This window comes from Pseudomonas sp. UTLPPB19802 (genome assembly GCF_059730225.1).
Genome location: NZ_AP048545.1, coordinates 1,954,312 through 2,184,997, shown reverse-complemented (window position 1 = coordinate 2,184,997; position 230,686 = coordinate 1,954,312). Strand labels below are relative to the sequence as shown.

Here is a 230,686-nt window from a genome sequence, read left to right as displayed (position 1 = left end):
CATCGACCTTCTCGCCATTGATCATCACGTCCAGCTTGACCAGGTTGGCCGACTGGTAACGATCAAAATGATAGTCCAGCGAAGCATAGCCGCGACTGGTGGATTTGAGGCGGTCGAAGAAGTCCAGGACCACTTCGTTCATCGGCAGGTCGTAGGTCACTTGCACCTGCGAACCGAGGAACAACATGTCGTGCTGAACGCCGCGCTTCTCGATACACAGCGTAATGACGTTACCCAGGTGCTCCTGCGGCACAAGGATATTGGCCCGCACGATCGGCTCGCGCATGTCCTCGATGGCGGACAGATCCGGCAACTTGGACGGGTTGTCGACGTAAATGGTTTCACCGTTCTTGAGCTTGAGCTCGAAGATTACGGTCGGCGCAGTGGTGATCAGGTCCAGGTCGTATTCGCGCTCCAGGCGCTCCTGGATGATCTCCATGTGCAGCATGCCGAGGAAGCCGCAACGGAAACCGAAGCCCAGTGCATCCGAGCTTTCCGGGGTGTACTGCAGCGAGGAGTCGTTGAGCGTCAGCTTCTGCAGGGCTTCGCGGAAGTCCTCGAAATCGTCGGAGCTGACCGGGAACAGGCCGGCATAAACCTGTGGCTGGATACGCTTGAAGCCCGGCAGCACGTCGACATCGGGCGTCGAGCTCAAGGTCAGGGTGTCACCGACCGGCGCACCGTGAATGTCCTTGATGCCGGCGATGATGAAGCCTACTTCACCGGCCTTCAGGTCGGCGGTAGCGGTGTGTTTCGGGTTGAAGACACCGACGCTGTCTACCAGGTGGATCTTGCCGGTGGACTTGACCAGGATCTTGTCGCCCTTCTTCACACGGCCGTGGCGCACACGCACCAGGGACACGACGCCCAGGTAGTTGTCGAACCAGGAGTCGATGATCAGCGCCTGCAGCGGATCCTCGATATTGCCGGTTGGCGCCGGGATGGTGGTCACCAGGCGCTCGAGCACCTCGTCGACACCCAGACCGGTCTTGGCACTGCAGGTGACGGCGTCGGTGGCGTCGATACCGATGATCTTCTCGATCTCTTCCTTCACACGCTCCGGCTCGGCCTGCGGCAGGTCGATCTTGTTCAGGACCGGCATGACCTCCAGGCCCTGCTCGATCGCCGTGTAGCAGTTGGCCACGGACTGGGCTTCGACGCCCTGGCCGGCGTCGACCACCAGCAAGGCACCCTCGCAGGCCGCCAGGGAACGGCTGACTTCATAGGTGAAGTCGACGTGGCCGGGGGTGTCGATGAAGTTCAACTGGTAGGTGATGCCGTCTTTGGCCTTGTAGTACAAGGTGACGCTGTGGGCCTTGATGGTGATCCCGCGCTCGCGCTCGAGGTCCATGGAATCCAGCACCTGCGCTTCCATCTCACGTTCGGCCAGGCCGCCGCAGATCTGGATGAAGCGATCGGCCAGAGTCGACTTGCCATGGTCAATGTGGGCGATGATGGAGAAATTGCGGATATGACTCAAATCACTCACGGGTCAACACTCAAAAAGGTTGCAGGCAGACTGCCCGCCGAAAAATAGCCGAGAATTGTACCTGATGCGCAGCCAAGGCGTCACGTCAACCGGCGGGACGACAGGCACAAAAAAGCCCCTGCTGGTCGGCAGAGGCTCTTTTTCGGGTTATCCCGACAGGTGCGAGGCGTCTATCCGGCGCGACGCAGCAACCAGAACCCGGCGACGGCGCAGATTCCCGCCGGCACCAGTACCGCGAACAGCGGCGAGAAGCCGAAGACCAGGCTCGACGGCCCCAGCAGATCCTGGGCAATGCGGAAAGTGAAGCCCACCAGCACCCCGGTGAACACCCGCTGACCGAGAGTCACCGAACGCAGCGGGCCGAAAATGAACGAAATCGCCATCAGCACCAGCGCCGCCGTGACCAGCGGCTGCAGGATCTTGACCCAGAACGCCAGCCAATACCGGCCGTTGGCCAGCCCCTGGTCCGCCAGGTAGTGGATGTAGCCCCACAGGCCACTGATCGACAGCGATTCGGGCACCATCACCACGGTACTCAGCAGGTTCGGCTTCAGGGAAACACCCCAGGTTTCCTGCGGAGCGTTGACGACCTCGGTGTGGTCACCACGGAAATGGGTAGTGGTGACATCCGTCAGGTTCCAGTGATCCTGCTCGAAGCGTGCCTGCTTGGCAAAACTCGAGGACTGCAGGCGGCGCTGGTCGTCGAACTGGTAGCGGGTCACCCCGTAGAGCAGGCCATTGGGCTGCACGGCGTTGATATGGATGAACTCGTCACCCTGGCGGTGCCACAGGCCATGCTTGGAGCTCTGCGCATCGCCCGAGCCCTGGGCCAGGGCCCGGTCGGCCTGGGCCTTGCTCTCGGTAACCGGCGCGACGTATTCGCCCACCAGCACGCCGACGATCATCAGCACCAGCATGGGCTTCATCACCGCCCAGACGATACGCCCGACGGATACCCCCGCCGCACGCATGATGGTCAATTCGCTGTTGCTGGCCAGGCTACCCAGGCCGATCAGGCAACCGATCAGGGCGGCCATCGGCAGCATGTCGTAGACGCGCCGGGGCGCTGTCAGCAACACGAAACTGAGGATATCGCCCCATGTGTAGGTATCGCTGACGTTACCCATCTCGTCGATGAAGGCGAACAGCGAGGCCAGGCCGAGAATGATCCCGAGCACAGCCAGGATCGCCATGAATACAGCACTGCCAATGTAGCGGTCGAGCTTAACCACGAGCCATCTCCTTCATGCCGCGGCGACTCGCCAGCTTCAAACGCAACGGTTCCCAATACAGCAGTCCCAGGCCAATCGCCAGGAACAGCGCATGCACCCACCACAGGCCGAGCGCCGGCGACAGCTTGCCCTTCTCCAGGGCTCCACGGGCCGAGATCAGCATGGTCAGGTAGGCCATGTACAGCAGGATCGCCGGTAGCAGCTTGAGGAAGCGCCCCTGGCGTGGGTTGACGCGAGACAGCGGCACCGCCATCAGGGTGACGATGAACACCAGCAACGGCAAAGACAGGCGCCATTGCAGCTCGGCAATCGATTTGCGCTCATTGCTGCCCCACAGGTCACGGGTGGCCAGCGCATCGCGGTCGGTCACCTCGTTGCTGATTTCCGGTTTTTCCATCTGCACGCCATAGGTGTCGTACTTGATCGCCCGGTAGTCCGCCTGCCCCGGACTGCCGTCATAGCGGTAGCCATTTTCCAGGATCAGGTAGCGGTTGCCATCCGGCTTGACCTCGAGACGACCGTGATCGGCCACCAGCACCGAAATACCGCGGTCCTTCTTGTCCTGCCCCAGGCGCTTCTCCGAAATGAACACGCCACCCAGCTGGGTGCGGTCCTCGGAAAGCTTTTCGGTATAGGTGATCCGCGAGCCGTCGTTCAAGGCCTGGAAGCGCCCCGGCTCCAGGGTATCGAACTCGGTCAGGGCATCCTGCCGGTTCAGCACCAGCTGGAACTGGTAGGCGCCCTGGGGCGCCAGGGCCAGGCTCAGCCAGGCCACCAGCAGCGCCACCAGCAATGCCGGGGCCATGGTCAGGCCGAGCAGGCGCTGCTGGCTCATGCCAGTGGCGGACAACACGGTCATTTCGCTTTCCAGGTACAACCGACCGTAGGCCAGCAGAATCCCGAGGAACAGGCCCAGCGGCAGGATCAGCTGCAGGAACCCGGGCAGGCGAAAGCCCATGATCAGGAACAGGGCACCCGGGTCCAGGGCACCCGAGGCAGCCTGGGCGAGGAATTTGACGAAGCGCCCGCTCATGGTGATCACCAGCAGGACGGCGCTGACGGCACTCAATGTAACCAGGACTTCGCGAGACAGATAACGAAAGACGATCAAACCAGACACTCCAGGGTTGTCAGGCTAAGGCGGCCGAACAAGCAAACAGGGTGGTCCGCACTGCGAGCCACCCGAAAGGATGGCGCATTATCCTGTGATTGATCGCCCCTGTCACTGCGCACGCTCAACCGCGCACGCAAAGCTGCAACGCAGGGTTGTCAGCAGCGGTCGGCGAGGTTCAAACTGCGGCCTTTGTCGCTTGCGCGCCACCGTGTCGCCAAGCCACCCAGCGCAGAGCCTCGCTGCGCGCCAACTGACCTTTATTCAGGGACCCAGACATGGAACTGGTTGTAAAAAGCGTTAGCCCGGAAACGTTGAAAACCGCCACCCTGGTAGTCGCCGTCGGCGAAGGCCGCAAGCTCGGCACCGTCGCGCAGAAGATCGACGAGCTGACTGGCGGCACTATCGCCACCATCCTCAAGCGCGGCGACCTGACCGGCAAGGTCGGCCAGAGCCTGCTACTGCAGAGCCTGCCGAACCTGAAGGCCGAGCGCGTACTGCTGGTGGGCGTGGGCAAGGATGCCGAACTGGGCGACCGGCCGTTCCGCAAGATCGCCGCCAGCATCCTCACCACCCTCAAGGGCCTGGGCGGCACCGATGCCGTGATCGCGCTCGACGAAGAAGTAGTGGTCAAGGGCCGCGACAGCTATGGCAAGACCCGCCTGCTGGCCGAGAGCCTGCTCGATGGCGAATACAACTTCGACACCTACAAGAGCCAGAAGGCTGAACCCCGCGCCCTGAAGAAAATCACCCTGGCCACCATCAAGGCCGCCCAGGCTGAAGTCGAACGCGCCGTGACCCACGCCAAGGCAATCGCCACCGGCATGGCCCTCACCCGCGACCTGGGCAACGCACCACCGAACGTCTGCCACCCGATCTACCTCGCCGAACAGGCCAAGAGCCTGGGCAAGGCCTACAAGGGCCTGAAGGTCGAGATCTTCGACGAGAAGAAGATCAAGGAAATGGGCATGGGCTCGTTCTACGCCGTCGGCCAGGGCAGCGACCAGCCGCCTCGCCTGATCGTCATGCAGTACAACGGCGGCAAGAAATCCGAGAAGCCATTTGCCCTGGTCGGCAAGGGCATCACCTTCGACACCGGCGGCATCAGCCTCAAGCCCGGCGCCGGCATGGATGAGATGAAGTTCGACATGGGCGGCGCCGCGAGCGTCTTCGGCACCCTCAAGGCGGTGCTGGAGCTCAAGCTGCCGATCAACCTGGTGTGCATCCTGGCCTGTGCCGAGAACATGCCGAGCGGTGGCGCGACCCGTCCGGGCGACATCGTCACCACCCTCAGCGGCCAGACCGTGGAAATCCTCAACACCGACGCCGAAGGCCGCCTGGTGCTGTGCGATGCACTGACCTACTCCGAGCGCTTCAAGCCGCAGGCAGTGATCGACATCGCCACCCTGACCGGCGCCTGCATCGTCGCCCTCGGCTCCCACACCTCGGGCCTGCTCGGCAACAACGACGAGCTGATCGAGCAACTGCTGAGCGCTGGCCGCCAGGCCGATGACCGTGCCTGGCAACTGCCGCTGTTCGACGAGTACCAGGAACAGCTGGACAGCCCGTTCGCCGACATCGCCAACATCGGCGGGCCAAAGGCCGGCACCATCACCGCGGCCTGCTTCCTGTCGCGCTTCACCAAGAACCTCAACTGGGCCCACCTGGATATCGCCGGCACCGCCTGGATCAGTGGCGGCAAGGACAAGGGCGCCACCGGCCGTCCGGTGCCCCTGCTGACCCAGTACCTGCTGGATCGCGCCAAGGCCTGACCCCGAGCCTGCCGGGCGGCGCCCGTCAACGCCGCCGCCCGGCCTGCGGAATTCCCCATGACCCAAGTCGACTTCTATATTCTCCCCAGCGCGGACCCTCTGGCCCGCCTGGACTTCGCCTGCAAGCTGACCGAAAAGGCCTGGCGCCTGGGCCACCGCATCTACCTGCACTGCAGCGATGCCGAACAGCGCGAGGAGCTCGATGCCCGCCTGTGGCGTTTCAAGGGCGAAAGCTTCGTGCCCCACGGCCCGGCCGAGAGCGAACCGGAAGGTGCCGTGGTACTGGGATTGGGAGATGATCCCGGAACCCACCAGGACTTGCTGGTCAACCTCGACAAGCGTGTTCCACCGTTTGCCTCGCGCTTTGCCCGCATCGCGGAAGTGGTGGTGGAAGACCCGGCTATCCGCCAGGCGGCACGGGAGAGTTTCCGCTTCTACCGTGAACAGGGCTATCCTCTGCAAGATCACCGTCTACAGCGACTTTGAGCACCCCGATGGACACTCCAAAACAATCACAAAAGGCCGCGCCCCTGCTGGACGAGCTAGAGTCGATCCGCAAGCTGCTGGGCGACGAGACCTTGCAGCCACCGCTGCTGACCGAGACCGTTGCTACCGAAGGGCAGATTCCACTGCTGTTCGACATGGTGGGCAGCAAGGCCAAGCCCGAGGTTCACGTCACGGCCCAGCTCGAAGTCCAGGAAGAAACCAGGGCCGAAGCCCCACCCGCGACCAGCAAGCCGGCAGCTCTCACACCCGAGCCAGCTCCGGTGGCCGCCGCTCCCGCCGCCGAACCTTCGCGCAACAGGAACCAGGACGCCCTGCTGCACCTGGACAGCGAACTGCGCGCCGCCGCCCAACTGATCATGCAGGATGTGATCGACGACTTCGCCCCGCATATCGAAACCGAAATCAAGCGCCGCCTGGACGCCCGGATGGAGCGCCTGCTCAGCCAATACCCGTCCTGACGCGGTAGAACGCCAGCCCCGAGTAAACAAACTCGAAGTCGAGCACCACCTTGTGGCGAGCGGGCTTGCCCGCGTTCGGGCGCGAAGCGGCCGCAAGATCAGGCAACCAGTTTTGCCTGACACTCCGCATAGACCGGCTTCAGGGCCGCTTCGCGCCCCAGCGCGGGCAAGCCCGCTCGCCACAAAAACACTCCGCCCCTACACATCGGCTCACGCCTGGATAGGCGGATTGAGCGCCTATCCAGCCAATATTTTGCAGCACCACCCCTCACCTCGCTCTACGCCCCGCGCCATATCCCCGTTATACTTGTCGGCTTTCCTGAATTAATGCCTAAGGGTCCCGCCGCGCATGGATAAGACCTACCAGCCACACGCCATTGAAACTTCCTGGTACCAGACCTGGGAGTCCGAGAACTACTTCGCCCCACAAGGCGCGGGTGACTCGTACACCATCATGATCCCGCCGCCGAACGTCACCGGCAGCCTGCACATGGGCCACGGTTTCAACAACGCGATCATGGACGCACTGATCCGCTTCCGCCGCATGCAGGGTCGCAACACCCTGTGGCAGCCGGGCACCGACCACGCGGGCATCGCGACCCAGATGCTGGTGGAGCGCCAGCTCGAAGCCCAGGGCCAGAACCGGCACGACCTGGGTCGCGAGAAGTTCCTGGAGAAGGTCTGGGAATGGAAGGACCAATCCGGCGGCAACATCAGCCGGCAGATCCGCCGCCTGGGTTCGTCGGTGGACTGGAGCCGCGAGCGCTTCACCATGGATGACGGCCTGTCCGAAGCGGTCAAGGAAGCCTTCGTGCGCCTGCACGAGGATGGCCTGATCTACCGCGGCAAGCGTTTGGTCAACTGGGACACCAAGTTGCACACGGCGATCTCCGACCTCGAAGTGGAAAACCACGACGAGAAGGGTTTCCTGTGGAACCTGCGCTACCCGCTGGCTGACGGCGCCAAGACCGCCGAAGGCCTGGATCACCTGATCGTCGCCACCACCCGCCCGGAAACCATGCTCGGCGACTCCGCCGTCGCAGTGAACCCGAACGACGAGCGCTACAAGGCGCTGATCGGCCAGTTCGTCGAGCTGCCGCTGGTTGGCCGTCGCATCCCGATCATCGCCGACGACTACTGCGATCCGGAGTTCGGTACTGGCTGCGTGAAGATCACCCCGGCCCACGACTTCAACGACTATGAAGTCGGCAAGCGCCACAACCTGCCGCTGCTGAACATCTTCGACAAGAACGCCAGCGTCCTGCCGGCCTGCCAGGTGTTCAACCTCGACGGCACGCTGAACGACAGCATCGACGGCACGATCCCGGCGCAATATGCCGGTCTCGACCGCTTCGAGGCTCGCAAGCAGATCGTCGCCGACTTCGACGCTGCCGGCCTTCTGGTCAGCGTCGACGATCACGCATTGAAAGTCCCGAAGGGCGACCGTTCCGGCACCGTTATCGAACCATGGCTGACCGACCAATGGTACGTATCGACCAAGCCGCTGGCCGAGCCGGCCATTGCCGCCGTAGAAGACGGCCGCATCGCCTTCGTGCCCAAGCAGTACGAAAACATGTACTTCTCCTGGATGCGCGATATCCAGGACTGGTGCATCAGCCGCCAACTGTGGTGGGGCCACCGGATTCCGGCCTGGTACGACGAGTCGGGCAAGGTCTACGTCGGCCGCGACGAAGCCGAAGTACGTACGAAGCACAACCTCGGCGCGGACATCGCGCTGCAGCAGGACAACGACGTTCTCGACACCTGGTTCAGTTCGGGCCTGTGGACCTTCTCCACCCTCGGCTGGCCGGAGCAGACCGACTTCCTCAAGACCTTCCACCCGACCGACGTACTGGTCACCGGTTTCGACATCATTTTCTTCTGGGTCGCCCGGATGATCATGCTGACCATGCACCTGGTGAAGAACGAGGACGGCACCCCGCAGGTTCCGTTCAAGACCGTCTACGTCCACGGCCTGGTCCGTGACGGCCAGGGCCAGAAGATGTCCAAGTCCAAGGGCAACGTCCTCGACCCGCTGGACATCATCGACGGTATCGAACTGGAAGCGCTGGTGCAGAAACGCACCACCGGCCTGATGCAGCCCAAGCTGCAGAAAGCCATCGAGAAGCAGACCCGCGCCGAATTCGCCGAAGGTATCGCCAGCTACGGCACCGACGCCCTGCGCTTTACCTTCTGCTCGCTGGCGTCCACCGGTCGCGACATCAAGTTCGACATGGGCCGCGTCGAAGGCTATCGCAACTTCTGCAACAAGATCTGGAACGCCGCCCGCTACGTGCTGGACAAGGGCGAGGACTGCGGCCAGAACGGCGAGGCCTACGAGCTGTCGCTGGCTGATCGCTGGATCATCTCGCAACTGCAGCGCACCGAAGCCGAAGTGACCCGCCAGCTCGACCAGTTCCGTTTCGACCTGGCCGCCCAGGCGCTCTACGAGTTCATCTGGAACCAGTACTGCGACTGGTACCTGGAGCTGTCCAAGCCGGTGCTGTGGGACGAGAACGCCCCGGTCGAGCGCCAGCGTGGCACTCGCCGCACCCTGGTCCGCGTACTGGAAGTGGCCCTGCGCCTGGCGCATCCGTTCATGCCGTTCATCACCGAGGAAATCTGGCAGCGCCTGGCGCCGCTGGTCGGTGCCGAAGGCAAGACCATCATGCTGCAACCGTGGCCGGTGGCGAACGAAGCGCGCATCGACCAGGCCGCAGAGGGCGATATCGAATGGCTCAAGGGCCTGATGCTCGGCGTACGTAACATCCGCGCCGAAATGAACATCGGCCCAGGCAAGCCACTGGCCCTTTTCCTGAACAACGCCGGTGCCGAAGACCAGCGTCGCCTGAAGGAAAACGAGACCCTGCTGAAGAAGCTGGCCAAGCTCGAATCGATCACCGTGCTGGCTGCCGGCGACGAAGCGCCACTGTCCGCCACCGCCCTGGTTGGCGAGATGGAAGTGCTGGTGCCCATGGCCGGCCTGATCGACAAGGGCGCCGAACTGGCGCGCCTGGACAAGGAAATCCAGCGCCTGCAGGGCGAAGTGCAGCGTGTCGGCGGCAAGCTGTCGAATGCCGCGTTCGTCGACAAGGCTCCGGCTGAAGTCATCGAGAAAGAGCGCGCCAAGCTCGCCGAGGCCGAACAGGCCCTGGGCAAGCTGGCCGAGCAACACGCCCGAATCTCCAGCCTGTAAGGCTGCGGGGCAATTGAAAAGGGAGGCCTTCGGGCCTCCCTTTTTATATCCGTCTGTCCCATACCACGCGCCAGGGGCTTTCAACAAGGCCGGGGAACCCGGCGAGAAGAATTGCGCCGGTCCAAAATAGTGCGCAATTGTTCTAGACTTTCCGCCGTAGAAGCAAAATAAAATCTCGAAAAAATCATTTTATCGAGTATTCCTCTCAATTTTCCCTACATGCTTGCCATCTTTCACCCCAATGGTTAGGGTTGAAAGCATGAAAACGTCCCATACCCTCATTCAGCGTCGTCAACACCGCAGTCTCTGCCTCGTCAGCGCACGACTGCCGGGCTGAATCGCGGTGCCTCATCCCCAGGCTTTTTCCTGACAACGCTACACCGGCTGGCCGCCTCTTCTCGGCCCTGACAAACAAGGAATTCTCCATGACCATGCTCAAAGACCCGTCGTCGAAATACCGCCCATTCCCGGTCATCGACCTGCCTGACCGCACCTGGCCGTCGAAAACCATCACGGCGGCGCCGATCTGGTGCAGCTCCGACCTGCGCGACGGCAACCAGTCGCTGATCGAGCCGATGGACGCGGTGAAGAAGCTGCGCTTCTGGAAAACCCTGGTCAGCGTCGGCGTCAAGGAAATCGAGGCGTCCTTCCCGGCCGCTTCGCAGACCGACTTCGACTTCGTGCGTACCCTGATCGAAGACGGCCACATTCCGGACGACACCACCATCCAGGTGCTGACCCAAGCCCGTGAAGACCTGATCGCCCGTACCTTCGAATCCCTGCGCGGGGCCAAGAAGGCCATCGTGCACCTGTACAACGCCACTAGCCCATCCTTCCGACGCATCGTCTTCAACCAGGACCAGCAAGGCGTGAAGGACATCGCAGTGAACGCGGCCAAGCTGTTCGTCAAATACGCCGCCCAGCAGCCGGAAACCCAGTGGCAGTTCGAATACTCCCCGGAGACCTTCAGCGCCACCGAGCTGGAGTTCGCCAAGGAAGTCTGCGACGCCGTAGTCGAAGTGTGGAACGCCACCCCTGAGAACAAGGTGATCCTCAACCTGCCCGCTACCGTTGAAGTGGCCACGCCGAACGTCTACGCCGACCAGATCGAGTGGTTCCACCGCAACATCAACCGCCGTGACAGCGTGATCATCAGCCTGCACACCCACAACGACCGTGGCACCGGCGTCGCCGCCACCGAGTTGGGCCTGATGGCCGGCGCCGATCGGGTCGAAGGCTGCCTGTTCGGCAACGGCGAGCGTACCGGTAACGTCGACCTGGTGACCGTGGCCCTGAACATGTACACCCAGGGCCTGAACCCTGAGCTGGATTTCTCCGACATCGACGGCGTACGCAAGGTCGTCGAGGAGTGCAACCAGATTCCGGTTCACCCGCGTCACCCTTATGTCGGCGACCTGGTTCACACGGCGTTCTCCGGCTCGCACCAGGATGCGATCCGCAAGGGCTTTGCCCAGCAACAGGCCGACGCCCTGTGGGAAGTACCGTACCTGCCGATCGACCCGGCCGACATCGGCCGCAGCTACGAGGCGGTGATCCGCGTCAACAGCCAGTCGGGCAAGGGCGGCATCGCCTACCTGCTGGAGCAGGAATACGGCATCAGCCTGCCACGTCGCATGCAGATCGAGTTCAGCCAGGTAGTACAGCGTGAAACCGACCGTCTTGGCCTGGAAATGACTGCCCAGCAGATTCACGCACTGCTCCACAGCGAGTACCTGCAAGCCAACACCCCGTATGCGCTGGTCAGCCATCGCCTGCAGGAAGAGAACGGCAACAGCAACGTCGAAGTCGAAGTGGCGAGCAAGGGCCAGGGCGAAACCAACCTGCACTGGCGCGGCAAGGGCAACGGCGCTCTGGAGGCACTGGTGGCCGGCTTGCCGGTTCCGGTGGAAATCATGGACTACAACGAGCACGCCATTGGTGCCGGCACCAATGCCAAGGCCGCGGCCTACATCGAGCTGCGCGTGAACGGCGAACGTGCGGTGCACGGCGTGGGTATCGATGAAAACATCACCACGGCCAGCTTCAAGGCAGTATTCAGTGCACTGAACCGCTCGCTGAGCCAATCGAATGCGAGCAAGGCCGCATAAGCGTCCGCCGCAATGAAAAGGCCCCGGGGTGAAAATCTCGGGGCCTTTTTTCATGGTGGTTTTTTGTCGAGTTTCAGGGCCCTTTCGCGGGTAAGCCCGGCTCCTACAGCTGGGTGATCTCTGTAGGAGCCGGGCTTACCCGCGAAAGGGCCGCCACTGCCACCCAACAACTCAGGTGAATTCGAAGGTGTCGGCATCCAGATTGGCCGGGAACCGCTCGCGATAGGCCGCCAGTTCCGCCGAACTCAAGGTGACCTGGAACACCCCATCGGCCTCTCCCGCCCCCAGCAATGACTCGCCCTGGAAATCCAGCACCTGGCTGTCGCCGGTGTACGAGAAACCCTTGCCGTCGGTGCCCACGCGATTCACCGCCGCCACGTAACACAGGTTCTCGATCGCCCGGGCCGGCAGCAACCGGTTCCAGTGCAACCGCCGCGCTCCAGGCCAGTTCGCGGTGTAGAGCAACAGGTCGGTGTCATGGGCATCCCGGCTCCACACCGGGAACCGCAGGTCGTAGCAGATCAGCGGGCGCACCCGCCATCCCTTCAGCTCGAACTGCACCTGGCGTTCGCCCGGCGTATAGTGATTGTGCTCACCCGCCATGCGAAACAGATGGCGCTTGTCGTAGTGCCAGACCTCGCCATCCGGCCGCGCCCACAGCAGGCGATTGCGGTGGCTGCCATCGGCGGCATGGACGATCACGCTACCGGTGACCACCGCGTCGAACTCCTTCGCCTGGCTACGCAGCCAATGGGTGGTCGGGCCGTTCTCCGGCTCAGCCAGGGTCTCGGATTCCATGGAGAAACCGGTGGTGAACATTTCCGGCAGGATGATCAGGTCCGCACCGCGGGCCTGCTCCAGCAGCAGCTCGAAATGCTCCAGGTTGGCCTGGCGGTCGTGCCAGGCCAGGGACGTCTGCACCAGGGCCAGCTTAAGGTCGGGCAAGGCACTCAGATCACGCATAGTTTCTCCGCCGCTTCACGCAGCGTCTCCTCGCGCTTGGCAAAACATAGGCGAACCAGGCGCTGGTCTGCCGGTGGGGTCTGGTAGAACACCGATACCGGGATCGCCGCCACGCCGTGCTCGCGGGCCATCCACATCGCCATGTCGACATCGTTCAGGTCCGGACGGATCCGGGAGTAATCGACCAGTTGGAAATAGGTACCCGCCACGCGCTTGAAGCTGAAGCGCGACTGGCTCAGCAAATCGCAGAACAGGTCGCGCTTCTGCTGGTAGAACGCCGGCAGGCGCTGCACATGCCCCGGGTCCGCTTCCATGTAGTCGGCCAGGGCGTACTGCAGCGGCGTCACGCCACAGAAACTCACGTACTGGTGGACCTTGCGCAACTCGGCGCTGAGAATCGGCGGCGCAATCACATAGCCGGTCTTCCAGCCAGTGACGTGGTAGGTCTTGCCGAACGAGCTGACCACGAAGGCCCGCTGGTACAGCGCCTCGTGAGCCAGCACGCTGGCATGCGGCACATCGTCGTAGACCAGGTGTTCATAGACCTCGTCACTGATCAGGTAGATGTCGCGATCGGCGATCAACGCGGCCAACTGATCCAGTTCGGCATGACTGATCAGTGCCCCACTGGGGTTGTGCGGCGTGTTGAGGATGATCATCCGCGTACGCGGGCTCAGGGCGTCCTCGAGTCTCTGCCAATCGATCGCGAAATCATCGAGCCCCAGTTGCACGTGGATACAGCGTCCACCGGCCAGCTCCACCGAAGGCTCGTAGCTGTCGTAACAGGGATCGAAGACGATGACCTCGTCGCCAGGCTGGATCACCGCCTGGATCGCACAGAAGATGCCTTGGGTCGCGCCAGGGGTGATGGTCACTTCCGCATCGGCGTTCACATGAACGCCATAACTGCTGAAGATCTTCGCCGCCACCTGCTGGCGCAGGGCTGGCAGACCGGTCATCGGCGCATACTGGTTGTGGCCACTGGCGATATGCCGGCCGACCGCGTCGCGCAAGGCCTGCGGGCCATCGAAATCCGGGAAACCCTGGGACAGGTTCAATGCACCGGTTTCCGCGGCGAGCTGGGACATCCGGGTGAAGATGGTGGTGCCGACATTCGGCAACTTGCTGGTGATCATGGGGCCGTTTTCCCTGCTGAACATCCGGCGCTACACGGCACGGGAGGATTCGAGGATAACGTATCCGCCAGGCATGAAAAAGGGCGCCAGGGGCGCCCTCTTCCGAGTCCGGGATCAGCGCTTGTCGCGGCGCTTTTTCTCGGCTTTCTTGTGGTGCGACATCAAGCGACGCTTCTTGTTGACCTGGCGGTCGGTCAGCGTGTTCTTGTTGCCCTCGTACGGGTTGTCGCCGCCCTTGAACTCGATGCGGATCGGCGTACCGACCAGCTTCAGCACACGGCGATAGGTGTTTTCCAGATACCGCACATACGATTTCGGAACCTTCTCGACCTGGTTGCCGTGGATCACGATCAGCGGCGGGTTGGCACCACCGAGGTGGGCATAGCGCAGCTTGATCCGACGGTTGTTGACCATCGGCGGCGCGTGCTCGGACACCGCGTCCTCGAGGATCTGGGTCAGGCGGCTGGTCGGCCAACGGGTCACCGCCGACTTGAACGAGTTCTGCACCGACTGGTACAGGTTGCCCACGCCGGTACCGTGCAACGCCGAAATGAAGTGGATGTCGGCGAAGTCGACGAAGAACAGTCGGCGTTCCAGCTCGGTCTTCACGTAGTCACGCTCGCCCGGGGTCATGCCGTCCCACTTGTTCAGCGCGATAACGATCGCCCGACCGGACTCCAGGGCGAAACCGAGCAGGTTCAGGTCGTGGTCGACCACGCCTTCGCGGGCGTCCATGACGAAAATCACCACGTTGGCGTCCTTGATCGCCTGCAGGGTCTTTACCACGGAGAATTTTTCGACTTCCTCGTGGATCTTGCCGCGCTTGCGCACGCCGGCGGTGTCGATCAGCGTGTACTTCTCCTCGTTGCGTTCGAACGGGATGTAGATGCTGTCGCGGGTAGTGCCGGGCTGGTCATAGACGATCACCCGGTCTTCACCGAGCATGCGGTTGACCAAGGTCGACTTGCCGACGTTCGGCCGGCCGATGATAGCGATCTTGATGCCATCCTTCTCGCTCGGACCAGGAATGCGCTTGGCTTCCTCGCCTTCGGCAACCTCTTCCTCTTCGCCCTCTTGCGGCTCTTCCTCGTCGTCTTTCGGGAACTCGCTCAGGGCGACTTCCAGCATCTGGGTGATGCCACGACCGTGGGCACCGGCGATCGGAATCGCATCGCCCAGACCCATCGGGCTGAACTCGGCACGGGCCATGTCCGGATCGATGTTGTCGATCTTGTTGGCAACCACGTAGGAACGCTTGTTGCGCTTGCGCAGGTGTTCGCCAATCATCTGGTCGGCGGCGGTGTAGCCGGCCTTGGCATCCACCAGGAACAGCACGACATCGGCTTCTTCAATGGCCAGCAGCGACTGCTCGGCCATTTTCTCGTCCATGCCATGCTCGTCGCCGGAGATACCGCCGGTGTCGATCACAATATAGGAGCGCCCCTGCCACTTTGCCTCACCGTACTGGCGATCACGGGTCAGACCGGACAGGTCGCCAACGATGGCGTCACGACTGCGGGTCAGGCGGTTGAACAAGGTGGACTTGCCGACGTTCGGTCGGCCCACCAGGGCGATTACGGGAACCATGCGGCTCTCCACTTCGTTATTTCAGAAAATACAAAAGCCGCTGCATGGCAGCGGCTGGTGCTCGGGGGCGACGCCGGAAGGTGTCGCAAACCTCGCAAAGCGAGGCCGCTTGGGGATTCCCCCAAGCATAGTCAAAGCCTTACTTGATGGTCAGGGCTTCCAGTTTGCCGCTGTTGCCATACACGTAGATCATGTCACCCACCACCAGCGGACGAACCCGCAGGCCGTCGCTGTCGATGCGTTCGCGACCGACGAAACGACCGTCCACCTGGCTCAGCAGGTGCAGGTAGCCTTCGAAGTCGCCGACCGCCACGTAGCTGGAGAACACTTCCGGTGCCGACAGCTGGCGACGCGCCAGGGAGTCGTTGCTCCAGATGGCGGTGGTCGAACGCTCGTCGACGCCTTCGACGGTGCCCGAGGCCAGCGCGACATAGACGCTACCGAAGCCCTGGGCGACGCCCGCGTAGCTGGAGGCATCACGCTGCCAGAGTACACGGCCGCTTTCCAGATCCAGGGCGGCCATGCGGCCCTGGTAGCTGGCGACATACAAGGTACCGCCGGACAGCAGCAGGCCACCGTCGATATCGACCACACGCTCCAGCTCGGAGCGACCTTGCGGAATGGCCACGCGGGTTTCCCATGCCGGCACGCCGTTCTGGGTATCCAGGGCGACGACCTTGCCAGTCGACAGGCCAGCCACCGCCAGGTGGTTGGTCACCAACGGTGCACCGGTGCCACGCAAGGTCAAGACTGCCGGCGAGCTGTCGTACAACCAGCGCTGGTTACCGGTGGAAGCGTCGAGGCCGATCACGCGGTCATCCTGGGTCTGGACCACCACCACGTCACCATTGTTCGCCGGTGCGGACAGCACTTCGCTGGTCACGTGGGAGCGCCATTTCTCTTCGCCGCTGCTGGCATCCAGGGCAATGATCTCGCCCTTGAGGGTACCCAGCAACACCAGGCCGTAGCCGACGCCGACACCACCGGATACCGGCAGCTCCAGGTCCTTCTTCCACTTCACGTCGCCATTCATGCGATCCATGGCCACCACCACGCCACTGTCGTCGGCGGCGTAGAGGGTGTCGCCATCAACGGCGGGAACCAGCATGTTGTAGATCTTGCCCTGGCCATCACCGATGGAGCGGCTCCACTGCTTCTGCAGAACCACTTCTTCCTTGAAGGAAGTCAGCTCGGCCGGTGGCAGTTCTTTCTTGCTGTTGCTGCTGCAACCCGCGGCCAGAATGGCCAGGGCCAGCAATGCTGCATGTTTCCAACGGATCACGTCACGCATCCCCTTTGGCCAAGTCGTCGAGCTTGATTTGTAAGCCACCGACCGCCGCTTCATCGGAAAGCGCCGCCTTGGCCTTTTGGTACGCAGCATGGGCTTCATCGTTACGACCCAGTTGAACCAGCAGGTCCCCCTTGAGTTCTTCACGACTGGCCAGGAACGCCTTGTCAGCATCGCCGACGAGCAGTTTCAGTGCATCGTCAGCCTTGTTCTGTGCAGCCAGTACCTGAGCCAGGCGCTGGCGCGCAACTTCACCCAGGGTGCCGTTGACCGGCTTGTCGACCACCGCCTTGAGCTCGGTAGCTGCGTCATCCAACTTGCCGGTATCGACCGCGACTTTCGCGACGAACAGGCTACCGTATTGCGCGTAGGCGGTGCCGCCATACTGGGTATTGAGCTTGCCGGCCAGATCGGCGACGCGCGCCGGATCAGGCTTGCCGTCAGGCGTCAGGGTGCTTTCCAGCAGTTCCTGATAGAGCACCGAGGCACCTTGCGACTGGTTGTTCTGGTACTTGTGCCAGGCCTGCCAGCCGAACACCACCACTAGCGCCAGCAGGCCGCCGGTGACCAGGGGCTTGCCGTTACGCTGCCACCATTCCTTCATCTCGGCTACGTGATCATCTTCGGAACTCGACACCCCAATACTCCTTATTCTCTAAATCGGCTGTTTTACAGCTTCAACCCTGCACGACGCAGGTGGACAAGTGCTCGGAAAGAGCATCCCAGGCAATGCTTTGTTGCTCGCCCTGGCCACGCAGGGGTTTGAAACCTACCACTTGCTGAGCCAATTCGTCGTCTCCGAGGATCAAGGCGTACAGCGCACCACTCTTGTCAGCTTTCTTGAACTGGCTCTTGAAGCTACCGGCACCGGCGTTGATCTGCAAACGCAGGTTCGGCAACTGGTCACGAACCTTCTCGCTCAGGGCCAGCGCCGCCAGTTCTGCAGCCTCGCCGAAGGCGCAGAGGTACACGTCGACCTGCCGGGAAATCTCTTCAGGCACCTGCTCCAGGGTTTCCAGCAGCAGGATCAGGCGCTCGATACCCATGGCGAAACCAACGCCAGGGGTCGGCTTGCCGCCCATCTGCTCGACCAGGCCGTCGTAGCGACCACCGGCACAGACGGTGCCCTGGGCACCCAACTGGTCGGTGACCCACTCGAACACGGTCTTGCTGTAGTAATCCAGGCCACGGACCAGCTTGGGGTTGATCACATAGGGAATGCCGGCTGCATCAAGACGGGCCTTGAGGCCTTCGAAGTGCAGGCGCGACTCTTCATCGAGGTAGTCGGCCAGCTTCGGCGCATCCACCAATACCGCCTGGGTGTCGACGTTCTTGGTGTCGAGCACGCGCAGCGGGTTGGTCTTGAGACGACGCTGGCTGTCTTCGTCCAGTTGCTCGAAGCGCGCGGAAAGATACTCCACCAGCGCCTCGCGATAGCGACCACGGGACTCGCTGGTGCCCAGGCTGTTGAGCTCCAGCTTGACCGCGTTGCGGATGCCCAGCAGGCCCCACAGGCGCCAGGTCAGCACGATCAGCTCGGCGTCGATGTCCGGACCGTCGATATTGAACACTTCGCAGCCAATCTGGTGGAACTGGCGATAACGGCCTTTCTGCGGACGTTCGTGACGGAACATCGGGCCGATGTACCAGAGCTTCTGCTGCTGGCCGCCACCACTGATGCCGTGCTCCAGCACCGCACGCACGCAGGCCGCGGTGCCTTCCGGACGCAGGGTCAGCGAATCGCCGTTGCGGTCCTCGAAGGTGTACATCTCTTTTTCGACGATGTCGGTCACTTCGCCGATGGAGCGCTTGAACAGCTCGGTGAACTCGACGATCGGCATGCGGATCTGCTTGTAACCGTAGTTATCCAGCAGACGCGCAACGGTGCCTTCGAAATAGCGCCAGAGCGGCGTCTGCTCAGGCAGGATGTCGTTCATGCCACGAATGGCTTGCAGGGACTTGCTCACAGATATTCCTTAAATTCTTCGATCAGCCGCGGGCGATGACTGCCGCGTCGGCTTCGACCTTTTCGGCCGCCTTCTGCCGGATCAGCTTTTCCAGCTCATCCACCAGGTTGTCATTCGTCAGTTTCTGCGACGGCTTGCCGTCGATGTAGATCAGGTTCGGCGTACCGCCGGTCAGCCCGACATGGGCTTCCTTGGCTTCACCGGGGCCATTCACCACACAGCCGATCACCGCGACATCCAGCGGCACCAGCAGGTCTTCCAGGCGCCCTTCCAGCTCGTTCATGGTCTTGACCACATCGAAATTCTGCCGCGAGCAGCTCGGGCAGGCGATGAAGTTGATCCCACGGGACCGCAGGTGCAGGGACTTGAGAATGTCGTAGCCGACTTTCACTTCCTCGACCGGGTCAGCCGCCAACGAGATGCGAATAGTATCGCCAATCCCTTCGGCCAGCAGCATACCGAGGCCGACCGCCGATTTCACCGTACCTGAACGCAAACCGCCAGCCTCGGTGATACCCAGGTGCAGCGGCTGGATGATTTCCTTGGCCAGCAGGCGGTAGGCTTCCACCGCCATGAACACGTCGGAGGCCTTCACACTGACCTTGAAGTCTTGGAAATTCAGGCGTTCCAGGTGTTCCACATGGCGCAAGGCGGACTCTACCAGCGCAGCCGGGGTCGGTTCGCCGTATTTTTTCTGCAGGTCCTTTTCCAGGGAGCCGGCATTGACGCCGATCCGGATCGGGATTCCGCGATCGCGGGCCGCGTCGACCACCGCGCGCACCCGATCTTCACGACCGATGTTGCCGGGGTTGATCCGCAGGCAGTCCACACCCAACTCGGCTACCCGCAGGGCGATCTTGTAGTCGAAGTGGATATCGGCAACCAGCGGCACCTTGACCTGCTGCTTGATCCGGCCGAAGGCCTCTGCAGCATCCATGTCCGGCACGGAAACCCGGACGATGTCGACGCCAGCCGCTTCCAGGCGGTTGATCTGGGCCACGGTGGCCGCGACATCATTGGTGTCGCTGTTGGTCATGCTCTGTACCGCGATGGGCGCATCACCGCCCACCGGCACCGAGCCGACCCAGATTTTGCGCGATTCGCGACGCTTGATTGGTGATTCGCCGTGCATGACTTATTGACCTAGCTTCAGGCGAGCAGTCTCGCCGCTGGTGAACGGGGCGACATCGACCGCCTGCCCGTTGTAGGTGACCTGTGCGCCCTTGGCGTAGCCCAGGCGGACTGCGAATGGCGGCTTGCCGCTGACTTCGAGCGAGTCGCCCTTGCGCTTTAGACCACTGAACAGAACCTTGCCACCGCCGTCGGTAACCTGGGTCCAGCAGTCGGCGATGAAGGTCACGTGAACCTGCCCGGCGCCGGCTACCGGTGCACTGACTGCGGCGGCGGGTGCGCTCGGCGCGCCATTGACTGGAGCACTTGGCGATACCGGCGAAACCGGGCTTGGTGCTGGCTGTGCAGGCACCACCAGCGATTGCGCAGCATGCGGTACTGGCACCACGGCCGGGGCCGCCGCTGGAGCGGTGGGCGCCGGGCTGGCTTCAGCAGCCGGTGCGGCCGGTTCGTCGTCCGGGTTGGACTGGTTCTGCGCGACAGCCTGGTCTTCCGGCTCGTCGATCGGATGAATCTGCGTGGTGCCGTCGGCGCTTTCGACTTCGACGTGCTCCATGCTGATCGCTGCCTGATCCTTGGTGCGCTGGCTGGTCTGGTCCTGCCACCAGACAAAACCGCCGCCGATCACGGCAATAAGCAGCAACAAACTGACAATTCGCAAAATGGTATGGGAAACCCGCACCGGCTCTTCGATACGACCGAGGGCGTGGACGTTGCTGCCCTGGGAATCGGTACCGGTGCACTGGTCGAACTGCTGCACCAGCACGGTCTGGTCCATGCCCAACAGTTTAGCGTACGCACGGATGTAACCGCGGGCAAAGGTATGCCCCGGCAGCTTGTCGAAGGCACCGGCCTCCAGATTGCTCAGGGAGCTACTGGTCAGGTTGAGCTTCAGGGCCACCTCGGCCAGCGTCCAACCATTGCTTTCGCGGGCCTGACGCAGGGTCTCACCGGGATTTACGCGAGTGGCTGCTACAACTTCTGGATGCGCCGCTTTCATCATTGCTCCGACAGGTATTGCTGATATTCCGGCGTACCGGGATAGAGTCGTTTTAATTGCAGGCCGTAACTGGCGACCTTGTCACGATCTTCGTAAATCTTCGCCAGGCGAACACCGAGCAGCAGACTACGGGCATTCTGCTCGCTGAGCTGGCTGAACTGCTCGTAATAATCACGCGCGGGCACATAATGCCTGTCTTCGTAAGACAACTCAGCCATTTCCAGCAAGGCACGTGGTTGCTGGCGATTGAGTCGCAGGGACTTGTCCATGTTCTGCCGGGCCAGTTCGCGATCGCCCAGGGCCAGGGCGGTCAGGCCGAGGTTCTCGTAGACCCGCGAACGCTCGGGGTAAAGACTGTCGGCAGCGGCTTGTTCGAAGCGCTCGTAGGCCTGCTTGTACTGCTTGCGCTCGTACAGGAAGCCACCGTAGTTGTTGAGAATCCGCGCATCATTCGGGCGCGAGGACAGCGCCTTGCGAAAATGCTGGTCGGCCAGGTCCCATTCCATTTCGGCCTGGAACACCAGCGCCAGGGCGGCATTGGCGTCGGCGTCGGAGCTGCTCAGCTCGAGGGCTTTCTTGAGCGGCACCTTGGCCTGCTCGGTCTGGCCCTGCTGCAGGTAGCCGAGCCCCAGTTGCACATACGCATTGCGCGCTTCATCACGCCCCTTGCCGGTACTCATCGGATCGACATTGCCTGTCGAAACGCAGCCGGCCAGCAGGCCGACGAACAGTACGAGGAGCGCTACGCGCAGGGTCATGGAGTTCCTCTCTCAGGTTCAGCTCAGGTTCGGCTCGAAGCGCTACGCGGCATATCGGCATCGGCGCTCAGTTCACGCACGGCGATATAACGTTCGCTGCGACGGGTGCGGTCCAGCACCTGCCCGACCAACTGCCCGCAGGCAGCATCGATGTCTTCACCGCGGGTGGTGCGCACGGTGACGTTGTAGCCAGCCTGGTGCAGCAGATCCTGGAAGCGCCGGATCGCGTTGTTGCTAGGACGCTCGTAACCCGAATGCGGGAACGGGTTGAACGGGATCAGGTTGATCTTGCACGGCGTATCCTTGAGCAGCTCGATCATCTCGACCGCATGCTCGACCTGGTCGTTCACATCCTTGAGCAGGGTGTACTCGACGGTCAGGACGCGCTTCTCGCCCAGGGTGTCCATGTAGCGACGGCACGACTCGAGCAGCATCTTGAGCGGGTACTTCTTGTTGATCGGTACCAGCTGGTTGCGCAGTGCATCGTTCGGCGCGTGCAGCGACAGCGCCAGGGACACGTCGATGTGCTGGGCCAGCACGTCGATCATCGGTACCACGCCGGAGGTCGACAGGGTCACGCGGCGCTTGGAGATGCCGTAGCCCAGGTCGTCCATCATCAGGCGCATGGCGGCGATGACGTTGTCGAAGTTCAGCAGCGGTTCGCCCATGCCCATCATCACCACGTTGGTGATGGCACGGTCGATGGAGGCCGGAATGCTGCCAAAGGATTTGTTGGCAATCCACACCTGGCCGATCACTTCGGCGGCGGTGAGGTTGCTATTGAAGCCTTGCTTGCCGGTGGAGCAGAAACTGCAGTCCAGGGCACAGCCTGCCTGGGACGAAACGCATAAGGTACCGCGCTTGCCCTGGGGAATGTAGACGGTCTCGACGCAACTGCCGGACGCCACGCGTACCACCCATTTGCGGGTGCCGTCGCTGGAGATGTCCTCGCTGACGATTTCGGGACCACGAACTTCGGCAACAGCCTTGAGCTTTTCGCGCAAGGCCTTGCTGACGTTCGTCATGGCGTCGAAATCGTCGACGCCAAAGTGGTGAATCCACTTCATTACCTGACCGGCACGGAAACGCTTCTCCCCGATCGAGTCGAAGAATTTCTCCATTTCCGGCTGGGTCAGCCCCAGCAGGTTGGTTTTCACAGCAGATGTAGTCATGGATTCACCTTCACTCGTCAGCCGTGGCTTAGCGAGTGGTTACTTCGGTAGCAGCGAAGAAGTAAGCGATTTCGCGAGCAGCGGCGGCTTCGGAGTCCGAGCCGTGAACGGCGTTGGCGTCGATGGATTCAGCGAAGTCGGCGCGGATAGTGCCTGGAGCAGCTTCCTTAGGGTTGGTGGCGCCCATCAGCTCGCGGTTACGAACGATAGCGTTTTCGCCTTCCAGAACCTGAACGACAACCGGGCCGGAAGTCATGAAGGCAACCAGGTCAGCGAAGAAACCACGAGCGCTGTGCTCAGCGTAGAAGCCTTCGGCTTCGGCTTTCGACAGTTGCTTGAGTTTCGAAGCAACAACGCGCAGGCCGGCTTTTTCGAAACGGGTGGTAATTTCGCCGATGACGTTTTTTGCAACAGCGTCAGGCTTGATGATGGAGAAAGTGCGTTGAACAGCCATGGTGTAACTCCAGAAACGATAATTTGCGAAAAATTAAACCCGCGAATTATACGCGGGTTCTTGGGTATTGCCTAACTCGGGTATTGCTTGATCTTACCGCCGGATCAGTCGCGTTCTTCGATCCAGTGGGCCTGGATGGCCTCCAGTACCTTCTCGCCACAATGTTCCGGTTTATCATCGAACTCCGGCAACTCCATGACCCACTTGCGCAGATCGACGAAATTGACCGCTATCGGGTCGATATCCGGCTTGCTTTCAGCCAGTTGGATGGCAATTTCCAGCACATCAGTCCACTTCAGACTCATGATATGTCCTTGACTCAGTGCGGCGCTTCGGCAGCGTGGTTCAGCGAATACTTGGGAATCTCGACCGTCAGGTCCTCGGTGCCGACAATCGCCTGGCAAGCCAGGCGGGACTGGGCTTCCAGCCCCCATGCACGGTCGAGGAAGTCCTCTTCCAGTTCGTCGGCCTCTTCCAGCGAATCGAAGCCCTCGCGAATGATGCAATGGCAGGTGGTGCATGCACAGACGCCACCACAGGCACTTTCCATCTCGATGTGATGCTCATGGGCCAGATCGAGGATGGAAGTACCGGGCTCGGCCTCGACCACCATGCCATCCGGGCAAAACTTTTCATGGGGCAGAAAAATGACCTGCGGCATCGTTATTCCTCAATCTCGTTCAGGTTGCGTCCGGCCAGCGCGGCTTTCACCGTCGAATCCAGGCGGCGGGCCGCAAAGGCATCGGTCACTTGCGACAGACGCTTGGTCTGCTGCTCGATGGCATGGCCATCGGTTCTCTTTATCAGTTCGCTCAGTTCCTGCACCTGCAGCTCGATGACCATGCGCTCTTCGGCGTCGAGCAGGCGCTCGCCATCAGCCTCCAGGGCGCCCTGCACCGCCTCGACCAGACGCTGGGCATCGACCTGCTGCTCGCGCAGCACGCGGGCAACCTTGTCGTCGCCGGCATACTGGAACGAATCCTTGAGCATCCGGGTGATTTCACCGTCGGTCAGGCCATAGGATGGCTTGACCTGGATGCTCGCCTCGACGCCCGAACCCAATTCGCGAGCGGAGACACTGAGCAGGCCATCGGCATCGACCTGGAAGGTCACGCGGATCTTCGCCGCGCCAGCGACCATCGCCGGGATACCACGTAGTTCGAAGCGCGCCAGCGAGCGGCAGTCACTGATCAATTCACGCTCGCCTTGCAGCACGTGAATCGCCATGGCCGTCTGGCCATCCTTATAGGTAGTGAAATCCTGGCCGCGAGCCACGGGAATGGTGGTGTTGCGCGGAATCACCTTCTCCATCAGGCCGCCCATGGTCTCAAGCCCCAGGGACAGTGGAATGACGTCCAGCAGCAGCAATTCGCCACCTTCGCGCTTGTTGCCGGCCAGGGTATCGGCCTGGATTGCGGCACCAATGGCCACCACCTGATCCGGGTCGATCTCGGTCAGCGGCTGACGACCGAACATCTCGGCCACTGCCTCGCGAACACGCGGGACGCGGGTCGAACCACCGACCATGACCACCGCGTGCACGTCTTCGAGCTCGACGTTCGAGTCCCGCACGGCGCGGCGGCAGGCCTTGAGGCTGCGAGCGACCATCGGTTCGATCAGGACATCGAAAGTTTCGCGGGTCAGTTGCGCACGCCAGTCACCATAGACGACTTCGACGGCTGCGGCATCAGTCAGCGCTTCCTTGGCTGCACAGGCGGCCTGCAACAGGCTACGCTGGGCACCTGGATCCAGGTTCACCGACAACCCGGCCTGCTCGATGATCCAGCCGGCGATCGCATGGTCGAAATCGTCGCCACCCAGGGCACTGTCGCCACCGGTGGCCAGGACTTCGAAAACCCCGCCGGTCAGGCGCAGGATGGAAATATCGAACGTACCGCCGCCCAGGTCATAGATCGCCACCACACCTTCGGCATGCTGGTCCAGGCCATAGGCTACTGCCGCGGCAGTCGGCTCATTGAGCAGGCGCAGGACGTTCAGGCCGGCCAGACGGGCCGCATCCTTGGTCGCCTGGCGCTGGGCGTCGTCGAAATAGGCCGGCACGGTGATCACCGCACCGACCAGCTCGCCACCCAGGGTCGCCTCGGCGCGCTGGCGCAGTACCCGCAGAATATCGGCGGAGACTTCGACCGGGCTCTTCGGACCCTGCACGGTGTCGATGAACGGCATGTGCGACTCGCCACCGACAAAGCGGTAAGGCAGTTGCTCGCCCAATTGCTTGACGTCCGACAGGCCACGCCCCATCAGGCGCTTGACCGACAGCACGGTATTGAGCGGATCACTGGAAGCCGCCAGACGGGCCGACTGGCCTACCTCGACGCGATCGGCGTGGTAGCGTACCGCGGACGGCAGGATCACCTGCCCGTCGGCATCGGCCAGGGGCTCGGAAAGACCACTGCGCAATGCAGCGACCAGCGAATTGGTAGTGCCCAGGTCAATCCCCACCGCCAGACGACGCTGGTGCGGCTGTGGGCTTTGGCCTGGTTCGGCGATCTGCAGTAGGGCCATGGTTATCTGGACTTATCTGAATATCAGGCGTGCGGCAGCACGGGGGTTAATCGTCGAGGCGCTCTTCTAACTGGCGCACTTCGTAGGTGAGCTTGTCGAGGAATTGCATGCGCCGCATCAGGCGTTCGGCCTGTTCGCGTTGCGCGGCATCATTCCAGCAAGCTGCGAAGCTTTCGTTCAACGCATCCTGGGCCGCCTTCAAGCGCCGCTTGAAAGCGGCAATACCCGGCAGGTCGGCATCGTCCTGCAGATCCTCGAGCTCTTCACGCCATTGCATCTGCTGCATGAGGAAATCAGGATCGTGCACGGTGACTTCCACCGGCACCTCGCCGCCATTCATCGCCAGCAGGTAACGCGCGCGCTTGGGCGGGCTCTTGAGGGTCTGGTAGGCCTCATTGAGGCTGGCGGAACGCTCCAGCGCCAGGCGCTGCTCACGCTCGGATGCATCGGCGAAACGGTCCGGATGGACGGCGCGCGCCAACTCACGGTAGCGCGCGGCCAACTGATCGAGGTCCAGCGTGAAGCCAGGTTGCAGCTCGAACAAAGCGAAATGACAAGGAGTACCCACGAATAGCCTCAGACGTTGAAGCTTTCGCCGCAGCCACACTCACCGCGCACGTTGGGGTTGTTGAACTTGAAGCCTTCGTTCAACCCTTCCTTGACGAAATCCAGCTCGGTGCCATCAAGGTAGGCCAGACTCTTCGGGTCGATGATCACTTTTTCACCGTGACTCTCGAACACCTGGTCTTCCGCCACCACCTCGTCGACGAACTCCAGCACGTAGGCAAGGCCGGAACAGCCTGTGGTGCGAACACCCAGGCGAATGCCTTCACCCTTGCCGCGCCCGTCGAGGGAGCGTCGCACGTGTCGAGCAGCCGCTTCTGTCATGCTGATAGCCATCGGGGACTCCTTAGCTTTTCGCTCAAATCTTCAACGCCGGATCGATCAGATCAGGCCTTTCTTCTGCTTGTAGTCGCGAACGGCAGCCTTGATGGCGTCTTCGGCGAGTACGGAGCAGTGGATCTTCACTGGCGGCAGAGCCAGTTCTTCGGCCAGCTGAGTGTTCTTGATGGTCTCTGCTTCATCCAGAGTCTTGCCCTTCATCCACTCGGTAGCCAGGGAGCTGGAGGCGATAGCCGAACCGCAGCCGTAGGTCTTGAACTTGGCATCTTCGATGATGCCCTGCTCGTTGACCTTGATCTGCAGGCGCATAACGTCACCGCACGCCGGGGCGCCGACCATGCCGGTACCGACATCCGGATCCTCGGCATTCATCTTGCCGACGTTGCGCGGGTTTTCGTAGTGGTCGATGACCTTTTCACTGTAAGCCATGGTACTTATTCCTCACTCATCAGGGCCGCTCTCGACCCTGCAGCTACGCCAGACATCATTTGCCGCGTCGCTACAGGACCTGTATGTGGCGGCTTCTTTATTTAGTGTGCCGCCCACTCGATTTTCGAGATATCGACGCCATCCTTGAACATGTCCCACAGCGGCGACAGGGCGCGCAGCTTGGTGACTGCCTCGCAGACCTTCTGCGCGGCGTAATCGATTTCTTCCTCGGTGGTGAAGCGGCCGAAGGTGAAACGGATCGAGCTGTGTGCCAGTTCGTCGTTGCGGCCCAGGGCGCGCAGTACGTACGAAGGTTCCAGCGAAGCCGAGGTACAGGCCGAACCGGAGGAGACCGCCAGGTCCTTGAGCGCCATGATCAGCGACTCGCCTTCGACGTAGTTGAAGCTCAGGTTCAGGTTGTGCGGTACGCGAGCGGTCATGCTGCCGTTGACGTACAGCTCTTCCAGATGCTCGACCTGCTTGAAGAAACGGTCGCTCAGGGCCTTGATGCGCACGTTCTCGGCAGCCATGTCTTCCTTGGCCACGCGGAAGGCTTCACCCATGCCGACGATCTGGTGGGTCGCCAGGGTGCCGGAACGCATGCCGCGCTCGTGACCGCCGCCGTGCATGGTCGCCTCGAGGCGCACACGCGGCTTGCGGCTGACGTACAACGCACCGATGCCTTTCGGACCATAGGTCTTGTGGGCGGAGAAGGACATCAGGTCGACCTTCAGCTTCTGCAGGTCGATCTCGACCTTGCCGGTCGATTGGGCTGCGTCAACGTGGAACAGCACACCGCGCGAGCGGGTCAGCTCGCCAATGGCGGCGATGTCGTTGACGGTGCCGATTTCGTTGTTCACGTGCATGATCGACACCAGGATGGTGTCTTCGCGCAATGCGGCTTCGATCATGGCCGGAGTGATCAGGCCATCTTCACCTGGCTCGATGTAGGTAACTTCGAAACCTTCGCGCTCCAGTTGGCGCGTGGTGTCGAGGACCGCCTTGTGCTCGATCTTGCTGGTGATCAGGTGCTTGCCCTTGGTGTGGTAGAAATGCGCAACACCCTTGATCGCCAGGTTGTCGGACTCGGTGGCACCGGAAGTCCAGACGATTTCACGCGGGTCGGCATTGACCAAGTCAGCGACCTGGCGACGGGCGTTTTCCACGGATTCCTCGGCTTTCCAGCCGAACACATGGGAACGCGAGGCCGGGTTACCGAAGTTTCCGTCGACCAGCAGGCATTCACTCATCTTTTGCGCAACACGCGGATCAACCGGGGTTGTCGCGGAGTAATCAAGGTAAATCGGCAATTTCATGGACTATCTCCTAAATCAGGCTGGCTGGCGCACCGCTGGCTCTTTGGCTGTCATTCGACGGCGGACGCTTCGATCTTATCCAGGCGCGGCGCCTTGCTATTACAGCGGCGCTGGTCCTGACGCTGGGCGACCTCTTGCACTTCACGGCGAGTGACAAGGTCCGCCAGACTGATACCACTGAGAAATTCGTGGATCTGCAGGCTGAGGTCGCACCACAGGTGGTGGGTCAGGCAGGTGTCGCCAGAGTGGCAATCACCCAGCCCCTGGCATTTGGTGGCATCGACCGATTCATTCACGGCATCGATCACCTGGGCGACCTGGATCCCCTGCATGTCCCGCGACAGCTGGTAGCCGCCACCCGGACCACGGACGCTGGAAACCAGGTTGCTGCGGCGCAGCTTGGCGAACAGCTGTTCGAGGTAGGACAGGGAGATGCCTTGGCGCTCGGAGATATCGGCCAGGGACACCGGCCCGTGTTGCGCGTGCAACGCCAGGTCGAGCATGGCGGTCACGGCGTATCGGCCTTTTGTAGTCAGTCGCATGGACAATTACCACGGAGTTACGGAATGGGTACGAGTATGCGATTCCCGAGTATTTAAGTCAACTATAAGACCTAGTACTTTAGTCAGGTTTACCCGTAAAAGAGCGCGCGTATTGTAGCAAAGTCCGCGCGTAATGGCATCGCGCTAGACCGATGGTTTTTTTGCTGGCGCTTATAAAGCTTCGCGGGCAAGCCTCGCTCCTACAGGGCAAGGTCGTACAGACATGTGCACGACCATCTGCAGGAGCTGGGCTTGCCCGCGAATTAGGCCCGAAAGCCCAATACAGATCAGCCGGCCTTGGCCTCGTCTTCGGCCTTCACCTCGGCAAAGCCCTCGCAATGCAACTCAGGGAGATCCTTGGCGCAGTAGTTGCTGCCCAGGTCCTTCAGCGCGCCACACATCCCTTCCAGGCGCCCATCGACCGCCTGCAAATGATCGAGCATCTGCGCGATGGCCCGCGCCACCGGGTCCGGCATGTCACCACTGACACCGTAGGCGTCAAAGCCAAGTTTCTCGGCCATCGCCTTGCGCTTGGCTTCCTGCTCGTCATCGGATTTCATGATGATCCGCCCTGGAATGCCGACCACCGTAGCACCCGCCGGCACCGCCTTGGTCACCACCGCATTGGAACCGACCTTCGCCCCGGCACCGACCGTGAACGGCCCGAGCACCTTGGCCCCAGCACCCACGACCACGCCATCTTCCAACGTCGGATGGCGCTTGCCTTTGTTCCAACTGGTGCCGCCCAGGGTCACGCCCTGATAGATCGTCACATCGTTGCCGATCTCGGCCGTCTCGCCAATCACGATACCCATGCCATGATCGATGAAGAACCGCCGCCCGACCTTGGCCCCCGGATGAATTTCGATACCGGTCAACCAGCGACCGAAGTTCGACACCACGCGCGCCAGCAGCTTCCAGTTGCGCGCCCACAACCAATGACTCAGGCGATGCAGCCAGATGGCGTGCATGCCGGGATAGCAGGTCAACACTTCAAAGGCATTGCGCGCCGCCGGGTCACGATGGAATACGCTTTGGATATCTTCACGCAAACGCTCGAACATCATCATTCCTTCCGCTTAAGGAGCTCGCCACGGGCCGCTTTCTGGGTTTCCGTGAGGATGCCACGCAATATATTCATTTCCACTCGGCTGACCGAGCTGCGTCCGTAAAGCCGGCGCAGGCGCGCCATCAGGTGCCGGGGTTTCTGCGGATCGAGGAACTCGATGGCTACCAGGGTCTGCTCCAGATGCTCATAGAAGCGCTCCAGCTCATCCATGGTGACCAACTCTTCGCCCGCGTCACCCTTCTCGACCTTGTGCGACCGACCTTCCAGCGCCAGCCAGGCCATGCGCACCTCGTAACTCAACACCTGCACCGCCGCCCCGAGGTTCAGCGAACTGAACGTAGGGTCCGATGGGATATGCACGTGATAATGACATCGCTGCAGCTCGTCATTGGTCAGGCCGGAGTCTTCACGACCGAACACCAAGGCGATTTGTGCATCCTTGGCCGCTTCTTCGACCACCTTCACCCCGCATTCGCGCGGCTCCAGCATCGGCCAGGGCAGGCTGCGGTCGCGGGCACTAGTGCCAAGCACCAGGGTGCAACCGGCCAACGCCTCCTCCAGGGTGGCGACGACCTGCGCGTTTTCAAGAATATCGGTGGCACCGGATGCCCGTGCGTCGGCTTCGCTCGACGGGAAGCTGCGTGGTTCGACCAGCACCAGGCGCGACAGCCCCATGTTCTTCATGGCTCGCGCAGCCCCGCCGATATTGCCCGGATGGCTGGTATTGACCAGGACGATACGAATATTTTGCAGCACGGCGAAGCGCTCTCGGACAAGGCAAAGGGGAGCAAATCTTACAGAAGCACTCAGGTTTGCGCCACGAAACCGAATGTCGTCCTTCTCCGGCAAGACTTTTCTGTTAGAATGTTCGGCTTTCTTTAACACTCTAGGTGAAATGTCCATGCAGCCCATGCTGAATATCGCGCTGCGCGCCGCCCGCGCCGCCAGTGAATTGATTTTCCGCTCCATCGAGCGCCTGGATACCATCAAGGTCGACGAAAAAGACGCCAAGGACTACGTGTCCGAGGTTGATCGTGCTGCCGAGCAGAAAATCATCGACGCTCTGCGCAAAGCGTATCCGACCCACGCCATCCGCGGCGAAGAAACCGGCTTCCACGCCGGCAGCGGCGAAGGCGAAGACTACCTGTGGATCATCGACCCACTCGATGGCACCACCAACTTCCTGCGTGGCATTCCACACTTCGCGGTCAGCATCGCCTGCAAATACCGCGGCCGCCTGGAGCACGCCGTGGTCCTCGACCCGGTTCGCCAGGAAGAATTCACCGCCAGCCGTGGCCGTGGCGCCCAATTGAACGGTCGTCGCCTGCGCGTCAGCCCGCGCACCAGCCTCGACGGCGCCCTGCTGGGTACCGGCTTCCCGTTCCGCGACGACCAGATGGACAACCTGGACAACTACCTGGGAATGTTCCGTGCCCTGGTCGGCCAGACCGCCGGCATCCGCCGCGCAGGTTCCGCCTCCCTGGACCTGGCCTACGTCGCCGCCGGTCGCTTCGATGCATTCTGGGAATCGGGCCTGTCCGAGTGGGACATGGCAGCAGGCGCCTTGCTGATCCAGGAAGCTGGTGGCCTGGTGAGCGACTTCACCGGTGGTCACGACTTCCTCGAAAAAGGCCACATCGTTGCCGGTAACACCAAGTGCTTCAAGGCAGTACTGACGGCGATCCAGCCGCATCTGCCGGCTTCGCTGAAGCGCTAAGCGATAGCCAAAAAAAAGCACCCTACGGGGTGCTTTTTTTATGCCTGCAATGACCGACTACCAGCAAACCCTGTAGGAGCCGGGCTTGCCCACGAAGCTTCTGGCGATCCTGAGGATCGCCTTCGCGGCGGTTCGGCGCCCCGACAAACCCAGCTCCTACAAGAGGCAGCGACGCCGCCCAAGATTGATCACTGACCCGGCTGGGCCGGAGCCTGGCTCAGGACCAGGCGACCATCCTTGTCCACCGGAATCTGGTTGCCCGGATCACGATCCATGCGCACCCGACCTTCCTTGCCGTCGAGCTGATAACGCACGTCATAACCCACTACCTTGTCGCTGATATCGTTGACCGTGTTGCAGCGGGTCTGGGTCGTGGTGTAGGTGTCACGCTCCTGCATGCCCTCCTGCACCTTGTTCCCTGCATAACCACCGCCCACGGCACCGACCACTGTCGCCAGGGTCTTGCCCCGACCATTACCAACCAGGCTGCCGAGCAAGCCACCACCCACCGCACCCAACGCGGTACCGGCCAGGCGATGCTCGTCCTGCACCGGCTTCTGTCGAGTCACGGCCACATCCTTACAGACTTCGCGTGGCGTCTTCACCTGGGTCTTGACCGGTTCGACCGCCAACACTTGCGCATACTCAGGGCCGCTCTTCACCATGCTGTAGGTCGCAACAGCACCTCCGGCGGTGACACCGACAGCACCCAATACCGCACCCACCAGCAACGACTTGTTCACGTGAACCTCCTGACCATCACAAGCGGAATCTTTTCCGCATCTCTCCTAGCCTTGGAGCATGAAAAAAGGCGCGAGTTCAATACTCGCGCCTTTTCAGGTGACAGCCGGAGGGAGGACGGACGTCAAGGACGGTCGTCGATTTCCTTCTGGGTGTTGGCTGGAGGAATCAGATCCTCGCTGCTCAGGTTCAGCCAGATCAGCACCACGTTGGCGATGTAGATGGACGAGTAGGTACCCGCCATCACCCCGACGAACAGCGCCACGGAGAAACCGTGCAGGTTGTCACCGCCGAAGAACAACAGCGCGGCGATCGCCAGCAGGGTGGAAACCGAGGTCGCGATGGTGCGCAACAGGGTCTGAGTGGTCGAAATGTTGATGTTCTCGATCAGGCTGGCCTTGCGCAACACGCGGAAGTTCTCGCGAACCCGGTCGAATACCACGATGGTATCGTTGAGCGAGTAGCCAATGATCGCCAGCACCGCCGCCAGCACCGTCAGGTCGAAGGTGATCTGGAAGAACGACAGGATACCCACGGTCACTACCACGTCATGCACCAGCGAAACGATGGCGCCGACCGCGAACTTCCACTGGAAGCGGAAAGCCAGGTAGATCAGGACACCACCCAGCGCCAGGAGCATGCCAAGGCCACCCTGGTCGCGCAGCTCCTCACCCACCTGCGGGCCAACGAACTCGACGCGCTTGACCTGCGCCGGGTTGTCGCCGCCGACTTTCTGCAGCGCTTCCGCCACCTGATGACCCAGTTGCGGGTCTTCACCCGGCATCCGCACCAGCAGATCGGTGGTCGCACCGAAGCTCTGCACGATCGCCTCGTGATAACCCGCCTCACCCAGCTGCGCACGGACCTTGGTCACGTCCGCCGGACGCTCGTAGGTCAGCTCGATCAGCGTACCGCCGGTAAAGTCCAGACCGTAGTTCAAGCCCTTGTGGAACCAGCTGAACAACGCCAGAACGGTGAGGAGCACAGTGACGCCGAACGCAACGTTGCGAACGCCCATGAAGTTGATTGTACGTAACATGGCAGCCCCTTAAATCCACAACTTCTTGTAGTCACGACCGCCGAAGATCAGGTTGACCATCGCGCGGGTCACCATGATGGCCGTGAACATCGAGGTAAAGATCCCGAGGGACATGGTTACCGCAAAGCCCTTGACCGGGCCGGTTCCCATGGCGAACAGGATGCCGCCCACCAGCAGGCTGGTCAGGTTGGCGTCGACGATTGCCGTGTAGGCACGGTTGAAACCTTCGTTGATCGCCCGCTGAACCGACATGCCCGCAGCGATCTCTTCGCGAATCCGCGAGAAGATCAGTACGTTGGCGTCCACCGCCATACCCATGGTCAGCACGATACCGGCGATACCCGGCAGGGTCAGCGTCGCCCCCAGCAGGGACATCAGCGCCAGCAGCACGACCATGTTGAAGGCCAGGGCCACGGTGGCAATGATGCCGAAGAAGCGGTAGATGGCGATGATGAACAGCGAGACGAACAGCATGCCCCACAGCGACGCATCGATACCCTTGGTGATGTTGTCGGCACCCAGGCTCGGGCCAATGGTACGTTCTTCAGCGAAGTACATCGGTGCGGCCAGGCCACCGGCACGCAGCAGCAGCGCCAGCTCGGACGACTCGCCCTGGCCGTTCAGGCCGGTGATGCGGAACTGCGAACCCAGTGGCGACTGGATGGTCGCCAGGCTGATGATCTTCTTGTCTTCCTTGAAGCTCTGTACCGCCACTTCCTTCTCGACGCCGTCGACCACCTGCTTGGTGTAGGTGGTGACCGGACGCTGTTCGATGAAGATCACCGCCATCTGGCGACCGACGTTGGTGCGCGTGGCACGGCTCATCAGCTCGCCACCATGGCTATCCAGGTGGATGTTCACTTCCGGACTGCCATGCTCGCCGAAACCGGCCTTGGCATCGGTCACCTGGTCACCGGTGATGATCAGGCCACGCTCGATCAACGCAGGCGGACGCTTGCCTTCACGGAACTCGAATTCTTCGGAGGTCGCCTTCGACGCACCCGGCTCGGCGGCCAGACGGAACTCCAGGCTGGCGGTCTTGCCGAGGATCCGCTTGGCTTCCGCGGTGTCCTGCACGCCCGGCAGCTCGACCACGATGCGGTTGGCGCCCTGGCGCTGTACCAGCGGCTCGGCCACACCCAGTTCGTTGACGCGGTTACGTACCGTGGTCAAGTTCTGCTTGATCGAATATTCACGGATTTCCGCCAGCTTGGCCGGGGTCATCGCCAGACGCAGTACCGGCTGGCCATTGAGATCGGCCGGAACAATGTCGAAATCGTTGAAACCCTTGCGAATCAGGGCACGGGCCTGCTCACGGGTATCTTCATCGGTAAAGCCCAGCTGAATGGCACCATTGAGCTGCGGCAGGCTGCGATAACGCACACGCTCTTTACGCAGCAGGCTCTTGACGTCGCCCTCATAGACTTTCAGGCGAGCATCGACAGCCTTGTCCATGTCCACTTCCAGCAGGAAGTGCACGCCACCGGACAGGTCCAGACCCAGCTTCATAGGGTGCGCACCGACGTTACGCAGCCATTGCGGAGTGGTCTGTGCCAGGTTGAGGGCTACTACATAATCGTCGCCGAGCGCCTTGCGCACTACATCCTTGGCTGGCAGTTGGTCTTCCTGCTTGCTCAGGCGCAGCAGGCCGTCCTTGCCGTTGGCGGCCAGGGTAGCGGCCTTGACGCTGATACCGGCATCGGTGAGCGCCTTGCTCGCCCGGTCCAGATCGGCCTGGTTGACCTGCAGCGCCGTGCTGGCACCACTGACCTGGATGGCCGGATCGTCAGGGTAGAGATTGGGAGCGGAATAAATAAAACCGATCGTCAGCACCGCCACGATCAGTACGTATTTCCACAGAGGGTATTTGTTCAGCATCACGCCGCCCGCTTATGACGCGGGGCGCCTTGCGCGCCCCGTCGATTGTTGAATGTTGAAACTCAGATCGCTTTCAGTGTGCCTTTAGGCAGGGTGGCCGCGACGGCACCCTTCTGGAACTTCATTTCGACGGTATCGGAAATTTCCAGTACCACGAACTCGTCGGTCACCTTGACGATCTTGCCGGCGATACCGCCAGTGGTCACTACTTCATCACCCTTGGCCAGGCTGCCCAGCAGGTTTTTCTGCTCCTTGGCACGCTTGGCCTGTGGGCGCCAGATCATCAGGTAGAAGATGACCAGGAAGCCGACCAGGAAAATCCACTCGAAGCCGCCCGCAGGACCGGCCGCAGCAGCAGGGGCCGCGCCGTCAGCGAACGCGTTAGAGATGAAAAAGCTCATTTAACACTCCAGTTACGAGAATACGATTCTGAAAAATCAGTCCAAGGGCGGCACGGGAAGCCCGCGCTTGGCATAGAAGGCATCGACAAAGGCGGCCAATGTACCCTGTTGAATAGCCTCGCGCAAACCAGCCATCAGGCGCTGGTAATGCCGCAAGTTGTGGATGGTATTCAACATACTCCCGAGCATTTCGCCGCACTTGTCCAAATGATGCAGATAAGCACGGGAGAAGTTCTGGCAGGTGTAGCAATCGCAGGTCGGATCCAGCGGCGAATCATCATGGCGATGGAACGCGTTACGGATCTTCAGCACGCCGGTATCGATGAACAGATGCCCATTGCGGGCATTACGGGTTGGCATCACGCAATCGAACATGTCCACACCGCGGCGCACACCCTCCACCAGATCTTCCGGCTTGCCAACACCCATAAGGTAACGAGGTTTGTCAGCCGGCATCCGGCCCGGCAGGTAGTCCAGCACCTTGATCATCTCGTGCTTGGGCTCGCCCACCGACAGGCCGCCAATGGCCAGGCCATCGAAGCCGATCTTGTCCAGGCCTTCGAGGGAGCGCATGCGCAGGTTCTCGTGCATGCCGCCCTGGACGATCCCGAACAATGCGGCAGTGTTGTCGCCATGGGCGTTCTTCGAGCGCTGGGCCCAGCGCAGCGACAGCTCCATCGATACGCGCGCGACATCCTCGTCGGCCGGGTACGGCGTGCACTCGTCGAAGATCATCACGATGTCAGAGCCCAGGTCACGCTGCACCTGCATCGATTCTTCCGGCCCCATGAATACCTTGGAGCCGTCGACCGGCGAGGCGAAGGTCACGCCCTCCTCCTTGATCTTGCGCATGGCGCCCAGGCTGAACACCTGGAAACCACCGGAGTCGGTGAGGATCGGGCCTTTCCACTGCATGAAGTCATGCAGGTCGCCGTGCTCCTTGATCACCTCGGTGCCAGGACGCAGCCACAGGTGGAAGGTGTTGCCAAGGATGATCTCGGCGCCAGTGGCGACGATATCGCGCGGCAGCATGCCCTTGACCGTGCCGTAGGTGCCCACCGGCATGAAGGCCGGGGTCTCGACGGTGCCGCGCGGGAACGTCAGGCGACCGCGACGGGCCTTGCCATCGGTGGCCAGCAACTCGAACGACATACGACAGGTGCGACTCATGCTTGCTCCTCGGGTGCCGATTCCTGGGGTCCGGTCGGCGCGGGGTTGCGGGTGATGAACATCGCATCACCGTAACTGAAGAAGCGGTAACCGTTGTCCACGGCGGCCTTGTAGGCGGCCATGGTCTCGGGATAACCGGCGAAGGCCGAAACCAGCATCAGCAGCGTGGATTCGGGCAGGTGGAAGTTGGTGACCAGGGCGTCGACCACATGGAACGGCCGGCCCGGATAAATGAAAATGTCGGTATCGCCGCTGAACGGCTTGAGCACGCCATCGCGGGCCGCACTTTCCAGCGAACGCACGCTGGTGGTGCCCACGGCGACCACTCGGCCACCTCGTGCACGGCAGGCGGCAACGGCGTCCACCACTTCCTGGCTGACCTCCAGCCACTCGTTGTGCATGTGGTGGTCTTCGATCCGCTCCACGCGCACCGGCTGGAAGGTCCCGGCCCCCACGTGCAGGGTGACGAAGGCGGTCTCGACGCCCTTGGCGGCGATCGCCTCCAGCAGCGGCTGGTCGAAATGCAGGCCGGCAGTCGGCGCGGCGACAGCGCCCAGGCGCTCGGCGTAGACCGTCTGGTAGCGCTCGCGGTCGGCGCCCTCGTCAGGACGATCTATATAAGGAGGCAGCGGCATATGGCCAACGCGCTCCAGCAAGGGCAGCACTTCCTCGGCGAAACCCAGCTCGAACAGCGTGTCATGGCGGGCCAGCATCTCGGCCTCGCCACCACCCTCGATCAGGATCTTCGAGCCCGGTTTGGGCGACTTGCTGGAGCGCACATGGGCCAGCACACGGTGACTGTCGAGCACCCGCTCCACCAGGATCTCCAGCTTGCCGCCAGAGGCCTTCTGGCCGAACAGGCGGGCCGGAATGACCCGGGTATTGTTGAACACCATCAGGTCGCCGGGGCGCAAATGCTCCAGCAGATCGATGAATTGACGGTGTGCCAAGGCACCGCTGGGCCCATCGAGGGTCAGCAGGCGGCTATGGCGGCGCTCGGCCAACGGATGGCGAGCGATCAGGGAATCGGGGAGTTCGAAAGTAAAGTCAGCGACGCGCATGATGGGGGTTCGTCCAGCAGGGCCGGAAAGTTTAGCGGAATTCGTCAAAATTGACCATGAAAGGCGATTGACCAACGGTAGTCGCCTCTCTATACTTCGCCGCCATTGAGCCCTGATGGCGGAATTGGTAGACGCGGCGGATTCAAAATCCGTTTTCGAAAGGAGTGGGAGTTCGAGTCTCCCTCGGGGCACCAAAATTAAAAAAGACCTTGATCTTCAAGGTCTTTTTTTTCGCCTGCAGGAAAGTGACCACCACCGGCCGCTACGGTCGGCAGAGGAAATGCCTCATGGAATCGCAACTGGAAACCGTCGCCCTTTTCGCCCTCAAACTGGCCCACGAAAGTGACGGTGGGAGCCCGCTTCTGCGTGATGACGTGGTGATGGGCGAGTACCAGAAGGACGTGTTCGAGCTGCTGGTGCGCAAGGGAGACGTCGAGACGATCCGGGGCAAGCTCAATGCTTGCGTGGCCGTCGCGATGGACGCCGTGGGCGGGACGGACAAGCCCCTGGGGCATGAGTTACGCCGGTTGGCGGATGGTTGTGATCGGGCACAGACGACTGAAGATTTGAAGGCCCCGCTTGGCTTACTCAGGGACTATCTGAAAGACATCCAGTGATGAAAAAGCGGCGGCCGGGCGGATGGCCCCCTGAAAAGATCCGGCACGGGTTACTACGCCGTGTCAGGGGGACCTGAATGCGCGCGCGGACCTGACCACCTGATCAAGTTTTCCAACGTGAGAGCCCAGACATCGTAACGAGCTTTAGCCGAAGAGAGACACTCTCAAATGGCCATGTTTGTTCGAGATTTACTCCAATATGTTTTACAAATTGCGAACGAACCTGACCTCCGACGAACGACACCTTCCAGCCCTTGTGCACTCAGGCTCAGGTAATTAGGATGAACAATGTGTGAAGTGGCTCAATGAGCAAGGCAAACCGCCGCAATTGCGAGTTTGCAAAAAAAACCGCCCTACTAAGGCGGTTTTTTTTCGCCTGGTTTCCAGGTATCAGCCATGAGCATGGCCCACCGTACACATCGACAACCTTCCTGACCTTCCGACGCCCAGACTGGACCCGATAATAGCGCTTCAGTAGCATGCCCCTCTTCAAATCCGCCAGCCAGGGATGCTCAATGCCGGTTCTTTCGTCCGCCCCTTCACGCCTGTTGACCACCACGACCCTGCTGCTATCAGCCCTGCTGACCGGCTGCAGCGTCAATGGCACCTACCCGGATGCCACGGAACCGGACGCCGCCAAGCTGCGTTTCGTCGCCAACACCTCGAACGCCACCCTCGACTACTTCGATGCCGAGCATTGCGACGGGCAAACCACCGGAATCCTCAACAACATGCTGATGGGCGACACCACGCGTCGCGCCGGCATGCTCAGCACACCCCCGAAGGACGCCCGGGGCTACCTGGAGATCAAGCTCAAACCGGGACATGAGACCCTGCTGCGAGTGAACACCCAGGACGGCTATTCGGTCTGCGGCAACGGCATCAACTTCAAGCCCGAAGCCAACGCCGAATACGAACTGACTTTCGATTCCGGCAAGGGCCAGTGCCGCACCCGCCTGCAGCGGGTCCGGATAATCGACGGCAAGGAGCAGCGTACGCCCGTCCTGCATCTCGCCAAGGGCCTGCCGGCTTGCGCTGGACGCAATCCGATATTCCCCAAGCCGCCGGTGCTGCTGCCAGATACCCCGCACCGCCTGGAGTTGATGAACCAGATCATCGACAGCAGCCTGATCCCAAGCATGCTGCCCTCGCCGGAAGACGCCAGCAAGACGCCGCTGGCGACTGAAAAGATCGACAATCTGATCGCCGAGCGCAAGGCCAAGCTGGGTTTCACCCTGCCGGACGACTACTGGGCCCTGTATCGCCAGAACCTCCAGGCTTTCGACGCCGAGTCGGCACAGCGCAAGGCGCTGACCTTGCAGCGCTACAAGGATGAGTACCTGTCGCGCCTGCGCCCATTGAAGGATGCAGAGCTGGAAGAGTGGGCCAAGCCGGAAGACAAGTCGGCCAAACCAGCCAACAAGGCGGCGTTCGAGCAGTACAAGTCGATGACACTCTACTACTTCGAAGCCGGCAAGCAGGTAACCCTGGAAATCATCGAGCATCACTTGGAGCGGATGGCGCAAATGGATACGCGCTATGGCGTGTGCCAGCGTTATGCCGAGTGCTGGAGAAGCTTCTGACGGCCAGTTGGGATGAGCAAAAAACCGCCCTGCCAAGGCGGTTTTTTCGTCTCGATTTCGTGAACCACCCAGCCGCAGGCGATCCGCCTAACGCAGCTCCAACCCCGCCGCCTGCGCAATCTGCAACCGCCAGTTTTCCGCTTCTTCCCAGTCATTGCCAAACGACCAGGTCGTCCAGTAAGGCGTCTGCGAGCCTACCTGGAATTGCACCTGCAGATTGAAGGTGTGGTAGGTCGAACTGGTGGTCCGGGTGGTCGAATTGGACTGCCCCTCGCCAATCACGTTGGTCGCACCGAATGAGTAGACCTGGCGCTTGTCGTGAGTCGTGTGGGTCTGCGAGGTCTGCACGGTCTGGGTCCGCTCCTCGACCCGCACCTGCCGGACGATACCGGGGGCATCGATCAATGCATGCTGGTAGTTGGACTCCGGTGCGTAGAGGTACAACACCGCACTTTCCGGAAACACGCCGAGCATGCACTCGCCACGGGAAATCCAGCGATAGGGCCCCAGTTGCTGAGCGGCCAGAAAGTCCGTGCGCGCCTTGTGCAACACCACCCCGATATTCTCTTCGGCGCGCTTGACCTCACGGTGTTCGTGGCGCGAGAACCATTGCAACGGCCAGATCAGCAGCCACGTCGCGCCCCAGAGCAGCAGGGCCAGGATCGGACCGCCAATATAATGTCCCGCCAACACCCACTTCACCAGGAAGTAGCCACAGAACAGTAGCTGCACCACCTTGAACGGCTTGAGCACTTCCTGTTGACGCTGGGTCAGCCGGGCCTTCGCCTCCACCAGTTGCTGTCGAGCCTGGTCCACACTCGGCGGGATATCGTAGTAGAAGATTTCGGAACGGGTAGCGATTTCGCCAAGCGACATATGAAAGGGTCCTGATGACGGTCCGTGTCAGCGCCGGAGTAGACGCATTCGCAGGTAACTATACCTGCGGATGACGTGGAATGGGACTACCTCTAGAAGAACCTGACGCACCATTCCCGCGCGCCAGGACCTCAGGATTTCGTTTCTGCTCCGAACAGGTCTCGTTCACTCATCTCTCCCCGGCGCTCAACCGCCTGCCGCGACTCACGCAATTGCCGCTTCAGCGTCCGCAACGGCGGCGCATAGAGAAAACCGAACGACACGCTGTTCTTGCGCCCCTTCACCGCATGATGCAGCAGATGCGCCTGGTACAGCCGCTTCAGGTAACGATTGCGCGGCCGTGGCCGGAATGGCCAGTAGCGATGGACGATGCCGTCATGCACCACCACATAGATGATCCCGAAGGCCGCCACGCCGGCACCGATCCACTGCAAGGGATCGTATCCGCTGTTGCCCGCCACGATCAGGCTGATCGCCACCGCCGCCAGCACCAGCAGATAGATATCGTTGGTCTCGAAGGCCCCCAGGTGTTCCTCATGGTGCGAGCGGTGCAGGAACCAGCCCCACCCATGCATGACGTACTTGTGTGCCAGGTAGCCGACCCCCTCCATCGCGACGAGGGTGCAGAGGAACAGGGCAAGGTGGCTCATCATGGAACGCTATCGGCTCGCAGGAACGTTGAGGACATGCAGCAGGTGAGAGGGTGCCCAAGCATACCCTGCCGGACGCGAAAATCGAGCCTTGCCCTGACAAGCGTCGCTACGGCGCCAACCCGGACTTTCGCTTATCATCAGCTCAAGTACCGGCGAACAGGCCGGTAGACAATCAACGACAAGGATGTTCCATGCCCCGTCTTTCCCCCTGCCTGCTCGTCGTCGCACTCGCCAGCCTGGCTTTGCCAGCCCATGCCGCTGCCAAGGTGGAGCGGCGCTGCGGCTGGTTCGAAAATCCGACCCCGGCCAATGCCACCCTCACCGACCGTGACGGCTCCTGGGAAATCGCCAGCCAGGGCGGCTACCAGGCCGAAGGCGACTGGCCGCAGTTCAGCGATGCACAGTGGGTTCGTACCAACGGGCACTATGGCTATGGCTGCGGCTGCATGACCGCCAGCGCCGATCCCGAAACCCATCGACTGAACAATCTGACCAAGGCCACCGCCCGCCCGCTGGCTGCCTGCCGCAACGATGCAACCCTGCGGGAGCCGGAAAACCCGTTGGCCCCTGTCCCTGCCCCAAAAGGCGAAATGACGACCTACCAGGCCAAGGGCTTCCACTTCAGCTACCCGAAGGGCTGGAAAGTCAAAAAAGCCGGTGAGTGCCTGAACATCAACGAACCCAAGATTGCCAGGAACGAGGAGTACACCCTCAACCTCTGCGTCCAGCATGGCACCCTGGAACAGGCCGCCGACAGCATGATCTTTTCCCATGAAAACGGCGTCTGGATGCGCAGCGCGGGCATGGACTCGCCCAGCCCCGTCGACCTGATCGAAGGCCCTGGCTGGAAAGGCATGCTAACCACCCAGACCTGCGGTGTCGGCGATGCCGAGACCGGTTTCCACGCAGCCGGCGGCACCTGCCTGATGGCGATTGTCTACAAGCCGGGGACCCAACTCCTGTTCGACAGCGTGGGCTACTACCAGGACTTCGACACCCTCGGCGCAATCATTCACTCAGTACGGTTTGACCTGAAGTAGTCGTCAGATCTGCGCCTGCACCACCTCGATCCCCAACTGCCGATACGCCTCGATATCTCCCACGACGTGCTGCTCGGTAATCATCGTCTGCAACCGGGCACAAGGCGCGACCACAAAAGGTTCCACCGCCCCGAGCTTGTCGGCGGTGGTCACGGCCACCACATGGGAGGCGCTTTCGAGCAGCGCCTGCTTCACCGCCAACTCCCCGTAGCGTGAACAACTGATGCCGACTTGCGGATGAATCGCGCAGACTCCGGTAAACAGCAAGTCGGCCTTGATCCCCTGGATCAGTCGCACCGCCTCATGTCCCTCCACCGCCATGGTCGCCGGGTTCAGCGTGCCACCGGCGAGGATGACGGTGACGCCCTTGTGTTCGGCCAGGGTCATGGCAATCATCGGTGAACACGTCACGGCGGTAATGGACAGGCCCGCTGGCAATGACTGGGCGATCTGCAAGGTGGTGCTGCCCGAGTCGAACAGGACGATCTGCCCTTCCTCGATTCGCTGCACCGCCAACCGGGCCAGGTGCCGCTTGACCTCGTTGGTCTCGGCGATCCGGGTGAAGTAGTCCTTGCCGGTGTCCTTGGGCCGCGGCAACGCGCCGCCATGCACCCGTTGCAACAGGCCAGCCTGGGACAGCTCGGCCAGATCCCGGCGAATGGTGTCTTCCGACACCGAAAAGTGCTGGCTCAATTCCGAAGCCATGACCTTGCCGTCGCGCTCCAGCAACAGCAGGATCTTTTGCCGCCGCACATGGGGCAACTCGGAAGGAGAATGAATATTCTGCATGTTTTCGCCTGACTATGCGTGTTTATGCCGACTTCAAGCAGACTATATATCAACCGCCAACGCGATCAAGCCAACATGTGACAATGCGGGGGATTCCAGCACTTGCTCCGAAAACCTGTCGGAAACCTCCGATTCAGCGCCTAATTTGCCCGCAAACCCGTGTAATACTTGAGCCACCCACCTTCGGGATTTAATATCCACGCCGCTTATGTCGAGCACTCAGTACCGGTTGCAGATCTGATCCAGTCAGGGCCCCGCTGAGAAGAAAAACTACAGAAGGTGAAGCAATGACGGGTGAAAACCTGACACCGGGTCTGCTCAAGCGCGGCCTGAAGAACCGCCATATCCAGCTGATTTCCCTCGGTGGGGCGATCGGCACCGGGCTGTTCCTCGGTTCCGCCGGGGTACTGAAGTCCGCTGGTCCGGCAATGATCCTCGGGTATGCGATCTGCGGTTTCATCGCCTTCCTGATCATGCGCCAGTTGGGCGAAATGATCGTCGAGGAACCGGTGGCCGGCTCCTTCAGCCACTTCGCCCACAAGTACTGGGGCGGCTACGCAGGCTTTCTCTGCGGCTGGAACTACTGGGTACTCTACGTGCTGGTCGGCATGGCCGAGCTCACGGCGGTGGGCAAGTACGTGCAGTTCTGGTGGCCCGACGTCCCGTCCTGGGTCAGCGCGGCGGTGTTCTTCGTGCTGGTCAACCTGATCAACCTGACCAACGTGAAAACCTTCGGTGAAACCGAGTTCTGGTTCGCGATCATCAAGGTGGTGGCCATCGTCGGCATGATCGCCCTTGGCGTCTACCTGCTGGTCAGCGGTGTGGGCGGCCCACAGGCCACGGTCAGCAACCTGTGGAGCCATGGCGGCTTCTTCCCCAACGGCGTCAGCGGCCTGCTGATGGCACTGTGTTTCATCATGTTTTCGTTCGGTGGCCTGGAGCTGGTCGGCATCACCGCCGCCGAGGCCAGCGAGCCGCGCAAGGTGATTCCCAAGGCGATCAACCAGGTGGTACTGCGCATCCTGATCTTCTACGTCGGTGCCCTGACCGTGCTGCTGTCGCTGTACCCGTGGGACCAGTTGCTGGTCACCCTGGGCGCTTCCGGCGACGCCTACAGCGGCAGCCCGTTCGTGCAGATCTTCGCCCTGATCGGCAGTGACACCGCCGCGCAGATCCTCAATGTGGTGGTGCTGACCGCCGCGCTGTCGGTGTACAACAGCGGAGTGTACTGCAACAGCCGCATGCTGTTCGGCCTGGCCGAGCAAGGCGATGCGCCAAAATCGCTGCTGAAGCTGAACAAGCAAGGCGTGCCGGTACGGGCCATTGGCGTCTCGGCGCTGGTCACCCTGCTCTGCGTGGTGGTCAACTACGTCGCGCCCCATGAAGCGCTGGAATTGCTGATGGCCCTGGTGGTGGCAGCCCTGATCATCAACTGGATCGTGATCAGCCTGACCCACCTGAAATTCCGCAAGGCCATGGAACAGCAAGGCGTGGTGCCAGGCTTCAAGGCGTTCTGGACGCCGTTCAGCAACTACCTGTGCCTGGCCTTCGTCGCGCTGATCCTCGGCGTGATGCTGATGATTCCGGGAATCGCCGTGTCGGTCTACGTGATGCCGGTGTGGGTACTGTTCATCTATGGACTGTATCGACTGCGAGTGGCAAAGGGTGCAATACGCCCCGCCTGATCGACAAGGGGACCGCAAGGTCCCCTTTTTTTGTCTCAACGCCTGATGATCCAACTCAGGAGAGCTGAAACGCCCGACGGTACTTCACGAACCCCCGCTTCGCATCACCGCTGAAACCGGCACGCTGGAAAAACCGATGGGCTGACTTTCGCTCGGTGGAACTGAGCAGCATGATCTTCGAACAGTCAGCCCGCAGGCAGAATGCCTCGACGGCCGCGAGCAAGGCGCTACCAATACCACCGGCGCGTACGGCCGCATCCACCACCACGTTCTCGAGCACGGCAAACGGCTGCCGACCGAACATCACATCGTTGCACAACGACAATAAAGCCGTGGCACAGACCCGCCCCTCCAGCTCACAGACAAAGACCTCGGTATTCGGGTCCTGCTGCAACTGCGCCAGGCGCTCGGGCAGGACCTGAATCGCCTCGTTGGAGACCAGTTGGCGGTACAGGACCTCGATGGCCGGGGCATCATCGAGACCGGCCGGCCTGATCAGCAGCAAGGCTCAGGGCGTCCCCGGATGCGGCTGCGGATAATCCCGCGCCACATCCAGTGGCCAGGCATAGGGGCCGTCCCATAGCTGCTCATGCAACGCACCGATCCGTTCGGCCATCGACTTGTCGTGCATCACCACTTCAAGGTTGCGCGAGTTGTCGAGGTAGCCACCCAACCAGTTGCTGGTGCCCACCCAGGCCACCTGCCCGTCGATCTCCATGGTCTTGCTGTGGATGACCCGTGCATAGGGAATGAAGCCCTGCGGGTCCTGGGGCAAGGTGACGATCTTGACCTGGACGTTGGGCAGCACCGCCAGGCTTTTCAGGTAGGCGACTTCCGGCGCGCCGGTATTCCAGTCGGAAACCATCAGCTTGATCGACACGCCCCGCGCGGCTGCGGCACGGATCGCGTTGTCGATGACCGGGTAGTACGGACGGGTCTTGTCCGGGCCGTAGGACAGCGGCGCATAGTCGAGCAGTTGCACCCGCACTTCATGCTGGGCTTCGGCCAGCAGGCGCGGCAGTTCCTGTTGTGAATCGCCAACGCCCGCCGGGTTGAAGCGTTGCGGGCTGGCGACCAGATAGTTGCCAGTGCGGGCCGGCTCCTTGCCAGCCTTGGGCACGAGCAGCGGCTTGTTCTCGGCGAGGGCGGCCTGGGCCTTCCAATCCTGGTCGAAGACCGCCTGGACCTGGCCGACGAGGGTTTCGTCGCTGATCCGCAAACCGGTTTCATGAATGTGTTCAAGCGAGCGCCAGTCGAAATTCTGGCTGCCGATGAATGCCTGCTGACCATCCACCACCAGGTATTTGGCATGAATGATCCCGCCCCCTACCCGCGCATACGGCAGCACGCGGAAAGTCAGGTTGGGAATCTTGCGCAACCGTTCCAGGGTGGCCTCGTCGGAGAGCTTGAGGCCCTTCTCTTCCAGCAGGAAACGAATCTCCACCCCGCGCTTGCCGGCGGCTTCGAGGCTTTCGATGACCTTGTCCATCACCGAGCCGGGATGGTCGGCAGCATAGAACTGGCCGATATCGATGCGGCTCTTGGCCCCATCGAACAGTTCGATCCAGACCGGGCCGGGCTGGCGCAGGTCGGGAGTATCGAGTTCGGTTGCCAGCGGCACGGTGTGCACCAGCTCGAAACCGGGAATGGAGAAGTCCGCCTCGGCCAGCGGACTGAGCAACAGGCCAAGCGCCGCGGCCAGGACGATGCGCAGGCGCGTCGCGTGAAACGTCGTAATCTGGGACATGGAAATCTCGTGTCGGAATAAAACTATTTGCACCGTCAATAGCCTAGACAAAGTGTTCCATGAGCGGCGCCGGCCTAAAGCGCAACCGAATGTGGTGAGCGAGCTTGTCGGGACGCCGCACCGCCGCTCTTGGCTGCACGGCAGCCGCAAAACCGAACACCTCAATCTGGCTGAACCACCGAGTTGCCCGGTTTCAGGGGGCTTTGCCCCCAGCGCGGGCAAGCCCGCTCACCACAAAAAACCTTGCCCAGACCTAGGGTCCGGGCAAGGGCCAGACGGCTCAGGCAGTCTGCAATTGCGCCGGGCTGGTGGCCCGGTGCGGTACCTCACCCTGCACACGGGCACCGGTCGCCGCGCGGATCAGCAGCATCTTGAGCTGATCGTTGATGCGTTCCAGGCTGTCCTGGAAGAAGTTGTGGAACACCACGCAGAACAGCGCGATGGCAATCCCCAACCCGGTAGCGAACAGGGCCGTACCGATACCACCGGAGATCTGCCCAGGGTCGGACACACCGGCACTGGCCAGGGCCTTGAACGTGTCGATGATGCCCAGGATCGTCCCCAGCAACCCCAGCAGCGGCGCCGCCGTGGTGATGGTCTCGATGATCCACAGGCTGCGGGCCAACGGCGCGCGACTGGCCAGGTACTGTGTGTCGATCACATCGTCCAGGTCCTTGCGCGAACCGTGGGTGGCCTTCTGCGCCAGCACGGCAGTGGCCATGTCCAGTGGCAGGCTGTCACGGCGAGTCAGTTCCTGCGGCAGGTCCTTCTCGCTGTGCACATGGGAGCCCAGGGCTTCCATCAGCCCACGGGCCTGGCGGCGGACATAGGCGAAGTAGATGGCGCGTTCGATGGCGATGAAGATCGCGATCGCCAGGGCCGCATACATCACATAGAACGTGATCTCGTGAAGCGTGTTCATGTCCATTATCGGATTACCTCTGTAGCTGAAGCAGGTGGGACAAACATCAGAAATTCGCTTCCAGCGAGACGGTCACCGTGCGGTCCAGGCCGACGATGTAGGCCGGATCGCCATCGCGGAAACCGCCATAGGTCGCCGAGTTGGTCTTGGTGGTGTAGACGCCGTCCAGGTACTTCTTGTCGAACAGGTTGTCGACGTTCAGGCGCAGGGTCGCGTCCTTGACCACCTTCTTGTCCACCGGCAGGTAGATACCGGCGCCGAGGTTGAACACGGTGCGCCCGGAGATCGCCTCGTCGTTGGTCAGGTCGCCGTACAGCTTGCTGGTGTACTTGCCGCCGAAGGTGCCGTAGAACAGGCCGTCGTCATAACCGATGTTGGCCGCCAGCATGTTCTTCGGTACGTTGGCGAACTGCTTGCCGGCGGTCGGCAGCAGGATGGCCTTGCCGGCGTTGTAGACGGTCAGGTCGTCCTTCTGCTCGGCACGGGTGTAGGTGTACGAGGTGTAGAAGTTGAAGTGATGGGGCAGCAGGCCGCTCCACTCCAGTTCCAGGCCCTTGTTGTCGACGCTGCCGGCGTTGATGTCGGCGAAGTCGCCGTTGATGTCCTTGGACGATACCTGGCGGTTCTCGAACTGCATGTAGAACAGGGTCGCGGCGACCGTCATGTCGTCCTTGGTGTAGCGCCAGCCCAGTTCATGGTTCCAGCTGGTTTCCGGCTTGGCATCGATGGAGCCGGCGCCCTTGTCGTACAGCACATAGTTCTGCGGTACGCGCATGTTGCGCGACAGGCTGTAGAACAGCTGGTCATACTCGTCGAGCTGGTACTTCAGGCCGACGTTCGGCAGCAGCTTGGTGTAGGTCTGGCTGCGCTTTTCCGGCTGTTCGGTGAGGCTGCCGTGGTTGGTGCCGTCACGCTTGACGTTCATGTAGGCCAGGCCCGCCACCAGGGTCCAGTCCGGGGTGAAATACCAGGTGTCCTGGGCCCAGACTTTCTGCGCCGGGGTCACGGTGAAACGGTCGCGACCCTGGACGGTGTTGCCGTTGGCATCGACCACGTAGTCCGAATCAGGCCAGACGCTTTCCGGCTTGCCGCTGGACTTGAGACGGATGAACGGCTGGGTCTGGCTCTGGCGGGCGCGCTCGTACCAGTAGCCGAACTGCAGGCTGTGATCGCCCAGGTCCCAGTTCAACTTGGTGGTGATGCCTGGACGCCAGGTCTGGGTTCGCGAAGGCCGGTAGTACACGCCGTTGTTCGGCGTACCGTCGGCGTTGTACTGGGCGCCGGTCGGCAGGTTGCTCAGGTCGAATACGCCACCGGCGTTCGAGCCGCTGTTGAGCGCATAGGCCGAACTGCCGACACCGCTGCCGTTACCCCAGTAGTAATACGGGATCACCGACAGCGAGAGGTTGTCGGCCAGCTTGAACTGGGTGTTGAGCACACCGGTAAACGTCTGGAACGGGTTCAGCGCCAGGCCGTAGTAGCTGTTGATCTTGCCGTTGGTGCCCAGGGCCGGGGTCTGCGGGTACGGATCGTACTTGCGCCCGTACTGCTGGAATTGCGCCTTGGTCAGCTGGCTATAGCTGGTGTTTTCCTGCTCGTGGTACTTGAGGATCAGGTTCGCGGTGTTGCCGCCACCCATGTCGAAGAAGCTGTTCCACTCGACCTTGTCGGCACGCTCGGCACCGCCACCGCGCCATTTCTGGCCTTCGGTATGGGAGACCGACAGCCAGTTGCTCAGGCCATTGATTTCACCGGTATTGAGACGGGCAAAGGTCTTGGTGGTCGCGTGGCTGCCGACCACCTGCTTGACGAAGGCGCCGGTTTCCTTGGTTGGGCGAATAGTCACCACGCCAATGTTGCCGCCGCTGGAACCGATGTGCGGGCCATCGGCCTCGGACGAACCCTGGGTGACGAAAATCTGCTCGATGTTCTCCGGGTCGCCCAACAGGTTGGCGTACAACGCGTAGTTGCCGGAGTCGTTGATCGGCATCCCGTCGATGGACATGCCGACCTGGTCGGAGTTGAGGCCACGCATGGTGAAGCGGAAGCTGCCCAGGCCCGTGGCGTCTTCACTGGAGATGTTCAGGCCCGGGGTGTACTTGAGCTTGTCGATGGCGTTGCCGGTGGCGGTCTGCTTGTCCAGCGCCTCCTTGGTCACGGTTGAGCGGCCCTTGATGCTGTCCTCCTGGACCATGTAGCCGCCACCCGCTGTCGCCTTGCCCTGCACGCCGATCACACCGACGTCGCTGGCAGTGGTGTCTGCCATTGCCACACCGTGGCCCATGCTCGCGGCAACGAGTGCCAGATGAATCCGTGTAAACCTCATCACTCTATTCCTGGTTATAGGTGCTTACTGCACGCTGTAATTGAAAGTGGCGGTGAAGCGTTGCTCGTTGCGTCCGCCAAAGGCTTGCTCAGGGAAAGGCTTGACCTGCTTGATGCGGTGCAGGCTGTTGGTCGCGGCCCGGTTGAGCAGCATGCTCGAGGCCGGGGTCTGGATTCCGGAATCGAGGACGCGGCCTTGCCGGTCCACCAGCAACCAGACCACCACGTCGCCGCTGGGGCGTTCGAGGGAGGCCTGGCGTCCGGTGGGGTACTGCTTGAAAGAGTCCAATTCGTTGCGCAGGCCCTTGAGATAGCCGCCCTCCAGGGCCTGGCTGTCGACCTTGGGCGGCGCGGGCGGAGCAGGCGGCGTCGGGGTCTTGGTCACTACCGGCTCGGCAGCCGGCTTGGCTTGCACCAGCTTGGCCGGCACGGGAGTCGGCGTCGGCTTGACCACCGGTTTTGGCGCCGGCTTAGGCTTGGGTTCCGGCTTGGGTAACGGTTTTGGCTGCGGCTTGGGCGGAGGTGGCGGCGGCGCGGGCTCGGCCTCCTCATCCTCGATCACCGGCGGCGGTGGCGGCTCTTCCACCACGGGCTCGGGCACCACTTCCGGCTCGGGCTCGACCAGGGCCAGCTCCACCGCCGACTCGTCGTAGACCGGCTGGACTTTCAACGGCTGCGAAGTGATCCCCAGGATCACCAGCGCCATGGCGATCAGGGCCGGGACACTGCCCAGCAGCTGACGTGCACGAAACAGGATGTACATGATCAGGACTTACGCGTGGCGATGGAGACGGACGTGAAGCCACCCAGACGCAGGGTGTCCATGACTTCCACCAGGCGGGCGACTTCCACGCCCTTGTCGCTGTTGACGATGATCGTCGACTTCGCGTCGGGCTTCTCGGCGGCCTTGAGCGCCGGCACCAGGGCGTCGACGGTCATGTCCTTGCCGTCCAGTTGCAATTGGCCGTCCGCGCCCAGCGTGAGAATGAACTTGTTCTGTGGCTTGAGCTGTTGCGAACTGCTGGCGCTCGGCAGTTGAGTCTTCATGCCGAGGGCCGGAATCACATTCAGGCTGACCAGCACGAAGAACACCAGCAGGAACATCATCACGTCGATCATCGGAATCAGTTCGATGTGCGCCTTGCGCTTCTTAGGTTCGTCCCAGGTTCTCATTCGGCTGCCCCTTGTTGATTAGGGGCGCCAAGCTAGCAACCAAAAATGACCGATCGGTTAACTTTAATTTACGGTTTTAAGGCTCTAGGACGGCCATTACGTGCCACTACTGATTTTTTTCGACACGTAATGAAACTGACATCCAGCGAGAACACCCTTGAAACTTTTCTCGACCGGGCTCCCTGAAACAGGACTCGTACACTTCATCCGAGCCAACGGATGATGACTGCTGCCACCGTTTGAAAGGAGTACATATCGATAGGCTGCGGCACGGACTCCTGCATGAACATTGGCAACCTCCTTGACTGAACCCAAGAGTTTTTTCCATGACCGATAATGTTGTGCAAACGTCCGATACGGGCCCGATCGACCGGGACCGGCGCCGCCTGATCACGGGGATTGCCGGGGCCGCGGCGTTGTCCATCCTCAGCCCGTTCGCCCGCAGCGCCGGGGTCGACTACCCCTTCAGCCTCGGCGTCGCCTCGGGCGACCCGTTGCCCGATGGTTTCGTCATCTGGACACGCCTGGCACCACGGTTCAATGCCACGGACGGCAGCGGCGGGCTGGACCGGCCGGTGCCGGTGCGTTGGCAGGTGGCGACGGACGCGGCCATGAACCGTATCGTCCAGCGGGGCGAGGTGATGGCCGACAGCCGCTTCGCCCACTCGGTACACGTCGAGGTCGCCGGACTGGAAGCCGGGCGCCCCTACTGGTATCAGTTCGAAAGCCTCGGCGCCCAGAGCCCGGTCGGCCAGTCGCGCACTACACCCGCGCCGCAGGCGATGATTCCGGCGCGGCTGGGCTTTGTCTCCTGTTCTCATTGGGAGCGGGGCTACTTCAGTGCCTATCGACACCTCGCCGCCGAACAACCCGACCTGGTGTTTTTCCTCGGCGATTATATTTACGACAACTCCTACACCGATCCCGGAAAGGTCGTCCGCTCTCATGGGGCTGGCAATGCCCGAACCCTGGCGGACTACCGCAACCGCTACGCGCTCTATCGCACCGACCCGGACCTGCAGGCCCTCCATGCCTGCGCGCCCTGCGCAGCGACCTGGGACGACCACGAAGTACAGAACGACTACGCCAACCAGTGGTCGCAGGATCCGAACATCTCGCCGCAGGCATTCCTCAAGCAGCGGGCGGCGGCCTACCAGGCGTTCTACGAACACATGCCGTTGCGCGCCAGCAGCCTGCCCAAGGGCCCGGACATGCGTATCTACCGACGGCTCGATTATGGCCAACTGGCGCAGTTCCATATTCTCGACGGACGCCAGTACCGTTCCGAGCAGCCGTGCATACCGCCCAACCGCAGCCACCAGGGGCATGTCGCAGCAAACACTTGCGTCGACCTGCGCGACCCGAAGCGCACCATGCTCGGCTGGGAGCAGGAAGCCTGGCTGGAACAGGGCTTTGCCCGCTCGACAGCACGCTGGAACGTGATCGCCCAGGACCTGCTGGTCGCCCCGGTGCTCCAGCATATTCCGGGTAGCGAGGAACTGGGGCACTGGACCGATGGCTGGGACGGTTACGCCGCCACCCGCGACCGGGTGCTGCAGTCCATCGAACGCACGCGGGTGAAGAACCCGGTGTTCTGGGGTGGGGATATCCATTCGTTCTGGACCACCGACCTGCATCTGGATGGCGAGAGCCCGGACTCGAAGATTGTCGCCACCGAGTTCATCGGCAGTTCGGTAACCTCCGATGGCCCGCCGTTCGAGCTGTTCAACTCGGTGCTGCCGTTCAATCCGCACGTGCGGTTTTTCGACAGTCGCCAGCATGGGTATGTGTCGGTCGAGCTGGAGCCGGGCCGGATGACCACTCGCTTCCGGGCGATCTCAGAACGGGCCGACCCTCGGGCGACGGTGTCCACCCTCAAGCAGTTCGTGGTCGAGGATGGACGGGCCGGGGCGATTACGCTCTAATGCGGTTTGCCCTCAAGGCAACCGCACATTCCCGTCGTATGGCGTCTGCAGGTCCCGCTCGGGAATCTCCCAGACGATCAGCTTCGGCGGCGTCTGCGTGAACGCCGGGCTTTCGAAGTAGGCCTTGGCCGCGCCGGAGAACTCGCCGCCGTCCTTGGCAAAATTGCCCACCGGTGCGCCCAATGCCGCTTCGAGGAAGCCGACGAAGTTCGAGTTGCGCGAAAACGAGGTGCCGATCAACGCCGTGTTGGGCAGGTTGTCATCGCCGAACAGGTCGTCGAGGTTGTCGCCCCCCGCCTCCTCCGCATGCTCCTTGATCTGCGTCGCCGCGACACTCTCGACCCGTGGCTGCAGCTTCGCCGGTAACCAGTCGATCCCCGCCAGGCGCACCAGATCGCCCGGACGCACGGCACTCGGTTCGGTCGTCAGGTCGAAATGCTTGCGTGGCGTCGGCTCGAACTTCACGCCAGCGATCATCCTTGCCACCTGCCCCGCCGCAGCCTTCGCCCCGGCTTCGCTCCAGTGCGTATCGGTACGCAGGTAGGCCGCTTCGCCCACCGCCTGCAAGGTCGGAGTCAGGTCCAGGGCCGTAACGCCGGCCCCCTGCAACAGCCCCAGCCATTCATCGATGCGCGGTGCCAGCACGGTCGGGCGGCTCAGCTGGCACAACTGGCTGGCGACGATCCGACTCTTGTCCGGCACCACTGCCACCACCAGTTGGATACCGCGCTTGCCCAGGGCCTGCTGCAGGTCACTCACCGCCTGGACCTTGGCCCGGGCATGGACCGCAGCGTTGCGGTTCAGGCGCAGCTCATCGGTCAGGAACAGCCAGTCCGGGCAGCCTTCACGTACCCGCGGGCCGAGATCGCCGAAGGCCAGCCAACTGCCGCCACGCTCCAGATCGGCGGCCTGTTTCGGCACGGCGGCATCGGACAGGGTCTTGGCAAACCGATGGGTAATGTCGCCGTGCAGCAGCATGTCCTGGGTCACGGTCTTGGGCAGGAATTCGATCTTGCCCTTGAACATCAGCCAGAGACAGGACAGGAAGCCCAGCGCCAGGAACAGCATGAAGATCACCCCTGCCAGCGGGCTGACGCGTAGCGCCAGTTCCGTGGGAGGCGTGGGTGCAGTCGACGGGGATTGCGTTGGCTTGGTCATCAGAACTGGAAGTACAGGAAAGGCACGGCTTCACGGCTGGCGATCAGAGCGAACGACAGCATGAACCCGAGCACGGGCCAAAGGGCCGCAGTCAGCGCGAACCACGCACTGCCGGCGAATCGTCTTTCACAACGCGGTTGCAGCAGCGGCGCGAGGATGCACACCACCCCAAGCAGGGCCGCCAAACCGTGCACCGGCCGCAAGGTCACCGCCAGCGCATCGCCCAGGGCGAAACCATGCTGGCCGAACTGCCCACCGTACATGCTCAGCGCCGTGGCGAAATCCGGGGAGCGGAACAGCGTCCAGGCCAGGCAGACGAACAGCAACGTCGCGGTGTGCGAAGCCCAGCGTGGCAGGCCCGGCAGGCTGGAACGCGACCAGGCGCGGTCGACGCACAACGCCACGCCATGGGCAGAGCCCCACAACAGGTAGTTCCAGCTGTCACCGCCATGCCACAGACCGGCGATCGCCATGGTCAGGAACAGGTTGCGATAGGTTTTCCAGGTGCCCTTGCGATTGCCGCCCAGCGAGATGTACAGGTAGTCGCGCAACCAGCTGGACAACGACAGGTGCCAGCGCCGCCAGAAGTCCTGGATGCTGTACGCCAGGTACGGTCGGTTGAAGTTCTCCGGAAAGTGGAAGCCCAGCATCAGCCCCAGGCCGATGGCCATGGCGCTGTAGCCGGCGAAGTCGAAGAACAGCTGCAGCGAGTACGCCAGGCAGCCGATCCAGGCATCGACGAACGACGGATTTTCCAGGTGGAAGGCCACGTCGACCAGCGGTGACAGGGTGTCCGCCACCAGTACCTTCATGCACATGCCGATCATGAACCGGCGCGCGCCGAGGGAGAAATTCAACCAGTTGAAATAGCGCTGGTTGAGTTCGCGGCGAACCCAGTCATAACGAATGATGGGACCTGCGATCGAGTGGCCGAACATCGAGATGTAGGTCGCGTAGTTGACGAAACTACGCTCTACCGGCACCACGTGCCGATGCACATCGACCAGGTAGGAAATCGCCTGCAACACGATGAACGAGAGCCCTGCCGGCAACGCCACCTTCTGCCAGGCGATCGGCATCGCACCGTACCAGGTGATCAGCTCGTTCCAGGTACCAGCGAGGATGTTGGCGTACTTGTACCAGCAGAGTACGGCGGTGTTGATCACGATCAACGCCACCAGCAGCCGGATGCGCCCGCGACCGTCCTCCCGCGAGCGGTCGACCAGCAGGCCGCCCACCCACGCGAGCACGGTCAGGACCATGTGCAAAAACAGGAACAGCGGGCTGAGCCAGCCGTAGAACAACCAACTGCCGATCAGCAGGATCACGTTGCGCCAAGCCGGTCTTGCCAGGGCATAGACCAGCAGGAACGCAGGCAGGAACAGCGTCAGGAACTCGAGCGAGGCGAAAACCATGGCGACGGGTGCTTCCGATTCAGTTGGACACGCTGTCCGTGGCGGTAATAAGACGCGGCCCCGTCGACGAAGGCAGTATCAACAGACTGTAGCGCTTGTTGGCTTCCAGCGCGCCCAATTCGACCGCCGAACCGACCGGCTTGCCGGCGCACACCAGTTGCACCGCCAGCGAGCCACGCGGGTTGAGCTCCTGGCGCCGCGGGTTGCCCGCCGGTGCCTTCTGGAACAGGTCGACATCACGCCCGGCCAGGTTGACCTTGGCCTCGGCACAACCGGAGTCGGCATCGAACAGGGCCAGCGAGGCCTTGAGCTGGTTGGGAATGTCGAAGGCTTCGTTGACCACCAACTGGCGAATGCCCTGCTTGCCGTCGTCCAGGGCGAACACCGTGGCGAAGTCGCCGGCCGCGACCTTCGCCTCCAGGGCGACCTGGTGGCCGTCACGGCTCAGGGTGCCCTTGACCGCCTGGCCACCGGGTACCGGGATGAAGTCGCTGACGGCCTTGTCGCCTTCGAGTTTCAGGCTGGTCTTGGCACCGTCGGGCGTCAGCGCCAGGGGGCTGGCGGAGACGTTGACGAAGCGCAGATAGGCCGAGTCCTGGGAAGGACCGGTGGGATACAGGGCGATCTGCGCACCGAACGCCGGCGCGATCAGGGCAGCCCCGAGGAGGCCGCCGACAAGACCGAAAGTTCGTTTCACTTATTTCGCTCCCTTCACTGCGCTGGCAGGCAGTTCGCTGATGGATTTGCCGATCGCCGCCGCCCACGACTTGTAGCCGGCGATGGTGAAGTGCTGGCCGTCAGAGGTGATCCACTCGCCCGGCTTGGAGAACTTGGTCGAGTCGATGTAGGTGCACGGCGCGACCATGTTCGCCAGGGTGCCGGCAACCAGTTGGGTACGCACCTGATTCTTGCCGTAGGTGTTCTCGTTGGTGTTGCTGCCGTTGGCCTTGCCCCAGGCCGGTCCGACCCAGACGCACTTGGCGCCGCTGTCGGCGATCTGCTTGGTCAATGCGGTCACGCTCTGGTAGGCCCAGACCTTGGGAAACGGCGTGGTCTTGTAGGAGGCCATGGTGTCACCCATGATCAGCACGACCAGGTCCGGCTTGTCCTTGGCGATCACGTCCTTGATCGGCTGGGTGTCCATGGTGCCGCGGCTCATCACCTTGATCTTTTCGCCAGGGTCACGGGTCGCGCCACAATCGAGCTTGAGTTTCGGCGTGACCCAGTCGGCCGGGTTGGCACCACAGGCACCGATCGCATGCACCTGGGCACCCTGCTGCACCAGGTTGTCATACAGCGGGTTCATCAGCGAGTCGGGAAAACTCATGTGGCTTTCGCCAATCACGAGCAACGTCAAACCAGCAAGCACGGAAGAAGCCATCAAACTTTCCTCGTTGAATCAATTCGAATAGGGGGAACCGAAAGGACTGACCGGCAGATCCATGGGGCCGTTCATGTCCTCGAAGGTATAACGCAGGTACACGCCACCGGCGACCTGGCGGTAATCGCTGGCATTGTCCACGCCAAGCGTACCGCCGAGGAAGAAGTTCGAACCGAACTTGTATTCGCCAGCAGCGTTCAAGCTGTAGCCGATGCCGGTCTTGCTGCTGCCCGAGTAGCTAGCAGGGCTGCCATCGGCGTTGAATGCCTCGTACTCATCACTGTGACCGGGGAAGATCTTGGCATCATCCTGACTAATGTGCTGAATACCGATCGAAGACTTGATCCGGTAGGTGAAGCGCTCGGTGCGCTGCGACCAACTGACCGGCACGCCAAGGGCGAAGAACGTCTGCGGGCTGAAGTAACCGCCATGGCCATAGGTGTAGAAGTCCTGGTTCTCGGAGTACTTCAGCGCCGAGCCACTGAGGCCGACGGTGAGGATGCTGCCCGGCGTGTTACGCAGGTACCAGTAGATGCCACTACCCAGTTCGAAGCGGTTGTTGTCTTCGACGTTGTTGCCCATCAGTCGATGCACCGAGCCGTAGCCGTAGGCACCGAACTTCTGATTGTCGTAGCCCAGCTCGCCACGCACGCCATTGGCGGTGACGCCGCCCCACTTCTCGCCGGTACGCGGGTCGCGGGAGCCAGCGAACGAGGTCACGCTGTCGGTGACCATCCGCCGAGAGGCGCTGACGCCATAACTGAAGTTGGGGTTAGCGGAAAACGGCCGGTTGAGACTGACGCCACCGATGGGCGTGCTGTAGGTGAAACCGATCGGGCTCATGCCGATATCGGCCTTGATTCCCTCGTCCTTGTCGCGAAAGGCCACCGCCACACCAACACCGCTGTCTTTCTGCGAGCCCACCGTTCTATCCGTATCGCCAAAGGCGGTGCCCGTACCAAAGCGTCCCAGCGCAAAAGCGCCCGGCTTTCCTGCGCTGAGCCACACCGGGGTGATCTGCAACGCGATACTCGCCAGGTTGCTGCCCACCGGGAAGCTAGCCTCGAACGGCGTTTCGATATCCGTCAATCGGCCCAGGCCCTTTTCACTGTTGTTGCTGCGCACGGTGAGGCCCTGGACCACGTAGCCGGTACGGTCCTGGAGAATGTCGTTGAGCGCGACCTGAGCCGGGCTCAGGCCGGTGCTCGGCGCCGTATCACGGGCGTAGGTGTCGCGCGAGTAGGGGTCGCTGAACGGGTTGGCGCTACGGCTGTCGACCGGCGCCGCCGCAACGGCCTGCGCCTTGTGGGCGACCGGCGCCGGAATCAGCTGCGCATCGCCCGCACTCAGGCCCGTCGCCGAACCGTCCACTGGTGGTGGGATCAACGAAGCTTCGGCCAACGAGGTACCCTGGCGACGCTGCCCGGCCAGCCCGACGAAGGGGTTGGAGGACGCGGTGCTGCCACTCGCGACGTTGGCGACGTAGGTGTCGACCCGCTGGCCATTCTCGATCTCGATGGCCTTGCGCAGCAAACGGGCAGCTTCGCCGGTCTTGCCCATTTCGCGATAGATTCGCGCCGAAGCGGTCAACGTCAACGGCACGCCCGGCTCGAGCTCCAGGGCCTTCTCCACCGAACGCTCGGCCAGCGAGTAGTCGCGGCCCTGCATGGCGACATCGGCCAGGCCCAGTTGCAGCTTGGCGTTGCCGGGGTCGGCCTTGATCAGCGGCTCGTACAGTTTGCGGGCCTTGCCGACATCGCCGCTGGCGGCGTACATCCGCGCCAGCGAGGCAATCGCCAGGCTGTCATTCGGGCGCTGCTGCAGGGCCGGCGACAACATGTCGTAGGCAGCGACCAGGTCATTTTTCTCGCGCAGTTCATCAGCCTGCTTGACGCGATAGAGAAACACCAGGTCCTCGTAGCGCTTGCTCGCGGTTTCGCTCATCGGCTTGCCCTGCAACTGACGCAGGATCTCGCTGACTTCGGCGTCCCTGTCAGCCTTGAGCAGCACGCCCGCATACAGCAGTTGCAGGTCCGGGGTCGAGGCGGATTTGTCCAGCAGGTCGCGCATCAGGCTGACGGCCTGGTCCGGATTGCCGGCTTCGGCATAGGCACTGGCCAACACCGCCACGCGCTCGGGCTTGCCGCGGGTCAACGGCTCGCAGCGCGACAACAGGCCCCAGGCCTCCTGGCGCTGGCCACGACGGGCAACGTCCACCGCCAGTTCGGTCTGCACGTGCAGGCGGATGTCCAGTTCCATCTCGTTCATGTCGGCACTGCGCTTGGCCGCCGGAATCCGCGACAGGGTGCGCTGGGCCTTGGTCCACTCGCCCAGTTCGGCCGAGAGCAGGGTGCTGGTGTAGAGCGCATCCGGCTGGTCGGGTTGCTGCTTGAGCAGTTCGTCGATCAGGTCGCGGGCCACCTGGGCCTGGCCCAGGCGCAGGTAGACCCGCGCCAGGGCGAAACGGATCCAGGGGTTTTTCGGGTCGTCGGCCAAGGCTTCCTTGTAGGCTTTCTGTGCGCTGGTGAAGTCACCACGACGCTCGGCCAGCTTGGCCACCTGGGTGGCGCGCAGCGCACGAATGCGCACGCTCGACGCCAGGCGCGCCTGTTCGGCCGGCGACAGGCGATCGATCAGTTGCAATGCCTCGTCGGACTTGCCGGCCCGCGACAACACGCCGATCAGTCCACTGAGGGCGTCCGGGTAGTTGGCATTTCTCGCCAGCACCTGGCGGTAGCCGGCCTCGGCGGCGTCGAACTGCCCGGCCTGGGCATACCAGCCGGCCAGCGCGGTCGGACCGGCAGGCTCCACCGAATTCCTGGCGATGGCCTGCTCGATCAGTTCCCGCGCCTGGGCCTGGCGGCCGTTGCGCTGGGCTTCGTTGGCGCGGTCGAGAAGGATCCAGTAGCGCACGTCCTCGAGGGCGCCTTTCCACTGCGCGCCGGCGCCAGTGCGAGTCGCCTGCACCAGATAATTTTCCGCTTCGCCGAGGCGCTTCTGCTGTTGGCGCAGGATGCCCATGCCACCCAGGGCATCGTAGTCGTCGGGCTTGTCCTTGAGGCGCGCCTGTAATTCCTGCTCGGCGGTCGCCAGGTCACCGGCATCGAGTGCCTTGAGACCACGGGCGACATGCGGGTCGCGTTGCCAGCCGGAACCGCTGCGGCCCTGGGCGATGCCCTTGTTCATCAGCGCACGGATCTCGTTGTCATCCGGGTGCGCCTGCAGGTACTGCTCGAACAGCGATACCTGATCGCGCGAGGGCGGGCCGAGCCAGACCAGGGCGAAGCGCCAGGTCTCGTCGGCGTTACCGCCGATGTCCGGGTTGTGCGACAGCCGCGCCAGGGCACGGATGCCTTCGGGCCGGCTCTCGGGGTTACGTGCCAGGTGCAGTGCCAGCCACAGGTCGAGGATCGCGTCATCCGGACGCTCGCGGCGCAGGCGCTCCAGGCCGACGCGGGCCTCGGGCCAGCCACCGGTGGAGAACCCGAGGGTGTTGTAATACTCGCGAGCGATCAAGCCCTGCGGCTGGTGGCCATCGAACAGTTGCCGATAGACCGCGACGGCCTGGTCGCGCTCACCGGCATCGCTCAACTCGCGGGCCTTTTCCAGCAGTTGTTTCTTTTCCGGCGGGCTCAGGGCGATGTCCTGCTCGAGCTGCAGCGCCAGGCGCGGCAACGGCTTGATCGCCTGCAGGCGGGCCAGGTAGTTCTGCGCGTTGGCGATGCGCTGGCGCTGCACCTCGATCAGGCCCAGGCCGTACAACGCATCGGGCTGCTCGGCGTCCAGGCCCAGCAGACGGGTCCAGGCCTCGGCCGCGCGATCGGGTTTTTCCTTGGACTGCCAGTAGTAACCCTGCTGGATCAGCAACGATTGCGGGCTGCCGGTATCGGCGGCGAAGCCGACGCTGGAAGCCAGGGCGGCACAGACCGCCAGGGCTAGGGTTTGCTGGCGCATGCGCCCTCCCAGGATACTTTCACAGTGCCATCCTTGTTGAACTGGTAGCGGTTCTCACTCCAACCGAGGGAGAACAGGCTCAGCATCACATGATAATACTGATGCTGCTGGTACGCCGGGTCAGCCGGGTTGGTAAAGTGTTCGATCGCCTGGTCGACCACCCGCTGCTGCTGGTCGGCCAGCAACGGCAGCCCCTTGGCCCGCAGATACGGCACCAGCGAGGCGGAGAAACCGTAGGGGCCCACGCCTTCCGTCGCCCCGGTCAGCACCTGGACCTTCTCCGGCGGCACCCCGGTGGATGCGACGGACTGCGCCATGCCATCGAGGTTGTCGAGCATCGGCTTGGCCAGCGGATCGGCCGATGATGTCAGGCCGGCCCACAGGTAGGTACGGATAGCATCATAGCTGCCCACCGCGTTGGTGAACTTGTCCACCACGAACATGCCCTTGTTGACATCCGTACCGCGATAGCCGACCCAATCCGGAACGAAGCCGAAACGGTTCATGTTCTTGTCGGCGACCATCTTCGCAGTGCTGTCGGCCACCTCTTTCCAGGGGCTGGACGGCAACTCCCTGCTGAAGCGGCGCAACAGCGGAATCGGCGTGTAGCTGGCGTTGAAGCGCCACAACTGATCCGGGTGTTCATAACCCACGGGGCCTGGCAGGAGCATCTTGCCGAGGCCGGGAATATCGCGGATCAGGGTCTTTTGCACATTTTCCAGGATCCGCTGCGCATCGGCCCGGTAGGCCGGCTTTTTCCACAGACGATCGGCTTCCAGCAAGGCGTAGGCAAACCACAGGTCGGCATCACTGGCGGAGTTCTTGTCGATGATGCCCCAGGTACCGGCAGGCGTCGCGCCCCACAGCCAGCCCGGCAGGTTCTGGGCGATATCGGCGCCGGCCATGTTGTCACGGGTCCAACGCCACAGGGCATCGAAGGTCACCGGATCATTGGCGACCAGGGCGAAGAACATCCCGTAGGACTGGCCTTCGGAACTGCTCTGGTTGGGGTCCATGCTCGAACCGAGCATGCGCCCATCCTTCTGCACGAAACGTTCGGCATAGTTCTTCCACAACGGCCAGTTCTGCACACTGCAGCCCTCGGCGGCCTTGGCCGCCATGGGTACCAGCAAGGCCAGCGACAACAGGCCACGCCCGAACAGACGCCCCACGCCTTTCGTGGGGGTCGACTTGCGTGCACTCATGACAGGCGCTTCCGGGCCCGCGAACGCAGGAACAGGAACAGCAGCAAGCTCACCAGCGCCAGGCCGCAGACCGTCACCAGCAGCATCCACAGCAGGTTCTGCGAGAGCATCCACTGCACGCGCTTGAACAGGCTCAGGTCGCCGACGTAGTACTGCTCGTCCGCCACCAGCGAGGTGATGCGCTTGTCCTGCACCACGGCCAGGCTACCCTGGATGGTGTCCTTGTACTGGTCGCCGCCGATCAGCGCGGCCGTGGCATCGGCCAGGCCTTCAGGCTTGCCGCTGGCGATCACCACCACGCTGCGCTCGGCCTTGAGTGGCGACTCGAAACCGGCCAGGTAGGTGCTGCTGTTGGCACCGGTGTAGGTCACTTGCAGTCGCGGCTTGCGCTGGTTGGCTTGCGGGTCGGGGCTGATCCAGTCACGCACGCGCAGGGTCAGGTCGGACAGGTTGAAGCGGTGGCCCGTACCGTCGACACCGGCCGGCAGGCGGTTGGCCCACTGTTGCAGCAACGGCTGGTTGGCGCCCGAGGCAAACACCAGCAGGTCCTTGTCGCTGACCGTCTGCACGTCCTTGGGCTGCACCACGGTCACCGCGGTCGCCGGGTAGCCGGTGGACTCGCCGAAGCGGCCAAGCACCGTCAGGTAAGCGCCCCACTCCTGCGGGCCGCTGCCGTCAGGCAACACCACGGCGCTCTGCGACAGGTCCGCGAGGCGGGTGAACGGGAAGCCGCTGTCGTTGAACACGCCCAGGTTCGGCAAGGCGATGTAGTGGTTGAAACCGCGCAGGTCGAAGCTCGAATCCGGATCGATCAGGCCGCGCATGTTGTCGATGATGATGTCGCGGCATTCGCCCTGCTTGATGTAGTCGAACATGAAGCGCAGTTGCAGTTGCGAACGCGGCGAAGCCACGCCCAGCGGCAGCAGCACGCGAGCTTCGCGTGGCAGGCTTTCATCCTTCTTCAGCATCGCCAGCAGGTTGTCGCCACCATCGAGGCTCTTGAGCGACGGCAATGGCATCGATTTCATGAAGTTGTTGTTCAGGCTCACCAGCAACGAGGAGTTCGCCGACTCCTGCTGCGGGGTGTAGCGGTATTTCAGGTCCAGCGGCACACCGGCTTCGCGCCAATTGAACAGGTCTGGCGGCAGGCGCACGGGAATGGTGATGTTGCCGGGGTTGTAGCCGGACACGCTGAGCTGCTTGGTCTCGATCAGTTCACCCAGGCGAACCGGGCGATCGGAGGGCACCCAGTTCGGCGCATCATAGGGCTGGCGCGGGCTCAGCGGGTCGAGGTGGTCGATCACTACGCTGTTGCCCACCAGGGCCTTGCTGCCCATTGCCACCGCGTTGGCGGCGAGCTTGAGCTCGGCGGCATCACGGCCGGCGACGATCAGCAGCTTGCTGCGCGGATCGTTCGGGTTGGCCTGCAAGGTCACGGTCGCGCCTTTCAGCTCCGGAATCTGCAGGCTGCCCAGTTGCACCGCTTCCTTGCTTTCGACCAGGACAATCGCGTTGCCCTGCTGGGGAATCTGGCCCAGGGCACTGGTGAAGTTGGCGCCACGGTAGGTGGCCAGTGCGCCCATCCACGACGACAACGCGCCTGCGGCCTCGAGGGTCGCGTTATCCGGTTGCTTGGCAAACACGAACGGCAGGTTGAGCTGACTCGCATCGCGACGATCGAAGAACGGCAGCGGCAGGATCGACAGGTCGTCCTTGAGCTGGATCGGCGAAACGCTGAGCTTGAGCTCCGAGCCGACGTTGATCTTGGCCCACAGGCTGCTGTGCTGGGGGTCCTCGCACTGCATGGTGTAGTGCCCGATGAATTGCAGGCGCAGGCGGTTGAATTCGGTGATCAGGTGCGGCGGGATGTTCACCACCTGCTGCTGTGGCTGACCGGCACCTTCCTTGGGCAACGCCAGGCTGGCGGCGACTTCGTCGTTGACCAGCACGTTGATCTGCGACAGGTCGGCGAGCAGCGCCGGCGAGTAACTGTAGCTCAGCACCAGTTGCGCGCCATTGACCACTTCATCGGCACGGATGTTGAAGTTCACCGCATCGGAAGCCTCGACGCCCTGCAGGTTCATGGTGTCCAGGCGACCCAGTTGCTTGAGGGTCAGCTCACGGATGTAGCTGCCGGCTGGCGGCTGGTCCGCGGCAGGCGTGGCGATGGCCCCCGCCACGGCGGGGCTGACCGTGGAACTGCCGGCCGCAGCCGCCGTGTCGGCATATGCCATGTGGATCATGGCGCCCAGGCACAGCACCGACGAAGCCAGGCGCATGAATGGGTGACGTGGACAGCGGGTAGCGCTGCGGGACGAGAATTTCATGGTCATGACTTGTCCATAAGAGGATCGAGTGTTTTCGAATGATCAGATCTGGCAGCCAGGCGGTCGCGGACTTGCAGCGCGGTGGCCTTGATCAGGGCACCCATGCCAATGACACCGATGGCACTGACTTCCCGCAGCGCCGACAGTGGCGTATCGAGCTTGCCGCTGCCCCAACTGGCGGCCCAGGTGTCGGCGCGGGAAAAGGTCATGCGCACCAGTTCGCTCTGCTGGCGCAGGGTCAATGGGTCGAACAGCGCGCCCAGGTACTGGCCCTTGCTGAACACCACCGTAGTATCGAATTGACTGGTTTGCGAATTACGGAACAGCGACACGCGCATGCGCTCTCCGGCGGGAACCGTGGTGCCCTCCGGCAACTTGAGGCCAAGGCCGCGCTGGGAGAAGTCCTGGGTCACGCCGTAGAACTCGGAGCCATCGGCCAGCTCGATCTTGACCGGCAGTTCCGCGCGGACCCGCGGCTCGGAACGGACCTGGCGGGTTTCCGAAGCCACCGCGACCGCGGCGCTGGTGATGATCAGGTTGTAGAGCGTCCAGACGCAGTTGATCAGTACGGTGATCTCGGTGTCGGGGGCGCCCCAGATCAATTGCCAGATACCGAACAGCAGGCCGAGCAGGTTCAGCGCCAGCAGCACGATGTAGGGCCGGGCCAGCTTCCAGTCGAAGTATTCCTTGTCGATGATGCCGCCCTTGTCGGTGACGTTGAAACCGCCGAACTTGGGGTTGACCAGTGCCATCAGCACGGGCGGCATGATGTACCAGGCCAGTACCGTCTCGTACACCTCGTTCCAGAACGAGTGCCGGAAGCGCCCCTGGATGCAGGAGTTGGTCAGGTTGGAGTGGAACAGGTGCGGCAAGGCATAGGCGGTGATCATCAGCGCCGAGGCGTGGAAGATCTGCGCACCGAAAATCAGGTAGGCCAGCGGTGCGGTAAGGAACACCAGCCGCGGCAGGCCGTAGAAGAAGTGCAGCATGGCGTTGGCGTAGCAGACGCGCTGGCCGAGGTTCAGGCCCTTGCCCATCAGCGGGTTGTCGAGACGGAAGATCTGCGCCATGCCCCGCGCCCAGCGGATACGCTGGCTGATGTGGCGCGACAGGCTCTCGGTCGCCAGGCCCGCGGCCTGGGGGATGGCCAGGTAGGCTGTGTTGTAGCCGGCACGGTTGAGCTTGAGCGCGGTGTGGGCGTCCTCGGTCACGGTCTCGACCGCCACCCCGCCAATTTCCTCCAGCGGCTTGCGACGCAGAATCGCGCAGGAGCCACAGAAGAACGTGGCGTTCCACAGGTCGTTGCCGTCCTGCACCAGGCCATAGAACAGCTCGCCCTCGTTGGGCACGGCGCGGAAGGTATTGAGGTTCTTCTCGAACGGGTCCGGGGAAAAGAAGAAGTGCGGCGTCTGCAGCATCGCCAGCTTCTCATCCTTGAGGAACCAGCCCATGCCGATCTGCAGGAAGGAGCGGGTCGGCACGTGGTCGGCGTCGAACATGGCGATGTATTCGCCGTCGGTCACCTTCAGCGCTTCGTTGAGGTTGCCGGCCTTGGCGTGGAAGTTGTTGTCGCGGGTGATGTAGTTGACCCCGATGCTGTTGCAGAACCGGCGGAACTCGTCGCGGCGACCATCATCGAGCACGTGCACGCGCAGCTTGTCCTTCGGCCAGTCCATTGCCTGGGCGGCGAAGATGCTCAGCTTCACGATGTTCAGCGCTTCGTTGTAGGTGGGGATGAACACATCCACAGTCGGCCAGTCGCTCGGGTCGCCGGCCAGCAACACCGGCCGGCGGCGCAGCGGCCAGGCGGTCTGCACGTAGCCGAAGATCAGCACCACCAGCGCATAGAACTCGGCCAGGACCAGGCCATAGCCGAACAGGATGTCCAGCCAGCCTTCGAAGCCGAGGGTGTCGGTCAGGCGCCAGTACAGGTAACGCAGGGACGCCACCAGCGACAGCACGATCAGCGCCAGGATCGGCAGGCGACCGGGCACCCGCTTGATCAGCAAGGCCGAGCCGAAGCACAGCGCGGCGAACAGGCACTGGGTGTAGAGGTCCAGCGGCGCACTGACGATGCCGATCAGCAGCAGGCAGGCGGTGAGCGCACCCGCGACGACCAATGCACCGCGCAAGACCCTCGGCCACTGCTTGATACGCAGCAGCCAATCATTGAGGCGCAACTCGGAGCGCCCCGGGGTTTGGGGCGTGAAATTGGGATCGATGGTCATGACAGATGAGACTCTTGCGTACCTTGCATGAGCAGCTCGCACAGCGCGCCTGCCACGTCGAGAATGTCCTGGCAGCCACGCGTGCCAGGGGCGTGCGCCAGCGGATTACGCTCATAGGCCAACGCTTCGCCAAGGGCGTGATCCTGACGGACTACGCCGAGCAACTGGCTGCCGGTTTTTCTTTTCAGGACCTCACAGACATCGAGGCTGAACTGGCGCGCAGTATCCAGTTGGTTGATGACATATTTGCATTGCAACGGGGCTTCCCGCTGCCGATAGGGCGCCAGCAGGCGATCCATCTGTTCCAGGCTGGAATAGGACGCGGCATCGGCCAGCGTCACCACCAGCGCGATATCAGCGATGGCCAGCGCCTGGGCCAGGTAGGCCGAGGCACCAGCGGGTGTATCGATGATCACGGTGTCCCGCTCGCCCAGTTGCAGGTCGGCCAGGTGCCGCGCCAGCCAGGTTGAGTCGGCACGCAGGCCGTTCTCGAAAGCCACCCGTTCCTGCTCGCTGACCAAGCCGTAGGCCAGGCACTGACAGTCGGAGAAACCGTCACGCAGCAGGCTTCGCCAGTCTTGCTGGGGAGAGTCCTGGGCGACGCCCGGCCATTGGTCATTGCCCCCCAGATGCAGGCACAGGGCGTTCTGCGGATCGAGGTCGAGGGCCAGGGTGCGGCCTCCGGAGCGCTTGATCGCACTGGCCAGGGCTGCTGCCAGGGTGCTCCTGCCGACGCCACCCTTGGCCGAAACCACGGCGATGACTCTGGCTTTCAACACGGGGGGAACACCAGCTTTGGCCGGGGCGCCTGCTTCGCGCTGCTGTTCGATTTCCGCCAGCAGACGGCTCAGGGATGTGCCGCCAGCCGTCGCTACCGCGGCCGACTCTGGAGCTGGAATGGGTGCAGCGCTCGACGACACGCTCGCAGCAGGTAGCGGCTCTGGCGAAACGGCAACTGCCGGCACCTCATCGACCACGACCGGGCTTGCGACTGGTGTCGCAACCGGGACTTGGGATGAGGGCTCGATCGCAGGTGTCGGGACTGCTGTCTGCAGCGCGCTCAAGGCGGCGATCAGTTGCGTGGCCGTCTCGTCGGCGTATTCATAGGACGGTTCGATTTCGAGGTAACTTTCCGCACTACCCCCGAATCTTTTGAACAGATTCGCGATATCGTCAGAACGATGCATGCAGGTGTCCCTTTGCATAATAAAATTCAAGAAAAGCATCCAAAGGGACAAGCACCAACCCTGGCTGTGAAACTTCCATTATTCCTGACTGCTTCCCCTACAGGTAGTAGCAATATGATGGTGTCATTATTTTGCTGTCTAATTGATTTTACTCAGTTCAGACGAACGGTAAGCCAATTTTTTGGCGAACAAGTTTGAATCATGTCCAATAGCCATCGGAACATGTTGCCATATCAGCCACTCGCCTGTTGTTCCGTGACAACGGCGCACGGGTCCAATAAATTAACCGCCCACAAAATGCCGCGGCATTTTGAGCCTTACCCCCCGTTAAATGAAATAGCGAAATTTCGATGCCTGACTCCCATACCGATGAAGCCGTAACCTCCCTGTCCGCCAAGCACGAATACGAAAACGCGATCAACCTTTCCCAGCATGTGGCCCAGGCCAAGACCATCAGTGAAATGGTGCTCGACGCTTTCCACACCTCCAAGGAGAGCGAGGAAATCCGCAACCTGCGCGCGGCGATCCGCCAGGCGCATGACCGTTTCGATGACGACCAGGCCTACGAGCTCATGGGCCAGCTCAAGCAGCTCAAGGATGCCGAAGCTGCGGACAGCGCCGCGCTGGAAGACCTGAGCACGAAATTCCCGATCACCCGGATCCTGTCCAGCTACAAGGACGACCCGGCGTTCCAGGAGCTGGTCTACGGCCTGGCCCTCAAGGTCTTGAACCAGACGCATCAGGCGATCAGCAACCCGAACGCCGGCAAGGGCAAATCCTCGCGGGCGAAGAAGGAGGCGGAAGTGTTCGTCATCAGCAAGGATGGCACCAGCGTCAATTTCCCGCTGCGCACACCCCGCACCAAGGCCAACGCCGACCGCGAGGCGTTCGAGTTCCTTGGTTTCGCCTTCGCCGGCCACGGCGACCTGGCCGAACTGCTGAGCGAAACCTTTGTGGATAACGAGGGCAACGAACAGCCGGCCACGCGCAAGAACATCGTCACGGCGATCCAGCAGCAGACAGCGTTTACCGGTTACAGCGTCGCCCAGCAGTAAAGAGATAGAGCGGTTCTAGCGAAACCGCAGGTGGAAAGGCAGGTCCGTTTCAAGGTAGGGCGCACGGGCGACTTACCCAGAAACGGGCCTGCCTTTCTGCATTTCCGAGCACGGGCAATCTCAGGCTGGTTCGTGAAAAATCTCGCGACTGAAATACAGGTTCGCTCCCAGGGCCACTGTACCAATGGCAAGAAAATCGGCGTCGAGAAGCTCATGGAATGTGGGAGCCAGCCACAGAAGTGCATACCCCAGGGGAATGAGCAAAATACCCAGGCACGCCCGAATTCGCGGCTTTTTCAGTCGATAGTACAGACAGGCGGCGAAGAATATCGGCACGCCATAATTCAGGTAATCACTCATTGGCTCAGATATCCTTGGGCCTGGAAATGATTCGGCACCCGGCCAGCTGGTTTTCCCTCTCGAACTGATGCCGTCGGCGGAAAAGATCAACGCCCATGGCGCTGATCACGAACGCGAAAATGACCAGGTCAAACCCCTCGAACATACGTGGAATCGTCCAGGGCGCCGCCAATCCAACAACGACCATCAGCACACCGAGCCACTTTCTCGCACGGTACGGCCTGACCAGGTAAGCGACTGGAAGCAAGAGAGCATAAAACGCCAGAAACTGAGCTGGCTCGCTCATGATTCTGCGGGAACGAGCATGGACATCACCGTGCGTTGGGGGCCTATGCCGCCGTTGACATGAGCCTCTATCCCGACAATGACATCGCCTGCATGATAGGTTCGCAATCGATCCTGAGAAAACTTTCGTCCCTCCCGAGCCGCCCATAGGCTGGTCACTTTCGATACCGCTGCGGCAACGCTACCGACAACCGAACCGACGAGAACTGCCAGGTCAGCGCGCTGCTCATTCAGCAGGTCGGCCTCCTGTCGAGTCAGCGGCCTGGAGATGACCACACCCATGGCACACGGCAGGTTTCTGGCAAGCATCCGATCATATAGCTCGCGCAGACGGAAGCTCAGCTCCCAATTGCCACTGCGTGCTTCGTGGAAGTAAATCGTCGTGAGCTCATGCTGGTTGATGGGCGTCACACTAAAGCGCGAGATGTAAAAAATGATTCCATGCCGACCGAACGCCTGACTCTTTTGAATCTCCACCTGACATTCCTTTTGACTGGATGATGTCAGGGAGTCTCCGTTGACCGTTCGGACGTAAACAAGACAGGCAAGGGCATTTGAGAACGGGATGACAGTAATTGAGGAAAAGCCCCAGGCTTTTGCGCAGGCACAAAAAAACCCGCCGAAGCGGGTTCTTTTTTTGACCTGCCCAACATCCTGTCGGTGGCCATCCTGGCCAGGTCGATCCTCCTTGATCCTGCGCACATCCTTATGCAGCAGTGATGGGTGTAGATTACGGAAACGGTCGGGGCTGGCAAAGACGTGATCGCCAGCGTGTCGTGTAAGCCTTTGGCTATACCGCCACGGCGCTTGCCTCGACCCCGGCACACGCGGCGGCCAGCGCCCCGCAGATACCTGCGACGATCATTTCCACCTCTGCCGCATCGATGGTCAGCGGCGGCAGCAGGCGAATGGTCTTGCCCCGCGTCACGTTGATCAGCACACCCTGCTCGCGGGCGGCGATCAGGGCCAGGTCGCGGATCGGCTCCTTGAGTTCGATACCGATCATCAACCCCCGCCCACGGATCGCCACGACCTGCGAGTGCTTGCCCAACTCTTCCTGCAAGCGCGCCAGCAGGCGCTCACCCTGATGCCGGGCATTGGCGACCAGCGCCTGCTCCTCAATGATATCGAGCACGGTACACCCCACCCGGCAGGCCAGCGGATTGCCGCCGAAGGTGCTGCCATGGCTGCCTGGGGTGAACAGTTTCGCGGCCTGGCCGCGCGCCAGGCAGGCGCCGATCGGAATGCCATTGCCCAGGCCCTTGGCCAGGGTCATCACATCCGGGACGATGCCCTCGTGCTGGAACGCGAACCACTGGCCGGTACGACCGACACCGGTCTGGATCTCATCGAGCATCAGCAACCAGGAGCGCCGCTTGCACAGGTCACGCACGGCCTTCAGGTAGCCCGGCGGTGGCAGTTGCACACCGCCCTCGCCCTGGATCGGCTCCATCAGCACCGCACAGATCCGCTCGCCATGACTACGCGCCAGGCTGTGCAGAATCTGCAGGTCACCGAACGGTACCTTGATAAAGTCCCCCGGCAAGGCGTTGTAACCCAGGCGCACTGCCGGGCCGTCGCTGGCTGACAGGGTACCGAGGGTACGACCGTGGAAAGCATTCTCCATCACCACCACCAGCGGCTGTTCGATCCCCTTGTGCCATGCATGCAAGCGCGCCAACTTCAACGCGGTTTCATTGGCCTCGGCTCCCGAATTGTTGAAGAACACCCGATCCATCCCCGACAACTCTGCCAACCGCTGCGCCAGCCGCTGCTGCCAGTCGATGGTGTAGAGGTTCGACGTATGCAGCAGCAGGCCAGCCTGCTCGCTGATGGCACTGACCAGCCGCGGGTGGGAGTGACCAACATTGGTCACAGCAACCCCTGCCACCGCATCCAGGTACTCGCGGCCACCCTGATCCCACAGGCGCGTGCCCAGGCCCTTGACGAAGCCCAGGTCGAGCGGTTGGTAGGTGGTCATCAGGCAGGCGGCGGTCATGGCGGCAGGCTCCAGGCAGTGAGGTGATGCGAGCAGTATCGTTAGCCACCTGAGCTGGATAAACTCTCTAAAACTTCATTCATTTTGAAGCAGGAATTGATAATGGATCTGTTCCAGGCCATGCAGGTGTACGTGAAAGTGGTAGAGAGCGGCAGCATGACCGCCGCCGCCCTGGAGTGCGGTATTTCCACCACCATGGTCGGCAATCACCTGCGCTCACTGGAGCAACGCCTCGGTCTCAGCCTGCTCAGCCGCACCACCCGCCGCCAGCGCCTCACCGAGTTCGGCGTCACGTACTACCAGCGTTGTCTCGAAGTGCTCGGCCTGGTGGCCGACTCCGAACGCCTGGCCGAGCAGGTCCAGGGCGAACCGAGCGGTACCCTGCGAATCACGGCACCGCTGACCTTCGGCTCCGAACGCCTGGCGCCGGCCCTGAGCGAGTTCGTCCTGCGTTACCCACGGATCAAGCTCGACGTGATGCTCAGCAATCAGCGCGAGGACCTGATCGACAGCGGCTTCGATGTGGCGATCCGCCTGGGCGTGCCCGAGCCGTCGGCGCTGATTGCCCGTCCGCTGGAAAACTATGCCCTGACCGTTTGCGCCTCGCCCGCGTACCTCAAGCGGAGGGGAACGCCCCTGATTCCCCAGGAACTGGAACAACACGACTGCCTGGCCTTCGCCTACCCGGCGGGCGATGACTGGCGGACAGTGGAAAAACAATGGAGCCTGAGCGGCCCGGAGGGAGAGATTCGGGTGCCGGTCAGCGGCCCGATGACCATCAACAGTTCATCGGCGCTGTACCAGGCGGCACTTGCCGGCATGGGCATCGTGATGCTGCCCGATGCCCTGCTGCGCGACGATCTGCGGGAGGGACGGCTGGTGCCGTTGCTGACGGACTACCGGCTGCCGTCACGGCCGATGAACCTGCTCTACGCCCAGGACCGCTACCGGTTGCCCAAGCTGCGCAGCTTCGTCGAATTCGCCCTGGAGAAATGGGCAAAACCCTGAGGCCCGAGGGAGGCGGCTTGCTGGCGGTCGCCAAAGGCGACCCTTCATACCGTCTGCGACGATAACAAGAGCGCTATCGCCAGCAAGCCGGTTCCCACAGGTTCACGCCGACTACCGAGAGAAAAGTCTCTTACTGGGCGGTGGCCTTGGCCGCGTCCTCGATGATCGCCGCCACCTTGTCCGGATTGGACACCATCACCACATGGGACGCGCCCTTGATGTCCACCGTTTCCCGCGAACCGGCACGGTCAGCCATGAATTTCAGCGCCGCCTCGGGAATGTTCTTGTCCGCAGAGCCGTAGATAAACCAGGACGGCAGGGTCTTCCAGGCCGGCTCCCCCGACGCTTCCTTCAGGGCCGCCTCGGCGATTGGTCGTTGGGTCGCCGCCATCAGCGCAGCCTCTTTCGCTGGTACATCGGCGGCGAACTGCGCCGGGAACTTGTCCTGCTGGATGAACAGATCCACGGTGCCATTTTTCAGCTGGACCGGTGGTGCCAGGGTCGGGCCGAGGGTACCGCCCGGGAAGCGCCCGGAGAGTTCGATCGCGGTCTCACCCTTTTCCGGTGCAAAGGCGGCGACGTAGACCAGCGCCTTGACATTGGATTGGCCATGGACCGCGTTGGAAATGACCGAACCACCGTAGGAATGACCCACCAGGATCACCGGACCCGGTGTGTGTTCAACGATATCGGCCACATAGTCGGAGTCGCTCTTCACGCTGTGCAGTGGGTTGGCGACAGCGACCACCGGATACCCCTTGGCCTGCAGGCGGGCAATGACCCCGTTCCAGCTGGACGACTCGGCAAACGCGCCATGCACCAGGACTACGGTGGCCTTCTTGGCCGGCTCGGCGGCCGCCGCGGCCGAGCCGCTCCAACCCAGGGACAACGCGCCGGCAGCAATGGCAACGGCAGTGAACAGTTTCGACACAGTGGAGAGACGGGACGCTTTCATCGGTAATTCCTTTCGTTTGAAGTGACGGGCCCGCCGGGAGTGGCGGTTTGAACGTGAAGCCATGATGGCGAAAACACGTTTACGAATGGCGCCTTTTTGTCGATGATATGCGGCAGATCGTCCAAACCCTTCAACGAGAACCCATCCATGGATCGCCTGTCGACCCTGCTGACTCACTTCGGCATCGCCGCCAACACCTTTCACAGCGGCTTGCTGCAGGGCCAGGTGGGAATTGGCGGCATGGAGCCCTGTGGGCACGTGCACCTGCTCAAGAGCGGGCGGCTCCATCTGGAGGCCAGTGGCAAGACGCTGCGCGTCGAGGAGCCGAGCCTGATCCTCATTCCCCGCCCCCTGCCCCATCGCCTGGTCGCCAGCGAAGCCGATGCCGCGGAGCTGGTCTGTGCCTCGTTGCGTTTCGATGGTGGTATCGACAACCCGCTGTCCGTTGCCCTGTCCGACACCATCGTGATGCCACTCAAGGCAGTACCGATGATCGAGGGCACACTGGATTGGCTGTTCGGCGAGGCCTTCGCCGAACACTGCGGGCGCGAGGCAGTGATGAACCGTCTGTTCGAACTGATGGTGATCCAGTTCCTGCGCCACATGATGGCCTACCACAGCATGACCACCGGGATGATGGCGGGCTTGGCGGACCTGCGCCTGGCCAGGGCGATGACCATGATGCACAACCACCCCGAACGCCCCTGGACCGTCGCCGAACTGGCCCAGGAGGCGAACATGTCGCGCGCCAGCTTCGCCGCGCACTTCCACAGGGTGGTCGGCCAGACGCCGGCCGACTACGTGCTCAGTTGGCGGGTCAGCCTGGCCCAGAAACGCCTGCGCGAAGGCCGCCCGATAGCACTGATCGCCGATGAGGTCGGTTATGAAAGCCCGTCGGCGCTGGCACGGGCCTTCCGTCGCAAGATCGGCGAAAGCCCGCGAGAATGGCTGGGGCGCCAGTCGAACGAGCTGAAGAGCGCCACACAGGCGCTCTGAGGCGATTGCCGCGGCACTTTCACCGCGCCCGCCAATCAGACCCTACAAGGGCTCCGCCACACAGGCAGGGCCTCCCCTGGACTGCGACACGGATCGACCATCGCCCATGTTCGAACACATCGACTTCACCTACCTGCTTGCCACATACGGTTATTGGGCCATCTTCATCGGCTGCTTGCTGGAAGGCGAAACCATCCTGATTCTCGGCGGGGTGGCGGCGCATCAGCAAGTGCTGCAGCTGTGGCCGGTGATTTTCTGGGCCAGCCTGGGAGGAATGCTCGGCGACCAACTGCTGTTCTGGGCCGGCCGCTTCTTCGGTGCCCGCCTGCTGCCGCGCCTGCACCGCCAGCAGGCGACAGTCGACCGCGTGACCGGACTGATCGTGCGCTACCCACTGGTATCAGTGTTTTCCGTGCGCTTTCTCTATGGCATGCGCCTGATCGGCCCGCTGGTGATCGGCGCCAGCGGCCTGTCGCCGCTGCGCTTCAGTCTCATCAACCTGTTCGGGGCGGTGGTCTGGGCGACCCTGTTCGCTTCTGGCGGCTACTGGGCCGGCGAGTTTCTCGAACAGATGTTCGGCAACCTCAAGCCTTACCGCCTACCCATTGCGATCGGCGTGGTGCTGTTGATGGCCGCTGTCGCCCTGATCAGACATCAGCGGGCCCGGCGCAAGGCGCGCCGGTCAGACGCGGAACTGCCCGACCATCCCGCGCAGTGAGTTGGCCAACTGCGCCAGCTCGTGGCTGGAGGCGCTGGTCTGGTCGGCACCGGCCGCCGAACGCAGCGACAGGTCACGGATGTTCACCAGGTTGCGATCGACCTCGCGGGCGACCTGGGCCTGCTCCTCGGCGGCGCTGGCGATCACCAGGTTGCGTTCATGGATCTGGCTCACCGAGGCCGTGATGGTTTTCAGCGCATCGCCCGCACGCTCGGCAAGAACCAGGGTACTGGCGGCACGCCGGGAACTGGCCTGCATCGAGTCCAGCGCCTGGGTCGAGCTGCTGCGCATGCCCTGCACCATCTGTTCGATTTCCTGGGTCGATTGTTGCGTGCGGTGGGCCAGCGCACGGACCTCATCCGCCACCACCGCGAAGCCACGCCCGCTCTCGCCAGCCCGCGCGGCCTCGATGGCGGCGTTGAGGGCCAGCAGGTTGGTCTGCTCGGCAATCGCCCGGATCACATCGAGCACCTTGCCGATGTCCTGGGACTGCGCCGCCAGTGACTGCACCAGCTCGCCGGTCTGCTCAACCTCGCCAGCCAGGGCATTGATCGCCTCGGCCGTTTCGCTGACACGCTCCTGACCCAACTGGGCCGATTCGCTGGACTCGCGAGTGGCCTCCGACGTGGACACCGCATTGCGTGCCACCTCTTCCACCGCAGCAGTCATCTCGTTGACCGCAGTGGCCGCCTGCTCGATTTCGTTGTTCTGCTGCTGCAGGTCCCGGGTGCTGTTGAGGGTCACCGCATTCAGCTCATCTGCGGCGGTCGCCAGTTGCACCGACGAACCGGTGATGCCCTGCAAGGTGTTGCGCAAGGTCTGCTGCATGGTCGCCAGCGCTTCGAGCAGATGTGTCACCTCGTCATTGCCACGGGCCTCGATATCCCGGGTCAGGTCGCCACGGGCAACGTTCTGCGCAGCGTCCAGGGCCTCGCCCAGCGGCTTGACGATACTGCGGGTGAGCAGCATGGCCAACGCCACGGTAGCCAGCGCCGCCAGCACGATGAACAGGATGACGATCGTGCGCGAGTTGCTGTAGTGCGCCTCGGACTTCACGCTTTCGGCCTCGACCCGCTTGCTGAACAGGTCGGCCAGGTCATTGAGTTGCTTGCCGGAACCATCGACCACGGTCTTCATGTCCACCAGCAGCAACTTGATCAACTCGTCACGTCGTCCCTGCTCGGCCAGGGTGAAGGACTGGGCGATCCCGGAACGGTAGACGGCGAAGGTCGACTTGAACTGGTCGTATAACACCCGGGCCTCCGGCGTGGTGACCAGCTTGTCGTAGGCGACGATCTTCTCGCTCAGTTCCTTGTCGCGGGTGTCCATCTGGGAGCGGTACGTGGCAACGTTCTTCGGGTCCGGGTCCAGGGCCATGCGCAGGGAGATCGTACGGATACGCAGCATGATCTCGCGAATCTCGTCACCGCCGCGAATACTCGGCAGCCACTGGGTTTCCACCGCCACTTCACTGTCTCGGATACTCGACATCTTCTCCAGGGCAAACAGCCCGAGGAAGGCCACGAGGACCGCAATCAGGGCAAACCCGAGCGCTGCGCGAGGCGCGATATTCATTTGGCGAAGTAGCATGACGGCGGCCTTTTTCCTGGAATGATCCGAAGTGAAATAGCGTGGGCAGGGGTGCCGACGGTTGGCATGCTATCGGCAAGTTATATGACAACTTGAAGTGGCCTTCGCAAAATAAAACCCGATGCCGATCACTGCCAGACAGCCCGAAAAACCGCCATGGAATGCCAGAACTGCGACTCTGAAATCCCGCCCGCTCTAGACCGCGGTTTTCCCGGCAGGGGGACGATCGAGGTCGAGAATGGAGAGAGCAGACCAAGCGAGGCATCACTTTTCCACAGGCAACAAAAAACCCGCCGAAGCGGGTTCTTTGTTGCCCATCACGACTCCTGTCGTCGACCGTCCTGGCCTGGGTCTATCGTCCCTGACGCTGTACACATCCTTGCGCAGCAGCAGTGGGTGTAGATTAAGGGCACCGCGAATTGGCCAACAGAGGAGATCACTGTCAGGGCTTGTAAGCCTTTCGCTATCCGTAAATCCAAAAAAAAGCCCCGCACTTCATGCGAAGGCGGGGCTTTTCCGTCATGCGGGTCACTCAGTGCGCATAAGTCAGCAACAACTCGGTCGGCACTTTGAAATCCAGGGACATCATCACGCTCAGGGCGGTAATGGTGAAGATCGAGAACACGAACAGCTTGCGTGCCCAGACCGTATCATCCACAGCCTTGTAGCCGGTCCAGGCCATGTACAACCAGTACATGCCCATGGCCGCGGCCACGGCGAGGTAGCTCATGCCGGCATAGCCGCTGAAGGTCAGCATCAACGTCGCAGCGACGAAAGCCAGGATGTAGAGCAGGATGTGCTTCTTGGCGACCACGATACCGCGCTTCACGGGCAACACCGGAATCGATGCGGCCAGGTAGTCGTTGAAGCGGAAGATCGCGATGGCGTAGGAATGCGGCATCTGCCACAGGCTGAACATCACCAGCAGCGTCAATGCCGCCATGTCGAAGCTGTTGCTGACCGCAACGTAACCGATCACCGGTGGCATCGCCCCCGACAGACTGCCGATCAGCGTGCCGTGAACCGACTTGCGCTTGAAGTACAGGCTGTAGAGACCGACGTAGATGATGAAACCGATCACCGCGAACAGCGCCGCCAACGGGTTGGCGACGCGGTACAGCAAGGCCACGCCGGCAACGCCGAGCGCGGTCGCATAGACCAGGGCCAGTTTCAGGGAGATGAGCCCCTGGACCAGCACGCGGTTCTTGGTGCGCTCCATCTTCAGGTCGATGTCACGGTCGATGCAGTTGTTGAACACGCAACCGGACGCTACCACCAGCGAAGTGCCGATCATGGCCGCCAGGAAGATGGCCAGATCGACATGCCCCTTGGAGGCCAGGAAGAAACCACCCGCCACAGAAAGCACGTTACCGAAAATGATCCCCGGTTTGGTGATTTGGATAAAGTGCTTGAGCGACATCGGGTTTACCTCACTTCGCCATCATGACGGCGTGGATGGTGAACATGATCCACAGCGACAGGCCTACCAGCAGGACGATCACCAGCGCCGCGAAAATGAACGCGATCACGTTGTTACGTTGCGCGGCGGAACGATCCAGGTGCAGGAAGTACACCAGGTGCACCAGCACCTGGATCACTGCGAAGATCAGCACGATCCACAGGGTCGCGGCCTTGGGCAGCGACGGGTACATCACCAGGCCGAACGGGATGGCAGTCAGGATGATCGACAGAATGAAGCCGATCATGTAGGACTTCACGCTGCCATGGTTGGCATCACTGGAATGGTGTGCATTAGCCATTTACAGGGTCCCCATCAGGTAAACAACGGTGAATACGCAGATCCACACGACGTCCAGGAAGTGCCAGAACAGGCTCAGGCAGCTCAGGCGGGTGGTGTTGGTCGGCGTCAGGCCCTTTTTCCAGACCTGGTACATCATCACGGCCATCCAGATCAGACCGCTGGTCACGTGCAGACCGTGGGTACCGACCAGGGTGAAGAAGCCGGACAGGAAGCCGCTGCGGTTAGGACCGTAGCCTTCTTCGATCAGCAGATGGAATTCGTTGATTTCCATGCCGATGAAGCCCAGGCCGAACAGGAAGGTGATTGCCAACCAGCCCAGTACCTGATTTTTCTTGCCCTTGAACAACGCCAGCATGGCGAAGCCGTAGGTGATCGAGCTGAGCAACAGGCAGGCGGTTTCGCCCAGTACGTATGGCAGCTCGAAGATGTCGTGGCCCGACGGGCCACCCGCTACGTTGTTAACCAGTACCGCGTACGCTGCGAAGATCGACGCAAACAGGATGCAGTCGGTCATCAGGTAGAGCCAGAAACCGAATACGGTCATCTCGCCCGAGTCGTGGTGATGGTCATCGTGCCCATGGTCATGACCATGGGCGTGTCCAGCATGAGTCACTGCATTCGACATGGTTTAAGCCTTTTCCAACGAGGTTTCAACACGGGAGCCCGGAATCGCCTTGGCCTCGACCAGCACCTTGTGCTGTTCGGCTTCGATGCGCTCGATGGTCTCTACCGGCACCATGTAGCCCTGGTCATCACGGGCAGCATGGATGATGAAATAGATCACGGTACCTGCGAGGCTGGCGATCGCCATCCACCAGATGTGCCAGATCATCGCGAAACCGAACACGGTCAGCAGAGCACCCATGACCAGGCCGGTCGCGGTGTTGTTCGGCATGTGAATCGGCTGGTAACGCTTTGGCACGCTGTAGGCAGTACCGTTTTCCTTGGCTTCGGTGAACGCGTCGACCACGTCGGCTTTCGGCAGTTCGGCGAAGTTGTAGAACGGAGGTGGCGACGAAGTCGACCATTCCAGGGTGTGGCCATTCCACGGGTCGCCGGTCACGTCCAGGTTCTGCTTGCGATCACGCACGCTGACGTAGATCTGGATCAACTGGCAAGCGATACCAAATGCGATCATGACGGCACCGACGAAGGCGACGTACAGGTATGGCACCCACTCAGGGTTGGTAGTGGCGTTCAGACGACGGGTCATACCCATGAAGCCCAGGGCGTAGAGCGGCATGAACGCAACGAAGAAGCCCGAGATCCAGAACCAGAATGCTGCCTTGCCCCAACCTTCGTGCAGCTTGAAGCCGAACGCTTTCGGGAACCAGAAGCTGAAGCCGGCGATGTAGCCGAATACCGCGCCGCCGATGATCACGTTATGGAAGTGGGCGATTACGAACAGGCTGTTGTGCAGAACGAAGTCGGCACCTGGAACGGCCAGCAGAACGCCGGTCATGCCACCGATGGCGAAGGTCACCATGAAGCCCAGGGTCCACAGGACCTGGCTGGTGAAACGCAGACGGCCACGGTAGATGGTGAACAGCCAGTTGAACAGCTTCACCCCGGTCGGGATCGAGATCAGCATGGTCGCCAGGCCGAAGAAGGCGTTGACGTTGGCACCCGAACCCATGGTGAAGAAGTGGTGCAGCCAAACCATGAAGCCCAGCACCGAGATCGCGCCGCTGGCGTAGATCATCGAGTGGTGGCCGAACAGTTTCTTGCCGGAGAAGGTCGAGATGACTTCCGAGAACACGCCGAAAGCCGGCAGGATCAGGATGTATACCTCGGGGTGGCCCCAGGCCCAGAACAGGTTGACGTACATCATCGGGTTGCCGCCGAGTTCATTGGTGAACACGTGGAAATCCAGATAACGGTCAAGGGTCAGCAGTGCCAGGGTGGCGGTCAGGATCGGGAACGAAGCCACGATCAGGACGTTGGCCCAGGTGCAGGTCCAGGTGAAGATCGGCATGTCCATCAGTTTCATGCCAGGGGTACGCATCTTCAGTACGGTTGCCAGGAAGTTCACCCCGGTCAATGTCGTACCAAGGCCCGATAGCTGCAGCGCCCAGATGTAGTAGTCCACACCCACGCCCGGACTGTATTGCAGCCCCGACAGCGGCGGATAGGCAACCCAACCGGTCTTGGCGAATTCGCCAACGCCCAGGGACAGGTTGATCAGCACCACGCCGGAAACCAGCAGCCAGAAGCTCAGGGAGTTCAGGAACGGGTAGGCAACGTCACGCGCACCGATCTGCAGCGGCACGACGATGTTCATCAGACCGGTGAAGAATGGCATCGCCATGAAGATGATCATGATCACACCGTGGGCGGTGAAGATCTGGTCATAGTGATGGGGAGGCAGGTAGCCAGGCGAACCCTCGGTGGCCATGGCCAGTTGGGAACGCATCATGATAGCGTCGGCAAAACCGCGCAGCAGCATGATCATGGCAACGACGATGTACATCACGCCGATTTTCTTGTGGTCGACCGAAGTCAGCCACTCGGACCACAGGTAGGTCCATTTCTTGAAATAGGTGATGCCCGCGAAGACCGCCAGGCCACCGATGGCGATCATGGCGAGAGTCACCATGACGATCGGTTCGTGGAACGGGACCGCGTCCCAACTTAATTTACCAAACATCGTTTACTCCTCTGCCCCGGCAGCTGAATGCGAACCTTCCGTTGCGGCCACTTCTTTCTTCTCGTGCTTGACCGGCTTGCCTGGTTTCATGCCTTCGTACTTGTCGACGATGATCTGGAACAGGTTCGGGGTGACGGAAGAATAAAGCGCGACCGGGTTGTCCTGGCTCGGCTTGGAAAGTTCTGCGTATTCGGCTTGTTCAAGCTGTTTAGGTGACTGCTTGACCTCAGCTACCCAGGCATCGAAATCCGCCTGGCTGGTTGCGATCGCTTTGAATTTCATACCGGTGAAGCCGGCACCGCTGTAGTTGGCGGAGATACCCTCGTACACGTGATTCTCGTTGGAGATCAGGTGCAGCTTGGTCTGCATGCCAGCCATCGCGTAGATCTGGCCACCCAGGCCCGGGATGAAGAACGAGTTCATCACGGAGTCAGAGGTGATCCGGAAGTTGACTGGGGTGTTGGCCGGGAAGACCAGCTTGTTGACGGTGGCGATACCCTGGTCCGGGTAGATGAACAGCCACTTCCAGTCCAGCGAAACCACTTCGACGTTGATCGGCTTGACGTCGGATTCCAGCGGACGATACGGGTCCAGGGCGTGGGTCGACTTGTAGGTCACGATGCCCAGGAACAGGATGATGATGGCCGGAACAGCCCAGACCACGATTTCGATCTTGGTCGAGTGGTTCCATTTCGGCGCGTAGGTGGCGTCCTTGTTCGATGCACGGTATTTCCATGCAAAGGCCAGGGTCATGAAGATAACCGGCACCACGACCAACAGCATCAGCAGCGTGGCGGTGATGATCAGGTTACGTTCATCCAGGCCTACCTGACCTTTGGGGTCAAGCAAGGTCATGTTGCACCCTCCCAGCAACAACGTGCCGAGCAGCGGCAATAAGCCTAGCAATCTGGGGTACCTAGTTTTACTCATCTCACGACCTCTAAAGCAGCTTGCGCAATGCAGTTGGGTTTTGATCGCCAACACTTCACCCTGCCAAGGGTTGGCATTTTTCTTCAATTGAATAAGGGCCTGCCCTTCGCACTAATCGCTGATCGGCACATCTGGAGCTGGCAGTGAGTCTTATTCGATTTCGTCGGTCAAAGGCCTTGTTACAGACCAATTCCATTTGGTGCGGATACTTGAAGGTTGCCTGCACCCGGGATCGCATGGCACCTTTTGGCCCCTGTGCTCGCTCAAAAAATGAACGACGCAGGACACTCAGTGCGGGCGATTGTAGATATGTCGGGTTTTATAAACCATGTCTCATCCGGAAATATTTTTTATCAAGTGGTGCAACAATCCTTCGCCGATTTTGCAACTATACAGAATCGTATCGCTTTTCATTCTCAACAAGAAGCACTGATACGTTCTTCTACCGGACAACCTGTTATGCTGTGCCGTCGCCCCTGAAACACCCGACAGGAACGGCCTACCCCCTATAAAACGGGGACCAGGGCGCGTATCGGGCACCTCCAGAAGCGCTGACGGCGAGGGATGCGGAGCGAAATCGCTCCAGGGAACTTTCCTGAGAATTGTTGTCGATTGGACGGACCTTGTCGAACCGAAAACGCCCCCTGCGCCCCCTGCGACGTGACAATATGTCGCAGTTTTTCCGGGCCTTTCGTTGCCCTTCATCACGGTTCTTTTCACCACCGCGCCGACATGAAAACGCCCCGGTTCCGAGCAACGAAACCGGGGCGTTCCAGACGCCTTTCAGCGCGCGTTTTTACGGTTGCGGTAGATACCCAGCGGCACCAGCACAACGGTCAGCACGAAGGCTACCAGGGCCCACTGCGCCAGGGACAAACCGAGTACCGGCGGGTACGGGGTTTCGCAGAAGCCGTCGACCTGGAAGCCCAGCGGGAAGATCTTCGCCAGCGGCAGCCCGTCGACGATCGGCTGCAGCACATCGATGCCACAGCTGACCTGGGGAAAGGCCTGGATGTAGACATGCCGTCCCGCCACGGCGAGGCCGGCGATCGCGCTCAGCCACACCAGCCCTTCGAGCACCGACAGGCTGCGTCGGCTTGGCATGGCCGCACCGATGAAGGCGAAGATCGCGATGAACAGCAACGCGTAGCGCTGCAGGATACATAGCGGGCAAGGCGCCTCTCCCAGCACCACCTGCATGTACAGCGCACCGCCAATCAAGGCCAGGCAGATCACCCCGAGCAGGACGAGAAAGCGCTTTTCCCGCCCCAACCGCATCATTTCGTCATTCATCCCGTTTCCCTTATGACTCGTTATTGGATCGACCGGAGGCAGCGCCGGCAGCCACTGCATTCAGGCCGAGGTTGCCTACGTCCAGCGCCTTTGGCGCCCTCCGGGCATGGTCGCTCCCTGGCTCGCCAGTCTACACGCAGCCGATGACCTTTGAGCGTATCGAACACGCGATCACGGCAGGTGAGCGCATCAACTCCGGCGAATTAACGTGAAGTCGATTAAAGGCGGATTAACCATGGCGGGATTTTGCAGAGAGGGAGCTTTCTGGTCGAGTTGGCGCAAAGCTGGTTGGGTGAATGGTTAATGAAGCACCGGACACACCGCAGTCCCTGTGGCGAGCGGGCTTGCCCGCGCTCGGCTGCGCAGCAGCCGTAAAACCAGGCAACTCGATTCCATCCGAAGTATCGCGGTGGCTGGTTTCAGGAGCGCTATGCGCTCCAGCGCGGCAGTGCGGCGTCCCGACAAGCCCGCTCGCCACAGGGCCTTGGCAAGATCCAGAAAACAAAGCCATGGCACAAATCGAAGCACTGCCTCGCCGCCGCAAAGCAAAAGGCCCGCTCAAAGGCGGGCCTAGTGGTTCCAGGTGGATTAGCGGGCAGTCAGCGCCGCGTAGCTGTTCATCAGGTTGCGGTAGTTGGGGATACGCTGCGACAGCAGGTTGCCCAGGCCTTCGATGTCGTTGCGCCAGTCGCGGTGCAGCTCACAGGCCACCGAGAACCAGTTCATCATCTGCGCGCCAGCCTGGGTCATGCGGTTCCATGCGGCCTGTTGCACGGTTTCGTTGAAGGTACCGGAAGCGTCGGTCACCACGAACACATCAAAACCTTCAGCCAGTGCCGACAGCGTCGGGAAGGCTACGCAAACGTCAGTCACCACACCAGCGATGATCAGTTGCTTGCGGCCAGTGGCCTTGATCGCTTTCACGAAATCTTCGTTGTCCCAGGCATTGATCTGGCCTGGACGAGCGATGTACGGCGCATCCGGGAACATTTCCTTCAGCTCTGGAACCAGCGGGCCGTTCGGCCCCTGTTCGAAGCTGGTGGTCAGGACAGTCGGCAGGTCGAAGAACTTGGCCAGGTCAGCCAACGCCAACACGTTGTTCTTGAACTCGTTCGGCGAGAAGTCCTGCACCAGGGAAATCAGACCGGTCTGGTGGTCGACCAGCAGGACTACGGCGTCGTCTTTGTTCAGGCGGTTGTAGGTTGGCTTGCTCATGGGGGAATCCTTTTTCGTTTAAGTGGTTAGAAGCTGTGTCGTTCAACTTGTGACCAGATTAATGAGCCGCCGAAAAAGGAAAAAGCGGCTGGAATCGGTTTGACTGTCCTCCCAAAATTGACAATCCGGCACCAGGCCTAGTGGGAGCTGGCTTGCCAGCCAAGGCATTCCTGAGGCTGCTGAAAGCTTCGCGGGCAAGTCCTGCTCCTACAGGGAAGAGTCGTGCAGATAGTTAGCATCCGATTCCGATCTTGTAGGAGCAGGGCTTACCCGTGACGAGCCCCTTGGAAACGCCACCGCTTCGCGGCATATCCCTCTGCAATCAGAGGGACATGCGCCAAGAGCTCACTCCAGAGCCGCAGCCGGACCGAAGAACTCGTAACGGCTCTGCTTTTCCGGCACGCCCAGCGCTTTCAGGTGACGCTTGACCGCCCCCATGAAACCTTTCGGCCCCAGGAAGTAGGCGTCCAGGTCGCGCTGCTCAGGCAGCCACTGGGCCAGTTGCTCCTGGCTCAGCAGGCCTACCTTGTCCGCCGCCGGGCTCACGCCGTCATCCTCGTCATAGCAATAGAAGCGCTTGAGCTGTGGATGACGTTCGGCGAGGGCGTCGACCCAGTCGCGGAACGCGTGCACCGCGCCATTACGCGCGCAGTGGATGAAGTACACCGGCCGCTCGCTGGCAAGTGCCGCTTCGAGCATCGGCAGGGTTGGCGTGATGCCGACACCGCCACTGATCAGTACCAGCGGCTTGTCGCTGGCAACCAGGGTGAAATCGCCCGCTGGCGGGAACAGATCGAGGGTCGCGCCGACAGCCAGTTGGTCATGCAGGTAGTTCGACACGCGCCCGCCCTTTTCGCGCTTGACGCTGATACGGTATTGCCCGGCCTTCGCCAGCGCCGAAAGCGAGTAGTTGCGGCGCATCTCCTCGCCATCGATGAGCAGTTTCATGCCGATGTACTGCCCCGGCTCGAATGCCAGGATCGCCTGGCCGTCGACCGGCTCGAAATAAAAGGAAGTGATTTGCGCACTCTCCTCGACCCTGGCCACCAGCTTGAACGGCCGGCTGCCACGCCAGCCGCCCGGAGCCACGGCTTTCTCTTCATAGATGGCCGCCTCCGCACCGATCAGGATATCGGCCAACTGGTTGTAGGCCGCGCCCCAGGCCGCGAGTACCTCGGGCGTGGCGATTTCCTCGCCTAGTACTTCGCGGATGGCCCGCAGCAGGCAGGCTCCGACGATCGGGTAATGCTCGGGAAGAATCTGCAGCGCAACGTGCTTGTTGATGATCTTCGCCACCAGGTCGCCCAACTGATCGAGCTGGTCGATGTGCCGGGCGTACATCAGCACGCCATTGGCCAGGGCCCGTGGCTGGTCGCCGCTGGCCTGGTGGGCCTGGTTGAACAGGGGACGCACCTGCGGATACTCGGACAACATCATCCGATAGAAATGGGTAGTCAGCGCCTCACCACCGCTTTCCAGAAGGGGAACGGTCGATTTGACGATGGCACGATCTTGAGCACTCAGCATGGGTCAACTCCTGGATATGAGGATTTACCTGAATTGATCTGTATCAATCACACTCCATGCCAAAAATAAAAATCATATAAATCAATAAGTTAAAATAATATTGGTCATAAAGACCCCATGGAATTTATAGTCCTTATGACACCAAAGGAGTCAATATGACTGCAAAGCCATTGCTGACCGCCCTGCTGCCACTGGTAGCGGATCTATCGCGGGAACTGCCCGAAAGCGAACGCTACAGGCGCCTGCTCGGCGCCATGCGCGCCCTGCTACCCTGTGACGCTGCCGCCTTGCTGCGCCTGGATGGCGAATCACTGGTGCCGCTGGCGGTCGACGGCCTGAGCCAGGACACTCTCGGCCGACGCTTCAAGGTCAGCGAACACCCACGCTTCCAGATCCTGCTCGCGGCCCACGGGCCGGTGCGCTTCGACAGTGACAGTGAACTGCCGGACCCGTACGACGGCCTGGTCGATGGCCTTGCCGAACTCCTGGAAGTGCACGACTGCCTGGGCTGCCCGCTGTTCATCGATGAACGCCCCTGGGGCCTGCTGACCCTCGACGCCCTCGACCCGGAACGCTTCGAACAGATCGAGCTCGATGCCCTGCAGGCGTTCGCCAGCCTGGCGGCAGCGACCGTGAGCGCCGCCGAACGCATCGAACGCCTGGCCTTGCGCGCCGAGGACGAGCACCAGCGTGCCGAGCTCTATCGCCAGGCCAACGGCCCGCAACAGCGCGAGATGATCGGCCAGAGCAAGGCCCACAAGCGCCTGGTGGAAGAAATCAACCTGGTCGGCGGCAGCGACCTGACGGTACTGATCACCGGCGAAACCGGGGTCGGCAAGGAACTGGTGGCCCAGGCGATCCACGCCGCCTCCCCGCGTTCGGAAAAGCCACTCATCAGCCTCAACTGCGCCGCCTTGCCCGACACCCTGGTGGAAAGCGAGTTGTTCGGTCACGTACGTGGGGCCTTCACCGGTGCGGTAGGCGATCGGCGCGGCAAGTTCGAACTGGCCAACGGCGGCACCCTGTTCCTCGATGAGGTGGGCGAGTTATCGCTGAGCGTCCAGGCCAAGCTGCTGAGGGTGCTGCAAAGCGGCCAGTTGCAGCGACTGGGCTCGGATCGCGAACACCAGGTGGATGTGCGGCTGATTGCCGCGACCAACCGCGACCTGGCCGAGGAAGTGCGCAACGGCCGCTACCGGGCAGACTTCTACCACCGCTTGAGTGTCTATCCATTGCAAGTGCCGGCCTTGCGTGAGCGCGGTCGCGACGTGCTGCTGCTGAGCGGCTTCTTCCTTGAGCAGAATCGTTCGCGCCTGGGCCTGGGCAGCTTGCGCCTGAGTGCGGATGCCCAGGCCGCGCTGCTGGCCTACAATTGGCCAGGCAACGTCCGTGAGCTGGAGCACCTGATCGGTCGCAGCGCCCTGAAAGCATTGGGCAATTACCGGGAGCGGCCGAAAATCCTCAGCCTGGACGCCGCCGACCTGGACCTGCCGACCACCGCCACCGAAACGCTCGAAGCACAGGCCAGCGCCCCGCTACACCGGCAAACCGGGCTCGACTTGCGCCAGGCCACGGAGCAGTATCAACGGCAGTTGATCAGCGCCTGCCTGGAGCGCCACCAGCAGAACTGGGCCGGCGCGGCACGGGAACTGGGCCTGGACCGGGCGAACCTGGGGCGACTGGCCAGGCGCCTGGGACTCAAATAAGCACAGGTCCAACAGCAAGATTCACCTAAAGCCTGTCACGCTCGGGTCGATAACTCCTTGTAGACACCCGTTCAGGGCCGACCCGCCCTGACGCAGCTCTTTGTACAGAAGGTTCTTATGTCCTCCAACAAAGCCCGCGCAGATTCGCTGTCGCTTCTGCTCTTTACCTTGCGCAGCGGCAAGCTGATGGCGATCAACCTGCTCAAGGTCAGCGAAATCATCCCTTGCCCGCCGCTGACCAAGCTGCCGGAATCCCACCCGCATGTCCGGGGCATCGCCACCCTGCGCGGGGCCTCGCTGTCGGTGATCGACCTTAGCCGGGCCATTGGCGAGCGCCCGCTGGCGGACCCCGAAGGCGGCTGCCTGATCGTCACCGATGTCAGCCGCTCCAAGCAGGGCCTGCACGTCCAGGCCGTGAGCAAGATCGTCCACTGCCTGACCACCGATATCCGCCCGCCCCCCTTCGGCTCCGGCGGACCCAAGGCGTTCATCACCGGGGTGACCCAGGTCGACGGCACCCTGGTGCAGGTACTGGATATCGAAAAGGTCATCCATGTCATCGCCCCAACGCAGATCGAAGTCGCGCCGACCGAACTGAGCATGGAAGAAGCCGATCTGCTCGGCAACGCCCGGATCCTGGTGGTCGACGACAGCCAAGTGGCGTTGCAGCAATCGGTCCACACCCTGCGCAATCTCGGCCTGACCTGCCACACTGCCCGCAGTGCCAAGGACGCCATCGGTTGTCTGCTCGACCTGCAAGGTACCGCCGAACAGATCAACATCGTCGTCTCGGACATCGAGATGTCGGAAATGGACGGCTACGCGTTCACCCGCACCGTGCGCGAGACCCCGGACTTCCAGGACCTCTACATCCTGCTGCACACCTCCCTGGACAGCGCCATGAACGCCGAGAAGGCCCGCCTGGCGGGCGCCAACGCAGTGCTGACCAAGTTCTCCTCGCCGGAACTGACCAAGTGCCTGATCCAGGCGGCACGGACCGTGTCCGAACAGGGCCTCTGAGATGCCCGACCGCCACTGCCTGCTACTGCGCAAGGACCTCGACGGCCTGCTCGATCTGCCGCACTGGCCGGCCGGCATTCGCCTGGAAGTGCTGCGCCCGGAGCAGTTGGAAGCAGTCCACGCGTTGCTGGTTGAGGGCTATCGCGACAGTGGCATCGAGGTCGACAGTTTCCCGGACTGGCGCGAGCGCTTTACCCACGATGCCGAGTTCGATCCGAGCCTGTGCCTGATCGCCCTTGACGACCAAGGCCTGGCCGGCGTTGCCCAATGCTGGACCAGCGCCTACATCAAGGACCTGGTGATCCACCCACGTCGCCGTGGCGAGGGCCTGGGCCAGGCCCTGCTGCGCCATGCGTTCCAGGTCTTCGCCTTGCGCGGCGAAGCCTTCGTCGATCTCAAGGTCATGGAGGACAACCTGCCGGCACGGCGCCTGTACGACGACGCCGGCATGCGCTTCATCCAGCGCTATGAAGTGAGTCCGGCTCAGGCATAATCGCGTTTTTGCCGGATGCATCTTCAGGAGACCCGCCATGAAAGCCTCCACCCTGATCCTCATCAGCCTCACCGCGCTGGCCGCCCAGGCCCAGGCATCGAGCCCCAGCGAGTGGGCCGCCCACGACAAGGCCGTGCTCGCCAGCTGCACCAAGGCCAGCCACCTCAAAAACGTCAAGCAGGTGGGCAACCCGGCACTGTTCGATGACAAGCTTGGCTACACCGCCCTCCTGCTGCGCGGCCATTACCCCCAGGCCCACATGAAAAACCAGGCGGGCACCGAACTCTGCCTGTACCACCGCAAGAGCAAGACCGCCACCGTGACCGAATGGGATTCGGTCATGCCGGCCCGCAGTAACTGAGTGACTGGCGCACAACTTGCTTCGCTCCAGGCTCATGTGGTGACAGCCTGTCGGATTTGCGTCGCCACGCCAGCCTTTCCCTCGTTGCCGGTCGGTCCATGAACACCCATTTTTCCTGCGTAGGCTGCGGTAAATGCTGCACCGATCACCATGTACCGCTGACCCTGGCCGAAGCCCGCCAATGGGCGGACGACGGCGGCCAGGTGATCGTGCTGGTGGAGGCATTCCTGCCGGACGGCACCGGCATCACGCCGGAGCAGCGCGAACATGCGCAACGGCGTTCCTGGGGCGTCCCCTGCGGCAGCACCGAAGCGCGGGTGGCCATCACCTTCGCCGCCTACAACGTCGGCCCCTGCCGGAATCTTGACGAGCGCCAGCTTTGCCGGATCTACGAGCGCCGCCCGCTGGTGTGCCGTATTTATCCGATGGAGATCAATCCGCACATCCCGCTCCGGCCCAAAGCCAAGGACTGCCCGCCGGAATCGTGGCTGCCCGGCCAGCCGCTGCTGATCAGCGGCGGCCAGTTGGTCGACGCCGGGCTGGCGCGGCTGATCGAGGACTCGCGCCAGGCCGACCGTGACGATATCCGCGCCAAGCAAGCCATCTGCGCGCGCCTGGGTATTCACACGACGGCGCTCAAGGGCGACGGTTTCACCGCCTATCTGCCGCAGATGAATGCGTTCGCCGAGGCCATCGGCCAAGTCGAACAACAGCCGCAGTGGTCTCCCGAGGCAGAATGGGCGTTTCACGTGTCCGGCGACGATATCGCCGATCAGCTGCGCGCGGCCGGTGCGCGCGTGGTCAGCGATGCACCGCTGACCTATGCCTTCATCCCCCTGCGGGCAGCCTGATCGCAGCGGCCCTATACACGGCTGCTGCGCCCCCAGAATTCCTGCGCCAGCGAACGCAGGTCATCCGCCAGCCCGGCCACGTCGCCGGAATTGAGGTGGCTCTGGCGCCCCGCGCTGACCGTCACCTCGCAGGCATTGCGGATACTCATGATGTTGCGATTGATGTCTTCACTGACCGCGCTCTGCTCCTCCACCGCGGCGGCGATCTGCAGGCTCATTTCGGTGATACGGTTAACCCGCTCGTTGATCCCGCTCAGGGCCTGGGCCGCCTGCTGCACCTGTTGCACGCTGTCTTCGGCATGCTGGCTGCTCTGACGCATGACCAGCACCGCTTCCCGTGCGCCATCCTGCAGGTTGCTGATCATCCGCTGGATCTCGCTGGTCGACTGCTGGGTACGCTGGGCCAGCCCACGCACCTCGTCCGCCACCACCGCGAAACCACGACCCTGTTCGCCCGCGCGCGCGGCCTCGATGGCCGCATTCAGCGCCAGCAGGTTGGTCTGTTCGGCGATACCGCGAATCACCTCCAGCACACTGGATATCTCGATGCTGTGGTTCTCCAGGTGATGGATCACCTCGGTTGCCCGGGCCAGCTCCTCGGCCAGGCGCAACACCGAGCTGCGACTCTCGCCCACCAGTTGATGGCCGTCGCGCGTCTCGCTACCGGCCAGGTCGGCAGCCACCGAAGCCTGCTGGGCATTGCTCGCGACCTCGGCGACGCTGGCGGCCATCTCATGAATGGCCGCAGCGACCTGATCGGTTTCAGCCTGCTGGTCCAGTGTACTGCTGTGGCTGCTCTCGATATGTCGCACCAGCTCCTGGGCATGCCCGGACAACCGTTGCGAGGCATCGCCGATACGCCCGACCACCGAGCCGACCTGAGCCTCAAGCATGCGCAGGGCGAATTCGATCTGGCCGAACTCGTCGCTGCGCCCGGTATAGATGGCCTGGCTCAACGGATTGTCGGCCAGGCTGTGAGCGCGCTCGGTCAAGCGAGCGAAGGGGCGCAAGGCCCAGTGAATGGTCGCACAGCACAAGGCACTGCCCAGTACCCAAAGCCCCAGCTCAAGCCAAAGCGGCTGTGGCGAAAACCATTGCCCCAAGGCCAGGGCGGCGGCAAAGGCGAGGCTGGACTGCAGCATCAACCGGCGCGACAAATCGAGCTTGGGCAAACGCTGGCGCCACGTACGGCGGCCACTGCGCAATTGCTCATAGCAACGCTCGGCGGCCTCGATCTGTGCAGCGCCTGGTTGAGTCCGGACCGACTGATACTCAACGGTCTGGCCGTTCCTGCTCACCGGCGTGGCATAGGCGCTGACCCAGTAGTGATCGCCGTTCTTGCAACGGTTCTTCACCATGCCCATCCACGAACGGCCGCCCTTGATGGTCTGCCACATGTGGGCAAAAGCCTGCGGTGGCATGTCGGGATGACGCAACAGATTGTGCGGTGAGCCCAGCAACTCTTCCCGGCTGTAGCCGCTGATCCGGATGAAATCCGGATTGGCGTAGGTGATGGCGCCTTTCAGGTCAGTGGTCGAAAGGATGTTGGCGTCGCGGGCAACCTCGACGTTTCGGCCGGTAACCGGGAGATTGATCTTCATGGAAGGCGCGCTCGGATTATGGGGGTAGGAGTCGGCAGGGCGTCGACTCTAAGCGGACCAAGATCAAAAACACTGACCCAGATCAGCTTTAGGCGATAAGGCGAACGCGTTCGAAGACCATCATTTGTAGAACAGATCGACGACCACCTCGGCAGAGAACGGACCGGCCTTGGGACGGTCACTGTTCCACACCAGTTCGGCGTCGAAGCGGGCCGTGGCGGCCTGGGTACCACCCAGCAGTTCGGCCAGGTGAAAGGAGCGGTTGTAGGGGATCGGCGTACCGCCACCGGCCCTGGCAACACGGATCCCGACGCCATCGTTCCCCTTGGGGATCAGCAGGTCGCCGACCAGGCTGCCCGACACCGGCTTGAACCGTGCGTCCAGGCTGAAGGCGCTGTCGCAGGTACGACTGGTGTGCAAGGCAAACGGCCGCCGCTCGACCACCTGCCCGACCACTACGTTCTGGATCGCGACCTGTCCGAAGTCGACGGTTTCGGGGATCACTTGCAACTGCGCATCACAGGCGACGAAGCGCAGCCCGCCGAGGTTGTTGATCACATAGTTGAGCGAGTTGCCGTCATTGCCCGGTCCGCTGCCATCATCGAGCTGGAACACCCGGTAATCCTGCAGTTGGCTGGCCACTCCCGACGGTGGTGTCGGACCGAACTTCTCGATGAACAGCGAAAACCCCAGGTTGAAACGCAAGGGCGCACACGTCTCGACGCTGCTACAGGCCGGCATGCTGCGGCCGATGGCGATCCGACCATGCCCCTGGCGATGGTCGATACCCTCGTAGGTCAGCCCCAGGCGAATCCCCTGGCCGACCACCTGGCGAGCCGGGTTGAGGTGGAGGTAGATATCCTGCGCCGCCCCAGGCTGATCATTCCGGACGCACTCGACCGCCAGGTTGAGCGGCTCCGAACGCCAGGCCAGCGTGCCATTGGGAGCCGAGGCTGGAATCGCCACGCTGCTGCCGAGGTCAGCGCTGGCGACCACGGCAGCGCTGCCTTGCAGGGTACAGGTAAGGGCAAAACAACTGGCGGGGCTGAGCAAGCCGAGCGACAGCAGGCAACGCCGCCAGCTCATGCGAAAGAGGTTAGTCATGGACAGGTCCGTTCTGTGAAAGAGCAGCGTCGCCAACCAGCGACGCATTGAAGGGCGTGCCGAAATCGAAACGGGCACGGTAGGTTCGCTGGCCGCCGTAATCGGTCAGCGCGTTGAACCGCAACCAGGCCTGGCGCGCCACCATGGCGCGAGACGTCAGCAGCAATTCACGGCGACCACCCGGCGGCACCAGCAGGTCGTCGCCCAGCGGGTGATGACCCTGTTCGTCACCCAGTTCAAGGCCCAGCAGCGCTGCGTGGAAAACCGTCGGGTTCTCCACCTTGAGCCGGGATACCCCGCTGGCGTCGCGCTCCAATACCCAGCGCAGGCGTTGCGGAGTCTGCGCCGGATCGCCAGGCAGGCCAGGTGGCCGGAACAGCACGTTGATCCGCTGGCGGATGGCAATGCTCAGGCGCCCCTCGCCAGGAAGCGTACGGGGAATCTCCATCACATAAAGATGCAACAGCGACTCGCGACTGGCTGGCATGCCGCGCCCCTCGTAGAGCAATCGCAACACCTGCCGACCTTGTGGAGCCAGCCGTGAGATCGGCGGGGTCAACACGAACGGCAGATGGCCCGGGAGGGTTTCCTCATGAGCTTCCAGCCAGGCCTGCAACAGCACCTCCTGACGACCACGATTGCGCGCCTCGATACTCACGTCGCGAAATCGCCCATCGAACACCAGCCGCGTGCCGCCCAGGGATACGTTTGCCAATACCGGCGCGGCCGTGACCAGGCTCAACACCAGGCTCCACACACGCAGGCCATTCACCGGCAGATCTCCTTGAGCCGGTCATAGGTCAGTTGCGGGTCACGGGATGGCAGGCGGAACCGGAACTCGCAGCTCCCCCCCGACCACCTGACCTGCAACGCGCCCTGCTCCTGCTCGGTGAGTACCAGTGCCCGGCTGGTCGGGTCGACCACCGCAAGCACCTTGCCGGCCGCGTCCTGGACGCTGGCGCCAAACGGCAAGGTGCTGCCGTCGGCAAGAGTCAGCTCGAACTGCACCCGGCGCCCGGCGCTGGCGTTGAACATCGCGTGGGTCACCGAGCCACGCCGTGGCACCACTTGGGCAATGGCGTTATCCACCTCGATATCAGCCCCCAGCCGCCGGGTATCCAGGCCGATCCAGTTGGCACGATAAGGTTGGACATAAGGCACCACGGCAAAGCCGTTGCGCCCGGTCTCGACCCCACCGAAATTGTTGAAGTGCGCTCCGCGCACGCCCGGCACCTCGGCCAGCGTGAAGGTGTCGCCGAGGGATTGGCCGAGATTCACCCCGCCACCATGGACTACCAGCGAGCCACGTGCCCCCAGGCTCCAGCTGTTGAAATCCTGACCATGACTGTAGCCAGCCTCGAAACGACCGACCGACGTGGTGGCATTGACACTGGCAGAGCCGGCACGAGCACCGCTGCCGTCGTTACCGGCCAGCACCGAGTAAAAGGCATTCCGATCCAGCACGCGCCCGGTCAGGCCGGCCATCACGCTGGCATCGCCCTGGTGATCGCGCACCGCCGTCAGCGATGCACGGGTCGAACGTTCGTGCCGGCCCAACGGCAACGACAGCGTCAGGGTCAACTGGTGGTCGGTGGCGACCCGGCCGTCGAGGTCGCTTGAGCGGGTCCGGTCCAGGGACAGGCTGTAACTGAGATCACGCCAGTAGCCCCCATAGGTCGCGTTGAACTGCCGCGATTTGCCCGGCAGATTCCAGAAACGCTGCTCAAGCGCGGTAAAGCTGAAAGTCCCCGTGGCCAGGGGTTGGCTGACGGTGATGTCGAAACGATCACGGGCGCGGCCGATGCTGTTCCGCGCCAGGTGGCTGCGTTCCTCCACGTGTTGTTCGAAGCTGCGGTATTGCTCGCTGGAGTAGCGATAACCGGCGAGGGCGAAGGTGGTACGGCTGGCATTCAGGGTGTTGGCATAACGCAGGCGCAGGCTCTGGCCGCCCAGGTCGGTGCCGGCCTGGTGGCTGACCGAGTGGGTCAGGTCGGCCGACACCGCGCCGACACCAGTATTGACCCCGACGCCGAGGTTGCTGGCCTCGAAGGTGTCGGCCAGCTGCAACCCGCCGAACCCGGTCACCCGTTCGCTCAAGCCATAGATCAGCGTGGTGCTGGCAAATCCGGGGCTGCCTTGCTGGCTATCGTTACTGTCGTACTGGCCGGCCTCGACGCTGTAGCTGAAGCCTCCCTTGGGCAACATCAAGGGCAGCGAAGCGAATGCCTGGATGAAGGTACGCTGCCGGCCATCCGCTTCGATCACGGTTACCAGCAGGTCGCCGTTGGAACCGCTGGGATAGAAGTCACTGATCTCGAACGGCCCCGGCGGTACGTTAGAGCTGTACAACAGATAGCCACCCTGGCGAATCTCGACAGTGGCATTGCTCTCCGCCACACCCCGAATGGTAGGAGCGTAGATCCGTTCGCTGTCGGGCAGCATGCCGTCATCCGAGGCCACCTGGACGCCGCGAAAGCGCACGCTGTCGAATACCCGCGAGTCGGTGTAGGTCTCGCCCAGGGTCAGTTGGCCCTTCCAGGTGGTCAGGTCGCGCTGGGCGTAAGTCTGGTTGCTGGTGAAACGCGTCGCCTGCAAGTCGCCCTGAACCAGCGAGGACTCGTTGCGCAAGCGCCAGGCCCCGAGGTTCAGGCCATTGCGCAAGCCCAGGTAGTAGCTGTCGTTTTTCTGCCGCTCGAATTCGCGGCGATTGACGTTGAGGGAGTAACTGACGAAACCACTGTTGATGCCCTGGTCCCAAAGCTCGGGCGACAGGTAGCCACGAGCATCGCGACGCAGGGCAACCTGGGGCACGCTGAGGTTGAGTGCCAGGTTGTTGGGTTGATAATCGACACTGGCCCGATCCAGCTTGCCCAAGTCGACACAGTGCTCGGCCGCGGCATCCGCAGGCAGCCCGGCCAGGCTGGCCAGGCGCTCGGTATCCACCCCCAGGTCCCGCAGCAGGGCCAGGCTCAGGCACGGCTCCACACGCCCGCTCGCCTCGTCACGGCTGAAACGTACATCCCGGCGGGCACTGAGGACCCGGTTCAGGTAGATATCCACCCGGTAGATCCCCGGCAGCACGCTGTTGCCTTCCAGAAACGCGCGGATATCCGCCGGCTGCTCGCCGCCATGGATAAACGCGGTATTGAACCGGAGGCCCTCGCCGACCGGCTCGGAAAGCGCCAGTTGCGGAATCAGCAGGCACAACCCAAGGGGCAGTGGCAGGCGCATGGTGCGTTGCACGCTCGGCACCTGGGAGAATTCCAGGAGCTGCGTTTTCCCGGAACCCGATGACACCAGAACGTCCCTTGTTCTTCGATAAAGCCAGTCCATTTGCAACCTTCACTCAATGTCTCGAGGTATTTGTTAAAGGCGAACGCCTGCTCGCGCAGGCTCTTGCGAGGGTGCGGCAAACTTGGAAATGAAAGGGGCGCGCGACGGGACGCTAATCCTCGACCCACTGGGCCTGGCCGGTTTTCCAGTCGGAAAGCCGATAAGGCACGACGGCACCGTGGTCGTTGATACTTTTGAAGCTCAAGCGGGCCTGCTGTGGCAAGACCGCGACCGGCAGGGGGAACTCCTGCGCCTGTCCGGGGGCCAGTATCGAGTTCCGGCGCTGCAACAGCCGGGTCTCACCGCCGAACAGTTCGATATCCACCAGGGTGATATGGAACGGTCCGGGGTTGCTCGCCACCAGCACCCCCGGAGGTTTCAGGCGCCACCGCAACTGTCGGGCCGCCAGTTGCGGATCAGCCGTCAACTGGCGAGGGCGATAGAGCACCTTGATACGCTGACGAATGCCGATCTGCAGGACATTCTCCTGCTCGCTGGCTTGCGGTATTTCCTGGACATTCAGCCAGAACAGCGACTCCCGGTCGGTGGGCATTTCGGCCCCCGAATGAATGATCCGTACGGTTTGCCGGGCACCCCCGGCCAACGGCACCAGCGCCGGCACGACGGCAAATGGCAGGTCCGCTGCCGAGTCGTCGGATTCCAACCAGGACTGCAGCAGGATGGTGGACCTGTTGCGGTTGGTTACGCTGAGCACGGCTTCCTTGTCTTGCGCCGGATACACCAGCCGGGTGCTGTCGAGCACGATCCCGGCCTGAACCTGACCCGACGCCCACGCGACCAGCGCCATGCCGATCAGCGATCTCATCAACTTGCACATGTGGCGATCCATCTGTTCAGAAGAAACGGAGCCTTGCAGCTCCGTTCGGGACGCTCACTCAGTTGTAGGTGAGGACAAAAGGCACCGTGCCCGTCGCCGCGCCAGGCACGGTGGAAACACCGTTCCTCACGAATACCGCGCGCAGGGACAAGGTGCCGCTGGAACCGGTACCGCTGGGCTGGAGAATGCCATCGATGGTGTCGGCGGCGTCCTGGATGTTCAGGAAGTTATCGCTGTCGCGGCGGACCAGACCGATCCCGACGCCTTTGGCAGCGCCCGCGGTCGGCAGCAGGTAGGGGTCGCCCTGGTCGGCCTGGGCCGGACGGAACGACATGCTCACGGTACTTTCAGCAGCCGGTTGCAAACAGGTCACCAGCAGGTCGATATCCTTGGCCGTGCCCAGTCGTGACTCGGTACGGTTGCCGATGTCGGCAAAGGAAACCCGCCCGAGGTCGACCGGGATATTATCGGCCGAGCCGCCCCCGGAGGACACATCGCAACTGGTGTTGGTCAGTGCGCCGGTGAAGTTCAGCGTGCCACCGTTGGCCGCGTGGACGGAGCTCGCCACGCCGAGGGCTGAACCCAATAGAACCAACATCACGGAAATCTTTTTCATGCGAACACAATCCTTCGAGTTAATCGTTTGCACCCATCACTTGGGTGGCGGCCAATATAGTCGCGGATCATGAATTGAACTATCAGACCTGGTCTTATTCAGGGAGCCGATTCAGCCGGCTGACAAGACATCTGCCTCCGTCAGAAAAAAATGTCATTCAAGGGGCACGGAAAAATGGCCGGGAGCGTGTTTAAATTTACAATCCCGACTGATGAAAAACGTTCTCGATACCGCGCCCCTCGAATACAACCAAGACTTCCTCCGTAGCATTTTAATTATATCGATCAAACTGTTAAGCAAGCTGCCCTCGATTCCAGGAAAGCAAAGTCAACTTGCCGCCGGATATTTCCCAGAATATAACCTTCCTGTACACGACCATTAACGAAATCATGTTGCAATACACGTACAGGTCTACAGGTACGTGATGACCACGACCCCCTGCGAAGATGCCTTCTTGAGGCTCGAGGCCTCTTGCGGCAAGGGCTGGAAGCGTGCATTAAAAGGCAACATGCCATTACTGCAGGCATTATGCGCAGTATCAACCAGCACCATGACACCGGGTGCGACCCTGATACTTTCAGAGCCGCCATGATTATCCCGCGAGGAAGGTGTCACCTCACAGGCAGCCTCGACAACCTGGCCAGTAAATCGAATCTGCCCGGCATTGGCCGCCGCCGCACTGGAGCAAACACCCATCAACAACATGACACTCAATATCGATAGTGTGTATTTCATATCACTGACTCCCAAACAGGGGAAACCCCTTTTCAATTAAAGCCTACCCGAAAGCATTCCACTTAAAAAACAAGGAATATCCGTAGGATTTTTTATATTAAATTAAACAAATACCTTCATTCACCAACCCGCCCTGGCAAACATGTCTTTTAAAAACAACAGGCTAAAAGTCGAGATATATTTCGGGTTATCGCCCGCCCTACTTGTTTCTTGAGTACTGTCCTGGAATGTCCATGACAGGAGGACGCCGAGCCGTAGCTGACAACCGTGTCAGTTAGCTGTCACCGTGCTGACCGGATGGCAGGGTTATAAAGACGCTATTGTTCTGCCAGCATTGGCTTTCCTTCCACCTGTACCGGCGTTCGACACCATGCACATCCAGAAGAAAACCCTGTTGGGCCTTGCCGCGATCCTGCTGGCGGCCACCGGTGCAGCCTGGACCCTGACTCGCCCGGCGCCGGCTCGACATGCCGGCAACGTGCCGATTCCGGTCAAGGTCATCCCAGTGATGCAACAGGATGTGCCACGTTATGCCAGCGGCATCGGTACGGTGCTATCGCTGCACAGCGTGGTGATCCGCCCACAGATCGACGGCATCCTCACCCGCCTGCTGGTCAAGGAGGGGCAACTGGTCAAGGAAGGCGACCTGCTGGCGACCCTCGACGATCGCTCGATCCAGGCCAGCCTGTCCCAGGCCAAGGCACAACTGGCGCAGAGCCAGGCACAGTTGCAGGTGGCCGAGGTCGACCTCAAGCGCTACAAGTTGCTGACCGTCGACAACGGCATCTCGAAACAGACCTATGACCAGCAACAGGCGCTGGTCAACCAGCTCAAGGCCACCGCCCTGGGCAACCAGGCGGCGATCGCTGCGGCGCAGGTGCAACTGTCCTATACCCAGATCCATTCGCCGGTAAGTGGCAGGGTCGGTATCCGCGCCGTCGATGAAGGCAACTTCCTGCGCATGAGCGATGCCCAGGGCCTGTTCTCGGTCACCCAGATCGATCCGATCGCCGTAGAGTTTTCCCTGCCGCAACAAATGCTGCCGACCCTGCAAGGGCTGCTCGGTGCTGCCAGTCCAGCGGCGGTGAAGGCTTTCCTGGGCGACGAAGGCCACGGCGACAGCCTGCTCGGAGCCGGCCACCTGATGCTGATCGACAACCAGGTATCGGCCACCACCGGCACCATCAAGGCCAAGGCCGAGTTCAGCAACCCGAGTCAAAAGCTGTGGCCCGGCCAACTGGTCAACATCAAGATCCAGACCGCGCTCGACCGCGCAGCCCTGGTCGTACCACCGACCGTGGTGCAGCGCGGCCTGGACGGTTACTTCGTCTACCGGATCAAGGACAAGAACGTGGAAGTGGTGCCGGTGCAGGTGCCGTATCAGGATAGCGAACAGAACATCATCCAGGGCGTGCAGGCCGGCGACCAACTGGTCAGCGATGGCCAGTCGCGACTCAAGCCCGGCTCCATCGTCGAAATACTCGGCCCGCCCAAGCTGGCTGAACAGGTCGTGGAGCCCAAGCCATGATCAAGGACAGCCGTGGCGTCTCGGCCTGGTGCATCAATCACCCGGTGGCGACCATCCTGCTCACCTTCGCCCTGGTCCTGCTCGGGTTGATCGCTTTCCCGCGTCTGCCGCTGGCGCCCCTGCCGGAGGCCGAGTTCCCGACCATCCAGGTCTCGGCCCAGTTGCCCGGCGCCAGCCCGCAGACCATGGCGTCTTCGGTAGCGACGCCGCTGGAGGTGCAATTCAGCGCTATCCCCGGCGTGACCCAGATGACTTCCAGCAGCGCCCTGGGCACCACCACCCTGACCCTGCAGTTCACCCTGAGCAAGAGCATCGACACCGCCGCCCAGGAGGTCCAGGCGGCGATCAACACCGCGTCGGGCAAGCTGCCCAAGGACATGCCGACGCTGCCCACCTGGCGCAAGGTCAACCCGGCCGACAGCCCGGTGCTGATCCTCAGTGTCAGCTCAGCCCAGATGCCCGGCACCGAGCTGAGTGACTACGCCGAAACCCTGCTGGCCCGCCAACTCAGCCAGATCGATGGCGTCGGCCAGATCAACATCACCGGCCAGCAGCGCCCGGCCATTCGTGTCCAGGCGTCGGCGGACCGCCTGGCGGCCATTGGCCTGACCCTGGCGGACATCCGCCTGGCGATCCAGCAGACCAGCCTCAACCTGGCCAAGGGCGCGCTGTACGGCAAATCGAGCATCTCGACCCTGTCGACCAACGACCAACTGTTCCAGCCGGAGGAATACGGTGAGCTGATCGTCTCCTACAAGAACGGCGCACCGGTGCAGCTCAAGGACATCGCCCGCGTGGTGCGAGGTTCCGAGGACGCCTACGTACAGGCCTGGTCCGGCGACGTGCCGGGGGTGAACCTGGTGATCTCCCGCCAGCCGGGCGCAAACATCGTCGAGACCGTCGACCGGATCAAGGCCGCCCTGCCCGGCCTGGAAGCCATGCTGCCGGCCTCGGTACAGGTCAGGGAACTGATCGACCGCACCCAGACCATCCGCGCCTCGCTGCATGAAGTGGAAATGACCCTGCTGATCGCGATCCTGCTGGTGGTGGCGGTGATGGCGCTGTTCCTGCGCCAGCTGTCGGCGACCCTGATCGTCTCGGCGGTCCTCGGTGTGTCGCTGGTGGCCAGCTTTGCATTGATGTACGTGATGGGGTTCAGCCTGAACAACCTGACCCTGGTGGCGATTGTCATCGCCGTCGGCTTCGTGGTCGACGACGCGATCGTCGTCGTGGAAAACATCCACCGGCATCTGGAGGCCGGCGACGGCATGCGCGAAGCCGCGATCAAGGGTGCCGGGGAGATCGGCTTCACCGTGGTGTCCATCAGTTTCTCGCTGATCGCCGCGTTCATCCCGCTGCTGTTCATGGGCGGCGTGGTCGGCCGGTTGTTCAAGGAGTTCGCCCTCACCGCGACCTCGACCATCCTGATCTCGGTGGTGGTCTCGCTGACCCTCGCCCCGACCCTGGCCGCGCTGTTCATGCGTGCACCGGTGCATCACGAACACGCGAAGGCCACTTTCGGCGATCGACTGCTGGCATTGTATGAGCGCGGATTGCGCCGTGCCCTGGACCACCAGAAGTTGATGTTCGGGGCATTCTGCCTGACCCTGGGCCTGGCGGTCGTCGGCTACGTATTCATTCCCAAGGGCTTTTTCCCGGTCCAGGACACCGGCTTCGTACTGGGGACCACCGAAGCCGCCGCCGACGTGTCGTTCGACACCATGGTGGCCAAGCATAAGGCCCTGGCCGAAATCGTCGCCGCCGACCCTGCTGTGCAGGCTTTCTCCCATTCGGTAGGGGTTTCGGGTAGCAACCAGACCATCGCCAACGGCCGCTTCTGGATCGCCCTCAAGCCGCAGGACCAGCGCGACGTGTCCGCCAGCGCGTTCATCGATCGCATCCGGCCGAAGCTGATGCAGATTCCCGGTATCGTGCTCTACCTGCGCGCCGGCCAGGACATCAACCTCAGCTCCGGGCCGAGCCGGGCCCAGTACCAGTACGTGCTCAAGAGCAACGACGGCGACACACTCAACACCTGGACCCAGCGCCTGACGGAAAAGCTGCGGGCCAATCCGGCGTTCCGCGACCTCTCCAACGACCTGCAACTGGGCGGCAGCATCACCCACATCACCATCGATCGCCGCGCCGCCGCGCGTTTCGGGCTGACCGCCAGCGACGTCGACGAGGCCCTCTACGACGCCTTCGGCCAGCGGCAGGTCAACGAGTACCAGACCGAAACCAACCAGTACAACGTGATCCTCGAACTGGACGCTGCACAGCGCGGCAAGGCCGAGAGCCTGAACTACTTCTACCTGCGCTCGCCGCTGACCGGCGAGATGGTCCCGCTGTCGGCCCTGGCGCACTTCGACGTGCCCACCAGCGGGCCGCTGTCGATCGCCCATGACGGCATGTTCCCGGCGGCCAACCTGTCGTTCAACCTCAGCCCCGGCGTGGCCCTGGGCGATGCGGTGCTGCTGCTCAACCAGGCGAAGAACGAGATCGGCATGCCGGCCTCCATCAGCGGCAACTTCCAGGGCGCGGCCCAGGCCTTCCAGAGTTCCCTGGCCAGCCAGCCGTGGCTGATCCTCGCCGCGCTGGTGGCGGTGTACATCATCCTCGGCGTGCTCTACGAGAGCTTCGTGCACCCGCTGACGATCATTTCCACCCTGCCCTCGGCCGGTCTCGGTGCGCTGATCATGCTCTGGCTGCTGGGCCAGGACTTCTCGATCATGGCGCTGATCGGCCTGGTGCTGCTGATCGGTATCGTCAAGAAGAACGGCATCCTGATGATCGACTTCGCCCTTGAGGCCCAACGCGGTGGGCTGACGCCCCGGGAGGCGATCTACAAAGCCTGTATCACCCGTTTCCGGCCGATCATCATGACTACCCTGGCGGCCCTGCTCGGCGCCCTGCCGCTGATGCTCGGCCATGGCACCGGCGCCGAGCTGCGCCAGCCGCTGGGGATCGCCGTGGTCGGCGGCCTGCTGGTAAGCCAGGCGCTGACGCTGTTCACCACGCCCGTCATATACTTGTGGCTCGAGCGGCTTTTCCATCGGCCCCAACCGGCCTCCGCGCCGGCGATCACTCATTGAGGCTGGGTCATGCGTGTCCTGATTATCGAAGACGAAGAAAAAACCGCCGACTACCTGCATCGAGGCCTGACCGAGCAGGGTTATACCGTCGACCTCGCCCGTGACGGCGTCGGCGGCCTGCACCTGGCGCTGGAAAGCGATTACGCGGTGATCGTGCTCGACGTGATGCTGCCGGAGCTGGACGGCTTCGGCGTGCTCAAGGCCCTGCGCGCGCGCAAGCAGACGCCGGTGATCATGCTCACCGCCCGCGAGCGCGTCGAGGATCGTATTCGCGGCCTGCGCGACGGTGCCGACGATTACCTGGGCAAACCGTTTTCCTTTCTCGAACTGGTCGCCCGCCTGCAAGCGCTGACCCGACGCAGCGGCGGCGGTCACGAGCCGGTGCAGATCAGCGTCGCCGACCTGTGGGTCGACCTCATCAGCCGCAAGGCCAGTCGTGCCGGTCACCGCCTGGACCTGACCGCCAAGGAGTTCTCGCTGCTCAGTGTATTGGCCCGCCGCCAGGGCGAGATCCTGTCGAAGACGGCCATTGCCGAGATGGTCTGGGACATCAACTTCGACAGCGATGCCAACGTCGTCGAGGTGGCGATCAAGCGCCTGCGGGCCAAGCTCGACGGTCCCTTCGAACAAAAACTGCTGCATACCATTCGCGGCATGGGGTATGTGCTGGAGAGCCGCGGTGTCGACTAACTCGATCGCCTTGCGCTTGAGCGGAATGTTCAGTCTGGTGGCGCTGCTGGTGTTCCTGCTGATCGGTGGGGCCCTGTACCTGCAGGTGGAAAAAGGCCTGGGCCTGCTGCCTGAGGCCGAGCTGGACGCACGCTACAGCGTGCTCGAGTCCTCGATCAATCGTTTCGGCACCCCGGATCACTGGAGCAAGTTCAGCGCCAAGCTCAGGCAACTGGGCGAGGAGGACAAGCGCATCCGCTTCTGGGTGGTCAGCAGCGACCCCAACTATGAGTACGGCGCCCCCAGCGCACAGATCCGTGCCTTCGCCGCTGGTGCCAAGGGCACACGCGACCTGCAGTTGCCCGGGCACGCCTATCCGTTCAAGGTACTGCTCAACACCATGCCGGCCAAGGACCAGCGGCCACCCCTGCAATTCCTGATTGCCATCGACACCGAGACCTTTCGCCAGACCCAGCACCAGTTGCTGATCGCCCTGGTCAGCCTGGCGATCGTCGGTGTGCTGCTGGCTTCGGCGCTGGGCTACTGGGTGGCGAGGATTGGCCTCAAGCCGCTGATCAAGCTGTCGCAGGAGGCCGGCAAACTGGCTCCGCCACGCCTGACCGGACGCCTGCAACTGTCGCCGCTGCCGCCGGAACTGAGCCAGTTCGTCAACGCCTTCAACTCGACCCTGGAACGGGTCGAGCAAGCCTATTCGCGCCTGGAATCGTTCAACGCCGATGTCGCCCACGAACTGCGCTCGCCGCTGACCAACCTGATCGGCCAGACCCAGGTGGCGCTGACCCGCGGGCGCTCCGCCGAACATTACTTCGAGGTATTGCAATCGAACCTCGAGGAGCTGGAGCGCCTGCGTTCGATCATCAATGACATGTTGTTCCTCGCCAGCGCCGACCAGGGCAGCAAGGCCACCAAGCTGATCAGCACCTCGCTGGCGGCGGAGGTCGCGACGACCCTCGACTACCTGGATTTCATCCTCGAGGATGCCCAGGTCCGGGTCGATGTCAGCGGCGATGCGATGGTACGTATCGAGATCGCCCACCTGCGCCGGGCACTGATCAACCTGCTGAGCAACGCGGTGCAGCACACTGCGCCCGGCCAGGTAATCCGGGTACACATCGAACAGGACGACGAACAGGTGACGATTGCCATCTCCAACCCTGGCGAGACCATTGCCAGCGAGCACCTGTCACGGCTGTTCGAGCGTTTCTACCGGGTCGACGCCTCGCGCAGCAACAGCGGCGCCAACCACGGCCTGGGGCTGGCAATCGTCAAGGCGATCGCGCTGATGCATGGTGGCGATGTGTTCGTGCACAGCGGCGACGGCGTCAATACCTTCGGCATCCATCTCCCCGCCTGATTTCCCCCCCTGGGCTGGACTGTTGCCGGTAACGTAACAGTCCTTCAAGTGGAGCGGTCTTTTTCCACGCCCTCAAGCCCCTTATCCTTGCCGCACCAAACAGCACTTGCTCTGCAAGAAGGTTCTTTCAAATGTCCAGCTCCATGGGTATGGCCAGTATCTTTGTCCTGTCCGCCGTAATGTTGTCGCCTCTGGCACACGCCGAGGAGTCCCAGTCCTTCGTCGCGCAAAACGCTGCACGGGCCGCTGCGCGCCAGGAACGCACCGAAATGACCGCCAAGGCGCAGAATAGCATGCCAGAGCAGCACAGCTCGGCAAGCTCGGGTCAGTCGGACAGCGCCAAGGACAGCTGAGGCCTACTCGCAGACGATTTCCCTCACCATCAATCCACCCTTTCACCCGTGATTGATGGTTTCAAGAGCCGCTGACACAGCGGCTTTTTTTATTTTCGGTTTCACCCTGCGTTACATAACAAGAATCACCGTTTCATCGACCCAAGGAGCTCAACAGTCATGAAGACTGCCCTCTCACTCAGCCCGATCTTCATTGCCCTGGCTGCAACGATGTCGAATGCCGCAGAGGCTAGCGACACTCCGGCCGGCGACGGCTTCATCGAAGGCTCCAGCCTCAGGCTCGATACCCGCAACTACTACATGAACCGCGACCGCCGTGACGAGCATGTCGACGACAGCAGGGAATGGGGCCAAGGCTTCATCGGCATCTTCGAATCAGGCTACACCCCCGGTACCGTGGGTTTCGGCCTGGATGCCCATGCCATGCTCGGCCTCAAGCTCGACGGCGGTGGCGGCACCGATGGCTCCAGCATCCTGCCGGTGAGCGATGGCAACGGCAAGGCGCCGGGGTCCTTCTCCACCGTCGGTGGTACCCTCAAGCTGCGCGCCTTCGACACCGAACTCAAGGCCGGCGACCTGTTCCTCGCCAACCCGGTGATTGCCGGTGGCCGCACGCGCATGCTGGTCCAGACGTTCCGCGGTATCAGCCTGAGCAACCACAGCGTCGACGGGCTGCTGCTCGAAGGCGGCCAGGCCAGTTTCACCAAGCTCTACAACCAGAGCGGCCATCGCCGCATCGGCACGGCCTACGGCAGCCTGCCCGACGATCGCGACAGCAGGCACCTGGACTGGCTCGGCGCGTCCTGGAGCGGCACTCCAGGGCTGACCAGCAATCTCTACGCGGCCACGCTCAAGGACATCTGGCACCAGTACTATTATGACCTCGACTACACCTGGACACTGAGCGACCAGGTCAGTCTCACCCCCGGCCTGCATGTCTATCACACCCGGGACACCGGCCAGGCCCTGCTCGGGCACATCGACAACAACACCTACAGCCTGCACCTGGTCCTGGGTGTCGGCAGCCACAGCCTGACCGCCGCCTACCAACGGGTGAACGGCAACACGCCCTTCGACTACATAAACCAGGGCGATAGCGTCTACCTTGACAATTCCCTGCAGTATTCCGACTTCAACGGACCTGGCGAGCGTTCCTGGAAACTCAAGTACGCCTACGACTTCGCCGGCCTCGGCGTGCCGGGCCTGACCTCGTCGATCTCCTACTCCCGCGGTACCCTGGACCTGAGTCGCGCCGACCAGGACAGCCGCAGCTATGGCAACTGGTACAGCGCCGAAGGGACAAACGCCCGGCACTGGGAGCGCGACCTGGACGTGCAATACGTGGTGCAGGACGGCCGCGCCAAGGACCTCGCGATACGCCTGCAATGGGCGACCAACCGTGGCAGCGGCGGCTATTCGGCGGTGGATCGGGACGTCGATGAATACCGGGTCATCGTCGACTACCCGGTGAATATCTTCTAGCATTCGTAAAAAAGGCCAGCCTCGGATGCTGGCCTTTTTGTCGCCAGGGCTTTATACCTGCGCCAACAACCCCGATCCGCCTGAGGTTTGCCATCAACCATTCTTCGAACCGCTCGGCGATGCCTCGCCTACTGCTGATACTCGGCAGCGGCCTGAGCGTCAGTGCAATCCTCGGCATCGTCATCTATCTGCTGATCCGCGAGCGGGGCAGCGCGGAACTGGTCGCCACACGCGCCGCGACGAACATCGTGCAACTGATCGATGCCGATGTCCTGCGCAATGCCGAACTCTACGACAGATCCCTGCAAGACCTGATCGCCGCCGCACGGCGCGAAGACCTCAAGCACGTGTCGCCCCAGGTCCGCCACCTCGCGCTGTTCGACAGCGCCACGGCCGCTCCGCAGAAAGGCGACATCCTGCTGCTCGACAAGCACGGCGATGTGGTTGCCGACTCGACCTCGATCGAACCGCGGCCCGGCAATTTTGCCGATCGCGAATACTTCAAGGCCCATGTCGAGAACCCGAGTCCGGCGATGATGATCAGCCACCCGTTCCTCGCCCGCGGGCGCCTGGAGGACTGGCGGATCGGTTTCAGCCGGCGGGTCTCGTCTCCCGAAGGCGACTTTCTCGGCGTGGCCCGGGCGGCCATACGCCTGAGCTACTTCAACGACCTCTTCAAGACCCTCAACATCGGCACCAGCAGCACGGTCAACCTGCTCAGCAGTGACGGCATCCTGCTCGCCCAGGAGCCGCTGATGAGCGCCGACATGGTCGGCAAGGACTTCAGCCGCCGCGCCAATTTCCTGCGCATCGTACGTGAGGGCAATGGCAGCTTCCGCGCGATTTCCGGCGTCGACGGCAAGGAGCGGCTGTATACCTTTTCCCAGGTGGGTGAACTGCCGCTGATCGTGGTGGTGGCCTTGTCGGCCGAAGAGGTCTATGCCTCCTGGTGGCGCACCACCTGGCTGGTGGGCAGCGCTACCGGAGGATTGTGCATCGGCCTGCTGTGGCTGAGCTGGCTACTGGCGCGGGAGCTGCGCCTGCGTCAGCGAGCCGAGCAGGAACTGGCTGAGCTTGCCACCACCGACAGCCTCACCGGCGTCGCCAATCGCCGGGCGCTGGACCAGTGGTTGCTGCACGAATGGAACCGGGCACAGCGTTCGGGCCAGCCGCTTTCCCTGCTGATGATCGACGCCGACCACTTCAAGGCGTTCAATGACCGCCATGGGCATCCAATGGGGGATGAAGCCTTGCGTCAGGTCGCCCGGGTGATCAGCGAGAACATCCGTCGGCCCGGCGACCTGGTCGCGCGTTATGGCGGTGAGGAGTTCGCGGTAATCCTGCCGCAAACCGACGAAACGGGCGCACGCTGCCTGGCCGAGAAAATCAGGCACGCCATCGCGCAGATGCCGCCGCTAATGGCCGGCGCGCGCCCCATGACTGTCAGTATCGGTGCTGGCACCCGACTGGTTTCCCGCGAGGCCGTTGTCGCCGGGATCAATGTCGAGCAACTGCTGCAAGCTGCCGACCAGGCGCTCTATCACGCCAAGCACAACGGTCGCGACCAGGTGGTGCACGTCGCGGACCTCGAACGCCAGGCATAAAAAAAGGCTGCCTGAAGGCAGCCTTTGAAGAACAACAAAAGGAGAAAGTCGTTACACGGCCGCAACGGGACGCATGTACGAGATCGGCGCCGTGCTGGCGTCTTCGAAAGTCACCACTTCCCAGGCATCCTTCTGCTCGATGAGCTTGCGCAGGAGCTGGTTGTTCAACGCGTGACCGGACTTGAAGCCCTTGAACTCACCAATCAGGCTATTGCCCAGCAGGTAGAGATCACCGATGGCGTCGAGGATCTTGTGCTTGACGAATTCGTCTTCGTAACGAAGGCCGTCTTCGTTCAATACACCGTCCGAGTCGACCACGATGGCGTTTTCCACGCTACCGCCGAGTGCGAGGTTGTGCTTGCGCAGGTACTCGATATCACTCATGAAGCCAAAGGTCCGGGCGCGGCTGACTTCCTTCACGAACGACGTGCTGGAGAAATCCACGCTGGCACTCTGGGTGCGGTCACGGAACACCGGGTGATCGAAATCGATCTCGAAGCTCACCTTGAACCCGTCGAAAGGCACAAAAGTGGCGCGCTTGTCGCCGTCTTCCACTGTGACTTCGCGCAGGATGCGGATGAACTTCTTGGCTGCGTCCTGTTCTTCCAGGCCGGCAGATTGAATCAGGAATACGAAGGGTCCAGCGCTGCCGTCCATGATCGGGACTTCGGACGCGGAGAGCTCGACGTAGGCGTTATCGATGCCCAGGCCCGCCATGGCCGAGAGCAAATGCTCCACCGTGTCCACTTTGGTGTCACCGTTGACCAGTGTGGTCGACATGGTGGTTTCACCAACGTTTTCCGCGCGCGCAGGAATCTGCACCACAGGGTCGAGGTCGGCACGACAAAACACGATGCCGGTATCCACGGGCGCTGGCTTGAGGGTCAGGTAGACCTTCTCGCCCGAGTGCAGGCCGACACCTGTAGCACGGATAATATTTTTCAGGGTGCGTTGTTTAATCATGGCATTGGCCGCTTCAGCGCAAATTGCGAACAGGTATCAACAAAGGCTGGCGATAATATCAGACCAGGCCTTTGCTGAACACCAATCACCCTAATACTCCTGATACATTCCATCAATCGGCCTGGCGACGCAGGAAGGCCGGGATGTCCAGATAGTCCAGATCATCCTGCGGATTCATCTTCGCGGCAGTCGCAGCACCGGCCTGGGCCTGGTTGCGCATGACGGTCGGACGATCCAGGTCGCGGTAGTTCACCGACGGCATTTCCGGACGTGCGGCAGCAGGTGCCTGGGTGGCGGCCGGCTGGCTAGCGGTCTGCAGGGTGTTGTCGATGACCTTCACAGGCTTCTCGATACGCGCACCCAGGCCAGTGGCAACCACGGTCACGTGCAGTTCATCGCGCATGTCCGGATCGATAACGGTACCGACCTTGACCATCGCCGCTTCCGAAGCGAAGGCTTCGATGATGCTACCCACGTCGGAATACTCGCCCAGGGACAGGTCGGGACCGGCGGTGATGTTCACCAGGATGCCGCGGGCGCCCTGCAGGTTCACATCTTCCAGCAGCGGGTTGCGGATCGCCGCCTCGGTCGCTTCGCGCGCACGGTTCGGACCGCTGGCGCAGCCGGTACCCATCATCGCCATGCCCATTTCGCTCATCACGGTACGCACGTCGGCGAAGTCGACGTTGATCATGCCCGGACGCTTGATGATGTCGGAGATACCGCGAACGGCACCCGCCAGCACGTCGTCGGCCTTGGCGAAAGCCGACAGCAGGCTGGCGTCCTTGCCGAGGATGGTCAGCAGCTTCTCGTTGGGAATGGTGATCAGCGAGTCGACGCTTTCGCTCAGCGAACGGATGCCTTCATCGGCGATCTGCATGCGCTTGCGGCCTTCGAACGGGAACGGACGGGTCACCACCGCAACGGTGAGGATGCCCATTTCCTTCGCCACTTCAGCGATGATCGGCGCCGCACCGGTACCGGTACCGCCACCCATGCCGGTGGTGATGAACACCATGTTGGTGCCCTGCAGCACCTCGGCGATACGCTCGCGGTCTTCCAGGGCAGCCTGGCGGCCGACTTCCGGGTTGGCGCCAGCGCCGAGGCCCTTGGTCACGCCGGTACCCAGTTGCAGGATGGTCCGCGCGCCGATGTTCTTCAGCGCCTGGGCATCAGTGTTGGCGCAGATGAACTCGACGCCTTCAATGTTGCTCTTGACCATGTGGTTGACGGCGTTGCCGCCGCCACCGCCGACGCCGATAACCTTGATTACCGGACTTTGTGGGACGTTGTCTACGAGTTCAAACATGTTCCCTCTCCTTTCATTCTCTAGTTTTTTCGCCTACTTCTACTGCTTTGAAACTTTAAAAGTTGCCCTGTACCCAGCGCTTCAGGCGCTCCAGCACAGGTGCTTTCTGTTCTTCATCGCGATAGTCGTTTCTGTTGCCGCCGTTGTAGCCGGACAGGGAAATGCCGTCCGACTGCTTTTGCAGCCCGTACAGCAACAGCCCCACCCCAGTTGAATAGATCGGGTTGCGGACCACGTCCGAGAGCCCCTTGACCGTGTGCGGCACGCCCAGGCGCACCGGCATGTGGAAGATCTCCTCGGCCAGCTCGACCGCACCTTCCATCTTCGAAGTACCGCCGGTCAGCACGATGCCCGCCGGAATCAGGTCTTCGTAGCCGCTGCGACGCAGCTCGGCCTGGATCAGCGTGAACAGTTCGTCGTAGCGCGGCTCGACCACCTCGGCCAGGGCCTGGCGGGACAGCTCGCGTGGCGGACGGTCGCCGACGCTCGGTACCTTGATGGTTTCGCCGGCACCGGCCAGCTTGGCCAGGGCGCAGGCGTAGCGGATCTTGATCTCTTCGGCGTACTGGGTCGGGGTACGCAACGCCATGGCGATGTCATTGGTCACCTGGTCGCCGGCGATCGGGATGACTGCGGTATGGCGAATTGCGCCTTCGGTGAAGATGGCGATGTCGGTGGTGCCGCCGCCAATGTCCACCAGGCATACGCCCAGCTCTTTCTCGTCGTCGGTCAGCACCGAATAGGCCGAGGCCAGTTGCTCGAGAATGATGTCGTCGATTTCCAGGCCGCAACGACGCACGCACTTCTCGATGTTCTGCGCCGCGTTCACCGCGCAGGTGACCACGTGGACCTTGGCTTCCAGACGTACGCCGGACATGCCCAGGGGCTCGCGCACGCCTTCCTGGTTGTCGATCACGTAGTCCTGCGGCAGGGTGTGCAGTACCCGCTGGTCAGCCGGGATCGCCACGGCCTGGGCCGCGTCCAGCACGCGTTCCAGGTCTGCGGAGCTGACTTCGCGATCACGGATCGCGACGATGCCGTGGGAGTTCAGGCTGCGGATGTGATTACCCGCCACGCCGACGAACGCCGAGTGGATCCGGCAGCCGGCCATCAGTTGCGCCTCTTCCACTGCACGCTGGATCGACTGGACGGTGGACTCGATATTCACCACCACGCCCTTCTTCAGGCCGCGGGAAGGATGGGTACCGATACCGACGATTTCCACTGTGCCATCGGCCGCGACCTCGCCCACCAGCGCCACCACCTTGGAGGTGCCGATATCCAGTCCGACGATCATTTTGCCGCTTTGCACGTTTGCCATGGTCCTGCCTCTTCTTAATTCTTCGCAACGGCGGGTTTGGCCGTCACGGGCGCCACAGGTTCCCGCCATCCGACGGCGAGGCCGTTGGCGTAGCGCAGATCGATGCTGGCAATGTTCGTAATCTGTTCTTTCAACGTTTTTTCATAAATGGCAATGAAACGGCGCATCTTCTCGACCAGATGGTCGCGGCCCAACAACAACTGGATGCCCGGCCCCGAGCTGCCCGCTCCGGTAGTCAGGAACCAACTGCCCCGTTCCCGCAGTTCCAGCCGGGCGATGGAGAAACCCAGTGGGCGCAACATCTGGCTCAGGACCTGGTACTGCTGCATCACCTGCTGTTGAGCCCGCTGCGGGCCGAACAGCTGCGGCAGATGTTCGTAGTTCGCCAGTTCCCGCGGCGCGAACGCCTGGCCCTGGTTGTTCAGCAGCGCCTCGTCGCCCCAACGGGCCACCGGCAACTGCTCTTCCAGGCGGATCACCACCTGGTCCGGCCATACCCGGCGGACTTCGGCGTGAGCGATCCATGGCATGGTTTCCAACTCGGCGCGCATGCTCGCCAGGTCAATGGTGAAGAAGCTCGCCGCGACGTATGGCGCGATCCGCTGCTGCACCGCCTGCTGGCTGATGTAGCTCAGGTCGCCCTGCACGTTGATCTTGCTGATCGGCCGATCGGCATAGGGCAACAGGCGCTGGGCGCCCTCGTAGGTACCGAAGCCGAGAGCCACGATCAGAACCGGCCACATCAGGCGCTTCAAGAAGCCGAAATTGGCTTTTGGCAGGCGCGCAGACACCGGCTCCTTGGCCACCATTCGGCTGGCACCCCGCGGCACCGGCTTGTTGCGGCCGGAACCGGGTGGCTGATGACGAATCTGCGCGCCGTGCATGGCTCGTTAACCTCTCGGTCCGGGATTGCTGGCGACACTTTCCGCCAGGATCGCCAGCACCAACTGCTGGAAATCGAGACCGGCCGCACGAGCCGCCATCGGTACCAGACTGTGGTCTGTCATGCCCGGGGCGGTGTTGACTTCCAGGAACCAGAACTGGCCGTCGGCATCCTGCATGACGTCGGCACGCGCCCAACCGGCGATACCGAGCGCCTCGCAGGCTTTCGCCGTGAGGTCCATCAGTTCCTTTTCCTTGGCATTGTCGAGGCCGCACGGGATCCGATACTGGGTATCGGAAGCCAGGTACTTGGCGTCGTAGTCGTAGAACGAATGCGGAGTGCCGAGGGCAATCGGCGGCAAAACCTGGCCACGCAGCGTTGCAATGGTGAACTCCGGACCTTGAATCCATTGTTCAACCAACACTTGCGAATCGTAGGTGGCGGCAGCTTCCCAGGCGGCGATCAATTCGTCGACGCGGGTCACCTTGGCCATCCCAATACTGGAGCCTTCATGGGCAGGTTTGACGATCAAAGGGAAACCCAGTTCCGCACCGGCTGAAATACAGTCGGCTTCGCTGCCCAGTACCGCATGGCGCGGAGTCGGAATGCCGAGACTGTGCCAGACCTGCTTGGTGCGCAACTTGTCCATGGCCAGGGCCGAGGCGAGGATGCCGCTACCGGTGTAGGGAATTTCCAGGCACTCCAACAGGCCCTGCATGCTGCCGTCTTCACCGCCACGGCCATGAAGAATGATGAAGGCACGGTCGATCTTCTCGGCCAGCAGGCGCTGCAGCAGGTCGTCACCCACGTCGATACCGAAGGCATCGACGCCAGCGCCCTGCAGCGCCTCAAGCACCGCCGCACCGGATTTCAGCGATACGGCACGCTCGGCGCTCTTGCCACCGAACAGCACGGCAACGCGGCCGAAGTCCTTCGGCTCGAGGGTCGAGAACAGGTTGGCGTAGGCCGCGGTCATTTCGACTTCTCCGCGCCGGCTGCGGCAACCGCACCTGCGAACAACGAACTCTTGAGCAATTGCGGTGCGAGACCGCCGATATCACCGGCCCCCTGGCACAGCAGGATGTCGCCCGGTTGCAGCAGCGGCTTGACCAGCGGCGCCAGGTCGACACCACGCTCGATGTAGATCGGGTCGAGCTGGCCGCGTTGACGGATACTGCGGCACAACTGGCGACTGTCCGCACCGGGAATAGCTTCTTCGCCGGCCGGATAGACTTCCATCAGCAACAGGACGTTGGCGTCGGCCAGGACCTGGACAAAATCGTCATACAGGTCGCGGGTACGGGTGTAGCGGTGCGGCTGGTAGACCATCACCAGGCGGCGCTCCGGCCAACCACCACGCACGGCCTTGATCACCGCCGCGACCTCGGTCGGGTGGTGGCCGTAGTCGTCGACCAACATTACGCTGCCGCCGTCCACCGGCAGTTCGCCGTAGACCTGGAAGCGCCGACCGACGCCCTGGAAGCCCGACAGGCCCTGGACGATAGCCTCATCGCTGATGCCCTCGTCGGTGGCAATGGCGATGGTGGCCAGGGAGTTCAGCACGTTGTGGTTGCCCGGCATGTTCACCGACACTTCCAGCGGCTCGCGGTCGCGACGCAGCACGGTGAAATGGGTCTGCATGCCAGCCTGGCGAATATTGATCGCGCGCACGTCGGCGTCTTCGTGGACGCCATAGGTCACGGTCGGACGGGCGATCTGCGGCAGGATCTCACGCACCACCGGGTCGTCCAGGCAAACCACGGCCAGGCCGTAGAACGGCAGGTTGTGGAGGAACTCGACGAAGGTCTTCTTCAGCTTGCTGAAATCGCCCTCGTAGGTATCCATGTGGTCGGCGTCGATGTTGGTGACCACGGCCACCAGCGGCTGCAGGTGCAGGAAGCTGGCGTCGCTTTCATCGGCCTCGGCGATCAGGTAGCGGCTGGTGCCGAGCTGGGCATTGGTGCCTGCGGCATTCAGCCGGCCGCCGATCACGAAGGTCGGATCGAGGCCGCCTGCGGCGAACACCGAGGCGATCAGGCTGGTGGTGGTGGTCTTGCCGTGGGTACCGGCGACTGCAACGCCGTGGCGATAGCGCATCAGCTCGGCGAGCATCTCGGCCCGTGGCACCACCGGAATACGCCGCTCGAGGGCGGTCGCGACTTCCGGATTGGATTTGTTCACGGCACTCGACACCACCAGCACATCGGCGCTGGCGGCGTTCTCGGAACGGTGGCCGATGAAGATCTGCGCGCCGAACGACTCGAGCCGGTCGGTGACCGGCGAAGTTTTCAGGTCGGAGCCGGAGACCTGGTAACCCAGGTTCAGCAGCACTTCGGCGATCCCGCACATGCCCACGCCGCCGATACCGACGAAATGGATACGACGGATACGGCGCATTTCCGGCTGGGGAATGGCTTTCTGACTCTCAACCATGGGCCACCTCCAGGCAGATCTCGACGACGGTGCGGGTGGCATCGGGCTTGGCCAGGCGGCGTGCGGTACTCGCCATGGTGTTCAGTCGTTCCGGTTGCATCAAAACCTCTGTCAGGCGTGCCGCCAGTTCGGCGGCGCCAGTCGTTCTTTGCGGCAGCAGGAAGGCAGCGCCCTCCCCGGCCAAATATTCGGCGTTGCGGGTCTGGTGGTCATCGATCGCATGGGGCAGAGGCACCAGCAATGAAGGCAGACCAGCCGCAGCCAGTTCACTGACGGTCAAGGCGCCTGCGCGACAGACCACCAGGTCGGCCCAGCCATAGGCTTGAGCCATATCCTTGATAAACGGCGCCACCTGCGCCTCGACGCCTGCCGCCTTGTAGCGTTCGGCGGTCACTTCATCGTGATTGCGACCGGCCTGGTGGAAGACCTCCGGACGGCACTCGGCCGGCACCTGGGCCAGGGCCTCAGGCAGCAATTTGTTCAACGGTTCGGCGCCAAGGCTGCCGCCGAGGATCAGCAGCCGCGCAGGACGACCGCCGAGGGCCTGCCGTGGCGTTTCCAGGAACAGCTCCGGGCGCACCGGGTTACCGGTGGTGCGACGTTTGCCCGACGCGCCAAAGGTGTTCGGGAACGCTTCGCAGACCCGCGCCGCAAGGGGCACCAGCAGCCGATTGGCGGTCCCCGCCACGGCGTTCTGCTCGTGGACGACCACCGGCACGCCAGACATGCGCGCCGCGACACCGCCGGGGCCGGTGACATAACCACCGAAGCCCAGCACGCAGACCGGCTTGAGTTCGCGAATAACCTTGCGCGCCTGCCAGATCGCCCGCAGCAGCACGAACGGCGCCTTGAGCAGCGAAAGCTTGCCCTTGCCACGCAGGCCCGCGACGTTGATCAGGTGCAGCGGCAACCCGGCATTGGGCACCAGCTCGTTCTCGATCCCGCGCGGCGTGCCCAGCCAATGCACGGTGAAACCCCGCGCCTGGAACTCGCGGGCACAGGCCAGCGCCGGGAACACGTGGCCGCCGGTACCGCCGGCCATGATCAGTACGTTAGCGCCCATGGGGAGTGTCCTCCGCAAAGTCGCTTTCATTGAATTCCATCTCTTCGCTGCCCAGGTGGGTTCGGCTCTCCCACTCGATCCGCAAGAGCAGGCCGAGACAGGCGCAGCAAATGACCAGGGAGCTGCCGCCGTAGCTGAGGAACGGCAGGGTCAGGCCCTTGGTCGGCAGCAGGCCGACGTTCACACCGATGTTGATCAGGAACTGACCAATCCACAGGAACGCCAGGCCGTAGGCCATGTAGGCGGCAAAGAACTGCTTGGCCTTCTCGGCCCACAGGCCGATGTACATGGCTCGCACGCTGACGAACACAAACAGCGCGACGGTGCACAGCGAGCCCACCGCACCCAGCTCTTCGGCAAGTACGGAGAACACGAAGTCGGTATGGGCTTCCGGCAGGTAGAACTGTTTCTGCACGCTGTTGCCCAGGCCGACGCCCAGCCACTCGCCGCGACCGAAGGCGATCAGCGCCTGGGTCAACTGGTAGCCTGAACCGAACTGGTCGGCCCACGGGTCGGTAAAGGTAGTCAGACGGGCCATCCGGTAGGGTTGCGCCTTGATCAGCACCACCACCGCGACCACCGCCAGCAACACCATCAATCCGAAACGCAACAGTCCGACACCGCCGAGGAACAACATCGCCGCCGCCGCGCCCATCATCACGACGGTGGCACCGAAGTCCGGCTCCATCAGCAGCAGACCGGCCATCGGCAGCAGCACGATGAACGGTTTGAAAAAGCCCATCCAGCTCTCGCGCACTTCCTTCTGACGCCGCACCAAGTAACCGGCGAGGTAGATCACCACGAACACCTTGGCGATTTCCGAAGGCTGCACGTTGAAGAAGCTGAAACCGATCCAGCGCATCGAACCGTTCACCTCACGGCCGATACCTGGCAGCAATACCATCACCAGCAGGCCAAAGGCGCCCACCAGCATCATGAAACCCATGCGCTGCCAAGTGGCGATCGGCACCATCATCGTGGCAATACAGGCACCCAGGCCGATCACCAGGTAGATCAGGTGGCGAATCATGTGATACAGCGCATTACCCGATTGCACCGCCGCCACCTCGGAGGATGCCGAGGTGATCATCACCAGGCCGAGGCCCAGCAGCGCCAGACAACCGGCGAGCATCGGGAAGTCAACGTCGACACCGCGACCGGTGATGATCGGCGACGGATACGGCTTGAGAATGTTGAAATTCATGCCAAGTCCTCCACGGCACGGGCGAACAGGCGGCCGCGCTCTTCGAAGTTCTTGAACATGTCGAGGCTCGCGCAGGCCGGCGACAGCAGCACGGCATCGCCATCCCGGGCCAGCTCGGCGCTACGCCGCACCGCCTCGTCCAGGGTCTGCACGCGAATCAACGACACCTCGTCGCCCAGCGCCGTGGCCAGCAGCTCGGCATCGCGACCCAACAGGACCACCGCACGGCAGTTGGCCGCGACCGGCGCGCGCAGGGCAGAGAAGTCCGCGCCCTTGCCGTCGCCACCGGCGATCAGTACCAGCTTGCCGTCGATATCGGCGCCCAGGCCTTCGATCGCCGCCAACGCAGCCCCCACATTGGTGGCCTTGGAGTCGTTGTAGTAGTTCACGCCGTTATACTCGCGCACCCACTGGCAACGGTGTTCGAGGCCACCGAAGGTACGCAGGCTCGACAGCATGGCGTCGAACGGCAGCCCCACGGCATGCCCGAGCGCAAGCGCAGCCAGGGCGTTGGATTGGTTGTGGGCGCCGCGAATCTTCAACTCGCGCACCGGCATCAGGTTCTGGAACTCGAAGGCCAGGTACTTCTCGCCGTCTTCCTCGCGCAGGCCGAAGGCCTTGAAGTCCGGCTTGCCCAGGCCGAAGGTCCAGCACGGCAGGCCTTCGCCCATCAGCGGCCGGGACAGCGCGTCCTGGCGGTTGACCACCACCTGCCTGGCACCGCGGAAGATCCGGTGCTTGGCCAGGTGATAGGCCGGCAGGCCGCTATAGCGGTCCATATGGTCTTCACTGATATTGAGCACGGTTGCCACTTCGGCATTCAACTGGTCGGTGGTTTCCAGTTGGAAGCTCGACAGCTCCAGCACATACAGTTCGATATCGTCGCCGAGCAGGTCCAGCGCCGGAGTTCCCAGGTTGCCACCGATTGCCACGCGCCTGCCGGCAGCCGCCGCCATCTCGCCCACCAGGGTGGTTACGGTACTCTTGGCGTTGGAACCGGTGATGGCGACGATCGGTGCCTTCGCGTGGCGGGTGAACAACTCGATATCGCCGGACAGCTTCACCCCACGGGCCGCTGCGGCCTGCAGCGCCGGGGTCGCCAGGGCCAGGCCAGGGCTCACATAGAGCTCGTCGGCACGGCAGAGGAAATCGACATCCAGCTCGCCACAACGCACTTCCACCTGCGGATAGTCACGCCGCAGCGTGGCCAGTTCCGGTGGATTTTCCCGCGTGTCGGCCACCGCAAAGGCAACGCCCCGGTTCGCCAGGAAGCGAACCAGGGACATGCCGCTCTTGCCGAGGCCGACAACGATGCGGAAGTGGTCAGAAGCGATCAGCGACACGGGTTCTACCTCAGCTTCAGGGTGGCAAGGCCGATCAGCACCAGAATCACGGTAATGATCCAGAAACGGACGATCACGCGTGGCTCGGGCCAGCCCTTGAGTTCAAAGTGGTGGTGAATGGGGGCCATGCGGAACACCCGGCGCCCGGTCATCTTGAAGGAGGCAACCTGGATGACCACCGACAGGGTTTCCATGACGAACACGCCGCCCATGATGAACAGCACGATTTCCTGGCGAACGATCACCGCGATGGTGCCCAGGGCAGCGCCGAGCGCCAGTGCGCCGACGTCGCCCATGAAGACCTGGGCCGGATAGGTGTTGAACCAGAGGAAGCCCAGGCCGGCACCGATCAGCGCGCCGCAGAACACGATCAGCTCGCCAGCGCCCGGTACATAGGGAATCAACAGGTATTCGGCGAACTTCACGTTACCCGACAGGTAGCAGAAGATGCCCAGCGCGCCGCCGACCATCACCGTCGGCATGATCGCCAGGCCGTCGAGGCCATCGGTCAGGTTGACCGCGTTGCTCGAACCGACGATCACAAAGTAGGTCAGGATCACGAAGCCCACGCCCAGGGGAATGCTGACGTCCTTGAGCATCGGCACGATCAGGGTGGTTTCCACCGGGGTCTGTGCGGTCATGAACAGGAAGATCGCCGCGCCCAGGCCAAACACCGACTGCCAGAAATACTTCCAGCGGCTTGGCAGCCCGCGGGAGTTCTTCTCGATCACCTTGCGATAGTCGTCGACCCAACCGATGGCGCCGAACAGCAGGGTCACCAACAGCACCACCCAGACGTAACGGTTATGCAGGTCCGCCCACAGCAGGGTACTGACGCCAATGGACGACAGGATCAGCGCACCGCCCATGGTCGGCGTGCCGGACTTGGAGAGGTGCGATTGCGGGCCGTCGTTGCGAACTGCCTGGCCGATTTGCAGGTTCTGCAAGGTACGAATCATCCACGGGCCCAGGAACAGCGACAGAGACAACGCGGTCAGCACCCCGAGAATCCCGCGCAGGGTCAGGTACTGGAAGACCGCGAAGCCTTTGTAGAACTGTTGCAGGTACTCCGCTAGCAGCAGCAGCATTAATGCGTCTCTCCCTTGATATGAGGCGCAGGCCCGCACAAGGCCACCACGATGTTTTCCATCGCCGCGCTGCGCGAACCCTTGATCAAAATGGTGGTGTTGGTGTCTTGCTCGGCGCCAAGCGCCTCGATCAGATCAGCCTGGGTGGCGAAATGACGAGCGTGCTGGCCAAATGCGTCGACGGCGTGGGCCATCATCGGTCCCACCGCATACAGCGCGGAAACCTTGCCTGAGGCGTAAGCCCCTACTTCACGATGCCCTTGCTCCGCCCACTCGCCCAACTCGCCGATATCTCCGAGCACCAGGACGGTGCGGCCGGAAAAGTCGGCGAGTATATCAACGGCGGCGCACATTGAGGTGGGGTTTGCGTTGTAGGTATCGTCGATTACGCGAATACCGTTGATTGCCAACTGCGCAACGGTACGGCCCTTGACCGGCTGGACCGCTTCCAGCCCGGCGACGATGCCCGGCAGCGACACGCCCAGGGCATAAGCCGCAGCCGCCGCAGCCAGGGCATTGGCAACGTTGTGGGTGCCCAGCAGGTTCAGTTGGACAGGCGCCGAACCCTCAAGACCGTGCAACTCGAACTGCGGGCAGCCGCGCGGATCGCGGGAAACCGCGCCAGCGTGGAAATCGGCGCTGTCATTATACAAGGCGAAGCTCAGGACCTTGCGTGCACCGGCACGGGTTTTCCAGATCGGGAAAGCCTTGTCATCCAGATTGAGCACGGCGGTGCCATCGGCCTGCAACCCTTCAATGATCTCGCCCTTGGCCTCGACAATCTTATCGGGACCACCGAACTCGCCGACGTGGGCGGTTCCGGCGTTGTTCAGTATCGCCACATGCGGCCTGGTCATCGCGACGGTATAGGCAATCTCGCCAATGCGCGAAGCACCCAGCTCGATAACGGCGGCACTGTGCTCCGGCGCCAACTCGAGCAGGGTCAACGGCACACCCAGGTCGTTGTTCAGGTTGCCACGGGTCGCCAGCACCAGCCCGCGGGTACGCAGGATGCTCGCCAGCATCTCCTTGACCGTGGTCTTGCCACTGGAGCCGGTAATCGCCGCTACTGGCTGGTTGAACAGCGCGCGATTCAAGGCGCCCAACTGACCCAGGGCCAGACGGGTGTCGCGAACCACCAACTGGGGCAATGGGCTCTCGGCGACTTCACGCTCCACCAGCGCCGCAACGGCACCCTTGGCCGCAACATCGTCCAGATAGTCATGGCCATCGAAACGTGGCCCCGTCAGGGCAATGAACAGTTGGCCTGGCTGGATCGAACGGCTGTCGATGCTCACTCCGGAGAAACTGGCATCGGACGCAACCAGGCGGCCGGACAAGGCATTGGCCACCGCGCTCAACTTCATCGACTCAAGCATTGGCAGCCTCCCAGGCATCCAGGGCCTTGGCGGCCTCGACCAGGTCGGAGAAGGCGTGGCGCTCGCCGTTGATCTCCTGGTAGTCCTCGTGCCCCTTGCCAGCCAGGACGAGCACATCGTCAGCACCGGCTGCAGCGATGAACTCGGCAATAGCCAGGCCACGACCGGCGACGAAACGCACGGTATCGGGGTTGGCAAAGCCGGGGCGAATGTCATCGAAGATCTGCTGGGGATCTTCGGTACGCGGATTGTCGTCGGTGACCAGCACACCATCGGCCAGGCGCTCGGCCAAACCGGCCATCAACGGGCGCTTGCCACGATCACGGTCGCCGCCACAGCCGAACAGGCAAAGCAGCTGCCCCTTGGCATGCGGACGCAGCGCCAGCAGGACTTTTTCCAAGGCATCCGGCGTGTGGGCATAGTCGACCACCACCAGCGGGCGCGTACCACCACCCAGGCGTTGCATGCGACCGGCCGGGCCTTCCAGTTGCGGCAAGACCCGGAGAATTTCATCCAGGGCGTAATCCAGTCCCAGCAAGGCGCCGACCGCAGCCAGCACGTTGCTCAGGTTGAAACGACCGAGCAGGGTGCTGCGCAGGTGGTGTTCGCCCTGCGGGGTGACCAGGATGGCGCGCACGCCTTCGTCGCTGAACTGCGCGTCACGGCAATACAGGTAGGCGCTGTTGTCCTGCAGACTGTAAGTGATCAGCCGCGACGCATGCTCGCGATCCGCCAGTTGCCGGCCAAAATCATCGTCGAGGTTGAGCACCCGGCAACGCAGGTTGGCCCAGTCGAACAGCTTGGCCTTGGCCGCACCATAGGCTTCCATGGTACCGTGATAATCGAGATGGTCACGGGTCAGGTTGGTCAAGACCGCCACATCGAACGCCAGTGCACTGACCCGGCCCTGATCCAGGCCATGGGAAGAAACTTCCATGGCCACCGCCTTGGCGCCGGCGTTTTTCAGGTCCGCCAGGGTCGCCTGTACGGCGATCGGGTCCGGCGTGGTGAGCGTCCCGCCGCCCAGGCTGCCATGGAAACCGCTACCCAAGGTGCCGAGAATGCCGCAGTGCTGGCCGAGCAGGTCCAATGCCTGGGCTATCAGTTGGCTGACACTGGTCTTGCCATTGGTACCAGTGACACCCACCAGGTTCATCTGCCGGCTTGGCTCGCCATAGAAACGCCCGGCGATCTCCGACAACTGCGCCGCGAGCCCCTTGACCGGAATCAGCGGCACATCGGTGATGGGCAGCACGGTAGCGCCTTCAGCCTCATAGGCCACCGCCGCCGCACCCCGTTGCAGGGCATCGGCGATGTGGTTGCGGCCGTCGACCTTGCCACCCGGCACCGCCAGGAACAGGTCACCGGCGCGCACCTTGCGGCTGTCGAGCGCCAGTTCACGAATCAACAGATCGCGGCCAGCGTGCGGGAAAATCTTGTTCAGGCTCAGGGACATTAGCCACGCCCTCCTTTTACAGGTTCCGGAGCGGCGATGGCTTGCTGCTGCGGAATACTCGACAGGTCATCCGGGCTGACGTTCATCAGCCGCAGCGTGCCGGACATGACCTTGCTGAAGACCGGCGCCGAGACCAGGCCACCGAAGTAACCGGCCTTGCTCGGCTCGTCGATCACCACCACGATGGCGTAGCGCGGGTCGCTCATAGGGCCGAAACCGGCAAACAGCGAGCGATAGGAGTTTTCGGCATAACCCTTGGTGCCAACCGAGGTCTTGCGGGCGGTACCGGACTTGCCGGCGACATGGTAGGCCGGAACCTTGGCGCGCCAGACGCCGCGCGGCGCCTCGATCACCTGTTCGAGCATGCCCTGCATGGTCTTGGCGACCTTTTCCGGGATGACCTGGGTGCCCTCGGGCATCTTGTCGGTCTTGATCAGGGTCAGCGGCACGATCCTGCCGTTGTTGGCCAGCGCCGAGAACGCGTGTACCAACTGGATGGCCGTCACCGACAGGCCGTAGCCATAGGACAGGGTCGCGGTCTCGGCCTTGCGCCACTCACGGTAGTTCGGCAGGTTGCCGACACGCTCGCCGGGGAAACCGAGACCGGTATCCTGGCCGAGACCGACTTTCTGCATGACGCGGAAAATCGCCTCGCCACCGATATCGAAGGCCACCTTGCTCATGCCGACGTTACTGGAGTTGATCAGGATGCCAGTCAGGTCGAGTACCGGGCCTTCGGTCTTGGATACGTCACGAATAGTGTACTTGCCCAACTGCAAGGTACCGGGATACACCTCGACCGTGTCGCTGGGTTTCCAGCGCCCGGTTTCCAGGGCAGCACTCATGGAGATCGGCTTCATGGTCGAACCCGGCTCGAACACGTCGATCATCGCACGGTTACGCATCATCGCCGGCTGCAGGTTGCGACGGTTGTTCGGGTTGTAGGTCGGCTGGTTGACCATGGCGAGGATCTCGCCGGTCTTCACGTCCATGATCACCAGGCTGCCAGCCTTGGCGCCGTTCTCCACCAGGGCGTTGCGCAGTTCGCGGTTGGCCAGGTATTGCAGGCGCAGGTCAATCGACAACGCCAAGGGCTTACCGGCCTTGGCGTTCTTGGTTACCTGGACATCCTTGATAAGTCGGCCACGCCGGTCCTTGATCACTTGTCGCTTGCCGGGTACCCCGGCCAGCCACTCATCGTAGGCCAGTTCCACACCCTCGCGACCATGGTCGTCGATGTCGGTAAAGCCGACCATGTGGGCCGCCACTTCACCGGCCGGATAAAAACGCCGAAACTCCTCAATGCCGTAGACACCGGGAACCTTGAGATCGAGAACGGCCTGGCCCTGCTCCGGCGTCAGGCCGCGGACCAGGTAGATGAATTCCTTGTTGGCCTGTTGCTCCAGGCGCTCGGCCAGTTGCTTGGGGTCCTGCCCCAGTGCCTGGGCCAGGGCTGGCCAGCGGTCCTTGGCAAACTGCATTTCCTTGGCGTTGGCCCACAGGGTGGTCACCGGCGTACTGACGGCCAGTGGCTCGCCATTACGATCGGTAATCAGGCCACGGTGTGCCGGAATCGGAATGTGACGCATGCTGCGTGCATCGCCCTGGCCAATCAGGAAGTCTCGGTCGATCACTTGCAGGTCGACGATTTTCCAGCCGATATAGCCGACCATGATCGCCAGTGCGCCGAGCACCACACGAAAACGCCACGGATAGAGTGCGCCCTCGAGCTTCATCATGGCGCCACCATCCTTACTTCGGATGGGCTTGGAATCCGCATCTTCAGTTGTTCGGTGGCCAGCACCTCGATACGGCTATGGGCAGTCCAGGTGCTCTGCTCAAGAATCAGCCGGCCCCATTCGGCCTGGGCCTTGTCACGCACGCTGAGTTCGTTGTACAGCGAGTTGAGCAGTTGACGATTCCAGTGCGCGCTATAAGACACGCCGATGGCGGATACCAGCACGGCGACAAACAGCAGGAACATGAAAAAGCTTCCGCCCGGAAGTGGCTTGGCGTAGAGCTTGCTCACCGCAACTTCTCCGCGACACGCATGACCGCGCTACGGGCGCGCGGGTTGGCCTTGAGTTCCGCCTCGGAGGCGAACTGGGCCTTGCCGTGCACCTTGATACGCGGTTCGAACGCCTGGTGGCGGACCGGCAGGTTGCGCGGCAGGTTGTCTTCCTCGCCCTTGACCAGGCGACGCATGAACAATTTGACGATGCGGTCTTCCAGGGAGTGGAAGCTGATCACCACCAGGCGACCGCCCACCTCGAGCGCGTCCAGTGCCGCCTCAAGGCCGGCCTCAAGATCGCCCAGTTCGTTGTTGACGTGAATGCGCAGGCCCTGGAATGCCCGAGTTGCCGGATTCTTGCCTTTTTCCCAGGCCGGGTTGGCAACCTTCAATACTTCGGCCAGGTCGGCGGTGCGCTCGAAAGGCTTGATCTCCCGACGCTCAACCACGGCGCGGGCCATGCGGCCAGCAAAACGCTCCTCGCCATATTCCTTGAAGACGCGGGCAATCTCCTCCACTGGCGCGGTGGCGATGAACTCGGCGGCACTGATGCCGCGCGAAGGGTCCATGCGCATGTCCAGCGGACCATCGTTCATGAAGCTGAAACCGCGTTCCGGATCATCCAACTGCGGCGAGGACACGCCCAGGTCGAGCAGGACACCGTTGACCTTGCCCGCCATCTGCCGTTCGACGACCTCGGCACCCAGCTCGGCAAAGCTGCGCTGCACAACGACAAAGCGGCCGTCTTCGGCCGCTAGCGCTTGCCCGGTGGCAATCGCCTGTGGATCCTTGTCGAAACCGAGCAGTCGGCCATCGGGTCCGAGCCGGCTGAGTATCAGACGGCTATGCCCGCCCCGACCGAAGGTGCCATCCAGATAGCAGCCATCAGGGCGTACGGCGAGAGCCTCGACAGCCTCGTCCAGCAGTACGGTGATGTGGTTAAAGCCGCTATCAATAGTCACAGGATCAGATCACGCAGTTCATCAGGCATCGCGCCCGGTTGTTGAATGGCCGCCAGGTCCGCTGCAGCAACAGCATTCCAGGCGTCCTCGTCCCACAGTTGAAATTTGTTCAATTGGCCCACCAGCATCGCCCGCTTATCGAGCTTCGCGTATTCGCGAAGGCGCGGCGGCACCAGGAAACGGCCGCTGCCATCGAGTTCGAGATCGACGGCATTACCAATCAGCAAACGCTGCAGACGGCGGTTCTCTTCCCGCAACGACGGCAACGCACGCAACTTGGTTTCAATCAGTTCCCACTCATCGAGCGGGTACACACATAAGCAGGGATCGACCGCATCAATGGTCACGATCAACTGTCCGGAACTACGCGAATCGAGCTCGTCACGGTACCGACTCGGCATGGCGAGACGGCCCTTGGCATCGAGGCTGATTGCGTTGGCTCCACGAAACACAGCTGCGTTTCTCCAAATATTAGCGTTTTACGTCCAAAAAACCCACTTCATGCCACTTTCCTCCACTTGCGCACACTATAGGAATGCGCCCACCACACCGTCAAGGCGCGGTCTTAAGGAAAACCCTTACAGAACGGAGATTTAGGAGCGTAAAAGGAGACTTTGCGAGAATTTGGAGAGGTTTCTATGGAACAAACTCCATGCACCTCAGAAACTTGAGGTCAGAAGTTAAAGTGTTTTGTTAAGAGTAAGATTTTTTCGGTATTACAAATGCGCTTCTGCCAGCGATTGCAGGCAGGGAGGGAAAGGAGGTGGAGAGTCGATCTGTAAGCCGGGTTCTGTCGAGGACAGTCATTCCTCTACGATGGCCATCACTGGACATCTTTAGCAACCTACCCGGTTCCAGCGCGGGCCACGCCTTGGAACCCTATTTGGTCTTGCTCCGAGTGGGGTTTACCTAGCCACGAACTGTTACCAGACGTGCGGTGCGCTCTTACCGCACCTTTTCACCCTTACCGGCACCGAAGTGCTTAGGCGGTTATTTTCTGTGGCACTTTCCGTAGGCTCACGCCCCCCAGGCATTACCTGGCACTCCGCCCTATGGAGCCCGGACTTTCCTCCCCCCTCTAATTTTCATAGAGGGCAGCGACTGTCCAATCGACTCTCCGCCGCGCAGGTTACCGGCACATGGCCAGAAGGACAAGCTTTATAGCCGCCATCGCCCCGATATGCCGGGACAAGGCTGGACAACTCAGACTGATCCGACATAAACAACAGAACCGGCTCACGAAAAAACCGTCAGTCGTTTTTCTGTTTCTCCAAGGCCAGCTGATACAGCAGGTTCTTGCGTACGCCGGTAATCTCTGCGGCCAGCGCCGCCGCCCGCTTGAGCGGCATCTCCTTGAGCAGCAGATCGAGAACACGCATGGCCTCGGCCCCGACCGCATCATCGTTTTCCGGGGCACTCCAGCCGGCAACCAGCACAACGCACTCTCCGCGCTGCTGATTGGCATCGGCTTCGACGAAGCTGCGCAGCTCGGCCAATGGCAGGCCCTTGAGCGTCTCGAAGGTCTTGGTCAGTTCACGCGCCAGCAGGGCCGGACGCTCTGCACCGAACACCGCCTCCATATCCTGCAGGCATTCGAGAATCCGATGCGGCGCCTCATAGAAAATCAGTGTTCGCGGCTCTTCTCGCAACAATTCCAGGCGCGAACGACGCCCTACGGCCTTGGCCGGCAGGAACCCCTCGAAAATGAAGCGGTCGGATGGCAGGCCCGCAGCCGACAATGCCGCGATCAGCGCACAGGCACCAGGCACCGGCACCACCTTGATACCCGCGGCACGCGCCTGGCGCACCAGGTGATAGCCCGGATCGGAAATCAGCGGCGTACCGGCATCGGAGATCAATGCCACATCCTCGCCCGCCAGCAGCTTGGCAATAAACCGGCTGCCCTCGTCACGCTCGTTATGCTCATGACAGGCAGCCAGAGGCGTGGTGATACCGAAGTGTTGCAAAAGCCGCAACGAATGACGGGTGTCCTCCGCCGCGATCAGCGCCACATCGCGCAACACCTTCATGGCCCGCGCACTGATGTCATCCAGGTTGCCGATGGGCGTCGCCACCACATAAAGCGAGCCCATCGCGGAATTCAAAGCACCTGGAGCAGTCAAAGCGCATACCTCAAGAAGAACGAAAAACCCATTGTAGCGCGTAGAAGCCCTGCCGATATGCTCCACGACGGCGAGACGGACCCGCCCAACGGGAAATTCCGGGGCCGCTGACACGCCTTGTACGACCTAATTTAACGGTTTCACGCCAGCGACATCGCGCCCCGGCCAGTGCTTGGGTACAATTCCACGCTAATTTGATCGAGTATCAGGAACACTTACATGATCGCTTGCCTGCGGCTGTTCTCTGCCCTCTGCCTCGCTGCCCTGTTGGCGGCCTGCGCCAGCTCGCCCTCGTCCAGCCTTGGCGAACTTCCACGGACCCCGAATGCCAGCATCGAGCAGTTGCTCGAACAGGCCTCTTCCAGCAAGACGCCGGACCAGGCCGCCCTGCTGCGCCTGACCGCTGCCGACCTGGCCTACCGCCAGAAGGACAGCGGTCGCGCCTCGCAGATTCTTGCCCAGGTGCCGCTGGACCAGCTCAAGCCGGGCCAACAGGTATTTGCCAGCACGCTGGCCGCCGAACTGGCGATGACCCGCAACCAGCCCAAGGCAGCCCTGGCCGCCCTGAACCACCCGAGCCTCGAACACCTGGGCGAACTGCCGGTGGACCAACAGGTCCGCACCCAGACCGTCCGCGCTCGCGCCCTCGAAGCCGACGGCCAGACCCTCGCCGCCGCCCGCGAGCGTATCTTCATCGCCCCGCTGCTCAGTGGCGACGCTGCCCGTGCCAACCACGAGGCAATCTGGGCGCTGATTGCCGCCCTGCCGACCGATCAACTGCAACCTGCCGGTAGCGACGACCTCAGCGGCTGGCTCAGCCTGGCCCTGGCAGTGAAGACCTCCGGCACCTTGGAACAGCAACAGGCCGCAATCGATACCTGGCGCGCGCAGAACCCCAAGCATCCTGCTGCCCAGCAACTGCCGCAGGCACTGGTGAAGCTCAAGGAACTGGCTAGCCAACCCCTGAACAAGATCGCCGTGCTGCTGCCTAATGAAGGCCAGTTGGCCTCTGTCGGCAAGGCACTGCGCGAAGGTTTCATGGCTGCCCACTACCAGGCCCAACAGGCTGGCCAGAAGCCGCCTGCCATCGAGTTCTACGACAGCTCGCGCCTGACCTCCCTCGACGACTTCTATCGCAAGGCCCAGGCCGCCGGCGTGCAACTGGTCATCGGCCCACTGGAAAAACCCCTGGTCAAACAACTGAGCGCCCGCCCACAACTGCCGATCACCACCTTGGCACTGAACTACAGCGAAAGCGCACAAAACCCGCCACAACTGTTCCAGTTCGGCCTCGCCGCCGAAGACGAAGCCCGGGAAGTCTCCCGTCGCGCTCGCGCCGACGGCCTGCATCGTGCCGCTGCGATGGTGCCGAAAGGCGAATGGGGTGACCGCGTACTGAAAGCGTTCCGCCAGGATTGGGAAGCCAATGGCGGCACCGTGATCGGCGTCGAGCGTGTCGACCAGCCGGTAGCCCTCGCCCAGCAGATTGCCGACCTGTTCCAGCTGCGCCAGAGCGAAGGTCGCGCGAAGAGCCTGCAAAGCACCGTTGGCGGCCAGGTTTCCGCACAACCATCCCGCCGCCAGGACATCGAATTCCTGTTCCTCGCGGCAACACCGCAGCAGGCCCAGCAGATCAAGCCGACCCTGAACTTCCAGTACGCCGGCGACGTGCCGGTCTACGCGACTTCGCACGTGTTCAGCGCAACCGGCGATATCAACCAGTACAACGACATGAACGGTATTCGCTTCTGCGAAACCCCATGGCTGCTGGATGCCAACGATCCGCTGCGCCAGCAGGTGACCGCCCAGTGGCCACAGGCCGCCGGCAGCCTGGGCCGCCTGTACGCCATGGGCGTCGACGCCTATCGCCTGGCACCACGCCTGGGCCAACTCAAGGCCCTGCCGGACAGCCGTATCGACGGTCTCTCCGGCAGCCTGGGCATAGACCAGGGACAACGTATCGAGCGCCAGTTGCCATGGGCCCAGTTCGTCAGCGGCCAGGTCCAGCGCCTGCCGGATACACCACGCTGATGCCGCAAGGCTCGCACCTGGAGAATGGCAAGGATGCCGAGAGCCTCGCGCTCCGGCACCTTGAACAACAGGGGCTACGCCTGCTGGCACAGAACTGGTTATGTAAACGCGGCGAGCTTGATCTGGTCATGCTCGACGGCGATACAGTAGTATTCGTCGAAGTTCGTTATAGAAAAAATACCCAATGGGGTGGCGCTGCGGGCAGTATCGATGCCCGCAAGCGCAAGAAACTGATATTCGCGGCGCAGTTTTTTCTGCAGCGCGAGTCGCGCTGGGCCAATAGCCCCTGCCGTTTCGACGTGATCGCCATAGACGGCGCACTCGACTCGGCGCCCCGGCTGAACTGGCTACGGAATGCCTTCGACAGCTGAACCAGACTGTCGACCCGGTTACTTTCATTCACCGATTTTGCTCTTTGCTTTGCGGGCCGCACATGACTTGTGCCGGACAGTTCCGGGAGAACCCGGACAGTATTCGAGCCAGGCAACCGCCCCACTTAAGGTCACCTACATTGATGGACATGCAATCCCGAATTCGCCAGCTTTTCCAGGCCAGTATCGACACCAAGCAACAGGCGATGGACGTTCTTGCACCTCACATCGAGCAAGCCAGCCAGATCATGGTCAATGCCCTGCTCAACGAAGGCAAAATGCTCTCCTGTGGCAACGGTGGCTCGGCAGGCGACGCCCAGCATTTCTCCTCGGAGCTGCTCAACCGTTTCGAACGCGAGCGACCGAGCCTGCCGGCCATCGCCTTGACCACCGACAGCTCGACCATCACCTCGATTGCCAACGACTACAGCTACAACGAAGTCTTCTCCAAGCAGATCCGCGCACTCGGCCAACCCGGCGATGTCCTGCTGGCCATCTCCACCAGTGGCAACTCGGCCAACATTATTCAAGCGATCCAGGCCGCACATGATCGCGAAATGGTTGTCGTAGCTTTGACGGGACGTGATGGCGGCGGCATGGCCTCGCTGCTGCTGCCTGAGGACGTGGAGATCCGCGTTCCCTGCAACGTCACCGCACGTATCCAGGAAGTCCACTTGCTGGCGATCCACTGCCTGTGCGATCTGATCGACAGCCAACTGTTCGGGAGTGAAGAATGACCGTTAATCGCCTTAGCCTGCTGGCTTTGACTCTGTGCCTGGGCCTCAGCGGCTGCAGCTCGGTGCTGACCGCGACCCGTGATGGTCCAATCAATGACGACCAGGGCACACGCACCCTGGGTAGCAAGATCGATGACTCAGTGATCGAAACCAAGGTCGCGGTGAACGTCGCCAAGGCTGATCCGGACCTGGACGCTGCCTCGCACGTCGTGGTGAGCAGCTACAACGGTATCGTCCTGCTCGCTGGCCAGACCCCGCGCGAAGACCTGAAGGCCAAGGCCGAACAGGCCGCTTCCAGCGTCCAGCGCGTGAAGAAAGTGAACAACGAACTGCAGATTCTGCAGCCCTCCTCTTTCGCTGCACGCAGCAACGACACCTGGCTGACCAGCAAGATCAAGACCCAGATGCTCACCGACAACACCATCCCCGGCTCACGCATCAAGGTGATCACCGAAAACGGTATCGTCTACCTGATGGGCCTGGTTACTCAACAGGAAGCGACGCGCGCCACCAACCTGGTGCAAGGCGTCGGCGGCGTGCAGAAGATCGTCAAGCTGTTCGAGTACATCGACTAACCCCCGCCTCCTGGAAGAGCCTCATGAGAAAGCCCCTGTCACCGGATGGTGAAAGGGGCTTTTTCGTATAACTGCCCTACTGCTACTTCACGACCTTCAGGCTTGGTCGACCGCTTGGACGCGGCGGCTCCGGACCGTCGTCATCCGGCTCGACCTCGTCATCCTCTTCCAGCGAAGGCTCGAGATCGAACACCATACCCTGGCCGTTTTCCCGGGCGTAGATCCCGAGGATGGCACCAATCGGCACGTACAGCGTATGGGCCACACCACCGAAACGACCTTCGAAACTGACGGCCTCGTTATCCATGTGCAAATGACGCACGGCACTGGGCGAAATATTCAGGACGATCTGGCCGTCACTGGCAAAACCTTGTGGCACCTGAACCGAGGGTGCCTCGGAATTGACCAGGATGTGCGGCGTGCAATCGTTATCCACAATCCATTCGTACAAGGCACGAACCAAGTAGGGACGACTGGAGTTCATTAAACGGCTCCTTGGCGCATATCGCGTTCGACACCAGACAAACTCGCCTGGAAAGCCTCACGCGCAAACTGGCGCTCCATATAATCAAGTAGCGGCTTGGCTGGCCGCGGCAATTCAATACCCAGAATCGGCAAACGCCAGAGTATTGGTAATAGACAGCAATCGACCAGACTTTGCTCCTCACTGAGGAAGAATGGCTTGTCGGCGAACAACGGAGACACTCCGGTCAGGCTCTCGCGCAGCTCCTTGCGGGCCTGCACACGTACTGACTCCTTGGTGCGCGAATCCAGAATCAGGTCGACCAGCCCGCACCAATCGCGCTGGATGCGATGCATCAGCAGGCGACTGTTGGCCCGCGCCACAGGGTAAACCGGCAGCAGCGGCGGATGCGGGTAGCGCTCATCCAGGTACTCCATCACCACCGTCGACTCCCACAACGCCAGGTCACGGTCGACCAGGGTGGGCAGGCTGCCATAAGGATTCACCTCAGTCAATTTCGCTGGCTGACGCCCTGCCTCGACACTGATGATCTCGGCGCTGACACCCTTTTCCGCCAACACAATACGCACTCGGTGGGAATAGTGGTCGGCGGGGTCGGAGTAACAGGCCAACCGATTGGTCACGCCCATGGCGGTCCTCCTCGCTTGTTTGAAATGGTCGAAACGCAAAAACGAACGCGCCCAAGGAAAGCCTCCCGTAGCGACCGGATCGAAAGCCGGTGAAAGCCCTATTCGACTTCACCTTCTCCGCACAGCTCGCTACGTCTCAGAGGCACCCTTGGGCGCGCACGATTGACTGACAGCTATATTACAACGTTATCAGTGCACATCCTTCCAGTATTCGCGCTTGAGCAGATAAGCGAATACGAAGAGGAAGGCCAGGTACAGCAGAACATAAGTACCGATGCGCTGATGCTGCAGCTTCACCGGGTTGGCCGAGTAGGCCAGGAAGGTCACCAGGTTCTTGACCTTCTCGTCGAACTGCTCCTCGGTCAATGAACCGGTTTTCGGCACGATGGTCAGTTGGTCGCACGCTTCGTGAGTCAACGGCGTGCCGGTCAGCGGATCGTATTGCTTCTTGCCATCCTCGACGACCTGGACCTGCTTGCAACCCACGACCTGACGACCCTGCAGCCCCACCAGCACGTTCGGCATGCCAACGTTCGGGAAGACCTTGTTGTTCACACCCCACGGGCGGGCCGGATCCTCATAGAACGAACGCAGGTAACCGTAGAGCCAATCGGTGCCACGCACCCGGGCAACCAGGGTCAGGTCGGGCGGAGCCGCACCGAACCAGGCCTTGGCATCCGCAGGCTGCATGCCGATGTTCATGTGGTCGCCAATCTTGGCGCCAGTGAACACCAGGTTCTTGAGCATCAGGTCATGGGGAATTCCCAGGTCATCGGCCACTCGCTCGTAACGCTGGAACTTGGCACTGTGGCAACCCATGCAATAGTTGGCGAAGGTCCGCGCGCCGTCCTGCATGGCGGCCTTGTCGGAAACATCGATGTCGATTTTTTCAAGCTCGGGACCGCCATGCTCGGCAGCGAAAGACAGGACCGGCAGGGCCGCGAGCAACAAAACAGCAAATAGTTTTTTCATCAGCCAGTCACCCTTTCCGGAACCGGTTTGGTCTTCTCGAGCCGGGTATAGAACGGCATCAGAATGAAGTAGGCGAAATACAGCACGGTGCACACCTGCGACAGCAGCGTACGCTCCGGCGTCGGCGCCATAACGCCCAGCCAGCCAAGGATCAGGAAGGAAACACAGAAGATCACCAGCCAGATCCGACTCAGCCAGCCCTTGTAGCGCATCGACTTGACCGGACTACGGTCCAGCCACGGCAGCACGAACAACAGGGCAATCGAGGCGCCCATGGCGAGAACCCCCATGAGCTTGTCCGGCACCGCCCGCAAGATCGCGTAGAACGGCGTGAAGTACCAGACCGGAGCGATATGCTCTGGCGTCTTGAAGGCGTTGGCCACTTCGAAGTTCGGTTTTTCGAGGAAATAACCGCCCATTTCCGGGAAGAAGAACACCACGGAACAGAACACGAACAGGAACACCACCACGCCGACGATGTCTTTCACGGTGTAGTACGGATGGAACGGAATGCCGTCCAGCGGAATGCCGTTTTCGTCCTTTTTCTTCTTGATGTCGACACCATCGGGGTTGTTCGAACCCACTTCGTGCAACGCCAGGATGTGCAGCACAACCAGGCCGAGGATGACGATCGGCAGGGCCACCACGTGCAGGGCGAAGAAGCGGTTCAGGGTGATACCGGAAATCAGGTAGTCACCACGGATCCACTGGGTCAGGTCGTTACCGATGACCGGGATCGCACCGAACAGCGAGATAATCACCTGCGCACCCCAGTAGGACATCTGCCCCCACGGCAGCAGGTAGCCCATGAAGGCCTCGGCCATCAGCGCCAGGTAGATCAGCATACCGAACAGCCAGACCAGTTCGCGCGGCTTCTGGTACGAACCGTAAAGCAGGCCGCGGAACATGTGCAGATAGACCACGATGAAGAACGCCGAAGCACCAGTGGAGTGCAGCAGACGCAGGATCGCGCCGTACTCGACATCACGCATGATGTATTCGACGGAGGCAAAGGCCTCTTCCGCCGAAGGGGTGTAGCTCATTGTCAGCCAGACACCAGTGACGAGTTGGTTGACCAGCACGAGCAGCGCCAGGGAGCCGAAGAAGTAGAAGAAGTTGAAGTTCTTCGGTGCGTAGTATTTGCTGAGATGGTCTTCCCACATTTTGGTGGCGGGAAAGCGCGCATCAACCCAATCCATGAACTTGCTCATCACGCTTTCTCCTGATCGACGCCAACGACAATGACCGTGTCGGATTCATAGGAATGCGGCGGAACCGGCAGGTTGAGGGGCGCGGGCTGGGACTTGTAGACGCGACCGGCCAGGTCGTAGTGGGAGCCGTGGCAAGGGCAGAAATAGCCACCGACCCAATCCTTGCCGAGATCGGCTGGCGCCACTTCCGGGCGGAAGGTGGGCGAGCAGCCCAGGTGGGTGCAGATACCGATCAGCAGCAGGACCTCTGGCTTGATCGAACGCGTCTCTGGATCGACGTAGGTGGGTTGTACCGAGTTCTTGGAGGTCGGATCGGAGAGTTGCCCCTCGATCTTCTTCAAATTCCCCAGGATCTCCTCGGTACGGCGGACAATGAACACCGGCTGACCACGCCACTCGGCAATCATTTGTTGCCCTGGGTCGATCTTGGCAATATTCACTTTCACCGGTGCACCGGCGGCTTTCGCCTTGGCACTGGGAAACCATGACCCCACGAACGGGACCGCAGCCCCCACCGCTCCTGCAGCTCCTACCACGGATGTGGCTGCTACGAGAAAGCGACGCCGGCCTGCATTCACGCCGTCATTGCTCATTCAGTCCTCTCCCATCAGCTTTGTGGCCTGTTAAATCAGGCGTCTAAGTAAAAATCTATCGTTATAAAAATTTTGCCGAATGGTAATGAAAAGCCCCACCTCTGACAAGGTGATTACCGGGCACACAATGTCCCAGGCCTTGTAGTATAGGGGGTCTACGGATGTGGCAAGTTGTCACAGAGAATATTCGCCCATAAAAAAAGCCCGGTTCCACAAGGGAACCGGGCTTCTTTTTGAAGCTGGGAGCGAATTAACGCTTCGAGTACTGCGGACGCTTACGCGCTTTACGCAGACCAACTTTCTTACGCTCGACTTCACGGGCGTCGCGGGTTACGTAACCAGCTTTACGCAGCGCGCTGCGCAGGGTTTCGTCGTAATCCATCAGAGCACGAGTGATACCGTGGCGGATTGCGCCGGCCTGGCCACTCACGCCGCCGCCGATGACGGTGACGTAGATGTCGAACTTCTCGACGGTCTCGGTCAGTTCCAGCGGCTGACGAACTACCATGCGGGCAGTTTCGCGGCCGAAGAACACGTCCAGGGAACGGTTGTTGATGGAGATGTTACCAGTGCCCGGACGCAGGAAAACGCGTGCGGTTGCGGTCTTGCGACGGCCAGTGCCGTAATTTTGAGTCGCCGACATAATGAACTATTCCGTTAAATCTTCAGTTCTTGGGGCTGCTGAGCAGTATGAGGGTGTACAGCGCCCGCATAGACTTTCAGCTTACGGTACATGTCGCGACCCAGCGGGTTCTTAGGCAGCATGCCTTTCACCGCGGTCTCGATCACGCGCTCAGGGGCCTTTGCGATCAGCTTTTCGAAGTTGATCGACTTGATGCCGCCCGGGAAACCGGAGTGGGAGTAGTACATCTTGTCGGAGGTTTTAGCACCGGTCACACGAACCTGCTCGGCGTTGATGACAACGATGTAGTCACCGGTATCGACGTGCGGGGTGTACTCGGCTTTGTGCTTGCCACGCAGACGGCTCGCGATTTCGGTGGCCAGACGACCCAGGGTCTGACCAGCAGCGTCGACGACAAACCAGTCGCGCTTAACTGTTTCCGGTTTAGCAGTAAAAGTTTTCATTCTTTATAGCCTCAGGGGCCGCCTGTAAATAAGACGGCGGATCTTACTGAATAGTGCGTACTTTGACAAGGTCAAAGGCAGCCGGATACAGACGCTTTCGGGGGCTCGGGTCGGCGCGTCCGTTCAACGGCAAGATTCTTTGGCGGCGGCGCATCACTTCCACTGCATAAAGAGGTGCGCAATTATCCAGATTGCGAAAAAAAATTCAACCTGCTTTTATGGGTGTTTTCCCACAGGAGCAGCCAATGGAATATCGTCAGCTAGGCCGGACCGATCTGAACGTGAGCGCAATCTGCCTGGGGACCATGACCTGGGGCGAGCAGAACACCGAATCCGAGGCCTTTGCGCAGATCGAGCGCGCCAAGGATGCCGGCATCAATTTCATGGATACCGCCGAGATGTATCCGGTGCCACCCAAGGCTGAAACCTACGCCAGCACCGAACGGATCATCGGCAACTGGTTCAAGCAGCGTGGCGACCGCGACCAATGGGTCCTGGCGAGCAAGATCGCCGGCCCCGGCAACGGCATCAACTACATTCGCGACGGCAAGCTCAAGCACAACCGGCGGCACATCGTCGAAGCCCTGGATGCCAGCCTCAAGCGCCTGCAAACCGACCGGATCGACCTGTACCAGTTGCATTGGCCGGAGCGCAGCACCAACTTCTTCGGCCAGTTGGGCTACAAGCACCAGGCCGACGAGGCGTTCACACCGATCGAGGAAATCCTCGAGGCGCTGGACGAGCAGGTCAAGGCCGGCAAGATCCGCCACATCGGCCTGTCCAACGAAACGCCGTGGGGCACCATGAAATTCCTGCTCGAAGCCGAGCGTCGCGGCTGGCCGAGGGCGGTGTCGATCCAGAACCCGTACAACCTGCTCAACCGCAGCTTCGAGGTCGGCCTGGCGGAAGTCGCCCTGCGCGAGCAGTGCGGCCTCCTGGCGTATTCGCCGATGGCGTTCGGTTTCCTCTCGGGCAAATACGAAGGGGGCGCACGGCCGGAAAAGGCTCGCCTGAGCCTCTACAGCCGCTTCAGCCGCTACTTCAACCCGCAATCGGAAGCTGCCTGCAGCCGCTACGTCGCCCTGGCCCGCGAATACGGCCTGGACCCGGCACAGATGGCCCTGGCGTTCGTCACCCAGCAGCCGTTCGTGAGCAGCAACATCATCGGCGCCACCACCCTGGAGCAACTGGACAGCAACATTGCCAGCGCCAGCCTGAAGCTGTCGGATGAAGTGCTGGCGGGGATCGAGGCGATCCACAAGGATCATCCGAACCCGGCGCCGTAAACCAGAACGCAGATCAGCCCCGGTGACGAGCGGGCTTGCCCGCTCGTCACGACAACACTTGCCCCTCACAACGAACGCGCAATGATCTCCTTCATGATCTCGTTGGTCCCCGCATAGATCCGCTGCACCCGCGCATCCGCCCAGGCCCGGGCCACCGGGTACTCCCACATGAAGCCATAGCCGCCATGCAACTGGACGCACTCGTCGAGCACCTTGCATTGCAGGTCCGTGCCCCAGTACTTGGCCATCGCCGCGGTTGGGACGTCGAGCTTGCCCTCCAGGTGCAGTTCCAGGCAGCGGTCGACGAAGACCCGGCCGATCTGGATCTCGGTCGCCATCTCCGCCAGCTTGAACCGGGTGTTCTGGAAGTCCGCGATCGCCTTGCCGAAAGCCTTGCGCTCACGGGTGTAGTCCAGTGTCCACTGCAATGCCGCCTCGGCCGAGGCCAAGGCTCCCACCGCCACGGTCAGGCGTTCCTGGGGCAGTTCCTGCATGAGATAGGCAAAGCCCATCCCGGCCTGCCCCAACAGGTTTTCCTTCGGCACACGGACATCCTGGAAGAACAGCTCCGACGTGTCCTGGGCCTTCATCCCGACCTTCTCCAGCCGCTTGCCCTTGGCAAAGCCCGGCGTGTCGGCCTCGACCAGGAACAGGCTGGTACCCTTGGCCCCGGCCTTGGGGTCGGTCTTGGCGACGACGATCACCAGGTCAGCGAGAAAGCCGTTGGTAATGAAGGTCTTCGAGCCATTGAGAATGTATTCATCACCGTCAAGCACCGCCGTGGTCTTGACCCCTTGCAGGTCCGAACCGGCGCCCGGCTCGGTCATTGCGATGGCCGTAACCACCTCGCCACTGACCAGACGCGGCAGATACTTGAGCTTCAGGGCTTCACTGCCGTAGTGCAGGAGGTAAGGCGCGACAATATCCGAATGCAGCGAGAAGCCGATCCCGCTCAGGCCCAGGCGGCTGATCTCCTCGATCACCACCGCGCTGTAGAGAAAGTCCGCCGCCATGCCGCCATAGGCTTCCGGCAGGTGCGAACAGAGCATCCCCGCCTCCCCCGCCTTGTTCCACAGTTCACGATCGACATGGCCACGCTTTTCCCACTGGGCATGGAAAGGCAACGCCTCCTGCTCGAAAAACTTGCGGACGCTGCTACGGAATAGATCGTGCTCGGAACTGAACAGGGTTCTGGGGATCATGCAGGCACCTTGCAGACACACTGAAGCCGGGATTGGCCTGCTGAGCCTATGCCAGGGTTTTACCTCGAACCACTGGACACATACGACAAAAAATAAGACGATCCAGCCGTCTGTTGACCACTTTACCTTATAAGAATAAATGATTATGGCTAACACTTCCTCGACGCCCTTGCGGCGCGTCAGCATCCTGGCTACCGATCGGGTCTTCGCCTCGACCCTCATGCAAGCCAAGGATTTTTTCCATCTCGCCAGCCTGCGCTACGGCAAGCAGCTCGGCCAGGGCCTCACCCCCGTCTTCGAGACCCGCCTGGTCAGCCCCGACGGCAATCCGGTGCGCAGTTTCAGTGACGTGATCATGCCGGTGGACGGTGGCCTCGCCAATACCGACGTGATCATCCTGCCGGCGTTCTGGGACGACTTCGACAACCTCTGCCAACGCTACCCGCAGGTCCTGCCCTGGCTACGCGAGCAGCATGCCCGTGGCGCGGTGCTCTGCGGCGAGGCAACCGGCGTCTTCTGGCTGGCCGAGGCCGGCCTGCTCGATGGCAAGGAGGCCACCACCTACTGGCGGTTCTTCAACACCTTCAGCGAGCGCTTCCCCAACGTCCAGTTGAACCAGGACAAGCACCTGACCGACGCCGACAACCTGTACTGCGCCGGCGGCACCACCTCGGCCTGCGATCTCTACATCTACCTGATCGAACGCTTCTGCGGCGCCAACATCGCCCAGGCCGTGGCCCGCGACATTCTCTATGAAGTGCAACGCAGCTACGCACCAGGGCGCATCGGTTTCGGCGGCCAGAAGCTGCACCAGGACGTGATCATCCTGCAGATCCAGCAGTGGCTCGAAGAGCACTTCGCCGACAAGTTCCGCTTCGAGGACGTGGCCCGCGACCACGGCATGAGCATCCGCAACTTCATGCGTCGTTTCCAGACCGCCACCGGCGACAAGCCGCTGCACTACCTGCAGCGACTGCGCATCGAAACGGCAAAGGGCCTGTTGTCCGGTACCCGCAAGAGCATCAAGACCATCAGCTACGAGGTGGGCTACGACGATGCCAGCTTCTTTGCGCGGCTGTTCCGCCAGCATACTGAGCTGTCACCGAACCAGTATCGGCAACAGTTCCAGCAGGCGGCTTGACGACTCAAACCCGCCACACATCCAATGTGTGAGCTTGCTCGCGATAGCAATGTCAGTCACGAGTATTGCGGTTTTGGCTGGGGAAACCTCTATGGGAGCGGGCTTGCCCCCAAAGCTTTTGGCGGTCTTGAAGACCTCGTCGCGGGCAAGCCCACACACTGGTTCGGGGTGTTCCAGGCCAATGCCGATAAACCGCCCGTACTCATGTACTTGGCGGCACGACTGACGGCATTCACATGAGTGGAATAACCCGGTATCTGCCCCGGCACACCGGCCTTGTTCCAGCGGTGCACCAGGCTGCGACTGGAAATGCCGAGGGCAGTTTGCAATTTGGAGTAATCTTCCATCAATTACTTAAATTTCAGCAGCACAGCCACAATCACCATCCAAAAAAAACTAACATATATCATCACTGTTACGATTTTCAGTCGGCGCTTCAGGTGAGGGGGGAAGTTTTCAAGATCGATGGGATCAAGTTCACCGATGTGGAGTGATGCCCTTGGCATCATGATCATCCCGGCGATTTTTGCCATCTCCAACAGAGACCAAATCACCCCCCGCCTCCCCAAGTACGGCCCCCAAAGATAGATATAACGGCTGTTTTTCAAGGCTTCTTTTATGGCGTCCAGATGACGGTGACTCAGGTACAGACTGTATGCAATACCCACTGCTGCAAGCAGGCCCGGGCCGGCTACTAGCCAGAAAGCCAGCCAGGACTTCCAAAACGCCTCCGTTATCATGGCAAAGTTTTCTCGTACAATATTTCTCCTATTACTTCGCCCCCCATGCCGCCATAAGTCGTACCCACCCATGCGCCAGTCCCCACCACAGCCGCGACACAAATAACACCACCTACCCCCGTAGAGGCACCAAGCGCCAGGCAGATCGGAGCACTGGCAGATTGGCCTGCCAATCCACCCGCAACACCACCAAAGGTGGACAACCCGAATTTCCCGCCTTCGGTAAACCTGACCTTCTCGCAAGCCGCACCGGAGCCGCCGTTACACACCTTCTGAATAGCCAGCAACGAAGACACGCCCCCCATGCCAATGCCGATAAAACCGCCCGTACTCATGTACTTGGCGGCACGACTGACGGCATTCACATGAGTGGAATAACCCGGTATCTGCCCCGGCACACCGGCCTTGTTCCAGTGGTGCACCAGGCTGCGACTGGAAATGCCGAGGGCGGTTTTCAGCTTGGGGTGATCGCCCAGGCTTGTCTGAGCACGCAGGCGAGTGGAGTTGAGCAGGTGGGAATCCAGCTGGGAAAGCAGGCGCTTGCGCTCGGCGAAGAACTGCGGCGATTTCAAGTGGCCATGCTGGCGAAAGCTTTCCTGGTGCAAGCGCTCCATGGCCTGGAGGGTGTCGCGCAGTTTGCTCAGGTACGTTTCCATCACCACCGCGCTGACGCCCAGCCACGTGGAGGTCTGCCCAGTGAAACTGGCGATTTCAGCCGCGTGGCGGTGCATGAAGTCGGCCTGCTCCGGCGTCAGGGGGTCAAGCGCCCCCTTCACCGTTTCCGCTACCGCCATCAACTGCGCCTCTTCGCGGGTGCATCGCTGGTTGCCCGGATCGCCGAGGACGATCACCGAACCGGCCTTGACGTCACCACGATGCGGGTTGAGTGCCCGGAACTTGCGCATCACCACCGGGTCGGGCGTGGGGAAAAGCGTGGACTCCAGGGCTTCGCGGGTCATGCTTTGGGGCACCACATGGAAACCCGGTTCCTGAGGCTCTACATTGCTGAATACTGCTGGAGCCGAAGGGGTTGAAGGCGTGAAACCGGATTGACGCGGCGCTATGGCGTTGCTGGTTACCGTTGAAGGGGCCGGTTCAGTCGCTCGTCTGGTCGGTGGCGGTGCGGCGTCGTTGTTGATGTAGCTGGACATAAATACTGAAGGGATCAGTCGAGCCTTGCAGGGGCAATCACTGTGGCTATCCAGCGTGCCAGCCATCAGCCGACCGTGGCTGTTCATGTAGGAAACGCCACCGACGATCCGACAAGTCTTTCCGTCCTTTCCACATGAGACCCGATCACCTTCGCACGCATGAAGGAGGCCATACAAGTTGATTCTATCGTCACCATCCAGAACTTCCCCGCCGCAGGTGGTTTTGTCACCTCGGCCAATGAAATAACCTTCCTGACTCATCCAACTTTTCTCCATTTCATTCGTTCAAGACGAGGAAGTTCCCGACCATAGACTGATCGCAAGTTTCGAAATCATTCGAACAACCCGGCACAGAGCAACCAAGCAATGCCGCGCCTTGATGGTTCAGTTGATAGAGGGTAAAAATCTTCCGCCATCCGCACGCCTTCACGTGCGATAAACAAAACACACCGCTGGGGCGTATTGATAATCTCGTCGCCGTTACAAAGACGGCTGCCCACCAGCGCAAGATGGCTATTGCCTTCCCCCGAGGTCGTTACGATTGACGCTTTACTGCCATCGGCATATACGACGTAATCGCCCTTCTGCGCCGCGCGTACCTGCTGACCATTATCCAATCCTATTTCCAGCGGCGATGTCGCTTGTTGAATGACTCAGCCGTTACGAGTTTGGCTGCCCTCGGTTGCCACTCGATAAATAGCCATGGGGCGATGAGCTTTGGCGTAATCCCGCTGCTTATTAACAATCGCCAAGGCTTCTTCGTTGAAGCCAGAAAGCTTCTGCTCTGTGAAGGGTGAGTTATCCAGCGTGCAGAGAAACTCGGGGGACGCTTCGTTGGTATACAATAAAGAAAATGCCGTATTCATTTTCATGATCCCGATTCAGGAGAACGTTTGGCCGCTGCTCTCTTCTCTACCTCAGCAAGCGCGACATTCCGATATCGCGACGACAACTTATACGAGAGGATGTGATCAGCGCAGTCAGACCCTACAACTTTGTTTATCGAAAGTAAGTAGGACACCTCCGAAAGACACTCATCAACAAAAAGTCCTACTGACCAACGACCCCTTTCAGAATCAAATATTTATCTCCCCCTAACCTATATCGCCATTAATTTAAACCAATAACCCACGTGCTATTCGGAACACTCCCACATAACGTCTCGTTGCAAAAATCGACGACGCCGGATTTTTTCCACAGATTTTTTATAAAAAAAGGCCTGCGATTGCAGGCCTTTCTTCATTCCCAATTGCCTTGCTTTTCTGAAACGCTTACGGCTTGTGCGCTCGCGACAGGAACTCGTGGGACTGCATTTCCAGCAGGCGGCTGAGGGTCCGCTGGAACTCGAAGGTCAGGCGACCACCGGTGTAGAGATCCTTGAGCTCGACTTCCGCCGAGATGATCAGCTTGACGTTACGGTCGTAGAACTCGTCGACCATGTTGATGAAGCGCCGGGCGATGTCGTCGGTGGTGACACTCATCTGCTCGACACCGCTGAGCAGTACGGCGTGGAAGATCTTGCCCAGTTCGATGTAGTCGTTCTGGCTGCGCGGGCCGTCGCACAGTTCGCGGAAGTCGAACCAGGCCACGTCATCGCAGGTACGCAGGGCACGGATCTCGCGGTTCTCGATGATCAATACGTCGTTTTCCACCGCCTGGGTGCATTCCGGCGTCAGTGCACGGAAGCTCTTGCGCAGGCTCTCGTGGGCGGCTTCGTTGAGCGGATAGTGGAACAGCTCGGCCTGCTCCAGGTGACGCAGGCGATAGTCGACGCCGCTGTCGACGTTGACGATCTCGGTGTTCTGCTTGATCAGCGCGATCGCCGGCAGGAAGCGCGCACGCTGCAGGCCGTCCTTGTACAGGCCGTCCGGGACGATGTTCGACGTCGCAACCAGAGTCACACCGTTCTTGAACAGCTCTTCCATCAGGGTGCCGAGGATCATTGCGTCGGTGATGTCGGATACGAAGAATTCATCGAAGCAGATCACCCGTGTCTCGGCGGCGAAACGCTTGGCGATGATGGTCAGCGGGTTTTTCTCGCCGCCCAGGGTCTTCATTTCCTCGTGCACGCGCTTCATGAAGCGGTGGAAGTGCGTACGGGTCTTTTCCTTGAATGGCAGCGCCTCGAAGAAGGTGTCCACCAGGTAGGTCTTGCCGCGACCCACGCCGCCCCAGAAGTACAGGCCCTTGACCGGCGCCTGGTCTTTCTTGCCGAACAACTTGCCGAGCAGGCCCGGTTTGTTCTGCGAGGCCGCGATCAGGTCGTCGTACAGGCGCTGCAAGTGGCGCACAGCCGTTTCCTGGGCCGCGTCGTGAAAGAACTCGGGGCGTTTCAGATCAGCTTGATATCGTTCTAGGGGCGTCATAATTTCGTTAGCGAGGTAACAAAAACGGGCCGTCACTTTAGCGATGGCCCGTCGGAATGGCAATCAGCCCTTGGTCGGGCCGACGGTTGAGTCAGTCCTGAACCGGCGTCAGTGCCACGCGCAGGGCTTCGATGGCCGCGTCACGGGCCGCTTCGTCGGCGAACTCGGGGCTGTCGGCGACACAGGCACCTTCCAGCCATACGCTGAAGGCGCGAGCTTCGCTACGCACGTCCAGGGCCTGACCCGACTGCAGTTGCTTGGTCACCGCGCCCGCCGCCTTGCCATCGGCAAAGTTGCGCGACAGCAGCAGTTGCTCGCCGTCGGCCGCCAGCAGGCGGAAACGGAAGCTGTCGTCCTCGCGGAAACTGACAAAACGCGCGGCCTTGGCGGCTTTTTTCTTGCCCGTCTCGGCCACCTGCACCTGGTTGACGAACGAACGCAGGCCTACCGCTTCGCGCAATTGCGCGAGGAAAGGGGTAGCGACCTTGCGGGCTTTCTGTGCGCCAGCCTGGAGGATGTCTTCCAGGTCGGCCGGACGGGAAATCAGTTCGTGATAACGCTCGCGCTTTTCGCCCAGCTCGGCATCGAGCAGTTGGAACAGGCGGTTCTTCGCTTCGCCCCAGCCCAGGCCACCGAGCAACTCGTCGCGGAAACCGGCAGCCTGCTCGGCGGTGGCGAACGCCTGGTACAGGGTGAACAGGTGCGAGTTATCCGGGTCCTTGGCTTCGCCAGGCGCGCGGGAGTCGGTGACGATCCGCGAGATGGCGTCCTTCATGTCCTTGGCGCTGGTGAACAACGGAATGGTGTTGTCGTAGCTTTTGGACATTTTCCGACCATCCAGGCCCGGCAGGGTCGCCACGCTTTCCTCGATCAGCGCCTCGGGCATGGCGAAGAACTCCTTGCCCTGGCCGAACAGGTGGTTGAAACGCTGGCCGATGTCGCGGGCCATTTCCACGTGCTGGATCTGGTCGCGGCCGACCGGCACCTTATGGGCGTTGAACATCAGGATGTCCGCCGCCATCAGCACCGGGTAGCTGTACAGGCCCATGGTGATCCCGGCATCCGGGTCTTCACCGCCTTCGACGTTCTTGTCCACCGAGGCCTTGTAGGCGTGGGCGCGGTTCAGCAGGCCCTTGGCCGCGACGCAGGTCAGCAGCCAGGTCAGCTCGGGGATTTCCGGGATGTCCGACTGGCGATAGAAGGTCACGCGGTCCACATCCAGGCCACCGGCCAGCCAGGTCGCGGCGATCTCCAGGCGCGAGCGCTGGATGCGCAGCGGATCATCGCACTTGATCAGTGCGTGATAGTCGGCCAGGAAATAGAAGGAGTCGGCATTACTGTCGCGGCTGGCCAGGATCGCGGGGCGGATGGCGCCGGCGTAGTTGCCCAGGTGCGGCGTGCCGGTGGTAGTGATGCCGGTGAGGATACGCGTACGAGTCGTCATGGGTAATCGCTTAGTCAGACTGCTATCAATTCGAAAGGCGCGGCAGGAGCAGATCCTTGAGATCGGTCAGCTTGCCATGGAAGAAGTGCCCGCATTCTGCCACTTTCAGCAGCTCATGGGGACGATCGAGGGCGGCGGACCAGTCATAGACCACTTGCGGGTCGATTACCTCATCGGTTTCCGGCTGGATCAGCGTCAGCGGGCAGCCTTCGGGCAGGCGGTCCTCAGCGCGCAGGCGCATCACCGCCGCGGCCACCATGAACAGGTGCTTGAGCGACTGGCCCCGGGCTTCCAGACGGCCACCGAGGGTGGCCGCGACGAAACCGCCGAAGGAGAAACCGAACAGCGTCAATGGCAGGCCCGGGTGTTTCGCCAGCAACCACTGTGCAGCGGCTTCGGCGTCATCGACTTCGCCGCTGCCCATGTCGTGGCTACCGGCACTGGCACCCACACCCCGATAGTTGAAGCGCAGGGTGATCAGCCCGGCATCCCGTGCCGTACGTTGCAGGGTCGAGACGACCTTGTTGAGCATGGTCCCGCCCTGTACCGGGTTGGGATGGCAGATCAACGCCAGGCCGCGCGGCTCGGGGTTGTCCAGGTACAAGGCTTCCAGTTGACCGACCGGGCCGTCGATGAAAAAAGCGGTTTCACGCATAAGCAAGGAATGAACTCCGTGACCTCTCTAGGGGTCGACTCGTCTAGCTAAAAGTCTGTGCCTGACAGCTTGCGACCAGAAGATCGCGGTATACAGCGCAGGTCCGAGCCGTTAACGTAAAGCAAAGCCGTTTATAGAGGAAGGACTCGTGGAACACTCGCTCTTAGTTTGGTTGTTGCCGACTCTTGCCCTGGTTGCCGGTGTCGCCATCGGTTTCCTGGTCGCCCGTCTGGTCCCGAGTGCCGCGCCCAGCAGCACGCAGCGTCAGCTGGACGATATCCAGGAACGTTTCGACAGTTATCAGAGTGAAGTGGTCACCCACTTCAACAGCACTGCCGCCCTGGTCAAGAAACTCACCCAGAGCTACCAGGAAGTGCAGGACCACCTCGCCGAGGGCGCCAACCGCCTGGCCCTGGACGAGCTGACCCGCCAACGCCTGCTGGCTGCCCTGCATTCCGAAGCGCCGCAGGCGCCACGGGAGCGCCTGACCCCGCCACGGGAAAACCAGGAGCCGCCGCGTGACTACGCACCCAAGGCACCCAACTCCCCAGGCATGCTCGACGAGCATTACGGCCTGAAGAAGTAAATCGGCTTCAGCGCCACAAAAAAGCCCGCCCGATCATTGATCGGGCGGGCTTTTTTCATGCCTGGCGTTCAGTCAGGCCGTCAAGGGTACTGCTGGACCGGCTGACCGTACTGCTGGCCCTGCGGCTGCTGGTACTGCTGCTGGTAGCCCTGTTGCTGATACTGGCCCTGCTGCTGGTATTGGCCTTGCGGCTGACCATACTGCTGGCCAGGAATGGCGCGCAAGTTGACTTCCACCCGACGGTTCTGTGCCCGGCCATTGACATCGGCGTTGCTGGCGATCGGATTGTCGGGACCCGCACCACGGGCCGACAAGTTGGCCCCATTGACGCCCTGCGAGGTCAGGTAGTTGGCCACGCTCTGGGCGCGACGCTGGGACAGGTCCATGTTCAACTGGCGGCTGCCGGTGCTGTCGGTGTAGCCAACGATCTCGATCTGGTTCTGGTTGAACTCCTTGAGGGAGTTGGCCAGGTTGTTCAGCGGCTGGTAGAAGCTGCTGGCAATCGCATCGGAGTTGGTGGCGAAGGTGATATTGCCCGGCATGATCAGCTTGATCTGGTCACCCTGGCGCTGCACCTGCACGCCGGTGTTGGCCATGCTTTCACGCAGTTTCTTTTCCTGCTGGTCGGCGTAGTAGCCATAGCCGGCAGCACCGGCGCCGGCGACCAGGGCACCAATCAGTGCGCCCTTGCCACGGTTGTTGTGGTCGATGGCGGCACCGGCGACAGCGCCGGCCAGCGCACCCAGGCCACCGTACTTGGCAGTCCTGCTCATACCCGAGCCGCCTTGCTCCACCTGTCCCTGGTTGTCATAGGGGTTTTGCGACGCACAGCCGGACAGCATGGCAACGGCGGTAGCGGCGATGATCAAACGACGCGAGGTGAACATGAATCTAGCTCCTACTCAATGAAGGTGCAGAGGCCGTTGGCAATAGACCTGTGCTGGCGTTTGAACACGACGGACGGCAAAAATTCCATGAAACTTTCAGCCGCGAACGAACGGGTTTTCACGCATCTCGTCACCCAACAGGGTATCGGGACCGTGACCGGTGACCACCGTGGCCTCTTCGTCCAGGGTGTACAGGCGCTGTTTGATCGAGCGCACGATGGTGGCCTGGTCACCGCCCCACAGGTCGGTACGGCCGATACCCCGGCGAAACAGCGTGTCCCCGGCAATCAACAGTCTAGCCTCGGAAAACCAGAAGCTCATGGAACCCGGCGTGTGCCCTGGTGTGTGCAAGGCCACGCCACAACCACAGACCAGCTCCTCATCATCGGCCAGCCACTTGTCCGGGGATGGCACCGGCGTATAGGGCACGCCGAACAGGTTGCACTGCATCTCCAGGTTGTCCCAAAGGAACTGATCGTCCTTGTGCAGGTGCAGGGTGGCGCCGGTTTTCTCCTTCAACTGGCCGGAAGCCAGGAAGTGATCCAGATGCGCATGGGTATGGATGATACTGACCACCTTCAGCCCCAGGGCATCGAGCCGGGCGAGGATCAACTCGTGATTGCCGCCCGGATCAACGACGATGGCCTTTTTCGTGATCGGATCGCCGATGATCGTGCAGTTGCACTGCAACGGGCCGACGGGGAAGGTTTCGCGGATCAGCGCGGGTTTTGCAGAGTCCATGGGCTGCTCCTGCAACAGGCTCGACAGACAATAAAAAAGCCCCTGGCGACCCGGGTGCCGAAGCACGGGAACCGCCAGGGACCCTGTTGAGAAAAGTATAAGGAGTCGCTCCCCTCTCCTTCAAGAACGCGGCCCGCCGGCCACCTCCCGCACGGGATCACCGCGGTAGCCATTGCCGAACGCCGCCTGCAACTCCTCGACGCTGCGAGCCAGCAATTGCCCGAGTTCTGGCAACCACTGCGGATCTTCGAGCACCCGCGCCACCGCCACCGCATCGCCATGCATCAATTCGCGCTCAAGGCCGCCGGCACGTTGCGACAGGGCCTGGGCACCCATGGTCCCGGAACTGCCCTTGATCGCATGCAGCACCGCGGCCACCGCCGGGCCGTCATGGTCCTGCAGATGACCGGGCAACAATGACAGTTGTTTTTCCAACTCCGCCCCGAAACCATAAAGCACGGTACAGATCAACTCGAGGTTGCCACCGAAACGCGCCAGGATCGAATGACGCGCCTCCAGCACCGTGTCCGCCGCTTCCGCCGAGGCGGTACTCGCCAGCAGTTGGGGAGCCTCACGCCCGGTCTGGACCCGCAGGGTCAGCACCAGCTCTTCCAGGTCGATCGGCTTGCTCACATGGTCATTCATGCCCGCCGCCAGGCACGCCTCGCGGTCGCTGCTCGAGGCATTGGCGGTCATCGCCACGATCGGCAGGCTGGCCAGGTCGGGTTGCCGGCGAATACGCCGGGTCGCTTCCATCCCGTCGATATCCGGCATCTGGATGTCCATCAGTACCGCATCGAATGGCTTCGAGGCCGACAGCACTGTCTGCACGCCCTCCAGCCCTCCTTCAGCCAGGACGACCTGTGCGCCCTCGCCCTTGAGCAGTTCGTCGGCGACCTGGCGGTTGAGCGCATTGTCTTCCACCACCAACAGGCGCATACCGGCCAGGCGCTGCAAGCGCACCGGGGCCGGCCGGGTTTCGGGCGGCACCTCGCTGGCGAACGCCAGCTGGACCGCATCGGCCAATTGCAGGGGCGTCACCGGCTTGGTCAGGAAGCCGACGAAAGGCGCATCACCCTCGTGGTGCACATCAGCCAGGACCTCGCGCCCATAGGCGGTGATCATGATCACCATCGGTGGTGGCACGCTCTGCTCCTGCAAGCTGATCAGCCTGGCGGCGCTGAGCCCATCCATGTCCGGCATGCGCCAGTCCATCAACACCACGTCGTAGGGTTCGCCGCGCATCTGCGCATTGCGCACGCTTTCCACCGCCCGGGTGCCGCCATCCACGGTGTCCGCGGTCCAACCCAGGGAACGGACGGTGCGCAACAGCAGTTCACAGGCCATGGAATTGTCGTCGGCCACCAGCAGGCGCATCTGCGAATCCACCCCCGGGCAAGACAGGCGCAACGGCTCGGTGCGGGCCACGTCCAGGGTGATATCGAACCAGAAGCGGCTGCCGACGCCCACCTCGCTGTGCACCAGCAACTCGCCGCCCATCAGCCCCACCAGTCGCTTGCAGATCACCAAGCCCAGCCCGGTGCCGCCAAAGCGCCGGGTCGTCGAGGCCTCTGCCTGGGTGAAGCCCTCGAAGATCCGCTGCAATTGCTCGGCGCTGATGCCGATGCCGGTATCGCAGACCTCAATCCGCAGCCTTGCCGAACGCTCGAGACGCTGCAACTGGCGGATGCTCACCACCACCTGGCCATGCTGGGTGAACTTCAAGGCATTGCCGGCCAGGTTGATCAGCACCTGCTGCAAGCGCAGGCTATCACCTACCAGGCTACCCGGCAGGTCGGAGTCGAGGTCGAACATCACCTCGACTTCCTTGCTGCCCTGGTTGCCCGCCAGCACCACCGCCAGATCGCGCATCAACGGTTCGAGTTCGAAGGGGTGCAGGTCCAGGCGCAACTTGCCGGCTTCGATCTTGGAATAGTCGAGAATGTCGTTGAGCAGCCCCAGCAGCGACTTGGCCGCGGTCTGGGCCTTGACCACATAGTCGCGCTGGCGGGGATTGAGGTCGGTGTGCTGCACCAGTTGCAGCATCCCCAACACCGCGTTCATCGGCGTGCGGATTTCATGGCTCATGTTCGCCAGGAAGAACGACTTGGCCGCACTGGCGCTGTCGGCGCGATCTCTGGCCTGGAGCAGGTGCGCCTCCAGTTCGCTCTGGACAGTGATGTCCCGATTGATGCCGGTGACGCGCAAGGCCTGTCCGTTTGCGTCGCGCTCGACCTGCGCGCCGGCCTGGATAATGCGGATCCGACCGTCCGGCGCCAACACCCGGAAGACCGGATCGTAAATCCCCTCGCCGACCACTGCCGCGGCCAGTTTCGCCGCCACCGCCTCGACATCCTCGGGGTGCACGCGCTCGTACCAGTGCGAGTATTCCAGGCCGTTGTCCTTCAGGCTCAAGGGCTGGCTGTAGAACTCGAACATCCGCTCGTTCCATTGCAGCGCATTGTCCGCCAGCGTCCAGGTCCAGATGCCCAGTTCCGCCACATCGGCGGCCATCAGCAACTGGTCACGGATAACCCGCGTCGCCTGCAGGCTCAGTTCCAGTTGGTGCTCGGCCGACCGGCGCTCGGTGATGTCGATCGCAATGCCCAGGTAGCCGGTCAGCACGCCCTCATCATCCTGTAGCGACGTCACCACCAACCTCACGGGCACCTGCGAGCCATCCTTGTGTACATAAGTCCACTCGCGGACCTCGGAGTGCTCGAGCTCCGGCTTGTGCGCAAAGACCCTGAAGCCCTCGATGACCTGGCCATACTCCCGGCTCAGTTCGGCACCGCGCTCGGCGACTTCCTGCTCGACATGCAGGATCGCCGGAGTGGCCTTGCCCACCAATTCGGCAGCGCGATAGCCGAGCATCTGTTCGGCCCCTTCGTTGAACAGGCTGATGACGCCATCCAGATCGGTGGCAATGATCGAGACCTTGGACGCCGAACGCAGCACACTGCTGAACAGCACGTTGATGTGTCGCAACTCCGATGTGCGCTCGACCACCTGCTCCTCGAGGTTGGCATTGAGTTCGAGAATCTGCGCCTCGGCGGCCTTGTGCGCAGTGAAGTCGCGCAGGATCTTCGATACGCCGATCACCGCCCCGCTTTCGTCGCAGATGGGCGACACGTTCGCCGAAACATTCAGGAGCCGACCGTCCTTGCAGCGGCGCACGGTGTCCAGGTTGGCGATGGTTTCACCGAGCGCAATGCGCCTGAGAATGTCGGTCTCCTCCGAGGCCAGGTCAGTGGGCACGATCAGTTCCAGCAACGGTCGACCCACCGCTTCCTGGGCGGAATAACCGAGCAGCTTGCGCGCGCCCCGGTTCCAACTGGTGACGATGCCGTCCAGGGTCGTGCCGATGATGGCATCCGCAGAGCTCTCGACGATCAGGGCCAACCGACTCTGCTCGGCCAGCACCTGCAAACGCCGCTGGGAACTGACCCCGGCGATGGCGACGAGCGCGGCCACCAGCACGCTGGCCAGGCTGCCGAGAAGCAAAACCACCCAGGGCGAAACCTGGTGCAGGCGCTGCGTGAACAACGGCAGCGCCTGCAACTCGATCTGCCAGCGCCGACCATAGATCTCCCGCTCCCGGGTCTGGCTCAACAACCCTGCCGACGGCCCATCCGACTCATGGGCGGTCTGGTAGAACTCCACCGCCGGCCCCGGCCCGGTGATATCACGCAAGCGCAGATTGACCGCCTCGCTCTCCGGTATCAGGCCGTTGAGGACGCTCTCGATCATCAGCGGCGCATAACTCCAGCCGACCACCGCCGCTTCCCGATCCGCCTCGCTTTGCGGGGCGACTCCGCCCTTGTAGATCGGCAACAGGATCAGGAACGACTGCTGCGGCTTGCCCACCGCCTGTACCAGCGTGATCGGCGAAGTGAGCCGCACTTCCGCCGTCCGGGCCGCCATACGTGCCGCCTCGGCCCGATCCGGCTGCGAGGCAATGTCCAGGCCGAGCGCCACCGCCTGGTCACGGTTGGGCTCCAGGTACTGGATGACATACAGGTCGCCGTCATGGGGCGCGAACTGGTGAATGCTGAAGTTCGGCGAGTTATCGCTGCGCGCACGCTGCAGAAAGGTTTCCAGGTCCTGCGCCGCGACCCGTCGAATGAAGCCGAAGCCCCGTGCGCCGGGAAACTCCCTCGGCACATCGCGGGTCAGGCTGTAGCGATGGAATGTATCGCGCGTAACATTCTCTTCGCCGATCGAAATGATCGCGCCACGGGTACCACGCAACCCGTACTGGTACTGCTGCAGCCGGTCGGCAACCGCATCCACCGCATTGTCGGCAGCATTGGCCAGGGCTTCCCGGGCACGCTGCTCGTTGAGGTTCTGCAGCGCCAGGCATCCGACGATCGTTGCCACAAGGCCAATGACCAGCAGCGTGAGGGCGCGACCGTTCAAGGCAAACAGACGAAATCGTTTCAACTCATGCTCCCTTGGGCAATACGGTGATAGCGGATGCCGCCTATCGGCAGGCTGCTCATGTCGCCTGTGACCAGGAGGCCAGCAGGGTACGTATCTGGGCGAATGGCACCGGGCGGCAATACAGATAGCCCTGCATCACCCGGCACCCCAGCTCCAGCAGCAGTTCAGCCTGCTGCCAGGTCTCCACGCCCTCGGCCACCAGCTCCAGCCCCAGCGCCTGGCCCAGCTTGATGATTGCCTCGACAATGGCCAGGTCGCTCTTGTCGGTAAGCATGTCGCGCACGAAGCTCTGGTCGATTTTCAGCACATCGATGGGGAAACGCTTGAGATAGGCCAGGCTCGAATAGCCCGTACCGAAATCGTCGATGGACACGTGCACGCCCAGGGCCTTGAGCGACATCAGGGTTTCACGGGCATTGTCGGTATCCCGGGCCAGCACGCCCTCGGTGATCTCCAGCTCCAGCCAATGCGGGGCGAGCCCGGAGTCGCGCAGGATGTCCTTGACCATCGTCAGGAACGACTCCTCGCGAAACTGCACGACACTGATGTTGACGCTGACGCAGACCAGCAAACCCTGTTCGTGCAGCTTGCAGGTGTCCTTGCAGGCCTGCAGCAACACGTATTTGCCGATCGGGATGATCAGCCCGGTTTCCTCGGCCAGCGGGATGAAGTCCGAGGGGGAAACCAGGTTGCCATTGCCATCACGCCAACGGATCAGTGCCTCCATGCCGACCACCCGGTGTTCGCGGACATCGACCTTGGCCTGGTAGAACACTTCGAACACACCATCGTCGATGGCCGCGCGCATGTGCCGTTCCAGCAAGTGCCTGGCACGCATGCCGCTTTCGATCGCTGGCGAAAAGAACTGGTAGCGGTTACGCCCGGCCTGCTTGGCCTGGTACATCGCCGAATCGGCATGACGGTAGAGCGATTCGAGGTCGTCGCTGTCTTCCGGAAATACCCCGATGCCGATACTGGCGCTGAGGTCGTAGCGATTGCCTTGCAACGAGAACGGGTTGGAGATGGTCGCCAGCACCTGGTCGGCAAAGTCACCGACCGCCTCGAAACTGTCGACTTCCGACAGCAGGATGATGAACTCGTCCCCGCCCTGGCGGCTGAGTGTGTCCATGCTCCCAAGGATCAGCGACAGCCGCGTGGCGACGTACTTGAGCATCTGGTCACCGACCGAATGCCCCATGGAGTCGTTGATGGCCTTGAAGTTGTCCAGGTCCAGCAACAGCATCGCCAGCCGCCCGTGATTGCGCCGGGCCATTTTCAGCGCCTGTTCCGCGCGGTCCTGCAACAGCATGCGGTTGGGCAGGCCGGTCAGGGCGTCATGATTGGCCAGGCGCTTGGCTTCGCTGCGCAGCGTCAGGTGGGCGTTGATATGGGCCCTGGCCACCGGCAGGTTGAGGGGCTTCTGGATGAAATCGATGCCACCGTAGCCCAGAGCCTGGAGTTCATAGTCGGCCTGGGCATGGGAGGTGACGAAAATCACCGCGGCGTCGGACAGCTTGGGATCGGCCTTGAGCGCCTTGCAGACTTCAAAGCCGCTCATGTCCGGCATTTCGATGTCGAGCAACACCACATCCGGGCGAAACTGGCGTGCCACACGCAAGGCTTCTTCGCCACTGCTGGCGACATACACCTGCGCCATATCCCGGACCGACTCACTGAGAATAAGCGCATCGGTCGTCTGGTCATCGACAATCAGGACAACCGGAGCGGGGTTGAAGGAGGTTTCACGCATTCCTTGCTCCCAGACAATTCCTTGGTAATTCATGATCGAAGGTCGCTGGCAGGTTTCCCGCCCCCAAGACCGACGCAGGGCATGCTGCGCACCAGGCACAACAAGGAAAAGCACACGTCTATTGGTTATAGCGCAGCCAAGGCATATAGCCACCCCATGGAGCGGGATTGCGCTTCAAAATGAGAGGGATAGTACGGGCGAAGCCGGCCAGGCTCAGCGCGATTCGCCCAGCAGCCCCAGGTCCTGTGCGCGCGCCACGGCCTGGGTGCGCCGCTCCACGCCCAGCTTGCCGTTGATGTGGCTGGCATGGGTTTTCACGGTGTGCAGCGAGATGAACAACTGCTCGCTGATTTCCTGGTTCGAACAACCTTGCGCGATCAGTTGCAGGACCGCCAGCTCACGGGCACTCAGTTGCTCGCCCGCAGGCGCCGGCTCACGTCCCGCCTGGGCCGGCAGCAGTGCCAGCAAGCCCTGGCGCAAGGGCGTATCCGGCGCCATCAGCAATTGTTCGCGCATCCACTCCGGATGGCTGCTGGCCAGGGCCTGGAACGGCAGCAGCGCACCGCCGCTACCGGCCGCCACGGCGCGGGCGAACAGCGAGCGGGCCTCGGCGTCCCTCGACTCGGCCAGCGCCAGCATGACCAAGGGGTTCCAGGCCAGGATGCTGAGCAGTTGACCGCCGCTGGCCTGGCCCTGCTCGACCAGCTTGTCGAGGCGCTGGCGGGCCGCCTCGAGCTTGCCCTGGCGCACGTCAAGCTGCGCCTGCTGCAGTTCGATATGCGCCGGCAATTGTGGCTGGAACTCAGGAGCGGCGGCCGGCTGCTCGCCGTTGTAGGTCTGCCCCAGTCGTCCGAGCCAGGCCTCGGCCAGGTCGATACGCCCCTGGGCCAGCCACAACTCGCATTTGACGAGGGTGATCATCGCCAGATAGTAGATCGGTGGCACGTCCCAGATATGCATCAGGCGCTCGGCTTCGGCGAGTTCGGCAAAGGCCTTGGCGAAATCGCCCTGGCGCCCATCCTGGCGGGCAATCACGCAGTAGCCGACCAGAACGCTGATATCGCGACAGGCCCGCGCCTCATGCACCCCGGCCAGTAGACACTGGCGCGCCGGCCCAGGCTGCGCACGCAGGTTGAGCAGGTAACCTTCGTACAGCGTCAGCCGCGCCCGGGCCGCATACAGACGCTGTGCCGGCAATCCTCGCAGGCGCTGCAGGCCCTGGCGCACCTCATCCAGCGCCCGCAGCACTTCGCCACGCGCCTGCAGCACCCGCGCCCGGTCGTAATGGGCCAATGCCTCGAACAGCGGGTTACCGACCCGCTGGGCCAATTCCAGCGATTCGCGGTTCAAGCTGCGGGCGCGCCACAGGTCGCCTTCGGCAATCGCCAGATTGGACAGCGTCGACAAGCACAACAGGCGCTGGCCATAACGTTTATGGGGCAGGCTGAGCAGGGCCTCGCCGCAATAGGCCAGGGTCAGCTCGCGATCACCACGGCCTCGGGCGATGATTCCGCTCAGCGCCAGCCACTGGGCCAGCATGGACTTCTGCGCACTGGCCGACGGTGCCGGCAGGAAGTTGCTCAGGTTGCTGGCCAACTCCTGCGCCGCATCCAGCTGACAGGCCAGCCCCAGGGCCCAGGAGTACAACACGATCAGCCTCGGTGAACTGATCAGCAGGCTATCGGGCAGGTCCATTTTCCAGCGCAGCAGCATGCCGACGTTCTGCTCGGCCAACAGTTGCTCTTCGGAGAGGTTCTGCACCAGGTTCGCCGCCACGTCCAGGTGACCGGCACGCAACGCCTGCTCCACCGCCTCGTCCAGCAGGCCCTGGGCACTGAACCAGCGGCAGGCACGCAGGTGCAGACTCTCGGCCGGAACCAGGCGGTTGGCCGCAGGACGGCTACGCAGCAGGTCGGAGAACAGATGATGGTAGCGGAACCAGCGACCGTGCTCGTCCAGCGGCACCAGGAACACCTGGTGCGATTGCAGGTACTCGAGAATCTGCCCGCTGTCATGGGACTCGCGGATCGCATCGCACAGTTCGCGGCAAAACCGCTCTTGGGGCGCGGTGTCGTAGAGAAAGGCCTGGACGTGCGCCGGCAGGAAATCGATCACCTCCTCCAGCAGGTAGTCGCGGATCAGCCCTTCCCCGCCATGCAGGGCCTGGGGCAACGCTTCGTCGCTGGCCTGCGCCGCCAGCAACCAGAAACGCAACCCGGCGACCCAGCCTTCGCTACGCTCGATCAGGGTCTGCAGGGCCTCGCGGTCCAGCGAGTTGGGATGCCGGTCGAACAGGGCCATCGACTCGCCAAGCGTCAGCCGCAGGTCCTGTTCGTTCAGTTCCAGCAATTGCCGCGACAAACGCAGGCGCGCCAGGTGCCACTCCGGTCGCTGGCGGCTGGTGACCAGCACCAGCAGCCCCGGCGGCAGATGATTGAGGAAGAATTGCAGGCAGCGGTCGAGGACCGCCCCCTGGGCCAGGTGATAGTCGTCGAGTACCAGCAACAGCGGCGCACTGCTTGAAAGGTGCACCGCCAGTTCATCGAGCAGCCCGTCCAGCCATTCCTCGAAGGCAAACGGCTGGTGGCGCTGGCGCATTTTCAACAGGCCCAGCGCCCGGCTGCCCAGGTTGGGAAAGTACTGTTGCAGGCCATTGAGCAGACGCTCCAGGAAACGCCCTGGGTCGTTGTCGCGCGGGCTGAGCCCCAGCCACAGGCTTTGCCAGTGTCCAGGCAGGCTTTGGCAGAACTCCACCGCCAGGGAACTCTTGCCGAAGCCGGCGGGGGCGCTGATCAGCAACAGACGGCCATCCAGGCCAGCTGCCAGGCGTTCGCACAGACGGGGTCGCAGCACGTGGCCTTCAGGCAACGGCGGTCGGTAGAAACGTCCTTCCAGTGCGGGTATGGCCTGGCCCACGGGGCCTGGCATACGGAACAGATCAGTCATGGCCGGGCTCTTGTCAAAGGCAGTTATCGGCAAGGCACATCAGCGCAGACTAGCGGGAATTGTCAGCGCACTGAAGGTTTTTTAGCGCAAATGTGTCGAATTGCCTGCATATTGAAATATCTAGCCACAGTTCTCCCAGGTAAAAAAACGCCCCGAACCAGTCGGGGCGTCCTGGCAGAGGATGCGCCTCTGCCTTGCAGCGAACCTCAGCGAACGCCGTCCTGACGCAGGGCGGCAGGCGTGAAGTCGCTGGTGCTGGCGGTGAAGCCGAAGTCATACGCCTGCTTCTCTTCGTTCTTCATGCCCAGCGCCAGGTAGCGGCCGGACTGCAGGTCGTAGAGGGTTTCCAGGGCGTACCACGGCACCTGCTTGTCGTAGTAGTTCTCGGCATGGGCCTCGGCCACGCGCCACAGTTGGCCACGACCGTCGTAGTGGTCGATCACCGCCGCCTGCCAGGTGTCCTCGTCGATGTAGAAGTCACGCTTGGCGTAGATGTGGCGCTGACCCTCCTTCAGGGTCGCGACCACATGCCAGACCCGGCGCAGCTCGTAGCGGGCCAGGTCCTGGTTGATGTGGCCGGCCTTGATGATGTCGGCGTACTTGAGTTTCGGGTCGTCGAGCTTGTAGCTGTCGGAGGCGATGTACATTTCCTTCTTGCCTTCAAGCTTCCAGTCGTAGCGATCCGGTGCGCCGTTGTACATGTCGAGGTTGTCGGACGTACGCAGGCCGTCAGCCGCGGTCCCCGGACCATCGTATGAAACCTGCGGGGCACGCCGCACGCGACGCTGGCCGGCGTTGTAGACCCAGGCCGAACGCGGTTCCTTGACCTGGTCGAGGGTTTCGTGGACCAGCAGTACGCCACCGGCCAGGCGCGCCGGCGCGGTCACTTTCTGCTTGAAGTAGAACAGGATATTGCCCGGGTTGGCCGGGTCGTAGTCCTTCATCTTGTCGCGGAACACGAACTGGTCCTGGAAGTACACCAGGCTGAACGAGCCGTTGGCCTGCGGCGTGGCCTGAGTCACCAGGCGGGTCACGCTACCGCCGCGATAGCGGGTGATGTGGTTCCAGATCACTTCCACGCCACTTTTCGGAATCGGGAACGGCACCGCCGTCTTGAAGTTTTCCAGGCCGTTGCCGCCGCTGACCAGGTTGGTCTTGGTGGCGTTTTCCTTGATCGCGGCAAACACGTCATCCGGCACGGTGGCACCGCGATGGGACGGGTACACCGGCATCTTGAAGGTGTCCGGGTAGCGCTTGATCATCGCGTACTGGCCGGGCGCCAACTGGTTCTTGTACTGCTCGACGTTCTGCGCGGTGATGGTGAACAGCGGTTTCTCGCTGGCATACGGGTCGGAGAGGAAACCCCTGCCGTCGACGCTGCCGGCATTCTTCGGCATCGGCGTCCACGCTGGGATGGTACCCGCCGCGTTACCGGCCTTTTCCGCGCCCATCGGGGTCAGGCTGGTGCCAAGCTTGGCCGCTTCGTCAGCCGATACCGCGGCCATCACGCTGCTTGCCAGCAGGGACAGTCCGAGTACGCCGACCTGCAACAGATTCTTGGTTGTCTTCATGTTCTTGTTCTTCCTGAAATTCAGCGTACTTAGAAGTTCACACCGACGCTCAGCGCGACGAAGTCACGGTCGTCGACCGTGCTGTAGTCACCGCCGAAGAAGTTGGTGTACGCCAGGCTCGCGGTGTAGGTGTTCTGGTACTCGGCATCGAGGCCCAGGCTGACGGCCTTGCGACCTTCCTCGAAGTTGCCGCCGGGACCTGGCGAGTAGCCTTTCACGTCGTGGGACCAGGCCACGTTCGGTTTGAGGTTGATGCCTGCGAAGACATCCGGGTATTCCCAGATGGCACGGGCGCGATAGCCCCAGGAGGTGGCAGTGGTGAAGCCGTCGTTGTTGCAGTTCTCGGTGCGGTTGCTCGCATCGGTGCCTGGGCCTGCGCCCTGGATGGTGCCGGAGTTGAGCGTTGCACAGAGCGCGCCTGCGCCAGGGCCGAATACCGGATCACGGCCATAACGCGCCTTGGAACTGCTCTCCAGACCACCCACATGGGTAACCCCCACTTCACCGACCAGGGTCAGGCGGCTGGCGCCCATGACTTGATCAAAGAAGTGCGTGAAGGTTGTCTGGAACTGGGTGACCTCCTTGCGGCGATAGCCATGCAAATCCGTGCCGGCAGTGCCCTTGAGCGGAGAGGCCGCTCCCAGGCCAATCAACGGCGTGACACCCGCATACAGAATGTCGGTGGTGTTGAGTTGCACCGGCGCGTTTGGCCGGTAGCTCAGTTCGCCACTCCAGGCCGTACCGCTAGGCAGCGTCGTGGAGAAACTCAAGCCATAGAGGCGGATGTCTTCCGGGTATTCGACAAAGTAGCTGGAGTTGCCCGCGACAATCAAGGGACGCAAGCTGGCGGCAGGAGTCGGCGTCAACGCGTTAGCTGCGGCAAAAGTTGCAGCCGACGCACCTGTGGCGCTGAAGATCGGCGCACGGCTGTGATAGTTCATGAAGTAGGCGCCGAACTCGGTATCCAGCGGCTCGAAGTTATAGTGGAACGCTACGCCGAATTGACCGCTATCCCGAGCATCACGGTCTGCACCGCGCTTGACCAGGACGCCCTCCTCGTTGACGTTGACCCCGAAACCCGCCAGCAATGGCAGTGCACCGGGCTGAGTCGCGAGGAACGAACGCTTGCTCAGCAGCCTCAGGTTGTCGGTGCAACCATCGGAGATGACATCAGGCTGCGAGAAGAACGTCCCGCAGTTATCCGTTACCGTCTGGTCCCATTCCAACTGGTAGAACGCCTCGGCCGACAGGTTGTCGGTCAGGCTCTGGGACACATAGAACATGTTGACCGGAATCAGGCCTTCCTTGATCTCAGCCCCCGGACGGCGGAAGGCCGACACGTCGATCGGGTTGATGGAGTTGATCCCGCCACCGATGAAGGTGCTTTCACCCCAGCTCACCACCTGCTTGCCGAAACGCACGGAACCCGGCAGGTCGGCAATCGAATAGTTGTGGTAGACGAAGGCGTCGAGAATCTGCCCGCCGGACGACTTGGCGCCTTCCTTGCGGTTGTCGTTGCTGACGTTCTTGAAGTCCAGGTCTTCGTCCTGCAACTTGAAGTCATACCAGTACTTGCCTCGCACGAACACACCGGTATCGCCGTACTTCAGCTCCAGGTCATGGATACCCTTGAAGATCTTCGAGAAGGTCTGCCCCGCCTTGAAGTTCAAGTGGCCGTCATCGGAGGTCTGCGACAGGCCCTTGCCACCGTTGTTGACCCCGATCAGGTTCTTGTTCGGGTTCTGGGTCGACCAACTGGCCCCCAGCGACAGCGACGAGTCGAAACTGCCCTCGATTTCACCGATGTTGAAACTGACGCCGAATGCGGGACCGGCAAGCGTAGAGGCGAGACTGACGGCCAGGGGCAGCTTCGCCCGGCGCCAGAACTGGTTTACTGAGATCATCGACGCTACTCCATGTGCTTTATTTTTATGGCAGTTAGCACTTTCAAGAACGCCTCGGCACACGGAAAGCCTGCTTCCCTGTCTCGTTCGAGGTGGCACGTTCATCGCGCGTGCCTGCTCCGTTATTGAAAATCCCTGGGCGGACTATAGCCAGCAGGTAGTACTGCTTGATCCCTCTAAAGTGTGATTTGCAGTCGGCAACCACTCTGGCACAGCCCTTTGACCTGCCTCGCCACAATCGGCTCGGCAAGCATGGCCGAAAAAAATCATTTGGCAAGGCAAGCGCTTGCTTGGTGGGGGTTGCCACGCCCTGACGGGCGTGGCGAGAAGGGATTACAAGGTGGAAAGGAAGGCGCTGTTGCTCTCCTGCCATTCGACGATATCGAGGCGGATACGCTTCTTGTCGAGCTTGCCGACACTGGTCTTGGGAATTTCAGTAACAACGGCAATCTGGCTCGGAATCGCCCACTTGCTCAGGTGGCCAAGCTCGACGAACGGTTTGAGGTGTTCCTTGAGTTCCCGGGCTCCGACCTGATGCCCCTCGTGCAGCACCAGCAGGGCAAACGGGCGCTCGCCCCACTGCGGATCGGCGATGCCCACCACCGCCACTTCGCGCACCGCCGGATGGCGGCTGACCAGGTCCTCCAGGGCCAGGGACGAAACCCATTCACCACCGGTCTTGATCACATCCTTGATCCGGTCGCGAATGTCGATCACCCCCATGCTGTCGAGGGTCGCGACATCGCCCGTGTGCTGCCAGCCGCCAGCCCAGAGCTGGGCGCCCTTCTCCGGCTCGTTGAAATAACCCTCGCTCAGCCACGGCGCCCGCAGTACCAGTTCACCCTGGCTTTCGCCATCGGCCGGCAGGAAGTTGCCGTCATCGTCGATGATCGCCGCCTCGACCAGCGGCCCCGGCACGCCGGCCTTGATCCGGTAGGTGGTGCGTTCGTCCTCGCTGCCGGCGATCAGCTCCTCGTTGAGGTGGGCACAGGATACCAGCGGCCCGGTTTCCGACATCCCGTAGGCCGCCGTCAACTGGATGCCACGGCTCTTGGCAGTCTCGTACAGCGTGCGATTCAGCGCACTGCCGCCGATGACCATCTTCCAGCCCTTGAAGTCGGTGCCTTGGGCGGCCTTGGCATTGAGCACCATCTGCAGGATGGTCGGCACGCAGTGGGAGAACGTCACCTTCTCCTTGCGCCACAACTCCACCAGGTATTCCGGGTCGTAGCGGCCGGGATAGACCTGCTTGAGACCGAGCATGGTCGCCACATAGGGCAGGCCCCAGGCATGCACATGGAACATCGGGGTGATCGGCATGTATACGTCGTTGGTGCCCAGCAGCCGCACGCTGTCGATGCTGCCCATCACCGTCGCCACGCCCATGGTGTGCAGCACCAGTTGCCGGTGGCTGAAATACACCCCCTTGGGGTTGCCGGTGGTGCCGGTGGTGTAGAAGGTGGTGGCAACGGAATTCTCGTCGAAGTCCTGGAAGTCGTAGACCGGGCTCGCCGCAGCCAACAGTTGCTCGTACTCGCCGACCAGGTTCGGCAGGTCGGCCGTGGTCGCGTCGGTATCGGTGAGCAGCAGGGTCTTGTCCACGGTGGTCAGTTGCCCGGCAATCGTCTGGTACAACCCGACGAACTCGCTGTTGACCAGCACGAAGCGGTCGTCGGCGTGGTTCATGGTGTAGAGGATCTGCTCCGGCGACAGGCGCACGTTGATGGTGTGGATCACCGCCCCCAGCATCGGGATGGCGAACATGCACTCCAGGTAGCGATGGCTGTCCCAGTCCATCACCGCCACGGTATCACCAGCCTTGACGCCGGCCGCCGTCAGCACGTTGGCCAGGCGCGCGACCCGCTCGGCCAGGATTGGATAGCTGTAGCGCACCTTGTCGCGGTAGACGATTTCGCGGGTCTTCTCGTAGCGACTGCCGGACATCAGCAACCGCTTGATCAACAGTGGGTAACGATAAGCCCCTTCGGCGGGCGGAATTACGCGTGTCTGCAACATGGAGTTCCCTTTCTCTGACTGCACGGTCGTGGCTAAAGATAGGCACTCTAGAGGCGTCGCGCACTCACTAAATCAGCCAAAGGGATGATTTGCAGACGGACGTGAATAATGGCCATACGCCAATACCGGCAAGAGTGCGACCAGGCAGTGGTAACAGGCTCCCCGCCTGTTCCTGTGCAACACGATCAGTGCATCTCGGTAAAGGCCAGCTTCACCCCGATGGCGATCAGCACCGCGCCCATGGTCCGGTCGAACCAGTGGCCCATGCGGGCGAAGCCGGCGCGCACCCGCTGCTGGCTGAACAGCAGTGCCACCAGACAGAACCACAGCGCGGTGGCCGCTGCCAGGTAGACGCCATAGCCGGCCTGGATTGCCAGCGGGGTGTGGGGGTTGATCACCACGGTGAACAACGACAGGAAGAACAGCGTCGCCTTGGGGTTCAGGCCATTGGTCACAAAGCCCGCAGTATAGGCACCCCGCGCCGTGCGCTCGCCGGCCTGCATGGCCAGTTCCTCGGTGGCCGGCGCTGCCGGTTTGGCGCGAATCGCCTTGAAGCCGATGTACAAGAGATACGCTGCTGCCAGCCACTTCAGCAGGTTGAACAGCACGATCGACTGCGACACGATCAGGCCGATGCCCAGCAGTGAGTAACCGACATGCAGGAAGATCGCGCTGCCGACGCCCAGCGCGGTCCAGGTACCGGCACGGCGGCCGTGGGTCACGCTTTCCCGTACCACCACGGCAAAATCGGGCCCGGGGCTGGCCACCGCCAGCAGGTGAATCAGTGCAACGGTCAAGAATTCGGTCAGGTACATGGACACGCCCGTGGACTCCTCGGTAACTGGCATCTGTTAGGCTGGCTACCTTACGCGTTCACCCGACAGCACAAAAGGTACAGTTGATGAGCAACCCTCGCCGCGCGGTATTTCTCGATCACCCTTCCCTGGACCTCGGCGACCTCGACCTCGAACCCCTGCGCAGCTGCTTCGACGAATTGCGCCTGTGCAGCCAGACCTCCCCGCAGAACGTACTCGAACACCTCGCTGGCGCGACCGTCGCCATCAGCAACAAGGTCGCGCTGGATGCCGCGACACTGGCCGCCTGCCCCGACCTGAAACTGATCCTGATTTCCGCTACCGGCACCAACAACGTCGACCTGGCCGCCGCCCGGGCGCAGGGCATCACCGTCAGCAACTGCCAGGCCTACGGCACGCCGTCGGTGGCCCAGCACACGCTGATGTTGCTGCTGGTCCTGGCGACCCGCCTGAACGACTACCAGAAAGCCGTGGGCGAAGGCCGCTGGCAGCAGGCCACGCAGTTCTGCCTGCTGGATTTCCCGATCGTCGAACTGCAGGGCAAGACCCTCGGCCTGCTCGGCCACGGCGAACTGGGCGGCGCCGTGGCGAAGCTGGCCGAAGCCTTCGGCATGCGTGTCCTGCTCGGGCAGATTCCCGGTCGACCGCTGCGTGACGACCGCATCCCGCTGGCCGAACTGCTGCCGCAGGTCGACGCCCTGACCCTGCACTGCCCATTGAACGAACACACCCGCCACTTCATCGGCGCCGCCGAGCTGGCCCAACTCAAGCCAGGGGTCTTCGTGGTCAACACTGCCCGCGGCGGCCTGATCGACGAACAGGCGCTGGCCGATGCCCTGCGCAGCGGTCATCTCGGCGGCGCAGCCACCGACGTGCTCAGCGTGGAGCCACCCAGCGCCGACAACCCATTGCTGGCCGGCGATATTCCGCGCCTGATCGTCACCCCTCACAACGCCTGGGGCAGTCGCGAAGCCCGGCAGCGCATCGTTGGCCAGCTCGCGGAGAATGCCCGGGGCTTTTTCGCCGGGGCAGCGTTGCGGGTCGTCAATTGATAGACTGCCGGACTTTTTTTCAGGGAGCAGACCATGGACCCGCGCAGTGAAGTACTGCTTCGCCAGGCCGAATATTTCCAAGGCAACCTGCTGCTGGTAGGGCTACCCGCCGACGACCTGCTCGGCCAGTTGCCCAATGCCAGCGGCTGGTGCTGGCATGCTGGCGACCAGGCGGCGCTGGAGGCCCGTTTTGCCGGACGCAGCCACTTTGGCGTGAATCCGCCCGAGGCGGCGTTCGACGCCGCCGTAGTGTTCCTGCCAAAGTCGCGGGAACTGGCCGATTACCTGCTCAACGCAGTCGCTGCGCGGCTACCCGGCGCAGACGTATTCCTGGTCGGCGAAAAACGCGGCGGCATCGAAGGCGCGGCCAGGCAACTGGCGGCACTCGGCAAGCCACGCAAGCTCGACAGCGCCCGGCATTGCCAGCTATGGCAGGTCACCGTTGCCGAAGCACCACAGGCCAAACCGCTGGAGAGCCTGGCCAAACACTACCAACTGGATCTGACGGGAGGTCCACTGACGGTGGTCAGCCTACCCGGCGTATTCAGTCATGGCCGACTGGACCGCGGCACCGCCCTGCTGCTCGAACACCTGGACAACCTGCCCGATGGTCCACTGCTCGACTTCGGTTGCGGTGCCGGCGTGCTCGGCGCTGCGGTGAAACGTCTCTACCCGGACAACCCGGTGGTGCTGCTCGACGTCGATGCCTTCGCCGCTGCCAGCAGTCGCCTGACCCTGGCTGCCAACGGTCTGGAAGGTGAGGTACTGACCGGTGATGGAATCGATGCCGCGCCGCTGGGGCTGAGTACGATCCTGAGCAATCCGCCGTTCCATACCGGGGTGCACACCGACTACCAGGCCAGCGAAAATTTGCTGAAAAAATCAGCCAAACATCTGCGAAATGGTGGCGAACTACGCTTGGTAGCCAACAGCTTCCTGCGCTACCAGCCACTGATCGAAGAGCATCTGGGCACCTGCACGACCAGGGCCGAAGGCGATGGTTTCCGAATCTACAGCGCCAGGCGCGGCTGAAAAATAAACGCTTGCGCAATGGATTTTGCCTAGGCAGAATCCGCTCCGTCCTAGGGGAGTAGTCTCCCACGAGCGCCACGCTCGTCCGGCATGCGTCAACATACTTGGTCCTCAGACCATGGCGCATGCGACCCACGGTTCGCACAGACGGACCCGGGGTTTGACAAGACCTATGACACGCACACCTTACCCGGGGCGGGAAGGTTGTACGTGTCATAGCCGTGTCGACCCGCCCCTTAGGAAAACCTGATGTTGGATTCTCTCCTCGTTCCCACCGCAATCGTTGCCTTGGCCGAAATCGGCGACAAGACGCAACTGCTCGCGCTCATCCTGGCAGCTCGTTTTCGCAAGCCCTGGCCGATCATCGCCGGCATCGTCGCCGCGACCCTGGCCAACCATGCCGCGGCCGGTGCGGTAGGCGCCTGGTTCGGCAGCTTCTTTTCGGATGCGGTGTTGCACTGGATCCTGGCCGCGAGCTTCACCGCCACCGCGCTGTGGACCCTGGTGCCGGACAAGATGGACGATGACGAAGCCAGTACCAGCCGCAAGTTCGGCCCGTTCCTGACCACGCTGATCGCGTTCTTCCTCGCGGAAATCGGCGACAAGACCCAGGTCGCCACGGTGATGCTGGCGGCGCAGTATCCGGAGCTGTGGCTAGTGATCATCGGCACCACCCTGGGCATGCTGATCGCCAACGTACCGGTGGTGCTGGCCGGCAACTTCGCCGCCGACAAGCTGCCGCTGACCCTGATCCGTCGCCTGGCTGCCTCGGCGTTCTTCATCCTGGCGGTCGTCGCGGTGTACAAGGCGATGCAGAGCAGCGGCTGGGTCTGAAGCAGATGCCCTCCCCCTGCCGGATGACCAGGCCAGGGGAGAGGGTTTGTGTGGCGAGCGGGCTTGCCCGTGCTGGGCTGCAAAGCAGCCCTGAACCTGGCCTACTCGTAAGGTCGGAAAGAACGAGGCAACAGGTTTGCGACTGCTACGCAGCCGAGCGCGGGCAGGCCCGCTCGCCACAGGTCCTGCTCAACCACAGGCCCTGCCCAACCACGGGAACATGATCCTCAGGACTTGCGAGCCTGCTGGTACAGCGGCATGACCTTGGGAATGGCCGCCTGCAGCGAGGCGATCCGGCTGCTCGAAGCCGGGTGAGTGCTCATGAACTCAGGCGGCGCGCCCTCGGAGGCCTTGCTCATCTTGTTCCACAGCGTGATGGCCGCGTTCGGGTTGTAGCCAGCACGGGCCGCCAGCTCCAGGCCGATCAGGTCCGCCTCGTTTTCATTTTCGCGACTGTTGGGCAAGGTCATGCCGTAGTTCGCCACGGTATCGGCCAACGCCAGGCTGTCCTGGCCCAGGCCGAACAACGCACCGGCGCCCTGCTTGGCCATCTGGATCCCGTAGGCCTTGGACATCGCCTCGCGCCCATGCTCACGCAGGGCGTGGGCAATTTCATGGCCCATGACCGCAGCAATCTCGTCGTCGGTCAGCTTGAGCTGGTCGATCAGGCCGCTGTAGAAAATGATCTTGCCGCCCGGGCCACAGTTGGCGTTGAGTTCATCGCTCTTGATCAGATTGACTTCCCATTGCCACTGGGCCGAATCCGGACGGAATGTCGGCGCCTGGGCAATCAGCCGATTGGCGATCGCCTGTACCCGCTTGGCATTGGCACTGGTCTTGTCCAGCACGCCCGAACCCTTGGCCTCACCCAGCGTCTTCTGGTACGACTGGGCGTACATCTGATCGACTTCCTGGCTCGACAGCATGCTGAACATATATTGTTGGCGCTGCACCCCAACGGCACCACCATTGGTGGTATTGACCGCCTGGCACCCGGCCAGCAGCAGTCCCGTCGTCAACGCACACAAAACCAATCGTTTAGTCATGAACACTCTCCCTGAAAACTGCCGGCTATCCTAGGCGGTGATTTGTATCGACGCCAGATACAAAATTTCTGTCATCCCAGATTTCAGACGAGCCTCAACATTTGTAGGAAAAAATTCACGATCAGCGCCACGAAGCGATCCATCTGGCCCGGCGAGTTATTCATTTACGACATGGGCTGATTCATAACGGTCATTTCCGACCAGCTCCCTCATGCCCTTCCACAGCATGGCCGATACAACCGGACAGACGCCACCTCCCTGCGTCCGGAGCCTCCATGAAATTCAAGTCGATTCAGTTTTCCGTCGCGGCTTTGGCCGGCGCCATCGTTCTCAGCGTGGTCGCCGCCCTGGTTATCTACTCCCTGATATCCGGGGCCAAGACCCAGGACATGGTGCAGCAACGTACCCAGGAGCAGTTCGAGCAGGTGATCGAACAACGCCTCAACGCCTTGGCCAGGACCCAGGTCAGCCAGATTCAGCGCGAACTCGAAGCCCCCCTGCTGATCGGCGCCGGCCTGGTGCACGTCAATGCCCTGCTCGGCACCCAGGACACCGACGGCAAGCCGGTCCTGAGCATCAGTCGCGAGCAACTGATCAGCCTGATCAAGGAAAACGTCCAGCAGAACCCCAAGGTGCTGGGTGCTTATATAGGCTGGGAAAGGAACGCGCTGGATCACAATGATGCGGCCTATATCGACAATGCCAAGGCCGGCGCAGCCAAGGATGGCCGCTTCCTGCCCTGGTGGTTCCGCAACGACGACGGCAGCCTGGGCTTCTCGACCCTGGTGGACGTGGATGACCAGAAAGTCCTCTCCACCGGCGTGCGGGCCAGCGAGTACTACCTGTGCTCCAAGGAAACCGGCAAGACCTGCGTGATCGACCCGGCGCCCTACAAGGTCGGCGACAAGATGGTCATGCTGGCCTCGTTCATCCAGCCGATCATGCTGGGCGGCGCCTTCCAGGGCATCGTCGGCGCCGACCTGTCGGTGAACTTCATCCAGGACATGCTGGTGGCGGCCAACCAGAAGCTCTACAACGGCGCCGGCAACATGGTCCTGGTCGGCAGCAATGGGCGCCTGGTGGCGTATACCCGGGACACCAGCAAGTTCGGCGAAAAGGTCAGCGATATCCTCGATGCCGACAAGGTCGCGGCCATGGCCCGGCTCAATCGCGGCGAAGTGACCTACAACGTCGACAAGGCCAAGGGCAGCATCGAACTGTACCTGCCCTTTGGCATCGGCCAGAGCGATGCGCGCTGGACCCTGATCATGCAACTGCCGCTGAACGCAGTGATGGCCGACCTGCAGAAACTCCAGGGCGACCTGGACGAACAGCGCAAGGCCGATGTATTCGGCATGGCGGTGGTCGGCCTGGTGATCGCCGGGCTCGGCCTGCTGGTGATCTGGCTGGTCGGCCACGGTATCGCCCGTCCACTGCGGCAGATGGTGGCGATGCTCGACGACATCGCTCAGGGCGAAGGCGACCTGACCCGCCGCCTGAGCAGCGATCGCGCCGACGAACTGGGCTCGATCGCCAAGGGCTTCAACACGTTCCTGATCAAGTTGCAGGCGATGATCACCCAGGTGGTGACCTCGGTGCAGAGCGTCAGCGATTCTTCGGAGCACACTGCCGACATCGCCATACGCACCAACCTCGGCGTGCACAAGCAGATGGCCGAGATCGACCAGGTGGCCACCGCCGTGCAGGAAATGACTGCTACCGCCCAGGACGTGGCCCGCAACGCCACCCAGGCCGCGCAGGCCGCCAGTCATGCGGACATGGCTGCCAGCGATGGCATGCGCATTGTCCGTGACACGTCCAGCTCCATCGGCGACCTGGCCGTCGAGATCGGTCGCGCCGTGGGCGTGGTGCAGACCCTGGCCAGGGACAGCGAGAACATCAACGCGATCCTCACCGCCATCCGCGGCATCGCCGAGCAGACCAACCTGCTGGCACTCAACGCGGCGATCGAGGCTGCGCGCGCCGGGGAACAGGGTCGTGGCTTTGCAGTGGTGGCCGACGAGGTGCGCAACCTGGCGCAGAAGACCCAGCAGGCCACCGAAGAAATCCAGTCGATGATCCAGCAACTGCAGCAAGGCACCCGCGAAGTGGTCAAGGTGATGGAGGACAGCCAGCACAAGACCGACGAAAGCGTGCAGCACGCAGCCAAGGCCGCCGAAGCACTGGAAACCATCACCCAGGCAGTGTCGGTGATCAACGACATGAACACCCAGATCGCCAGCGCCGCCGAGGAACAGAGCGCGGTGGCCGACGATATCAACCGCAACGTGATCAACATTGGCCAGGTGGCGAACGAAGTGGCCGGCGGCGCCGACGAGTCAAGCACGGCCAGTGCGCAGTTGACCAAGCTGGCAGAACAGCAGCGGCGCCTGATCAACCAGTTCAAGGTCTAGAGGACCACCGCTGATATACCAAACCTGTAGGAGCCGGGCTTGCCCGCGAAAGGGGCCTTCAGGCCGCTAAAAGCTTCGCGGGCAAGCCCGGCTCCTACAGGGGTTCCTGGGCCTGGGCCATCTCGCTGCCGGACATCAGCCGGGCGTCAGGCACTCCGGCGCGTTGAGCTTCGGATCATTCACCAGGTTGGCCAGCAGGCGCTCGCGCAATTGCACCTGCGGACTGGCCAGCAAGCCCTGCAAGACATGAAGTGGGGTGTCCTCAGCCAGCCAGGCGGCCTGCCCGGCTTCGTCGAGGATCAGCGGCCGCCGCTGGCTCGCTGCCGACTGCGTGACCACCGCGGTACTCAGCCAGACCTGCTCCTGCACCGGGTAGGCCTCCCAGATCGCCGCAAAGAACAGGCTCGAACCCTCCCCTGGCGTCAACCAGTACGGGCGCTTGCGCTGGGTGCCGCGCCATTCGTAGAAACCGTTGGCCGGCAACAGGCAACGCCGTTCGCGAAAGGCCTGGCGGAACATCGGCTGCTCGGCCAGGGTTTCTGCCCGGGCATGGGCCGGCGTGCGCGACAGGTCGGTCAGCCAGGCCGGCGTCAGCCCCCAGCGGGCGCGAGCCAGTTCGCGCTGGCCGGCATTGGCGCGCAGGATCAGCACCGAATCGTTGGGCGAAATATTCCATTGCGCCTGCTGATCGGCGGGAAAACCGGGCAACGCCGCAAAGGCAGGGTTCCAGCGAAACAGGGCAAAACGTCCACACATGGGGCAATACGACTCGTTCTGTAAACTCGATCAAGGCTGCTGTCCTGCTAGCAGAGCAGCACCCCGGCGACGTGTTCCGGCTCATCGCCAGGCAACGGTAATGCCGCATTGTACGCGGCGATCAGCTCGCGTGCGTACTGGGCCTGGTCGTTCTCCACCGCCAGGGCCAACAAGCCGAACACCGGCAACTCCCCGGCAGCGCCGAGCAGGTCGCGCCCGACCAGATGCGCCTCGACACCTTCACTGGCGAGCATGCCTTGCAGCAGTTCGCCTTCCATCAGGTTTTCCGGCTCGTAGATGCGCTGCATCGAAGCCCCCTCGTCACTCGTTCTCGGCGTGGACGTCGAGCATCCATTCCTGACCGTCGGTCTGCAGCGTGAACACGATCGGCCGGCAACACACCGGGCAGTCCTCTATGTAAGTCTGGTCGCCGCCGGAAAGATCCAGCACGGCCTCGGCCTCTTCACCACAGTAGGGGCATGAGTAGTACTCAGTTTCCAGCATCGCGGCCTCCGAAGGTGACTTGTGCGTATAATTGCCGGTCTATTTGCAAGGCTGATTTTGTCCGAGCCTCATTTTTCCAATCGGGCTTTGTTATTTATCACTCAACCCTCTACTTACCCTAGCCGTTTCCAACAAGAGAGCATGATGGGCGAATTCGATGCCATCCGACCTTACGACGACTCCGAAGTGCCAGCCGTGCTGGCCCGGCTGCTCGGCGACAAGGCTTTTCTGGATATTCTCACGCACTTCCGTTTCCCGCGCCTGGTCGGCGCCTTCGGCTGGCTGCTCAGGCCGCTGATCGCCTACCGGCTGCGCAGAGAGTTCGCCGACGTGAAATGCGTGGCGACCCTGCAGGACAAGATCGAGGTCTACGTCGATAACACCATCGAACGGGCCACCGATGGCGTGACCTACACCGGCGTCGAGCAATTCAAGTCCGGTACCGCCTACCTGTTCCTGGCCAACCATCGCGACATCGTCATGGACCCGGCCTTCGTCAACTATGCCGTCTACCATGCCGGCCTGCCGACACCACGCATCGCCATCGGCGACAACCTGCTGCAAAAGCCGTTCGTCAGCGACTTGATGCGCCTGAACAAGAGCTTCATCGTCCATCGCTCGATCACCGGCCGTCGGGAAAAGATGGCGGCCTACCAGTTGCTGTCGGCCTACATCAACCATTCGATCCGCAACGACTGCCAGTCGATCTGGATCGCCCAGGCCGAAGGGCGGGCGAAGGACGGTGACGACCGCACCGAGTCGGCCATCCTGAAAATGTTCCACATGAGCCGCAAGGACGAGCCGTTCGCCGAGGTCATCCGCTCGCTGAACCTCACTCCGGTGTCGATCAGCTACGAGTACGACCCGTGCGACCAGGCCAAGGCCCGCGAGTTGTACATCCGCGCCACCACCGGCAGCTACAGCAAGGCGCCGGGCGAGGATGACGTGAGCATTGCCAAGGGCATCACCGGCTACAAGGGCCGGGTGCACGTGAACTTCGCCGCGCCGCTGGGCGGAGAGTTCGAGGACACCAAGGTGTTGGCCCAGGAAATGGACCGGCAGATTCTCGGCGGCTACCGGCTGTTCCCGGTGCACTACCTGGCCTACGCGCAGTGGAGCGATGCAGACCCACAGCTGCAGGTGCCCAAGGCCGCCGAACTGTTCCCGGCCGAAGAACTGAACAAGGCCCAGGCACAATGGCAAAGCCGCCTGGACGCCTGCCCGGCCGAACACCAGCCGTACCTGGTGCAGCAGTATGCGACCCCGGTGCGTAACCAGTACCGGGTAAAGGCCGGGCTGCCTCTCTAACTGCACAAGGGCATGGGCCGGGCTGGCGGACCTGCTTCGCAGGCATGCGTGGCGCCGCCCGGCCCGCTACCACAGGGAACAGGCTCGATACATCCCTTGTAGGAGCGGGCTTGCCCGCGAACCGCCGAAGGCGGCCATTCCCACAGGAACCAGCGCCCCTACAAGCGGGTACTGATCCACGACACCAGCAGCGCCACCCCCAGGCACGCGAACCCGAACCGGTAGAAAAACCGGTTTGCCCGCATCACCCGCGAATCGAGCAGCAGCAACGGCTGGTCGATCGACCGCCCTTCGCTCTGGATCTCCAGCTTTTCCAGTGCCTGCTGCTCACGACGGCGCGTGAGCTGCAGCAGCCACGCACCGGGACACGCCACCAGCAACGCAAACAGATTGAGCCATTTGCCCGGATGCCCGGCGAATGCGCTCCAGATCAATTGCAACGACATCATCAACCCTCGGATGAACCAGCGCCTTCCAGCCCCCGGACGAACGGCAGGTAGCCGTCGCCGCGCACGCTGGTATGGAAACACCCGTGCGTTACAGTTTCCTGTGTCCGGCTTCATACAATTTACGGATTAATTTGCGCTGTCACCTGAACGTCACCTTAACAAGCCACCCTGTCGCGTCGATAATTCACGGAGCTTGTCATGCTGCACGCCAACAACCAGGATCGCCTCTACCTGATCGCCCCCAGCGATGAACAGGAAGCCCTGGTGGACGCCATGTCGTTCAACGTCCAGGACCGCCACTGGCTGGTCTATTGCGCCCTCTGCGGCCACCAGCACGCCGACCTGCCAGAAGCCGATCTGACCACCGGCGTCAGCCTGCTGGACTTTCATATCGAAGCGGCCTGATGAACGGCAGGCGATAAAACAGACAGGCAATAAAAAGCCCGGCTTCGACAGCCGGGCTTTTTCGTTACCGCTTAGGCTTACTGGCTCAGCAGCCGGCCGATGCTGGGGTCTTTGAAGACCCGGGTCAGCGCGTCGCTCAGCACGTCGCTGATCAGCTTGGTGTTGGTCTGCTCGTTGGGTGCCATGCCGAAACGCTGGTTCAGCGAGGCACCGTACTGGCCGCTGTAGCGCTGGTTGGCATTGGTCACGTCGGAGCGGAAGTTGGCACCGATAGTGGCCTCGGTCACGTAGGTGGTGTCCTTGGGCGACTGATAGGTCAGATCGGACAGGGTCACGGTCAGGGTCGGTGCGTTCATCGCATTCGGCGTCGGGGTAAAGCCCAGCAGGCGTACGGCTGCTTCGGCCTGGGCCTGCAGCCGCGGTACCAGGTCGGCGCCCTGGACGGTGATGGCGCTGGTTTCAGGGTAGAGGCCACCACGGGTCCCCAGTACGGGCGAGCGACGACCGTCGACCACACGGACCACTACCTGCTGGCCATGGCCCACCGGGGCGAGCTGGGTGGTGAGCGTGGGTTGCGGGCTAAGCTGCTGAGGACTGTTGGCACAGCCGACCAGGGTCAGGCTGGTCACAGTGATCAAACCGAACAACAGGCGTTGCAACATGCTCATCTCTCCAAGGACTAGGCATAATCAGGCGCCCAGTATAGCCGGGCGCGGGCGCCGCGAACCAGACATCGCCCGGCGGCGGCTCGCAGATCTCGTCACCAGGTGCCATGTAACATTTATTTCACCAGCCTTACACGGCCACGTAACCACTGCGGTTCAACATCATGGACATCACGGAACAACAGGCAACGGCAGGTAATACACTCATGGAATTCCTCTGGCAGTTGTTCTTCCCCAGCAAGCCCAAGCGCAGCTTCGCCCGGCTCGGTGCCGACGGCCGTTGCCAGGCCTTCAAGCAGTGCGACCTGCCGCCATCCGGCGATGGCTGGGTCGAAATCGAGGAAATCCGCCTGACCTGGCTGCACCAGCCGCTGCCTGCCAGTGCCCGTGTCAGCCCACGCGTCAGACACTCGCGCCGACCGCTACCGTTGACCATCTGACCAGACGGCTAATAAAAGTCATTCAACAGGGTCATTTCTGCGCATTTCTTGGTTACAATCTCCCCCCGATTATAAGGACGTCTCCTGATCGGGCCTCGCAGTACCGCTGATGCACCTGCATTGGCTCCCCGCACCGCCCACAGAGAGCCGCCCACACAGATCGAGTGAAGTCGGCGTGCTTGCTGCTGAACCTGCAAACCACCGTTTCTACCGAATCTGCCAGAGCTGCCTTGTGCTCGTTCACTGAGCTGTTTGCCCGTACGCCAGCCTTGTTTTCCGGCCGGCATTTGCTTCGCGGGCCCGGTGACAGGCCGCGGTAGCCCTTTTTTGAGGTTCACGTCTTCAAAAGAGCGTGAAAAAACGGGTATTCACTACTTCACGAGAGTGTGGCGAGCAAATGAAAAGTTTTGCGTCTGGAAATGCACCATTAGCGTCCTTAACGACCCGATCACACAGGACCCGATATTCCCAGGCAGGTGCTTGAGGCCTGTCCGACTACGGATTTGGTTGCACGATCGGATGCTCTCGACCATAAGTCGAATTGCCGGAGGTCGCCCGAAATGCGTTCATACGCACTTCAAGCCCACCGACAGCGTCCGCTGAAGTTGCAAAGAATTGCGAAAAATCGGACATGGCGAACCTGGCCATGAGTGACACCGGGCTGATGTTGCCCTGTCAATTCCTGGCGGCCATGCCGTCAATGTGGTGCTGCAGATTTTGGAGACGCGTTAATGGCGCATAACGAAGCAGTCGATGTGGTCCTGGTTGGGGCTGGCATCATGAGTGCGACCCTCGCGGTGCTGCTCAAGGAGCTCGACCCCGCGATCAAGCTGGAAGTCGTCGAGCTGATGGATTCCGGTGCCGCGGAGAGTTCCAACCCGTGGAACAACGCCGGTACCGGCCACGCCGGGCTGTGCGAGCTGAACTACACGCCGCAGGCCGCCGACGGTTCCGTCGACATCAAGAAAGCCGTGCACATCAACAGCCAGTTCGAAGTGTCCAAGCAGTTCTGGGCCTACCTGGCCAAGAAGGGCACCTTCGGCTCGTGCAAGTCGTTCATCACCCCGGTGCCGCACCTGAGCTTCGTCCAGGGCGAAAAAGGCATCGACTTCCTGAAGAAGCGTTTCGAGGTGCTGCACCAGCACCACGCCTTCTCCGACATGGAATACACCGAAGACCGGGCGAAAATGGCCGAATGGATGCCATTGATGATGCCGGGGCGTCCAGCCGACGAGCCGATCGCCGCGACCCGCGTGATGAAAGGCACCGACGTCAACTTCGGCGCGCTGACCAACCAGTTGCTCAAGCACCTGACCAGCGCCCCGGACACCCAGGTCAAGTACTGCAAGCGCGTGACCGGCCTCAAGCGTAACGCCAACGGCTGGACCGTGAGCATCAAGGACGTCAACAGCGGCAGCAGCCGTGAAGTCGACGCCAAGTTCGTCTTCCTCGGCGCCGGCGGTGCCGCCCTGCCCCTGCTGCAGGCCTCGGGCATCGAGGAAAGCAAGGGCTTCGGTGGTTTCCCGGTCAGCGGCCAGTGGCTGCGTTGCGACAACCCGGAAGTGGTCAAGCATCACCAGGCCAAGGTCTACAGCCAGGCCGCCGTCGGCTCGCCGCCGATGTCCGTGCCACACCTGGACACCCGCGTGGTCGATGGCAAGAAGTCCCTGCTGTTCGGACCTTATGCCGGCTTCACCACCAAGTTCCTCAAGCACGGCTCGCTGATGGACCTGCCGTTGTCGGTTCGTGCCGGCAACATCGGCCCGATGCTGGCCGTGGCCCGCGACAACATGGACCTGACCAAGTACCTGATCAGCGAAGTGATGCAGTCGATGGAGCAGCGCCTGGAATCCCTGCGCCGCTTCTACCCCGAGGCGAAAGCCGAGGACTGGCGCCTCGAAGTGGCCGGCCAGCGGGTGCAGATCATCAAGAAGGACCCGAAGAAAGGCGGCATCCTGCAGTTCGGTACCGAACTGGTGGCAGCCAAGGACGGTTCGCTGGCGGCCCTGCTCGGCGCCTCGCCAGGTGCTTCGGTGACCGTGTCGATCATGCTGGAACTGATCGAACGCTGCTTCGCCGACAAGGCCAGGGGTGAATGGGCGACCAAGCTCCAGGAGATCTTCCCGGCACGGGAAAAGGCCCTGGAAACCGATGCGGCGCTGTATCGCCAGATCAGCGCCCAGAACAACATCAGCCTGGAGCTGGTGGAACCGAGCAGCGAAACCGAAAGCTACGCCTGAGGTTTTCGCGCCATGAAAAACGCCCCGGCCTGTTGAGGTCCGGGGCGTTTTTATTCGGCTGTGGAAAACTCAGCCGCGAGCGTTATTGATCAGCTCGATGTAGTCCGGCGCATTGCGCTGGTCCTGGATCAAGGTCACGAAATCCTGGCCATGCTCGTCCTTGCCGTCGAAGTCGTAGCCGGCTTCCTTGAAGAACACCAGGAAACGCTCGAAGTCGTCGATGCGCAGGCCACGATAGGCCTTGATCAACTTGTGCAGGGACGGCGAAGTTGCATCGGCCGGTTCGAAGTCGAGGAACAACTTGATCTGCGCATCGCCGATCTCGTCACCAATCACCTGTTTCTTGTCTTTGCGCATTACCGGCTCCAGCCACAGATATTACACGGGGCGGGCAGTTTACCCTCGCATCTGCTCCGCTCTCAACGAGTACGAACTGATCCGGTATGCAGGTCGGCCCAGATGTGGCCGTTGGCATAGGTCAGGAACTGGCAGTACACCGTGTCATTGCGCAGCAGGTCCATGACCACCCGGTACTGGGTCAGCGGGTAATACAGGTTGAGGGTCTTGCTCGCCTCGTCGAATGTCGGCTTCTTCAGGCTCTTGCTCTCGCCGTCGAAGCTGACCAGTACCTGGCTGACCGTAGCGCCCTTGCTCAGCGGCTTGCCCTTGAGGCGCACCAGCAAGGGCGAGGTGACCGGGATCGGCTGCTGGTTGGACTGGCGCTGGCTGCCGATCACCACCGAATACTCGGTGACTTGCAGTAGTTGCTGCTGCTCGGGCTCCGCGCTACGCAGGGACAAGTCGTCCGGTGGCAGGTATTGCGCATGCGCCGGCGCGCTCGGTGCGGCGTCGACGGTCAGGGGCAGTCCGGCGAACATCAACAGCGTCGCAGCATGACGGATCGAAAGGGGCATGGCAGGCTCCAGGGCGCTTGGCAGGGCACTCTAGCACAGAGCATCGCGCCGCCAGCGCGAAACAAAAACTGTGCTCCAAAGCCCGCGCCCGACGTCTAGCAGCTTGTAGCCCCGCAACCCTGCGGGAAGTGACTGCGAGCCCGAGCATGCAAGCGCTGTTGAACGAAATTCTCGATGAAGTGCGTCCCCTGATCGGCCAGGGCAAGGTGGCCAATTACATCCCGGCGCTGGCCGACGTGCCGGGCAATCAACTGGGTGTTGCCGTGTACAGCAACGACGGCGAGCTGTACTACGCCGGCGATGCGCAGACGCCCTTCTCGATCCAGAGTATTTCCAAGGTGTTCAGCCTGGTCCAGGCGATCAACCATTCCGGCGAGGCGATCTGGGAGCGCCTGGGCCACGAGCCCTCTGGCCAGCCGTTCAACTCGCTGGTGCAGCTGGAATTCGAACGCGGTCGGCCACGCAACCCGTTCATCAACGCCGGCGCCCTGGTGATCTGCGACATCAACCAGTCGCGCTTCGCCGCGCCGACCCTGTCGATGCGCGATTTCGTCCGGCGCCTGTCGGGGAACATGCAGGTGATGGTCGACGGCAAGGTCGCCGACTCGGAATACCAGCACCGCGCGCGCAACGCGGCGATGGCCTACCTGATGCAGTCGTTCGGCAACTTCCACAACGATGTCGAGTCGGTACTGCGCAGCTACTTCAGCCACTGCGCACTGCGCATGAACTGCATCGACCTGGCCCGGGCGTTCTGCTTCCTGGCCAACGACGGTTTCTGCAAGCACAGCGGCGAGCAGGTCCTGACGCCACGCCAGACTCAACAGGTCAACTCGATCATGGCCACCAGCGGGTTGTACGACGAGGCCGGCAACTTCGCCTACCGGGTCGGCTTGCCAGGCAAGAGCGGCGTGGGGGGTGGGATTGTCGCGGTGGTACCAGGGCGGTTCACCGTCTGCGTGTGGTCACCGGAACTCAACACCGCCGGCAACTCGCTGGTAGGCATGGCGGCATTGGAACTGCTGAGCCAGCGCATCGGCTGGTCGGTGTTCTGACTCAAGGCCGTGCGCGATGCACGGCCTTGTTCATCGCGTATTACTGGGCGCCCTGCTTGCTCATCAACTCGGCCAGTGCCTCGTATTCCTGCGCGGTCAGGTCGGTCAGCGGAGTACGCACCGGGCCTGCGTCGTAGCCGGCGATCTTCGCGCCCGCCTTGACGATGCTCACGGCATAGCCGGCCTTGCGGTTGCGGATGTCCAGGTACGGCAGGAAGAAATCATCGATGATCGTGGCGACGGTGGCGTGATCGTCGCGGGCAATCGCGTGGTAGAAATCCATCGCGGTTTTCGGGATGAAGTTGAACACCGCCGACGAGTAGACCGGAACGCCCAGGGCCTTGTAGGCCGCCGCGTAGACTTCGGCGGTCGGCAGGCCACCCAGGTAGGTGAAGCGATCGCCCAGGCGGCGGCGGATCGACACCATCAGCTCGATGTCCCCCAGGCCGTCCTTGTAGCCGATCAGGTTCGGGCAACGCTCGGCCAGCTGTTCCAGCAGGTCGGCGTTCAGGCGGCAGACGTTGCGGTTGTACACCACCACGCCGATCTTCACCGACTTGCACACCGCTTCAACGTGAGCGGCCACGCCATCCTGGCTGGCTTCGGTCAGGTAGTGCGGCAGCAGCAGCAGGCCCTTGGCGCCCAGGCGCTCGGCTTCCTGCGCGTATTCGATGGCCTGGCGGGTCGAGCCACCGACACCGGCGAGAATCGGGACACTGCCCGAGCAGGTGTCGACAGCGGTTTTCACCACTTCCGAATATTCGCTGGCGGCCAGGGAGAAGAATTCACCGGTACCGCCGGCGGCGAACAGCGCCGTCGCGCCATAGGGTGCCAGCCACTCCAGGCGCTTGATGTAGCCAGCGCGATGGAAGTCGCCCTGGGCATTGAAATCGGTAACCGGGAAAGACAGCAGTCCGGAAGAGAGGATGGACTTCAGTTCTTGTGGATTCATTATTCGAACACCCTGGAAAGCACGTTGTGGTGAAAACGATGAGCGCCGTCGCTCAAGTCGTACGTTATCGTACAACTTAAATTGCAAAGGTCAACAGCAATTGATCAGGATCACTCCGCAGACTTTTCCGCCCTTGACGTAGGAAATATTCCATCTATGCTCACATTTAACTGTATATACATACAGTTAAATTAAACAAAACGATGACATATCAAGGAGCTAGAAATGTCAGCCATTGAACGCACGCAGCAACGAAACCTGCTGCACGACGGCAAACTGATTGCCGAACTGGACAGCCTGTTCACCGAACAGGGCATTCCCCTCCCCGGCAACGGCAGTACCGTGGTACTGCTCGCCGAAGGGCATCACGCCCTCCGGCATCACCGCCCCGAGCAACTGCCGACTGAACCTGCAGCCAAACTCAAGGGATCGCCCCAGGTCCGCTTCGAAGGCGGCGAACACACCGCCATCGGCGACGCCACACTGCTGCGCTTCGCCGAGGATGCTCCGGCCATTCCCGCCTGGCAGGTGGAACTGCACCTGGCCAACGGCCTGGCCTTGACCTATGGCCAGGTGATTGCCCTGGGCGGCGACTTCTACGGCATCCCGGATCGGCCGATCGCCGGCGGCAACAGCCCGCAGGAGCGCCAGACACGCTTTCGCGCGGCATTCGACTCGCTGGCGGTGCTGCCCACGTCCCGGGAAGAGGCGCAGAAAATCCTGCAAGTGATGAAAACCGAGATCAACGCCACGAGCCAGGCGATCCGCGATGGCCGACCAGCGCACGAGGCTTATGACGAATTGGGCGATACCCTGTCGGGCGAGTGGAACAAGATCACCGGCGGCGGCAGTTTTGCCTCCCCGCTCTTCCCTCTCGGGCGCTACCTGAAATTGGCTGCCAGCAACTGGGACCACTTCGGTTCATGGGCCCTGCTCGCCTACCAGGCCGGACATGCCGTGGCCTTGCAACAGGCAGTGGTGGCCCACCAGAGTGGCCGTGACCAGGACCTGGAACTGGCCTACGCGCTGAACGCCTTCGCCGACCACTTCCTCACCGACCTGTTTTCCGCCGGTCACCTGCGCGTCCCCCGCAAACAACTGGCCGACACGGTCACGCCCAGCGATGTCGGCTCGCTGATTTCGCGTTTCATGCACGACGAAGACAGCCAATACGGCTTGAAGGTCAGCAACGCCCGCGGCGAGCGCTGGAACTGCTACGGCGACAAGCGCTACTTCGACACCCTCGACGACAGCAATCGGCGACAAGTCAAACAGGCGGTACAGCAGTCGGCGGACGAAGTGTTCGCGGCCTACCTCAGCGGCACCGTGGTGCCTGTGGAAAACTATGCCGCCCTGGGTTCGGTGCCTGACTTGGCGAAGGTCGAAGACAGCCAGGACCGCCTGAACTTCGCCCCGCTGTTCGCCCTCAAGGGCAAGACCGTGATGCGCCGCAAGGACGTCAACGACCTCAATGACCGCAACCAGAGTGACAGCTGGTGGGGCTGGAGCACCTATCTGCTGCTCAAGGACTACAAACCGAACAAGCCCACCGGCTACCTCAATCCGCCCGACGCGGCCCCGACGATCCAGGCCGATGGCTGGCAGAGCCGCACCGCCAGCGAACCCAACTGGCTACCAGGCAACGCCGTGCGCTACGCCTTCAGCTACAGCAAGGGGTTGGACGAGTCCTACATCGGCCCCTGGACGGCCTATGCCGAACTGACCGATCGCTTCCAGCCGACCCTGAACGTGCCGGCCAATGCCGCCGCCGGGGCGAGCGGGCGCAACCTGTTCCGGCAGTTCCGTGGCGGCTCGCCCGAACTGATCGGCACGCTGGACAACCAGGCGACAACCTTTATCGACACCCATCAATGAAAGGGAGATCAGCGATGACCTTTACCGCAAGACTCGAACTGGCTTCCGGCCAGTCACTCAAGGATATGCCGCTGGAACTGCTGGCCGATGGCGTGGCAGTCGCCAAGGCGAAGGCGGATGAAACCGGGAAAGTGCTGTTTGACGTGTCGGCGAAAGCCACGCGCTGGGCGGTACGCGTGGATCGCTCGATCCTGGAGGCGCAAGCGGTCGATTGAATCGAGTTGTCGCTATTGGCGGGCAAGTCGGAATGCCGCACCACCTGCCGCTACAGGCTGCGGCTTGCTCGCGAATGACGATCCAGACCTAGCCCTTCTGCGCCTCGGCCTCTTCATGGGCCTGGCGCAACCGCTCGCGGCTGTTGGTCAGGTGCAGGCGCATCGCCGCTCGTGCCGCATCGGAATCCTGGCGGGCGATGGCTTCGTAGATTTCCTCGTGCTCGCGCCCCAGTCGAGTCATGTAGTGCTGCTGGTCGTCATGGGCCAGGCGCGCGGAGTTCAGCCGGGTACGCGGAATGATGCTGGCGCCCAGGTGGGTCATGATGTCGGTGAAATAGCGGTTGCCGGTGGACAGCGCGATCTGCAGGTGGAACTGGAAGTCCGAGGCCACCGCGTCGCTGGCATGCGCCACGCTGTCACTCAACGCATCCAGCGCCGCACGCATGGCCGCCAGTTGCTCCGGCGAACGCCGTTGCGCCGCCAGGCCGGCCGATTCCACTTCCAGGCTGATGCGCAATTCGAGGATCGCCAGCACGTCACGCAGGGTCACCACCGTCGCCGGGTCGATACGGAAACCACTCGGGCTCGGCGTGTCGAGCACGAAGGTGCCGATGCCGTGGCGGGTTTCCACCTGCCCGGCCGCCTGCAGGCGGGAAATCGCCTCGCGCACCACCGTCCGGCTGACGCCGTGGGCGTCCATGATCGCTGACTCGGTAGGCAGCTTGTCGCCGCGCTTGAGTTGACCGTCACGGATCTGCTCGGTCAGGACCGTGACCAACTCCTGGGCAAGACTGCGGCGCTTACGAGGTGCGCGGAGCGCGGCGCTCTGGTTTTCCATATCGAACATTTATCTCGGCTGAACGGCTGAGCCCCATCATAGCTCAACGTGGTTGTACGATCACCGTCTGGCTACGCGCCAACCGGCTCCTGAGTGACCAGATGTCCCTGTTCGATACGCAAATGCCGCGGATGGAACTTCTTCAGGCTGCTGCGGTGGCCAACGCTGACGATACCCAGGCCGGGGATCTGGTCGATCAATGCCTGGTAGAGCGTCGCTTCGTCTTCTTCATCCATGGCCGAGGTCGCCTCGTCCATGAACAGCCATTGCGGGGCATAGAGCAAGGCCCGGGCAAACGCCAGGCGCTGCTGCTCACCCGGCGACAGCATACGCTGCCAGTGATTGCTTTCGTCCAGGCGCGACACCAGATGGTGCAGGCGGCAGGTCTCCAGCGCATGAACATAACGCTCTTGCGCATGGGCGTCACCTGCTTGTGGATAACTCATCGCCTCCCGCAGGCTGCCGATCGGCAGGTAGGGCTTCTGCGGCAGGAACAGAGCGCGCGTGGCCGGCAGGCGGATGGTGCCATGGCCATCGGTCCAGAGGTTGCCCATGGCCCGGAACAGCGTACTCTTGCCACTGCCGGAGCGGCCGCTGAGCATCACCCGTTCACCGCCGGTGACCACCATGTTCGCGCCCGCCAGCAACTGGCGTTCGCCGCCCAGTTCCAGGTCGAGATCCTGCACACTGAGCACCTCGCCTTCGCTGCGCACGTCGATGGTCCGGACCTGCTCCTCGTTGTCGCTCATGGCCTGGCGAAAACTCAGCAGACGGTCACAGGTGGCGCGCCAGGCGGCCAGGTCCGAGTAGGCGGTGATGAACCAACTGAAGTTCTCCTGCACGTTGCCGAACGCCGAGTTGATCTGCATGAGTTCGCCCAGTTGGATCTTGCCGGCGAAATAACGCGGGGCGGCCACGATGAACGGAAAGATCGTGGCGATCTGGCCATAGCCGGCGGTGAAGAACGTCAGGCGCTTGGAGACCCGCATGATGTCCCAGAAGTTGTGCCAGACCTTGCTGAAACGAGCGCTCAGGCGGCCGTTCTCGTTCGGTTCGCCGTTGAACAGCGCAATGCTTTCGGCGTTCTCGCGCACCCGGATCATGGAGAACCGCAGGTCGGCCTCGAAGCGTTGCTGCTGGTTGTTCAGGCCGATCAGGCGATAGCCGATCAGGTGCGTCAGCCAACTGCCGACGGCCGCATACAGCAACGCGCACCAGAACATGTAGCCGGGAATGGTGATGCCGAAGACTTCGATGCTGCCGGAAACGCCCCACAGGATGATCGAGAACGACACCAGGCTGACCACGGTACGGATCAACCCCAGCCCCAGGCTCAGGGTGGTGGAGGTAAAGCTGTTGAGGTCCTCGGAAATCCGCTGGTCGGGGTTGTCGGTGTAGCCGCCCTGCTCCAGCTGGTAGTAATTCTTGTGGCCGAGCCAGCGCTTGAAGTGCTGCTCGGTGAGCCAGTTACGCCAACGGATCGTCAGCATCTGGGTCAGGTACAACCGATAGACCGCGCCGAAAATCGCCACGGCGGCAATCCCGCAGAAGTACAGGATCAGGTGCCAGAAAGCGCCCTCGTCCTTCTGCTGCAAGGCATCGTAGAAATCCTTGTACCAGCTGTTGATCCAGACCGAGATCGCCACGCTGAACAGAGACAGGACGATCACCGCCAGCAGTAACAGCCAGGCCTTGCCCTTCTCTTCACTGCGCCAGTACGGCACTGTCATTTGCCAGACCTGGCGGAAAAACCGTCCCTGCACGGCATCATTGACCGCGGAATACTCGGCGTTCTTCTCAGTCATACTTCATGCTCGGTTAGCGTAGGAAAAATCACCAACCGATCATAGATGATTCGGACACACCAACGCGCTGCCCGAGCAGGGTTCGTTCAGCGCCGGTTCAGCGGCGCACCGGCCGTTTTTGCAGTTTGCGCTGCAGGGTCCGTCGGTGCATGCCCAGGGCACGGGCCGTGGCGGAGATGTTGCCTTCGTGCTCGGTCAGCACGCGCTGGATGTGCTCCCACTGCAGGCGATCCACCGACATCGGGTTTTCCGGCACCAGGGTGTCGAGGTCGGCGTGCTCGGAGAGCAGCGCCGCCAGCACGTCATCGGCGTCCGCCGGCTTGCACAGGTAGTTGCAGGCGCCGCGCTTGATCGCTTCCACTGCGGTGGCGATGCTGGAATAGCCGGTCAGGATCAGCACGCGCATCTCGGGGTCCAGCTCCAGCAGCTTGGGCAGCAGTACCAGGCCGGAATCGCCATCCATCTTCAGGTCCAACGCGGCGTAGTCCGGCAGGTCCTGCTGGGCCAGGATCAGCCCCTCTTCGGCGGAACCGGCGATGCTGACGCGGAAGCCGCGACGGCTCATGGCGCGTGCCATCACGCGGGTAAAGGTGGCGTCGTCATCCACCAGCAACAGGTGCGGCAGTTCCTCGCCTTCGACCTGGATCTCGTCACTCATGCTTCGTCTCCTCGGGCAACACGGGGCAGGCGCAGCTCGGTGAGCGTGCCGCCTTCCTCATGACTGTAGAGTTTCACCGAGCCGCCGGCGCGTGTCACGCTGGCCTTGCTCAAGAACAGGCCAAGGCCGAAGCCCTTGCCCTTGGTGGTAAAGAACGGCTTGCCGATCTGCTCGGCGATGGCCAGCGGCACACCGGCGCCGTGGTCGCGAATACTGATGGTGAGGTTCTCCTCGTCCCAGTCGAGTCGCACTTCCAGGCCCTCGGGGCAGGCGTCGGCGGCGTTGTTCAACAGGTTGAGCAGGGCCTGGGTCAGGTCAGGTGGTGGCGCCAGGCGCGGCACCTCGCCCTGGCCCAGGCGCTGGAAGCGGTAACTGGCCTCCGGGCGCATCAGGTGCCAGCGGTTCAGCGCCTCGTCGAGCCAGACGGTGACGTCCTGCATCTCCACCGCCAGCCGGCGATTGGCCTCGGCGGCGCGCACCAGTTGCTGCAGGGTTTCCTTGCACAGCTTGACCTGGTCCTGGAGCACGCTCAGGTCATCCTGCAGCAGCGGGTCCGGATGGTCCTGGCGCATCTCCTTGAGCAGCACGCTCATGGTTGCCAGCGGAGTGCCCAGTTCGTGGGCAGCACCGGCTGCCTGGGTGGCCACGGCGAGCAATTGCTGGTCGCGCAGGCCTTCCTCGCGGCGCAGGGCGCGCAACTCTTCCTGGCGACGCAACTCCTCGGCCATCTTCGCGGCAAAGAAGGTGATCACCGCGGCGGCCAGGGCGAAGCTCAGCCACATGCCGTAGATCTGCAGTTTCTCCCGCGAGATCGGGAAGGTTTCCAGCGGATAGAACTGCACCAGCAGCAAGGTGTACAGCACCAGCGCAACACCGGAGAGCACCAGCGAGAAACGCCAGGGCAAGGTCACCGCGGCAATGGTCAGCGGCACCAGGTAATAGGAAACGAAGGGGTTGGTCGAACCGCCGGAGAAGTACAGCAGCGCGCTATGGATAAACAGGTCGCAGGCCAGTTGCACGGCGTATTCGAGTTCGGTGACCGGCCAGGTGGTGCGCAGGCGCACGACGGTGAAGGCACACAGCACCGCAGAGCAGACCAGCGTGGTCCACAGTTGCAGCCAGGGCAACGGCAGCAGTTCGAAGCCGTAGGCTATGCCTACCGAACCGGCCTGTGCAGCCAGCACCAGGATACGGATGAACGTCAGGCGCCAAAGGTTCTGGCGAGTCGCGGACAGCAATTGAAAGGGGGCGAGCATGAGCTCTCCTGATGAGCGCTCCAGGCGGACCTCCACGAGTATACCGAAGCCGGGCGCCTGGCAGGCAAAAGTGCGGCAAACGGCCACATCTCCCGCAACAGCTCCTTGCATATGTATAGAAGTTGTAATTGGGTGAACCCGGATATAAAAGCTAGAGTCTGATGGATTCACGCGACATCGCCCGGCGATCATCGCGTCCCGTATCTCAAGGAGTCTCTATGCAACGGTTCACTCGCAGCGCCACCCTGATCGCCCTCAGCACCGCCACCCTGGCCAGCCTGCCGGCGCTGGCTGCCGATGAGCTTCATTACAACCAGGTCTCCCTGCGTGCCGAAGCCAGCCAGGAAGTGGCGCGCGACCTGATGATCGTCACCTTGTACACCGAGGCGCAGAACGCCGACCCGGCCAAGCTTGCCGCACAGATCACCACCACCATGAACAAGGCCCTCGGCCAGGCCCGGGAAGTCAAGGAAGTGACCCTGCGCCAGGGCTCGCGCAACAGCTACCCGATCTACGACAGCAAGTCCCAGAAGATCACCGGCTGGCAGGAGCGCGCCGAACTGCGCCTGGAAAGCGCGGACTTCGCCGCCCTGTCCAAATTGACCGGCGACCTGATGCAGACCCTGAAGATGGACAGCATGAACTTCTCCATCTCCAACACGGCGCGCAAGACCAGCGAAGACGCCCTGGTCAAGGATGCGGTCAGCGCCTTCAAGGCCCGCGCCCAGATCGCCACCGAGGCCCTCGGCGGCAAGAGCTACAAGATCGTCAACCTGAACCTCAACAGCGGCGGTTATCCACAGCCCTACGCCCGTGCGCCGATGATGATGAAGGCGGCGGCCATGGATTCGGCGCCGGCACCAGAAGTCGAGGCCGGCACCAGCGAAGTGAAGATGAGCGCCGACGGTGTGATCGAAGTCCTGCAATAAGCCGGTTGAAAGCCCTCACAAGTGCTTTCTAAGCGGCCTGGAACGGCGGTAACCTCGGTGACCGCCGTTTTTTTTCGCCCGTTGAAAGCATTCCCAGGGGACTCCATGGAAAGAACCGTATTCAAACCGCTGCTCCTTGCCGCCGGCCTGCTGGCCTGTGCACCGCTGGCCCAGGCCGCCAGCACCCTGGTCTACTGCTCGGAAGCCAGCCCGGCCGGCTTCGACCCCAGCCAGTACACCAGCGGCACCGATTTCGATGCATCGGCAGAAACCGTGTTCAACCGCCTGACCCAGTTCAAGCGCGGCGGCACCGAAGTCGAACCCGGCCTGGCGACGAGCTGGGAAGTCTCCCCGGATGGCCTGGCCTACACCTTCCACCTGCGCCCAGGCGTGAAGTTCCACACAACCGACTACTTCACCCCGAGCCGCGACTTCAACGCCGACGACGTGCTGTTCACCTTCAATCGCCTGCTCGACAAGGACATGCCGTTCCGCAAGGCCTACCCCTCCGAGTCGCCGTACTTCACCGACATGGGCCTGGACACCACGATCAAGAGCGTCGAGAAACTCGACGACAAGACCGTGCGCTTCAACCTGAACAATGTCGATGCGGCCTTCGTGCAGAACCTGGCGATGAGTTTCGCCTCGATCCAGTCCGCCGAGTACGCCGCCAAGCTGCTCAAGGAAGGCAAGGCCGAGGAACTCAACCAGAAACCGGTGGGCACCGGGCCGTTCGTGTTCAAGCGCTACCAGAAGGATGCGCAGATTCGCTACGCCGCCAACAAGGCCTACTGGAAGCCCGAGGACGTCAAGCTCGACAACCTGGTCTTCGCCATCACCCCGGACGCCGCCGCCCGCCTGCAGAAGCTCAAGGCCGGTGAATGCCAGGTGAGCGGCTACCCGCGTCCGGCCGATATCGAGGTGATGAAACAGGACCCGAACCTGCAGGTGCTGCAGCAGGCCGGTTTCAACCTCGGCTTCCTGGCCTACAACGTGACCCACAAGCCGCTGGACCAGCTCAAGGTCCGCCAGGCGCTGGACATGGCCATCGACAAGCCGGCGATCATCAAGGCGGTGTACCAGGGTGCCGGGCAACTGGCGCAGAACGCCCTGCCGCCGGCGCAATGGTCGTTCGACCCGAACATCAAGGACGCGCCCTACGACCCGACCAAGGCCAAGGCACTGTTGAAGGAAGCCGGTGTCGCGCCCGGCACCAGCATCGACCTTTGGGCGATGACCGTACAGCGGGCGTCCAACCCGAACGCACGGATGTCGGCGCAGATGATCCAGCAGGATTGGGCCAAGGTCGGGATCAAGGCCAACATCGTCAGCTACGAATGGGGCGAGTACATCAAGCGCGCCAAGAATGGCGAGCATGACGTGATGATCTATGGCTGGACCGGCGACAACGGTGACCCGGACAACTGGCTCGGCGTGCTGTACAGCTGCGCCGCAGTCAAGGGCAGCAACTACGCCAAGTGGTGCAACCCGGACTACGACAAACTGGTGCAGAAGGCCAAGCTCTCCAGCAACCGCGACGAGCGGGTGAAGCTCTACCAGCAGGCGCAGGAAATCCTCAAGCAACAGGTACCGATCACGCCGATCGCCAACTCGACGGTGTTCCAGCCGCTGCGCAAGGAAGTGCACGACTTCAAGATCAGCCCATTCGGCCTGACACCCTTCTACGGCGTGAGTCTGGATAAGTAACACCCCGCCCCAACCGGGTGCGCCAGAAGCCCCGGTTGCCCGCTCGCAGTGCACCGTTTGCACCGGAAAAACCCGATGCAAACGGTCAAATGCGTCAATATTTATACAAATGCGACATTCGTGTACGTTCGTGCCACACTTTGAGACTTGCGGCCTCTCTGCATCTTGCAATGGGTACAGGGCCTGCATAAGTATCCGCAGGTCGACTCACGAGGTCGTCCTCACAACCAAAAATGACAACAAATCATGAGGCCACCAATGCTTAAAAAAGCAGTCATTCCGTTTTTAGTTGGCGCAGGCCTCCTGGCCAGCGCACCGTTCGCCCTCGCAGCGACCAACCTGGTGTACTGCTCCGAAGGGAGCCCGGCCGGTTTCGATCCAGGCCAATACACCGCCGGAACCGACTTCGATGCCTCTGCCGAAACCGTCTTCAACCGTCTGAGCCAGTTTGAACGTGGCGGCACCGCCGTGATTCCTGGCCTGGCGACCAGTTGGGACATTTCGCCCGATGGCCTGACCTACACCTTCCACCTGCGTGAAGGGGTCAAGTTCCACACCACCGACTACTTCAAGCCGACGCGCAACTTCAACGCCGACGACGTGCTGTTCACCTTCAACCGCATGCTCGACAAGGACATGCCGTTCCGCAAGGCGTACCCGACCGAATTCCCGTACTTCACCGACATGGGGATGGACACCAACATCGCCAAGGTGGAAAAACTCGACGACCATACCGTCAAGTTCACCCTCAAGACCGTCGACGCCGCCTTCATCCAGAACCTGGCCATGAGCTTCGCCTCGATCCAGTCCGCCGAGTATGCCGACAAGCTGCTCAAGGAAGGCAAGGCCAGCGACATCAACCAGAAACCGATCGGCACCGGCCCGTTCGTGTTCAAGAGCTACCAGAAAGACTCCAACATCCGCTACACCGGGAACAAGGACTACTGGAAGCCTGAAGACGTCAAGATCGACAACCTGATCTTCGCCATCACCACCGACGCCTCGGTGCGGATGCAGAAGCTCAAGAAGAACGAGTGCCAGGTCAGCGTCTATCCGCGCCCGGCCGACCTCGCGCCGCTCAAGGCCGACCCGAAACTGCAGATGCCAAGCCAGGCCGGTTTCAACCTGGGCTACATCGCCTATAACGTGATGCCGGTACTCAAGGGTGAAACCGCCGCCAACCCACTGGCCGACCTGCGTGTTCGCCAGGCGCTGGACATGGCCGTGAACAAGCCGCAGATCATCGAATCGGTGTACCAGGGCGCCGGCCAGCTGGCCGTCAACGCCATGCCGCCGACCCAATGGTCCTACGACACCACCATCAAGGATGCCAAGTACGACCCTGAGAAAGCCAAGCAGCTGCTCAAGGAAGCGGGCATCAAGGAAGGTACCGAGATCAAGCTGTGGGCCATGCCGGTCCAGCGTCCGTACAACCCGAACGCCAAGCTGATGGCCGAAATGCTCCAGTCCGACTGGAAGAACATCGGCTTGAACGTGAAGATCGTCAGCTACGAGTGGGGCGAGTACCTCAAGCGTGCCAAGGCTGGCGAGCAACAAGCCATGATCATCGGCTGGAGCGGTGACAACGGTGACCCGGACAACTGGCTGAACGTGCTGTTCGGCTGTGATGCCATCAACGGCAACAACTTCTCGAAGTACTGCACACCGAAGTACGACGGTCTGATGAAAGAGGCCAAGTCGACCTCCGACCAGGCCAAGCGCACCGAGCTGTACAAGCAGGCCCAGCACATCCTCAAGGATGACGTCCCGTATACACCTATCGCGCACTCGACGGTGTATCAACCCATGAGCGCTACCGTGAAAGACTTCAAGATCAGCCCGTTCGGCTTGAACTCGTTCTACGGCGTCAGCGTCAGCAAGTAAGGTCACGCGCAGGTGACGGGCGTCATACGTCACCTGCGCGCTACCCGCCAGAATTGCAGGAATTGCCCTCTCGCTGAGTGTCCGACCTAGGAAGGATGAGTCAGAAGCGCAGTTATTTCCTACAACTCTCTCAGGCTCTACGCATTTACCGCAGTGACTTGGCGCCATAACGTCGGGACATCACTGACAAATGCTGACGAGCGGCACTGCTGCATTCGACTGACTGGGTTGGTGATGTTTCCATGTAGCACGACATGGCAATTGCTCACCGACGACAAAAAAAATGGATTGGGACCGTCATGCGCCATACCTTCGCTTTATCCGCTTTTATCGGCACTGCCCTGCTGGCCGGCGCCTCCTGCGCCCAGGCGGCTGGCAGCCTGGTGTTCTGCTCCGAGGGCAGCCCCGCCGGGTTCGACACTGCGCAGTACACCGCCGCTACCGACAATGATGCCGCCGAGCCGATCTACAACCGGCTGGTGGAGTTCGTACGGGGCGAGACGACTGTCGCACCGGCGCTGGCCAAGAGCTGGGATATTTCGCCGGATGGCCTGGTATACACCTTCCACCTGCGTGAAGGCGTGAAGTTCCACACCACCAAGTATTTCACCCCGCATCGTGACTTCGATGCCGACGACGTGCTGTTCACCTTCAACCGCATGCTCGATCCCGAACACCCGTTCCGCAAGGCCTACCCCACCGAGTTCCCCTACTTCACCGGGATGAGCCTGAACAAGAATATCGCCAAGGTCGAAAAGACCGGGCCGTTGACCGTGGTCATGACCCTCAACAGCGTCGACGCCGCGTTCATCCAGAACATCGCCATGAACTTCGCCTCGATCCTCTCCGCCGAGTATGCCGAGCAGCTGCTCAAGGCCGGCACTCCGAGCGACATCAACCAGCAGCCCATCGGCACCGGGCCGTACGTGTTCCAGCGGTACCAGAAAGATACGCAGATCCGCTACGCCGCCAACAAGCAATATTGGGACCCGAGCCAGGTCAAGCTTGACCAGTTGATCTTCTCGATCAACACCGACGCCTCGGTGCGCGTGCAAAAGCTCAAGCGCAACGAATGCCAGGTGACGCTGCACCCACGTCCGGCCGATGTCGCGGGCCTAAAGAGCGATCCCAAGCTGCAGGTGATCGAGAAACCCGGTTTCAACCTCGGCTACATCGCCTACAACACCCGCCACAAGCCATTCGACCAGCTCGAAGTGCGCCAGGCGCTGGACATGGCGGTGAACAAGCCGAGTATCCTCAACGCCGTCTACCAGGGCGCGGGTCAATTGGCGGTCAACGCCATGCCACCGACCCAGTGGTCCTATGACGACAGCATCAAGGACACCGCCTATAACCCGGAAAAGGCCAGGGAGTTGCTCAAGGCCGCCGGTGTCAAGGAAGGTACCGAGATCACCCTGTGGGCCATGCCCGTCCAGCGCCCGTACAACCCCAACGCCAAGCTGATGGCCGAAATGCTCCAGGCCGACTGGGCGAAAATCGGCCTCAAGGTGAAGATCGTCAGCTACGAATGGGGCGAGTACATCAAGCGCACCAAGAATGGCGAGCACGATATCAGCCTGATCGGCTGGACCGGCGACAATGGCGACCCGGACAACTGGCTCGGCACCCTCTACAGCTGTGACGCGATTGGCGGCAACAACTACTCCATGTGGTGCGACCCGCAATACGACAAGCTGATCAAGCAGGCCAAGATCGTCACTGATCGCGACCAGCGCACCGTGCTCTACAAACAGGCCCAGCAGTTGCTCAAGCAACAGGTGCCTATCACCCCGATCGCCCACTCGACCGTCAACCAGCCGTTAAGCACCAAGGTCCGGGACTTCAAGGTCAGCCCCTTTGGTCGCAACGCGTTCTCGGGCGTCAGTATCGAACAATAAAAACCGTAACCCACGCGCTGGGGGCGAATTTCGCCCCCACGCAATCTTGCAGCCGAAATTCGGCGAACCACTGCCAAGCAAACGTTTGCGAAAAAAAATAAAAGAGTTCACCACCAATAACCGGCCCACCCAAAAAAAGCCGGTATCAAAAAAAGAAAGAAAGGAGCTTTACCTTGAAACTCTCTCAGAAAGCGTTATTAGCCTTAGCAATCAGTAGTGCCAGCCTGATGGCCCATGCGGAATCCCAGAGCCAGGAATTCATTCCGACCGGCATCAACACCAGCAATGCCCAGAGTGAAGCCAAGGGTTTCATCGATGGCCAGAGCCTGGGTGGCACTACCCGTAACTGGTACGCCAACGAATTGAAACGCCGTGACGATCGTTTCTCCTACAAGAAGGGCGGCGACACCCCGACCCCAACTCCACGTCGTATCAACTGGGTCCAGGGCACCATCCTCAACTACACCTCGGGCTTCACCCAGGGCACCGTGGGCGTCAGCACCGAAGTCGCGGCCTACAACGCCATCGCCCTGGACCGTGACCGCAAGGACATGGCCGGCGGCTCCAACCGTACCCTGACCCACAGCGACGGTGACGCCGTCGGCCAGTGGAGCAAACTGGGCCTGGCCAACGTCAAGTTCCGCGTGTCGAACACCACTCTGACCGCCGGCCGCCAGAATTTCAGCACCCCGATCGTCGACACCATCGGCAACCGTGCCCTGCCTTCCAGCTTCGAAGGCGTGAGCCTGCACAGCGAAGAGCTGAACAACCTGTCCTTCGACGTCGCCACCTTCGACCGCGTATCGCCACGGACCGAGCAGAGCCTGTCGAAATTCCGCTCCGAGTACACCAACAACGGTGCCGAAACCGACCACGTGAACACCGCCGGCATCAACTACCAACCGTTCAAGAGCCTGAAGACCAGTCTCTACGGCGCTCACGTCGAAGACTTCTGGAACCAGTACTACTTCGGCGCCACCCACGACCTGGGTGACAGCTCGATCCTGGCCCTGACCACTGGCCTGAACTACTACAAGACCGTCGACACCGGCAAAAAGAAGATGGGTGAGATCGACAACGACACCTACTCGCTGTCGTTCGGCCTGACCCACCAGGCCCACAGCCTGACCGTCTCCTACCAGGCGGTGAACGGTAACGAGTACTTCGATTACCTGCACGAAACCAACGGCATCTACCTGGCCAACTCCCTGCTGTCGGACTTCAACGGCCCGAACGAGAAGTCCCTGCAGATCGCCTACGGTCTCAATATGGCCGAATACGGCGTGCCAGGCCTGAAGTTCAACATCTACCAGGCTCGTGGCTGGGGCATCGACGGTACCCACTACACCGGCACCGCCTACGATGTGCGCAACATGAACGGCGAGCATCACTACGAATACGGCATCGGCGCCTCCTACGCCGTACAAAGCGGCCCGCTGAAAGCCACCGCCATCCGTGCCACCTACACCACTCACCGCGCGTCGGAAAACCAGGCCGACGGCAACCTCAACGAGTTCCGCCTGGTCACCACCATCCCATTCAAGATTCTCTGATTGCAGTAACTGACGACGTTAGGGCCGACTCGACGAATCGGCCCTAACGACTAATCTGGCTCAATTGATTACGGAGGGTTCATATGAAAATGCTTCCCCTGCGAGCGGCCGTCGCAGCCTGCTTGCTGACCGCAGCCATCGGCGTTTCGGCAAAACCCTTGGTGGTCTGCACCGAAGCCAGTCCGGAAGGTTTCGATCCGGTGCTGTACACCACCGCCGTCACTTCCGACGCGGCGGCCGAGACCCTGTTCAACCGCCTGGTGGACTTCAAGCCGGGCACCGCCGAGATCCAGCCGGCCCTGGCCGAAAGCTGGGAGATCAGCCCCGACGGCCTGCAGTACACCTTCCATCTGCGCAAGGGCGTCAAGTTCCACACCACCGATTACTTCAAGCCGACCCGCGAACTCAATGCCGACGATGTGCTCTGGAGCTTCCAGCGCCAGCTGGACCCGAATCATCCGTGGCACAAGCAGTCCCCGGTGGGCTACCCGTACTTCGAGAGCATGGACTTCCAGAACCTGCTCAAGAGCGTCGAGAAAGTCGACGACATGACCGTACGTTTCACCCTGTCGCGTCCCGAGGCACCGTTCCTGCTTGACCTGGGCATGGCCTTCACCTCGATCCACTCGGCCGAATACGCCGGCCAGTTGCTCAAGGCCGGCAAGCTGGACGAACTGAACGCCAAGCCGATCGGCACCGGCCCCTTCATTTTCCAGCGCTACGCCAAGGACGCCCAGGTACGCTACAAGGCCAACCCGGACTATTTCCGCGGCAAGCCACCGGCCGAAGTGCTGGTGTTCGCCATCACCCCGGACAACAACACCCGCCTGCAGAAACTGCGCGCCAACGAGTGCCAGGTGGCGCTGTATCCGAAGCCGGATGACGTGCCGAGCATCCAGGCCGACCCGAACCTGCAAGTGGTCAGCATGGCGGCGATGGCCACCGGCTACACCGCCATCAACACCGAACACAAGTACCTGAGCGATGTGCGGGTACGCCGGGCCATCGAGCTGGCCCTGGACAAGCAGACCTACGTCGACACGCTCTACGGCAAGGGTAACGCGATCGCTGCGGTCAACCCCTACCCGCCGACCCTGCTGGGCTACAACGACAAGCTGAAGAACCCGCCACAGGACCTGGAAAAGGCCCGCGCCCTGCTCAAGGAAGCCGGTGTTCCCGAAGGCACGGTCTTCACCCTGTACACCCGCAACGGCGGCGGCCCGACCAACCCGAACCCGCAACTGGGCGCGCAACTGATCCAGTCGGACCTGGCCAAGGTCGGCATCAAGGTCGACATCCGCGTGATGGAATGGGCCGAAATGCTCAAGCGCGCGAAAAAGGGCGAGCATGACATGGTGTCTGCCGGCTGGAGCGGCGACAACGGCGACCCGGACAACTTCCTCAGCCCGCTGATGAGTTGCGAAGCCGCCAAAAACGGCGAAAACTACAGCCGTTCGTGCAACCCGCAACTCCAGGCGCTGATCGACCAGGCCCGTGCCAAGACGGAACCGGCCGAGCGCGCTGCACTCTACGAAAAAGCCCTGGAAATCCTGCACGACCAAGTCCTCTGGGTCGATCAGGCACATCCCAAGATGTTTACCGCCATGCGCAAGAACGTAGAGGGTTATCACATTAACCCGCTGTCCACCAATAACTTCGCCACGACCCAGGTGAAGTAGAAAAATACGCAGGAAGCGGCCCTACCAGGGGCCGCGACCGGCACGCCTAACCGGCTGATGAGGTACACAACAAGATGTTTAGTTTTATTGCCCGCCGACTGGGGTTGTTGATCCCCACGTTTTTCGGCATCACGCTGCTGACCTTCGCGCTGATTCGCATGATCCCTGGCGACCCCGTGGAAGTCATGATGGGCGAGCGTCGGGTCGACCCGCAGATGCACGCCCAGGCGATGGAACGCCTTGGCCTGAACAAGCCGCTCTATGAACAATACATCGACTACGTGGGCAAGCTTGCCCATGGCGATCTCGGTGAATCCCTGCGCACCCGCACCGGTGTCTGGACCGAATTCACCGCGCTGTTCCCGGCGACCCTGGAACTGTCCATGTCCGCCCTGCTGTTCGCCGGCGTCTTCGGCCTGCTGGCCGGGGTGATCGCCGCGCTCAAGCGAGGCTCACTGTTCGACCACGGGGTCATGGGCATCTCCCTCGCGGGCTACTCCATGCCGATTTTCTGGTGGGGCCTGATCCTGATCATGTTCTTCTCGGTCGCCCTGGGCTGGACCCCGGTGTCCGGGCGCATCGACCTGCTGTACGACATCGAGCCGAAGACCGGCTTCATGTTGATCGACACCCTGCTCAGCGACGAACCGGATGCGTTCTGGGACGCCCTGCACCACATGATCCTGCCGTCCATCGTGCTCGGTACCATCCCGCTGGCGGTGATCGCCCGGATGACCCGCTCGTCGATGCTCGAAGTCCTGCGCGAAGACTACATCCGTACCGCCCGCGCCAAGGGCATGTCGCCAGCCCGCGTGGTGTTCGTCCACGGCCTGCGCAACGCACTGATCCCGGTACTGACCGTGATGGGCCTGCAGGTCGGCACACTGCTGGCCGGTGCGGTCCTGACCGAAACCATTTTCTCCTGGCCCGGCATCGGCAAATGGCTGATCGAAGCCATCGGCGCCCGGGACTATCCGGTGGTGCAGAACGGCATCCTGTTGATTGCCTGCATCGTGATCCTGGTCAACTTCGTGGTGGACATCCTCTACGGCTTTGCCAACCCACGTATCCGTCACCAGCGCTGAGAGCCTATTCATGAGTACTCCAATCTCCTCAGCAGCAGTCGACCAGAGCCTGCTGTACCCATCGCCCTACAAGGAATTCTGGCAGGCCTTCGCCAAGAACAAGGGCGCCGTTGCCGGCCTGCTGTTCATGCTGCTGGTGGTCTTCTGCGCGATCTTCGCCCCCTGGGTTTCGCCACACGATCCGAGCGAACAGTTCCGTGACTTCCTGCTGACCCCGCCGTCCTGGCTCGAAGGCGGCCAGACCCAGTTCCTGCTGGGTACCGACGAACTGGGTCGCGACCTGCTGTCGCGGCTGATCCAGGGCTCGCGCCTGTCGCTGCTGATCGGCCTGTCCTCGGTGGTGATGTCGCTGATCCCCGGTATCCTGATGGGCCTGCTGGCCGGCTTCTTCCCGCGCATCCTCGGCCCGACCATCATGCGCCTGATGGACATCATGCTCGCCCTGCCGTCGCTGCTGCTGGCCGTGGCGATCGTCGCCATCCTCGGCCCAGGCCTGATCAACACCGTGATCGCCATCGCCATCGTCTCGCTGCCGTCCTACGTGCGCCTGACCCGTGCCGCGGTGATGGGTGAACTGAACCGCGACTACGTGACCGCCGCCCGCCTGGCCGGTGCCGGCCTGCCCCGCCTGATGTTCATCACCGTGCTGCCCAACTGCATGGCACCGCTGATCGTCCAGGCGACCCTGAGTTTCTCCTCGGCCATCCTCGACGCGGCCGCCCTGGGCTTCCTCGGCCTCGGCGTACAACCGCCGACCCCGGAGTGGGGCACCATGCTGGCCTCGGCCCGCGACTACATCGAACGCGCCTGGTGGGTGGTGAGCCTGCCCGGCCTGACCATTTTGCTCAGCGTGCTGGCAATCAACCTGATGGGCGACGGCCTGCGCGACGCGCTGGACCCGAAACTCAAGAATGCCGCCTGAGGAGATTCCCATGTCACTGCTAGAAATCAAGAATCTCAATGTCCGCTTCGGCGACAAGAACGCCGTACCCGTGGTCGATGGCCTCGACCTGAGCGTGAACAAGGGCGAAGTCCTGGCCATCGTCGGCGAGTCGGGTTCGGGTAAATCCGTGACCATGATGGCGCTGATGGGCCTGATCGATCACCCCGGCATCGTCACCGCCGACGCCTTGCGCTTCGACGGCAAAGACATGCTCAGCCTCAACGCCCGCCAGCGCCGGCAGATCGTCGGCAAGGACCTGGCGATGGTCTTCCAGGACCCGATGACCGCGCTGAACCCCAGCTACACCGTGGGTTTCCAGATCGAGGAAGTCCTGCGCCTGCACCTGAAAATGTCTGGCAAGCAGGCGCGCAAGCGGGCCATCGAACTGCTGGAGAAAGTCGAGATTCCGGGCGCCGCGAGCCGCATGGACGCCTACCCGCACCAGTTGTCCGGTGGCATGAGCCAGCGCGTGGCGATTGCCATGGCAATCGCTGGCGAGCCGAAGCTGCTGATCGCCGACGAACCGACCACCGCCCTGGACGTGACCATCCAGGCGCAGATCATGGACCTGCTGATCAACCTGCAGCAGGAACAGAACATGGGCCTGGTGCTGATCACCCACGACCTCGCGGTCGTGGCGGAAACCGCCCAGCGGGTCTGCGTGATGTACGCCGGCCAAGCCGTGGAAGTCGGCCAGATTCCTGGCTTGTTCGACATCCCCGCGCACCCCTACAGCGAAGCGCTGCTCAAGGCGATTCCGGAACACAGCCTCGGCGCCGAGCGCCTGTCGACCCTGCCGGGCATCGTGCCCGGTCGCTACGACCGGCCGCAGGGCTGCCTGCTGTCGCCGCGCTGCCCGTACGTGCAGGAAAGCTGCCGTCAGCAACGCCCAAGCCTGGACCCGAAAGCCCATAGCCTCGCCCGTTGCTTCTACCCGCTGAACCAGGAGGTGGCGTAATGGCCGTCGTTCTTACCGCCCGCGACCTCACCCGTCACTACGAAGTCTCCCGTGGCCTGTTCAAGGGCCACGCCACCGTGCGCGCGCTCAACGGCGTGTCCTTCGAACTGGAAGCCGGCAAGACCCTCGCCGTGGTTGGCGAGTCGGGCTGTGGCAAGTCCACCCTGGCCCGCGCCCTGACCCTGATCGAGGAGCCGTCCTCCGGCTCGCTGAAAATCGCCGGGCAGGAAGTTGCCGGGGCCGACAAGGCCCAGCGCAAGCAACTGCGCAAGGACGTGCAGATGGTGTTCCAGAGCCCGTACGCCTCGCTCAATCCACGGCAGAAGATCGGCGACCAGCTCGGCGAGCCGCTGCTGATCAACACCAGGCTGTCGGCCGCCGAACGCCGCGAGAAAGTCCAGGCGATGATGAAGCAGGTGGGCCTGCGCCCCGAGCATTACCAGCGCTACCCGCACATGTTTTCCGGTGGCCAGCGCCAGCGGATCGCCCTCGCCCGGGCGATGATGCTGCAGCCCAAGGTGCTGGTGGCGGACGAACCGACCTCGGCCCTCGACGTGTCGATCCAGGCCCAGGTGCTTAACCTGTTCATGGATCTGCAGCAGGAGTTCAACACTGCCTACGTGTTCATCTCCCACAACCTGGCGGTGGTGCGCCACGTCGCCGACCAGGTGCTGGTGATGTACCTCGGGCGCCCGGCGGAAATGGGTCCCAAGGAAGACATCTACGAGCGTCCGCTGCACCCCTACACCCAGGCGCTGCTGTCGGCGACCCCGGCGATCCACCCGGACCCGCTGAAGCCGAAAATCAAGATCGCCGGCGAACTGCCCAACCCGCTCAACCCGCCGAGCGGCTGCGCGTTCCACAAGCGTTGCCCGTATGCGACCGAGCGTTGCGGCACCGAATTGCCGGAGTTGCGTCAGGTCGATACTCGCCAGGTCGCCTGCCACTACGCCGAGCAGTTCCTGTAAGGCGCAAAAAAGCGCTCTCCTGAACCCGCGAGAACGCTGAAATCGATGGGCCCCGCCCCTTCTGCCAGGTTGCGCATCGACCAGGCAGAAGGGGCTTTTTCATGGTCCAGGTAAAACCCTGGTCCATCCCTCCCGGAAAAGAAAAAACCCCGCTGCCAGGCAGCGGGGTCTTCAGTGCTTCACCTTCGCCGACGACGAATCAATGATGCTCGCGGGTCGCGCGGAATTTCACATCAGGCCAGCGCTCTTCCATCAGCGCCAGGTTGACCCGGGTCGGGGCCAGGTAGGTCAGGTGACCACCGCCGTCCACCGCCAGGTTCTCCACGGCCTTGTTGCTGAATTCCTCGAGTTTCTTCTTGTCGCTGCAATCGATCCAGCGCGCGGACCACACGGTGATCGGCTCGTAGGAGCACTCGACCTTGTATTCCTCCTTCAGGCGGCTGGCGACCACATCGAACTGCAGCACACCGACCGCGCCAAGGATGATGTCGTTGCTGCGCTCGGGGAAGAACACCTGGGTCGCGCCCTCTTCCGCCAGCTGCTGCAGGCCCTGGCGCAACTGCTTGGACTTGAGCGGGTCGCGCAGGCGCACGCGGCGGAACAGCTCCGGGGCGAAGTGCGGGATACCGGTGAAGCCCAGTGCCTCGCCCTCGGTGAAGGTGTCACCGATCTGGATGGTGCCGTGGTTGTGCAGGCCGATGATGTCGCCAGCGTAGGCTTCTTCCAGTTGCTCACGCTCGGAGGAGAAGAAGGTCAGCGCGTCACCGATGCGCACGTCCTTGCCGGTCCGCACGTGGCGCATCTTCATCCCCTTGTCGTACTTGCCGGAGCAGATGCGCATGAAGGCGATACGGTCGCGGTGCTTGGGGTCCATGTTCGCCTGGATCTTGAACACGAAGCCTGTGAACTTCTCCTCAACCGGCTCCACCGAACGCTCGTTGGCAACACGGGCCAGCGGCATCGGTGCCCAGTCGACCACCGCATCGAGCACATGGTCGACACCGAAGTTGCCCAGTGCGGTACCGAAGAACACCGGGGTCATGTGGCCGCTGAGAAACTCTTCCTGGTTGAACTCGTGGCAGGCGCCCTGCACCAGTTCCAGCTGTTCGAGGAAACGATCGTACTCGTCGCCCAGGTGCGCGCGGGCCTCCGGCGAGTCGAGTTTCTCGATGATCTTCACCTCGGTACGTTCATGACCATGACCGGGGGTGTAGACAATGATGTAGTCGCCCGCCAGGTGATACACGCCCTTGAAGTCGCGGTAGCAGCCGATCGGCCAGGTGATCGGCGCGGCCTTGATCTTCAGGACCGCCTCGATCTCGTCGAGCAGTTCGATCGGGTCGCGGATATCGCGGTCGAGCTTGTTGATGAAACTGACGATCGGCGTATCGCGCAGGCGGCAGACATCCATCAGGGCGATGGTCCGCGGCTCAACGCCCTTACCGCCGTCGAGCACCATCAGCGCCGAGTCGACGGCGGTCAGGGTCCGGTAGGTGTCTTCGGAGAAGTCTTCGTGGCCGGGGGTATCGAGCAGGTTGATCATGTGCTCGCGATACGGGAACTGCATGACCGAGGTGGTAATGGAAATACCACGCTGTTTCTCCATCTCCATCCAGTCGGAGGTGGCATGGCGGTCGGATTTACGCGACTTCACCGTACCGGCCACCGCAATCGCCTTGCCCATCAGCAAGAGTTTTTCGGTGATGGTGGTTTTACCCGCATCCGGGTGGGAAATGATGGCGAAGGTGCGGCGTTTCGCGACTTCGGCGGCCTGGTTGGTCATGGGAAATCGCCTGACAGGTGATTCAAAAAAGGGCGCAGATTATAGACCAGACTGCACTCCAGCGGCCACCGCCAGCCCGACCGTTGCCCTGCATCGCCATCACTGCGAGATGGCCAAATGCTGCCAATTGCGGAACCTTTTAAACATCGCAGGCGTCCACTCCCCTGTCATGACCTTTCGTCAGGTGTAGAAAAATCAGTCAGTTAGCCTGACGAGGGCGGCGCTCATGGCTTCTTCCGCAGCCGTTTATCGGCCGGGACGAAGCTGCTCTTCGCGAACACTTTTCCGGCAGCCAGGAATGGCGGTGCCTCACGGGGAAGTGTTCGCCGACCGAAAAAAAGGAGTCCATCTGTGGCTAATCGCTATGGCAAGGGGCTTATGGGAGGTGCGATCGTGATCGCCCTCCTTGCCCTGTTGATCCACTGGATCGGCATCAGCACGATCGAGCACTACCAGGCCGATCTGTGGTTCTACCTGCAAGCGCACCTCTTCCTGGTGCTCGCCTCGATGTTCGCGGCGCTTGTCGTCGGCATCCCTGCCGGCATCCTGCTCAGTCGTCCGGCCATGGCCACGCGCGCCGAACGCTTCATGCAGGTGTTCAATATCGGCAATACCGTACCGCCCCTGGCCGTCCTGGCGATTGCCCTGGGGATTCTCGGCATCGGCGCCGGCCCGGCGATCTTCGCACTGTTCCTCGCCTCGCTGCTGCCCATCGTGCGCAACACCTATGAAGGCCTGAAGAACGTCGAGGGCTCGCTCAAGGAAGCCGCCACCGGCATTGGCATGACCCCACGCCAGGTGCTCTGGAAAGTCGAATTGCCCAACGCCGTACCGATCATCGTCGGTGGCGTGCGAATCGCCCTGGCCCTCAACGTCGGTACCGCGCCGCTGGCGTTCCTGATCGGCGCCAACAGCCTGGGCAGCCTGATCTTCCCCGGCATCGCCCTGAACAACCAGCCGCAGTTGATCCTCGGTGCCGCCTGCACCGCGCTGCTGGCCCTGCTGCTCGACGCCCTGGTGACCCTGGCCAGCCGCCTCTGGCTGGAACGCGGGCTGCGCCCGGCCTGAGCAAAGGAAAAGACATGAAAAGATTCTGCATCCTCATCGCCTGTGCCCTGCTGTTCGCCGGCACGGCCCAGGCCGCCGACAAACCGCTGATCCGTATCGGCGCCCGGGTGTTCACCGAGCAGACCCTACTCGCCGAGATCACCTCGCAGTACCTGCGCAGCAAGGGCTACGACACCCAGGTCACTGGCGGCCTGGGCAGCAACCTGGCGCGCAGCGCCCACGAAAGCGGCCAGCTGGACATGCTCTGGGAATACACCGGCGTGTCGCTGGTGGCCTACAACCATGTGACGGAAAAACTCGATAGCGAACAGTCCTACGCTCGGGTCAAGGAACTCGACGCGAAAAAAGGCCTGGTCTGGCTCACCCCGTCGAAGTTCAGCAACACCTATGCCCTGGCCCTGCCAGAGAAAGTGGCGCAGCAATACCCACAGATCAACACCATCAGCCAATTGACCAGCGTATTGGCCAACGAAGCCGACGAACACCATCTGGTGGCCCTCGACACCGAATTCGCCAACCGTTCCGACGGACTGGAAGGCATGGTCAAGCTGTACGGCATGAACCTCGACCGTCGCACCATCCGCCAGATGGACGCCGGCCTGGTCTACACCGCGCTGCGCAACAGCCAGGTGTTCGCCGGCCTGGTCTACACCACCGACGGCCGGCTGAACGCCTTCAAGCTCAAGCTGCTCGAAGACGACAAGCACTACTTCCCGGACTACACCGCCGCCCCCGTGGTGCGCAAGGCGGTCCTCGACGCCAACCCGAAACTGGCCGCCGACCTCAAGCCGCTGGCCGAGCTGTTCGACGACGAAACCATGCGCCAGCTCAACGCCCGGGTCGACGTCAACCACGAAAGCCCCTCCGCCGTGGCCGCCGACTTCCTGCGCCAACACCCTATCCACTGAGGAGAAGACATGGACTTTATCAACGCCTTTTCCCACCTGGACTGGTCACAGGTCCTGCATCTGACCGGGCAGCACATCACCCTCGTCGGCATCGCCGTAACCCTGGCCATCCTCTTCGGCGTGCCCCTGGGCGTGCTGATGACCCGCTTCCCGACGCTGGCCGGGCCGCTGCAGGCGAGTGCCACGGTGTTGCTGACCATTCCGTCGATCGCGTTGTTCGGCCTGCTGCTGCCGTTCTACTCGAAGTTCGGCCAGGGCCTCGGCCCGCTGCCGGCGATCACGGCCGTGTTCCTCTATTCCCTGTTGCCGATCATGCGCAACACCTACCTGGCCCTGACCGGCGTCGAGCCGGGCATCCGTGAGGCCGCGCGGGGCATCGGCATGACCTTCGGCCAGCGCCTGCGCATGGTCGAACTGCCGATCGCCGTGCCGGTGATCCTCGCCGGCGTGCGCACCGCCGTGGTGATGAACATCGGCGTCATGACCATCGCCGCCACCATCGGCGCCGGCGGCCTGGGCGTACTCATCCTGGCGGCCATCAGCCGCAGCGACATGTCGATGCTGCTGGTCGGCGCCGTGCTGGTCAGCGTACTGGCCATCGTCGCCGACCTCCTGCTGCAACGCCTGCAACGCACGTTGACTCCAAAAGGACTCCTGAAATGATCGAACTTCAAGACCTGAGCAAAACCTTTCAAAGCAATGGCAAGGCGGTCAAGGCCGTCGACTCCGTGAGCCTGACCGTCAACGAAGGCGAGATCTGCGTGTTCCTCGGTCCCTCCGGTTGCGGCAAGAGCACCACGCTGAAAATGATCAACCGCCTGATCGTACCCACCTCGGGCAAGGTGCTGATCAACGGCGAGGACACCACCGAACTGGATGAAGTGACCCTGCGCCGCAACATCGGCTACGTGATCCAGCAGATCGGCCTGTTCCCGAACATGACCATCGAGGAAAACATCACCGTGGTCCCGCGCCTGCTCGGCTGGGACAAGCAGAAATGCCACGAACGGGCCCGCGAGCTGATGAGCATGATCAAGCTCGAACCCAAGCAGTACCTCAATCGTTATCCACGGGAACTGTCCGGCGGCCAGCAACAGCGCATCGGCGTGATCCGCGCGCTGGCGGCGGAGGCGCCGCTGTTGCTGATGGACGAACCGTTCGGCGCGGTCGACCCGATCAACCGGGAGATGATCCAGAACGAGTTCTTCGAGATGCAGCGGGCCCTGAACAAGACCGTGATCATGGTCAGCCACGACATCGACGAAGCCCTCAAGCTGGGTGACAAGATCGCCATTTTCCGTGGCGGCAAGCTGATCCAGATCGACCACCCGGACACCCTGCTGGCGCACCCGGCGGACGAGTTCGTCAGCAACTTCGTCGGCCAGGACAGCACCCTCAAGCGCCTGCTGCTGGTCAAGGCCGAGGACGCTGCGGACAACGCGCCATCGGTCAGCCCGCAGACGCCGGTGGCCGAGGCACTGGAACTGATGGACGAGCACGACCGCCGCTACGTGGTGGTCACCGACACCGACAACAAGGCCCTGGGCTATGTGCGTCGTCGCGACCTGCATCGCCAGAGTGGTGATTGCGGGCAGTTCCTGCGCGAGTTCAACGCCACCGCCGCCTACGATGAGCACCTGCGCATCCTGTTGTCGCGGATGTACGAGTTCAACCGTTCGTGGCTGCCGGTGATGGATGCCGAACGGGTATTCCTCGGCGAGGTGACCCAGGAATCGATCGCCGCCTACCTCAGCTCCGGGCGCTCGCGCGGGGCCAAGACCAGCATCGTTTCTCCGGCGGAGCTGGTCGAGGCGTAGGACCATCGGTCGTAGAGGGGGAACATCAGACTGTCATCCGGGTCGGTTAAATAAATGGCTGATCCGGATCACGCGACGAGCGCGTGCAAAAACGCGACATTTTTAGTTGATCTAAAGCCCCTCAAGTCCTAAAGTTCGCGCCGAACGTCCATGCTGGAAACGATCCATCCGGCTCAAGTACTGACGACGAGACAGCAAGGCCAAGGGAAACAGATCCGGGTCGTCCGAAAGCGTAGCGAGCGCAGACAAGGCAAGGCGGCGAGAGGCGAGGAAGCGGAATTTACTGATTGTAAATGAGTACTCCAAGCCTCTTGCCGACGCAGCCTTTTCAAGCGCAGCAGCTTTCGGGCGGCCCGGATGGCCTTTTTGCTTTCGGCGGCAATGCCTTGGGAAGTAGGCGAACCAAAGTGGGGATACGGAGGACGTTCATTTGCACCCATTGATAACTCACGTTTGCCACTAGGAGTCCCCCCGTATGTCGATCCAGGTCGAAGACTATTTCGCGCGCGATACTTTCAAGAAAATGAAGGCATTCGCCGACAAGCAGGAAACCCCGTTCGTGGTCATCGATACCCAGATGATCTCCCAGGCCTATGATGACCTGCGTGCCGGTTTCGAATTCGCCAAGGTCTACTACGCGGTCAAGGCCAACCCGGCAGTCGAGATCATCGACCTGCTGAACCAGAAGGGTTCGAACTTCGACATCGCCTCGATCTACGAACTGGATAAAGTGATGGGCCAGGGCGTCGGCCCCGACCGCATCAGCTACGGCAACACCATCAAGAAATCCAAGGACATCCGCTACTTCTACGAGAAAGGTGTGCGCCTGTACGCCACCGACTCGGAAGCCGACCTGCGCAACATCGCCAAGGCCGCTCCGGGTTCGAAAGTCTACGTGCGGATTCTCACCGAAGGCTCGACCACGGCCGACTGGCCGCTGTCGCGAAAGTTCGGCTGCCAGACCGACATGGCCATGGACCTGCTGATCCTTGCCCGCGACCTGGGCCTGGTGCCCTACGGCATCTCCTTCCACGTCGGCTCGCAACAGCGCGATATCAGCGTGTGGGACGCGGCAATCGCCAAGGTCAAGGTGATCTTCGAACGCCTGAAGGAAGAAGACGGCATCCACCTCCAGCTGATCAACATGGGTGGCGGTTTCCCAGCCAACTACATCACCCGGACCAACAGCCTGGAAACCTATGCCGAGGAAATTATCCGCTTCCTGAAGGAAGACTTCGGTGACGACCTGCCGGAAATCATCCTGGAGCCCGGCCGTTCGCTGATCGCCAACGCCGGTATCCTGGTCAGTGAAGTGGTGCTGGTGGCGCGCAAGTCGCGTACCGCCGTGGAGCGTTGGGTCTACACCGACGTGGGCAAGTTCTCCGGCCTGATCGAAACCACCGACGAGTCGATCAAGTTCCCGATCTGGACCGAGAAGAACGGTGAAGTGGAAGAAGTAGTGATCGCCGGCCCAACCTGCGACAGCGCCGACATCATGTACGAAAACTACAAGTACGGCCTGCCACTGAACCTGGCTGCCGGCGACCGCCTGTACTGGCTGTCCACCGGGGCCTACACCACCAGCTACAGCGCCGTCGAGTTCAACGGTTTCCCACCGCTGAAGTCGTTCTACGTGTAACGACCAGCCGTCGCGACACTCAAAGGCCCGTGCTTGTCACGGGCCTTTTTCATGGGCCTGGCTGAAGGGCCTGCAAGGCAGCCCGGTCGCTGTCATCACCCAGTTCAGCCGCGCGCCGGTGATAAGCCAGCGCCATCTCCCGAAGCCCCGGCTCTCTCGCCGCCGCCAGCGCCTGGCGACTGACCCGCAGGAACTTCAGGTTGCCCCCTTCCAGCGCCCGCTGCAGCCACTGCCGTGCCGCCTCGACCTGTCCCTGGTCAGCCAACACCGCCGCATGGCTGAACTGCCCGCGAAAATCGCCGGCCTCGGCCGAACGCCGATACCAGTCATGAGCCGCCGCCACATCGACCGGACAAAATCGTCCGTCCTCCAGATAGCGCCCGAGCAGGTTCATCGACTTGGCGTGCCCCAGCTCGGCGGCACGCCGATAACACGCCAGCGCCTGCCCCTGATCCTCGACCACCCCACGTCCGGTCGCCAGCAGGTTGGCATAGTTGTACAAACCCCAATCCAGCCCGGCCTGCGCAGCAGTCCGGTAATGCCGCGCCGCCTCCCCGGCATCGGCCGCGCAGCCCCAGCCGTGCTCCCGACAACGACCCAGCATGTTGCGCGCCAGGAGGTGACCGCCGTTGGCCGCGATCTCGAACCAGCGCTGGGCCAGCGACAGGTCCTGCTCAATGCCCTGCCCTTGCAGCAGGATCTGTCCCAACAGCGCCTGGGCGTCGATAATGCCCTCGCCGGCCGCCAACACAATGGCCTGCGCGGCGCGGGCCGGGTTGTCCTCCAGCATGAGCCTGAGTGCCTCGCCGTCGAGCACTTCCTCACGTCGCAGATCGAAGCCCATCGCCTAGCACCCGCCTCGGCAAGCCACGGACTGAATGTGTTGCGGCATGGAGCACCTGATAAAAGAGAGAGGGTCGCAATGGTATTTGATTCTTATTGCCAGTGTAAAACCATAGCCCCAGGCCTCCCGTGACACATTCGACTAGCGACATGCCACCGGATGTCTATCGCCCTGTAGCAGAATGTTTGTAAAGCGCTAACAAATATGAATTCTTCGCATTCGCAAAAACGGCATAATGCGCGCCGTAAAGAATCACTCTGATTGAGCAAGGCGGGTCACCGTGTTGAAGAAAACGCTGTTTCAACTGCACTGGCTGTTCGGCATCACCGCCGGACTGGTGCTGGCCTTCATGGGTATCACCGGTGCCATGGTGTCTTTCCAGGACGAACTGCTGCGCCTGCTCAATCCCTCGGTGCTGCAGGTCGAAGTACCCGATCACCCGGCCCTACCGCCTGCCGAACTGGTGCGCAAGCTCGAGGCCACCGAGGGCAAGAGCGTCTCGATGCTGTGGGTCGAGCCCCATGGCGATGAAGCCGGGCGCGTGTTCTTCACCGCGCCGCCAGGAGAACGCCGCGGCCAGTTGCGCTACTTCGACCCCTATACCGGCGACTACCAGGGCGAGGTCGTCGGTCAGGACTTCTTTAACCTGGTGCTGCAGTTGCACCGCGTGCTCGCCTTGGGCGATACCGGTCGGCAGATCACTGGCGCCTGCACCCTGATGCTGGTGTTCTTCTGCCTGTCCGGGCTGTACCTGCGCTGGCCGCGCAAGGCCCTCGACTGGCGCGCCTGGCTGACCCTCGACTGGGCGAAAAAGGGCCGCGCCTTCAACTGGGACCTGCACTCGGTGGCCGGCACCTGGTGCCTGGTACTCTACCTGCTATCGGCGCTGACCGGATTGTGGTGGTCCTACGAGTGGTACTCCAACGGCCTGAGCAAACTGCTGGCCGATTCGCCGGCCCAACAGCGCCGGGCCAACCGTGGCCCGGCTCCGGCAGGCCCGGCTCCGACCGCCGACTACGACGCGATCTGGGCCAGCATCCAGAAGGCTGCCGGCCCTGGCCTGAGCGCCTACAACATCCGCCTGCCACCAGTGGCCGGCCAGCCGGCGATCGTCTACTACATGCTGCAGGACTCGCCCCATGATCGCGCGCTCAACCAGATCAACCTCGACCCGGCCACCGGCGCCATCAGCGAGCACTTCCCCTACGCCGACAAGAGTTTCAAGGCGCAGTTGCTGACGAGCATCTACGCGCTGCATGTCGGCAGCTATTTCGGCCTCACCGGGCGGATCCTGCTGACCGTCTCCAGCCTGACCATGCCGCTGTTCTTCGTCACCGGCTGGCTGTTGTACCTGGACCGCCGACGCAAGAAGCAAGCGGTGAAAAAAGCCCGTGACGGCCTCGGCCAGAGCAATGGCAGCAGTCCCGCCTGGCTGGTGGGTTTCGCCAGCCAGAGTGGCTTCGCCGAACAACTGGCCTGGCAGACTGCCGGCCAGTTGCAGGCCGCCGGCCTGCCGGCGCAGGTCCAGCCGCTGGCAGCCATCGACGAACAGCAACTGCGGGCATTCAGCCACGCCCTGTTCGTCGTCAGCACCTTCGGTGACGGCGAGGCCCCCGACAGCGCCCGCGGCTTCGAGCGCAAGGTACTCGGCCAGGCATTGGTCCTCGACGGCCTGAACTACTCGATCCTCGCCCTGGGCGATCGCCAGTATCCGAACTTCTGCGGTTTCGCCCGCCGCCTGCACCATTGGCTCGAAACCTGCGGCAGCCACACGCTGTATGCGCCGGTGGAAGTCGACAGCGGCGATCCCTACGCACTGCGCTACTGGCAACAACAGCTCAGCCAGATCACCGGTGGTGCACCGCTGGCGGCCTGGGAAGCGCCACGCTTCGACAACTGGACCCTGGTCCGGCGCGAGTTGCTCAATCCGGGCAGCAGTGGCTCCGGCGTCTACCTGCTGGGCCTGGCCGCGCCAAGCCCAAGCACCTGGCAAGCCGGTGACCTGGTGGAAATCCTGCCACGCCAGGGCGACGCGGCCGTCGAGCGCTTCCTTGACGGCCTTGGCCTGGATGCCTCAAGCCCGGTGCAGGTCGACGGCCTGTCGGAAACCCTCGCCCAGGCCCTGGCCAGCCGCCATCTGCCGGACAACCGCGGGCATCTGGTCGGCCTGCATGCCCAGGCCCTGGTCGATGCGCTGGTGCCACTGGCCCAACGCGAGTACTCGATTGCCTCGATCGCCAGCGACGGCGAACTGGAGCTGCTGGTGCGCCAGGAACGGCACGCCGACGGCAGCCTCGGCCTCGGCTCCGGCTGGCTGACCGAGCACGCCCGCCTGGGCGCGGCAATCACCCTGCGGCTGCGGCGCAACAGCGTGTTCCACCTGCCGGAGGAGCCCTGCCCGCTGATCCTGCTGGGCAACGGCACTGGCCTCGCCGGCCTGCGCAGCCTGCTCAAGGCGCGCATCGCCGAAGGCCAGCAACGCAACTGGCTGCTGTTCGGCGAACGCAACGAGGCCCATGATTTCTACTGCCGGGAGGAGTTGCAGGGCTGGCTGGCCCAGGGCGATCTCGCGCGCCTGGACCTGGCCTTTTCCCGCGATCAGCAAGCCAAGGTCTACGTCCAGGACCGCCTGCGCGAAGCCGCCGACGAGCTGCATCGCTGGCTCGCCGAAGGCGCGGCGATCTACATCTGCGGCAGCCTTCAAGGAATGGCGGCCGGCGTCGACCAGACACTGGTGGACCTGCTCGGGGCCGAGGCGGTCGACCGGCTGATCGAGCAAGGCCGCTATCGCCGCGACGTCTACTGAGGCCTGAACACCGCGTCCAGTGGATTGGGCGCGGCGCCCCTTCAGACCGGCTGCAGTTTCTGCTCGAACACCGCGACGCCATCCAGGTCCCGCAGCACCACACTCATCTCGCCGCTCTGGCCGTCGATATTCACCTCGCCAAAAAACTGGAAGCCGGCGAACGGCGAACTGTTCTGCACCGCCGGCGCCTTCTCGAACACCACCCGTGGACCGAAGGTCTTGTCCAGCACATTGGGGCCGAAACTGCCGGCGTTCAGCGGCCCGGCGACGAACTCCCAGAACGGATCGAAATCCTGGAACGCGGCGCGATCCGGGTGATAGTGGTGCGCGGCGCAGTAATGCACATCGGCGGTCAGCCAGACCGTGTTGTACACCTTCTGCGCCCGCAAGTAGCCAAGCAGTTCGGCAATCTCCAGTTCGCGCCCCTGGGCCGGGCCGGGATCGCCATTGGCAATCGCCTCCCAGCGCGGCACGCCAGGGCTGACCTCGCCGTCGGGCACGCCGAGGCCGATCGGCATGTCGGCGGCAATGACCTTCCACTGCGCCTGGGAGCCCTTGAGCTCACGTTTGAGCCATTCCAGTTGCTCGCGGCCGAGGAAGGCCTTTTCGCCGCCGAGATTGTCATCGTTCGGCCCGCGATAGCTGCGCATGTCGAGTACGAACACATCGAGCATCGGCCCATAACTGAGCTTGCGATAGATCCGCCCGCCAGCGTCGGCCTGCTGCCGGCGCAACGGCGCGTATTCCAGCCAGGCCTGGCGCGCATGGCCGACCAGGCTGTGGATATCCTTGCTCTTGTAGCGCTCATCCAGTTGCTTGCTCGGCGACCAGTTGTTGGTCACCTCGTGGTCGTCCCACTGCCAGATCTGCGGCACCTCGGCGTTGAACCGGCGCAGGTTGTCGTCCATCAGGTTGTAGCGGTAGTTGCCGCGAAATTCGTCGAGGGTCTCGGCGACCTTGCTCTTGGCCTCGGTGGTGAGGTTGCGCCAGATGCGCCCGCTTTCCGTGGTGATCTGTGCCGGGATCGGGCCATCGGCGTAGATGGTGTCGCCGCTGTGGATAAAGAAGTCCGGCAGGCGCAGGCGCATGGCTTCATAGATGCGCATGCCGCCGATGTCCGGGTTGATGCCGAAGCCCTGGCCGACGGTGTCGCCACTCCAGACGAAACGGATGTCACGGCGTTGCTGCGGCACGCTGCGCAGGTGACCGAACCAGGGCTCACTGGAGACGCCAGTCTGGGCATCCTCGAAATGCACGCGGTAGAAAATCGCCTGATCGACCGGCAGGCCGCTCAGTTCGACCCGAGCGGTGAAGTCGGTGCGGGCATCGGCCAGCGCCGAGACGAATCGTCGTGGATTGCTGAAAACGCTACGGGTGTCCCATTCCACCACCATGCGCGCCGGACGATCGCTGCGGCTCCAGACAATCGCCTTGTCGCCCTGCAGGTCGCCGGACTGCACGCCGTCGGTCAACTGCGGACGGTCCTTGACCGAAGCGATCACGGCCGGTGCCAGGCCCGGCAAGAGAATGCCGGCACCGACGGCCTGCATGACGCGACGGCGTCCGAGATTGAAATCGCTCATGGTGAACTCCCTGAAGAAAGCCAAACGCAGAACTTAGCGTCAGGGAATGAAAGAGGCGTGACAGTGGCCTTTGGTCGTTCCCATGCTCTGCCTGGGATTGATCGCATGAGCGGACTTTTTGTGGCGAGCGGGCTTGTCGGGACGCCGCACCGCCGCGCTCGGCTGCAAAGCAGCCGCAAGATCAGCACCGCGTTATGCCTGATACAACGCGACAGCAGGGTTTGGGGCCGCTTCGCGCCCCAGCGCGGGCAAGCCCGCTCGCCACAAGGTATCGCCTCTCTTTCATGAGGCGGCACGCCAGGTCAAGCCTGCGCCGGCTCGGCGACCAGCTCGACCGCTTCGGGGCGCTTCAGCACGGCATAGGCCAGCGCCGTCACCAGGCTGCCGGCAATGATCGCCAGCAGGTACAACAACGCATGGTTGATCGCATTCGGGATCAGCATCACGAACAGCCCGCCATGGGGCGCCATCAGCTTGCAGCCGAAGTACATCGACAGGGCGCCAGTCAGCGCACCACCGGCGATGCTCGCCGGAATCACCCGCAGCGGGTCCTTCGCGGCAAACGGGATCGCCCCTTCCGAGATGAAGCACAGGCCAAGCACGAACGCCGCCTTGCCTGCCTCGCGCTCGCTCTGGGCAAACTTGCGCCGGGCGATCAAGGTAGCGATGCCCAGGCCAATCGGCGGCACCATGCCGGCGGCCATGGTCGCGGCCATCGGTGCATAACTCTGCGAGGCCAGCAGCCCGACCGAGAATGCGTAGGCCGCCTTGTTGATCGGCCCGCCAAGGTCGACGCACATCATCCCGCCCAGCAACACGCCCAACAGGATTGCGTTGGTGGTGCCCATGCTGTCGAGGAAGTGCGTGAGACCTTCGAGCATTCCGGCCACCGGCTTGCCGACCACGTAGATCATCACCAAACCGGTGAACAGGCTCGCCAACAACGGAATGATCAGGATCGGTTTCAATGCTTCCAGGCTGGTCGGCAGCCGGGCGTAGCGGTTGATCGCCTTGGCGCTGTAGCCAGCCAGGAAACCGGCAACGATACCGCCGATGAAGCCCGCCCCCAGAGTGCTCGCCAGCAGGCCGCCGATCATGCCCGGCGCCAGGCCGGGACGGTCGGCAATCGAGTAGGCGATGTAGCCGGCCAACAGCGGCACCATCAGCTTGAACGCGCTCTCGCCGCCGATCTGCATCAGCGCTGCGGCCAGGGTGCCGGGCTCCTTGAACGCGGTGATGCCGAACACGAACGACAACGCGATCAGCAGACCGCCCGCCACCACCATCGGCAACATGAACGACACACCGGTCAGCAGGTGCTTGTAGACGCCGGTCTTCTCCTGCTTGGCCGGCGCCTGGCTGGCACCGGCTGCCGCCGTCTCCGGCTTGCCTTCGGCGAGGGCCTTGTTCAGCGTCGCATCCGGCTGCTTGAGGGCGATGCCGGTGCCGCAGCGATAGATTTTCTTGCCGGCGAAGCGCTCGGTGGCGACTTCGATATCGGCCGCCAGCAACACCACGTCGGCGTCGGCGATGGCCTGGGCACTCAGCGGGTTGCGCGCGCCGACCGAGCCCTGGGTTTCCACCTGCAGGTCGTAGCCGAGCCGCTTGGCCGACTGCTGCAAGGCTTCGGCTGCCATGAAGGTATGGGCAACGCCAGTCGGGCAAGCCGTGACCGCCACCAGCCGCACAGGCCGCTGGCCGGCGACCGCCGTTTCGACGACGGCTTCAGGCGCGACATGCACCGTGGCCTCTTCGGCACCGCGACTCAGCAGGCCTTCGACATCCTGCAACGCCTGGGCTGGCGCGACCTGGTAGATCCGCTTGCCGACGAACCGCGACATATCCACAGGCACGCTGCTGACCAGCAGTACCCATTCCGCCGCCGCCAGGGTGGCCGCCGTCAGTTGCCGTTCGGGATGACGCGGATCGTGCACCTCGACGCTGGTGCTCCAGCCCAGGCGCAGGGCCGCCGCTTCCAGCAGGCGGGCACAAAGCACGCTGGTGACCATGCCATTCGGGCAGGCGGTAACAATGGCTACGTTCATCACAATCCCTCTTATTGTTCTGTCAGGGCGTGCACGCTGACGCCGTGTTCGAGCTGCGCCAGTTGCGCCTGGTCGCCGATACCGAAACCGATCTGGGTCACCGCCTGGGCAGCGATCGCGGTGGCGGTACCCAGGGTCTGTCGGGCCGGGTGGCCGCTGAGCAAACCATGGAGCATGCCCGCCAACAGCGAGTCGCCAGCGCCGACGGTACTCGCCACGCTGACCTTCGGCGGCTGGGCATGCAGGGGCTCGCCCGTGCTGAACCAGTTGACCCCTTCGGCCCCCTGGGACACCACCACGTGCTCGATACCCTGGGCCTGCAGACTGGCAGCAGCCTCGGCCTGCGCCTGGGCAGTCTCTGCCGGACGTTGCAGGACTTCGGCGAGTTCCTCGGTATTGGGCTTGACCAGCCACGGCGCAGCGGCCAAACCCGCTTGCAAGGCCGCGCCGCTGGTATCGAGGGCGACCTTCAGCCCGAGTTGTTTCAGGCGCAGCAACAGCGCCTGCAACCACTGCGCACTGACACCGCGCGGCAGGCTGCCGGCAACCACCACGGCATCATGGCCGGGCACGATCCGCTCCAGCGTCTCCAGCAAGGCCTGCTGGGCCTGCTCATCGACCTCCGGGCCCGGCCCATTCAGATCGGTGACGCGGCCATCCTGCTCGGCCAGCTTGATGTTGCTGCGGGTTTCCCCCGGCACGCGAACGAAAGCATCGACAAAACCACGGCGGGCAAACAGCGCCTCGAACGGCTGCTGGTTGTCCTCGCCGAGAAAGCCGCTCACGGTCAGTTGATGACCGAGGTCGGCCAATACCTGGGCGACGTTCACGCCCTTGCCGGCCGCGTGGGTCAGCAACGACACCGTGCGGTTGACCTGGCCGGGCTCCAGCCGTGCCAATTGCACGGTCAGGTCCAGCGCCGGGTTCAGGGTCAGGGTCAGAATCCGCGCCATTACACCGCCTCCACCAGAGCACGCACCTCATCGGCGCTGCCCACGGCCAACGCCGAGCGGGCTAGAGCCTGGGCCGCCGGCAGGGCCAGCTCGCGCACACGCGCCTTGACCTCGGGAATACTCCGCGCGGCCACACTCAATTCGTCGACACCCAGGCCAACCAGCACCGGCACCGCCAGCGGGTCGGCGGCCAGCTCGCCGCACACGCCCACCCACTTGCCATGGGCATGGGCCGCGCGCACGGTGATGTCGATCAGTTGCAATACTGCCGGGTGCAGGCCATCGGCCTGGGCCGACAACGTCGGGTGGCCACGGTCGATGGCCAGGGTGTACTGGGTCAGGTCGTTGGTGCCAACGCTGAAGAAGTCCACCTCGGCCGCCAGCACCGGGGCCAGCAGCGCGGCCGACGGCACCTCGATCATGATCCCCAGTTGCAGGTCGGCCACCGGGATTTCCTGGCGCAAGCGCTCGGTCATGTCGCGGGCCTGGCGCCACTCGGCGACGCTGCCGACCATCGGGAACATGATTCGCAGCGGACGGTTGTCGGCGGCACGCAACAGCGCGCGCAACTGGCTCTCCATGATCTGTGGCCGCTGCAGCGTCAGGCGGATGCCGCGCACGCCGAGGAACGGGTTTTCCTCCTTGGCGATCGGCCAATAGGGCAGCGGCTTGTCGCCACCGACATCGAGGGTGCGCACCACCAGTGGCCGGCCAGCGAGGCCGTCGAGCACGCGACGGTATTCGGCTTCCTGGGTCGCCTCGTCCGGCGCTTGCGGATGGGCCATGAAGATCAGCTCGGTACGCAACAGGCCGATGCCTTCGGCGCCCTGCTCCACCGCAGCAGCAACCCCGGCGCTTTCGCCGATATTGGCGAAGACCTCCACCGCGTGCCCGTCGCCGGTCAGCGCCGGCTCGTGGCGTTGTTCGGCGGCCAGGCGCAGGCGCTGCTCGCGAGTGTCGCGTTCCTGCAGCGCACGCTGCAAGGCAGCGGCATCCGGCGCCACATGCAGCCGCCCGCGCAGGGCATCGAGCAACAGCGTGGTGCCCGAGGCCAGCAACAATACCTCGGCGCCGGCGCCAACCAGCGCCGGAATCCCCAGGGCCCGGGCGACGATCGCACTGTGGGCGGTGGCACCGCCACGGGCCGTCAGGATGCCCGCGACCCGTGCCGGATCGAGGCGCGCCACGTCCGACGGGCCGACCTCATCCATCACCAGCACATAGGGTACGTCCGGCTCGGCCAGGGTCTGCACGCCGCACAATTGCGCGAGCACCCGCCGACCGATGTCCCGCAGGTCTGCCGCACGCTCGGCCAGCAGGGCATCTTGCAGGGACTCTTGCTGGCGCGCCGCGGCCTCGATCACCGCCATCCAGCCGGCCTCGGCGCTTTCACCGAGCTTGAGCCGGCTATCGACCTCATCGGTCAGTTCCGGGTCGTCGAGCATTTCCTGGTGGGTGATGAAAATCTCGCGAATCGCCTTGGCCTTGCTGCGCTGGATCAGCGTTTCAATATCCTGGCGCACCGCGCCCAGGGCTTCTTGCAAGCGCTGGCGCTCGATGGCGGCAGACTGGCCGCGCAGCGGGTAGTCGAAGACCTGGGCAACCTGGACATGGGCCGGACCGATGGCGATACCCGGCGCAGCAGCGATCGCCTGAAGTTGGCTGCCGGCAGTCGGCGCGGTCAACACCACGGGCGGTTCTTCCACCGGGGCGCTCACAACCGCGACTTCCGGCAAGGGTTCGACTTCTTCACCCAAGCCTTCCTCCACCGCGGCCAGCAGCGCCGGTAGCGCATCGGCAGCAATGGTCGGTTCGGCGATGAACTCCAGCACCTGGCCGCGGCGGGCACCGAGGCTGAGCAGCTTGCTCAGGCTCTTCACCGAGACGGCACTGCCCGGCGCATCGACGATGCGTACACGAATATCACCCTCGAAACTCTTCGCCAGTTGCGCCAGCACCTTCGCCGGGCGAGCGTGCAGGCCATGGGCGTTGGCCAGGCCGATTTGCGCGCTCGGCCAGTCGGCCGGCAGCTCGCCGCCCAGCACCTCCAGTACGGCACGGCTGCTGGTGGCGCGGCCCAACTCATGGCCACGACCTTCGATCAGCAGCGCACAGAGGCGCTCGAGCAGGGCCTGGTGCGCCTCGCCCAAGCTGGCGAGACAGAACAGCCCGTGCAACGGCTGGCCAAGGTAACGAATCGGTTTTTCCGGCGTGACGAAAGCCAGCCCCGGGCGCTTGACCGTCTGCTCGCTGTGCAGCCACCACAGGCCGTCACCCAGCGGCAGGGCTTCGACCTGCTGCAACACCGCGGCAAAACCGTTGCTCACGCAATCGGCCTGGCGCAGCAGGCGGGCACCGCGCCACACCAGTTCCTCGAAGTCTTCGGCGACCACGCCGAGGCCGATCATCTGCGCGTCCAGTGCCAGCTCCTGGGGCGCGCCCTGCAGCAGCTTCAACAGCGCTTCGGCGCTGCTGGCCCGACGCAGGGCCTGGCCCAGGTCAGTTTCGCCAAGGGCGCGGGTGAGCAGTTGCAGCAGGCGCAGGTGTTCGTCGGATTTCGCCGCGATGCCGATGGCCAGGTAGACGATCTGCCCGTCCCCCCAGTCCACGCCCTCGGGAAATTGCAGCAGGCGCACGCCGGTGACGTGCACCAGGTCGCGGGTTTCTGGAGTGCCGTGGGGAATGGCGATGCCCTGGCCGAGAAAGGTCGAGCCTTGTGCTTCACGGGCCTGCAGGCCAGACAGATAACCCTCGGCGACCAGGCCGTCGGCCACCAGTGAATCGGCGAGCAGTTGCAGGGCGGCAGACTTGTCCACAGCCGACTGGCCCATGGAAATCTGCTCAACGGTGAGCTCGAGCATGCCTTTCTCCTATTCAGCGTCCACGGCTGGGCGCTAGGTATTGTTTTGAATACATCAGCTTAGGCTGACCGGCCGAGAGAGGTGCAACGGTCTTTTGGCAGGACCGGGACACGGGGCCGTGATCGCCTGTAAACACGCTTGCTGAAACGTTTAATCAAGAATATAGGACACGTTACTCGATTATTGTCCGACGTAGAAGCCCTGCCGGTCGGTAACGTCGCATGGAGGGCGTTCTGGATTCTGGAGGGGTGGGCAAGGCATGAGGGCCTCTTCGCGGGCAAGCCCGGCTCCTACAGTACGGTGGCGTGAGCCTGTTTTGTGTACGACACGCCTCCTGTAGGAGCGTGGCTTGCCCGCGAAAGGGCACTGGAGACCGCCAAAAGCTTCGCGGGCAAGTCACAGGCTCGATCGTACCCATGCTCCGCGTGGGCACGCAGCCCGTGACGCTCTGAGTCACTTGGGCGGACGCAGAGCGTCCTGGGAGGTATTCCCACGCGGAGCGGGAGAAAGATCAGGGCTAGATGCCCCCTCCAGCAAAGCATCCACCACCGCCCTCGCCATCTCCATCGAGTGCAACATGCCCCAGAACAACGTGCGCTCCACCGGGTTGGCATGCAGGCTGATTTCGTCACCGTTCAACTCGGCGACCTCCAGCAACTTCGATACGTAGCTCAGCGCATCATGAGCCGTAACGCCGGGCTGGATGGCAAACAGCGTGGGTTTGAGCGGGTCGGCGGGGTCGACGGTCCTGGACAGGGTCAACGCGAGGGAATCAAGCAATCGGGCCGCATCTGGCCGCGTGGGCTCATCGAAAACGGGAGGAGGATCGGGGGTGATTTTCTTGGCCATGGTGAATCTCCTGACTGTTGTAGGGGATCTCCACGCTCGCTGCGACACAAGGGTGGCGAACTGTACGCAGGTTCGCAGACCGGTCAGTCAGGAAAAAACCGGCAGGCATAAGCCTCCTGCGCACAGCCCACCATAAAGCAGACATGAAAAAGCCGCATTACGCGGCGCTGTGCGCCCGACTGAAATACCGGGCTGCGAAACCCGTATCGCTGATTTGGCAGCGACAACGGGAATGTAGACACGGCACCGAGCGCACTCAATATTCTCCCACGCCAAAAACACGTAGGAAATATAAGTTCTTTTTGAAAGCTGTTTCTCCGCATTACCAGCCTCCCATCAAGCCATGGCAACCGGATGCCTGGCCTGATGACCTCACCCTGTGGCGAGCTGGCTGGCCCGCGCGGGGTCGCGAAGCGGCCCCAAAAACCGCCCACCCGGTGCATCAGGCGCAACGCAGTGGCAGGTTTTGCGGCCGCTGCGCAGCCGAGCGTGGGCAAGCCCACTCGCCACAGCCTCACACGGTTCCAGCACCCTGGAGCCGATCAGGCGCCGGGGCCTCAGACCTGTTCCCCAGCAACCCACGCCGCAGCCCCTTCCCAGTGTCATTGCTCGAAAATAGGATACGATCAACGAACATGCAGCCATGAGCTACAGCTAACAAGGAATCATCCGCTTGAAACTCAGTGATATTGCTCAACTGGCCGGGGTGTCCGTTACCACCGCCAGTTACGTCATCAATGGCAAGGCCGAGCAACAGCGCATCAGCAGCAGTACCGTGGAACGGGTACGGGCGGTGGTCGAGCAATATGGCTTCACCCCCAACCCCCAAGCCGCCGGGCTGCGTAGCCGCAAGACGCGCACCCTCGGGTTTATCCTGCCGGACCTGGAGAACCCCAGCTACGCGCGCATCGCCAAGCTGCTGGAGCAAGGTGCCCGGGCCCGCGGCTATCAACTGCTGATCGCCAGTTCCGACGATGACCCGCAAAGCGAACGCGAGCTGCTGCAACTGTTCCGCGCCCGCCGCTGCGATGCGCTGTTCGTCGCCAGCTGCCTGCCGGGCGAAGACGACAGCTATCGCCAACTGCAGGAACTGGGGCTGCCGATCATTGCCATCGACCGGGAAATGCAGCCGGCACACTTCTGCTCGGTCATCAGTGATGACCACCAGGCCAGCCTGCAACTGACCCGCAGCCTGCTGCAACCCAAGCCCCGGCATATCGCCCTGGTTGGTGCCCGGTCCGAATTGAGCATCAGCCAGCAGCGGGCCGGCGGTTTCCAGCAGGCCCTGGACGGTTTCGCCGGCGAAGTGCTGATCGAGCATGGCGAAGCCTTCAGTCGCGAATGCGGCCGCGAACTGATGGAAAAGCTGGTCAAGCGCCTGGGCCACCTGCCCGATGCGCTGGTGACCACGTCCTACGTGCTGCTGCAGGGCGTGTTCGATGCCTTGCAGGCGCAGCCGCTCACCGCGCAAGCGCTGCGCCTGGGCACTTTCGGCGACACGCAGTTGCTGGACTTCCTGCCGCTGCCGGTCAACGCCATGGCCCAACAGCATCAACTGATCGCGGAAAAGGCCCTGCAACTGGCCCTCGCCGCCATCGAGGAAAAACACTACCAGCCCGGCGTCCAGGCGATTGTCCGGACCTTCAAGCAGCGGATCCGCGAGGCTTGAACATGGAGCTGATAGACACCCACACCCATCTCGATTTCCCGGACTTCGATGCCGACCGCGGCGAACTGCTCGAACGCAGTCGCGCCCTCGGCGTCGGGCGGATGGTGGTGTTGGGGGTCTATCGGGACAACTGGCAGCGGGTCTGGGACCTGGTGCAAGGCGACCCGCAACTGCATGCGGCACTGGGCCTGCACCCGGTGTATCTGGACGACCACCGCCCAGGCGATATGAGTGACTTGCGCGACTGGCTGGAGCGCCTCGCCGGCCACCCGCAACTGTGCGCGGTGGGCGAATTCGGCCTGGACTACTTTCTCCCGCAACTCGATCGCGAACGCCAGCAGGCGCTTTTCGAAGCGCAACTGCAGCTGGCCGCGGAGTTCAACCTGCCCGCCCTGCTGCACGTGCGGCGCAGCCATGCCGCAACCATCGCCACCCTCAAGCGCTTTCGCCTGGCACGTGGCGGGATCATCCACGCTTTTGCCGGCAGCCGCGAGGAAGCCCGCGAATACCTCAAGCTGGGATTCAAGCTCGGCCTCGGCGGTGCCGGCACCTGGCCACAGGCGCTGCGCCTGAGCAAGGTGATCGCCGACTTGCCGCTGGACGCGGTGGTACTCGAAACCGATTCGCCGGACATGGCCCCGGTGATGTACCCCGGCATGCGCAACAGCCCGGAACACCTGCCGGCCATTTGTAAGGCCATCGCCGACATCATGGGTGTCAGCGCCGAGGCATTGGCAGCGGCCAGCACCACCAACGCCTGCGCAGTGTTCAACTGGTCAGTGAACCCGGCCTGAGCGCCGGCTGCAGAATCAGGGTCATCCGCTGCCGATAGCGGGCGTAGCGCAGGGTCGCGAAGTACAGCAGCAGCGCCAGCAGGGAAAAGTTGAGCTGCTCGACCACAGTGATCAGCCCGATCCACTCGCACACCAGCGCGACCAGCAACGAGGCACCGATCAGTACGATCAGGCTGGCCTTGAGCAGCGACAGCGAGTCCAGCACCCTGAAGCGCTTGAGCTGTTTCGGGCAGTTGAGTTCCAGGGCCTTGCTGCAGCAAACGCAGGCGAAGCTTTCATTGATGGCAATCGCATTCAGGTGCCATGCACTGAGGTCAAATGTGCCATTGCAGTGGGCACACCGCCCCTTGATGCCCATGAGCGTCTCCGTCAAACCTGTTCCTCCCTAGGCTGGATCAGTGAATGTTCGCTCATCCTGAGCAGAAAGATCGGCCACTGAAGAAAACAGGATTCTGACTACACGCCAAGCAATCAAGTACTACAGACTATTCCAAGCATCAGACCCGGAAAGCACCGATCAGTTGCTTCAGTTCGACCACCTGGGCCGACAGTTGCCGGCTGGCGCTTTCGGTCTGGTGGGCGCCATCGGCGGTGCGCTCGCCAGCCCGGTTGATCTCGACGATGTTCTGGTCGATGTCGTGGGCCACGGCGGTCTGCTGTTCGACGGCGGCGGCAATCTGCTGGTTCTGGTCGACGATCATGCCGACGGAGCCGAGGATGTTTTCCAGGGCACGCTGGACCTTTTCCGACTGCCCGACCGTGCCATCGGCCATCTGGTGGCTGACGCCCATGGCCTTGACCGCTGCGCCAACACCGCCGTGCAGCTTGCCGATCATCTGTTCGATTTCCTCGGTCGATTGCTGGGTGCGCTTGGCCAGTGTGCGGACCTCGTCGGCCACCACGGCAAAACCGCGCCCCTGTTCACCGGCACGTGCGGCCTCGATCGCGGCGTTCAGCGCCAACAGGTTGGTCTGCTCGGCGATGCTCTTGATCACTTCGAGAATCTGGCTGATGGACTGGCTGTCGATGGCCAGTTGATTGATGACCTGCACCGACTGGTCGATCTCGCCGGCCAACTGGGCGATGCAGCCTTGCTGGGACTCCACCAGGGCTCGGCCGCTGAGGGTTTCGTCATTCACGCTGTGGGCACTGCTGACCGCAGCGGCGGCACTGCGTGCCACCTCCTGGGCGGTCGCCGACATCTGGTTCATGGCCGTGGCGACCTGCTCGATCTGGCTACGCTGGCCGGCCACCGCCTGGTTGCTGCGGGCCGATACCGACTCCACCTGCCCGGCCTGACGCTCGACCTCGCCAACGGTCTGCCCGACCCTCTCGATCAGGTCGTGGATCTTCGCCACGGTGCCGTTGAATACCGCACCCAGCTCGCCCAGTTCGTCGCGGCTGTGGGCGACGAAGCTGACCGTCATGTCCCCCGCCGCAACCTTGTCCATCATCTGCCCGAGGCGACGCAGGGTGGTGCGGGTCGAGGCGTAGAAGCCGCCGTAGAGGTAGACGATCGAAAGAAACACCACCGCCAATGCCACCACCAGCAGGAGCATCTGCAGGCGTTTCTGCTCCAGGCGCTGCTGCAGTTCCTGGGCGAAGTAGGCCAGGGTCGCATCATTGAGCTGGTAGGTCTGGGCCATCACACTGCTGACCTCGTCATAGAACGCCGGCCACGGTGCCTCCAGGGTTTCGGCCATCACCACCTGCTCCTCGAACAGCTCGCTGGCCTTTTTCAGCGAGGCCTGGCTGGCGTTGGCCAACGAGTCCAGGGCGGCGTGGGCATTGCGACTGCCGCCGAGGGCATCCTGCAGCTTGAGGGCGTATTCGGCCTGCAGCTTCTCGATCTGTTGCAGCAGCTCGTCGAAGCGGGTACTCGATGACGAATTGAGAAAGCCCTGGCCCAGGGAATAGGCGCCCATGGCGCGGCCCTCGCCGAGGGTCTGGGTGACTTGCGGGGTGACGCTGGTAATCAGTTCGCTCAATTGGCGCAGGTCGCCCTGGCCATCGCGACTGAGCCCCGACTGGCTGACGACGATCTTGCCGAAGATCTGCGCCTTGCCCAACAGCTTGTCGATCAGCGCGCTCTTGCTCTGCAGGGAGGTTTCGGCTTGCTGGGCCTTGAACCCGGCGATCAGCTCATCACGCTTGGCGGTGAACAGCGCCAGTTGCTCCGGATCGCCAGTCACCGCGGTCAAGCCTTGCAGGCGGCTGAGCACGTGCTGTTCGAGTTGGCTGATGCGCCCCTCGAGATCGCCGGCCTTGCCGGACTGGCCGAGCACGGCGTTGATCTGTACCTGGTTGTTCAAGGTCTCCAGGTCGCGACGCAGAATCAGGCTGCTGCCGAGCAGGTCGAGGCTTTGCAGCTCGACCTGGGTGGCGGAGAACTCGCGGTAGGAATCGCGCACCAGGTAGAAGTTGGTCACCAGCATCGGGACGAAGAACAGCACGCTGATCAGGCTGAACTTGCTCCCGAAGCTCAGGCGGTTCATCAGGGCGACGGCGGGAAACAGCAGACTTTTCACTAGAACGCTCCCTTTCCTAATTATTTTTATAGTGGCAGCCGCGGCGGGGGCATAAAGCCAGTATCCGCAGCGACTGCTTGTATAACTTAATTTGAAAGGGAGTTTTGTAACTTAAGGTTAACCGGCCTCGCGGTGGCCGGTTATCGAATCAATACCGTCCACAGCGCAAAGCCGGCATACCAGAGCACCGCCGCCCGCAGCAGCAGTTCCCAGAGGCTGTCCAGGCTGGTGACACCTTCGGGGCCGGCCAGCGAACCGGGTGCTTCGCCCCCCACGCGGCCAACTTTTTCGATCAGTTGCCGGGCAGTAATGTCCCAGTTGAGCAGTTCGTGCAGCATGATCCGGCTGACCGCGACGAAGTTGCCGACCAGCGCCAGGCTTGCAGCGAGCAGGCGTACCGGCAACCAATCGAAGGCATGGCGCAACAAGGTGGCGCGCTCGGCCAGTGCCGGGTTCTGGCTGTGCTCTGCCGCCAGGGCCAGGAGGCGATAGCTCAGGGCCGCCACCGGCCCGAGCAGGAAATACCAGAAGATGACCGCGAAGAAGCTCTGGTAGGCCTGCCACAGCAGGTAGCCCTGGACCTTCTCCAGCAGTTCTTCGCCGTTGTCGGCGCAGGTGAGGTTCATGTCGCGCCGGGCCACGTGCACACCCGCTTGCAGATCACCGCGCCGCCAGGCATCACGGAACGGTCCCAGCGCCGCCAACAGGTCACCCCGGCCCAGGCTGTAGACCACCACCAGCAGATGCACCGGCAGCGCCAGCAACCCATAGGCCAGCGGTTGCAGCACCATCAGCAACAGGCCAAGCAGGACCACCGGCAACAGCACCAACAGGCCCAGGATCAACCAAGGCCGTTGCCCCCAGCGTGGGCTGGACTCAAGCCGGGCCAGTTCGCCCAGCCAGGCGCCATCACGCTGGACACGCTGGCGCAAGGCCGAGAATTTCTCGATCCACACCGCCAGCAGCAGCACCAGAAAACTCATTGTGACTCTCCTTTTTCCAGCAGGGCGGCGCGAAAACGCCCCCAGTCAAAGCCCTCGCCCGGATCGGTCTTGCGCCCCGGGGCGATGTCGCTATGGCCGCAGATCCGTTGCGGGGTAATGCCCGGGTACGTCGCCATCATCTGTCGGGTCAGGGCAACCAGCGAGGCATACTGTGCCTCGGTGAACGGCAACTCGTCGGTGCCTTCCAGCTCGATACCCAGGGAAAAATCATTACAGGTCTCGCGCCCCTCGAAGCTCGACACACCGGCATGCCAGGCGCGCTCCAGACAGGAGACAAACTGAGTGACCTTGCCGTCACGCTCAATCAGAAAATGCGCAGACACGCGCAGGTGAGCGATGCCATCGAAGTAGGGATGTTCCGTAAAATCCAGACGATTCTGGAAGAACTCCTGTACTTTTCCGCTACCGAACTGTCCCGGCGGCAGGCTGATGTTGTGGATCACCAACAGGGAAACTTCCCCTTCGGGGCGCTCGTTGAAGTTGGGCGACGGGCAGTGAACAGCCCCCTGGCACCAACCCGTGGCGGGATCCAGCTGCATACAGATTCCTTCGAGGATGAAAGCGACGGCCCCAGTATGCCGTGAGAGCAGCCACTATGGGCAGCGACCGCGCAGAAAAACCTCAGCGTTTCTTCAGGCGCCGCAGGTTGCCGATGACCGAGGCCAGCGCCCGGTCGAACAGCAACGTGTCATCGAGCAGCCGAACCGCACCGCGCCGGAACTCGACGGCCAGGCCTTGGGCAGTACGCTCCAACACCTTCATGCCGGTGCGGTTGACAAAGATGTATTTTCCGGTGGGTTCGACGATAGCCGCCAGCTTGCACCGCAGGCCGCTCTCCTCGTCCTCGCGGAACTCTACCCAGTTACCGATATGCAGTTGCCGAACCCAGAGCAGGCCGGCATCGTTTTCCGGCAACGCCACCGTACGGTCTTCGCGGTGACTGTCATCGGCGGCACTGAGGACGATTTCTTCCAGTACCTCGACCATCGCCGGCTGCTCCGCCTCGCCCCTGGCCGGCTCGACACTCTGCTTGGCCAGGCGCTGGAACACCTGGACGTGTAGGTTTTCCAGCTGACTGAAAAATTCGCTGGTGGCGAATGGGTCGAACGCGGCGCTGGCCAGGCCATCACGCAGTGCCTTGAGCAAACCGGGCACCAGCTCCAGCAGGCGCGGGCGGGCGTCGGCCGGGCCGTGGGGGTCGGCGCTCCAGATCAGGTCGTCCATGGTCTGCAGGCCGGCCTGCCATTCGCCGGACTGTTCGCCGTGCTTGAGCCAGACCAGCAGCAACACCTTGCTCCAGGCTTCCTCCAGCAGGCGCACGACGACTTCGGGCAGGGTCTTGCCCAGCAGCCGCTCGTTCAACACTTCCTGCACCCGCTGGCGCGCCAGTTCGGCCTTGGCCCGGCCCTCCTCGGCATCGCGGGTGCGTTGCTCGAGCAATTCGCTGCGGCGGCGCTCGTCGCTGGTGAAAGCGAGGAAATCCGTCAGCAGTTCGGAAAAGATCGCCGGGTCATCGACAAAGTCGTTCAGCAGGCGCTGGACGATCTGTTCGATACGCAGATACAGGACGTCGCGCTGATAGTCGTCGCGGGCGCCCCAACCGAGGGACGCCGAAGCAATTTCGTTGAGCAGCCGACGCGCCGGATGGCTGCCACGGCTGAAAAAGCTCTTGTCCAGCACCGCGACTTTCAGCATCGGGATCTGCAGGCGGCCGATCAGCGCCTTGAGGCAATCCGGCAAGGTGCGGTCGTCGAGAATGAATTCGAAGAGCATCGCGATCAGGTTGATCACGTCCTCGTCCATCCCACCGACGACTCGTGACTTGCCACTCTTGACGCTGACCCGCGTGAGCAACTGTTCCAACTGGTTGCGCAGGTCAAAGTCATCTGTCGCGGCCTGGGCCGGCACGTATTGCTGCAAGTGTGACAGCAGCCGCAGCAGGTCGCGGGTGGAAATCGGCTGGATCTCCGAGGCGGCGTCCAGCTTGGGCGCCACGCTGCCGCGCACATGCTGCAAGAGTTCCTGCAGCGCCGAGAACACTTCCTGGACGCTGGCATCGAGACTGGCTGCGCCCGGCCGAGCCGTCTCGGCCTCATTCTCGCGGGCCCGCGCATTCGGCGCCGGGCGATCGGTAGAGCGGCGGGCCGGCACAGCCTTGAGCTCCGGCAACACCCCGGTGGCGATCAGCAATTGGTTGGCGTCGGCGTACAAATGGTCGGCGTCGCTGAGGACGTACTTTTCGAACAACTTGAGGATGATCAGCTTGACCTTGATCTCCACGCCCAGATCGCGCCCGGCCTCAAGGAAATACTCGCAGAGCATCGCCGGACCCATGGGGTTGCTCTGGTCGTTGAGGCGCCGGGTGATCAAGGCGTTCAGCCGCGCGGTCAATTGGCTGAGGGCCAGGCCGTCACGGCTGAGTACCTTGGCAACCATCGCATCTAGGGCGACGGTTTTTTCCAGTTCGTCGTTCGGCACCAGCGCCAGCTTGTCGTAGGACATCGGCGCGGCCAGGGTCACTTCGTGGACGTCGTACTGGCCCAGGGTGGCGAAGGCGTCATCGAAACGCTCATGAAAACCACGCTCGATATGCTTGCGCTTGAGACGCAGGTCGCGCATGGCTTCGAAGAAAGTGTTCTGGTCGACGTTGTTCAGGGCCCTGTCGGCCATTTCGAAGAGCGTGTCGTCGGCATTGTCGAACAGCGCTTGCAGGCCTTGGCGCAATTGCTGGGCCGCCTTGTCGCGCACCTGAATCAGAACCACGGGCAAACGGGCGAGCGGCGACGGCGTCGCTCGTTCATCGGTGGCCTTGTGCAAAGGCACTACCTTCCCGTCGTTGTGCATCCAAGCCTCCCTCTGCGGTTCTTTGATCCAGCGTGAGCAATCGGTGTGTAGGCGGTCGCGGCGCGCGCGCTCTCGACCCGCTCCCAACCGTTGCCCAAGGCAACCGTCGGCTATCGATAATCGGAGGAATCACAGGCACGTCAAAGCTATGACGTCAATTACAAGTCATATTATCTTGCAAAAGATGTCACTTTTGCTAGCGAACTCTGCAACTCGTTTTTCATCCCGTCGTTGGGTAGACCGCCGGAGACGTAAAAAGCTCACGCGAAACGACAAAATGTCACTCTGCCTATCGGGAGCTGATGGGCGCGCCTTGGGTTAGCCGGCGCCTGGGCCCTATAATCGAAGGACTTTGTTTGTGGAGCCCGTTATGCCGAATCTACGTCTCGCCGACCTGACCGCCGAAATCGAAGCCAACGTGCGCCGTGCGTTGCTCGAAGACATCGGCAGCGGCGACATCACCGCGCAATTGATCCCCGCCGAACGGCTGGCCAAGGCCACCATCATCAGCCGTGACGAGGCGATCATCGCCGGTACCGCCTGGGTCGATGCCGTGTTCCGCCAGCTCGACCCACGGGTCGCGGTGCATTGGCAGGTGCGTGACGGCGAGCGGGTCCAGCCGAATCAGGCGCTGTTCCACCTCGAAGGGCCGGCGCGTTCGCTGCTCAGCGGTGAACGCAGTGCACTGAACTTCCTGCAGATGCTGTCGGGCGTGGCCACCCATGCGCGCTATTACGCCGACCTGGTAGCCGACACCTCGGTGAAGCTGCTCGACACCCGCAAGACCCTGCCCGGCCTGCGCCTGGCGCAGAAGTACGCGGTGACCTGCGGTGGCTGCCACAACCACCGCATCGGCCTGTACGACGCGTTCCTGATCAAGGAAAACCATATCGCCGCCTGCGGCGGGATCGCCCAGGCGGTCAGCGCGGCGCACAAGATCGCTCCGGGCAAGCCGGTGGAGATCGAGGTCGAAAGCCTGGACGAACTGAAGGAAGCCCTGGCGGCCGGTGCCGATATCATCATGCTCGACGAATTGAGCCTGGATGACATGCGCGAAGCGGTGCGACTCAATGCCGGCAAGGCCAAGCTGG

At 62.3% G+C, this 230,686-nt stretch carries 198 protein-coding genes, 1 tRNA gene, 1 other RNA gene, 2 pseudogenes and 1 riboswitch (2 of these 203 running past the window's edge); of the genes and pseudogenes, 65 read left to right on the top strand and 137 right to left on the bottom strand.

Annotated features, from left to right (window positions below; genetic code table 11):
* The 3 genes from lepA to lptF all read right to left on the bottom strand — a co-directional run.
* Nucleotides 1–1,489, bottom strand: partial view of a translation elongation factor 4 gene (gene lepA / locus AC6I6U_RS09920; RefSeq protein ID WP_497881770.1) — the 5' portion only. Its footprint begins 311 nt before the window's first position; the window shows 1,489 of its 1,800 coding nt (coding positions 1–1,489); its start codon is at nt 1,487–1,489; the stop codon falls past the left edge of the window.
* A gap of 170 nt (nt 1,490–1,659) precedes the next feature.
* On the bottom strand, nt 1,660–2,721 hold the full coding sequence (gene lptG / locus AC6I6U_RS09915) for an LPS export ABC transporter permease LptG (RefSeq protein ID WP_497881769.1): 1,062 nt from the start codon (nt 2,719–2,721) through the stop codon (nt 1,660–1,662).
* On the bottom strand, nt 2,714–3,832 hold the full coding sequence (gene lptF, locus AC6I6U_RS09910) for an LPS export ABC transporter permease LptF (RefSeq protein ID WP_497881768.1): 1,119 nt from the start codon (nt 3,830–3,832) through the stop codon (nt 2,714–2,716). The genes lptG and lptF overlap by 8 nt, the downstream gene beginning before the upstream one ends.
* 278 nt (nt 3,833–4,110) lie before the next feature.
* Here lptF and AC6I6U_RS09905 point away from each other — a divergent pair, with 278 nt between their 5' ends.
* From AC6I6U_RS09905 to leuA, 5 genes are all read left to right on the top strand, one after another.
* Complete coding sequence (locus AC6I6U_RS09905) at nt 4,111–5,604, top strand: leucyl aminopeptidase (RefSeq protein ID WP_497881767.1); 1,494 nt, start codon at nt 4,111–4,113, stop codon at nt 5,602–5,604.
* Nucleotides 5,605–5,661: 57 nt separating this feature from the next.
* Nucleotides 5,662–6,090, top strand: a complete 429-nt coding sequence (locus tag AC6I6U_RS09900) for a DNA polymerase III subunit chi (protein WP_497881766.1) — start codon at nt 5,662–5,664, stop codon at nt 6,088–6,090.
* Between the two features lie 8 nt (nt 6,091–6,098).
* Nucleotides 6,099–6,569: a DNA polymerase III subunit chi gene (locus AC6I6U_RS09895; RefSeq protein ID WP_497881765.1), complete on the top strand. Its 471-nt coding sequence runs from the start codon at nt 6,099–6,101 to the stop codon at nt 6,567–6,569.
* Nucleotides 6,570–6,918: 349 nt separating this feature from the next.
* On the top strand, nt 6,919–9,765 hold the full coding sequence (locus AC6I6U_RS09890) for a valine--tRNA ligase (RefSeq protein WP_497881764.1): 2,847 nt from the start codon (nt 6,919–6,921) through the stop codon (nt 9,763–9,765).
* Between the two features lie 425 nt (nt 9,766–10,190).
* Complete coding sequence (gene leuA / locus AC6I6U_RS09885; protein WP_497881763.1) at nt 10,191–11,873, top strand: 2-isopropylmalate synthase; 1,683 nt, start codon at nt 10,191–10,193, stop codon at nt 11,871–11,873.
* A gap of 171 nt (nt 11,874–12,044) precedes the next feature.
* Here leuA and AC6I6U_RS09880 read toward each other — a convergent pair whose 3' ends face one another.
* The 21 genes from AC6I6U_RS09880 to trmJ form a co-directional block, all read right to left on the bottom strand.
* Complete coding sequence (locus tag AC6I6U_RS09880; RefSeq protein ID WP_497881762.1) at nt 12,045–12,836, bottom strand: amidohydrolase; 792 nt, start codon at nt 12,834–12,836, stop codon at nt 12,045–12,047.
* Nucleotides 12,824–13,972, bottom strand: coding sequence for a pyridoxal phosphate-dependent aminotransferase (locus tag AC6I6U_RS09875; protein ID WP_497881761.1), 1,149 nt, complete (start codon nt 13,970–13,972; stop codon nt 12,824–12,826). Before AC6I6U_RS09875 ends, AC6I6U_RS09880 begins: the two co-directional genes overlap by 13 nt.
* Before the next feature lie 114 nt (nt 13,973–14,086).
* Nucleotides 14,087–15,559 carry a ribosome biogenesis GTPase Der gene (der, locus tag AC6I6U_RS09870; RefSeq protein WP_497881760.1) on the bottom strand — a complete coding sequence of 491 codons (1,473 nt, stop codon included), beginning with the start codon at nt 15,557–15,559 and terminating at the stop codon, nt 14,087–14,089.
* Nucleotides 15,560–15,698: 139 nt separating this feature from the next.
* Nucleotides 15,699–16,850: an outer membrane protein assembly factor BamB gene (gene bamB / locus AC6I6U_RS09865; RefSeq protein WP_497881759.1), complete on the bottom strand. Its 1,152-nt coding sequence runs from the start codon at nt 16,848–16,850 to the stop codon at nt 15,699–15,701.
* Entirely contained in the window at nt 16,843–17,484 is a 642-nt protein-coding gene (locus AC6I6U_RS09860) for a tetratricopeptide repeat protein (protein WP_497881758.1), read from the bottom strand. Before AC6I6U_RS09860 ends, bamB begins: the two co-directional genes overlap by 8 nt.
* 40 nt (nt 17,485–17,524) lie before the next feature.
* Nucleotides 17,525–18,814, bottom strand: coding sequence for a histidine--tRNA ligase (gene hisS / locus AC6I6U_RS09855; protein ID WP_497881757.1), 1,290 nt, complete (start codon nt 18,812–18,814; stop codon nt 17,525–17,527).
* 22 nt (nt 18,815–18,836) lie between these two features.
* Nucleotides 18,837–19,946, bottom strand: a complete 1,110-nt coding sequence (ispG, locus tag AC6I6U_RS09850; protein ID WP_497881756.1) for a flavodoxin-dependent (E)-4-hydroxy-3-methylbut-2-enyl-diphosphate synthase — start codon at nt 19,944–19,946, stop codon at nt 18,837–18,839.
* A gap of 3 nt (nt 19,947–19,949) precedes the next feature.
* Nucleotides 19,950–20,945 (bottom strand): RodZ domain-containing protein, encoded by a 996-nt coding sequence (locus AC6I6U_RS09845; protein WP_497881755.1) that lies wholly within the window; start codon nt 20,943–20,945, stop codon nt 19,950–19,952.
* Nucleotides 20,945–21,703 carry a type IV pilus biogenesis/stability protein PilW gene (gene pilW, locus AC6I6U_RS09840; protein ID WP_497881754.1) on the bottom strand — a complete coding sequence of 253 codons (759 nt, stop codon included), beginning with the start codon at nt 21,701–21,703 and terminating at the stop codon, nt 20,945–20,947. The genes AC6I6U_RS09845 and pilW overlap by 1 nt, the downstream gene beginning before the upstream one ends.
* Nucleotides 21,704–21,726: 23 nt before the next feature.
* A complete protein-coding gene (gene rlmN, locus AC6I6U_RS09835) occupies nt 21,727–22,875 on the bottom strand; it encodes a dual-specificity RNA methyltransferase RlmN (RefSeq protein ID WP_497881753.1) in 1,149 nt (382 codons plus the stop codon).
* Nucleotides 22,876–22,903: 28 nt separating this feature from the next.
* Complete coding sequence (gene ndk, locus AC6I6U_RS09830; protein WP_186681002.1) at nt 22,904–23,329, bottom strand: nucleoside-diphosphate kinase; 426 nt, start codon at nt 23,327–23,329, stop codon at nt 22,904–22,906.
* Nucleotides 23,330–23,433: 104 nt separating this feature from the next.
* Complete coding sequence (gene iscX, locus AC6I6U_RS09825; RefSeq protein WP_497881752.1) at nt 23,434–23,634, bottom strand: Fe-S cluster assembly protein IscX; 201 nt, start codon at nt 23,632–23,634, stop codon at nt 23,434–23,436.
* Nucleotides 23,635–23,648: 14 nt separating this feature from the next.
* The gene (fdx, locus tag AC6I6U_RS09820; RefSeq protein WP_186681006.1) at nt 23,649–23,990 is read right to left on the bottom strand and encodes an ISC system 2Fe-2S type ferredoxin; all 342 of its coding nucleotides are present in this window, start codon (nt 23,988–23,990) and stop codon (nt 23,649–23,651) included.
* 2 nt (nt 23,991–23,992) lie between these two features.
* On the bottom strand, nt 23,993–25,855 hold the full coding sequence (hscA, locus tag AC6I6U_RS09815; protein ID WP_497881751.1) for a Fe-S protein assembly chaperone HscA: 1,863 nt from the start codon (nt 25,853–25,855) through the stop codon (nt 23,993–23,995).
* Nucleotides 25,856–25,901: 46 nt separating this feature from the next.
* On the bottom strand, nt 25,902–26,423 hold the full coding sequence (gene hscB, locus AC6I6U_RS09810) for a co-chaperone HscB (RefSeq protein WP_497881750.1): 522 nt from the start codon (nt 26,421–26,423) through the stop codon (nt 25,902–25,904).
* A gap of 8 nt (nt 26,424–26,431) precedes the next feature.
* Entirely contained in the window at nt 26,432–26,755 is a 324-nt protein-coding gene (gene iscA / locus AC6I6U_RS09805; protein ID WP_017904917.1) for an iron-sulfur cluster assembly protein IscA, read from the bottom strand.
* A 45-nt stretch (nt 26,756–26,800) separates the two neighbouring features.
* Nucleotides 26,801–27,187: a Fe-S cluster assembly scaffold IscU gene (gene iscU / locus AC6I6U_RS09800; protein ID WP_007929523.1), complete on the bottom strand. Its 387-nt coding sequence runs from the start codon at nt 27,185–27,187 to the stop codon at nt 26,801–26,803.
* Between the two features lie 101 nt (nt 27,188–27,288).
* Nucleotides 27,289–28,503: an IscS subfamily cysteine desulfurase gene (locus AC6I6U_RS09795; RefSeq protein ID WP_497881749.1), complete on the bottom strand. Its 1,215-nt coding sequence runs from the start codon at nt 28,501–28,503 to the stop codon at nt 27,289–27,291.
* 50 nt (nt 28,504–28,553) lie between these two features.
* Nucleotides 28,554–29,045, bottom strand: coding sequence for a Fe-S cluster assembly transcriptional regulator IscR (gene iscR / locus AC6I6U_RS09790; RefSeq protein ID WP_497881748.1), 492 nt, complete (start codon nt 29,043–29,045; stop codon nt 28,554–28,556).
* A gap of 287 nt (nt 29,046–29,332) precedes the next feature.
* Nucleotides 29,333–30,109 (bottom strand): serine O-acetyltransferase, encoded by a 777-nt coding sequence (cysE, locus tag AC6I6U_RS09785; protein ID WP_497881747.1) that lies wholly within the window; start codon nt 30,107–30,109, stop codon nt 29,333–29,335.
* A gap of 2 nt (nt 30,110–30,111) precedes the next feature.
* The gene (gene trmJ, locus AC6I6U_RS09780) at nt 30,112–30,870 is read right to left on the bottom strand and encodes a tRNA (cytosine(32)/uridine(32)-2'-O)-methyltransferase TrmJ (RefSeq protein WP_497881746.1); all 759 of its coding nucleotides are present in this window, start codon (nt 30,868–30,870) and stop codon (nt 30,112–30,114) included.
* 145 nt (nt 30,871–31,015) lie between these two features.
* Between trmJ and suhB the strand changes: the two genes are divergently transcribed.
* Nucleotides 31,016–31,831: a type III secretion system regulator SuhB gene (gene suhB / locus AC6I6U_RS09775; RefSeq protein WP_497881745.1), complete on the top strand. Its 816-nt coding sequence runs from the start codon at nt 31,016–31,018 to the stop codon at nt 31,829–31,831.
* Nucleotides 31,832–32,019: 188 nt separating this feature from the next.
* On the opposite strand, the gene AC6I6U_RS09770 is transcribed toward suhB, so the two are convergent.
* From AC6I6U_RS09770 to queA, 6 genes are all read right to left on the bottom strand, one after another.
* Nucleotides 32,020–32,574, bottom strand: coding sequence for a glycine zipper 2TM domain-containing protein (locus AC6I6U_RS09770; RefSeq protein WP_497881744.1), 555 nt, complete (start codon nt 32,572–32,574; stop codon nt 32,020–32,022).
* A gap of 122 nt (nt 32,575–32,696) precedes the next feature.
* On the bottom strand, nt 32,697–33,611 hold the full coding sequence (gene secF / locus AC6I6U_RS09765; RefSeq protein ID WP_497881743.1) for a protein translocase subunit SecF: 915 nt from the start codon (nt 33,609–33,611) through the stop codon (nt 32,697–32,699).
* 9 nt (nt 33,612–33,620) lie between these two features.
* Nucleotides 33,621–35,489, bottom strand: coding sequence for a protein translocase subunit SecD (secD, locus tag AC6I6U_RS09760; RefSeq protein WP_497881742.1), 1,869 nt, complete (start codon nt 35,487–35,489; stop codon nt 33,621–33,623).
* A 62-nt stretch (nt 35,490–35,551) separates the two neighbouring features.
* Nucleotides 35,552–35,890, bottom strand: a complete 339-nt coding sequence (yajC, locus tag AC6I6U_RS09755; protein WP_186681025.1) for a preprotein translocase subunit YajC — start codon at nt 35,888–35,890, stop codon at nt 35,552–35,554.
* 36 nt (nt 35,891–35,926) lie between these two features.
* Complete coding sequence (gene tgt / locus AC6I6U_RS09750; RefSeq protein ID WP_497883012.1) at nt 35,927–37,042, bottom strand: tRNA guanosine(34) transglycosylase Tgt; 1,116 nt, start codon at nt 37,040–37,042, stop codon at nt 35,927–35,929.
* Nucleotides 37,043–37,056: 14 nt separating this feature from the next.
* A complete protein-coding gene (gene queA / locus AC6I6U_RS09745; RefSeq protein WP_497881741.1) occupies nt 37,057–38,121 on the bottom strand; it encodes a tRNA preQ1(34) S-adenosylmethionine ribosyltransferase-isomerase QueA in 1,065 nt (354 codons plus the stop codon).
* Nucleotides 38,122–38,230: 109 nt separating this feature from the next.
* On the opposite strand from queA, the gene AC6I6U_RS09740 reads away from it, so the two are divergent.
* The 3 genes from AC6I6U_RS09740 to AC6I6U_RS09730 all read left to right on the top strand — a co-directional run bounded on the left by AC6I6U_RS09740 (nt 38,231) and on the right by AC6I6U_RS09730 (nt 40,321).
* A tRNA-Leu gene (locus tag AC6I6U_RS09740) sits at nt 38,231–38,315 on the top strand.
* 93 nt (nt 38,316–38,408) lie between these two features.
* Nucleotides 38,409–38,738, top strand: coding sequence for a hypothetical protein (locus AC6I6U_RS09735; RefSeq protein WP_497881740.1), 330 nt, complete (start codon nt 38,409–38,411; stop codon nt 38,736–38,738).
* Between the two features lie 515 nt (nt 38,739–39,253).
* On the top strand, nt 39,254–40,321 hold the full coding sequence (locus AC6I6U_RS09730) for a hypothetical protein (protein WP_497881739.1): 1,068 nt from the start codon (nt 39,254–39,256) through the stop codon (nt 40,319–40,321).
* Nucleotides 40,322–40,408: 87 nt separating this feature from the next.
* Here the strand turns inward: AC6I6U_RS09730 and AC6I6U_RS09725 are convergent, their stop codons facing one another.
* Nucleotides 40,409–41,197 carry a hypothetical protein gene (locus AC6I6U_RS09725; RefSeq protein ID WP_497881738.1) on the bottom strand — a complete coding sequence of 263 codons (789 nt, stop codon included), beginning with the start codon at nt 41,195–41,197 and terminating at the stop codon, nt 40,409–40,411.
* Nucleotides 41,198–41,328: 131 nt separating this feature from the next.
* Nucleotides 41,329–41,850, bottom strand: coding sequence for a sterol desaturase family protein (locus AC6I6U_RS09720; RefSeq protein ID WP_497881737.1), 522 nt, complete (start codon nt 41,848–41,850; stop codon nt 41,329–41,331).
* Between the two features lie 191 nt (nt 41,851–42,041).
* Here AC6I6U_RS09720 and AC6I6U_RS09715 point away from each other — a divergent pair, with 191 nt between their 5' ends.
* Nucleotides 42,042–42,890 (top strand): DUF4087 domain-containing protein, encoded by an 849-nt coding sequence (locus tag AC6I6U_RS09715; protein WP_497881736.1) that lies wholly within the window; start codon nt 42,042–42,044, stop codon nt 42,888–42,890.
* A gap of 3 nt (nt 42,891–42,893) precedes the next feature.
* On the opposite strand, the gene AC6I6U_RS09710 is transcribed toward AC6I6U_RS09715, so the two are convergent.
* A complete protein-coding gene (locus AC6I6U_RS09710) occupies nt 42,894–43,679 on the bottom strand; it encodes a DeoR/GlpR family DNA-binding transcription regulator (RefSeq protein ID WP_497881735.1) in 786 nt (261 codons plus the stop codon).
* A 287-nt stretch (nt 43,680–43,966) separates the two neighbouring features.
* Between AC6I6U_RS09710 and AC6I6U_RS09705 the strand changes: the two genes are divergently transcribed.
* Nucleotides 43,967–45,364 (top strand): amino acid permease, encoded by a 1,398-nt coding sequence (locus AC6I6U_RS09705; RefSeq protein WP_497881734.1) that lies wholly within the window; start codon nt 43,967–43,969, stop codon nt 45,362–45,364.
* A 55-nt stretch (nt 45,365–45,419) separates the two neighbouring features.
* Here the strand turns inward: AC6I6U_RS09705 and AC6I6U_RS09700 are convergent, their stop codons facing one another.
* From AC6I6U_RS09700 to AC6I6U_RS09675, 6 genes are all read right to left on the bottom strand, one after another.
* On the bottom strand, nt 45,420–45,869 hold the full coding sequence (locus AC6I6U_RS09700) for a GNAT family N-acetyltransferase (protein WP_497881733.1): 450 nt from the start codon (nt 45,867–45,869) through the stop codon (nt 45,420–45,422).
* Between the two features lie 3 nt (nt 45,870–45,872).
* Nucleotides 45,873–47,111: a phospholipase D-like domain-containing protein gene (locus tag AC6I6U_RS09695; protein WP_497881732.1), complete on the bottom strand. Its 1,239-nt coding sequence runs from the start codon at nt 47,109–47,111 to the stop codon at nt 45,873–45,875.
* A gap of 280 nt (nt 47,112–47,391) precedes the next feature.
* Entirely contained in the window at nt 47,392–48,039 is a 648-nt protein-coding gene (locus tag AC6I6U_RS09690) for a MotA/TolQ/ExbB proton channel family protein (protein ID WP_497881731.1), read from the bottom strand.
* A 40-nt stretch (nt 48,040–48,079) separates the two neighbouring features.
* Nucleotides 48,080–50,359, bottom strand: a complete 2,280-nt coding sequence (locus AC6I6U_RS09685; RefSeq protein ID WP_497881730.1) for a TonB-dependent receptor — start codon at nt 50,357–50,359, stop codon at nt 48,080–48,082.
* Between the two features lie 24 nt (nt 50,360–50,383).
* Entirely contained in the window at nt 50,384–51,121 is a 738-nt protein-coding gene (locus AC6I6U_RS09680; protein ID WP_497881729.1) for an energy transducer TonB family protein, read from the bottom strand.
* A gap of 2 nt (nt 51,122–51,123) precedes the next feature.
* Nucleotides 51,124–51,531 carry an ExbD/TolR family protein gene (locus tag AC6I6U_RS09675; RefSeq protein WP_497881728.1) on the bottom strand — a complete coding sequence of 136 codons (408 nt, stop codon included), beginning with the start codon at nt 51,529–51,531 and terminating at the stop codon, nt 51,124–51,126.
* A gap of 326 nt (nt 51,532–51,857) precedes the next feature.
* On the opposite strand from AC6I6U_RS09675, the gene AC6I6U_RS09670 reads away from it, so the two are divergent.
* Nucleotides 51,858–53,456: an alkaline phosphatase D family protein gene (locus AC6I6U_RS09670; protein WP_497881727.1), complete on the top strand. Its 1,599-nt coding sequence runs from the start codon at nt 51,858–51,860 to the stop codon at nt 53,454–53,456.
* Nucleotides 53,457–53,468: 12 nt separating this feature from the next.
* Here AC6I6U_RS09670 and AC6I6U_RS09665 read toward each other — a convergent pair whose 3' ends face one another.
* From AC6I6U_RS09665 to bcsQ, 9 genes are read right to left on the bottom strand one after another with little or no spacing between them, the layout of a single operon-like run.
* Nucleotides 53,469–54,614 (bottom strand): alginate O-acetyltransferase AlgX-related protein, encoded by a 1,146-nt coding sequence (locus AC6I6U_RS09665; protein ID WP_497881726.1) that lies wholly within the window; start codon nt 54,612–54,614, stop codon nt 53,469–53,471.
* A complete protein-coding gene (locus AC6I6U_RS09660; RefSeq protein WP_497881725.1) occupies nt 54,614–56,029 on the bottom strand; it encodes an MBOAT family O-acyltransferase in 1,416 nt (471 codons plus the stop codon). The genes AC6I6U_RS09665 and AC6I6U_RS09660 overlap by 1 nt, the downstream gene beginning before the upstream one ends.
* Nucleotides 56,030–56,048: 19 nt before the next feature.
* Complete coding sequence (locus AC6I6U_RS09655) at nt 56,049–56,726, bottom strand: cell division protein FtsQ (protein WP_497881724.1); 678 nt, start codon at nt 56,724–56,726, stop codon at nt 56,049–56,051.
* Nucleotides 56,727–57,410 carry an SGNH/GDSL hydrolase family protein gene (locus AC6I6U_RS09650; RefSeq protein ID WP_497881723.1) on the bottom strand — a complete coding sequence of 228 codons (684 nt, stop codon included), beginning with the start codon at nt 57,408–57,410 and terminating at the stop codon, nt 56,727–56,729.
* Between the two features lie 18 nt (nt 57,411–57,428).
* Entirely contained in the window at nt 57,429–61,364 is a 3,936-nt protein-coding gene (locus tag AC6I6U_RS09645; RefSeq protein ID WP_497881722.1) for a cellulose biosynthesis protein BcsC, read from the bottom strand.
* Entirely contained in the window at nt 61,346–62,569 is a 1,224-nt protein-coding gene (gene bcsZ, locus AC6I6U_RS09640) for a cellulose synthase complex periplasmic endoglucanase BcsZ (RefSeq protein WP_497881721.1), read from the bottom strand. The genes AC6I6U_RS09645 and bcsZ overlap by 19 nt, the downstream gene beginning before the upstream one ends.
* The gene (bcsB, locus tag AC6I6U_RS09635) at nt 62,566–64,902 is read right to left on the bottom strand and encodes a cellulose biosynthesis cyclic di-GMP-binding regulatory protein BcsB (protein ID WP_497881720.1); all 2,337 of its coding nucleotides are present in this window, start codon (nt 64,900–64,902) and stop codon (nt 62,566–62,568) included. Before bcsB ends, bcsZ begins: the two co-directional genes overlap by 4 nt.
* Nucleotides 64,899–67,124, bottom strand: coding sequence for a UDP-forming cellulose synthase catalytic subunit (bcsA, locus tag AC6I6U_RS09630; RefSeq protein WP_497881719.1), 2,226 nt, complete (start codon nt 67,122–67,124; stop codon nt 64,899–64,901). The genes bcsB and bcsA overlap by 4 nt, the downstream gene beginning before the upstream one ends.
* Entirely contained in the window at nt 67,121–68,311 is a 1,191-nt protein-coding gene (gene bcsQ, locus AC6I6U_RS09625; protein WP_497881718.1) for a cellulose biosynthesis protein BcsQ, read from the bottom strand. The genes bcsA and bcsQ overlap by 4 nt, the downstream gene beginning before the upstream one ends.
* A gap of 350 nt (nt 68,312–68,661) precedes the next feature.
* On the opposite strand from bcsQ, the gene AC6I6U_RS09620 reads away from it, so the two are divergent.
* A complete protein-coding gene (locus AC6I6U_RS09620; protein ID WP_497881717.1) occupies nt 68,662–69,366 on the top strand; it encodes a hypothetical protein in 705 nt (234 codons plus the stop codon).
* Between the two features lie 120 nt (nt 69,367–69,486).
* On the opposite strand, the gene AC6I6U_RS09615 is transcribed toward AC6I6U_RS09620, so the two are convergent.
* The 4 genes from AC6I6U_RS09615 to AC6I6U_RS09600 form a co-directional block, all read right to left on the bottom strand.
* Nucleotides 69,487–69,726: a hypothetical protein gene (locus tag AC6I6U_RS09615; protein ID WP_497881716.1), complete on the bottom strand. Its 240-nt coding sequence runs from the start codon at nt 69,724–69,726 to the stop codon at nt 69,487–69,489.
* 4 nt (nt 69,727–69,730) lie between these two features.
* Nucleotides 69,731–70,012: a hypothetical protein gene (locus tag AC6I6U_RS09610; RefSeq protein WP_497881715.1), complete on the bottom strand. Its 282-nt coding sequence runs from the start codon at nt 70,010–70,012 to the stop codon at nt 69,731–69,733.
* Nucleotides 70,009–70,713 (bottom strand): hypothetical protein, encoded by a 705-nt coding sequence (locus tag AC6I6U_RS09605; RefSeq protein WP_497881714.1) that lies wholly within the window; start codon nt 70,711–70,713, stop codon nt 70,009–70,011. Before AC6I6U_RS09605 ends, AC6I6U_RS09610 begins: the two co-directional genes overlap by 4 nt.
* 88 nt (nt 70,714–70,801) lie before the next feature.
* Nucleotides 70,802–72,010 (bottom strand): aspartate aminotransferase family protein, encoded by a 1,209-nt coding sequence (locus AC6I6U_RS09600; protein ID WP_497881713.1) that lies wholly within the window; start codon nt 72,008–72,010, stop codon nt 70,802–70,804.
* A 102-nt stretch (nt 72,011–72,112) separates the two neighbouring features.
* Between AC6I6U_RS09600 and AC6I6U_RS09595 the strand changes: the two genes are divergently transcribed.
* Nucleotides 72,113–73,018 (top strand): LysR family transcriptional regulator, encoded by a 906-nt coding sequence (locus AC6I6U_RS09595; protein WP_497881712.1) that lies wholly within the window; start codon nt 72,113–72,115, stop codon nt 73,016–73,018.
* Between the two features lie 130 nt (nt 73,019–73,148).
* Here the strand turns inward: AC6I6U_RS09595 and AC6I6U_RS09590 are convergent, their stop codons facing one another.
* Nucleotides 73,149–73,973 carry an alpha/beta fold hydrolase gene (locus AC6I6U_RS09590; protein ID WP_497881711.1) on the bottom strand — a complete coding sequence of 275 codons (825 nt, stop codon included), beginning with the start codon at nt 73,971–73,973 and terminating at the stop codon, nt 73,149–73,151.
* Between the two features lie 147 nt (nt 73,974–74,120).
* Between AC6I6U_RS09590 and AC6I6U_RS09585 the strand changes: the two genes are divergently transcribed.
* Both AC6I6U_RS09585 and AC6I6U_RS09580 read left to right on the top strand, forming a co-directional pair.
* A complete protein-coding gene (locus AC6I6U_RS09585; RefSeq protein WP_497881710.1) occupies nt 74,121–74,969 on the top strand; it encodes an AraC family transcriptional regulator in 849 nt (282 codons plus the stop codon).
* A gap of 106 nt (nt 74,970–75,075) precedes the next feature.
* A complete protein-coding gene (locus AC6I6U_RS09580; protein ID WP_497881709.1) occupies nt 75,076–75,687 on the top strand; it encodes a DedA family protein in 612 nt (203 codons plus the stop codon).
* Here AC6I6U_RS09580 and AC6I6U_RS09575 read toward each other — a convergent pair.
* The 9 genes from AC6I6U_RS09575 to hmpA all read right to left on the bottom strand — a co-directional run bounded on the left by AC6I6U_RS09575 (nt 75,652) and on the right by hmpA (nt 86,651).
* Nucleotides 75,652–77,277 carry a methyl-accepting chemotaxis protein gene (locus AC6I6U_RS09575; protein ID WP_497881708.1) on the bottom strand — a complete coding sequence of 542 codons (1,626 nt, stop codon included), beginning with the start codon at nt 77,275–77,277 and terminating at the stop codon, nt 75,652–75,654. The two genes, AC6I6U_RS09580 and AC6I6U_RS09575, sit on opposite strands and share 36 nt — an antisense overlap.
* A gap of 532 nt (nt 77,278–77,809) precedes the next feature.
* The gene (cyoE, locus tag AC6I6U_RS09570; RefSeq protein WP_497881707.1) at nt 77,810–78,697 is read right to left on the bottom strand and encodes a heme o synthase; all 888 of its coding nucleotides are present in this window, start codon (nt 78,695–78,697) and stop codon (nt 77,810–77,812) included.
* A 10-nt stretch (nt 78,698–78,707) separates the two neighbouring features.
* Nucleotides 78,708–79,037 (bottom strand): cytochrome o ubiquinol oxidase subunit IV, encoded by a 330-nt coding sequence (gene cyoD / locus AC6I6U_RS09565; protein WP_186681100.1) that lies wholly within the window; start codon nt 79,035–79,037, stop codon nt 78,708–78,710.
* Complete coding sequence (locus tag AC6I6U_RS09560) at nt 79,038–79,664, bottom strand: cytochrome o ubiquinol oxidase subunit III (RefSeq protein ID WP_497881706.1); 627 nt, start codon at nt 79,662–79,664, stop codon at nt 79,038–79,040.
* A 3-nt stretch (nt 79,665–79,667) separates the two neighbouring features.
* On the bottom strand, nt 79,668–81,686 hold the full coding sequence (gene cyoB / locus AC6I6U_RS09555; RefSeq protein WP_497881705.1) for a cytochrome o ubiquinol oxidase subunit I: 2,019 nt from the start codon (nt 81,684–81,686) through the stop codon (nt 79,668–79,670).
* Between the two features lie 3 nt (nt 81,687–81,689).
* The gene (gene cyoA / locus AC6I6U_RS09550; protein WP_497881704.1) at nt 81,690–82,616 is read right to left on the bottom strand and encodes a ubiquinol oxidase subunit II; all 927 of its coding nucleotides are present in this window, start codon (nt 82,614–82,616) and stop codon (nt 81,690–81,692) included.
* 783 nt (nt 82,617–83,399) lie between these two features.
* Complete coding sequence (locus AC6I6U_RS09545) at nt 83,400–83,909, bottom strand: disulfide bond formation protein B (RefSeq protein WP_497881703.1); 510 nt, start codon at nt 83,907–83,909, stop codon at nt 83,400–83,402.
* Between the two features lie 588 nt (nt 83,910–84,497).
* Nucleotides 84,498–85,124 carry an isochorismate family cysteine hydrolase YcaC gene (ycaC, locus tag AC6I6U_RS09540; protein ID WP_217838499.1) on the bottom strand — a complete coding sequence of 209 codons (627 nt, stop codon included), beginning with the start codon at nt 85,122–85,124 and terminating at the stop codon, nt 84,498–84,500.
* Between the two features lie 345 nt (nt 85,125–85,469).
* Nucleotides 85,470–86,651 carry an NO-inducible flavohemoprotein gene (gene hmpA / locus AC6I6U_RS09535; RefSeq protein WP_497881702.1) on the bottom strand — a complete coding sequence of 394 codons (1,182 nt, stop codon included), beginning with the start codon at nt 86,649–86,651 and terminating at the stop codon, nt 85,470–85,472.
* Between the two features lie 155 nt (nt 86,652–86,806).
* Between hmpA and norR the strand changes: the two genes are divergently transcribed.
* The 5 genes from norR to AC6I6U_RS09510 all read left to right on the top strand — a co-directional run bounded on the left by norR (nt 86,807) and on the right by AC6I6U_RS09510 (nt 91,082).
* Complete coding sequence (norR, locus tag AC6I6U_RS09530; RefSeq protein WP_497881701.1) at nt 86,807–88,357, top strand: nitric oxide reductase transcriptional regulator NorR; 1,551 nt, start codon at nt 86,807–86,809, stop codon at nt 88,355–88,357.
* 117 nt (nt 88,358–88,474) lie between these two features.
* Nucleotides 88,475–89,377 carry a chemotaxis protein CheV gene (locus AC6I6U_RS09525; RefSeq protein WP_497881700.1) on the top strand — a complete coding sequence of 301 codons (903 nt, stop codon included), beginning with the start codon at nt 88,475–88,477 and terminating at the stop codon, nt 89,375–89,377.
* A gap of 1 nt (nt 89,378) precedes the next feature.
* Nucleotides 89,379–89,870: a GNAT family N-acetyltransferase gene (locus AC6I6U_RS09520; protein WP_497881699.1), complete on the top strand. Its 492-nt coding sequence runs from the start codon at nt 89,379–89,381 to the stop codon at nt 89,868–89,870.
* 37 nt (nt 89,871–89,907) lie between these two features.
* Nucleotides 89,908–90,231 carry a hypothetical protein gene (locus AC6I6U_RS09515; RefSeq protein WP_497881698.1) on the top strand — a complete coding sequence of 108 codons (324 nt, stop codon included), beginning with the start codon at nt 89,908–89,910 and terminating at the stop codon, nt 90,229–90,231.
* A 98-nt stretch (nt 90,232–90,329) separates the two neighbouring features.
* The gene (locus AC6I6U_RS09510) at nt 90,330–91,082 is read left to right on the top strand and encodes a YkgJ family cysteine cluster protein (protein ID WP_497881697.1); all 753 of its coding nucleotides are present in this window, start codon (nt 90,330–90,332) and stop codon (nt 91,080–91,082) included.
* 11 nt (nt 91,083–91,093) lie between these two features.
* On the opposite strand, the pseudogene AC6I6U_RS09505 reads toward AC6I6U_RS09510, so the two are convergent.
* From AC6I6U_RS09505 to AC6I6U_RS09470, 8 genes and pseudogenes are all read right to left on the bottom strand, one after another.
* Nucleotides 91,094–92,095 (bottom strand): annotated as a pseudogene (locus AC6I6U_RS09505) (methyl-accepting chemotaxis protein); the annotation flags it as partial.
* Between the two features lie 306 nt (nt 92,096–92,401).
* Nucleotides 92,402–92,683, bottom strand: a pseudogene (locus AC6I6U_RS09500) (PAS domain-containing protein); the annotation flags it as partial.
* A gap of 120 nt (nt 92,684–92,803) precedes the next feature.
* Nucleotides 92,804–93,787, bottom strand: a complete 984-nt coding sequence (locus tag AC6I6U_RS09495) for a fimbrial protein (protein WP_497881696.1) — start codon at nt 93,785–93,787, stop codon at nt 92,804–92,806.
* Nucleotides 93,780–94,559: a fimbrial biogenesis chaperone gene (locus tag AC6I6U_RS09490; protein WP_497881695.1), complete on the bottom strand. Its 780-nt coding sequence runs from the start codon at nt 94,557–94,559 to the stop codon at nt 93,780–93,782. Before AC6I6U_RS09490 ends, AC6I6U_RS09495 begins: the two co-directional genes overlap by 8 nt.
* Complete coding sequence (locus AC6I6U_RS09485) at nt 94,556–97,018, bottom strand: fimbria/pilus outer membrane usher protein (RefSeq protein ID WP_497883011.1); 2,463 nt, start codon at nt 97,016–97,018, stop codon at nt 94,556–94,558. The genes AC6I6U_RS09490 and AC6I6U_RS09485 overlap by 4 nt, the downstream gene beginning before the upstream one ends.
* A gap of 214 nt (nt 97,019–97,232) precedes the next feature.
* A complete protein-coding gene (locus AC6I6U_RS09480; RefSeq protein ID WP_497881694.1) occupies nt 97,233–97,958 on the bottom strand; it encodes a fimbrial biogenesis chaperone in 726 nt (241 codons plus the stop codon).
* A 58-nt stretch (nt 97,959–98,016) separates the two neighbouring features.
* Complete coding sequence (locus AC6I6U_RS09475; protein ID WP_497881693.1) at nt 98,017–98,574, bottom strand: fimbrial protein; 558 nt, start codon at nt 98,572–98,574, stop codon at nt 98,017–98,019.
* Nucleotides 98,575–98,985: 411 nt separating this feature from the next.
* Nucleotides 98,986–99,309: a fimbrial protein gene (locus tag AC6I6U_RS09470; RefSeq protein ID WP_497881692.1), complete on the bottom strand. Its 324-nt coding sequence runs from the start codon at nt 99,307–99,309 to the stop codon at nt 98,986–98,988.
* Nucleotides 99,310–99,679: 370 nt separating this feature from the next.
* Here AC6I6U_RS09470 and AC6I6U_RS09465 point away from each other — a divergent pair, with 370 nt between their 5' ends.
* From AC6I6U_RS09465 to AC6I6U_RS09435, 7 genes are all read left to right on the top strand, one after another.
* Nucleotides 99,680–100,837 carry an efflux RND transporter periplasmic adaptor subunit gene (locus tag AC6I6U_RS09465; protein WP_497881691.1) on the top strand — a complete coding sequence of 386 codons (1,158 nt, stop codon included), beginning with the start codon at nt 99,680–99,682 and terminating at the stop codon, nt 100,835–100,837.
* Complete coding sequence (locus AC6I6U_RS09460) at nt 100,834–103,929, top strand: multidrug efflux RND transporter permease subunit (protein WP_497881690.1); 3,096 nt, start codon at nt 100,834–100,836, stop codon at nt 103,927–103,929. The genes AC6I6U_RS09465 and AC6I6U_RS09460 overlap by 4 nt, the downstream gene beginning before the upstream one ends.
* A 9-nt stretch (nt 103,930–103,938) precedes the next feature.
* Nucleotides 103,939–104,619, top strand: a complete 681-nt coding sequence (locus tag AC6I6U_RS09455) for a heavy metal response regulator transcription factor (protein ID WP_497881689.1) — start codon at nt 103,939–103,941, stop codon at nt 104,617–104,619.
* Entirely contained in the window at nt 104,609–105,973 is a 1,365-nt protein-coding gene (locus tag AC6I6U_RS09450) for a heavy metal sensor histidine kinase (protein WP_497881688.1), read from the top strand. The genes AC6I6U_RS09455 and AC6I6U_RS09450 overlap by 11 nt, the downstream gene beginning before the upstream one ends.
* Nucleotides 105,974–106,104: 131 nt before the next feature.
* Nucleotides 106,105–106,326, top strand: coding sequence for a hypothetical protein (locus tag AC6I6U_RS09445; RefSeq protein ID WP_497881687.1), 222 nt, complete (start codon nt 106,105–106,107; stop codon nt 106,324–106,326).
* A 159-nt stretch (nt 106,327–106,485) separates the two neighbouring features.
* Entirely contained in the window at nt 106,486–107,808 is a 1,323-nt protein-coding gene (locus tag AC6I6U_RS09440) for an OprD family porin (RefSeq protein WP_497881686.1), read from the top strand.
* A 119-nt stretch (nt 107,809–107,927) separates the two neighbouring features.
* Nucleotides 107,928–109,412 carry a GGDEF domain-containing protein gene (locus AC6I6U_RS09435; protein WP_497881685.1) on the top strand — a complete coding sequence of 495 codons (1,485 nt, stop codon included), beginning with the start codon at nt 107,928–107,930 and terminating at the stop codon, nt 109,410–109,412.
* Nucleotides 109,413–109,463: 51 nt separating this feature from the next.
* Here AC6I6U_RS09435 and lpxC read toward each other — a convergent pair whose 3' ends face one another.
* From lpxC to rsmI, 18 genes are all read right to left on the bottom strand, one after another.
* Nucleotides 109,464–110,375 (bottom strand): UDP-3-O-acyl-N-acetylglucosamine deacetylase, encoded by a 912-nt coding sequence (gene lpxC / locus AC6I6U_RS09430; RefSeq protein ID WP_010452622.1) that lies wholly within the window; start codon nt 110,373–110,375, stop codon nt 109,464–109,466.
* Nucleotides 110,376–110,487: 112 nt separating this feature from the next.
* Nucleotides 110,488–111,684 (bottom strand): cell division protein FtsZ, encoded by a 1,197-nt coding sequence (gene ftsZ, locus AC6I6U_RS09425; protein WP_497881684.1) that lies wholly within the window; start codon nt 111,682–111,684, stop codon nt 110,488–110,490.
* Between the two features lie 55 nt (nt 111,685–111,739).
* Nucleotides 111,740–113,005: a cell division protein FtsA gene (gene ftsA, locus AC6I6U_RS09420; protein WP_010452619.1), complete on the bottom strand. Its 1,266-nt coding sequence runs from the start codon at nt 113,003–113,005 to the stop codon at nt 111,740–111,742.
* Between the two features lie 14 nt (nt 113,006–113,019).
* Nucleotides 113,020–113,889 (bottom strand): cell division protein FtsQ/DivIB, encoded by an 870-nt coding sequence (locus AC6I6U_RS09415; RefSeq protein WP_497881683.1) that lies wholly within the window; start codon nt 113,887–113,889, stop codon nt 113,020–113,022.
* Nucleotides 113,890–113,895: 6 nt separating this feature from the next.
* Nucleotides 113,896–114,864, bottom strand: coding sequence for a D-alanine--D-alanine ligase (locus AC6I6U_RS09410; protein ID WP_497881682.1), 969 nt, complete (start codon nt 114,862–114,864; stop codon nt 113,896–113,898).
* Nucleotides 114,861–116,321 carry a UDP-N-acetylmuramate--L-alanine ligase gene (gene murC, locus AC6I6U_RS09405; RefSeq protein WP_497881681.1) on the bottom strand — a complete coding sequence of 487 codons (1,461 nt, stop codon included), beginning with the start codon at nt 116,319–116,321 and terminating at the stop codon, nt 114,861–114,863. The genes AC6I6U_RS09410 and murC overlap by 4 nt, the downstream gene beginning before the upstream one ends.
* Nucleotides 116,314–117,384: an undecaprenyldiphospho-muramoylpentapeptide beta-N-acetylglucosaminyltransferase gene (gene murG, locus AC6I6U_RS09400; RefSeq protein WP_497881680.1), complete on the bottom strand. Its 1,071-nt coding sequence runs from the start codon at nt 117,382–117,384 to the stop codon at nt 116,314–116,316. The genes murC and murG overlap by 8 nt, the downstream gene beginning before the upstream one ends.
* Nucleotides 117,374–118,588 (bottom strand): putative lipid II flippase FtsW, encoded by a 1,215-nt coding sequence (ftsW, locus tag AC6I6U_RS09395; protein ID WP_497881679.1) that lies wholly within the window; start codon nt 118,586–118,588, stop codon nt 117,374–117,376. Before ftsW ends, murG begins: the two co-directional genes overlap by 11 nt.
* Nucleotides 118,585–119,931 (bottom strand): UDP-N-acetylmuramoyl-L-alanine--D-glutamate ligase, encoded by a 1,347-nt coding sequence (gene murD / locus AC6I6U_RS09390; protein WP_497881678.1) that lies wholly within the window; start codon nt 119,929–119,931, stop codon nt 118,585–118,587. Before murD ends, ftsW begins: the two co-directional genes overlap by 4 nt.
* A 5-nt stretch (nt 119,932–119,936) precedes the next feature.
* Nucleotides 119,937–121,019 (bottom strand): phospho-N-acetylmuramoyl-pentapeptide-transferase, encoded by a 1,083-nt coding sequence (gene mraY, locus AC6I6U_RS09385; RefSeq protein ID WP_017904839.1) that lies wholly within the window; start codon nt 121,017–121,019, stop codon nt 119,937–119,939.
* On the bottom strand, nt 121,019–122,398 hold the full coding sequence (locus tag AC6I6U_RS09380) for a UDP-N-acetylmuramoyl-tripeptide--D-alanyl-D-alanine ligase (RefSeq protein ID WP_497881677.1): 1,380 nt from the start codon (nt 122,396–122,398) through the stop codon (nt 121,019–121,021). Before AC6I6U_RS09380 ends, mraY begins: the two co-directional genes overlap by 1 nt.
* On the bottom strand, nt 122,391–123,854 hold the full coding sequence (locus AC6I6U_RS09375) for a UDP-N-acetylmuramoyl-L-alanyl-D-glutamate--2,6-diaminopimelate ligase (RefSeq protein WP_497881676.1): 1,464 nt from the start codon (nt 123,852–123,854) through the stop codon (nt 122,391–122,393). The genes AC6I6U_RS09380 and AC6I6U_RS09375 overlap by 8 nt, the downstream gene beginning before the upstream one ends.
* Nucleotides 123,854–125,590: a peptidoglycan D,D-transpeptidase FtsI family protein gene (locus tag AC6I6U_RS09370; RefSeq protein ID WP_497883010.1), complete on the bottom strand. Its 1,737-nt coding sequence runs from the start codon at nt 125,588–125,590 to the stop codon at nt 123,854–123,856. The genes AC6I6U_RS09375 and AC6I6U_RS09370 overlap by 1 nt, the downstream gene beginning before the upstream one ends.
* Nucleotides 125,590–125,883: a cell division protein FtsL gene (ftsL, locus tag AC6I6U_RS09365; protein WP_497881675.1), complete on the bottom strand. Its 294-nt coding sequence runs from the start codon at nt 125,881–125,883 to the stop codon at nt 125,590–125,592. The genes AC6I6U_RS09370 and ftsL overlap by 1 nt, the downstream gene beginning before the upstream one ends.
* A complete protein-coding gene (gene rsmH, locus AC6I6U_RS09360) occupies nt 125,880–126,827 on the bottom strand; it encodes a 16S rRNA (cytosine(1402)-N(4))-methyltransferase RsmH (RefSeq protein WP_497881674.1) in 948 nt (315 codons plus the stop codon). Before rsmH ends, ftsL begins: the two co-directional genes overlap by 4 nt.
* Nucleotides 126,824–127,279 (bottom strand): division/cell wall cluster transcriptional repressor MraZ, encoded by a 456-nt coding sequence (gene mraZ / locus AC6I6U_RS09355; RefSeq protein ID WP_054059869.1) that lies wholly within the window; start codon nt 127,277–127,279, stop codon nt 126,824–126,826. Before mraZ ends, rsmH begins: the two co-directional genes overlap by 4 nt.
* A gap of 311 nt (nt 127,280–127,590) precedes the next feature.
* Nucleotides 127,591–127,944, bottom strand: an RNA gene (gene rnpB, locus AC6I6U_RS09350) — RNase P RNA component class A.
* A 133-nt stretch (nt 127,945–128,077) separates the two neighbouring features.
* Nucleotides 128,078–128,920: a 16S rRNA (cytidine(1402)-2'-O)-methyltransferase gene (gene rsmI / locus AC6I6U_RS09345; protein WP_497881673.1), complete on the bottom strand. Its 843-nt coding sequence runs from the start codon at nt 128,918–128,920 to the stop codon at nt 128,078–128,080.
* Nucleotides 128,921–129,169: 249 nt separating this feature from the next.
* Between rsmI and AC6I6U_RS09340 the strand changes: the two genes are divergently transcribed.
* The 4 genes from AC6I6U_RS09340 to AC6I6U_RS09325 all read left to right on the top strand — a co-directional run bounded on the left by AC6I6U_RS09340 (nt 129,170) and on the right by AC6I6U_RS09325 (nt 132,664).
* Nucleotides 129,170–130,981, top strand: a complete 1,812-nt coding sequence (locus AC6I6U_RS09340; protein WP_497881672.1) for a penicillin-binding protein activator — start codon at nt 129,170–129,172, stop codon at nt 130,979–130,981.
* Complete coding sequence (locus AC6I6U_RS09335; RefSeq protein WP_497881671.1) at nt 130,981–131,352, top strand: YraN family protein; 372 nt, start codon at nt 130,981–130,983, stop codon at nt 131,350–131,352. Before AC6I6U_RS09340 ends, AC6I6U_RS09335 begins: the two co-directional genes overlap by 1 nt.
* Before the next feature lie 143 nt (nt 131,353–131,495).
* On the top strand, nt 131,496–132,089 hold the full coding sequence (locus tag AC6I6U_RS09330; RefSeq protein ID WP_497881670.1) for a phosphoheptose isomerase: 594 nt from the start codon (nt 131,496–131,498) through the stop codon (nt 132,087–132,089).
* Nucleotides 132,086–132,664 (top strand): BON domain-containing protein, encoded by a 579-nt coding sequence (locus AC6I6U_RS09325; protein WP_497881669.1) that lies wholly within the window; start codon nt 132,086–132,088, stop codon nt 132,662–132,664. The genes AC6I6U_RS09330 and AC6I6U_RS09325 overlap by 4 nt, the downstream gene beginning before the upstream one ends.
* 82 nt (nt 132,665–132,746) lie before the next feature.
* Here the strand turns inward: AC6I6U_RS09325 and AC6I6U_RS09320 are convergent, their stop codons facing one another.
* From AC6I6U_RS09320 to rplM, 7 genes are all read right to left on the bottom strand, one after another.
* Entirely contained in the window at nt 132,747–133,148 is a 402-nt protein-coding gene (locus tag AC6I6U_RS09320) for a ClpXP protease specificity-enhancing factor (protein ID WP_497881668.1), read from the bottom strand.
* Nucleotides 133,148–133,777: a glutathione S-transferase N-terminal domain-containing protein gene (locus tag AC6I6U_RS09315; protein ID WP_497881667.1), complete on the bottom strand. Its 630-nt coding sequence runs from the start codon at nt 133,775–133,777 to the stop codon at nt 133,148–133,150. The genes AC6I6U_RS09320 and AC6I6U_RS09315 overlap by 1 nt, the downstream gene beginning before the upstream one ends.
* A 189-nt stretch (nt 133,778–133,966) precedes the next feature.
* Nucleotides 133,967–134,749, bottom strand: coding sequence for a cytochrome c1 (locus AC6I6U_RS09310; RefSeq protein ID WP_497881666.1), 783 nt, complete (start codon nt 134,747–134,749; stop codon nt 133,967–133,969).
* Nucleotides 134,749–135,960 (bottom strand): cytochrome b, encoded by a 1,212-nt coding sequence (locus AC6I6U_RS09305; protein WP_497881665.1) that lies wholly within the window; start codon nt 135,958–135,960, stop codon nt 134,749–134,751. The genes AC6I6U_RS09310 and AC6I6U_RS09305 overlap by 1 nt, the downstream gene beginning before the upstream one ends.
* Nucleotides 135,960–136,553, bottom strand: coding sequence for a ubiquinol-cytochrome c reductase iron-sulfur subunit (gene petA, locus AC6I6U_RS09300; protein WP_497881664.1), 594 nt, complete (start codon nt 136,551–136,553; stop codon nt 135,960–135,962). Before petA ends, AC6I6U_RS09305 begins: the two co-directional genes overlap by 1 nt.
* Nucleotides 136,554–136,803: 250 nt before the next feature.
* Nucleotides 136,804–137,196 carry a 30S ribosomal protein S9 gene (gene rpsI / locus AC6I6U_RS09295; RefSeq protein ID WP_497881663.1) on the bottom strand — a complete coding sequence of 131 codons (393 nt, stop codon included), beginning with the start codon at nt 137,194–137,196 and terminating at the stop codon, nt 136,804–136,806.
* Between the two features lie 14 nt (nt 137,197–137,210).
* Complete coding sequence (gene rplM / locus AC6I6U_RS09290) at nt 137,211–137,639, bottom strand: 50S ribosomal protein L13 (RefSeq protein WP_017904821.1); 429 nt, start codon at nt 137,637–137,639, stop codon at nt 137,211–137,213.
* Between the two features lie 245 nt (nt 137,640–137,884).
* Here rplM and AC6I6U_RS09285 point away from each other — a divergent pair, with 245 nt between their 5' ends.
* Nucleotides 137,885–138,925 carry an NADP(H)-dependent aldo-keto reductase gene (locus AC6I6U_RS09285; protein ID WP_497881662.1) on the top strand — a complete coding sequence of 347 codons (1,041 nt, stop codon included), beginning with the start codon at nt 137,885–137,887 and terminating at the stop codon, nt 138,923–138,925.
* Nucleotides 138,926–138,990: 65 nt separating this feature from the next.
* Here AC6I6U_RS09285 and AC6I6U_RS09280 read toward each other — a convergent pair whose 3' ends face one another.
* Nucleotides 138,991–140,127: an acyl-CoA dehydrogenase family protein gene (locus tag AC6I6U_RS09280; protein ID WP_497881661.1), complete on the bottom strand. Its 1,137-nt coding sequence runs from the start codon at nt 140,125–140,127 to the stop codon at nt 138,991–138,993.
* A gap of 220 nt (nt 140,128–140,347) precedes the next feature.
* Between AC6I6U_RS09280 and AC6I6U_RS09275 the strand changes: the two genes are divergently transcribed.
* Nucleotides 140,348–141,268 carry a GlxA family transcriptional regulator gene (locus AC6I6U_RS09275; protein WP_497883009.1) on the top strand — a complete coding sequence of 307 codons (921 nt, stop codon included), beginning with the start codon at nt 140,348–140,350 and terminating at the stop codon, nt 141,266–141,268.
* A 350-nt stretch (nt 141,269–141,618) separates the two neighbouring features.
* Here the strand turns inward: AC6I6U_RS09275 and AC6I6U_RS09270 are convergent, their stop codons facing one another.
* The 7 genes from AC6I6U_RS09270 to AC6I6U_RS09240 all read right to left on the bottom strand — a co-directional run bounded on the left by AC6I6U_RS09270 (nt 141,619) and on the right by AC6I6U_RS09240 (nt 147,624).
* Nucleotides 141,619–142,008, bottom strand: a complete 390-nt coding sequence (locus tag AC6I6U_RS09270) for a hypothetical protein (RefSeq protein ID WP_497881660.1) — start codon at nt 142,006–142,008, stop codon at nt 141,619–141,621.
* On the bottom strand, nt 142,005–143,435 hold the full coding sequence (locus AC6I6U_RS09265) for a PAAR domain-containing protein (RefSeq protein ID WP_497881659.1): 1,431 nt from the start codon (nt 143,433–143,435) through the stop codon (nt 142,005–142,007). Before AC6I6U_RS09265 ends, AC6I6U_RS09270 begins: the two co-directional genes overlap by 4 nt.
* A gap of 56 nt (nt 143,436–143,491) precedes the next feature.
* Entirely contained in the window at nt 143,492–143,776 is a 285-nt protein-coding gene (locus AC6I6U_RS09260) for a hypothetical protein (RefSeq protein ID WP_497881658.1), read from the bottom strand.
* Between the two features lie 36 nt (nt 143,777–143,812).
* Nucleotides 143,813–144,031: a hypothetical protein gene (locus tag AC6I6U_RS09255; protein WP_497881657.1), complete on the bottom strand. Its 219-nt coding sequence runs from the start codon at nt 144,029–144,031 to the stop codon at nt 143,813–143,815.
* A 399-nt stretch (nt 144,032–144,430) separates the two neighbouring features.
* The gene (zapE, locus tag AC6I6U_RS09250) at nt 144,431–145,525 is read right to left on the bottom strand and encodes a cell division protein ZapE (RefSeq protein ID WP_497881656.1); all 1,095 of its coding nucleotides are present in this window, start codon (nt 145,523–145,525) and stop codon (nt 144,431–144,433) included.
* Nucleotides 145,526–145,616: 91 nt separating this feature from the next.
* The gene (locus tag AC6I6U_RS09245; RefSeq protein WP_497881655.1) at nt 145,617–146,969 is read right to left on the bottom strand and encodes a tryptophan--tRNA ligase; all 1,353 of its coding nucleotides are present in this window, start codon (nt 146,967–146,969) and stop codon (nt 145,617–145,619) included.
* A 25-nt stretch (nt 146,970–146,994) separates the two neighbouring features.
* Nucleotides 146,995–147,624: an alpha/beta hydrolase gene (locus tag AC6I6U_RS09240; protein ID WP_497881654.1), complete on the bottom strand. Its 630-nt coding sequence runs from the start codon at nt 147,622–147,624 to the stop codon at nt 146,995–146,997.
* A gap of 148 nt (nt 147,625–147,772) precedes the next feature.
* Between AC6I6U_RS09240 and AC6I6U_RS09235 the strand changes: the two genes are divergently transcribed.
* Entirely contained in the window at nt 147,773–148,210 is a 438-nt protein-coding gene (locus tag AC6I6U_RS09235) for a Z-ring associated ZapG family protein (protein WP_497881653.1), read from the top strand.
* 80 nt (nt 148,211–148,290) lie between these two features.
* On the opposite strand, the gene AC6I6U_RS09230 is transcribed toward AC6I6U_RS09235, so the two are convergent.
* From AC6I6U_RS09230 to AC6I6U_RS09190, 9 genes are all read right to left on the bottom strand, one after another.
* A complete protein-coding gene (locus AC6I6U_RS09230; protein WP_497881652.1) occupies nt 148,291–149,097 on the bottom strand; it encodes a YiaD family glycine zipper/OmpA-like lipoprotein in 807 nt (268 codons plus the stop codon).
* Nucleotides 149,098–149,193: 96 nt separating this feature from the next.
* Nucleotides 149,194–149,838 (bottom strand): MBL fold metallo-hydrolase, encoded by a 645-nt coding sequence (locus AC6I6U_RS09225; protein WP_497881651.1) that lies wholly within the window; start codon nt 149,836–149,838, stop codon nt 149,194–149,196.
* Between the two features lie 120 nt (nt 149,839–149,958).
* Complete coding sequence (locus tag AC6I6U_RS09220) at nt 149,959–154,281, bottom strand: PAS domain-containing hybrid sensor histidine kinase/response regulator (protein WP_497881650.1); 4,323 nt, start codon at nt 154,279–154,281, stop codon at nt 149,959–149,961.
* A 55-nt stretch (nt 154,282–154,336) separates the two neighbouring features.
* The gene (locus AC6I6U_RS09215) at nt 154,337–156,031 is read right to left on the bottom strand and encodes a two-component system response regulator (RefSeq protein ID WP_497881649.1); all 1,695 of its coding nucleotides are present in this window, start codon (nt 156,029–156,031) and stop codon (nt 154,337–154,339) included.
* A 213-nt stretch (nt 156,032–156,244) separates the two neighbouring features.
* A complete protein-coding gene (locus AC6I6U_RS09210) occupies nt 156,245–158,977 on the bottom strand; it encodes a winged helix-turn-helix domain-containing protein (RefSeq protein ID WP_497881648.1) in 2,733 nt (910 codons plus the stop codon).
* Nucleotides 158,978–159,183: 206 nt separating this feature from the next.
* Complete coding sequence (locus AC6I6U_RS09205; protein ID WP_497881647.1) at nt 159,184–160,548, bottom strand: DUF1329 domain-containing protein; 1,365 nt, start codon at nt 160,546–160,548, stop codon at nt 159,184–159,186.
* 29 nt (nt 160,549–160,577) lie between these two features.
* Complete coding sequence (locus AC6I6U_RS09200) at nt 160,578–162,452, bottom strand: DUF1302 domain-containing protein (protein WP_497881646.1); 1,875 nt, start codon at nt 162,450–162,452, stop codon at nt 160,578–160,580.
* Between the two features lie 333 nt (nt 162,453–162,785).
* The gene (locus tag AC6I6U_RS09195; RefSeq protein WP_497881645.1) at nt 162,786–164,468 is read right to left on the bottom strand and encodes a fatty acid--CoA ligase; all 1,683 of its coding nucleotides are present in this window, start codon (nt 164,466–164,468) and stop codon (nt 162,786–162,788) included.
* Between the two features lie 185 nt (nt 164,469–164,653).
* Entirely contained in the window at nt 164,654–165,283 is a 630-nt protein-coding gene (locus tag AC6I6U_RS09190; protein ID WP_497883008.1) for a LysE family translocator, read from the bottom strand.
* Between the two features lie 86 nt (nt 165,284–165,369).
* On the opposite strand from AC6I6U_RS09190, the gene AC6I6U_RS09185 reads away from it, so the two are divergent.
* From AC6I6U_RS09185 to AC6I6U_RS09175, 3 genes are all read left to right on the top strand, one after another.
* Entirely contained in the window at nt 165,370–166,335 is a 966-nt protein-coding gene (locus tag AC6I6U_RS09185; protein WP_497881644.1) for a 2-hydroxyacid dehydrogenase, read from the top strand.
* A 33-nt stretch (nt 166,336–166,368) separates the two neighbouring features.
* Nucleotides 166,369–167,367 (top strand): methyltransferase, encoded by a 999-nt coding sequence (locus AC6I6U_RS09180; RefSeq protein ID WP_497881643.1) that lies wholly within the window; start codon nt 166,369–166,371, stop codon nt 167,365–167,367.
* A gap of 40 nt (nt 167,368–167,407) precedes the next feature.
* A riboswitch (yybP-ykoY riboswitch) is annotated at nt 167,408–167,529 on the top strand.
* An 87-nt stretch (nt 167,530–167,616) separates the two neighbouring features.
* On the top strand, nt 167,617–168,201 hold the full coding sequence (locus tag AC6I6U_RS09175) for a TMEM165/GDT1 family protein (RefSeq protein WP_497881642.1): 585 nt from the start codon (nt 167,617–167,619) through the stop codon (nt 168,199–168,201).
* 227 nt (nt 168,202–168,428) lie between these two features.
* Here AC6I6U_RS09175 and AC6I6U_RS09170 read toward each other — a convergent pair whose 3' ends face one another.
* Nucleotides 168,429–169,247, bottom strand: coding sequence for a M48 family metallopeptidase (locus AC6I6U_RS09170; RefSeq protein WP_497881641.1), 819 nt, complete (start codon nt 169,245–169,247; stop codon nt 168,429–168,431).
* 275 nt (nt 169,248–169,522) lie between these two features.
* Here AC6I6U_RS09170 and AC6I6U_RS09165 point away from each other — a divergent pair, with 275 nt between their 5' ends.
* Entirely contained in the window at nt 169,523–171,661 is a 2,139-nt protein-coding gene (locus tag AC6I6U_RS09165) for a methyl-accepting chemotaxis protein (RefSeq protein ID WP_497881640.1), read from the top strand.
* A 135-nt stretch (nt 171,662–171,796) separates the two neighbouring features.
* Here the strand turns inward: AC6I6U_RS09165 and AC6I6U_RS09160 are convergent, their stop codons facing one another.
* From AC6I6U_RS09160 to AC6I6U_RS09150, 3 genes are read right to left on the bottom strand one after another with little or no spacing between them, the layout of a single operon-like run.
* Entirely contained in the window at nt 171,797–172,417 is a 621-nt protein-coding gene (locus AC6I6U_RS09160) for an SOS response-associated peptidase (protein ID WP_497881639.1), read from the bottom strand.
* Nucleotides 172,418–172,464: 47 nt separating this feature from the next.
* A complete protein-coding gene (locus AC6I6U_RS09155) occupies nt 172,465–172,725 on the bottom strand; it encodes a putative signal transducing protein (RefSeq protein ID WP_497881638.1) in 261 nt (86 codons plus the stop codon).
* A 13-nt stretch (nt 172,726–172,738) separates the two neighbouring features.
* On the bottom strand, nt 172,739–172,921 hold the full coding sequence (locus AC6I6U_RS09150) for a CPXCG motif-containing cysteine-rich protein (RefSeq protein ID WP_497881637.1): 183 nt from the start codon (nt 172,919–172,921) through the stop codon (nt 172,739–172,741).
* Between the two features lie 144 nt (nt 172,922–173,065).
* On the opposite strand from AC6I6U_RS09150, the gene AC6I6U_RS09145 reads away from it, so the two are divergent.
* Entirely contained in the window at nt 173,066–174,229 is a 1,164-nt protein-coding gene (locus tag AC6I6U_RS09145; protein WP_497881636.1) for a 1-acyl-sn-glycerol-3-phosphate acyltransferase, read from the top strand.
* 158 nt (nt 174,230–174,387) lie between these two features.
* On the opposite strand, the gene AC6I6U_RS09140 is transcribed toward AC6I6U_RS09145, so the two are convergent.
* Nucleotides 174,388–174,675 carry a hypothetical protein gene (locus AC6I6U_RS09140; protein ID WP_497881635.1) on the bottom strand — a complete coding sequence of 96 codons (288 nt, stop codon included), beginning with the start codon at nt 174,673–174,675 and terminating at the stop codon, nt 174,388–174,390.
* Nucleotides 174,676–174,876: 201 nt separating this feature from the next.
* Between AC6I6U_RS09140 and AC6I6U_RS09135 the strand changes: the two genes are divergently transcribed.
* Nucleotides 174,877–175,083, top strand: coding sequence for a hypothetical protein (locus AC6I6U_RS09135; RefSeq protein ID WP_497881634.1), 207 nt, complete (start codon nt 174,877–174,879; stop codon nt 175,081–175,083).
* A gap of 77 nt (nt 175,084–175,160) precedes the next feature.
* On the opposite strand, the gene AC6I6U_RS09130 is transcribed toward AC6I6U_RS09135, so the two are convergent.
* The gene (locus AC6I6U_RS09130; protein ID WP_186686195.1) at nt 175,161–175,745 is read right to left on the bottom strand and encodes a YajG family lipoprotein; all 585 of its coding nucleotides are present in this window, start codon (nt 175,743–175,745) and stop codon (nt 175,161–175,163) included.
* 209 nt (nt 175,746–175,954) lie between these two features.
* Between AC6I6U_RS09130 and AC6I6U_RS09125 the strand changes: the two genes are divergently transcribed.
* Nucleotides 175,955–176,188 (top strand): hypothetical protein, encoded by a 234-nt coding sequence (locus AC6I6U_RS09125; protein WP_497881633.1) that lies wholly within the window; start codon nt 175,955–175,957, stop codon nt 176,186–176,188.
* Between the two features lie 731 nt (nt 176,189–176,919).
* Complete coding sequence (gene mqo / locus AC6I6U_RS09120; protein WP_497881632.1) at nt 176,920–178,428, top strand: malate dehydrogenase (quinone); 1,509 nt, start codon at nt 176,920–176,922, stop codon at nt 178,426–178,428.
* Nucleotides 178,429–178,497: 69 nt separating this feature from the next.
* Here the strand turns inward: mqo and AC6I6U_RS09115 are convergent, their stop codons facing one another.
* The gene (locus tag AC6I6U_RS09115) at nt 178,498–178,785 is read right to left on the bottom strand and encodes a PA4642 family protein (protein WP_497881631.1); all 288 of its coding nucleotides are present in this window, start codon (nt 178,783–178,785) and stop codon (nt 178,498–178,500) included.
* A gap of 62 nt (nt 178,786–178,847) precedes the next feature.
* Entirely contained in the window at nt 178,848–179,342 is a 495-nt protein-coding gene (locus AC6I6U_RS09110; RefSeq protein WP_497881630.1) for a hypothetical protein, read from the bottom strand.
* Nucleotides 179,343–179,488: 146 nt separating this feature from the next.
* Here AC6I6U_RS09110 and glsB point away from each other — a divergent pair, with 146 nt between their 5' ends.
* The gene (gene glsB / locus AC6I6U_RS09105; protein WP_497881629.1) at nt 179,489–180,397 is read left to right on the top strand and encodes a glutaminase B; all 909 of its coding nucleotides are present in this window, start codon (nt 179,489–179,491) and stop codon (nt 180,395–180,397) included.
* Between the two features lie 40 nt (nt 180,398–180,437).
* Here the strand turns inward: glsB and kdgD are convergent, their stop codons facing one another.
* The gene (kdgD, locus tag AC6I6U_RS09100; protein ID WP_497881628.1) at nt 180,438–181,349 is read right to left on the bottom strand and encodes a 5-dehydro-4-deoxyglucarate dehydratase; all 912 of its coding nucleotides are present in this window, start codon (nt 181,347–181,349) and stop codon (nt 180,438–180,440) included.
* A gap of 225 nt (nt 181,350–181,574) precedes the next feature.
* Between kdgD and AC6I6U_RS09095 the strand changes: the two genes are divergently transcribed.
* Nucleotides 181,575–183,224, top strand: coding sequence for a phospholipase (locus AC6I6U_RS09095; RefSeq protein ID WP_497881627.1), 1,650 nt, complete (start codon nt 181,575–181,577; stop codon nt 183,222–183,224).
* Between the two features lie 14 nt (nt 183,225–183,238).
* Nucleotides 183,239–183,439: a hypothetical protein gene (locus AC6I6U_RS09090; protein WP_497881626.1), complete on the top strand. Its 201-nt coding sequence runs from the start codon at nt 183,239–183,241 to the stop codon at nt 183,437–183,439.
* 88 nt (nt 183,440–183,527) lie between these two features.
* Here the strand turns inward: AC6I6U_RS09090 and AC6I6U_RS09085 are convergent, their stop codons facing one another.
* The 4 genes from AC6I6U_RS09085 to AC6I6U_RS09070 all read right to left on the bottom strand — a co-directional run bounded on the left by AC6I6U_RS09085 (nt 183,528) and on the right by AC6I6U_RS09070 (nt 187,996).
* Nucleotides 183,528–184,277 carry a FadR/GntR family transcriptional regulator gene (locus AC6I6U_RS09085; RefSeq protein ID WP_497883007.1) on the bottom strand — a complete coding sequence of 250 codons (750 nt, stop codon included), beginning with the start codon at nt 184,275–184,277 and terminating at the stop codon, nt 183,528–183,530.
* Between the two features lie 71 nt (nt 184,278–184,348).
* The gene (locus AC6I6U_RS09080; RefSeq protein ID WP_497881625.1) at nt 184,349–186,082 is read right to left on the bottom strand and encodes an ABC transporter ATP-binding protein/permease; all 1,734 of its coding nucleotides are present in this window, start codon (nt 186,080–186,082) and stop codon (nt 184,349–184,351) included.
* Nucleotides 186,083–186,179: 97 nt separating this feature from the next.
* Nucleotides 186,180–186,740, bottom strand: coding sequence for a response regulator transcription factor (locus tag AC6I6U_RS09075; RefSeq protein WP_010452445.1), 561 nt, complete (start codon nt 186,738–186,740; stop codon nt 186,180–186,182).
* Nucleotides 186,737–187,996, bottom strand: a complete 1,260-nt coding sequence (locus tag AC6I6U_RS09070) for an ATP-binding protein (RefSeq protein ID WP_497881624.1) — start codon at nt 187,994–187,996, stop codon at nt 186,737–186,739. Before AC6I6U_RS09070 ends, AC6I6U_RS09075 begins: the two co-directional genes overlap by 4 nt.
* Before the next feature lie 218 nt (nt 187,997–188,214).
* Between AC6I6U_RS09070 and AC6I6U_RS09065 the strand changes: the two genes are divergently transcribed.
* From AC6I6U_RS09065 to AC6I6U_RS09020, 10 genes are all read left to right on the top strand, one after another.
* Nucleotides 188,215–188,925 (top strand): SIMPL domain-containing protein, encoded by a 711-nt coding sequence (locus tag AC6I6U_RS09065; protein ID WP_497881623.1) that lies wholly within the window; start codon nt 188,215–188,217, stop codon nt 188,923–188,925.
* Between the two features lie 105 nt (nt 188,926–189,030).
* On the top strand, nt 189,031–190,632 hold the full coding sequence (locus AC6I6U_RS09060; RefSeq protein ID WP_497881622.1) for an ABC transporter substrate-binding protein: 1,602 nt from the start codon (nt 189,031–189,033) through the stop codon (nt 190,630–190,632).
* Nucleotides 190,633–190,890: 258 nt separating this feature from the next.
* Nucleotides 190,891–192,516 (top strand): ABC transporter substrate-binding protein, encoded by a 1,626-nt coding sequence (locus AC6I6U_RS09055; protein ID WP_497881621.1) that lies wholly within the window; start codon nt 190,891–190,893, stop codon nt 192,514–192,516.
* Between the two features lie 299 nt (nt 192,517–192,815).
* Nucleotides 192,816–194,414, top strand: coding sequence for an ABC transporter substrate-binding protein (locus AC6I6U_RS09050; RefSeq protein WP_497881620.1), 1,599 nt, complete (start codon nt 192,816–192,818; stop codon nt 194,412–194,414).
* Between the two features lie 173 nt (nt 194,415–194,587).
* Nucleotides 194,588–195,967: an OprD family porin gene (locus tag AC6I6U_RS09045; RefSeq protein WP_497881619.1), complete on the top strand. Its 1,380-nt coding sequence runs from the start codon at nt 194,588–194,590 to the stop codon at nt 195,965–195,967.
* An 83-nt stretch (nt 195,968–196,050) separates the two neighbouring features.
* A complete protein-coding gene (locus tag AC6I6U_RS09040; RefSeq protein WP_497881618.1) occupies nt 196,051–197,646 on the top strand; it encodes an ABC transporter substrate-binding protein in 1,596 nt (531 codons plus the stop codon).
* Between the two features lie 74 nt (nt 197,647–197,720).
* On the top strand, nt 197,721–198,731 hold the full coding sequence (locus AC6I6U_RS09035; protein WP_497881617.1) for an ABC transporter permease subunit: 1,011 nt from the start codon (nt 197,721–197,723) through the stop codon (nt 198,729–198,731).
* Between the two features lie 10 nt (nt 198,732–198,741).
* Complete coding sequence (locus AC6I6U_RS09030; RefSeq protein ID WP_497881616.1) at nt 198,742–199,653, top strand: ABC transporter permease subunit; 912 nt, start codon at nt 198,742–198,744, stop codon at nt 199,651–199,653.
* A gap of 10 nt (nt 199,654–199,663) precedes the next feature.
* On the top strand, nt 199,664–200,632 hold the full coding sequence (locus tag AC6I6U_RS09025; RefSeq protein ID WP_497881615.1) for an ABC transporter ATP-binding protein: 969 nt from the start codon (nt 199,664–199,666) through the stop codon (nt 200,630–200,632).
* Nucleotides 200,632–201,600, top strand: a complete 969-nt coding sequence (locus AC6I6U_RS09020) for a peptide ABC transporter ATP-binding protein (RefSeq protein ID WP_497881614.1) — start codon at nt 200,632–200,634, stop codon at nt 201,598–201,600. The genes AC6I6U_RS09025 and AC6I6U_RS09020 overlap by 1 nt, the downstream gene beginning before the upstream one ends.
* A 199-nt stretch (nt 201,601–201,799) precedes the next feature.
* Here the strand turns inward: AC6I6U_RS09020 and AC6I6U_RS09015 are convergent, their stop codons facing one another.
* A complete protein-coding gene (locus AC6I6U_RS09015) occupies nt 201,800–203,383 on the bottom strand; it encodes a peptide chain release factor 3 (RefSeq protein WP_497881613.1) in 1,584 nt (527 codons plus the stop codon).
* Between the two features lie 378 nt (nt 203,384–203,761).
* Here AC6I6U_RS09015 and AC6I6U_RS09010 point away from each other — a divergent pair, with 378 nt between their 5' ends.
* The 5 genes from AC6I6U_RS09010 to AC6I6U_RS08990 all read left to right on the top strand — a co-directional run bounded on the left by AC6I6U_RS09010 (nt 203,762) and on the right by AC6I6U_RS08990 (nt 208,815).
* Nucleotides 203,762–204,451 (top strand): ABC transporter permease, encoded by a 690-nt coding sequence (locus AC6I6U_RS09010; protein WP_497883006.1) that lies wholly within the window; start codon nt 203,762–203,764, stop codon nt 204,449–204,451.
* Between the two features lie 14 nt (nt 204,452–204,465).
* Nucleotides 204,466–205,359: a glycine betaine ABC transporter substrate-binding protein gene (locus tag AC6I6U_RS09005; RefSeq protein WP_497881612.1), complete on the top strand. Its 894-nt coding sequence runs from the start codon at nt 204,466–204,468 to the stop codon at nt 205,357–205,359.
* A gap of 9 nt (nt 205,360–205,368) precedes the next feature.
* Complete coding sequence (locus tag AC6I6U_RS09000; RefSeq protein WP_497881611.1) at nt 205,369–206,022, top strand: ABC transporter permease; 654 nt, start codon at nt 205,369–205,371, stop codon at nt 206,020–206,022.
* A complete protein-coding gene (locus tag AC6I6U_RS08995) occupies nt 206,019–207,176 on the top strand; it encodes an osmoprotectant ABC transporter ATP-binding protein OsmV (RefSeq protein WP_497881610.1) in 1,158 nt (385 codons plus the stop codon). The genes AC6I6U_RS09000 and AC6I6U_RS08995 overlap by 4 nt, the downstream gene beginning before the upstream one ends.
* A gap of 475 nt (nt 207,177–207,651) precedes the next feature.
* The gene (locus AC6I6U_RS08990) at nt 207,652–208,815 is read left to right on the top strand and encodes a type III PLP-dependent enzyme (RefSeq protein ID WP_497881609.1); all 1,164 of its coding nucleotides are present in this window, start codon (nt 207,652–207,654) and stop codon (nt 208,813–208,815) included.
* Between the two features lie 49 nt (nt 208,816–208,864).
* On the opposite strand, the gene AC6I6U_RS08985 is transcribed toward AC6I6U_RS08990, so the two are convergent.
* On the bottom strand, nt 208,865–209,659 hold the full coding sequence (locus AC6I6U_RS08985; protein ID WP_497881608.1) for a tetratricopeptide repeat protein: 795 nt from the start codon (nt 209,657–209,659) through the stop codon (nt 208,865–208,867).
* Between the two features lie 280 nt (nt 209,660–209,939).
* Between AC6I6U_RS08985 and AC6I6U_RS08980 the strand changes: the two genes are divergently transcribed.
* On the top strand, nt 209,940–212,465 hold the full coding sequence (locus AC6I6U_RS08980) for a PepSY domain-containing protein (RefSeq protein ID WP_497881607.1): 2,526 nt from the start codon (nt 209,940–209,942) through the stop codon (nt 212,463–212,465).
* 41 nt (nt 212,466–212,506) lie between these two features.
* Here the strand turns inward: AC6I6U_RS08980 and AC6I6U_RS08975 are convergent, their stop codons facing one another.
* The 5 genes from AC6I6U_RS08975 to AC6I6U_RS08955 all read right to left on the bottom strand — a co-directional run bounded on the left by AC6I6U_RS08975 (nt 212,507) and on the right by AC6I6U_RS08955 (nt 220,756).
* On the bottom strand, nt 212,507–214,048 hold the full coding sequence (locus tag AC6I6U_RS08975; protein WP_497881606.1) for an alkaline phosphatase D family protein: 1,542 nt from the start codon (nt 214,046–214,048) through the stop codon (nt 212,507–212,509).
* Between the two features lie 302 nt (nt 214,049–214,350).
* Nucleotides 214,351–216,093 carry a PTS fructose-like transporter subunit IIB gene (locus tag AC6I6U_RS08970; RefSeq protein WP_497881605.1) on the bottom strand — a complete coding sequence of 581 codons (1,743 nt, stop codon included), beginning with the start codon at nt 216,091–216,093 and terminating at the stop codon, nt 214,351–214,353.
* Nucleotides 216,094–216,104: 11 nt separating this feature from the next.
* On the bottom strand, nt 216,105–217,046 hold the full coding sequence (pfkB, locus tag AC6I6U_RS08965; RefSeq protein WP_497881604.1) for a 1-phosphofructokinase: 942 nt from the start codon (nt 217,044–217,046) through the stop codon (nt 216,105–216,107).
* On the bottom strand, nt 217,046–219,907 hold the full coding sequence (gene ptsP, locus AC6I6U_RS08960; protein WP_497881603.1) for a phosphoenolpyruvate--protein phosphotransferase: 2,862 nt from the start codon (nt 219,905–219,907) through the stop codon (nt 217,046–217,048). The genes pfkB and ptsP overlap by 1 nt, the downstream gene beginning before the upstream one ends.
* Before the next feature lie 453 nt (nt 219,908–220,360).
* On the bottom strand, nt 220,361–220,756 hold the full coding sequence (locus AC6I6U_RS08955) for a hypothetical protein (RefSeq protein ID WP_497881602.1): 396 nt from the start codon (nt 220,754–220,756) through the stop codon (nt 220,361–220,363).
* A 673-nt stretch (nt 220,757–221,429) separates the two neighbouring features.
* Between AC6I6U_RS08955 and cra the strand changes: the two genes are divergently transcribed.
* Complete coding sequence (gene cra, locus AC6I6U_RS08950) at nt 221,430–222,425, top strand: catabolite repressor/activator (RefSeq protein WP_497881601.1); 996 nt, start codon at nt 221,430–221,432, stop codon at nt 222,423–222,425.
* A gap of 2 nt (nt 222,426–222,427) precedes the next feature.
* Nucleotides 222,428–223,219, top strand: coding sequence for a TatD family hydrolase (locus AC6I6U_RS08945; RefSeq protein ID WP_497881600.1), 792 nt, complete (start codon nt 222,428–222,430; stop codon nt 223,217–223,219).
* Here the strand turns inward: AC6I6U_RS08945 and AC6I6U_RS08940 are convergent.
* From AC6I6U_RS08940 to AC6I6U_RS08920, 5 genes are all read right to left on the bottom strand, one after another.
* Nucleotides 223,194–223,592, bottom strand: coding sequence for a hypothetical protein (locus AC6I6U_RS08940; protein WP_497881599.1), 399 nt, complete (start codon nt 223,590–223,592; stop codon nt 223,194–223,196). The two genes, AC6I6U_RS08945 and AC6I6U_RS08940, sit on opposite strands and share 26 nt — an antisense overlap.
* Before the next feature lie 124 nt (nt 223,593–223,716).
* Nucleotides 223,717–224,421: a methyl-accepting chemotaxis protein gene (locus AC6I6U_RS08935; RefSeq protein WP_497883005.1), complete on the bottom strand. Its 705-nt coding sequence runs from the start codon at nt 224,419–224,421 to the stop codon at nt 223,717–223,719.
* 1,466 nt (nt 224,422–225,887) lie between these two features.
* The gene (ampE, locus tag AC6I6U_RS08930) at nt 225,888–226,730 is read right to left on the bottom strand and encodes a regulatory signaling modulator protein AmpE (RefSeq protein WP_497881598.1); all 843 of its coding nucleotides are present in this window, start codon (nt 226,728–226,730) and stop codon (nt 225,888–225,890) included.
* Entirely contained in the window at nt 226,727–227,290 is a 564-nt protein-coding gene (gene ampD / locus AC6I6U_RS08925) for a 1,6-anhydro-N-acetylmuramyl-L-alanine amidase AmpD (RefSeq protein ID WP_497881597.1), read from the bottom strand. The genes ampE and ampD overlap by 4 nt, the downstream gene beginning before the upstream one ends.
* Before the next feature lie 82 nt (nt 227,291–227,372).
* The gene (locus tag AC6I6U_RS08920) at nt 227,373–229,595 is read right to left on the bottom strand and encodes a DUF1631 domain-containing protein (RefSeq protein WP_497881596.1); all 2,223 of its coding nucleotides are present in this window, start codon (nt 229,593–229,595) and stop codon (nt 227,373–227,375) included.
* A gap of 370 nt (nt 229,596–229,965) precedes the next feature.
* Here AC6I6U_RS08920 and nadC point away from each other — a divergent pair, with 370 nt between their 5' ends.
* On the top strand, nt 229,966–230,686 hold the 5' portion of the coding sequence (gene nadC, locus AC6I6U_RS08915; RefSeq protein ID WP_497881595.1) for a carboxylating nicotinate-nucleotide diphosphorylase. The gene runs 128 nt beyond the window's last position; the window shows 721 of its 849 coding nt (coding positions 1–721); it begins with the start codon at nt 229,966–229,968; its stop codon lies beyond the right edge, outside the window.

Bases quoted from the DNA above. Each gene is read 5' to 3' on its own strand.
- AC6I6U_RS09905 (WP_497881767.1), top strand. From the start codon at position 4,111: ATGGAACTGGTTGTAAAAAGCGTTAGCCCGGAAACGTTGAAAACCGCC.
- AC6I6U_RS09900 (WP_497881766.1), top strand. From the start codon at position 5,662: ATGACCCAAGTCGACTTCTATATTCTCCCCAGCGCGGACCCTCTGGCC.
- AC6I6U_RS09895 (WP_497881765.1), top strand. From the start codon at position 6,099: ATGGACACTCCAAAACAATCACAAAAGGCCGCGCCCCTGCTGGACGAG.
- AC6I6U_RS09890 (WP_497881764.1), top strand. From the start codon at position 6,919: ATGGATAAGACCTACCAGCCACACGCCATTGAAACTTCCTGGTACCAG.
- leuA (WP_497881763.1), top strand. From the start codon at position 10,191: ATGACCATGCTCAAAGACCCGTCGTCGAAATACCGCCCATTCCCGGTC.
- AC6I6U_RS09880 (WP_497881762.1), bottom strand. From the start codon at position 12,836: ATGCGTGATCTGAGTGCCTTGCCCGACCTTAAGCTGGCCCTGGTGCAG.
- AC6I6U_RS09875 (WP_497881761.1), bottom strand. From the start codon at position 13,972: ATGATCACCAGCAAGTTGCCGAATGTCGGCACCACCATCTTCACCCGG.
- der (WP_497881760.1), bottom strand. From the start codon at position 15,559: ATGGTTCCCGTAATCGCCCTGGTGGGCCGACCGAACGTCGGCAAGTCC.
- bamB (WP_497881759.1), bottom strand. From the start codon at position 16,850: ATGCGTGACGTGATCCGTTGGAAACATGCAGCATTGCTGGCCCTGGCC.
- ispG (WP_497881756.1), bottom strand. From the start codon at position 19,946: ATGCACGGCGAATCACCAATCAAGCGTCGCGAATCGCGCAAAATCTGG.
- AC6I6U_RS09845 (WP_497881755.1), bottom strand. From the start codon at position 20,945: ATGAAAGCGGCGCATCCAGAAGTTGTAGCAGCCACTCGCGTAAATCCC.
- pilW (WP_497881754.1), bottom strand. From the start codon at position 21,703: ATGACCCTGCGCGTAGCGCTCCTCGTACTGTTCGTCGGCCTGCTGGCC.
- rlmN (WP_497881753.1), bottom strand. From the start codon at position 22,875: ATGACTACATCTGCTGTGAAAACCAACCTGCTGGGGCTGACCCAGCCG.
- ndk (WP_186681002.1), bottom strand. From the start codon at position 23,329: ATGGCTGTTCAACGCACTTTCTCCATCATCAAGCCTGACGCTGTTGCA.
- iscX (WP_497881752.1), bottom strand. From the start codon at position 23,634: ATGAGTCTGAAGTGGACTGATGTGCTGGAAATTGCCATCCAACTGGCT.
- fdx (WP_186681006.1), bottom strand. From the start codon at position 23,990: ATGCCGCAGGTCATTTTTCTGCCCCATGAAAAGTTTTGCCCGGATGGC.
- hscA (WP_497881751.1), bottom strand. From the start codon at position 25,855: ATGGCCCTACTGCAGATCGCCGAACCAGGCCAAAGCCCACAGCCGCAC.
- iscA (WP_017904917.1), bottom strand. From the start codon at position 26,755: ATGGCTATCAGCATGACAGAAGCGGCTGCTCGACACGTGCGACGCTCC.
- iscU (WP_007929523.1), bottom strand. From the start codon at position 27,187: ATGGCTTACAGTGAAAAGGTCATCGACCACTACGAAAACCCGCGCAAC.
- AC6I6U_RS09795 (WP_497881749.1), bottom strand. From the start codon at position 28,503: ATGAAATTGCCGATTTACCTTGATTACTCCGCGACAACCCCGGTTGAT.
- iscR (WP_497881748.1), bottom strand. From the start codon at position 29,045: ATGCGACTGACTACAAAAGGCCGATACGCCGTGACCGCCATGCTCGAC.
- cysE (WP_497881747.1), bottom strand. From the start codon at position 30,109: ATGTTCGAGCGTTTGCGTGAAGATATCCAAAGCGTATTCCATCGTGAC.
- suhB (WP_497881745.1), top strand. From the start codon at position 31,016: ATGCAGCCCATGCTGAATATCGCGCTGCGCGCCGCCCGCGCCGCCAGT.
- secF (WP_497881743.1), bottom strand. From the start codon at position 33,611: ATGTTACGTACAATCAACTTCATGGGCGTTCGCAACGTTGCGTTCGGC.
- secD (WP_497881742.1), bottom strand. From the start codon at position 35,489: ATGCTGAACAAATACCCTCTGTGGAAATACGTACTGATCGTGGCGGTG.
- yajC (WP_186681025.1), bottom strand. From the start codon at position 35,890: ATGAGCTTTTTCATCTCTAACGCGTTCGCTGACGGCGCGGCCCCTGCT.
- tgt (WP_497883012.1), bottom strand. From the start codon at position 37,042: ATGTCGTTCGAGTTGCTGGCCACCGATGGCAAGGCCCGTCGCGGTCGC.
- queA (WP_497881741.1), bottom strand. From the start codon at position 38,121: ATGCGCGTCGCTGACTTTACTTTCGAACTCCCCGATTCCCTGATCGCT.
- AC6I6U_RS09735 (WP_497881740.1), top strand. From the start codon at position 38,409: ATGGAATCGCAACTGGAAACCGTCGCCCTTTTCGCCCTCAAACTGGCC.
- AC6I6U_RS09730 (WP_497881739.1), top strand. From the start codon at position 39,254: ATGCCGGTTCTTTCGTCCGCCCCTTCACGCCTGTTGACCACCACGACC.
- AC6I6U_RS09725 (WP_497881738.1), bottom strand. From the start codon at position 41,197: ATGTCGCTTGGCGAAATCGCTACCCGTTCCGAAATCTTCTACTACGAT.
- AC6I6U_RS09720 (WP_497881737.1), bottom strand. From the start codon at position 41,850: ATGATGAGCCACCTTGCCCTGTTCCTCTGCACCCTCGTCGCGATGGAG.
- AC6I6U_RS09715 (WP_497881736.1), top strand. From the start codon at position 42,042: ATGCCCCGTCTTTCCCCCTGCCTGCTCGTCGTCGCACTCGCCAGCCTG.
- AC6I6U_RS09710 (WP_497881735.1), bottom strand. From the start codon at position 43,679: ATGCAGAATATTCATTCTCCTTCCGAGTTGCCCCATGTGCGGCGGCAA.
- AC6I6U_RS09705 (WP_497881734.1), top strand. From the start codon at position 43,967: ATGACGGGTGAAAACCTGACACCGGGTCTGCTCAAGCGCGGCCTGAAG.
- AC6I6U_RS09695 (WP_497881732.1), bottom strand. From the start codon at position 47,111: ATGTCCCAGATTACGACGTTTCACGCGACGCGCCTGCGCATCGTCCTG.
- AC6I6U_RS09690 (WP_497881731.1), bottom strand. From the start codon at position 48,039: ATGGACATGAACACGCTTCACGAGATCACGTTCTATGTGATGTATGCG.
- AC6I6U_RS09685 (WP_497881730.1), bottom strand. From the start codon at position 50,359: ATGAGGTTTACACGGATTCATCTGGCACTCGTTGCCGCGAGCATGGGC.
- AC6I6U_RS09680 (WP_497881729.1), bottom strand. From the start codon at position 51,121: ATGTACATCCTGTTTCGTGCACGTCAGCTGCTGGGCAGTGTCCCGGCC.
- AC6I6U_RS09675 (WP_497881728.1), bottom strand. From the start codon at position 51,531: ATGAGAACCTGGGACGAACCTAAGAAGCGCAAGGCGCACATCGAACTG.
- AC6I6U_RS09670 (WP_497881727.1), top strand. From the start codon at position 51,858: ATGACCGATAATGTTGTGCAAACGTCCGATACGGGCCCGATCGACCGG.
- AC6I6U_RS09665 (WP_497881726.1), bottom strand. From the start codon at position 54,614: ATGACCAAGCCAACGCAATCCCCGTCGACTGCACCCACGCCTCCCACG.
- AC6I6U_RS09660 (WP_497881725.1), bottom strand. From the start codon at position 56,029: ATGGTTTTCGCCTCGCTCGAGTTCCTGACGCTGTTCCTGCCTGCGTTC.
- AC6I6U_RS09650 (WP_497881723.1), bottom strand. From the start codon at position 57,410: ATGGCTTCTTCCGTGCTTGCTGGTTTGACGTTGCTCGTGATTGGCGAA.
- AC6I6U_RS09645 (WP_497881722.1), bottom strand. From the start codon at position 61,364: ATGCGCCAGCAAACCCTAGCCCTGGCGGTCTGTGCCGCCCTGGCTTCC.
- bcsZ (WP_497881721.1), bottom strand. From the start codon at position 62,569: ATGAGTGCACGCAAGTCGACCCCCACGAAAGGCGTGGGGCGTCTGTTC.
- bcsB (WP_497881720.1), bottom strand. From the start codon at position 64,902: ATGACCATGAAATTCTCGTCCCGCAGCGCTACCCGCTGTCCACGTCAC.
- bcsA (WP_497881719.1), bottom strand. From the start codon at position 67,124: ATGACCATCGATCCCAATTTCACGCCCCAAACCCCGGGGCGCTCCGAG.
- bcsQ (WP_497881718.1), bottom strand. From the start codon at position 68,311: ATGCATCGTTCTGACGATATCGCGAATCTGTTCAAAAGATTCGGGGGT.
- AC6I6U_RS09620 (WP_497881717.1), top strand. From the start codon at position 68,662: ATGCCTGACTCCCATACCGATGAAGCCGTAACCTCCCTGTCCGCCAAG.
- AC6I6U_RS09615 (WP_497881716.1), bottom strand. From the start codon at position 69,726: ATGAGTGATTACCTGAATTATGGCGTGCCGATATTCTTCGCCGCCTGT.
- AC6I6U_RS09610 (WP_497881715.1), bottom strand. From the start codon at position 70,012: ATGAGCGAGCCAGCTCAGTTTCTGGCGTTTTATGCTCTCTTGCTTCCA.
- AC6I6U_RS09600 (WP_497881713.1), bottom strand. From the start codon at position 72,010: ATGACCGCCGCCTGCCTGATGACCACCTACCAACCGCTCGACCTGGGC.
- AC6I6U_RS09595 (WP_497881712.1), top strand. From the start codon at position 72,113: ATGGATCTGTTCCAGGCCATGCAGGTGTACGTGAAAGTGGTAGAGAGC.
- AC6I6U_RS09590 (WP_497881711.1), bottom strand. From the start codon at position 73,973: ATGAAAGCGTCCCGTCTCTCCACTGTGTCGAAACTGTTCACTGCCGTT.
- AC6I6U_RS09585 (WP_497881710.1), top strand. From the start codon at position 74,121: ATGGATCGCCTGTCGACCCTGCTGACTCACTTCGGCATCGCCGCCAAC.
- AC6I6U_RS09580 (WP_497881709.1), top strand. From the start codon at position 75,076: ATGTTCGAACACATCGACTTCACCTACCTGCTTGCCACATACGGTTAT.
- AC6I6U_RS09575 (WP_497881708.1), bottom strand. From the start codon at position 77,277: ATGCTACTTCGCCAAATGAATATCGCGCCTCGCGCAGCGCTCGGGTTT.
- cyoE (WP_497881707.1), bottom strand. From the start codon at position 78,697: ATGTCGCTCAAGCACTTTATCCAAATCACCAAACCGGGGATCATTTTC.
- cyoD (WP_186681100.1), bottom strand. From the start codon at position 79,037: ATGGCTAATGCACACCATTCCAGTGATGCCAACCATGGCAGCGTGAAG.
- AC6I6U_RS09560 (WP_497881706.1), bottom strand. From the start codon at position 79,664: ATGTCGAATGCAGTGACTCATGCTGGACACGCCCATGGTCATGACCAT.
- cyoB (WP_497881705.1), bottom strand. From the start codon at position 81,686: ATGTTTGGTAAATTAAGTTGGGACGCGGTCCCGTTCCACGAACCGATC.
- cyoA (WP_497881704.1), bottom strand. From the start codon at position 82,616: ATGAGTAAAACTAGGTACCCCAGATTGCTAGGCTTATTGCCGCTGCTC.
- AC6I6U_RS09545 (WP_497881703.1), bottom strand. From the start codon at position 83,909: ATGAATGACGAAATGATGCGGTTGGGGCGGGAAAAGCGCTTTCTCGTC.
- ycaC (WP_217838499.1), bottom strand. From the start codon at position 85,124: ATGAGCAAGCCAACCTACAACCGCCTGAACAAAGACGACGCCGTAGTC.
- hmpA (WP_497881702.1), bottom strand. From the start codon at position 86,651: ATGCTGAGTGCTCAAGATCGTGCCATCGTCAAATCGACCGTTCCCCTT.
- norR (WP_497881701.1), top strand. From the start codon at position 86,807: ATGACTGCAAAGCCATTGCTGACCGCCCTGCTGCCACTGGTAGCGGAT.
- AC6I6U_RS09525 (WP_497881700.1), top strand. From the start codon at position 88,475: ATGTCCTCCAACAAAGCCCGCGCAGATTCGCTGTCGCTTCTGCTCTTT.
- AC6I6U_RS09520 (WP_497881699.1), top strand. From the start codon at position 89,379: ATGCCCGACCGCCACTGCCTGCTACTGCGCAAGGACCTCGACGGCCTG.
- AC6I6U_RS09515 (WP_497881698.1), top strand. From the start codon at position 89,908: ATGAAAGCCTCCACCCTGATCCTCATCAGCCTCACCGCGCTGGCCGCC.
- AC6I6U_RS09510 (WP_497881697.1), top strand. From the start codon at position 90,330: ATGAACACCCATTTTTCCTGCGTAGGCTGCGGTAAATGCTGCACCGAT.
- AC6I6U_RS09495 (WP_497881696.1), bottom strand. From the start codon at position 93,787: ATGACTAACCTCTTTCGCATGAGCTGGCGGCGTTGCCTGCTGTCGCTC.
- AC6I6U_RS09485 (WP_497883011.1), bottom strand. From the start codon at position 97,018: ATGCGCCTGCCACTGCCCCTTGGGTTGTGCCTGCTGATTCCGCAACTG.
- AC6I6U_RS09480 (WP_497881694.1), bottom strand. From the start codon at position 97,958: ATGTGCAAGTTGATGAGATCGCTGATCGGCATGGCGCTGGTCGCGTGG.
- AC6I6U_RS09475 (WP_497881693.1), bottom strand. From the start codon at position 98,574: ATGAAAAAGATTTCCGTGATGTTGGTTCTATTGGGTTCAGCCCTCGGC.
- AC6I6U_RS09470 (WP_497881692.1), bottom strand. From the start codon at position 99,309: ATGAAATACACACTATCGATATTGAGTGTCATGTTGTTGATGGGTGTT.
- AC6I6U_RS09465 (WP_497881691.1), top strand. From the start codon at position 99,680: ATGCACATCCAGAAGAAAACCCTGTTGGGCCTTGCCGCGATCCTGCTG.
- AC6I6U_RS09460 (WP_497881690.1), top strand. From the start codon at position 100,834: ATGATCAAGGACAGCCGTGGCGTCTCGGCCTGGTGCATCAATCACCCG.
- AC6I6U_RS09455 (WP_497881689.1), top strand. From the start codon at position 103,939: ATGCGTGTCCTGATTATCGAAGACGAAGAAAAAACCGCCGACTACCTG.
- AC6I6U_RS09445 (WP_497881687.1), top strand. From the start codon at position 106,105: ATGTCCAGCTCCATGGGTATGGCCAGTATCTTTGTCCTGTCCGCCGTA.
- AC6I6U_RS09440 (WP_497881686.1), top strand. From the start codon at position 106,486: ATGAAGACTGCCCTCTCACTCAGCCCGATCTTCATTGCCCTGGCTGCA.
- AC6I6U_RS09435 (WP_497881685.1), top strand. From the start codon at position 107,928: ATGCCTCGCCTACTGCTGATACTCGGCAGCGGCCTGAGCGTCAGTGCA.
- lpxC (WP_010452622.1), bottom strand. From the start codon at position 110,375: ATGATTAAACAACGCACCCTGAAAAATATTATCCGTGCTACAGGTGTC.
- ftsZ (WP_497881684.1), bottom strand. From the start codon at position 111,684: ATGTTTGAACTCGTAGACAACGTCCCACAAAGTCCGGTAATCAAGGTT.
- ftsA (WP_010452619.1), bottom strand. From the start codon at position 113,005: ATGGCAAACGTGCAAAGCGGCAAAATGATCGTCGGACTGGATATCGGC.
- AC6I6U_RS09415 (WP_497881683.1), bottom strand. From the start codon at position 113,889: ATGCACGGCGCGCAGATTCGTCATCAGCCACCCGGTTCCGGCCGCAAC.
- AC6I6U_RS09410 (WP_497881682.1), bottom strand. From the start codon at position 114,864: ATGACCGCGGCCTACGCCAACCTGTTCTCGACCCTCGAGCCGAAGGAC.
- murC (WP_497881681.1), bottom strand. From the start codon at position 116,321: ATGGTTGAGAGTCAGAAAGCCATTCCCCAGCCGGAAATGCGCCGTATC.
- murG (WP_497881680.1), bottom strand. From the start codon at position 117,384: ATGGGCGCTAACGTACTGATCATGGCCGGCGGTACCGGCGGCCACGTG.
- ftsW (WP_497881679.1), bottom strand. From the start codon at position 118,588: ATGAATTTCAACATTCTCAAGCCGTATCCGTCGCCGATCATCACCGGT.
- mraY (WP_017904839.1), bottom strand. From the start codon at position 121,019: ATGCTGCTGCTGCTAGCGGAGTACCTGCAACAGTTCTACAAAGGCTTC.
- AC6I6U_RS09380 (WP_497881677.1), bottom strand. From the start codon at position 122,398: ATGCTTGAGTCGATGAAGTTGAGCGCGGTGGCCAATGCCTTGTCCGGC.
- AC6I6U_RS09375 (WP_497881676.1), bottom strand. From the start codon at position 123,854: ATGTCCCTGAGCCTGAACAAGATTTTCCCGCACGCTGGCCGCGATCTG.
- AC6I6U_RS09370 (WP_497883010.1), bottom strand. From the start codon at position 125,590: ATGAAGCTCGAGGGCGCACTCTATCCGTGGCGTTTTCGTGTGGTGCTC.
- rsmI (WP_497881673.1), bottom strand. From the start codon at position 128,920: ATGGGCTCGCTTTATGTGGTGGCGACGCCCATCGGCAACCTGGATGAC.
- AC6I6U_RS09340 (WP_497881672.1), top strand. From the start codon at position 129,170: ATGATCGCTTGCCTGCGGCTGTTCTCTGCCCTCTGCCTCGCTGCCCTG.
- AC6I6U_RS09335 (WP_497881671.1), top strand. From the start codon at position 130,981: ATGCCGCAAGGCTCGCACCTGGAGAATGGCAAGGATGCCGAGAGCCTC.
- AC6I6U_RS09330 (WP_497881670.1), top strand. From the start codon at position 131,496: ATGGACATGCAATCCCGAATTCGCCAGCTTTTCCAGGCCAGTATCGAC.
- AC6I6U_RS09325 (WP_497881669.1), top strand. From the start codon at position 132,086: ATGACCGTTAATCGCCTTAGCCTGCTGGCTTTGACTCTGTGCCTGGGC.
- AC6I6U_RS09320 (WP_497881668.1), bottom strand. From the start codon at position 133,148: ATGAACTCCAGTCGTCCCTACTTGGTTCGTGCCTTGTACGAATGGATT.
- AC6I6U_RS09315 (WP_497881667.1), bottom strand. From the start codon at position 133,777: ATGGGCGTGACCAATCGGTTGGCCTGTTACTCCGACCCCGCCGACCAC.
- AC6I6U_RS09310 (WP_497881666.1), bottom strand. From the start codon at position 134,749: ATGAAAAAACTATTTGCTGTTTTGTTGCTCGCGGCCCTGCCGGTCCTG.
- AC6I6U_RS09305 (WP_497881665.1), bottom strand. From the start codon at position 135,960: ATGAGCAAGTTCATGGATTGGGTTGATGCGCGCTTTCCCGCCACCAAA.
- petA (WP_497881664.1), bottom strand. From the start codon at position 136,553: ATGAGCAATGACGGCGTGAATGCAGGCCGGCGTCGCTTTCTCGTAGCA.
- rpsI (WP_497881663.1), bottom strand. From the start codon at position 137,196: ATGTCGGCGACTCAAAATTACGGCACTGGCCGTCGCAAGACCGCAACC.
- rplM (WP_017904821.1), bottom strand. From the start codon at position 137,639: ATGAAAACTTTTACTGCTAAACCGGAAACAGTTAAGCGCGACTGGTTT.
- AC6I6U_RS09285 (WP_497881662.1), top strand. From the start codon at position 137,885: ATGGAATATCGTCAGCTAGGCCGGACCGATCTGAACGTGAGCGCAATC.
- AC6I6U_RS09280 (WP_497881661.1), bottom strand. From the start codon at position 140,127: ATGATCCCCAGAACCCTGTTCAGTTCCGAGCACGATCTATTCCGTAGC.
- AC6I6U_RS09275 (WP_497883009.1), top strand. From the start codon at position 140,348: ATGCAAGCCAAGGATTTTTTCCATCTCGCCAGCCTGCGCTACGGCAAG.
- AC6I6U_RS09270 (WP_497881660.1), bottom strand. From the start codon at position 142,008: ATGATAACGGAGGCGTTTTGGAAGTCCTGGCTGGCTTTCTGGCTAGTA.
- AC6I6U_RS09265 (WP_497881659.1), bottom strand. From the start codon at position 143,435: ATGGAGAAAAGTTGGATGAGTCAGGAAGGTTATTTCATTGGCCGAGGT.
- AC6I6U_RS09255 (WP_497881657.1), bottom strand. From the start codon at position 144,031: ATGAAAATGAATACGGCATTTTCTTTATTGTATACCAACGAAGCGTCC.
- zapE (WP_497881656.1), bottom strand. From the start codon at position 145,525: ATGACGCCCCTAGAACGATATCAAGCTGATCTGAAACGCCCCGAGTTC.
- AC6I6U_RS09245 (WP_497881655.1), bottom strand. From the start codon at position 146,969: ATGACGACTCGTACGCGTATCCTCACCGGCATCACTACCACCGGCACG.
- AC6I6U_RS09240 (WP_497881654.1), bottom strand. From the start codon at position 147,624: ATGCGTGAAACCGCTTTTTTCATCGACGGCCCGGTCGGTCAACTGGAA.
- AC6I6U_RS09230 (WP_497881652.1), bottom strand. From the start codon at position 149,097: ATGTTCACCTCGCGTCGTTTGATCATCGCCGCTACCGCCGTTGCCATG.
- AC6I6U_RS09225 (WP_497881651.1), bottom strand. From the start codon at position 149,838: ATGGACTCTGCAAAACCCGCGCTGATCCGCGAAACCTTCCCCGTCGGC.
- AC6I6U_RS09215 (WP_497881649.1), bottom strand. From the start codon at position 156,031: ATGCGTGAAACCTCCTTCAACCCCGCTCCGGTTGTCCTGATTGTCGAT.
- AC6I6U_RS09210 (WP_497881648.1), bottom strand. From the start codon at position 158,977: ATGACTGATCTGTTCCGTATGCCAGGCCCCGTGGGCCAGGCCATACCC.
- AC6I6U_RS09205 (WP_497881647.1), bottom strand. From the start codon at position 160,548: ATGAAGACAACCAAGAATCTGTTGCAGGTCGGCGTACTCGGACTGTCC.
- AC6I6U_RS09200 (WP_497881646.1), bottom strand. From the start codon at position 162,452: ATGATCTCAGTAAACCAGTTCTGGCGCCGGGCGAAGCTGCCCCTGGCC.
- AC6I6U_RS09195 (WP_497881645.1), bottom strand. From the start codon at position 164,468: ATGTTGCAGACACGCGTAATTCCGCCCGCCGAAGGGGCTTATCGTTAC.
- AC6I6U_RS09190 (WP_497883008.1), bottom strand. From the start codon at position 165,283: ATGTACCTGACCGAATTCTTGACCGTTGCACTGATTCACCTGCTGGCG.
- AC6I6U_RS09185 (WP_497881644.1), top strand. From the start codon at position 165,370: ATGAGCAACCCTCGCCGCGCGGTATTTCTCGATCACCCTTCCCTGGAC.
- AC6I6U_RS09180 (WP_497881643.1), top strand. From the start codon at position 166,369: ATGGACCCGCGCAGTGAAGTACTGCTTCGCCAGGCCGAATATTTCCAA.
- AC6I6U_RS09175 (WP_497881642.1), top strand. From the start codon at position 167,617: ATGTTGGATTCTCTCCTCGTTCCCACCGCAATCGTTGCCTTGGCCGAA.
- AC6I6U_RS09170 (WP_497881641.1), bottom strand. From the start codon at position 169,247: ATGACTAAACGATTGGTTTTGTGTGCGTTGACGACGGGACTGCTGCTG.
- AC6I6U_RS09165 (WP_497881640.1), top strand. From the start codon at position 169,523: ATGAAATTCAAGTCGATTCAGTTTTCCGTCGCGGCTTTGGCCGGCGCC.
- AC6I6U_RS09160 (WP_497881639.1), bottom strand. From the start codon at position 172,417: ATGTGTGGACGTTTTGCCCTGTTTCGCTGGAACCCTGCCTTTGCGGCG.
- AC6I6U_RS09155 (WP_497881638.1), bottom strand. From the start codon at position 172,725: ATGCAGCGCATCTACGAGCCGGAAAACCTGATGGAAGGCGAACTGCTG.
- AC6I6U_RS09150 (WP_497881637.1), bottom strand. From the start codon at position 172,921: ATGCTGGAAACTGAGTACTACTCATGCCCCTACTGTGGTGAAGAGGCC.
- AC6I6U_RS09145 (WP_497881636.1), top strand. From the start codon at position 173,066: ATGGGCGAATTCGATGCCATCCGACCTTACGACGACTCCGAAGTGCCA.
- AC6I6U_RS09140 (WP_497881635.1), bottom strand. From the start codon at position 174,675: ATGTCGTTGCAATTGATCTGGAGCGCATTCGCCGGGCATCCGGGCAAA.
- AC6I6U_RS09135 (WP_497881634.1), top strand. From the start codon at position 174,877: ATGCTGCACGCCAACAACCAGGATCGCCTCTACCTGATCGCCCCCAGC.
- AC6I6U_RS09130 (WP_186686195.1), bottom strand. From the start codon at position 175,745: ATGTTGCAACGCCTGTTGTTCGGTTTGATCACTGTGACCAGCCTGACC.
- AC6I6U_RS09125 (WP_497881633.1), top strand. From the start codon at position 175,955: ATGGAATTCCTCTGGCAGTTGTTCTTCCCCAGCAAGCCCAAGCGCAGC.
- mqo (WP_497881632.1), top strand. From the start codon at position 176,920: ATGGCGCATAACGAAGCAGTCGATGTGGTCCTGGTTGGGGCTGGCATC.
- AC6I6U_RS09115 (WP_497881631.1), bottom strand. From the start codon at position 178,785: ATGCGCAAAGACAAGAAACAGGTGATTGGTGACGAGATCGGCGATGCG.
- AC6I6U_RS09110 (WP_497881630.1), bottom strand. From the start codon at position 179,342: ATGCCCCTTTCGATCCGTCATGCTGCGACGCTGTTGATGTTCGCCGGA.
- glsB (WP_497881629.1), top strand. From the start codon at position 179,489: ATGCAAGCGCTGTTGAACGAAATTCTCGATGAAGTGCGTCCCCTGATC.
- kdgD (WP_497881628.1), bottom strand. From the start codon at position 181,349: ATGAATCCACAAGAACTGAAGTCCATCCTCTCTTCCGGACTGCTGTCT.
- AC6I6U_RS09095 (WP_497881627.1), top strand. From the start codon at position 181,575: ATGTCAGCCATTGAACGCACGCAGCAACGAAACCTGCTGCACGACGGC.
- AC6I6U_RS09090 (WP_497881626.1), top strand. From the start codon at position 183,239: ATGACCTTTACCGCAAGACTCGAACTGGCTTCCGGCCAGTCACTCAAG.
- AC6I6U_RS09085 (WP_497883007.1), bottom strand. From the start codon at position 184,277: ATGGAAAACCAGAGCGCCGCGCTCCGCGCACCTCGTAAGCGCCGCAGT.
- AC6I6U_RS09080 (WP_497881625.1), bottom strand. From the start codon at position 186,082: ATGACTGAGAAGAACGCCGAGTATTCCGCGGTCAATGATGCCGTGCAG.
- AC6I6U_RS09075 (WP_010452445.1), bottom strand. From the start codon at position 186,740: ATGAGTGACGAGATCCAGGTCGAAGGCGAGGAACTGCCGCACCTGTTG.
- AC6I6U_RS09070 (WP_497881624.1), bottom strand. From the start codon at position 187,996: ATGCTCGCCCCCTTTCAATTGCTGTCCGCGACTCGCCAGAACCTTTGG.
- AC6I6U_RS09065 (WP_497881623.1), top strand. From the start codon at position 188,215: ATGCAACGGTTCACTCGCAGCGCCACCCTGATCGCCCTCAGCACCGCC.
- AC6I6U_RS09060 (WP_497881622.1), top strand. From the start codon at position 189,031: ATGGAAAGAACCGTATTCAAACCGCTGCTCCTTGCCGCCGGCCTGCTG.
- AC6I6U_RS09055 (WP_497881621.1), top strand. From the start codon at position 190,891: ATGCTTAAAAAAGCAGTCATTCCGTTTTTAGTTGGCGCAGGCCTCCTG.
- AC6I6U_RS09050 (WP_497881620.1), top strand. From the start codon at position 192,816: ATGCGCCATACCTTCGCTTTATCCGCTTTTATCGGCACTGCCCTGCTG.
- AC6I6U_RS09040 (WP_497881618.1), top strand. From the start codon at position 196,051: ATGAAAATGCTTCCCCTGCGAGCGGCCGTCGCAGCCTGCTTGCTGACC.
- AC6I6U_RS09035 (WP_497881617.1), top strand. From the start codon at position 197,721: ATGTTTAGTTTTATTGCCCGCCGACTGGGGTTGTTGATCCCCACGTTT.
- AC6I6U_RS09030 (WP_497881616.1), top strand. From the start codon at position 198,742: ATGAGTACTCCAATCTCCTCAGCAGCAGTCGACCAGAGCCTGCTGTAC.
- AC6I6U_RS09025 (WP_497881615.1), top strand. From the start codon at position 199,664: ATGTCACTGCTAGAAATCAAGAATCTCAATGTCCGCTTCGGCGACAAG.
- AC6I6U_RS09020 (WP_497881614.1), top strand. From the start codon at position 200,632: ATGGCCGTCGTTCTTACCGCCCGCGACCTCACCCGTCACTACGAAGTC.
- AC6I6U_RS09015 (WP_497881613.1), bottom strand. From the start codon at position 203,383: ATGACCAACCAGGCCGCCGAAGTCGCGAAACGCCGCACCTTCGCCATC.
- AC6I6U_RS09010 (WP_497883006.1), top strand. From the start codon at position 203,762: ATGGGAGGTGCGATCGTGATCGCCCTCCTTGCCCTGTTGATCCACTGG.
- AC6I6U_RS09005 (WP_497881612.1), top strand. From the start codon at position 204,466: ATGAAAAGATTCTGCATCCTCATCGCCTGTGCCCTGCTGTTCGCCGGC.
- AC6I6U_RS09000 (WP_497881611.1), top strand. From the start codon at position 205,369: ATGGACTTTATCAACGCCTTTTCCCACCTGGACTGGTCACAGGTCCTG.
- AC6I6U_RS08995 (WP_497881610.1), top strand. From the start codon at position 206,019: ATGATCGAACTTCAAGACCTGAGCAAAACCTTTCAAAGCAATGGCAAG.
- AC6I6U_RS08990 (WP_497881609.1), top strand. From the start codon at position 207,652: ATGTCGATCCAGGTCGAAGACTATTTCGCGCGCGATACTTTCAAGAAA.
- AC6I6U_RS08985 (WP_497881608.1), bottom strand. From the start codon at position 209,659: ATGGGCTTCGATCTGCGACGTGAGGAAGTGCTCGACGGCGAGGCACTC.
- AC6I6U_RS08975 (WP_497881606.1), bottom strand. From the start codon at position 214,048: ATGAGCGATTTCAATCTCGGACGCCGTCGCGTCATGCAGGCCGTCGGT.
- AC6I6U_RS08970 (WP_497881605.1), bottom strand. From the start codon at position 216,093: ATGAACGTAGCCATTGTTACCGCCTGCCCGAATGGCATGGTCACCAGC.
- pfkB (WP_497881604.1), bottom strand. From the start codon at position 217,046: ATGGCGCGGATTCTGACCCTGACCCTGAACCCGGCGCTGGACCTGACC.
- ptsP (WP_497881603.1), bottom strand. From the start codon at position 219,907: ATGCTCGAGCTCACCGTTGAGCAGATTTCCATGGGCCAGTCGGCTGTG.
- AC6I6U_RS08955 (WP_497881602.1), bottom strand. From the start codon at position 220,756: ATGGCCAAGAAAATCACCCCCGATCCTCCTCCCGTTTTCGATGAGCCC.
- AC6I6U_RS08945 (WP_497881600.1), top strand. From the start codon at position 222,428: ATGGAGCTGATAGACACCCACACCCATCTCGATTTCCCGGACTTCGAT.
- AC6I6U_RS08935 (WP_497883005.1), bottom strand. From the start codon at position 224,421: ATGTCGGCGACCGCCCAGGAGGTGGCACGCAGTGCCGCCGCTGCGGTC.
- ampE (WP_497881598.1), bottom strand. From the start codon at position 226,730: ATGAGTTTTCTGGTGCTGCTGCTGGCGGTGTGGATCGAGAAATTCTCG.
- ampD (WP_497881597.1), bottom strand. From the start codon at position 227,290: ATGCAGCTGGATCCCGCCACGGGTTGGTGCCAGGGGGCTGTTCACTGC.
- AC6I6U_RS08920 (WP_497881596.1), bottom strand. From the start codon at position 229,595: ATGCACAACGACGGGAAGGTAGTGCCTTTGCACAAGGCCACCGATGAA.